Source organism: Nocardia sp. CDC153 (assembly GCF_035818515.1).
Lineage (GTDB): Bacteria > Actinomycetota > Actinomycetes > Mycobacteriales > Mycobacteriaceae > Nocardia.
This window is the reverse complement of record NZ_JAYKYU010000003.1, coordinates 57,672-285,619: the sequence shown is the minus strand read 5'-3', so window position 1 is coordinate 285,619 and position 227,948 is coordinate 57,672. Positions and strand designations below refer to the sequence as shown.

Below are 227,948 nucleotides of genomic sequence, written 5' to 3'. Positions count from 1 at the left end.
GCACGCGAATCGAACTGCGGCTCGGCGATCCGATGGACTCGGATCTGGGGCGCAAGTTCGCGGCGCTGGTTCCCATGGGCCGCCCGGGGCGCGGTATGACCGCCGACGGGCTGCACATGCTGACGGCCTTGCCGCGCGTGGACGGCAACTCGGATCCGACCAGCCTGGGAACCGGTGTGGCACAGGCCGTCTCGACGATCGCGCAGTTCACGCCGGGTCGCCCGGCCCCGCGGGTGCGAATGCTGCCGGAGCGGCTGCCCCGAGAAGAACTGCTGCACATGGCGAGTGACTGGCCCGCCGGGGTGGACCGCGCCAAGCCGTGCCTGAGCTTTCCGCTCGGCATCAACGAATCCGCCTTGGCCCCGGTCTATCTGGACCTGGGGGTCAGCCAGCACTTCGTCATCATCGGGGACTCGGAATGCGGCAAGACCACGGTGCTGCGTTCGCTGGTCCAATCCATTTGCGCGTCCAATACTCCCGACCAGGCTCGCATCATCATGGGCGACTACCGCCGCACCATGCTCGGCACCGTCCCCCAGGGCTACCTCGCGGGCTACGGCACCACCGCACCCCAGTTCACCCAGAACATGGCCGACCTGGCCGCCTACGTCACCCAGCGCATGCCCGGCCCGGATGTCACCCCGCAGCAGCTCAAGGACCGCTCCTGGTGGCGCGGTCCCGAGCTCTACGTCATCGTCGACGACTACGACCTGGTCGCCAATGCCAGCGGCAACCCCCTGCATGCCATGGTCGACCACCTCGCCCACGCCCGGGATCTTGGCTTCCACGTCATCCTGGCCCGCCGCTCCGGTGGGGCGGGCCGAGCCATGTACGAGGCCACCCTCAACCGCCTCAAGGAACTCAACTCCGCCTCCCTCGTCATGAGCTGTAGCCGAGACGAAGGCGTCCTCTTCGGCAACACCCGCCCCTCCCTGATGCCCCCCGGCCGCGGCACCTATGCGACCCGCGCGGGCGAGGAGCTGATTCAAACCGGCTGGATGCCTCCGGCCGAGACCTAGACCGTGAACGCGAGCGGGCCCCGGCAGTACTGCCGGGGCCCGCTCGCTATGAAGTTCTGGTCGACCTCAGAACAGGCCAGCGAGGGCGGTGTCCTTGGCCTGGAGCTCGGCGTTGCCGGTGCGGACCAAGGTGGCTGCGCCATTGAGGGTCGTGTTCAGCTGGAGGACGTGCTGATTCCACATGCGCTGGAGGTCGGCGAACGCGTCGTTGGCGTCACCCTTCCAGTTGTTCTGGACGAACTCCTCGACGCTGCGGTGGAAGGCCTCGAGCTGGTCGCGAATGACCTCCGCGCGGCGGATGATCGAGTTCGCGCCGTCGGCGACGCCTTCGAAGTGGGCGGAGATGATCTGGCCGTCGATTGCTGCCATGGTGAATTCCTTTGCCAAAGGTTCGAAAAGAGGGGAGGCCGGGGGACGGTTAGACGGCCGGGAGGTCGAGGCTCGACATCTGCGCGTTGACCTTGGACTGGTAGTCCTTGTCGTGCTCCTCGTAGTTGGAGCCGACCTTGATCAGCGTCTCGGCGGTGTGCATCAACTTGTCGTTGAGCTTGTCGGCCTGGAAGTAGTAGCGCTGCATGAACGCGTTGAACGCGTCGGCGGCGCCGCCCCGCCAGTTGGAGCCGGCGACCATGCTGTCCTCATCGCGCTTGAGATCGGCGATGGCGTGCATCAGCATGTCGTGCGTCTTCTGGAACTCCTGGGCCTTGGCCTGGATGAGCTCATTACTGGCTTCGAATGCACCGGCCACGGTGCCTCCTTTCGATTCGCGGGCGGACGACCTGTTCGCAGTGATTAGACGTAGGTCACGACCCGACGGTTCCACCCCTGATGTAGCTATTAGTCAGCACACTATCCAAGGATCGGTGCCCCTGACCAGTGCCAATCCGGTGAGGGTGAGAACCTCCACGCGAGAGGAAGCTCACAGAGCTGTTACCAGGTGCTATTCGCCATGAGCGCGTACTGCGCCGCCGCCCGCTGATAGACGTCGGAGAGCTGATCGGAATCCACGGTCGCCACGAAGCGTCGATAGGCGATTGCGCAGCGGTAGCGCTTCTTGTCATTGAGGGTGTCGGACTTGCCCTCACCGCACTGGGTGTCGGGCACCTTCGGCGGGGCGTCGACCGCGCCCGGGAAGGCGGTGCCCAGGCTCTCGGCGGCGAACCTACGGGCCGCCTCCGGATCGCGGGCCCGGAACAGCAGGCTCGGACCCTCGAAGGCCGAGCCGCTGAGCGCGAAGCGGTCCACGCCGCCGTCCGACACCAGTTGCCGCCAGCGGCTCTGGTCGTTCACCCGATGCAGGAAGCCGCGCTCGCCGGAGACGAATTCGCTGTCGTAGTCGGGTATGCCGAACCCGTTGGGGTTCAACACCTGTCGCAGCATGCCGTCCGGATCCCACTTCAGGCGCAGCATGCCCTCGCGATCCAGCGGCGGCAGCGCGTCCAACAACGGCAGCTGGGCGTCATAGATCTTCTGGGTGAGGTCGGTCAACGACGCGAGGTCCGGATCCTTGACCCCGACCATGGTATTGACGACGTAACTGTCATGTGCCAGAAACGATCCCAGGGTCGCGATGCCCGGCCGCCAATGACTATGGGCATCAGGGTATTTCGCGAGCGGGACCCGCTGGTTGAGATCCGCCGCGACCTGGAAGTCGACATCCTCGAGCTCGGCGGCCGCCTTGGTCGCCGTGGCCGCGTCCGGGAACTGCATGACCACGGTGAGCGTGTGCGCGCTGCCCGCCGCCAGATCGCCGTTCTGGTCCCTGGGCTTGTCGGCGCTGCCGGTGGCGAAGCCGAACAGCATGTGATCGGCCTCCAGCACCGGCTGCGAGACCTTGGCCAGAATGTGCGCGGCGTCCTCGGCCTTGTCGAATCCGTTCGATCCGGTGCCGTACTTCTGGCCCGGATCGATCTCCGGACCGGTCACCACCTGCCCGTCGAGCCGCATCTGGGCCAGCACCGCGCCGCTGAACAGGTCCGGGTAGTAGTGGTAACGGGTTTCCAGCGGATTGACCGGGTAATTGCCGACATCCAAAGTGCGGACATCGATTTCGCCGGGTAGTGCGGTTCCGTCCACATGCGTGCCGCATCCGGCCAACGCGGTGAGGCCGATGGCGATGGCGGCCAATCGAATTCGTCGTGACACCATGAGCTCCCCCCTCACTTCGCGTTGACCAGCATGGCGTACTGCGCGGATATGCGTTGCTGGGCGTCCAACAGCTGACCGGCCGACACCTCGGCGGCGTAGCGGTCGTGCCAGACGAAGCAGTAGTACGGCAGCGCGCCCGCCGTCGGCCCGGTGTACTTGCGGCACACCGCGTTCGGCAGATTCTGCGGCGACTCGGCGCGCACGTAGGTGCGGGTCAGGCGGCTGTGCTGGTCGACGATCTGCGCCGCACCGGCGGCATCGCGCGCGCGGTAGACGTAGTTGCCCTTCCACGCGACACGGTCCACGCCCGCCTCGTCGAAGAGCTTGATCTCGTCCTCGCCCTGCACCAGTTGCAGGCCGCCCTGTCGGTCGTAGACGCCGGGCATACCGGCCTCGGACGGATCGTCGACGACGGTGTACAGGGCGCGGCCGATGACGTTGTCCGGGTCGATGGGCAGGTCCGCCAGTTTGTCCTGCGGGGTGGCCGGGAACTTCGCGACCGCGGGGGCGATGGCGTCGATGCTGTGCTGCACGTGCGCAACCAGTTTGGGCAGGTCCCGGGTCTGCAGCACATCCATCACATTGTCGACGACGCGCGTGTAGACGACGTATCTGCCGGTCGCGTACCAGGATTGGAGATAACCGGCCGCGTAGTGGTCCGCATCGTCGGTCACGTAGGCGAAGGCCGCCGGGTACTTGTCGATCGATACCCGGTGGTGTTGCGGGTCGGCGTCCAGGTCGGCCTGCCCCAGCGCGGGCGCGGCCGCGGCCGCCGCCTGCTCATCGCTGAAGATGAGCACGACATTCTCGAGCTCATAGGACAGATTCGTTTCCTCGTCCGATTTCCCGGCGATCAGGAAGCCGGAGACGAAGCCCTGCGCGGCGGCGTTCATCGCGCCCGGGTCGGCCGTGATGCGCGACTTTACAGCCGCCGAGCCGAAGTCGATGAACGGTCGCACCGCGGTACCCCAGGGGTCGGCGGGATATTTCACCTCGGGCTCGATCTCCGAGGGCAGCGGGAGATAGTTCGCCAGTCGCTCGGCCTCGAGGATCTTCGCCTGGTCCAGATTGACCGCCTTGCCGTACTGCTTGGGCTTGGTCTCGAGGTTGCCGGTGTCCAGCTTGGACAGGTCGATGACCGGCTCGGTCGGCTGGGCCGGACCGGATGCGGAATCGGAGCCGCAGGCGGCGGCGCACACCACCGCCGTCACCGCGACCGCGGACACCGCCGTTCTTACGGCCGCGGGCATTGCCGTTCTTACGGCCGCGGGCATTGCCGTTCTTACGGCCGCGGGCATTGCCGCACGAATGAGCTTGCGCATGGTTCCCCCGGACTGACGATCTTTCGCGGGCAACCCTACTTGATCCGGTTGTGCAGCACCGGGACCAGCTTGTTCACCAGTGTCTGGGTGGAATCGGGGGTCCAGCCGCGCACGGCCGCTACCGCCGCCGCGTCGTCGAGCGGAATGACTATGGCCTTGGAACTGGTGATCTCGCTGGGCAGTCCGAGCAGGCCGCCGCCGCCCGCCTTCTCGTCGCTGCGCACCGCGATGATGTAGGAATCGTCGGGCACCTTCAGCGAACCCCAGCCGTCGGCGGGGCGCGGCGAGGTCTCGTCGCCGTTCGGCTGGTACTGGCTGTTGTAGACGAAACCGAGGCTCTCGAGGAACTTCGCCTGCTGGGTTCCGGCCAGATAGATGCTGTATTTGGTATTGAACTGCGCGCCGGTGACATCGACCATGGTGACGGTCTTGCCCGCGAAGGCGGGATTGTCCTTGCGCGCCTTGTCCACCGGGCTCAGATTGGCATCGGCCGCGGCCGTGACATTCGCGGATGTCGGGGCGGCACCGTGGTTTCCGTCGCCGCCGGTGGCCACGATGCCGATGCCCACCGCGAGCGCCACCGCCACGACAGCCGCGCCGACGCCGATGTACAACTTCGTGCGGTTGCGCGGCGGCCGCACCCCGGTGATGGGTTCGGTCGCGGAAGTCGGTACGCCGGTGTGGGTTTCGCCGCGCGGGGCGAACATGCCGGGCGGGGCCACCTGGATCGGATAGGTGGGCGAGGTGGTGGTGGACACCGGCATGTAGCCGGGCACCAGCGCCGCGGCGGCGGCCTCGGTGAAATCGCGGCACGAGTTGTAGCGCTCGGCCGGGTTCTTGGCCATGACCCGCGCGAACACCTGGTCCAGGGTCGCGGGCAGCTGCGGGTTGACGTCGGTGGCGCGCGGCGGCGGCTCGTGCAGATGGCCCATCATGACCAGCGCCGGTTGCGTTGCCGGATAAGGGTTTCGGCCGGTGAGCAGCTTGAAGAAGGCGCAGCCGAGGCTGTAGATATCGGCCCGGTTGTCCAGCGGCTGGCCGGACAGCTGCTCGGGCGGCGCGTAGGCGATGGTGGCCACGAAGCTGCCGGTCTGGGTGAGCTCGGTGGTGTCCTCGGTGGACTTGGCGACGCCGAAATCGGCGAGCAGGGCCCGCTCCTCCTCGCCGTCGGCGGCGCTGGAGAGCAGGAAGTTGGCGGGCTTCACATCGCGGTGCAGCAGGCCGCGCCGATGCGCGTAGTCCAGGCCGCGACCGATCTGGGTGACAATGGCCAGCGCGCGCAGCGGCGTCATCGCGGTGGGATCGTTCTTGAGCTCGGCCGAGGCGTCGGTGCCCTCGACGTACTGCATGGCGATCCAGAGCTGCCCGTTCTCCTCGCCGCGATTGTGGACGGCGACGATATTCGGGTGGTCCAGGCCCGCAACCACATTCGCCTCGCGCTCGAAGCGGCCCCGGAACTCCTGATTGGACGTGAGGTCGACCGAGAGCACCTTGAGCGCGTCCATGCGCGGCAGCTGCGGGTGTTTGGCCAGGTAGACGGTGCCCATGCCACCGGATCCGAGCACGCGGACAATCCGATAGCCGCCGACGATGGTGCCTGGACTCATCGCCATGAAACGAACTCCTGGAAAGTTTGGGCGGGGCAGCGGTGCATGCCGGAGCATACTGGACCGTCGCGGGCTCGGCGGGGCCCGAAGTCGGTGGGCACGTAACCTGGGTGCTGTGTTGAACAACCCCTGCCGTGCGCTGCTCGGGGGTCGGTTCCCTTGATGGACCGGCAGGTCGAGGTGGTCGCGGGCGACCATGTGCTGAGCCGGGTGGCCGGTGCGGTCATTCTGGTCGCGCACCGGGAGCGCGGGCGGCTCACGCCCGAGTCGAAGGCCGTGGTGGCCGCGCGGGCGCTGGGTGAGCTGGTCGCGGAGGCGACCGAGCAGGCGCCGGACGGGCCGGGGCGGTTGGTCGCGCGGCAGGCGACCCGGTGGCTGATGCGGGACGCCGAGCGGATCTCGCCCGGGGAGCCCCTCGAATTCGGGATTCTCACCATTGCCGACACCGGTGGTCTGGCCATCTTCCTGCACGGGTCGGTGACCGCGCTGCTGGCCGGATCGGCGGTCGAGTACTACCGCGGCAGCGATGCCGCCTTCACCGTGGACCGGGTGGCCGAGCCGCCCGCGCGGGCCGCGGCGCTGTTCATCGACGAGGGTCGGCGGCGGCCGCCGGAGCTGCCCGAGCGCGGAATCGGTTCGCTCATCGAGGGACTCGCGCCCGCCGCGGGCGCGGTGGTGTGGTTCGAGGGGGAACCGGTGGTCGCGCGGCGGCCCGCTCGTCCGGTCGGGGCGCGGCAGCGGTCGGTGGAACCGCCACCGCCGACCGCGGCCTTCGACGCCGAACGGGATCGCGAGCCCGAGCCGATCCCCCTGGACCCCAATCTGATTCCCACGCGCACCTCGAATCGGATTCCCGCGGGGCTGGATCCGGACCTCGAGCTGCCGGCGGATCCGCGCACCGAGGGCTTGGACCTGCACCACGCGCCCACCGAGGCGGGCGGCCCCGGCGAGACCGGCGGCACCAACCCCGCGCCCAAACCCGACCCGGATCTGCAGCGCCGGCTCGAGCAGACCGCCAAGGCGACCGCGCTCACCGTCAAGGTGCTCGGATTCAAGTGCGCGCGTGCGCATCCCAGCGATCCGCGCGCCGCCTTCTGCACGGTGTGCGGCATGCCGGTGGATCAGACCCAGCCGGTGGCCGAGGTGATCCGGCCGCCGCTGGGCATGCTGATCCTCGACGACGGCATGACCTACATGGTCGCCGCGGACGCCGTGGTCGGACGCGATCCGGACCAGTCCGAGGCGGCCAAGGCGGGCCTGGTGCCCCTGCGCATCGACGACAACTCCGGCGGCATGTCGCGCGTGCACGCCGAAATCCGCCTGGTCAACTGGGATATCACCCTCGTCGACCGCGGCTCCACCAACGGCACCCGCATCCGCCCGCCCGGCTACCGCGACTGGGTTCGCCTACAACCGAATCAACCGGTCACCCTGATCACGGGCACCGAGGTCATGCTCGGCAACCGAGTCCTGCGCCTCGAACCCGTCGCACCCCCACCCTTCGGCTGAGGGCCCGCACCAGTACCGCTCCCTTGTCATTCCGGCATGCTTTTGGCCGGAATCCACAGCGGGAGGGGTGGATCCCGGCCAAAACCACGCCGGGATGACGGAGGGCCCGCGCCAAGATGCGGGAGGGCCTACGCGTATCGGGAATAGCAGGTGGTTTGGTCGCCCAAAACGCCTGCGCGGAAGGCGTCTACGCGGGCGAAGCCGCTGGGCACCGTTTTGCCGTCGGTATCGCTGGCGGCCAGGCCGTCGGCGAGCAGGCCGGAGATGGCCTGGTCGATATCGCCCGAAGTCAGGGTGATGCCCTGTGATTTGTTGGGATCGGCCAGTTTTCCGGTGATCACACCGGACAGGCAGGCCGCCCGTAGACCGGCCTTCGCGCCGGTCAGCGCCTCGCCCGCGGCATGCTGCACCGCCAGGGTGTAGCGGGAGATGAACACGATGTAGGCGGTGTAGCTGCCGGTTACGTTGGCGGGCAGGGCATCCTGGTCGTCGGCATTGGAAATTCCGCGATCGTGGAGCGCGGGCACATCGGTGCCGATCACATTGGTGGCCGGACAGTAGGTCACCGGCGCCGTATCGGCTCCATTGCGGCAGTTCAGTTTCGCGGTCTCATAGCTGTAGTCGGGCTCCTTCGGAATGGGCAGGATGGTGGCCATCGCCTTGGCCAGGGTCTGCAACGCCGATTGGCTCACCTCGGATTTGCTCTGCCCGGAATCGCCATTGACGCCCTGCGGCAGATTGACGCTGCGCCGGTCGATTTCCTGCTGATCGATGGCCTTGCAGCCCTTCGGGCCATCGGTGAAGCCGATCTGCACCGCCGTCACGCGCTGGAACGCCGAACCGTGCACGCTCTGTGGATCGTCCGGATTCTCGTCGCGGAAGGCGACGGTGGCGGCCAACACCTGATTCAGGCCGTCGGAGGTATTGATGGTGAAGTGTTTGGCCTTGCCCTCGGCCACATTTCGGATGAACGCGCCCGCGAAACAGTCGGCCTGCTGTTCCTTCACGATGGTCGGCGTGCGGGTGCTCACGATCTTGGCCATCTCCTGGATCGCGTGCCCGTACTCGTGGGCCAGGACCATGACCACCGACATCTTCCCGAACTCGTCGGCGACCGCGGGCAGCAGCACGGCGCGGTCCCAGCCGATCGATTTGTCCAGTCGGCAGTAGGCGGCGTTGACGAGTCGGTAACTGGATTGCCCGCAGAACTGTCCGGCCTGCGAGCGCGGCGTCTTGGCACTCCAGGAGATGAACTTGTCGATCGGAGTGAACGTGCCGCCGAACTCCTGCGGGAACTCGCCCTGCCAATAGGTCTGGATATCGTCGAGCGCGTTGAGCACCAGGTGGTCGGTCGCGCCGCCGTCGGAATCCTGTGCGGTCAGCGACGAATCCGGGACGCCCGCGCGGGGACCGTTGGGACCGCTCGTGGTGGGCAGACCGGCTACCTTGAACGGGTCGTCGTAGATGGAAACGGCGTGACCGTGAACAGTTCGTGTACATCCGGTCTGGATCGCGACCGCGACCACCAACACCGCGGCCACAACGAGCAGGCGGCGAATCCCCTCGAACCGGCGTCCACGCACCACCTCCCCCTGGCGTCTCGCCACGTCTACTCCCTCGCAGGCCGACCTGTTGTCCTCCCCGAATTGGGCGGGCGGCCGATAAGCGCGACGCCGGACCTCGGGGCCTTCGCTTATTATTCCGCCATGTCTTCACCGGGGGCGCAGCAGATCACCGTGCGTCATGATGGAACCGAACGGGTCTTCGACGCGAGTCAGCAGATCACCATGGGCCGGGCGCCGGAGGTGACGCTGTTCGTCGACAGCCCGCTGGTGTCCCGGGTGCACGCGACCCTCAGCTACGAGGCCGGGTCGTGGATGCTCACCGACAATGGCAGCACCAACGGCGTTTTCGTGGACGCCCGGCGGCTGAGCACGCCACTGGTCATCAATCGGCCCACCCAGGTGCGGCTCGGCGACGCGATCAGCGGGCCGCTGCTGCATCTGCTGCCGCAGGGCGCGCGGGGAGGCGCGCCGGGACCGCAGCCGCCGCAGCCGCAGCGTCAGGGCATGACGCCGCCGCCGAACCGGCCGCCGTCGCGACCGCAACCCCAGGTGGGGCAGCCGCAGCCGGTGCCGCAGGGCCAGCATTCGCCGTACGCGCAGCAGCGTCCGCCAGTGCAGCAGCGGCCGAATCCGCCGCAGGCGTGGCAGCATCCGAACGCGGCGCAGGCCGGACCGAACGTGGCGCAGGCCGGGCCGAACGTGGCGCAGCGGCCCAATGTGAACCGGCCGCCCTCCGGGCCGATGCACCAGCAGAATCCGGCACAGCATCAGCCGAATCCGGTGCAGCAGCGGCAGACTCCGCCGGTGGGCACCCCGCCCACCCCGAATGTGCCGCGCCCGCCGGTGAATACGCCGCCGCCCGGCGGCGACGCCATCAATATGACCACCAAGGCCGACACCTCGGCCCTGCCGCCGATTCGGGCCCGCGCCTCCACCGCCGCCATCGCGCGCGCCGACCGGATTCCGCGCGACGGCCTGAACATCGGCCGCACCAGCGACAACGAGATCGTGGTCAACGACCCGATGGCCTCGCGCCGCCACGCGCGCCTGGTGCCGGACCGGCAGGGCCTGGCCATCGAGGATCTCAACTCCGCCAACGGCACCTTCGTCAACGGCCGCCGCGAACAGCGCACGCTGCTGCGCGAACGCGACATCATCACCATCGGCAACGTCGACTTCGTCGTGCAGGAGGGCACGCTGGTCCGCCGCCAGCGGCCGGTCGCCGAACAGGGCCTGCACGTGCACGGTGTCGGATTCACCGTCGAGGGCAACAAGCAGCTGCTCATCGATGTGAACATGCAGGCCGGGCGCGGTTCGCTGACCGCGCTGATCGGGCCCTCCGGCGCGGGCAAGTCGACGCTGTCGAAACTCATTGCGGGAACCACGCATCCGTCCGCGGGTGTGGTCACCTTCGAGGGCCGCAATCTGCACGCCGAATACGAGGCGCTGCGCTCCCGCATCGGCATGGTGCCGCAGGACGATGTGCTGCACCGCCAGCTCACCGTCAAGCAGGCGCTCAACTTCGCCGCCCAGCTGCGCCTGCCACCGGACACCAGCAAGGCCGACCGTCAGCAGGTGATCGCCGATGTGCTGAAGGAACTTTCGCTCACCCAGCACGCCGACACCCGCGTGGACCGGCTCTCCGGCGGTCAGCGCAAGCGCGCCTCGGTGGCCATGGAGCTGCTCACCGGCCCCTCGCTGCTGATCCTGGACGAGCCCACCTCGGGCCTGGACCCGGCGCTGGACCGGCAGGTCATGACCATGCTGCGGGAGCTGGCCGACGCCGGGCGCACCGTCATCGTGGTCACGCATTCGGTTGCCTGCCTGGACATGTGCGATCAGGTGCTGTTGCTCGCGCCCGGCGGCAAGACCGCCTTCTGCGGGCATCCGGGCACCGTCGGGCACGTCATGGGGACCAACGACTGGGCCGAGATCTTCGGCCGCGTCGCCGCCGACCCGGATCGCGCCTTCGCGAATTACCGCTCCCGCCAAGCCTTCGCGGAACCGCCCGCGCCGGTGCAGCCGGTGGAGCGGGCGAAGGCGCCGAAATCCAGTCCGCTCAAACAGTTCTCGACGCTGTCGCGGCGACAGCTGCGGCTCATCTTCGCCGACCGCGGCTATCTGGCGTTCCTGGGCATCCTGCCGTTCGTGCTCGGTGCGCTCTCGCTGGTCGTGCAGGGCAAGAACGGCTTCGAGTCGGTCGGCTTCGTGCAGGCTCCGGACGGCAGCTTCGTGCGCGCCAACAACGGTGAGGCGCAACAGCTGCTGGTGGTGCTCATCCTGGGCGCGTGCTTCATGGGCGCGACGCTCACCGTGCGCGATCTGGTCGGCGAGCGGGCCATCTATTACCGCGAGCGCGCGGTCGGGCTGCGGTCCGGGGCGTATCTGATGTCGAAGGTCGTGGTGTTCAGCCTTGCCGCGCTGCTGCAGTCGGCGGTCATGATCGGCATCGTGCTGGCGGTGAAGAAGCCGCCGAGCAAGGGTTCGGTGATTCCGAGCGGCATCGCCGAGCTCTATCTCGATGTCGCGCTGACCGCGGTGACCTGCGTGGTGCTCGGGCTGGCGCTGTCCTCGGTGGCCCGGTCCAACGAGCAGGTCATGCCGCTGCTGGTGGTGATCATCATGGCGCAGCTGGTGATGGCGGGCGGCATGATCCCGGTGACGGGTCGCGTTGTGCTGGATCAGCTTTCCTGGCTGTTCCCGTCGCGCTGGGGTTATTCGGCGGGCGCGTCCACGGTGAACCTGCCGGAGCTGTCGGCCTCGGACGCCGCGCAGAAGGACCATTTCTGGAAGCACACGGTGGCCGCGTGGTCGTTGGACGTGTCCGTGCTGGCCGGGATCGCCATCCTGCTCGCCCTGTTCACCTGGTCGCGCCTGCGGCTGCGGAAGTCGGCGGCGTGATCGGCGATTCGCGCAGGCCGGGGGTGCGAAGTAGGAATCGGTCGCGCACGCGACGGACCGAGCAGGCAGACTGATGACTGTGACGGCTCGAGTTGGGGCAGTGCATCTCGGCTGGGACGTGGTGTCGGTGGCCGCCGGTGGCGGCGGCTCGCCCATCCGCCCGGTCCAGGTCGAGGGCACGTATACACCGCCCGCGTATCTGCTCGCCGATTCATCCGGGCGGCTACACACCGCCGGGGTGGACCGGCGGCCCGACGTCGGCATCGCCATCTCGGATGTGCGCGACATCATCGGGCATCCGCAGATCGTGGTGGCCGGGGCGACCTGGCCCGCCGAGCTGGTGTTCCGGGCGCGCATGCACAATCCGCTCGCGGGGATCGTGGAACACCTGGGCGCGCAGCCCGATGTGGTGGCGCTGCCGTTTCCGGACGAATGGCCCGACCCCAAGGTCGACGAATTCGTGCGGCTGGTCGAGCAACTCGGCGTGCCCGCCGAACCGCTGCCCGAATCCGTCGCGCTCTCCGGTTATGTGCGCGCCCTGGGCGTGGTCCGCGCGCCCGGGCGCGGTCCCGCCGTCGGCGCGGTCGGCGTCTACTCCGACGGCCGCGAATGCCTGGTGGTCGCCGTGCACGGCAATGACGAGGAGCCCACCGAATCGGTGAGCGTCGCCATTACCGCCGAGGCCCTGCACGAGGCGCACGCCGCGGACAATGTGGTCATCGAGGTGATGGCCGCGGCCCGCGCCATCAATGCCGACACCTCGACGGTGCTGTTGACCGGCAATGTCTGCTTCAACGACGCACTGCGCCTGGCCTTCCAGAACCATCTCGGCCACCGCTTCCAGGTCGCCGACCATCCCATGCACGCCCTCGTCCTGGGCGCGACACATCTCCTGGTCGCCGACAGCGAAGGCGACCCGGCCTACGACCGCCCCGCCGCCCCGCCCGCGAGTGCGCCCCGCCCCGCGGGTCAGAGTGCCTCGGCCGCAGCCGGATCCGCGGCGGGTAAGGCCGAATCCCGCCCGGTCGAGCAGGGTCCACGCCACGTACCCGCCACCCCGGACCCGGGCCAGCCCCTGAAACGGCAGCCCGAACCGTTGGCCCAACAGCCGGAAATGGTTCCCCGGCACATGGATTCACCGCCCGGGCCCGAATCCGCCGCGTCGCGCCCGGTTTCCGCGCCGACCGGCGGACCGGCCACGGGCCCGCAGCCGGTGGTCGACTCGGCCGGGCAGACCCGCCGCCTGAGCGCGGAGGAAGCGGCGTTCGCGACCGGTGCGCAGTCGGGTCGTGGTGCCGGAACCGGCCCGCAGGCCACGGTCGATCCGGCCGCCGAGGGAGTGACGCGGCGAATCTCCGCACAGGAGGCGGCATCTCAGGGCGCGATCGCGGGTTCCGGCGGGGGCGTGAACACCGGTCCGGGCGGGGTGACCCAGCACATGACCGCGGAGGAGATCGCGCGGCTGGCCAAGCAGGCGGGGATCTCCGGCACCGCGCAGGCGGGGATTTTCGCGCACGGCCGGCACGAGGCTCCGGCCGATCAGTCCGGCGGTGCGGGCCAAGGGGTTTCGCGCCCCGAAGGCCCGAATACCGGGTCGCAGCCCGTCGTCGGCGGGCGCGGTCCGCTGCCCGCCGGGCTGGAGGGCGTGGGCGGGCGGTTCATGCGGCCGCCGGGCTCGCCCGCCGATGATCAGATGACGGCCGTCGTGGGTCGCGACCAGATCGATGCCGCCGCGGGCCCGCAGGGCTACGGCCGCCCGGGCGTGGGTGCCGAGGCCGGGTACGGTCCGGGGTCCGCTGCCGCGCAAGCGGGTTCACACGGCGGCCCGGGCACCGCGGGCGGCCCTGCGCAGCAGGGCCAGTCCGGCTACGGCTCGGGCGATCAGGCGAGCGGCTATGCCCAGCAGGGCGGGTACGGTCCGGGTTCGGGTGCCGCGCACCAGGGTTCGCCCGGTGGCGCGGGAGGTTCCGCCCAGCAAGGCCAGCCCGGCGGCGGCTATGGCCCGGGTGAACACGCGAGCGGCTACGGCCCGCAGGGTGGTCAATCGAGTGGCCAGGGTGGAGCCCAGGTGGGCGGCGGCTACGGCCAGGGCGCGCAGCCCGGCGGCTATGGTCAGGGCGGCGCTGCGTACGGACCGGGTGGTTCCTACGGGACCGGTCAATCCGGGTCGGGCGCAGGGGCTTCCGGGTATCCGAGCGGTCAGGGCTACGGTACAGCAAATACTTCCGGGGCCGAAGTCGGTGCGCAGGGCGGTGCCGGTCCCTACGGGCCGGGCGGCGCGCAGCCGGGGGCCGGTGGGCAGTATGGCCAGGCCGGGACCTACGGATCACCCGGTGGTTACGGGCAGCAGGGCGGGTACGGCCAGGGCGGCTACGGCGCTCCCGGGGCGTCCGGTGGCTATGGGCCCGAGGGGGATACGTCCGGTTCGGGTCGCGGGGGTTTTGCTGGATCCGGCGGAAACGCTCCTGGTCAGCCCGGCGCGATGTACGGTGGGGCGATGTCCACGGGGGCGCGCCAGCAGAATCCGCAATCGCCGGAAGATGCCGCAGGGCAGTCGGATTCGGAATCCGGCGGCGAGGGCGATCGCAAGCAGCGCAAGGGCAAGCTGTGGGGCAAGATGCGCAAGCCCTTCGGGGCGCCGATCATCATCGGCGCGGCCGCGCTATCGGTGATGGGCATGCACGCGGACGCGCGCGAGCAAAGCTCGGCGGCCCCGGTGTCCAACACGGTGGTTCAGAGGTCCGACACGGTGGTTCAGGTGCGGGCGGCAGTCCGTCCGGTCAATGAATCCTGTGCCGTCACCCCGTTCGTGTCGGGCTCGCCGCATGCGGGCATCGCCACCGTGGGTGATCCGAGGGACCTGGACTGCCTACGCTTCGGCATCGACACGCTGCGCTACACCGTGCCGGGACCGGTACGGGGTGTCGATCCCGGTCCGCCCGTGCACATCTGACCCGTTCATCGCCGACCCATTCGCCGCGAGTCCGTCGGGCACCTGCCATCCGGTGGTCACGCCCAACTGGATTCGCGACAGGCGCGGCGCGGGTCCGGTGTGGCCGGTCAGCACCCACGCGCGTTCGATGGTCAGCCGCAGCACCCGCCACGACGCGTAGAACAGCAGCGCGGCCAGCGGCAGCTCCCCGATTCCGGCGGACAGCAGCGCGAACCACAGATCCGGGCTGTTCCAATCCAGCACGATGTCGAACCAGGCGTCGGCGACCAGCAGCGTGCCGGTGATCATGGCCCACGGAATGAACACCTGCCGTCGCCGCCACGCGTTCCACGCGGTCATGCCGATCGCTGCGGCCAGTGCGAAGTCGAAGCCCACCCAGGCGATGTCCCACTGATCCACCTGTCGCTCCGACGGCAGGCTGACCGACAGATACGCGATCCAGGGCACGAGGAAGACGAGGCTGCCGGTCACCACGGTGAGCAGAATCCAGCGCATGGACCGGGCGCGCGGGTGGCTCGGATTGATGCTGATCGCCATGGCGGCCTCCATTGGCAAACGACTGACTCCAGTGGCAACGACACTCGACCGCCACAGCGGTACCCGTTTCTCCCAATTCAATGCTCGTAACGGAGGAACCTATTCCACTTACGGTGTGATGTAACTCACTCGAGATCTGCCGGGCCGTCGTCGGTTCGGGCCGATTCGAAGGGGGCCGGTGGTCGCTGGTAGTCTCTTCCGTTGGCGTGCGGTACGGCCGGGCAACCGGTTGTCGCACGAGCCCCGGGTCTCCGCCAGGCCGCCGGGATCAGCTCGACCACACGCTTGGCTGGCAACACCTACGACAGACAAGGGATGCACTGTGCCTACGTACAGCCCCAAGGGCGGTGACGTGACCCGCAAGTGGTACGTCATCGACGCCACTGACGTAGTGCTCGGCCGTCTTTCCGTGCAGGCTGCGAACCTGCTGCGCGGCAAGACCAAGCCGACCTACGCGCCGAACGTCGATGGTGGCGATTTCGTCATCATCATCAATGCCGACAAGGTCGCCGTCTCGGGCAACAAGCGCGAAGACAAGGTCCTCTACACCCACTCCGGTCACCCGGGTGGTCTGAAGGGCCGTACCGTGGGCCAGATCCTGGACACCCGCCCCGACCGTCTGGTCGAGCGTGCCGTCAAGGGCATGATCCCGAAGAACAAGCTGGGCAACCAGATCATTCGCAAGCTGAAGGTCTACGCGGGCCCGAACCACCCGCACGCCGCCCAGCAGCCCATCCCCTTCGAGATCAAGCAGGTGGCCCAGTGACCGCTCCCGAAGAATTCAACGACGACTACGTCGTCGAGGACACCGCCGTGGAGGTTGTCGAGGAGGGTGACGGTTACGAGGCCGAGGCCGAGTACACCTCCTACACCGCCGCTCCGGTCGTCATCGACCGTCCGGTCCAGACCGTCGGCCGCCGCAAGGAGGCCGTGGTCCGCGTGCGCCTGGTGCCGGGTTCCGGCAACTTCGTGCTGAACGGCCGCACCATCGAGGATTACTTCCCGAACAAGGTGCACCAGCAGCTGGTGAAGTCCCCGCTCGTCACCGTCGAGCGCACCGAGACCTTCGACATCCACGCTCGCCTGGTCGGCGGCGGCCCGTCGGGTCAGGCCGGCGCCCTGCGCCTGGCCATCGCGCGTGCCCTCATCGAGGTCACCCCGGAGGACCGTCCGGCCCTCAAGCGCGCTGGCTTCCTGACTCGTGACCCGCGTGCCACCGAGCGCAAGAAGTACGGCCTCAAGAAGGCCCGCAAGGCGCCTCAGTACTCGAAGCGCTGATATTGCGCCGTACGGCTCGACCGTGCCCGGTCTTCTCGAAGGCCGGGCACGGTACGGTCTATACGGCAACCTGTACGAGAGCAGGCTCCCGGCAACGGTTTTCGGACCGGTTGGGCGCCTGCTCTCGTGCTGTATCGACCGGTAACCAGCAGGGGTGTTGAGGTAAATGGGACGTTTGTTCGGCACCGACGGTGTGCGTGGGCTCGCGAATGAATCATTGAGTCCGGAACTAGCGCTGCGGGTCTCGTCGGCCGCGGCGCAGGTCTTGAGCCGGGGGAAGAAGCGCGCGCTGGCCGTCGTCGGGCGTGATCCGCGCGCGAGCGGCGAGATGCTGGAGGCTGCGGTCACCGCGGGCCTGACCGCCGCGGGCGTGGACGTGCTGTCGGTCGGTGTGCTGCCGACGCCCGCCGTCGCGTACCTGACCGGCCTGTACGACGCCTGCCTGGGTGTCATGATCTCCGCCTCGCACAATCCCATGCCGGACAATGGAATCAAGATCTTCGCCGCGGGCGGGCACAAGCTGGACGACGCCATCGAGGACCGCATCGAGGCCCTGATCGACGAGGGGACCTATCTGCGGCCCACCGGCGCGGCCATCGGTCGGGTGCTCGGCAACCCGGGCCTGGGCGGGCACGTCTACGACGTGCACGACCGGTACAGCCTCGAGGGCACGCACGAGCGGTACGTCGAGCATCTGGTGCAGGCCACCGGGCGGGACCTGCGCGGGCTCACCGTGGTCGTGGACTGCGCGCACGGCGCGGCCTCCGAGGTCGGGCCGACCGCCTACCGCGAGGCGGGGGCGACGGTCATCGCCATCAATGCCGAACCCGACGGCCTGAACATCAACGACGGTTGCGGCTCCACGCATTTGGAGCAGGTGCAGGCCGCGGTGCGTGAGCACGGCGCGGACCTCGGACTCGCCCACGACGGCGACGCCGACCGCTGCCTGGCCGTGGACGCCACCGGCGCGGTGGTCGACGGCGACGCCATCATGGCGGTGCTGGCGGTGGCCATGCGCGACGCCGGCGAGCTCGCCCAGAACACACTCGTCGCCACCGTCATGAGCAATCTCGGTCTGCACATCGCCATGCGCGAGGCCGGAATCACGGTGCGCACCACCGCCGTCGGCGACCGCTACGTCCTCGAGGACCTGCGCGCGGGCGGCTACACCCTGGGCGGTGAGCAGTCCGGGCACGTGGTGTTCCCGAAGTTCGGCACCACCGGGGACGGCGTGCTCACCGGTCTGAAGCTGATGGCCCGGATGGCCGAAACCGGCCGTGGGCTGGCGGAATTGGCGAGCATCGTGCGGACGGTGCCGCAGGTGCTGATCAATGTGCCGGTGTCGGACAAGGCGGCCGTCGCCGCCGCGCCGTCGGTGCTGGAGGCGGTCGCGGAGGCCGAGCGTCTGCTCGGCGACACCGGTCGAATCCTGCTGCGCCCCAGCGGAACCGAGCAGCTGGTGCGCGTCATGGTGGAGGCCACCGACCCCACCCAGGCCAATCATTTGGCCGACAATCTGGCCAAGCTGGTCGCCGCCGTCTGATCCGGACGCAAGTGGCCATGACCGAAGCGAGTTCGACCGTGCAATCCGGGTCCGAGACAATGCAATCCGGGCCCGGGGCAGTGCAATCCGGCTCCGAGACAATGCAATCCGCGGCCGGGACTCGACTCAATCGGAAGGGCCGAGAAACCCGGCAGCGGCTGCTCGATGTCGCCATCGGATGTCTGGCCGATGGCGGCGGCGAACCGCTGTCGGCCAATCGGGTGGCCAAGGAGGCGGGGGTCAGCTGGGGGACGCTCAAGCATCAGTTCGGGGATATCGACGGGCTGTGGGCGGCGGTACTGGGGGAGTTGACCGATCGCAGCGGTGCCAACAGCCCCTGGCCGCAGATCACCGGTTCGGTGCGGGAGCGGGTTTCGGAGCTGGTCGACGCCATCTGGGACATTCTGAACAGTCCCGAGGGGCGGGCGGTCGAGACGCTGCGGGCCGGATTGCCCAGTGATCAGGGCGAACGGCGGTCGACCTTGCCGCTGACGACGGCCGCCATGGCCCGGTACGAGGACGCGTGGTTGCGGGTCTTCGTCTACGCGCTCGCGGACCTGTCGCTGGATTCGGACAAGGTGCACCGGGTTCAGGCGCTGATTCCCATGGCCATGCGCGGCATCTATAGCGAGCGACGACTGTCCTCCGAGGCGGAATTGGACCGTGCGCGCGACTGTCTGGTCGATGCGCTCGCGATCTACCTGCAGTGACGCTTACTCTTTGAGAACCTTCGTTGACAATTGCGGGCGAGAGGTCCACTGTTACTCCAGCTTTCGCAATCCAGTCAGGAGTGACTCATGTCTCCGTCTCCCGATGAGCAGGGCATGCGGCTGCAGCGCAGCAGCCGCGACACCGCCGCCCTGATTCCGCGCCTCACCGCATGGCTGGCCACCCAGCTGCCCGAGGGCGCGGATCCGGAGCTGACACTCGGCTCCGGAATCGACAGCAACGGCATGTCCGCGGAGACCCTGACACTGACCCTCACCTGGTCGGAAGGCGGCGAGAAGCAAATCGCCGAGTTGATCGCGCGGGTCGTTCCGGCCCCGGAGGACTTTCCCGTCTACGAGCACTACAGCCTCCCGGACCAGTTCGAGGTCATGCGAATCGTGGCCGAGGCCAGCGATGTTCGCGTGCCGCGGGTGCGGTTCCTCGAGCCGACCGGTGACGTGCTGGGCACGCCGTTTCTGCTGATGGATCGGATCGAGGGCCTGGTGCCGCCCGACGTCATGCCCTACACCTTCGGCGACAACTGGCTCTTCGACGCCGACCCCGAGCAACAGCGCCGGCTCCAGGACAGCACGATCCGGACGCTGGCCGCGCTGCACGCGATCCCGGACGCGGCAACCACTTTCGCCTTCCTGGACCCGCGCCAGCCCGGCTCCAGCCTGCTCGAGCGAAACCTGAACCGGGCCCGGGCCTGGTACGAGTACTCGGTTCGCGACACCGGCCCGTCGCCGCTGGTGGAGCGAATCCTGAAGTGGCTCGGGGACAATCTTCCGGAGTCGACCGGCGACACCGTGTTGTCCTGGGGTGACGCGCGACTCGGCAATGTCATGTACCGGGACTTCACGCCGGTCGCGGTGCTCGACTGGGAGATGGCGACCATCGGACCGCGGGAGCTCGACGTGGCGTGGATCGTGTTCGGGCACCGCGTCTTTCACGGCATCGCCAAGACCTTCGGCCTGCCCGGCATGCCGGATTTCATGCGTGAGGAGGACGTGCGCGCCGCCTACGCCGAGCACTCGGGGGTCGAGCTCGCCGACCTCACCTGGTACACGATGTTCGCCGCCCTGAACTACGCCGTCGTCTTTCTGCGCGCCGGCGGCCGCCAGATCCACTTCGGCGAGATGGCGCGGCCCGACGACATCGAGGTGCTGCTGCACCACAAATCGATCGTCGAGCAGATGCTCGCCGAGCTCGGCGCTTGATCGCCCGTCCCTTCGCTGTCGAAAACCTCTGGGAAAGCACAACTCTCGTGATCGAACAACTCAATGAACTGGCCTACTACTGCATCACCCGGCACCCGGCCGACGCGCGCGTCCTGATCCCGGAGGCCCGCGACGCGGAGCGGATCGGCCTGGGCTCCTGCATGATCGGCGAGCGCATGACCGTCAAGGACTCCGCGGTCCTGTCCGGCGGCCTCGCGGGCTGCACCACCGATCTCGGAATCGCGGCGGCCGCGACCAACCACCACACCCGCCACCCCATGGTGACCGCGACCATGGGTTCGACCATGCAGGCCCTCACCGAGGGCCGCTACGCCATGGCGTTCGGCCGCGGCATGGCCGCGAACTGGAAGGCGATCGGCCTGCCCACCGTCACCGAGGCGCGGCTGCGCGACTTCGTCGGCATCCTGCGCCGCCTGTGGGCGGGCGAGACGATCGTGAATCATGATGGCCCCGCGGGCAAATGGCCGGTGCTCTACCACCAGAACGGCCTCGACGAAGCGCCCCCGATCGGTTTCGTCGCCGTCGGCCCCAAGACCATGGAACTGGCCGGTGAGATCGGCGACTTCGTCGTGCTCCACACCTTCTTCTCCGACGAGGCGACCGCGAATTCCATTGCGGCCGTGCGCCGGGGCGCGGAACGCGCGGGCAAGGACCCCGACAGCGTCCGAATCTGGTCCTGTCTGGCCACCGCCAGCGACGCGCTGTCCGAAGAGGATCAACTGCGCCGCCGCACCGGCCGACTCATCACCTACCTGCAGGCCTATGCCGACATCCTGGTGTCCGCCAACGGCTGGGATCCCCAGGTGTGGGAGCGGATTCGCGCCACCGAGCTCTTTCAGAACGCCGCGGCCGCGGGCCCGATCGACGCCTCGGCCTCCTTCGAAACCCTGCAACGGCTCGACGCCATGATCCCCGCCGAATGGCTCACCTCGGCCGCCTACGGCACTCCCGAGCAGTGCGTGAAGAAGATCGCCCGCGAATACGATCTCGGCTGCCACTCGGTGATCATGCACGGCGCCAGCCCGCATGAACTGGAATCGGTGGTCGCGGCCTACCGCGCCAACCGCCCCACCCTGCCCCGGGCCGTTGCCGCCAACCCGGGAAAGTTCGCCTGACAGCGCGGTTCAGGGATGCCCGGCAGCGTTCAGCCGCGTAATCGCATCTCGCAGCGTCGCGTCCTCTTTGCAATAGGCGAATCGGACCAGGGTGTTCCAGTTCCCGCGGGCGGAGAGGGCGGCGACCGGGATGGCGGCCACGCCCGCGCGGGCCGGTAGGTCGCGGCAGAAGGCGGTGCCGTCGGTGCCGACGTCGACGCAGACGAAATAGCCTCCCGCGCTGCGCTTCACATCGAAGCCCAGGTCGCGCAATCCGGTCGAGAGGGTCCGGTATTTGCGCTGGAGGGCGGCGCGATTCGCCGCGGCCCACTGCTGTTCGTGCGCCAGCGCGTGCGCGATGGCGGGCTGGAACGGGGACGGCGGCACGAAGGTCAGGTACTGCTTGGCCGCGAAGACCGCGTTGATCAGTGGCTCGGGTCCCAGGGCCCAGCCGATGCGCCAGCCGGTGACATTGAAGGTCTTGGCGGGGCCGGAGATGACGATGGTGCGGTCGCGCATGCCCGGGAGGGAGGCGATCGAAGTGTGCGGGATGGCGTCGAAGACCAGGTGTTCGTACACCTCGTCGGAGATCACGGGAAGGTCGTGGTCGCAAGCCAATTCGGCGATGGCGCGCAGATCGTGGTCGCTCAGCAGTGAGCCGGTCGGGTTGTGCGGCGAGTTCAGCACCAGCAGACGGGTTTTCGGGTTGATGGTGCGGCGCAGCTCGTCGAGGTCGAGGGTGAAGCCGTCGCCGTCGGGGACCATGGCCACGGTGCGTCTCGTGGCTCCCGTCAGGGCTACCGCGGCCGGATACGAGTCGTAGTACGGCTCGATGAGGATCACCTCGTCGCCCGGTTCCACCAGTCCGAGCAGGGCGGCGGTCAGGGCCTCGGTGGCACCGGCGGTCACCACCACTTCCGTTGCCGCGTCGTATTTTTCGCCCATATGCCGGGCACGCTCGGCGACGATGGCGTCGCGCAGCACCGGTTGGCCCTTGGCCGAGGTGTAGTGGTTCACGCCGGTGGCGATGGCGGCGCGGGCGGCGTCGTGCATGGCCCGCGGGCCCTCGTAATCCGGAAAGCCCTGGCCCAGGTCGATGGCCCCGTGCGTCACCGCCAGCTGGGAGATCTCACCGAATACCGAGGTGCTGTAGGGCCGCAGGCGGGGGACGAGCATGGTCTACCTAGAGGGTCTCCGTGAGGGTGCCGTCGCTGAGGTGCCAGCGGCGGGTGGCCCGGACATTGTCGAGCATGCGGCGGTCGTGGGTCACCAGCAGCACTGTGCCCTCGAAGGATTCGACCGCCTGCTCGAGCTGCTCGATGGCGGGCAGGTCCAGGTGGTTGGTGGGTTCGTCGAGGACGAGCAGGTTCACGCCGCGGGCCTGGAGCAGCGCGAGGGCCGCGCGAGTGCGCTCGCCGGGGGAGAGAGTGTCGTTGGGGCGCATGACATGTGGGCCGCGCAGGCCGAATTTCGCCAGCAGGGTGCGGACATCGGCTTCGTTCCAGTCGGGGACCTCGGCGCTGAACGTGTCGGCGAGGGAGGCGGTGCCGCGGAACAGGCCGCGCGCCTGATCGACCTCGCCGATGGCGACGCCCGAACCGAGTGCGGCGGATCCGCTGTCCGGCTTCGTCTTTCCGAGCAGCAGGGACAGCAAAGTGGACTTGCCCGCGCCGTTCGCACCGGTCAGGACGATGCGGTCGCCCCAATCCACCTGCACAGTCACCGGTCCCAGGGTGAAGTCGCCGCGGCTGACGGTCGCGCCGGACACGGTGGCCACCACCGCGCCGCTGCGCGGGGCGGCGGCGATGGACATGCGCAGTTCCCACTCCTTGCGTGGTTCCTCCACCGTCTCCAGGCGTTCGATGCGCCGCACGGTCTGCTTGACCTTGGACGCCTGCTTCTCGGTGGCTTCCGCGCGGGCCTTGCGGCCCATCTTGTCCGAATCCGCCTTCGACTTGCGGCGGGCATTGCGGACACCGTGTTCCATCCAGTTGCGCTGCATATTCGCCCGCGCTTCCAAACCGGCCTTGGTGTCGGCGTATTCGTCGTACGCCTCGCGGGCGTGGCGGCGGGCGACGGCCCGCTCCTCCAGATAGGACTCGTAGCCGCCGTCGTAGACGCCGACCTGCTGTTGGGCCAGATCCAGTTCGACAATGCGATTCACGGTGCGCGCCAGGAACTCCCGGTCGTGGCTGATCACCATGAGGGGCTCGCGGACGCCGGTCACGAACTGTTCCAGGCGGGCCAGGCCGTCCAGGTCCAGGTCATTGGTGGGCTCGTCGAGCAGCAGAATGTCGAAGCGGGACAACAGGACCGAGGCCAGTCCGGCGCGGGCGGCCTGACCGCCGGAGAGCACGGTCATGGGGGTGTCCAGGCCGTGCGGGAGACTTTCGGCCAGCCCGAGGTCGGCGGCGACCTCCTCGGCGCGCTGCTCCAGGTCCGCGCCGCCGAGGGCGAGCCAGCGCTCCAGGGCGGGGGAGTACTCGTCCGCGCCGCCGTCGGCGAGGCGTTCGGCGGCGGCGTCCATGGTCTGCTGGGCGGCGCTCACGCCGGTGCGGCGGCGCAGGAATTCCAGGACGGTCTCGCCCGGGACGCGCTCGGGCTCCTGGGCCAGGTAGCCGACGGTGGCGTCGGGCGGGCTGAGCACGATCTCGCCCTCGGGGGCGTGGCCGTCGGCGAGCATGCGCAGCAGCGTGGATTTCCCGGCGCCGTTCACGCCGACCAGCCCGATCACATCGCCGGGGGCGAGGATCAGGTCCAGGTCGGAGAACAGGATCCGCTCACCGTGTCCGGCGGCCAGGCCGCGCGCATGCAGAGTGGTGCTCACCAGGGGGATTCTGCCGTGTTCAGGGTGCCACCCTGATTTCGGGCCTCGGAAAGTTCAGGGTCGGAATGGGGCGTGGGACCGATGTGGCCGATGATCGAACTCGGCACAGTGGAGGCATGACAAACCAGTACCCCACTTCGACCACCAAGCGCCTGACCCGCTCGAACACCGACAAGTGGATCGGCGGCGTCTGTGGCGGCCTCGCCGAGTACCTCGGCTGGAACGCCAACCTGGTTCGCATCCTGTTCGTGGCGTCCTGCCTGCTGCCCGGACCGCAGTTCCTGCTCTACATCGCGCTCTGGATCATCATCCCCAAGCGGTGAGTTATCCCCAGGGGGCGAGTTATCCACATTCGGTATCGAAGGTGATGCGGGGCGTTCGCCCGGGTGACAGGATGAGAGCCACGTCACTGCGGAGGAGCGCACATCATGGTCACATCGGGTGATCTGCCCGGGCTGGATCTGCCTGGTTTCGACGCACATTCGGAACTGGGCGAGCTGGGTGCGGTGGAGTTGTCGCACCCCACACAGGATCTCGACGGTGATGGGCTACTCGATACCGTGACCACCGGCACCGACCACGCCATGCAGGTGTGGACGGATCTGGATCACGACGGGTTCGCCGACCATGTGACCGTGGTGGACACCGGGGGAGACTTCTCGGCCTGGGAATTCCACCACAATACGGACGGCACCACCGAATGGGTGCGCACAGACACCGGACACCTCGGCAAGTAGACGGGGCGGGGGTTCACGGGGAATTCGAGGGGGAATCATGGGCGGATCAGCTGATTTCGGCGTGCGCGTGTCCAGCCTGCACGCTGCGGCGGCGACACTGCGCGAGAATGCGACTGCCCTGCACCGGCATTCGCGTGCGGTGGGGGAGCATGCCTGCGGTGGGCACGCGGCGGGACGCGACTACGCGATGCAGGGGAAGGCGATTCACCAAGGCTTCGAACGGATCGCGGCCTGTTTGCGCTACTGGTCCGAGGCCTCGGCGGCGACCGCGGAGGTATTCGACCGCGCCGCCGGCGAATACGCCCGGATAGACCGAGAGCGCGCCGCTTCGCTCGTAGGTGCCACCGACCGCGGCGAGGTGGGGTGATGAATTTCGATGCCTCTGGGCAGTCCGTCGATCGGATTCTCGATTACGGTGCGCCGGGTCTGCGGTATTGGGAGCATTTTCTTCCCCTGTACGCCAAGGCCTTCGGCGATTCTCACGGCCCGGCGCTCCCCGACCTCTATGCCCGCTACGACGAGCAGCGCGGTGCCGACCTCGCTGAATTCGACGCCGCCCGGGCCGCATTGGACGAGGCGATGACCGACGCCGAGACTCGTTGGGCATCCCATCGAGCTCTGGCAGCGGGTCTGCCCGCCGCCTGGACCGGCGCGACCGGCCCCGAAGCCGCCGCCATCGTGAATTCCCAATTGCGCCGGTCCCGTGAGGATCTCGACGCGGCGCGCACCGCCTGCACCGCACTCGCCGCTGCCATCGACCCGCTCCGCGAATCGGTGCTCGCCAAGGCCGAGGTCGCCCTCGCCCTTCTCGAACCCACGGCTTCCGGTGAGGGTCGCGTGTCCATCGACGGCAAGACCCCCGACGATGTCGACGCCCTCATCTCCATCGGCGACGACCACTGGATGACCACCACCTTCCGCCCCGACGTCGAGCGCAAACTCACCACCTTCACCGCCGCCTGCGACGCCACCCACCACGCCTTCGAATCCCACTACCGCACCATCCTCACCGCCCTCACCCAGGTCATCGACCACCCCTACCCCCAACCCTCCCCGGCCCTCCTGCCCCAACCGGACCCGACCCCAACCCCGAATCCACCCCCATCCCAACAACTTCCGACCCAGTCCTACCCGGCGGCATCATCATCGCCCTATCCGGTGTCGTCGCAGCCGACAATGGTTCCCCGGCCGCAACAGACGACGCCCGGGGCCGCCTATTCGCCAACGCCCGCCATCTCGCCCGAAACCACAGCCGCCCAGTCCGATTCGACCGAACCGGCAGCTGCCACTGAACCGGCGTCCTTACTGCCTGCTTCGTCGACGAGTTCGGAAGCCACCCAGCCACAATCCGACCAGTTTGCCCGAACTTTGAAAGACACCCTCGAAAAGCTCGAAACCGGCTTCCAACAGGGCATCACCGCAGCCCTCGAGAAGCTCGGCTCCCTCACGACCCAAATCCCAACCCCCTCAACCAACTCCGACCCCGCCTCGGACCCCAATTCCGACTCAACCCCCAAACCCGACGCTGCTCCCAATTTCGAGCAGCCCCACGTGGATGCTCTGTCCCTCCCGTCCGGCCGTCTCGAATTCGACCTCGCCGGAAAACATTTCCTCCTCGAACGCACCCCCGACGGCACCCTGACCCTCGCCATCACCGACGAGTCCGGCCAAACCCACACCTACACGGTCACATTCGACCAGAACGGCAATCCCACCCTCACATCCACCGACTCCCCGCCCAGCTCGCCTGAGCATGTCGAGTCGCCACAGCCCAGCGCGGCCCACGAGCCCCAACCGACCACTCCCGCGCAGCCCGACTGCACACCACGGACCGGTGCCGCGCCCGACGGGCCGGCCACCCCGTCGCCGGACGGTTGTCCCGCACTCAATGAGGGCGAGTCACCGCAGCCCGGTGCGAACCAAGCCCCGCCCGCCTGCCCCACCGGTCCCGAACCCGCCGCGCCAGCGCCAGCACCGGATAGTTCCGTGCCGCCGGAGGTTTCGCCGTCCCCCGGCGAGCATGCTGCGGACCCCTCCGTGCTCGCGCCACCGGACACCCCGACACCGCCCGCGCCGGTCGACCCACCATTCGCCAATGGAGACGCGACCCAGCCGCCGACACCCGCGCCGACGCTGCTCGCTCCCGACCAGACAACCGAGATCCCAGAGGGTGGTGTCGAAATCCCGGAGCTACCGCCAACTCCCGCTGCGCAGCCATGAGGTGGGCACCTTCTCCGTCCGGCGCATGGCCTCCTGAGCTTGCCGCCACCTCATCGTATGCCGCCGAATCCGCCGCGCGAGCGCTACCGCTGGATAGTTCCGCGCCGCTGGAGATTTCGCCGCCGCGGGGAGCGTGACACGCGGCCAAGTGCCGCTCCGGCGCTGGGTGGTCTGGACGGTGGCTGGCGCTACTTGCGGAGGGCCTGGATCAGTTGGAGGACGGGGAGTTTTTGGGGCTGGTCGGGTTCGTCTTCGGTGGCGTCGGGGTCTACGAGTTGGGTGTGGGGGATGACGGCTTCGGGGTCGGCGAAGGGTTTGTATTTCTTGTCGCCCAGGACGGTGTAGTTGAGGTAGCCGATGAGAAGGGCTCGGGTGAGGCGTTCGGTTTTGGGCTCGTGCTTGCCCGCGCCGAGGGCGGCCAGGGCGCGGCGGCCCTCGACCATGCCGTTGTGGGTGGCCTTGTCCAGGGAGCGGAGGATGGCGCCCTCGCCCCAGGCCGAGGCCAGCGGGATGGCGTCGGAGCTGACCGCGTCGATATCGGTGGCACCGGCCAGGATCAGGGCGGGGGCGTCGACCTTGGGGGCCAGCGCCGCGGCGGAGGGGGCGGTCGGGGCGGGGTAGAGGGCGGCGACGGCGGCCACCTCGCGCTGCGAGGCGGCGATGACGGCCGCGCCCGCGCCCATGCCGTGCCCGGCCAGGGCCAGGCGGTCGGGGTGGACGCTGATATTGCCCGCGCCCAACCGCACACCGATGCAGATGTCCAGGGTGGTCAGCAGATCCGTCGCCAGGTTCAGGTGCGAGGGGATCGGTCCGCGTTCGGTGTCGGGCGCGGCGGCCACATATCCCCAGGAGGCCAGATGCTCGAACAGTCGCCGGTAGTTGCCGACCCCGGTCAGCCAGCCGTGCCCGAACGCCACCGCGGGCAGATTGAGCCCCTTCCCGGGCGTGTACACCACCCCGGGCAGCCCGGCGATGCCGAGGTTCCCGCGCAGCACCTCATGCGGGCCGCGCAGGGTCAGAGTGCTCAGGAGCGATTTCACAGACGCCGACACGGACTAGAACCTATCCGATCAACATGTACTTGGGGCGTTTCGCCCGGTCGGATATCGACTCGGATTCATGCGGGGGTGTCATCCCGTTAGGCTATGGGCCCATGTGCGGAATCGTGGGGTATGTGGGGTACCGGGACGCGCTCGGGGTTGTGGTTGATGCGTTGCGCCGCATGGAATATCGAGGGTACGACTCCGCCGGGGTGGCCATCCTGGACGGTGCCGGGGGCCTGGCCGTGGAGCGCAAGGCGGGCCGCCTGGCCAACCTCGAGGCCGAACTCGACGACGGCGGCCGTGACCGTTTCGCCGGATCCACCGGCATGGGACACACCCGCTGGGCCACGCACGGCGCGCCGACCGACCGCAATGCCCACCCGCACCGCGACCACACCGGCCGGGTTGCGGTGGTACACAACGGCATCATCGAGAACTTCGCGCCGCTGCGCCGCGAACTCGAGGAGGCCGGGGTCGAACTCGGCAGCGACACCGACACCGAGGTGGCCGTCCACCTGGTCGCCCGCGCCTACGCCAAGGGCGACACCGCCGGTGACTTCGTCGCCTCGGCCCTCGCCGTGGTGCGTCGCCTGGAAGGCGCGTTCACCCTGGTCTTCACCCACGCCGACCATCCGGGCACGATCGTCGCCGCCCGCCGCTCCACCCCGCTGGTGGTCGGCGTCGGCCAGGGCGAGATGTTCATCGCCTCCGACGTGACCGCCTTCATCGAACACACCCGGGAGGCAGTCGAACTCGGGCAGGACCAGGCGGTCGTCATCACCGCCGACAGCTACCGGGTCACCGACTTCCACGGCGCGACCGAGGGCGTGCGCACCCGCCCCTTCACCATCGACTGGGATCTGGCCGCCGCCGAGAAGGGCGGCTACGACTACTTCATGCTCAAGGAGATCCAGGAGCAGCCCACCGGTGTCGCCGACACTCTGATCGGCCATTACGCGGGCGGCAAGATCGTGCTCGACGAGCAGCGCCTGGCCGAGCAGGAATTGCGCGAGGTCGACAAGGTCTTCGTGGTGGCCTGCGGCAGTTCGTATCACGCGGGCCTGCTGGCCAAATACGCCATCGAGCACTGGACCCGGCTGCCCGTCGAGGTCGAGCTGGCCAGCGAATTCCGTTACCGCGACCCGGTGCTGGACCGCTCCACCCTGGTGGTCGCCATCTCCCAGTCCGGCGAGACCGCCGACACGCTGGAGGCCGTGCGCCACGCCAAGGAGCAGAAGGCGCGAGTCCTGGCCATCTGCAATACCAATGGCGCGCAGATCCCGCGCGAGGCCGACGCCGTGCTCTACACCCGCACCGGACCGGAGATCGGGGTCGCGTCCACCAAGGCGTTCCTGGCCCAGATCACCGCCAACTACCTGGTCGGGCTGGCATTGGCGCAGGCGCGCGGCACCAAGTACCCGGACGAGGTGGCGCGCGAATACGCCGAACTCGAGTCCATGCCGAAACTCGTTGCCCAGGTGCTGGAATCGGCCGAGCGGGTGCGGGCCATCGCCCGGGAGTTCGCGCAGGTGCCGACGGTGCTGTTCCTGGGCCGCCACGTCGGCTACCCGGTCGCGCTCGAAGGGGCGTTGAAGCTCAAGGAATTGGCGTACATGCACGCCGAGGGCTTCGCGGCGGGCGAGCTCAAGCACGGGCCGATCGCCCTCATCGAGGACGGCCTGCCGGTGTTCGTGGTCATGCCCTCGCCCAAGGGACGCGCGGTGCTGCACTCCAAGCTGCTCAGCAATATTCGCGAGATCCAGGCCCGGGGCGCGCGCACCATCGTCATTGCCGAGGAGGGCGACGACACGGTGCGGCCCTTCGCCGACCACCTGATCGAAATCCCCTCGGCCCCAACGCTGTACCAGCCGCTGCTGTCCACCGTCCCGCTGCAGATCTTCGCCGCCGAGGTGGCGCAGGCGCGCGGCTACGACGTCGACAAGCCCCGCAACCTGGCAAAGTCGGTCACCGTCGAATAGCTACTGGACGGTGACGGTGCCCTTCATCTCGGGGTGCAGGGGGCACAGGTAGCGGTAGACGCCGGGCGTGGTGAAGGTGTGGCTCCACTCGCCCTTGTGAATGATCGGGCTGTTGATGCCCAGCGCGACATCGCCGATGCCCTGCACCGCGTGCGGGGCACGGTCGTCGAACTTCCAGGTCACGGTGTCCCCGGCCTTGATGGTGATCTCGGCCGGGGAGAACTTCATGTCCTTCACCTCGACCGTGGCCGCGGCCGCCGGAGCGGGGGTGGTGGGGGCCGCCGCCGACGTGGACGCCGGAGCCGCCGTGGTGGAGGTCGCGGTGTTCGAGCCGGTGGACGAGCAGCCCCCGGCGACCAGCGCTCCCGCCACGACGGCGACGAGAAGCAGGGCACGCGAGGATGACTGGCGGCGGATCGGCATATCGGCCAGGTTAGTCCCCGCCGATAGCGGGCCGTTCGCGGGCACCCGTGCTGACCTGCGGCGCGGCGCGACGGGCGTAGTCTGCACAAGCGCAGACAGGTGGGGCCGGGGCCGCGGACAGGTTGGGGCACGGGCCCGAGGAATCCGATCCGGGAGGCGAACCATGACCGCAGAGACGGTGCGCGCGTACTACACGGCCGACGAGGTGCGGGCCGCGGAAGCCGAACTGTTCACCCGGGTCCCCGCCGGAATGCCCATGCGCCGGGCCGCTTTCGGGCTCGCCGACGTGGTGGCGCGGGAGCTGCGCGAACGCACCGGGGGAGTGGCCGGGCGCGCGGTGACCCTGCTGGTGGGTTCCGGTGACAACGGTGGTGACGCGCTGTGGGCGGGCTCGTTCCTGCGGCGGCGCGGTGTCGCGGTGCGCGCGGTCCTGCTCTCACCCGACCGCGCCCACGCCGAGGGGCTGGCCGCCCTGCGCCGCACGGGCGGACGGGTCGTGACGGCCCCCACCGACCCGGACGACCTGCGCGGAGACCGAATCCCGCCGGGATCGATGCTCCACATGCGCGTCAGCACGGAGGTGCCCTGGCCGGTGCGCGACCTGCTCGGCGACCCGGACCTGGTGGTGGACGGCATCGTCGGCATCTCCGGTCGCGGCCCGCTGCGGCCGGTGGCCGCCGAAATCGTTGCGGGCGTGCGCTGCCCGATAATCGCCGCCGACCTGCCCAGCGGCGTGGATCCGGACACCGGAGCCGTGACGGGGGCCGCCGTCACCGCGGATGTCACGGTCACCTTCGGCGCGTACAAGCCGGTCCACGCCCTCGCCGCCCCGCACTGCGGCCGAATCGAACTGGTGCCCATCGGATTACGGCTGCCGATGCCGACGCTGGCCGCGCTGGAGCCCCGCGCGGTCGGCGCGGACTGGCCGGTCCCCGGCCCCTCCGACGACAAATACACCCAGGGCGTCACGGGCGTCTGCGCGGGCAGCGCCACCTACCCCGGCGCGGCCATCCTTTGCACCGGCGGCGCGGTCGCCGCCACCTCCGGCATGGTCCGCTACGCGGGCACCGGCGCGGCCCAGGTGCTTGCGCATTTCCCGGAAGTCATTGCCGCCGAATCCATTTCCGCCACCGGCCGAGTCCAGTCCTGGGTCTTCGGTCCCGGCGCGGGCACCGACGCCGCCGCCCGCGACCGCCTCGCCGAAATCCTCGCCACCGACCTGCCCGTCGTGGTGGACGCCGACGGCCTCACCCTGCTCGCCGCCGAGCCGAGCCTGGTGACGGGCCGCCGCGCCCCAACCGTGTTGACCCCGCACGCCGGGGAATTCGCCCGACTGACCGGTTCGGAGCCCGGTCAGGACAGGGTCGCCGCCGTCCGCAAATTGGCCGAATCCTGGCAGGTCACAGTCCTTTTGAAGGGCCGCGCCACCCTGATCGCCAGCCCCGACCGCCCCGTCTTCGTGAACGAGGCGGGCGGCTCCTGGGCCGCCACCGCGGGCTCCGGCGACGTCCTCTCCGGCATCATCGCCGCCCTCCTCGCCCACGGCTCCCACCCGATCTTCGCCGCCGCCGCAGCCGCCCGCGCCCACGCCCTCGCCGCCAACCTCGCCGCCCACGCGACAACCACCGCGGGCGCGCCGATCTCGGCCTCCCCCTTGCTCTCCCACCTGCGCGAAGCGATCGGCACCCTACGCGAACTCGCCACGCTCTGACCGCCGTAACCCCGCTCTGGGTGGCTCGGAGGTGGGGTCAGGGGGAGCGGTGGGTGGTTGCGGCGTGCAGGGCGGTGCGGGCTGCCGCCACAATGGGATTGGTGCCGGTGCCACGGCGGTAGGCCAGGTGGGTGCGGCGGTGGGTTGATAGGGCGGTGAGGGTGACTGTTTTCGGCACCGCGCGAGCGCCGAGGTCTGGGACGAGGGATACGCCCTGGCCTGCGGCGACCAGGGCGAGGACGGTGCCGAAGTCGTCGGCGTGGTGGCGGATGCGCGGGGTGAATCCGGCTGCGAGGCAGGCGCGGACGGTCATTTCGTGGCAGAGGGTGCCGGGGGTGGCGGCGATCCATTGGGAATCGGCATGTGCGGCAAGGGGATTCGGGGCGGGGTTCGGTGTTGCCTCGCTGTGGTCCGGGGTGAGCGTGGCGAGGTGGACTGTTTCTTCGAACAGGGGCTCGGTGTCGAGGCCGGGTTCGGGGGCCAGGGGGACGTAGTCGTATTCCTGGAGCAGGGCGATGTCCAGGGTTTCGGCGCGCAGGGCCGCGGGGGCGGCGGCCGGATCCAGTTCGGTGACAAGGAGTTCCAGCCGGGGGTGGTCGCGGCTGAGGGTGACCAGGGCGGGGGAGAGGATGGTGTGGACGGCGGTGGGGAACGCGCCGATGCGGAGGGTGCCGGTGAGTTCGGTTCGGGCGGAGGCGAGTTCGGCCGTCGCCTGTTCCAGGACGGCCAGGATGGTTTCGGTGTGTTCGACCAGGCGCAGGGCGGCGGGGGTGAGGGTGACGCTGCGGCCGGTGCGTTCCAGGAGTGGGACTCCGGCCTCGCGTTCCAGGGCGGTCAGCTGCTGCGAGACGGCCGACGGCGTGTAGGTCAGGGCGTCGGCGACCGCGGCGATGGTCTTGCGGTGCGCGAGTTCGCGCAGCAAGCGCAGGCGACGGACATCCAGCATCAGATGAGCTTACGCTCGGGCTCAGAAACGTGAAATGGACCTGACGCATCCGGTCGATCAGGCTGGTCGCATGACCTTCACCGGCTTGTACGTGCCACTCATCACGCCGTTCACCGCCGACGGCGAGGTGGCCGCCGACGCCCTGGAAGCCCTCGCCCACGAGGTGCTCGACGCGGGCGCGGCGGGCCTGGTCGCGCTCGGCACCACCGGCGAACCCGCCACCCTCACCGCCGCCGAACAGTCCCGCGTCATCGACATCTGCGCCGAGGTCTGCCGCGCCCGCGAGGCCGCCCTGATCGTCGGCGCGGGCTCCAACGCGACCCTCGATTCGGCCCGCGCCCTCGCGACCCTGGACCCCCGCGCCACCGCCGCCCTCGCGGTCGTCCCCTACTACAACCGCCCCTCCGAAGCCGGTGTGGTGGAACACTTCCGGGCGCTCGCCGCCGCCAGCCCGGTGCCCGTGCTGATCTACCACATCCCCTACCGCACCTCGCGCACCCTGAGCGCCGAAACCCTGTGCCGCCTGGCCGAACTGCCGAATGTCGCGGGCTTCAAATACACCGCGGGCGGCATCGACGACACCACGATCGCCTTCCTGAGCCGTATGCCCGAGCACACCTCGCTCCTCGCGGGCGACGATCTCTACGCCGCCCCGCTGCTCGCGCTCGGCGCCTCCGGCGCGATTCTCGCCTGCGCCAATGTCGCCCCCGCGCCCTATGCGGACTTGGTCACCGCCTGGCGCGCGGGCGACCTCCGCCGCGGCCGCGAACTCGGCAATCGCCTGGCACCCCTGGCCCAGGCCCTGTTCGCCGAGCCCAATCCCGTTGTCGTCAAGGCGGTTCTCGCCGCCCAGGGCCGCATCCCCACCCCGAACGTCCGCCTGCCCCTCCTCCCGGCAAGCCGCGAGGCTCTCACCGCCGCCCTCGCGGTCCTGCCCGAAGAGCGAGCCGGGATTCGGGTGTGATCCGAGTCGCGGCGGTTCCAATGGCAGTATCGAGGGCGTGAACAAGCCCGACCCACAGGTGGAAATCGTCGTCGACCTGGACGCCATCGCGCACAACGTGCGCGTTCTGGCCGAGCACGCCGGGGATGCCGCGGTCATGGTCGTCGTCAAGGCGGACGGGTACAACCACGGCGCGGCCGAGGTGGCGCGCGCCGCGCTGGCCGCCGGGGCGCGCGAGATCGGGACCACCACCATCGCGGAGGCGGTGGAGCTGCGGGCCGCGGGCATCACCGCGCCGATCCTGTCCTGGCTCAACACTTCCGACGCCGATTACGCCAGCGGCATCGCCGCCGATATCGAGCTCGGCGTCTCCGACCTGGCGCAGCTGGAAGCCGTCGCGGCGGCCGCGCGCCGCCTGGGCCGCACCGCCACCGTGAGCCTGAAGGTCGATACCGGCCTGCACCGCAATGGCATTCCCTTCGCCGAGTTCCCCGAGGTCCTGGAGCGGCTGGCCAAGCTGATCGCCGAGGGCACGGTGCGTTTCCGCGCCATCTTCTCCCATCTGGCCCTGGCCGACGAGCCACAGCATCCGGTCAACGACGGCCAGCGCGACCGCTTCCTCGAGTTCATCGCCACCGCCAAGGAGCACGGCATGGAGCCCGAACTCGTGCACCTGTCGAATTCCGCTGCCGCGCTGACCCGTCCGGACCTCGCGTTCGACATGGTGCGCCCCGGCATTGCGGTGTACGGACTTTCACCGATTCCGGAGCAGGGCGATTTCGGTCTGCGCCCGGCCATGACCTTCCGGGCCCGCGTATTGCGTGTGAAGCGCGTCCCCGCGGGCGGCGGCGTCTCCTACGGCCACGACTGGATCGCCGAGCGCGACACCACCGTCGCCCTCGTCCCCGCCGGATACGCCGACGGCGTGCCGCGGGTGTTGAGCGGCAAGTTCTCGGTCTGGATCGGCGGCGCGCGCCACCCACAGATCGGTCGGGTCTGCATGGATCAGATCGTGGTCGACCTCGGCGACAATGCCGCGGGCGTCCAGGCGGGCGACACCGCGATCCTGTTCGGAGGTGAGCCGGGTCACCCGCACGCCGACGAGTGGGCGCAGGCCCTCGGCACCATCAACTACGAAATCGTGTGCGGTCCGCGCGGTCGCGTTACCCGCACCCACGTCGGCGGTGACCGGTGACCGAGCACCCGAGCACCGCTGGCCACCCGGGCACCGCAGAGCACCGCATGCTCGCCACGGTCGAGGACACCGAGGCGCTCGGCCGCGAACTCGCCTTACAGCTGCAGGCCGGGGATCTGGTCATCCTCGACGGCCCCCTGGGCGCGGGCAAGACCGCGCTCACCCGGGGCATCGCGGCGGGGCTGGGCGTCGAAGGACGGGTCAGCTCACCGACTTTCATCATCGCCCGCCAGCATCGGGCCGGAGCGCATCCGGGCGCGGTGGCGCTGGTGCACGTGGACGCCTACCGCCTCGGCGGCGACCTCGACGAGCTCGACGCCCTCGATCTGGACACCGATCTCGAGCACGCGGTCGTGGTGGTGGAATGGGGTCTGGGCGTGGCCGAACACCTGGCCGACCGCCACCTGCGCGTGCAATTGCGCCGGGAAGCGGAGTCGGATGTGCGCACCGCCGAATGGGAGTGGGTCGCCGCGAACTGAGTGGCAGCGATGGGCGCACCGCACCGGATTTGATTCGCGAGTAAGTTCCCGCAGGCAGACACCGCGCCGAGTGGGCTGTACCACCCGGTATCGTAAAGACAATCATGCTGATATTGGCTGTCGACACCGCGACCCCCGCCGTCACAGCGGGACTGGTGGAACTGGAACCGGCGCACTCCGGGTCGAACGCACCGCGCATCACCACGATCACCGCGAAGGTGACCGTGGACGCTCGCGCGCACAACGAGGTGCTGACCCCGCAGATTCTGGCCTGCCTCGCCGAATCCGGGCGCTCCCGTGCCGATATCGCGGCGGTCGTGGCCGGTATCGGGCCCGGACCGTTCACCGGACTGCGCGTCGGCATGGCCACCGCGGCCGCCTTCGGCGACGCGCTCGGGGTGCCGGTGTACGGGGTGTGCAGCCTCGACGCCATTGCCGCCGACACCGAGAGCTACCTGCGCGAGAGCTCCGAGCCGACCGAACTGTTGGTGGTCACCGACGCCCGCCGCCGCGAGGTGTACTGGGCGCGCTACCGCGCCACGGGTGACGGCACCACGCTGGCTCGTGTCGAGGGTCCGGAGGTGAGCAAGCCCGCCGACCTGGATCAGGCCGCCGCCACCGTGATCGCCGGATCCGCCTCGCACGTCGACTATTTCGATCTGCCGGTGCTGCCGGTGGAGACGCCCTCGCCCGCCGGTCTGGTGCGCTGCGCCGCCGCCGACATTCTCGTCGGCGCCGTTCCCGAACCGCTGGTCCCGCTGTATCTGCGCCGCCCCGACGCGGTGGAGAAGAGTTATGCGCAGGTGGGCCGATGACCATCCGCATCGAACCGATGCGGCCCGCCGACGTCACCCGCTGCGCCGAACTCGAACAGGTGCTCTTCCCGGAGGACGATCCCTGGCACGAGGTTTCGTTCCTCTCGGAGCTGGCCGGACCGCACAACCGCTACATCACCGCGCGCGACGCGTCGGGCCGCATGGTCGGCTACGCCGGAATCGCCTTGCTCGGCACCGATGAACACCCGGAGGCCGAGGTGCACACCATCGGTGTCGACCCGGCCGACCACCGCCGCGGCATCGGCACGCTGCTGCTGGAAGCGCTGCTGCTGGAGGCCGGAAAGCGCGGCGGCCCGGTGTTTCTCGAGGTCCGCACCGACAACGCGCCCGCCATCACGCTGTACGAGAAGCACGGCTTCCACATCATCGGCCTGCGCAAGAACTACTACCAGCCCAGCGGGGCCGACGCCTACACCATGCGGCGTCCGGCGATGGCCGGTTCTTTGATCAGGCACCGTCCGCAGGACGGCTGCACCACCGACGCCGAGGTCTCGTCATGATCGTCATGGGTATCGAAAGCTCCTGCGACGAAACGGGAGTCGGCATCGTGCGCCGATTGCCCGACGGCACCTGCGAATTGCTCGCCGACGAGGTCGCCTCGAGCGTGGACCAGCACGCCCGCTTCGGCGGCGTGGTGCCCGAAATCGCCTCGCGCGCACACCTCGAGGCCATCGTGCCCGCCATGCGCCGGGCGCTGGCCGCGGCCGGGATCAGCAAGCCCGACGCGCTGGCCGTCACCATCGGCCCGGGTCTGGCCGGTGCCCTGCTGGTCGGCGTCGCGGCGGCCAAAGCCTATGCGGCGGCCTGGGATATCCCCTTCTACGCGCTCAATCACCTCGGCGGGCACGTGGCCGTGGACACCCTCGAGCACGGCCCGATGCCGCCCGCCATCGCGCTGCTGGTCTCCGGCGGCCACACCCATCTGCTGCAGGTCACCGATCTGGCCCAGCCCATCGTCGAATTGGGCAGCACGGTCGACGATGCGGCGGGCGAGGCGTTCGACAAGGTGGCGCGGCTGCTCGGTCTCGGCTACCCGGGCGGCCCGGTGCTGGATGCCATTGCCGCCGACGGCGATCCGCACGCCATCGCCTTCCCGCGCGGCATGACCGGTCCCCGCGATCCGCGCTACGACTTCTCCTTCTCCGGCCTCAAGACCGCGGTCGCCCGCTATGTCGAAGCGGCGCAACGCGAAGGCCGGGAACTGCCGATCCCGGATATCGCCGCCTCCTTCCAGGAGTCGGTGGCGGACGTGCTCACCATGAAGGCCGTGCGCGCCGCCCAGGACATCGGCGTCGACACCCTGGTGCTCGGCGGCGGCGCGACCGCCAACTCCCGCATTCGCTCCATGGCCGAGGAACGCTGCACCGCGGCGGGTATCACGCTGCGTGTCCCCAAGCCGCGCCTGTGCACCGACAACGGCGTCATGATCGCCACCCTGGGCGCGCACGTGATCGCGGGCGGCGCAAAGCCTTCCGCCCTGACCGTCGCCACCGACCCGGGCCTCCCGGTCTCCACCAGCCACCTCTGAATACCGGCTCCGCCTTGCCCGAAATGGTCGGTGTTTCTGCGTATGCCAACGCGACAACTGATCTGGTGACGGTCGGGGTAACTCGTCGGGGACGTCCAAAATTGTTTCGGCACCCGGCCGGTGGCACGGGTGCATGAGTGTTTACGGCTCTTAGCTGGCCGCTGAAGGTTCGGGGAGGCGGGTCAGGCGCGGCGAGGGGGAGATGCGCGGCTCCGACTGGGTGGGCGGAATCGTGGTGCCGAGCAGCGGGCCGAGCAGGCGGGGCAGGTCGGCCGGGAACGGAATCTGCGGTAGGTCCGGATCCGGGCGCAGCGGGGGCTGCTGGGCGGTCGAGGAGGGGATGGTGGGAACGCCGGTGGCCGAACCGGTTTGGGGCGGCGCGACGGGAGCCGTGCCGCGATTGCCGCTCGGACTGGTCGATCCGTTGGTCGGCCCGGTCGACGGCGTGGTCGGCGAAACCGGTTGCTGCGGGCCGGTGGTCGACGGCGAGTAGTGGGTGTTCTGCGGTTCGGGCACCACGAATTCCTTGACGCCGTACCCGATGATCAGCCCGACCACCACGATCGCCCCGGCCAGCGTGCCCGCCAGCTTGGTGAAGGTCCCGATCGGCGCGTCCGACCCCAGCCCGATCACCGGGAACGCGCTCGGCGAGCTCGAATCCGCCACCAGCGCAGCACCCTTGGCGATGGCCGCCTCCGGCTCCGGCACCGTCACCACCGGCACGTCGAGCTGACGCTCCAGCCCCACCACCATGATCGGCACATTCGCCCCGCCGCCGATCACCGCGACCGCCTCCGGGAACTTCGGGGCCCGCGCGAACACCCCGCGCGCGAACACCGCCAGCTCGCGTAGCAGATCGGCGACGATCTCCTCGAAATCCACCCGGGTGAGCTTGAGCGGCTGCCCGGCCACATGGTCGATGGTGACCGCCGGAACCACCGACAGATGCTCCTTGGCGGCCCGGGAACGGTTGAGCAGGATGCCGCGGTTGGGTCGGATGCCGCGCCGCGACAGGTGGCAGTCCAGCAGGTGCTGCAGGATCAGCTCGTCGATGGCGTTGCCGCTGATGGCCGTCGTGCGTTCGGAGCGCAGCACGGTGTCGTCGGCGTGATCGGCGACCGTGACCGTGGTGCCGGTGGCCCCGATATCGATGACCGCGACCGTGTCCCAGCGGTCCAGCAGTCCGGTGTGCCGCAGATACGCCAGCGCCGCGGTGGTCTCGGGGATGAGATGCACGCCGTGGCGTTGCCGACCGATCGCCGACCGAATGATCTGGGCCTGTTCCCGGTCCCGGTAGGCGACCGCGATGTCGCCGGGCGCGGCGGTGTCGTGCTCGTGGTGGCCATTGGTCCGGGCGACCGGGTGCGCGCCGACCGGATGCACGGCCTCGCGGGGAATCTGGGTGGTCATCAACTCGATGGAGGACGCCACCAGGTCACCGAGGTCGGAGTGGGCCGTATCGGCCGTGACGACCCGGTAATCGAAGTTCTGGGCGCCGTTGGGCGCGGTGGCGACCGTCGCCGAGCACACCACCTCGCTCCCGGCCGAGATGCCGAGGGATGTTCGCATGTTCACCTCCCTTCGAGCGGATGGTCCGGGTGGAGACGACCATCTCGAACGGACTCCGGACGCGCCCAATGGGTTGCAGGCGTTTCCGAGCTACGGATCGCGGCGGGAGCTTGTCCGATGGGGCATGCGGACCTGCCACTGATCACTTGCGGTCTTGCTCTCTTCTCGAGCCCGCGCGCAGGATCGCCGCGCGGTTAGCGGGGTGAAGCGGTTGTGTAACTATCGATGGCGCGCGTGACACAACCGATTAGGTCTTGCCGCGCGGCCGTCGTCAATGGTGTCACATTCCGTTATCCGAACGTTACAGATTTTCGGATTTCTTTGGAAGACCTCAGATTCCCGGGCCGTCGTGTCGGCGAGTCGCGCTGTCCAGCGGCGTTACCGCGCTGTCCAGCGCCGTTACGGGTAACGACGGGTTGCGGGTAGCAGTGCCCGGCCTTGAGCGCTGGCACTCACGTGTATAGAGTGCTAGGTGGCACCGGGCTAGTGCTGACGTGCCAGCTGCTGACTACTACGCAGGGTCCCGGCACCCGCGACGACGGGGCTTGTTGCGCAAGGGTCACACATGACCGAAACCGTGCGTTCGGGGAACAGCCCCGGACGAGAAGAATCCCCTGAAAGTGGAGGGCTCAACGTGGCGAGCGTGAACATCAAGCCGCTCGAGGACAAGATCCTCGTCCAGGCCAACGAGGCCGAAACCACCACCGCCTCCGGTCTGGTCATCCCTGACACGGCGAAGGAGAAGCCCCAGGAGGGCACCGTCATCGCCGTCGGCCCCGGCCGGTGGGACGAGGACGGCGAGAAGCGCATCCCGCTCGACGTCAAGGAAGGCGACGTCGTCATCTACAGCAAGTACGGCGGCACCGAGATCAAGTACAACGGTTCGGAGTACCTGATCCTGTCGGCTCGCGACCTGCTCGCTGTCGTCACCAAGTAAGGGACGCACCCTTTTCCGCCCCGGCGTCGAGCCGCTGGTCATACAGCCACCGACCCGGGGCGGAGTGCGTTCCCTCCCAACTCATTCGGGGGTTCGGGGGAGAAACCCCCGGCTTCCGGACACACAGGAGTAGGTAAATGCCAAAGCAGATCGAGTTCGACGAGAAGGCTCGTCGGGCGATGGAGCGCGGCGTCGACAAGCTCGCCGACGCCGTCAAGGTCACCCTCGGCCCGCGCGGTCGACACGTGGTGCTGGCCAAGGCCTTCGGTGGCCCGACCGTCACCAACGACGGCGTCACCATCGCCCGCGACATCGACCTCGAGGACCCGTTCGAGAACCTGGGCGCGCAGCTGGTCAAGAGCGTCGCCACCAAGACCAACGATGTCGCCGGTGACGGCACCACCACCGCCACCGTGCTGGCGCAGGCCCTCATCAAGGGCGGCCTGAAGAACATTGCCGCGGGCGCGAACCCGATGACCCTGGGCAAGGGCATGGGCAAGGCCGCCGAGGCCGTCGCCGCCGCGCTGGCCGCCGCCGCGACCCCGGTCAATGGCGAGAAGGCCATCGCGCAGGTCGCCACCGTGTCCTCGCGCGACGAGGAGATCGGCGCGCTGGTCGCCGAGGCGCTGACCAAGGTCGGCAAGGACGGCGTCGTCACCATCGAGGAGTCCTCGGGTCTGCAGACCGAGGTCGTCATCACCGAGGGCGTGCAGTTCGACAAGGGCTACCTGTCGCCGTACTTCGTGACCGACGCCGAGACCATGCAGGCGGTCCTGGAGGACGCCTGGGTGCTGCTCAACCGCGAGAAGATCTCCTCGCTGCCGGACCTGCTGCCGCTGCTGGAGAAGATCGCGGAGTCGGGCAAGCCGGTGCTGATCATCGCCGAGGATGTCGACGGCGAGGCGCTGTCCACCCTGGTGGTCAACGCGATTCGCAAGACCCTCAAGGTCGTCGCGGTGAAGGCCCCGTTCTTCGGTGACCGCCGCAAGGCGTTCCTGGACGACCTGGCCATCGTCACCGGCGGCACCGTGGTCAACCCGGATCTGGGCATCACCCTGCGCGAGGCCGGTCTGGACGTGCTGGGCAAGGCCCGCCGCGTCGTGGTCGGCAAGGACGACACCACCATCGTCGAGGGCGCGGGCTCGCAGGCCGACATCGACGCGCGGGTTGCCCAGCTGCGCAAGGAGATCGAGCACACCGACTCCGACTGGGACCGCGAGAAGCTGGAAGAGCGCCTGGCCAAGCTGGCCGGTGGCGTCGCCGTCATCAAGGTCGGCGCGGCCACCGAGACCGAGCTCAAGGAGCGCAAGTACCGCGTCGAGGACGCCGTGTCGTCGGCCAAGGCCGCGGTCGCCGAGGGCATCGTGCCCGGCGGTGGCACCGCCCTGGTGCAGGCGGCCGCGAAGCTCAACGAGCTGCGCGACTCGCTCTCCGGCGACGAGGCGGTCGGTGTCGAGGTCGTGCGCCAGGCGCTGCTGGCCCCGCTGTTCTGGATCGCCAGCAATGCGGGCGTGGACGGCGCGGTCGTGGTCTCCAAGGTCACCGAGGGCAAGGACGGCTTCAACGCCGCCACCCTGAGCTACGGCGACCTGGTCACCGAGGGCGTCATCGACCCGGTCAAGGTCACCCGCTCGGCCGTGGAGAACGCCACCTCCGTGGCGCGCATGGTGCTGACCACCGAGTCGGCGGTCGTCGACAAGCCGGTCGAAGAGGCCGCCGGTCACGACCACCACGGGCACTCGCACTGAGGTAGCTTCGGATCGAGCCACCGAGCTGACTCGAGGCTGAAAACGCTGCCCCGGACGGGATTTCCGTCCGGGGCAGCGTTGTGTTCAGAGCAGGCCGCAGCGGGCCAGCAGGGATTCGGCCTCGGCCGCGGAGAATTCGCGGGTCAATTCGACCGCGGATTCCAGCGCCTCGTGAATGACGCCGTACATGTTCGACGGCTGCCAATTGAAGTGAATTCCCTTGGGTGCCACGGTGAGCAGTCGCTTCCCGTCGAGGATGGGGAGTTCCTCGGGGGATCCGGAGCCGGGCATGAAGGCCACGCCCGGGTAGGCGAAATTGAAGCGCTGGTGGTCCATCAGGGTCGCGGCGGCCTCGTGGTCGGCGCGGGTGAGGTGGTCGTTGCGGGCGTAGCGGACCGCCAGGGGGTCGACCGGTTCGGCATCGAGGTAACCGGGGCCCGCGTGCCGCAGCAGGGCGTCCTGGAGCAGCGCGTAACAGTGGTAGAGCCGGTCCCGCACGCCGATCAGGCGGAATTCGAAGGCGCGCCGGTTCTTCGGGTCCAAGACGAGCAGTTCGACATCGTCGTGGAGCGTGAACATCTCGCGCAGCCAGAACGGCACGAGCTCCTCGTCCTCCAGCTCGTCGAGCAGCGCCATGATCTCCGGCCGCGCCCGCCAGCGTTTGCGGGTCTCCTTGGACCGACTCAGCATCGTCATGGCCGCCGGAATACTCAACTGCCCCGCCGCCCGCGCCAACTCATCCGGCTTCTCCGCCAACGCCCGCAACTGCTCGACGAGCAATTCCAACGTCGCATCGATGGCCGCCCCCGGATCCGCCCCCCGCTCGACCATCGTCCCGCACAGCAACGCCAGCAACCCGCTATGAAACAGATCGCCCCCGGGCAGCAAATTCCGCACCGACACCACCCCGGCCGTCAACTCCGCCGCGCTAGCCCCCGCCTGCACCGCGCCAATCTCCTCCCGCACCTCCTCCGGCAGCAGCACCCCCTCCCCACCGGTGAACGCCGCGATCTCCTCCGCGCTAGTCCGGGCCCGCACAAACTCACCCAACGCCCGCAAATCCATGAAACCCCTTACCCCCGAACCCAATCGACTGCCGCACGCTACCAGCCCCCACACCCCCGACCCCACCAATTTTCGATCAAGATCAGGGAGCTCACACCGCGGAATCACATCCGATTCTCCACAATGACAGCTCCCTGACCTTGATCAGCGCTCAGGGGAGGGAGTGAGCCAGTGCGGGCCTAGGGGGATGGAGATCGGAGGGAGGGGCGTCGCGGGGGAGTCGTCGGGCGCTGGGGCATCGGTGGCGACGAATGCGACCAGCCCACCGACGACGAGGACGAGAGCCGCGAGTGCGCCCAGCGCCGGGCGCAGGAGAGTGCGGAGTGGGCCGTTCATTTCTCCACCGGTCGGGTAGACGTCAGCGCATAGGGAGGCGGTGGGGCGGCGGCGGCCAGCGTGTCCGCGATGACGCGGCGGCGGGTGCGGGCGAAGGTGTGGGGGAAACGCATGCCGGACGGTCCGTTCGCGGGGCGTCATGAATGAGTATGGCGCGCAAGAGGTCTGCTGGGCGGATCGTCCGGATTCGGGCATGCGTTACCGGGAAGGGGTGGTTACGGGTAAAGGGCGCAAACGGGGGCGAAGGGGGCAATGGAAACCGGTCGGGCGACCTGGTTTGGGGGCACGCGACGAGAGCCCTGCGGGCTCGGGGGCTTGCTCGGTGCTTTTTTCGGGGGTTGCCTCGAGTGCCGAAGGTGGCTAGTCACGCACGGTTTGGCTGGAGCGGCCATTGCCGTGGTGGAGGTGCGGGTGGTGAATCGTGCTCGGCGGGGCCTGGTCCGTGGCTATCGCGGCGAGAAGGCGGTCGCGGAGGGCGGGCGGTGGCGACATTGGCACCGTCGACGCGGCCAGGGCGAGCGCTTCTCGGGTCTGCTGCACTTCCTGGGTGAAGGCGGCGCGCAGTACCGGGTCGTCGGTATCTAAAACCTCCGCAACTGCGCGCTGATCTTCGTCGCCGATCGATCCGAGCGCGACAGTGTGCGCGAGATCGATCTGGCTTTCGTTCATCTCACGTCACTCCCAAACTTTTCTTGAGTCGTGTCAGTCCATCCCGTATACGGGACTTAACGGTAGGTAACCCTACGCCCAGGTAGGCCGCTACCTCGGCATATGTCCGCCCACCGAAGTAGGCGAGGGAGATGGCTTCGCGCTGCGTCTCCGTCAACGTGGCCAGGCCCGCGAGGACAGCCTGCTGCTCCAGCCGTCGTCCGACTTCTTCGGTGACTTCATCGAATTCGTTACCGAGAGTGCTGGTGCCGTAGGCGACTTCGCGCAAGGCGTGCGCCTGCTCGGCACGGACTCTGTCGACCGCGCGTCTGTGGGCCAGCGTCATCAACCAGGTGACCGCCGAACCCTTGGCCGGATCGAAGTTGGCTGCCGTGCGCCATATCTGGAGGTAGACCTCCTGGGTCGTCTCCTCCGCGTATCCCGGATCGTGTAGCACGCGTAGGACCAGGCCGAAGACCCGCGCGCTGGTGCGGTCGTACAGCTCGGCGAACGCCTGCTGATCGGACTGCCCGCAACGTTCGAGTAATGCGGCGAGTTCGAGACTTTCGGCTGCGCGCGCCGTCACCGCAGAGTCCACGCTGGGTGCTCCCACCCGACCGTCCCTCGAACTCTGGAACGAGTCGCCCTCTGCGGCAGGCGGCCGCGTTGTCACAACGCTCCGTTCTGTGTCATCGGCCACGAGGGTAGCGTGCCGCTATGACCTCCTCTCGGGTGGGGGTATCGGCAAAGCGACTGTGGCACAGCAGTTTTCCGTTTTGCGCCGAAACGCCGCAATCGTGACGCGAAGGACACGCCGGGACGCATCGGCAACCACCGACCCCCGCCGAACGGTGCCGGTTGTTTGCTAGACATTCGGCACGCCCCTACCGGCGGATGGGAAAAATCTCGAGCTCACCCCGCCGCCCGCATCAGCGACACCGCTGGTGAACATCGGTCACACGGGTTTGCTCGGACCCGCGCCCGGCGCACTCCCCGGGCTCGTGAGCACGGGCCCGGAGAGTGGAAGGCGAACCGCCGGTATCGAATCGGACCCCGTCCGGATTCGCGTCAAGGGGGGTTGGCTCAGGCGACGACGCGGCGGCGATTGCGGCGCGCGTGTAGCTCGCGCTCGGTCTCGGACATACCGCCCCAGATGCCGTAGGGCTCACTGACCTTCAGGGCGTGCGAACGGCACTGCAGCAGGACGGGGCAGGACTTGCAGACCTCTTTGGCGCGCATTTCGCGCTGCGCCCGGGCGCGGCCGCGTTCGCCGTCGGGATGAAAGAAGACCGACGAGTCCTGGCCGCGGCAGGATCCGCGCATCTGCCAATCCCATACGTCGGCGTTCGGACCGGGGAGGTGGGTCGGCATAGGCATGTGAACTCCTCTTGGTGCGAGCTCGTCGGCATTGTCGAGCGGGTGCTGGTGGCAAACAGGTGGCCGCATCGCCGTGGCCCGGCGATCGCACTTCGCCGGAGTCGCAATTCAACGCGACGCCGACGGTGGCGATGTCGTACGTTAGGTCGGACAACGAAATCGAGTCAATAGCTTCATTCGACTCGAGCCGAATACTGGGACATTAGAGAATTAACATCCCAGCTATTTACAAATCCACCGCACTGTGGTGATACTGATCGGTTGCCCAGGGCCGTGACCAACCCGTGATAGCCCATTCGACTCGCCAAAATGCCTGGTAGCAATGGATATTCGAGCTTCAATACCTGTCGCGCGATCTATGCAAGCATCGCGATCAGAGTGATCTCAGCCATTGGACATCCGGAGCTGAGTACGGTAGAAGTGGCCGCTTCGAGGCGCTCAGGTTAATAGCGCGAAACGCTATACGAATTCCTTACGGGCGTGCTAGGCGATAGCGAGAACAGATTTACGGACTGGAAACACAAAGGCGCTTGCGAATGCTGAGGGGTAGCTGAGGAACTGTGATATGGCAGCTGCCCTCACTTGCCCCCGCGCTGGTTAGAGTGCGGCTGTGCCTGTGCTCGAAGTGAACTCCGAACTCGCCGACGCCGCCTTCGGTTCCGCCCCGGAACTCGCTGCCATCGGGTTGCCCACAGCGGGCGATGCCTACCAATCGTGGTTGCGGGCGGTCGCGCTCGGCGGCGTCGGGCGCTATGCCGCCGCGCGGGCCGAACTCGCCCGCGCCCGCCGCGCCACCGCCGATCCGGCCCTGCTGTCGCTGACCCACAGCACCGAGGGTTCCCTGCTGCGCCAGCTCGGCTGGCACACTCACGCCGCTGTTGTGGATGGCCGCGCCGCCGCCCTGGTGCTGGCGGCCACCGCCGACCGGACCGCGGGCCCCGCCGCGACGGTGGCCGAATCGCGCCGGGCGGAAGCGGTTTGCGATGCGTTGACCGGACTCGCCGCCGACGCCCTGGGCACCCTGCGCCCGGCGCTTGCCGCCCGGCTGCTCAATCGTTGCCAGAGTTATCTCGACATTCACCTGCCGGGCGTCGATACCGCCTGGCGTCCGCGTGTCCGCCTGCACTGGGTGGCTGCCGAGACGGCGCTGTCGGCCCCCGGCTCCGGTTTGATCTCCGCACCCGCCGCCGACCCCGCGCACAGCCTCCCGCCCGCCGATGCCGACCCCGCCCTGGCGCACGCGCGGGCCGCCGTCGCACTCGCCGAAAACTCGCCCTCCCTGCGGCATCGAGTGAAATCCCGGCTACTGCTGGCCGCCGCCAGCGCCGCCGTCGGCGACCTCGACCGATCCCGCGCTCTCGCAACCGAAGTCGAGCGCGCCTGTCGTGAACACGAACTGCTGCCGCTGCGGTGGGCCTGCGCCATGCTCCGCTCCGGTATCGAACCCGCCGGTGACGGAGCCGATCTCGCCGCCGAGTGCGCGCGGTTGCTGGCCGCTCGCGGTGGGCGATTGCGTTCGGCGAGCGAGGTTCTCGGCCATCCCTGAGTGGTCCCGGGGAAGTCCCTGAATCGTCCCCGAGAAGGACCCCGTAACGCCTGGCATGAATGCGTCAGCCGCTATTGTTGGACCGTTCCGCCCCTCCGCGGAAGCACCGGCCCTCCGCCGCCGTGCCACTTGAACAAACGCCAGGAACAGCTCTGACGATGAACAACACGGGTGAGGAGTTGGATCCCGCTGTCGTCGCTGCCGCAGCGCAGGGCGACCGGGCGGCCCTTTCCCAGGTACTGGAGAGCATCCGCCCGCTCGTGGTGCGGTACTGCCGCGCCCGTATCGGAACGGCCGAACGCGGCCAGCTCTCCGCAGACGACGTCGCGCAGGAGGTCTGTCTGGCCGTGATGACCGCCCTTCCCCGCTATCAGGATCAGGGCCGGCCGTTCATGGCTTTCGTCTACGGCATCGCCTCGCACAAGGTCGCGGACGCCCATCGAAATTCCGCCCGTAACAAGGCGGACGCCATGGCCGAAGTACCTGATGTCATATCCACCGACCAGGGGCCGGAGCAGCGCGCTCTCGAATCCGAAACGAGCCGACAGATGAACGCTCTGTTGGCGACTTTGCCGGAAAAGCATCGAGAGATCCTGATCCTGCGCTTGGTCATGGGTTTGTCGGCTGAAGAAACCGCAGTCGCCGTGGGCAGTACGGCGGGTGCTATACGAGTGGCCCAGCACCGGGCGCTCGCGAAACTCAAGTCTCAAGTGGCGAGGGCAGGTGAAATGTATGGCTAGGGATGGCGAGCGCGGTCGGGGCGACTGGAAGGCGCGACCTGGATCGCAGAACAGCGGTCCCTACGCCGAGGCGTCCGGTGATACCGGGCCGGTGGACATCGCCGCGGTGCGACGCGACGATGCGCTGATCGACGCCATCTCCGGCGACGGTCCCGTGCAGACGGGCACCTCGGAGGAATATCAGCTCGCGGCCTTGCTGGCGGACTGGCGAGCGGAAATCATGGCCGAGCCGCTTCCGGCCGGACCGGACCTGGATGCCATTGTCGCGGCGGTCAATCAGGAGATCGGCGCGCGGCAGGCCCGGATCGGGGCGTCGAACCGGGGGCGACTACGGCTGGTGCGGCCTCTTTTGGGTGCTGCGGCGGCTGCGGCGCTGATCCTCGGCGGTCTGACGGCGTTCTCCTACAACGCGAGCCCCGGCGATCCGCTCTGGCGGATGAAGGAGGTCGTGTTCAGCGAGCAGGCGCAGTCCACGGTGGTCTCCCGCGCGGACGACAGTCTGGCGCAGGCGAAGCAGCTCTTGGCGGAGGACAAGCCCGAAGAGGCGAAGAAGGCGCTGGAGAAGGCGGCCGACAATGCCTCCCAGGTCAACGACTCGTCCAAGAAGGACACGCTGAACGATCGTTGGCAGCAGCTGTTCACGCAGCTGCAGCAGGTGGCGCCGACCGTCGCGGAATCGCTGGCGACGCTGGCGCCGACCACCACCAAGGTGCCGGTGGTGACGACCACGCCGAACAACCCGGTGCCGCCGGTGAATCCGACCACCGGTGGCGGCTCGTCCACCACGGTCGATCCCCGGGTGCTCGGGACCAATCCCGACACCGAGCCGAATCCGACTACGGGCGGCGGCGTTTCGACGGTGCCCACCGTGCCGCCGGTGACGACGGTTCCGGTGCAACCGTCTTCGGAGCCGAGTGAACCGGCGACCCCGCCGACCGCCCCCGGCACCACGACCGCGGTGGTGCCGACCGGTGTCCCCACCGGTGGCGTCACGCCGCCGACCCAGCCGGCGACGATCGAGAAGCCCACGGGCGGACCGGTTGTCCCGACCACGTTGGTCCTGCCGACCGGTGGCGCGCTGGTGCCACCGGCTCCCGGACCGACGCACTAGAACAAAGGCTGTATCCGATCGTCGTGTGGCGGTCGGTTTTTCGTGAAGGCATGAGGGTTCACGAAAGCGCACAACGAGGAAGGGCCTGCATCCGAGGATGCAGGCCCTTCTCGTGGAATCGGGGAATCGGGAGACGAATCAGACGTCGAACCCGTCGAATCCGTCGCCGTGCAGCGCCTCGTTCATCGAGGCGTCCGCGTAACCGCGACAGTAATCCCAGGTGACGTACGCCTCGGGGGTCGGGTCGTAGGCGGGCTCGTGCGGGCGCACCGTGCCGTCCACCAGTAGCTGGAGGAGGTTGGCGCGCAACATGTCCCAGTCGTGGTAATGGTCCTGTCGACAGTCCTCGCAGCTGACCACCAGGCCGCGGATGCCGCGGTGGGCCAGCAGTGCCTCATATACCGCGAGGTCGGCGAGATCCTCTTCGACCGCTAGGCGCTCGTGAGGATCCAGCGGTTCCCCCGGCTCGATGGCATCGAGCGCGGCCGACGGGTCGGAGGGGTCTCCGGCGAATGGATCCGGCGGCAAGCCAGGTGGTAGATGGTCACGCACAGTCCCACGGTACGCAGAACCACCCCTTGTGCGCCAGCGCTGAAGGGGATTTGCCCTCACTTCGCTGGTGGCACAGCACACAGTGATGTCGTGGCAGTCGACACACTAATGGCATAGGAGACAAACCGCAGCGGTTGTGGCGGTTGCGACAAGGCCGTAAGGGCCGCTGACGCGGGGCCGGGCGCGGGTGCGGTTCGGAATTCGGGGCCCGATACCATGGTTCACCAAAGGCCGGGTGGTAAACGCCAGGCATTGCCATTCATCCACTCGTCCACCGGTGCCCGGTCCGGTGGACGATGCCGAGGTCCAGGAGGGGTCGATCCGAATGAGCAGTCCCGTGACGGGCGAACGAAACGAGCTCCGCCCCCGTACGGGTGGAGACGATCCCGACAAGATCGCCATGCTCGGCCTCACCTTCGACGATGTGCTGCTGCTGCCCGCGGCCTCGGATCTGATCCCGAGCTCCGTCGACACCTCCAGCAAGCTGACCCGTGAGATCTCGCTGCGCACCCCGCTGGTGAGCTCGGCCATGGACACCGTGACCGAGGCGCGCATGGCCATCGCCATGGCCCGCGCGGGCGGTATGGGTGTGCTGCACCGCAATCTGTCGATCGAGGCGCAGGCCGCGCAGGCCGAGACCGTGAAGCGGTCCGAGGCGGGCATGGTGACCGATCCGGTGACCTGTCGCCCCGATGACACCCTGGCCGAGGTCGACGCCATGTGCGCGCGCTTCCGCATCTCCGGTCTGCCGGTCGTGGACGACCGCGGCATTCTGATCGGCATCATCACCAACCGCGACATGCGCTTCGAGGTCGATCAGGACCGCAAGGTCGCCGAGGTGATGACCCCCGCGCCGCTGATCACCGCCCAGGAGGGCGTCACCGCCGAGGCCGCGCTGGGCCTGCTGCGCCGCCACAAGATCGAGAAGCTGCCGATCGTGGACGGTTCCGGCAAGCTGCGCGGGCTGATCACCGTCAAGGACTTCGTCAAGACCGAGCAGTACCCGAACGCCACCAAGGACCGCGACGGTCGGCTGCTGGTCGGCGCGGCCGTGGGTGTCGGCGAGGACGCCTGGAACCGGGCCATGACCCTGGCCGAGGTCGGCGTGGACGTGCTCATCGTGGACACCGCGCACGGTCACCAGTCGGGCGTGCTGCAGATGGTGTCGAAGGTCAAGGCCGAGGTCGGCGATCGCGTGCAGATCGTCGGCGGCAATGTCGCCACCCGCGCGGGTGCGCTGGCGCTGGTCGAGGCGGGCGTGGACGCGGTGAAGGTGGGTGTGGGCCCCGGCTCCATCTGCACCACGCGCGTGGTCGCCGGTGTCGGCGCGCCGCAGATCACCGCCATCCTCGAGGCCACCGCGGCGTGCAAGCCGCACGGCGTGCCGGTCATCGCCGACGGCGGCGTGCAGTACTCCGGTGACATCGCCAAGGCCATCGCGGCCGGTGCCTCCACCGTCATGCTGGGCTCGCTGCTGGCCGGTACCGCCGAGTCGCCGGGCGATCTGATCCTGGTGGGCGGCAAGCAGTTCAAGAGCTACCGCGGCATGGGTTCGCTGGGCGCCATGCAGGGGCGCGGCGAGGCCAAGTCCTACTCCAAGGACCGCTACTTCCAGGACGACGTGCTCTCGGAGAAGAAGCTGGTGCCCGAGGGCATCGAGGGCCGGGTGCCGTTCCGCGGCCCGCTGGACCAGGTGATCCACCAGTTGGTCGGCGGTCTCCGCGCGGCCATGGGTTACACCGGCGCGCAGACCATTCCGGATCTGCAGGCGGCCCAGTTCGTGCAGATCACGGCGGCGGGCCTGAAGGAGTCGCACCCGCACGACATCACCATGACCGTCGAGGCTCCCAACTACACCACCCGTTCGTAGCCGGACTCAACCGGTTCGCGCATGGCCGCGGACCGGTTTTGTCATGTCTGGCAATCGAACTCAGAGAGGAATGAAACACGATGCGCGATATGGTCGAGATCGGCATGGGCCGGACGGCTCGGCGCACCTACGAGCTGGACGATATCGACATCGTGCCCTCGCGGCGGACCCGCTCGTCCAAGCAGGTGTCGCTGGCCTGGCAGCTGGACGCCTACCGCTTCGAGATCCCCTTCCTGGCGCACCCGACCGACGCGCTGGTGTCGCCGTCGTTCGCCATCGAGCTGGGCAAGGCCGGCGGCCTGGGCGTCATCAACGGTGAGGGGCTGTGGGCCCGGCACGCCGATGTGGACGCCAAGATCCAGCAGCTGACCGAGGTCGGCGAGAAGCAGGGCACCGAGGCGGCGGTGGCGCTGCTGCAGGAGCTGCACGCCGCGCCGATGCAGCCGGATCTGCTGGCCGCCGCGGTCGCGCAGGTGCGCGCGGCCGGTGTCACCACCGCGGTGCGGGTCAGCCCGCAGAACGCGCGGACGCTGACCCCGGCGCTGGTGGCTGCGGGCATCGACCTGCTGGTGGTGCACGGCACCATCATCTCCGCCGAGCACGTGGGCGACGGAGAACCGTTGAACCTCAAGACCTTCATCGCCGAGCTGGATGTGCCGGTGGTCGCGGGCGGCGTGTCCGACCACCGCACCGCGCTGCACCTGATGCGCACCGGCGCGGCCGGCGTCATCGTCGGCTACGGCTCCATGCAGGGCGCGACCACCACCGGTGAGGTGCTCGGCATCGGCGTGCCCATGGCCACCGCCATCGCCGACGCCGCGGCCGCGCGCCGCGACTACCTCGATGAGACCGGCGGGCGCTACGTGCACGTCATCGCCGACGGCGAGACCCTGACCTCCGGCCACATCGCCAAGGCCATCGCCTGCGGCGCGGACGCGGTCATGCTGGGCGTGCCGCTGGCCATGGCCAAGGAGACCCCGGGCAACGGCTGGTACTGGCCCTCGGCCGCCGCCCACCCCTCGGTCCCGCGCGGCGCGGTGCTGCCGTACGCCATCGAGGAGGAGCGCGTCCCGCTCTCCCAGGTCCTCAACGGCCCCTCCAACGACCCGTTCGGCTCGCTGAACCTCGTTGGCGGCCTGCGCCGTTCGATGGCCAAGACCGGCTACTGCGACCTGAAGGAATTCCAGAAGGTCGGTTTGAACGTCCGCGCATAGGCTCCCCCGCCTCACTCCCCCGCCTCTCCGCGTCTTTAGCGGGCGGCTGAGAGCCGTTGGCTGTCGTGCATCCGTGCCGGCGGTTGGGTGCCGAAACGATTTTGGACGTACCCGGGGAGTTACCCGGATCGGCGCGAAATCAGTTGTCGCCTTTGCGGACGGAAGAGACAAACGCGCCCTTGTCGATCCAGTGTGCTGGATTGACAAGGGCGCGAGTCGTATCCGGGGTCAGCGGCTGATCGGGCGGGCGGTGAAGTCGCGGAGTGGGGGGATCACCTTGTCGCGGAGGAACTCTCGGATGGCGGTGTTGACGGCTACCGGGTGGGTCATGTTCACCGTTTGGCGGGCGCCCTCGATTTCGAGGTAGCGGGAGTCGGGGAGGCGGTCGGCCAGTTCGCGGGCGTGGGCGCGGGGGACGCCGGAGCGGGTGGGGTGGATGACCAAAGCGGGGCAGGTGATTTCGGGTAGTCGGTCCAGGACGGAGTCGCGGTTGAGGAGGGCTCCGGCGGCTATCTCGGTGGCGTTGGGGTCGCGGGCCAGCCAGCGCTTCACCCAGACGGCGCGGTACCAGTCGTCATCGCCGATGATCCAGCGGGCGAGGTATTCGGCGAGGGCGGGGCGCGGGGTGTCTTCGTACCATTTGTCCAGGAATTTCCGGGCATTGGTGAGTTCGGCGGGGGTGGGCTCGTGCGCCTCGCTGCTGAGCAGGACGAGGGCGGCGACGCGGTCGGGGGCCAGCAGCGCGGTGCGCAGGGCGATGAAGCCGCCCTGCGAAATCCCGCCCACCACGGCGCGTTCCACGCCGAGTTGATCCAGTACGGTCAGCGCGTCCCGGGCGGAGGTCCAGTACGTGAACGGCAGCCCCTCGTCACGGGTGCGGCCGTGCCCGCGCGCGTCCCAGGTCACGATCCGGAACTCCGGAGTCAGCGCCGCCTGTTGCGACGCGAACATCGTTCGGTCCATGAGGAATTCGTGCCCCAGCAACACCACCGGACCCTCGCCCCCGCTGTCCTCGTAGTGGATCTCGGCATCGATCGCACGGGCGAATGGCACGAGGTAGAGAATAGCGAGCGCCTGTGACAAACCGGCGGGCTTTGCGGCCCAGTGCCCCAGCGGGTGTCAATTCCGCCTCCCCGAGCCTTCAGCGGGCAGCCAAGAGCCGTTGACGGTTTCGCACCCGACCGACAGCTGGGTGCCGAACCGATTCGGGTCGTACCCGGTGAGTTACCCACCACGGTACGAAACCAGTTGTCACCGTTCGATCGGGACCGGAAGGTATGCCCCATCGACTACCGGAGGGTGGCGGAATCGGGGCCGGAAGTCCCTATCCGGGGACCGCTCGACGCGAATACCGTCCCGATGCCACCACTTCCGGGCCGGACGGCAACCGCTTCCGAGGCCGCGGCGAATCACCGGCCCGGGGTGGAGGTCCAAGGGTTCGCGCGCAGGTCACGACCCGGGTGTACGTGGGGCTTGCCCGGGGCGAGTGTGTGCTGTATCTCTCCGTAGACTGTGGCGGTGGCAGAAACCCAGCGACCAGTCCTTGTCGTCGACTTCGGTGCGCAGTACGCGCAGCTGATCGCGCGCCGGGTGCGCGAAGCGAGTGTGTATTCCGAAGTGGTTCCGCACACGATCACCGTGGAGGAGATCGCGGAGCGCAAGCCGCTTGCGGTGATTCTCTCCGGCGGACCCAGCAGCGTGTACGCCGAGGGCGCGCCGCAGCTGGACGCGCGGCTGTTCGATCTGGAGCTGCCGGTCTTCGGCATCTGCTACGGCTTCCAGGCCATGGCGCAGGCGCTCGGTGGCACGGTGGCGCACACCGGGACTCGCGAATACGGGCGCACCGAGCTGAGCGTCGACGGCGGCATCCTGCACGGCGGTCTGCCCACCCGGCAGCCGGTGTGGATGAGCCACGGCGACGCCGTCACCGACGCCCCGAAGGGCTTCGAGGTGACCGCGACCTCCGCGGGCGCGCCGGTCGCGGCCTTCGAGGATCGGGGGCGCAAGCTCGCGGGTGTGCAGTACCACCCGGAGGTGCTGCACTCGCCGCACGGCCAGCAGGTGTTGAGCCGGTTCCTGCACGAGATCGCCGGGATTCCGGGCTCGTGGACCGCGTCCAATATCGCCGAGGCGCTGATCAAGCAGGTGCGTGAGCAGGTCGGCGACGGGCACGCCATCTGCGGTCTGTCCGGCGGCGTGGACTCCGCGGTCGCGGCCGCGCTGGTGCAGCGGGCCATCGGCGATCGCCTCACCTGTGTGTTCGTCGATCACGGTCTGCTGCGCGCGGGCGAGCGCGAGCAGGTGCAGCGGGATTTCGTCGCCGCGACCGGGGCCAAGCTGGTCACCGTCGACGCGGTCGACAAGTTCCTGGGTGAGCTGAAGGGCGTCACCGATCCGGAGGAGAAGCGCAAGATCATCGGCCGGGAGTTCATCCGGTCGTTCGAGGACGCGGTTTCCGAGGTGGTCGGCGAGCAGGGCGAGACCAAGGTCGAGTTCCTGGTGCAGGGCACGCTGTACCCGGACGTGGTCGAGTCCGGCGGCGGCGCGGGCACCGCGAACATCAAGTCGCACCACAATGTCGGCGGTCTGCCCGACGATCTGGAGTTCGCTCTGGTCGAACCGCTGCGGCTGCTGTTCAAGGACGAGGTGCGCGCGGTCGGCCGCGAACTGGGCCTGCCCGAGGAAATCGTTGCGCGCCAGCCGTTCCCGGGCCCGGGCCTGGCCATTCGCATTATCGGCGAGGTCACCCACGACCGGCTGGAGCTGCTGCGCCAGGCGGATGCCATTGCGCGCGAGGAACTTACGGCCGCCGGGCTGGACAAGTCGATCTGGCAGTGCCCGGTGGTGCTGCTGGCCGACGTCCGCAGCGTCGGCGTGCAGGGCGACGGCCGCACCTACGGCCACCCGATCGTGCTGCGTCCGGTGTCCTCCGAGGACGCCATGACCGCCGACTGGACCCGCCTGCCCTACGAGGTGCTCGAGCGCATCTCCACCCGCATCACCAATGAGGTGGCGGAGGTCAACCGCGTGGTGCTCGACGTGACGAGCAAGCCGCCGGGGACCATCGAATGGGAGTGATGCTCCCGCGGACACGTTGAAGGCCCCGCACCGTGAACGGTGCGGGGCCTTCGGCCTTCTCGGAGGGCAGTCCGGGAAGGGGTGCGCTGTCCCGGCGAGGGAATGGGCAGCGCGCTCGGCCTAGTCTCGGTTCCGCTTCGGGGTGAGAACCAGGACTATGCCGACGACTATGGCGGCGATGACGACGATCCAGCCGAGGGACAGTCCGCCGGAGACGGGCCAGGAGGAGGGGCCGACGAAGGCCCAGACGCTCACCCCGAGACCCAGCAGTCCGGCCAGTAGCAGCCCGAACGAGGGTCGGCGGTTCTTGTTCTTGTTATCGGCCACGGTTCACCTCCGCATTTCCCATCTGTACATCCACGGTCAGGTTCAGGACCGGACCCGTTGCGGGGCCGGACATTCCGGTGAGGCAGTTCGAATCGCCCATGCGGACATTGCAGGTCGTGTTGACGCGCAGGTTCGGCGGCAGGATGACGCGGGCGTCGCCCATGCGGACCCGCAGATCGACGTCCTTGTTCGCGGTCAATTGCAGCTTGCTCAGGTCGAGCGTGCCCGAGCCCATGGATACGTGATACACCGGCAGCAGCTCGGAATCCGTTGCGGCGGTCCAGGTGTGATCGCCCATCGCGCCCTTGTCGAACTGGATCGGGCCGACCAGCGAGGCCAGGATGACGAATCCGGCCAGCGGGGCCAGCAAGACCATGAGCCCGTGTCCGCGGCGCAGGAACGCGCCGATGATCAGCCCCAGCGCGATCACCGCGAGCGCGGCGGCGCCGATGCGGCCCGGCGTCATCCAGTCCACGCCCGAGGCGGCCACGGAACCCGCCGCCGCGGCGGCGAGAATCGCGAGACCGATGGTGACCACCGTCAGCCGCGAGCGGGGACGGCGCGGGGGAGCCTGGACGACGGCCTGCTGCGGTACCGGGCCGCCCGGCTCGGGCAGTTCCCAGGCCAGCGGGGCCACGCCGAGCGGATCCCAGCCGGGCGGGGTGGGACCGAAGTCGGGGGAGATCGGGGCCGGGCCGAAGCCGGTGCGGGGGCGGTCGCCGGTGGGCGGAATGCGGTGCAGCGGACGGGATTCGACGGATTGCTCGGCGGGGGGCGCGGGCTGGTCGACCGGGATCACGGCGGTGGGGGTGTCCTCGGAAGGGGGCTCTTCCCCGCCGGTCTTGTCGAGTTGGACCGTTGCCTTGTCTGGCTTGTCGAGCTGAACCGGACCGGCGGAGCTCGCCCCGGGCTGGTCCTCGGGTGCCGTGCTCGCTTCGGTGAAAGGGGAGTGGCTCTCGGCGGGGGAGTGGTTCGACTCCTCGGAAGCGGTTGTGCCCGAATCGGATTCTGGTTTACGCAGCACCACGGTGTCGCTCACGGAGGAAGCGGGGGCGTAGCGGGTCTCGAGCACCTCGGTGACGGCCTCGCCCGAATCGCTCTGGGACATGCTCTGCTCGTTCTGAGACATGATCTGCTCGCCCTGCGACATGCTCTGCCCGGTCTCGCCCTGCGACATGGCCTGGCCGGGCTGCGACATGCCTTGGGCGGCAGCGGAATCCGGGGCGGGTTGGTTGGGGTCGGGCTCGTAGTGGTCGGGCAGCGTGGTGTAGGGGCCGTAGGTCTGGAAGGTGACCGCATTGGTGCCCGGATAGCCGGTCCAGAACGGGTTGGTGGTGCCCGGGTAGCCGGTATTGAGAATGCTGTCGGCCGTCGCGTGCTCGAAATAGGTTGCGGGCGGCTGAGGTTGGCGCTGGTAGAGCAGCCACCATCCGGCCAGCATGAGTGCGAAGCTGATGACGCCGGACCCGCCGAGTCCCACCCCGACGGGCCCCATCGTGCTCACGGCGATCCCCAACGCCACCATGAGCACGATGGTCTTGGACGAGGAATGCGAGGACCGGCCGCGCCCGAACAGCGATTCCGCCGCCGAGGACTGGTCCCCGGTCTGGTTCAGCAGCAGCCAGCACAGCAGGTAGAGCACGATGCCCGCCCCGCCGAACAGCGCCGACACCACGAACGCCACCCGCACCAGCACGGGATCCACGCCGTAGCGGCGGCCGAACCCGACGGCCACGCCCGCGATCGGCCCATCCTTCGGAAAGCGCACCGGCCGGGTCTGCCACAGATCGTGAAGCTGATCGGAGAAGCCGGTACGCCCGGCGCCCTTGGACCAGTCGCTCGTTCTCGTCATGGCATCCATCGTGCTGCGCGCCCCGCCGCGGGCGCATCGGGGATCACCCTGAATGGAGACCTGAACTTGGCCTGCGGCGGGTAACCGGGCCCCGGGTCACTCGGGTCGGCGGTAGACCGCGACGACGGGGATGCGGCGGCTGGTGTTCTCGCGGTACTCGGCGAACACGGGCATCAGTTCGATCATGCGCTCGTAGAGTTCGTCGGCTTCCGCACCGGTGAGGACCTCGGCCTTGCCCGTGTACGTTTCGGTGCCGAGTTCGACGGTGAGCTCCGGATTGGCGCGAAGATTGTGATACCAGGCCGGATGCTTGTCCGCGCCGCCGTTGGAGGCGATGAGCACGATGCGCTCCCCGTCCGGCACATAGACCAGCGGATTGGTCACGGCCCGACCGGATTTCGCCCCGATCGTGGTGATCACCACCATATTGTCGCGCCCCTCGAAGGGCCCACCGACCTTCCCGCCATTGGCGCGAAACTCCTCGATCACAGACTCATTGAAAGCGTTCATCTCACCCGTCCTGTTCGGTTCCGTTGCTGCCAACCGAGGGCGGGTCGGGGAAATTCCGCTCAGGCCGGGCAGGGCGGGTGGTAGGGGAGCTGGGGGAGGTAGCGGTGCCAGAGATCCTCGGTCCACATGGTGCCGGTGAGGGCGCAGATGCGGTCGACGGCATGCTGTTCGTCGAGGTCCCACAGGTGCAGGGTGCCGTCGGTGGACGCGGAGGCGATGTGCCGACGGTCCGGGGCGAGCGCGGCGTTCCAGCTGTAGGAGACCGATTGGGCGAGCGCGGTGATGAGTTTCGGGTGCGCGCGATCGGAGAGGTCCCACCGCTGGAGCGTGCCGTCGACGCCCACCGTGAACAAGGTGCGCGGGTCGGTCGATACGAAGGGCACGATGGGGACGGTGTGAGCGGTGAACGGATCGCCCAGGCGGACCGGTTTCGATGGTGCGGTGATGTCCCACAGTTGGATTCGCTCGTTGCTGGTGTCGACCAGGGTTTTCTGGTCCGGGGTGATTCCCACGGTGTCGATCACCGTCGCCGGCCGATTCAGTAGTTCCGAAACCAGTTGTGGCCGTGTCGGATCGGTGATGTTCCAGAGTTCGGCGATCAGCTGTTGCCTGCCCTGCTCGCCGGGCATCCGGTAGAGGATCAGCGTGCTGTCGTCGGCGCCGAAGAAGGCTGAGCCGGATTCACCCAAGGGCCGGGGCGTGCCGATGGGCTGCGGCCGGGTCGAATCGGAGAGGTCCCACAGCTGGAAGCTGTCGCTGCCGACCGTGGCCATCAGCCGGTTGCTGCGGCTGATGGTGGCGATGCGCTGCGACTTCGGGGTCGCCAGGGTCCAGTCGCCGAGTGTGCGCGGGTGCGCCGGATCGGTGAGGTCGACGGTCCGTACCCGGGCGGACAGCATGTCGAAAACCAGCAGGGTGTTGCCGTCCGCACTGAGACGTACTGCCGGAGTAACGGATTCGGCGCGATATTCGCCGATTCGGGTGGGCAGCGTGGGATCGCGGACATCCCAGAGCACCACGCGGCCGGACCCGGTCACGTTGGCGAGCCGATTGCCGTTGGCGGCGTACGCGGGTGATGGACCCGCCCCGACAGGCTCCGCGAGCACTGCCGACGGCAACGACCAGATCTGGATATCGCCGCTGTATCCGCCCGCGGCCAGCGTACGGCCGTCGGGCGCGAAGGCGAGAGTGTCGGGACCACCTATGCACTGTGAGGACAGTTGGCCGAAATGACAGAGCGACGGGCTCATGGGCAACTGATCGATCAATCGGGTCGGATTCGCCGGATCGGTGATGTTCCAGACCGACGATCCGCGATTGCCCGATACGGCCAGGGTGTCGCCCTGGGGTGAGAAGACCAGCGCCCGGAGCAATCTGCTGCCGGTATCCAATGTCGCGAGGGGGCGGGTGTGCGCCGCATCGCGCACGTCCCAGAGGCGCACACCGATGGCGCTGTCGTCGGAGACGCGAGTCTCCTCGCTCGAGCCGACGGCAAGCATCGTGCTGTCGGGGCTGAAGTCGATGGCCAGCACCAGTTCGGCGGGAGCGTCGAGGGCTGGAGTCAACAAGGTCGGGTTCGCCGGATTCGCTACGTTCCACAGTTGCACGGCGGCGGTGTTGGCCGTGAGATCGAGGGCGACGAGGGCGAGCAGACGACCGTCCGGGCTGAACCGGATCTCACCCGGCGCGCCCCCGGAAGCGGGCAGGGTGCGCATCGCGGTGAGGACCGGAGCCCGCGGATCGCCGACCGACCACAGCATCAGGTGGGTGCGGGTCTCCACCGCCAGCGTGTGCCCATCCGCCGTGAAAGCGGTTCGTAGCGGGCCGGATTCGGGAAGATTCGGCAGCGTGGCGAGTTGCCGGGGTATGGCCGGATCCGCGATGTCCCAGAGGGTTACCGTGCCGGGCGCTTCCTGTACCGCCGTGGTGGCCATCAGATTGGCGGGACCGACGGCCACTCCGTCGACTCGGTCGAGCTGTTTGCCGAGTTGCCGCGGATGCCGGGTGTCGGTCGAATCCCAGAGCCGCAGGCCGCGATCGGATGCGAGCGACACCAGCACCTTCGCATTCGGCTGGTAGGCGAGTTGGACGACCTGCTGTGGATGGGCGGAGGTGACCGTCACCAGCGGGTCGATCTGGGACTGCAGCAGCCGGGAGCGGACATCGTTGTCCCCCGGGCGCATTCGCCACGCGATCAGGTTCAGCTGGGCCGCCAGGGACGGGTCGGTCTGGTGAACGCGGTCGGCCTGGGCGAGGACGGCGGCGAAATTCTTGTCGTCACGGCGTTGATCGGCCAGGCGGTTCTGGGAATAGACCCCGAACGCCAATACCAACAGCCCCACCCCGAGAATGGCGAGAATGCCGGTGGTACGGCGGGACCGGTTGCGGGACTTGCGACTTGCCGCATCGGCCGCGGCAAGGAACTCGTGGGCCAGGGGACCGACCGGGGGTGGGTCGACATTGTCGAGGGCGTTGCGGAGGCGGGTGCCGCGGTAGAGGAGGGAGGGATCGCGGTGTTGGGCGGCCCATTCGGCGGCGTCGGATTCGAGGCGTTGGCGGACGAGGTAGCCGACTCGGTCTTCGTCGATCCAGGTGCGGAGGCGGGGCCAGGCGGTGAGGACTATTTCGTGGGTGAGGGTTACCGCGTCGGCGTCGAGGGTGATCAGGCGGGTGTGGGAGAGGAGTTCGAGGGCGGCGGTGGCGTCTGCGGGGTTGGCGGCGCGGGCCAGGAGGTCGGAGCGGAGGGCGGGGCGGCGGGTGTCGCGGGCATCGCGGCGGACGGTGACCAGGCCCAGGAGGAGGTCGCGGGCGGCGGATTGCTGGGCGGGGGACAGTTCGTTCCAGGCGTGTTCGGCGGTTTCGGCGACCGAGCCGACCACGCCGCCCGCCTTGCGGTAGCCGGTGGTGGTGAGGCGGCGGCCCTCGCGATGCTGCCAGGTGGCGGCCATGACATGGGACAGCAGGGGCAGTGCGCCGGGGTCGTAGGTGCGGCGGCCGTGATGGTCGCCTGCGCCGCACAGTTCGGTGATGACGAGCTCTTCGAGACCGGGTTCCAACTCCAGCCCAGCCGCACGGGCGGGGCCTGAGATCGCCTGTGCCAGTTCGTCGGTGCGCATGGGGCCGAGTAGATAACTGCGGTGCTCGAGGGCGTCCTGGAGTACCAGGTGATCGAGACAGTGGGCGTAGAAGTCGGCGCGCAGGGCCAAGACGACCGCGATCGGGTCGTCGGCACGAGTGGCGCAGGTGTTGAGGAGGGCCAGGAAGTCTTCCCGCTCGCGGTCGCTGCCGCAGGTGGTGAAGAGTTCCTCGGCCTGGTCGATGACCAGCAGTCGGCGCGGGCCGTCGACACGCGGGGCGAGCGCCGTCGGCTCGGCGGCCGAATCCGATTCCACATCAACCGCGTCCGCTACCGCCCGGCCCGACTGTTCCGTCGCGGCGCGATCTGTGGAATCCGCATCGGGGTGATCCGCTGGTTTCGTAATGGGATCGGCTGATTTCGCGGCTGTGTGCTCCGCTGCTGCGGCCGTGGCGTTCGTGGTTTCGGCGATCGCGCGCCGCAGCGCGGCGAGCGGATCCGCGCCCGGGGTGAAAAGGGTTGTCTCCCAGTCGGGGAGCGCGGGGATCAGGCCGGCTGCTAGCAGTGACGATTTTCCGGCTCCGGATGCGCCGATGAGCACCACGATTCCGGTGGCGGTTCGCACCAGGTCGGTGAGTTCGGTGGTGGCGCGGGTGCGGCCGAAGAAGAGGGTGCGGTTGTGGCCGTCGTAGGCGGTGAGACCCGGGTAGGGGCAGGGGGGTTCGGAGTCGGCATCGGGGTTCCAGGTGGTGGCCGATTGCCAGAGGCGTTGCCATTCCTTGGGATCGGCCAGGTGGCGGGGTAGGGGGCGACCGGATTTGCGAGCCAGGTCGATGAGGGTGAGGACGACCGGGAGCAGGGATTCGAAGCGGGCGGGGACGTTTCGGCCCGCCTTCCAGTCGCTGATGCGTTGGGCGGACGCGCCGCCGGGGCGGGTGCCCTGGGCGGCGCGCATGCGGTTCTCGGCGGCGGTGGCGACACGGCGGAGGGTTGGATTTCCGGCCGCCTCATAGAGTTCGGCGAAACGCCGGGCGAAAAGGGCTCTGGGCGAGCCGATCTGGTCGTCCTCGGTCACCGCAAGCCCCGTATTCCCTTGTCCCCCGCGAGCATGTCGCCAATCTAGCGGGCGGGGAACGGGAATGCCGAAACGGCGGCGCGGGATTCCGCGCCGCCGCTCCGGGCGGATCACAGCGAGAACGGGTCGCCGATTACCCAGTCCGCCGCATCCGCTCCCGGGGAGGTCCCCTCGATAATGGTGTAGGCCTGGACGGTCAGCGGGCCGCCGCAGCCGTTCACGGTGAGGCGGTAGTCGCGGTTGACGATGTAGCCGGTGCCGCCCGCGGGAATCTCCTTCTCGCCCAGCTTGATATCGGTGATCTTGCCGGGCTTGATGCCGAGATCGAAGCTGATGCCGGCACCGATCTCGGGCTCGATACCGACGCTCGCGGTCGGCGTCACCATCTCCAGGCCGGCGGACACTCCGAGATCGGCCGTCACGTCGACACCGGCCTTGGCCTTGATGTCGAAGCTCACGTCCAGATCCACCGCGCAGGCGACGAAGTATCCGGTCCGGATCTTGCCGCTGCCGCCCTCGACACTGCCGTAGGACGTGTTGTCCAGGTAGACCTCTCGACTGGTCGGCATCCCGTTCAACGGTGCGACCGGGCGGGCCGCATTGTCGCGGTGCCCAACCGTGACCGACATGCCATTCGGCGCGACGGTCGTCTTCTCGTGCGGTGCGAGTCCCCCGTCGGCGTGGGCGATGGCTCCGAAGGGTGCGCCGCAGAGCAGACCCACGGCGGTGGCAGCACCCGCGATCGCGTTCTTGATGGTCATTGAGTCCTCCCCGACTCTCGATGCGGTGCCCGGTGGCTCCGCTGAGATGAAGGTAGGAAAACCGGTGCCGACCGGGCGCGGCCCAGCGGCGGCGACGGCGGTGAAAGCGCTGATCACAGGCGTGGGAGCAGTTATCCGGACCGGGCGGGACGGGCGAACCGCCAACCGGGCCGACTGTCCGGTCCGGTCAGGGGAAGATCAGCGGGATAGCGTCCGGAAACCCTGGTCGATTCGGCATCCGCGCAGGTCGGCACCGCTTTTCCGTCCGGACCGGACAAGACGCGGCCTCAGGGCCGGAATCGGGGTGTTTCCTGATGTCGGCTGTCGGGCGCCCGTGCCAATATCGAAGGCATGTATCCGGCCGCGCCCTTCTACGACCCTGCCCGCGGGTCGGTCACACCCGTGACCCAACCCAAGCTGGTGCGGCGGACCGGCGGTCGCGTTGTGGGCGGTGTGGCGGGCGGTCTCGCCGATCACCTCGGTGTCGATGTCTTCAAGGTCCGAATCGGCTTCGTGCTGCTGGCGGCGCTGGCCGGAGCCGGGATCGTCGCGTACGGCATGCTGTGGATCTTCACCCCCGGCGGCGGCGACGCGTCCCCGCCGACCCCGTCGGAACGGCGACAGGCCATCGGGTTGGCCTTGCTGGGCATGGCCTTGTCGGTCGCCACGGCCTGGGTCTTCAGCGGCACGGCCGCGCACGTGGTGGGTCCGATCATCGTGGTCGCCATCGGCGCGGCCCTGGTGTGGCGCGAATTCGACGCGGACGGGCCGAGATCCGTCATCGGACTGCCCACCAAACCCTCGGTGGTGACCTGGGCGCGCATTGTCGGCGGCGCCACCCTCATCGTGGTCGGCCTGGGCGTGGTGGTGCTCGGCCGGATCAATCTCAGCTCGCTCGGTTCCGCGTTGTTGGCCGTGGCCGTGACCCTGGTCGGGGCCGGGCTGCTCACCGTGCCGCTGTGGCTGCGCATGATGCGGGCGCTGAATGCCGAACGCGCGGCGCGGATTCGCAATGACGAGCGCGAGGAGATCGCCTCGCACCTGCACGATTCGGTGCTGCAGACCTTGGCGCTGATCCAGCGCCAAGCCGAGGATCCCCAGGAAGTGGTGCGGCTGGCGCGTTCTCAGGAGCGCGAGCTACGCAAGTGGCTGTTCGAGGACACCGGTCCGGCACAGTCCTCCCTCGCCGCCGCGCTGCGCACCATCGCGGGCGAGGTGGAGGATCAGCACGGGGTGAAGGTCACGCCGGTGACCGTGGGCGATGTGTCGATGGATGTGGACGACAGCGGAGTCGGGCTGCCCAAGGAGCATTTCACCGCCGTGCTCGGGGCCACCCGCGAGGCACTGGTCAATGCCGCCAAGCACGCCGGGGTGCCGACCATCGACCTCTACGCCGAGGTGGAACCGCATCAGGTGAGCGTGTTCGTGCGCGACCGCGGCAAGGGCTTCGACCCGGACACCGTCTCGAAGGACCGTCAGGGCGTGGCCAAGTCCATTCACGGCCGCATCGAACGCCGCGGCGGGCGCGTGGAGATCAAGTCGTCGGCGGGCACCGGCACCGAGGTGCGAATCTATATGCCGCGCACCGACGGTGAGGACGAGCGGCTGGTGGTGCAGCAGGACCAGCCGGTGTCGGGTGAGACCGCGGAGCTGTGATTCTGTGGTACCGATGTGGGTGGGTTCGGCGTCAGGTGAGGAGAACTAGGTGAGCGTCCGGGTCTTTCTGGTCGACGATCATGCGGTGTTCCGGTCCGGGGTGCGGGCGGAACTGAGCCGCGAATCCGATATGGAGGTGGTCGGCGAGGCGGGCGGGGTGGGTGAGGCCATCGCCGGAATCAAGGCGACCGCACCGGATGTGGTGCTGCTCGATGTCCACATGCCCGACGGGGGCGGTGTCGCGGTGCTGCAGGGGATCGATCCGGGGCCGGTGTGTTTGGCGCTCAGCGTGTCCGACGCGGCCGAGGATGTGATCGCGGTGATCCGGGCCGGGGCGCGCGGGTATGTCACCAAGACGATCTCGGGACCCGAACTGGCGGACGGGATTCGGCGGGTGTCCGGCGGCGACGCGGTGTTCTCGCCGCGGCTGGCCGGGTTCGTGCTGGACTCGTTCACCGGGAAGTCGCCGGTGCCCGAGCCGCCGCTGGATCCGGAACTGGATTCGCTGACCCCGCGCGAACTGGAGGTGCTGCGGCTGCTGGCGCGCGGCTACACCTACCGCGAGATCGCCGAAACCCTGTTCATCTCGGTCAAGACGGTGGAGACGCACGCCTCGAACGTGCTGCGAAAGACCCAGCAGTCCAACCGGAATGCCTTGACCCGCTGGGCGCACCGCCGCCGCATCGACTGAGAGTTCTTACAGAACTACCAAGATCACGATGATGATCAAGAGCCCGATCAGCAATCCGATCGCTACCGCGAGCGGGCCCGCGTTCGGTCCCAGGGAGCTGAGGTCGAAGCCCTTCTTGGGTTGCGGGGCGGCCGGGGCCGCCGCCTGGGCGCGCTGCGGGCGGGGCAGCGGGGTGGAGTGCGGGCTGCGCAGTCCGGCCGCGGAATTGCGGGCGGCCCAGGCCGGAATGGTGCCGTCGTCGGTGCGGACCGGCGCGCCCAGGATGTAGGGCGCGGTGCCGGGTCCGAAGGCGGCGGTGAGGATCTCGTTGCGCGCCTCGGTCATGGTGGGGCGGCGCTGCGGGGCCGGTTCCATCATGTGCAGCAGGACGTCGGTGAGCGGGCCGCTGCGGGCGGGCGGAATGATCTGCGCCATGGCGGCGCGCTCCACGATGACATTGCTGTCCTCGTCGAAGCCGTAGGGCGGCTGGCCCTCGATCGCGGTGTACAGCGTTGCGCCGAGCGAGAATACGTCGCTGGCGGTGGTGGGCCGCGCCCCGCGCGCCACCTCGGGCGGCAGGTAGGCGGGGGTGCCGGTGATGACGTCGCCGATCTCCTCGGAGGCGTCGTTGGCTCCGCTGGAGATGCCGAAGTCGGACAGCTTCACCATGCCGACCTCGTCGCCGCGATCGGCGACCAGGATATTGCCGGGCTTGATGTCGCGATGCACGATGCCCGCCGCGTGCGCGGTCGCCAGCGCGTCGGCCACCTGCGCGCCGATCTGCGCCACCTCGATGGGCGAGAGGTGATCCACCAGCGCAAGGGCTTTGGCCACACTGCGCGAGGGCAGGTACTCCATCACCAGCCAGGGCTCACCGGCCTCGAGCACCACGTCGTACACGGCGATGGCGTGCTCGTGCGACAGCTTGGCCGCCACCCGCCCCTCGTGCATGATCCGGCTGCGGACCTCCTGCGCCTCCTCCTCGGAGAGCCCCGCGGTGGTGAGCACCTGCTTGATGGCCACATCCCGATGCAGCAGCCGGTCCGTGGCCAGCCACACGGCGCCCATGCCGCCGCCACCGAGCTTCGACTGCAGACGGTAGCGTCCGGCCACCAGATAATCGGGGCCGACAATGGGACGGGCGCGTTCGGTCACGGGTGCAGGGTAGCGGAAAACCATCCTGACTGGCCTGGTTCGAAACCTGGGGTTTGCTGGCCGTCGGCTCCCGCATCCGCGACCCCCTCCCAGAGCCACACGGACACACCGCTTTTCGCCTCCAGCCCGCCGCCTGGGACCCCGGACGAGACTTTCCCACCCATTCCGGCCTTCCGGACGAAACGATCGCCCGACTCGCCCGCCCGCGAAACCCGCCCATGGTGGTGGTTGCCTCCGGTCCGGGCGGGTGGGCCGAGTGGTCCTCCCTGGGGGTGGCTCAGGGGAGGGGGTGGACCTCGTCGGCGACTACGGCGGTGGCGAGTTTGGGGGCGGCGCCGCAGCTGGCTTGGCGGGGTGGGTAGGCGATGGTGCGGGTGGTGACCAGCCAGCGGCGGCCGTCGCGGTGGGTGACGTGGGCGGCGCCCGCGAATGTGGGTGGGTCGCTGCAGAGTTCGGGGTGGTCGGGGGCCGGTTCGACCAGGAGGTCGTCGATGCCGACGGTGGGGTCGATATCGCCGGGGTGGGTGGTGGCCAGGCCGGTATCGTCGGAGGTCGGTGTCTCGGCGGTGTAGGAGGCGTCGGCGACGCATTGGCGGACGGCCACTTCCGCCACCTGCTCGACCGGGGTGTAGCAGCTGCGGCCGCGGAAACCGGTGAGCGAGACCTCGCCCTTGTCGGCGGCGGCCAGCATGGTGTGGGCCGAATCCTCGTCCAGGCGGCCGTAAGTGAGCCCGGTGGGCAGCACGATGACGGCGGGGGCGAAGCGGTGCCCGCCGGTGTGCGAGCACTCCCAGACCCGGTCCGGATTCGCGGCGGACAGGCTCGCGGCAATGGGTCGGCCCAGCAATGCGCAGCACTGGTCGCGCTTGCCGTGGGCGCAGACCAGCACCAGCGGATCCGTCACCGCCGCACCGATTCCCGGGGGCGGGCCGTTCAACAGATGCAGGTCGATATCCAATAGTTCTCGCAGATCGGTGATTTCGAAGCGTTCGCACCAGGAGCCCTCGGGTCGCGAACTCGCCAGGAGAACCGTTCGGACACCGGTGAATTCATTGCGCCCGGGTCGGCGAATCAAAGTCGGGCGCACGTGGGCGGCCTTGGTGCGCGCGGCCAATTCCGGTGTGATGGCGGGGCCGAGCACCTCGTCGCCGATCACGTCGCGCCCCCACGCCCCGGGTTGCTCGACGCACAGCCAGCCGGTAATCCGGGTGGCGCTGCCGGGTAGCGGAACCTCCTGCGCCGCAGCCGAACACGACAATCCCTCGAACCCCGTCACCGCGCCAATCCCTCGCACCGCGCCAATCCCTCGCACCGCGCCAATCCCTCGCACCGTCGCAATTCCTCGCTCATAGCGGCTTCCCGTCGATCAACTTCCGAATCACCTGCTCCAGCCGCCGCGCTCGCGCCTCCGGCCGCACCGCGCTGCCCAGGTGGTAGCCGACCGCGAGGCGGGACTGCGCGGGCAGCGTCTCGAAGAAGGCCGCCGCCTCCGGATGTCGAGCCAGCGCGTCCAGGAAGTCCTGCGGCAGATCGCGTCCGACGGCATTGTCCCAGCGCCCATCCGCCCGGGCCCGATCGATTTCGGCCTGCCCGGCCGGATGCATGAGCCCGGCGGCGATCAGCTCGCCCGCCAGGCCGACATTGCGCTGTGACCACTGGCTGCGACGGCGGCGCGGGGTGAATCCCATGATGAAGAAGTCGTCGTCGAGCTTGCGGGACTGTCCGTCGATCCACCCGAAGCACAGGGCCTGTCGCAGCGCGGCGTCATAGTCGAGCGAGGCGAATCCGGAGCCCTTCTTGGCGAACTTCAGCCAAATCCCGTCCACGGCCGCGTGATTGGCCGACAGCCAGTCGCGGAACGACTGCTCGTCGGGAAACCACAGCGTGGGACGCTCGGATGCGGACACCGTTCAACTGTAGATACCGGCTGCTCAATGGCCCAGAAAGGGGAGCACTTCGGTCTCGAATTCGCGATAGCGGTCGCGGTGGATGCTGTGGCCGGAGCTGAAGGTCCGCACGGTGCAGTCGGCCAGGCTGGTGCGCACCTGCTCGAGCTTCTCCGGATCCACCATGCCGCCGGGCCCGCCGCGCAGGAACAGGGTGGGCGCGGTGATCTCGGCCAGCCCCTCCCACCATTCCGGATAGGGCTTGCGGAACTGTTCGAGCGCGGTCCCGGTCATGGATCGGTCGAAGGCCAGCACCGCGCGCGGATGCCGGATCAGGCTGGTGGTGGCGTGCCAGAGTTCCGGGATCGAGGGCAGTCGCCGGGTGAAGGTCATCTGCTCGTCGCCGGAGCGCAGCGGCAGCGGTTGCTCCTCGATCACCAAGCGCCGCACCAACTCCGGGCGCCGCATGGCCACCCAGGAGATGGCGTAACCGCCGAGGGAGTGGCCGACCAGATCCACGGTCTCGAGCTCGAGTCGCTCACACAGGCGCAGGATGTCGCCGCCGAATTCGGCGAACAGGTAGGAATCGGTGTGGGCGCTGCGGCCGTGGCCGCGCAGATCGGGAATGATCACCCGGCGGCCGCGGCGCACGAGCTGGGTCGCGAATCGATCCCAGGTGTGGCCGTCTCCGCCCATGCCGTGCACGAGGATCACCGGAGTGTCGCTGTAGCGGTGCCCGCCCGTCGCTCCGGAATCCCGGTAGGCGATGGACACGTCCTCGAGCGTGATCCGAGTGACCGCTGACTCCACGAGGAACCAGGGTACGGATCGGGGCCGGAGTGGCGCCGCAGTTTGTGCGCACCGCCATAGCGGGTGACCGATTCGGTTGCCTATTCATTCGGTTGGTGAATGACGAGGAAACACTCATTGTCCTGCGGTAATGCGCAGCGGTTTGGCCTGTGAAATAGATCACTTTCACATTGTGGAGAATCGGTCATTCGTGCCGGTAGCGTTCTCGTCGATTAAACAGTGCTTTCTGTCGGGGAAATATGGTTCTCAATGCTGCCGCCCCCGCGGTCGATCTCGAGGAACCGAGCCCGCCGCGGCCATCCTTCGCAACGGTCTGGGTCCTGCTGATCGCCGCACTCAGCGGGACATTCCTGGCCATCCCGACGCTGCGCTACGACTACTTCGGGGACGAACTGTACTTCGTCGCGGCCGGAGCGCACCGCAGTCTGACCTACGCCGATCAAGGCGTGCTCATTCCGCTGATCGCCCATCTGGCCGACACCGTGGCACCCGGCTCACCACCCGTGCTCCGATTACCCGCGGTGCTCATGATGGTCGGCGCGGTGGTGATCAGCGCCGCGGTCGCCTACGAACTGGGCGGCGGGCGCACCGCGCAAATGCTGGCGGCGGCCGCCTACGGGGTCTCGCCGCTGGCCGCCACCCAGGCCGTCCAGCTGAGCACCTTCTCCTTCGACGCCACCCTGCAGGCCGCCATCATCTGGTTGATGATCCGCTGGCTGCGCACGCGAGACGACCGGCTGCTCACCGCGATCGGCGTCATCGCGGCCATCGACCTGCAGGTCAAATGGTTCATCCCGACCATCCTGCTGTGCCTGGCCGGGGGCGTGCTGGTCGCGGGACCGCGGCACGTGCTGTGGCGGCCCGCGCTGTGGAACGGCATCGCCATCTTCGCCCTCTCCGCGGTGCCCGGGCTGTGGTGGCAGAACTCGCACGGGTGGCCCGCACTGGCCATGAGCAAGGTGATCGGCGCGGAACAGGACGCGGCGGGCGGCGGGCCGCTGGCCTGCATTCCGCAGATGATCGGACTGGCCGGGCTGCTCGGCGGGCTGCTGGCCGGGTGGGCGTTCTGGTGCCTGGCCCGGCAGCGTTGGCTGCGGCCGTACCTGTTCATGCTCGTCGCCTCGGGGTTGCTGGTCGCCGTCGTGCTGGTCGGGCACGGCAGGCCGTACTACACGGCGGGATTCCTGCCCGTGCTGTTCGGCATCGGCGCGGCCTCGCTGCCCTATTCGGTGAACGATCGCGGCGGGCGGCTGCTGCGGCGGATCGCCGCGCCCATCCTGGTGCTGTCGCTGGCCATCATCACCACCCTCGTGATCACGCTGCCGCAGCCGCCCTCCCGCGCGCACGGCGCGATCCGGACGCAGGCCGATTTCGCCATGCGAACCAGCATCTACGGCTACTCGGGCTGGTCGGAGCTGACCGCCAAGGCCGCCGACGCCTATCGGCAGCTGCCGGAGTCGGGGCGGCCGAAAGCGATCATCGCCCAGAACTATTGGCAGGCGGCGGCGCTGCAGAACTTCGGCCGCGACTACGACCTGCCGCCCATCTACAGCCCCAACCGCGGATTCGGCTACTTCGGGCCGCCGCCGTCCGACGCGGACGCGGTGCTCTATGTCGGGCTCGGCAGTGCCGAGCAGACGCTGCGGCGGCAGTTCGACTCGGTGAGCGTGGTCGAGCGTTTGAACGTTCCCAATGGATTTCCGGGCGTGAACAGCGATATCGCGATCTTCGCCTGCCGCGGGCCGGTGCGGCCCTGGTCCGAGCTCTGGCCGGAAATGATGGATCTGCGCCTGCCGCTGGGCATTTGAACGACTCGTTCGGGATGTCGAACTACTCGTAGAGCCCCTCCACATGCCAGGCGTGGTCGTAGCCGAGCAGTAGCAGGGCACGCAGGCGGCGCACATCCTCGGTGTGAATCTGCACCTGGGCGCGGGCGGTGAAGCCGTGCCGACGGGTCCACCAGCGATCGTCCAGCGGCCACGGACCGGCCCACCCGGTGAGCCGCCAGGAGCTGCTACCCCAGTGCAGGAGTGCGGGATCGGCGGTGAACAGGCCGCGGTCGGTCACCCAGATCGGGGCGCCGTCGGCGGCCTCCAGGCGAACCCGCGGGCGATGGGTGAGCACCAGCGCGGGCGCGGGCTCGGGCAGGCGGCCGGGCCACGGCTGGGCCGGGTCGGCGGCGGGCACGGGCTCATCGCCGAGGGGCACCAGGGTGATTCGCTCCTCCGGGCCGCGGCCGCCGCTGAGCACACCCATGCGCACGGCGTCACCGCCCAGCAGACTCTGCACCCGGATCAGGGCGCGGCGGGCACGCTCCTCGTCCTCGCCGACACCACCCCACAGGCCCAGCTGCAGCGCGCCCGCCGCGACCACCTCGACCGGTTCCAGGCGCAGCAGGATGACGGCGGCGTTCGGGCCGGAGTCCCGGTCGTCGGGGAGCTGGGATGCCCGGGCGCGGTCGAGGGCGCGGCGGGTGAGCCAGCCGTCGAGCTGCCAGCGGATGCGGTCGGCGGTGCTGTCGGGGGTGAGGGGTTCGGCGCAGCGCCAGACGCGGGAAAGCGCCTCGCCCGCCTCGGTTTCGGCGTGAATGACCAGGCGGGTGCAGGCCACGGCCGCCGCGGCGAGCTTGGTGTGCAGTTCGGTGGCCAGCATGCGGCCGACGAAGGCGGCCATGTCGACGCGCTCGATCGGGGGATCGCAGCGGTGCTCGACGGTCAGGTCGGCGGCGGGCAGGCGGGCGGCGGGCGGACGCTCCGGGACGGCGCGGGCGCAGCGGTGCGCGATGATCGCGTCCGCGCCGAAGCGCGAGGACACCTCGGCGGGGGTGAGGGCCGCGAAGTCGCCGATGCGGCGCAGGCCCAGGCGATGCAGCAGATCCACCAGCTCCACGCGCTGCGGGGCGGCCAGCACCGGCTCCACCGCCAGCTCCGAAACCGGCATGGGGGCAAGGAATTCCGCGCCCTTGCCGGGCGGGACCAGGGTGGCGCGCCGGGCCGCGAACACCGCGGTGGACAGCTCGTCGGCGATCCCGATCTGGCATTCCGCGCCCACCGCCGCGACCGCGTCGACCAGGCGTTCGGCGGCGGCCTCCTCGGAACCGAAGAAGCGGGCCGCGCCGCGCGCCGACAGCGCCAGCATCCCCGGGCGCAGCACCTCGACCCCCGGCACGGTCGCGTCCACGGCCGACACCACGGGTTCGAACAGCCGCGCGTCCCGATCCGAATCCTCCTGCGCCACCAGCAGATCCGGGCATCGCCCCTGCGCCTCCCGCTTACGCAGCCCGCGCCGAATCCCCTCGGCCCGCGCCACCGCCGTACAGGCCACCACCCGATTGTTGGCGAAGACCGCCACCGCCCGCGTGGCCGCCACCCCGGCCGCCGCGGCCGCCGCCACCGCGGGCCAATCCGGACACCACACCACCAGCACCCGCCGCGCCTTCACACCCGACTCACCGGGCGGTCAGACCGCGGCATGGCGGGTTGGGCGCAGGGGGTCGAGAGTTGTTGCGGGGTGGGCGGGGTCGGTGACCCACTGCACGCGGCCGTCGATGGGGCTGAGTGCCAGATTTCCGTGGCGGGGTTGGGCGGAGCGGCCGCGCACGGAGATGTCGAGGCGGACGGTGCGCAGGCGGCCGCAGCCGCGGCCGAGGCCGTCGTATCCGGAGACCCGGGTGTCGATGTGCAGGGCGGAGCCGGACCAGGAGCCATTGGTGACCATGAGGGTGGAGTTCTTGCTGCGGGCGCGGGCGGCGAGAATCCGGGTGCGCGACATTGGGACGGAGAGCCCGTTCAGGCCGAGCACGACCAGGTCCAGGCCATCCAGCAATACAGAGGCAACCTCGAGTGGATCGTCTCCCGGATCGGAGACCACGGCCAGCCGGTCGAGCCGCGCGCCCATCTCGACGGCCGCGAGCAGACCCAGCCGCGGCATCCCGACCACGGCGGCATGTCCGCCCGCGCTCGTCACCGCGGCCAGCAATCCGGCGATCAGGGACCCGGCCCCGTTGTAGACGACCACCGAGCCCTTCGCCAATCCGCCGTCGGGCAGCAGGTTTTCGAGTGCCGTCGGCACCGGCAGCGTCTCCCGCCGCGACTCCCGCGCCACCGGCATCCGCGCGGCCGAGGTCATCGACGACCCGGCCTCGGCGCCGCGCGCCGGAATCGCGGCCATCTTCCGCCGCAATTCGGCCAGCCGCTCCCGCTTGGCCTCCGCAGCCGCACCCATCCAGTGACCACCTTCTCCCCAGTCGACGGGAAACCCTCGGAACCTCACGAGCCAGCACCGGCTCAGCTACCTAACATAATCGAAAGTATGTTCGATCACTGCACAGTAGAACTCGAGTCGCAGGACGCGTCAAGAGGCAGTGTTCCGCGCCACGGCCGCCGGGCCGGGCCGGCCGCGGGGCGATGATCAGCGGTTATGTCTGCGCGACCCGGCCGATGCCAGCACCGTCAGGGCGAACAGGAGTCCGGCGAGGGCGGCGAACCAGTCGCCGACGCGGGCGTAGAGGGTTTCGCGGGTGGGTTGGGGGAGTTCGGCGAACACGGAGCGGGTGATCGTGATGTCGGTGTCGGCGGTGGCGAGGAGGCGGCCGTGCGGGTCACTGGCCACGAGTTGGCCCAGTTGGGGCGCGCGGGCCACCGCGATACCGGATTCGACGCCGCGCAATACGGCCATGCGGCTGTGTAGCCAGCGGTCCTCGCGGAAATCGAGGGCGGGGACCAGCAGGAGGGTCGCACCGCGGGCGCGGTTGGCGCGGACCAGGGTGGGGCGGTCGAGGTCGAAGCAGATCGCCAGGGCCCAGGAGGTGTCGGGGATCCGGGTCCAGTCGTGGCCGGGGCGCAGATCGGATTCCAAACCCGGGACCAGGTAATGCTTTTCGTAGCGGACGCCGGTGGGATAGTCGATGGCGGCGTTCACGGTGGCGTCGCCGCGGGCGAGGAGCACGCCCGCGATGACGTGCACATTGCGGCGGGTCGCGACCTCGGTGAGGGGAGCGGCGAGGGTCGGCAGGGTGGATTCGGTGGCGCGCCAGGACTTTTCGGGAAGCACCACGGCCTTGGCCCCGCGATCGGCGAGCCGCTCCACCTCGGCCACGACACGGGTGATCATGTCCCGGCCGTCGGGGGAATCGACCGGGACATAGTCCTCGGGCTGCGCGACGGCGACCAAACCCACCGGCACCGTGGGGCCCGCGGCGTCCGAAAGCTGCCAGAACCCGTAGCCACCCACCGCGATGGCGAGGGCGAGACCCGCTGCCGCGCACCGGGCTCGGGCTCGGGCGGGTATCCCGGTATCGATCAGCACCGTCGCGATCGCCGGTGCCAGCATGACGAGAAACGAGATGCCCAGCCAGCCGGTCAGCGAGGCGATCTGGATCAGCGGCAACACGTCCGACTGGGTGTAGGCCACGCTCCACCACGCCCCGAACGGCCCGCCCACGGAGATCAGGTACTCCATGACGACCCACCCGGAGGGCAGCGCGAGAACGGCCAACCCCGGTCGCCCGCACCGAATCAGCCTCCGCGTCAACACGATCAGCCCGCCGTACACCGCCGCGGTACCCACCAGCAGCCCGATCGCGGACGGCAACGGCTGTTCGACGGTGACGAGAAAGTAGTGCAGATACGGAATCGCCCCGGCGAGCCAGGACAGGAACGCGGCCGCGAACGCCACCCCGGCCGACACCCGCGGGGCGATCAGCAAAACCGGAAGCGGTGCCAGGGCGACGAGTCCGGGCCACGGATGCATCCCGGTCCCGAACTTCCACAGCACCGCCGACACCACCGAAGCGGCGACCACCAGAAGAACCTTCGCGGGCCGACCCCTCCGCACGGACTCTTCGGCAAGCCTCTGGGTCATCACCCATCCATGCTGGTCCACCCGCCGCCCCGGCACATCGCCGCCGAGAGCGAATCGCGCCTCACACTCCGGGACCGTCCACCCCGATCCGCCTCCCGCACAAGGGTGACGCTCACCCCCTACGCGAGAGTGAGGACCCCACACCGGATCTCGCCCTGGCTCACGTCCCATCGACATGCGTTGGCGCGGACGCCTTCTCGACATTCAGCGCGATGTCCTGGGCGGACGGTGGACGGTGACTCGCCCGACTCCGCTGCCCGGCCCTCACTTCCGCCTCGGGCTCCTCGGCTACGACCTGCTGGTGTGGGTGGTCGCCGACCTACCTGCGCGAAGCCCGCGGCATCGCGGTGAGCACGGTCGCCCGGACCTCGCCGGTCCAGCACGGGCCGCTCGGGCGGGGACGAGTTACCAGTGGGTGCCGGGGACGAGGCGGGCGGCGCGGCGGAGGGCGGTGCCGGTAACGCGAACGGCGGGTGGGACATTGCGGCGGCGGCGCGGAGGGTCGAGGGGTTCCTCGTCGTCGGTGTCCGGTTCGGGGGCGGCTTCGCCCTTCGCGGCGGGGGAGTCGGGGAGGGCGCGGTAGTAGCGGTGCAGCACCCGTTCCTTGATGCCGGGGGCGAAGAGCTGGCCGTATTCGGCCAAAGTGCCGATGGGGACGTCGATTTGGCGGGGGCGCTCGGACAGGGCGCGGACGATGGTGGCGGCGGCCCATTCGGGGGATTGGGTGCCGGTGCCCTGGTCGCCGCTGGGGGCGATCATGGGGGTACGCACCAGCGGCATGTGGATGGTGGTGAAAGTGATGTTGCTGGACCGCATTTCGGCGGCGGTCACCTCGGCGAACTTGTCGAGGGCGGCCTTGCTGGCCAGGTAGGCGGCGAAGCGCGGGGTGGCGACCTGGACGCCCGCGCTCGAAATGTTCACGATGTGACCGTGTCCGCGCTCCCGCATCTGGGGGAGCAGGCCCAGGGTCATGCGCACCGCGCCGAAGTAGTTGACGGCCATGGTGCGCTCGAAGTCGTGCATGCGGTCGGTGGAGCGGTGCACGGCCCGGCGAATGGATCGGCCCGCATTGTTGACCAGCATGTCGACGTGCCCGTGGGTCTCGAGAATGGTCTTCAGCGTCTTGTCGACGGAGTCCTGATCGGTGACATCGCACTGGTAGCCGAACGCCCGACCGCCCTTGGCGTTGATCTCGTCCACCACGCTGGACAGCTCGTCGGCCCGGCGGGCCAGCAGGATGACGACCGCGCCCTTGTCCGCGACGGCGAAAGCGGCCGAGCGGCCGATGCCGGAGGACGCGCCGGTAATGACGACGTGCTTGTCCGTCAGATCGCGGCGGGCGCGCCGTCGGGCCAGGTAACCGGTGCCGTGCTCGGCCGAGTTATCGCTCATCGCTGCTCCTTGCAGAGGGAATTACCCAGAACTTACTCCAGAGTCAGTTAGCGCGCTACGACCGCCCGAGCGTGCCGCCGTAGAGACCATTCGGTTTCGAATGTATGTTCGATACTCGAGACCGGTCGGATTGCGGAGGAGGTGGGTCGTGGGCTGGCACAACGGCCCGCCGTCGTGGGCGGAAATGGAACGGGTGCTGTCCGGGCGACCCGATCCGGCGCGCAAACCGGTCGACGGTGACGGCGGCGACAGCCCGGCCTGGTCCCGCAAGCGCGAGAAGTACGAGGCCGGGGCACTGCGGGCCGGGAAATCCGCGGTGCCCTACGCCGAACTGCACACGCACTCGGCCTACAGCTTCCTCGACGGCGCCAGCCAGCCCGAGGAACTCGTGGAGGAGGCGGTCCGGCTCGGCCTGGAGGCGCTCGCGCTCACCGATCACGACGGGTTCTACGGGGTGGTGCGCTTCTCGGAGGCGGCGCGGGAATGGGGGATGCCGACCATCTTCGGAGCCGAACTGTCCATCGGCACCGCCGCCCGCGCGGGCGCGCATCTGGTCCCGCGCGGTCGCCGACGCGGCCGCGAAAACGACACGGACGCATTGAATTCCGAGCCGCGCACCGGCACCCCCGACCCGGCCGGACCGCACCTGCTGGTGCTGGCCCGCGGTCAGGAAGGCTACCGGCGGCTGTCGCGGGAGATGGCCGCCGCGCACATGGCGGCGGGGGAGAAGGGCATTCTGCGCTACGACCTGGACCGCCTCACCGAGGCCGCGGGCGGGCACTGGCACATTCTCACCGGATGCCGGAAAGGGACCGTGCGACAGGCACTCTCACAGGGTGACGCGGCGGCCGAGGCGGCACTGCGCGAGCTGGTGGAGCGCTTCGGCCGCGAGCATGTGAGCGTGGAGCTCACCCACCACGGGATTCCGGAGGACGACGAGCGCAATGCCCGGCTCATCGCGCTCGCCGACCGGGTCGGACTGCCCGTGGTGGCCACCACCGGAGCGCATTTCGCCGCACCCCCGCAGCGGCGGCGGGCCATGGCGTTGGCGGCCATTCGGGCCCGCTCCAGCCTCGATGAGATGGCGGGCTGGCTCGCGCCCACCGGCGGCGCGCACCTGCGCTCCGGCGACGAGATGGCGCGGCTGTTCGCGGCCTGCCCGCGGGCGGTGGCGAATGCCGTTGCGCTGGGCCGGGAATGCGCCTTCGACCTGCGGCTCATCGCACCGCAACTGCCGCCCTTCGACGTGCCGGAGGGGCATGACGAGAACTCGTGGCTGCGCGAGCTCACTTTTCGCGGCGCGGCCCGGCGCTACGGCCCGCGCGCGGGCAACGAGCAGGCCTACCGGCAGTTGGAACACGAACTGGAAGTCATTGCGGAGCTGAAGTTTCCGGGCTACTTCCTGGTCGTGCACGACATCGTCGACTTCTGCCACACCAATGACATCCTGTGTCAGGGCCGGGGTTCGGCGGCGAATTCGGCGGTCTGCTACGCCATCGGCATCACCAATGTGGATCCGGTCGAGAATCAGCTGCTGTTCGAGCGTTTCCTGTCGCCGGAGCGGGACGGGCCGCCCGATATCGACGTGGATATCGAATCGGATCGGCGCGAGGAGGCGATCCAGCACGTCTACGCCAAATACGGGCGCGAGTACGCGGCGCAGGTGGCCAATGTGATCACCTATCGCGGCCGGTCCGCGGTCCGCGATGCCGCACGCGCCCTGGGGTTTTCGACCGGACAGCAGGATGCCTGGAGCAAGCAGGTGAGTCGGTGGACGGGGGTGGCGGCCGAACAGCACACCGATATTCCCGACGACGTGCTGGCGCTCGCCGGTGAATTGGAGGGATTGCCCAGGCATTTGGGCATTCACTCCGGCGGCATGGTGATCTGCGATCGCCCCATCGCCGACGTGTGCCCGACGGAATGGGCGCGCATGGCCAATCGCAGTGTGCTGCAGTGGGACAAGGACGACTGCGCCGCAGCGGGTTTGGTGAAATTCGATCTGCTCGGGCTGGGCATGCTCTCGGCGCTGCACTACATGATCGACCTGGTGGCCGAGCACAAGGGGCAGACCGTCGAACTGCATCAGCTGGACCTGGGCGAGAAAGCCGTTTACGACATGCTGTGCCGCGCCGATTCGGTCGGCGTGTTCCAGGTGGAATCCCGGGCGCAGATGGCGACGCTGCCGCGCTTGCGGCCGCGGAAGTTCTACGACCTGGTCGTGGAGGTCGCGCTCATTCGGCCCGGGCCGATCCAGGGCGGGTCGGTGCATCCTTACATCCGCCGTCGCAATGGCCGGGAGAAAGTCGTCTACGACCATCCGGCACTGGAGAATTCGCTGTCGCGCACCCTCGGCATCCCGCTGTTCCAGGAACAGCTCATGCAGATGGCCGTGGATATCGCCGGATTCACCGCCGCCGAGGCCGATCAACTGCGCCGCGCCATGGGGTCCAAGCGTTCGACGCTGAAGATGGAGCGGCTGCGGGCCCGCTTCTACCAGGGCATGAAGGATCTGCACGGCATTACCGGCGAGGTCGCCGACCGCATCTACGAGAAGGTGTACGCCTTCGCGAATTTCGGCTTCCCGGAAAGCCATTCGCAGAGCTTCGCCTCGCTGGTGTTCTACTCGGCCTGGTTCAAACTGCATCATCCGGCGGCCTTCTGCGCCGGACTGCTGCGCGCCCAGCCGATGGGGTTCTACTCGCCGCAGTCGCTGGTCGCCGATGCCCGGCGGCACGGGGTGGCGGTGCACGGGCCCGATATCAACCACAGCCTGGCCGAGGCGACCCTCGAAGCGAAGGGCATGGAGATCCGGATGGGGTTGGCCGCGGTCCGCCACATCGGCACCGATCTGGCCGAACAGATCGTGGCCGCCCGCGCGAGCGGCGGGCCCTACACCTCGTTCGTCGACCTCACCGGACGCGTGGAATTGACTGTGCCACAGGCGGAAGCGCTGGCCACCGCGGGCGCGCTGGGCAGTCTGGGCGCCACCCGCCGCGAGGCGCTGTGGGCCGCGGGCGCGGCCGCCGGGGAACGCCCCGACCGCCTGCCCGGCACCGGCGCGGCCACCGCGGCACCCGCCCTGCCCGGCATGAGCGCCCTCGAACTGGCCGCCGCCGACGTGTGGGCCACCGGCGTCTCACCCGGCAGCTACCCGACCGAATTCCTCCGGGAACGCCTCGACGCGCTGGGCGTCATCCCCGCCGCCCGACTGCTCGACATTCGCGACGGCGCAAGGGTTCTCGTCGGTGGCGCGGTCACCCACCGGCAGCGTCCGGCCACCGCGGGCGGCGTCACCTTCCTCAATCTGGAGGACGAGACCGGCATGGTGAACGTGGTCTGCTCGGTCGGCCTGTGGGCCCGCTACCGCCGCCTCGCCACCACCGCCCCGGCCCTGCTCATCCGCGGCCGGGTCCAGAACGCCGAGGGCGCGGTCACCATCGTCGCCGAATACCTGCAGCGCATGGATCTGCGCATCGAAGGCCGCTCCCGCGACTTCCGCTGAACGCCGACGCGCCCGGCACTTCGGGTGAAGTACCGGGCGCGCCAAAGGTTTTCGCCGCAGGCGAAGCAGCGGTCAGAAGTCGCCGCCGCCTCCGCCGGAGTCGCCACCGCCGCCGAAGTCACCGCCGCCGCCGAAATCGCCGCCGCCGGAGTCTCCGCCGCCGAAGTCGTAGTCGCCTCCGCCACCGCCCCACTGCTGGTTGCCCGGGTCGTAGCCGCCGGATTCCGGGGGCGGGCCGTAATCGTTGCGGTCGCGCTCTTCGCGTTCGCCTTCCATACGCCCGAGTTCGTAGCCGAGCAGGCCGCCGCCGACCGCACCGCCCACCGCGCCGAGACCGGCCGCGGCGCCTGGGCTCATGCCGGGACGACCGCCGTAGCCCGGACCGCCGTAGCCCGGGCCGCCGTAGCCGGGACCGCCCGGGGCGTAGCCGCCGAAACCGCCACCCGGGCCACCGAACTGGGCGGGCGGTGGCGGATTGCGCCGCCGCCGAATGAAGGCGAACACGGCCGCGATGATGCCGCCGATGACCAGGATCGGGCACAGCAGGCCGAGCCAGCCCCAGCCGCTGCTCTTGGTCGCGGGCTTGGCCGCCGGGGCGGGCGCCGGGTTACCGGCCTTGGTCGGCGCGGGCTGGTCGCTCGCCGACTTCAGCGCGCCCAGGGCCGCGATGGTCGCGGCCGTGTAGTCGCCGTTGCCGAAGGCGTTCTTGAAGGCCGCGCCCGCGGAATTGGTGTCCCGGATGTGCGAGTTCGACCCGGTGCGGACGTCGAAGAAATGCGACTTGGTATTGATGGCCAAGACCACGTCCGTCGCGCCGGAGACGTGGCTCTGCGCCTCCTGATCGAACTTGCCGCGATTGTCGGAGAACTTGTCGGTGGTGAAGATCTGCACCGGATTCGACAGCTCGTTCCCGGCGCTCGTCACCTTGGCGACATCCAGGACGTTCATATCGTCGTGCACGACGGTCGGTCCGGCCGCGGCCGTGCCCGCCGTCAGGAGGATCACCCCCACCACGGCCGAGAGCAGCAATGGCAAACGCTTGAACATCTTCACTTTCCTTCCCGGGCGACCGACCTGCCGCCACGGCACTCGCGACACTACGTCGTCCTCGCCTCGATCGCTCGTCCGAGATAATGGCGCGGACATCCAGGAGAGGAGCGCGGCGTGCCCACAGTGGTCCGGGCGACCATCAAGCCCGGCAGCAAGAAAGGCCCCCTGGTCGAGATTCTCGACGACGGGGCCTTACAGCTGTACGTGCGCGCTCCGGCCGTGGAGGGCAAGGCCAACAAGGCCGCGATCGAACTGCTGGCTTCCCACTACGGGGTTCCCAAGTCGGCGGTGCGCCTAACCGGCGGGGCGACATCCCGCTTCAAGCGCTTCGAGATCGACGACTAGACCGCCCCAGGAAAACCCAACTGCCGCCAGGCCTCGTACACGGCGACGGCCGCGGCATTGGACAGATTCATGGACCGGCGATCCGGCAGCATGGGAATGCGCAACTGCTCGGTCACGCGGGGATCGGCGAGCACCTGCTCGGGCAACCCGGTCGGTTCGGGCCCGAAGAGCAGGACATCGCCCTTGCGATAGGCGATCTCGGTGTTGTGCGTGGTGGCCGCGGCGGTGAAGGCGAAGACCCGTTCGGGTGCGATGGCCTCCCACGCGGCGGCGAGATTCGGATGCACGGTGACAACGGCCAGGTCGTGGTAGTCCAACCCGGCCCGGCGTAGCTTCGGCTCGGATAGGTCGAAGCCGAGCGGTTCGATCAGGTGCAGCTCGCAGCCGGTCCCGGCGGCCAGTCGAATGGCATTGCCGGTATTGGGCGGAATCCGGGGTTCGAAGAACACGAGATGGAACACGCGCTCCAGCATCGCAGAGGGCCGGTCGAGCTCGTGCGGGGGAGTCCTGCCCACGCCGCCGGCGTCAGGGCCGACCGGTCGGCGGTGGCCGCGGTGTGGCATCAATGGCCCCCTGAAAGACGCGTTCGGTCCCCAGGTCGGCGCCGTCACCGCTCCTAGATTCGGCGTAGGTCATCAACGTCGCATCCCAAGGAGTTCTCGTGCGTATCGACATCCATGCTCACCTCTGGAGCGAGGACTACCTCGACCTCCTCGACTCCTACGGGCGCACCGACACCGCCACCCAGCGCGGGATGGGCGCCGGTGACACCGTCGCCGAACTGGAAGCGCGCTTCGCACTCAATGATTCCGCGGGCATCGAGCACCAGGTGCTGTCGGTGACCCCGCAGAGCCCACATTTCGACAACCCTGATCACGCGGTGCACGCCGCCCGCACCGCCAACGACCTGTACGCCAAGATCGTCGCGCAATACCCGGACCGGTTCTCGGCCTTCACCGCCCTGCCGCTGCCCCACCTCGACGCCGCCTTGACCGAAATGGCGCGCGGCCTCGATGATCTCGGCTTCGCCGGGGTCGCGGTGACCACCGACATCTTGGGCCGCTCCCTCGCCGATCCACTGTTCGCGCCGCTGTTCGCCGAACTCGACCGCCGCCGCGCCGTCCTCTACATCCACCCCTCCGGCCACGACGCCCGCACCCCGCTCATCGCCGAACACCACATGCGATGGATGGTGGGCGCACCCATGGAGGACACGATCGCCGCCATGCACCTCATCCTGGCCGGTATTCCCTCGCGCTACCCCGGCATTCGGATCGTGCTCTCCCATCTGGGCGGCGCACTGCCGATGCTGTTGCAGCGCGCCGACAATCAGTACCAATGGGAATCGCCCGACACCCCCGAACGCCCGAGCCTGGCGGTACGCCGACTGTGGTTCGACACCGTGAGCCATGGCCACCTGCCCGCCCTGCGCGCCGCCGCCGAATCCTTCGGCGCCGACCGGCTCGTGCTGGGCACCGACTTCCCCTATCAGAGCGGAGATCTGCTGCGCCGCGCGGTGACCTCCATCCAGGACGCCCTGCCCGCCGCGGATGCCGCCCGAGTTCTCGACCACAATGCCGCCGCGGTCCTCGGCCGCTGAGCAAGGCATCCACCTCGACTGTCGAAAGTCGTTGCACCAGTTGAAAGTAGGTTTGCGAAATGTATGCACTCGTCATCGTCCGGTACCGACTTCCGCTGGAAGAAGTCGATGAAGCACTCAGGGAAGCGCACCGCGAGTATCTGCGCGGCTTGAAGAAGCAAGGTCTGCTGATCGCCTCGGGCCCGTTCCAGCCGCATTTCGGCGGCGGGTTCCTGCTGCGCGTACCCGATGTCGAGACCCTGGATCGAATCCGCGACCACGATCCGTTCACCGAGTTCAAGATCGGGCAGTACGAGATCCTGGTCTGGGACGTCAAGACCGGCGTCGAGGACCTCGACCGAATCGCCTGATCACATCACCATCGAGGAGACAGCATGCCACTGATCAGGGACGTCGAGGCCCCCCGTTTCAGCAACGACCACGCTTCCTTCGTCGGCTTGGCCGCACCCAGCCGCGGCTCGACCGAGAACTGCGCCTGGCGGCTGACCCTGAATCCGGGTGTGGACGCGCCACCGCATGCGCTCGACCGCGAGGAGATCTTCATCGCCCTGTCGGGCACCCTCCGGGTGACGATGGGGGAGCAGACGCTCACCGTCGAGTCCGGAGATGCCTTGGTGGTGCCCGCATTTCAGCAGTTCGCCCTGTCCAATCCGGGTGATGAGCCGTTCGAGGCCATCGTGATCCTCCCCGTGGGCGGGCAGGGTCTGATTCCCGGTCAGGATCCGGTCGTCGCCCCCTGGGCGCGCTGACCGGGCCCGGACGAGGGTCCCGAGCCGAGTTGCCAGTGGCGGTCGAGGAACTCGCCGATTCGGTCGGTCGCGGCGATGGCTTCGGGGGTGTCGCGCATCGCCTGATAGACGTGCGGCAGGTCGGGAGCGACCTCGAGGGTCACGTCGACACCGGCCGCGTCGGCCTTGGCGGCGAAGCGCTCGGAGTCGCTGAGCACGACTTCGGCCGAACCCACCTGGACCAGGGTCGGCGGGAGACCCGCCAAGTCGGCGAAAAGCGGTGAGACCGCGGGGGATCGGGGATCGGTGCCCGCCAGGTAGCGCGCGAAGATGCCGTGGATCATCGCGGGGGTGAAGATGGGGTCCACGCCGTCCTGTTCGACCATGGATGCTCCGGAGCCGGACAGATCGAGGGCGGGGGAGAGGAACACCGCGGCCGTCGGCTGCTCCTCGCCCCGCTCCCGAAGGGCGAGTATCAGCCCGAGCAGCAGATTCGCGCCAGCCGAATCACCGGCCACGGCAATCGAATTCGCGGGCACACCCTGGTCCTCGCGCAGCCAGCGCCAGATCGCGAGCACATCCTGCGGGCCCGCCGGATACGGGTGTTCGGGCGCGAGCCGATACTCGGGAAACAGTACGCGCGCTCGACCGGCTCGCCCGATGCGCGTGGCCAGTTCCCCGTGACTGCGCGCGGACCCCAGCGCGAACCCGGCGCCGTGCACGAACAACAGCACGCGATCGGGGCGGGCGTCCGCGCCGTCGAGCCAGAACCCCGGCACCGGGGAATCGGAAATCGGCTGTGCGACAACATCATCGGCCATCGGATACGGCGGCAGGCCGGTCAGGGTGAAGTGCTCGCGCATGACGTCGAGCGGAGGCGGCGCGGCGGCGCGGTCGACCATGCGAAGACGCAATCGGTCGATCATCTCCCGCATTTCCGGACTCACCATCGGACTCCTTTCCTACGACCAAGGACATCCGGTCGCATAAGTTCGGGTTAACCGCAAGATTCGATAGCGAGAATGTTGCGGATGCTCGGAAGACTCAGTCTAGGGTCGTTTCCGAAACCGATCGGGGGACGGAACGCGCCACGGTAGGGGGCATTTGACGCCATGCCTCCGGAGTCGCGTGTGCGGCGTCACCACCACAGTTGTCCCGGCGAAAATCGCTCGGCGGCAGCCCGTTCCAGCGGAGAAACGCGCGGCGCAGCGTCCTGACGTCGCTGTATCCGAGTCGCGCCGCCACCGAACTGATCGGAAGATCGGTGTTGCGCAGCAGATTCACCGCATGGTCGTATCGGACCGCCTCGACCTCGTCGCGCCAGGTGGTGCCCTGTTCCTGCAACCGGCGCTGAATCGTGCGCGGACCCACCGCGAGCCGATCCGCGACCCAGCGCAGGTCTGTCGTGCCGTGCAGCATGGATTCGTGAATCACGCTGCGCAGCGTGCTGTTCCAATCTCCCGCGACCCGAAACGACGACATGAGCAGCTCGGCGTAGTGCCGGTGCACGCGAGCCTGGTGCGGGTCGCTGTCGATCGGAAGATCGGCGGCGTCGAGAAAGGACATCTCCGGGTGGGGAGCGCCGAACTCGATTCTGCGAGTGCCGAATACCTCGACCAGGTGTTCGTGCGTGCGGGGCGCGTCCTGGGTGAGCCTGACCCGAACGGGGACCAGCGGTACCCCGGTGGCTTCGCGCGCCCGGCGCAGCATGAGCGCGAGCGTGAACTCCTCACGAGCCGGAATGACGGCCGCGGGCGACGGGGCGGTGGCCTCGCGAATGGTGAGCAGCCCGCCGTCCACGATGATCGCCCCGCCCGCGGTCGGACTGGCCACCAGGGGCCGGAATTCGTGCACGGTGCGAAGACTCTCGGCGAGGGTCGCCCCGGTGGCGAACAGGTAGTCCCACACTCCGAAGCAACCGCGCTCGGAGGCGGCCGACATCGCCGAACCGACTCCGTCCCCGCCGATCTCATCGATCAGCTGCCATGCCTGCCCCACCGGCCCCGCGGGAATCCGAACGAGCTCCTCCCCGAACACCCCCACATCCAGCCCCGGGATACCGCGAAGCAGTCCGGCCGGAACCCCCACCCGCACCGCATGGGAATAGATGGGCGCGGCGGTACGAGCCGGAACAGTGCCTTCGAACATTCGGCGGAATATACCGCCGGTCGGCTCAGAACATACCGTGCGGATGGGGGAGGGGGTCGGGGACGGGTTGGACGACGTCCCAGTGCTCGACCACGAGGCCGTCGCGCAGACGCCACAGGTCGACGATCGCCATATCGGTTCCGGCGACGGTCAGGCGGACGTGCACGGCCACCAGATCGTCGTCGGCGAGCACGCGCACCACCTCCTGGTCCGCGGTGGCGAGCGCCTGCCCGGCCGGGGTGGCGAAGAAGTCGCGGAACGCCTGCTTGCCGGTGCCGGTCGCCGGATCGTGGGGCACGCGCGGGTTGTGGGAGACGAATTCGTCGTGCAGTAGGGCGAATCCGGCCTCCAGGTCTCCGGCGGCCACATGGCGGTAGAGGTCACGCACCACGGTGCGGTTGACCTCGGTGCGGGTGTCTTGCTGGTCGATGCTCACGGAATCCGTCCTTTCGAAAGCCAAAGGGGTGCTACCGGAATGACGGATCGCCGGGCACCCGCGTCACGCGTGACGTTCGACCGGCCCGTACCGTCGATCAGGTATGAGCGTGGATTTCGAACAGCACCGCACCGAACTCTTCGCGGCGGCCTACCGCATGCTGGGCAGCCGCGCCGACGCCGACGACGTGCTGCAGGAGGCGTGGCTGCGCTGGCAGCGCGTGGATCACGACACCGTCGCCCAGCCGCGCGCCTACCTGTTCCGCCTGGTCTCCCGGCTCGCCATCGACCAGCTGCGCAAGGTCCGGGCGCGGCGCGAGACCTATATCGGCCCCTGGCTACCCGAACCGCTGCTCACCGGCCCCGACTCCGATCTCGAACTCGCCGAATCGGTTTCGATGGCGCTGCTGGTGGTCCTGGAATCGCTGGACCCCGCCGAACGCGTCGCCTTCGTCCTGCACGGGGCCTTCGGCTTCGAACATGCCGAGATCGCCGACCTCCTCGGCCGCACCGAACGCGCCACCCGCCAACTCGTCTACCGAGCTCGCAAGCATCTCGAATCCCGCCGCCCCCGCCACCGCGCCGCCCCCGACGAACACCGCGCCCTCACCGAACGCTTCCTTTCCGCCGCGGCAAACGGCGACCTCACCCTCCTCACCCACCTCCTCGCCCCCGACGTCGTCTTCCGCGCCGACGCGAACGGCACCTCCGAAACCCCGCGCGAACCCCTGCGCGGCCGCTCGACGGTGACCGCCTACCTCTGCTCGGTCACCTGGGCCTGGCCCCCCACCCTCACCCCCCGCTTCGCCGAAATCAACGGCGCCCCAACCGCAATCCTCCACAAAGCGAATTCAACCTGGGCAGTCCTATCCCTGGACCTCACCCCCCACAACCAAATCCAAGCCATCCACCTAATCCTCAACCCCGCCAAACTAACCAACCTCCCCTGATGTTCGAATCGACGAGCATGCAATCCAGCAGGCAAACGCCGAGAAGAGCCCTGCTCGATTGCATTCTCGTGGAGTGCGGGTCCAGGTCGACCACTCCTGGTGGCAGCGGTCCAGATGCCTGCCCCGACGGTTAAGCTCGTGCGGTGAATTCAGCCCATGCCGCAGCCGGGAGTCGCAGCAGTCGTGTCGGGGGGTTTCTGAGGGAGAATCTGCCGATGTTGCTGGTGGCGGGGGTGCTGGTGGTGGCCGTCGTGTTTCTCGCCTGGGATCGGTGGCGGCGGGGGACGTTCTTCTTCGGCGGGGCGGCGCTGTTGGGGGCGGCGCTGCGGTTGATTCTGCCGTCCGATCGGGCGGGGCTGCTCGCGGTGCGCAGCAAGGGGTTCGATGTCGCGTGGCTGACGGTGCTGGGCGGCGCGATCATCGCGCTGGCCGCGACCATCAGCAGCCTCGGCGTCACGTAGGACGCGTCGAGGTCGGGGCCGCGACCGAAGGGTCGCGGCGCTGAGATCTGATCGGGGATTGCTGATTAAACCGAGGTGATGCGGCGGCCGAGTTCCCGGCGTAATACTTCCTGGTCGGGAAGTCGGTGTAGGACGCGGAGTATGGCCGGGCGGAGTTCACGCTGCTCGTCCTCGGAGAGCAGATCGACGAGATCGCGGAGATCCATGTCATCGAATGCGGCGGTCATAGCTGAATACATTACGACCGCCGGGCCCGGAGCACACGTATTCGAGGCGAGCGGTTACCGATGTGTCATATGCGCGAAACCGGAAGCGCGTCAGGACAATTCACGCGAAACAGCCACGATACGCGCGGTAACGCGCTGCCGTTGCGGCAGCGGAAATGCAGCGGAATTGCAGCGGTTGTTCAGCGACCGGACTCGCGCTGGGCGCGGGCCAGATCCATCGTCTCGAGCACCAGCTTGCCGACCGCCTCGAACTCGGTCAGAAAGCCGTCGTGGCCGTCCTTGGAGTGGATGACCTCGAGCCCCTTGGAACCGGGCAGCAGATCGGCCAGCTCCTGCTGGGTGCGCAGCGGGTAGAGCCGATCGGAGTCGACCCCGCCGACCACGCACGGCACCGGCGTCGATGCCAGCGCCGCCTCGACGCCGCCGCGCCCGCGGCCCACGTCGTGGCGGTTCATGGCCTCGCTGAGCAGCACATAGGTGGCCGGATCGAAGCGCGAGATCAGCTTGTCCGCCTGGTACTCCAGATAGCTCTGCACCGCGTAGCGCCCACCCGCCCGGGGATCCTCATTGCCCTGGGCGTGGTTCTCGAACCGGTGGTCCAGCTCGAACTCGGTGCGGTAGGTCAGGTGCGCGATGCGCCGGGCGATACCCATTCCGGCCATGGGCGCGCGCCCGGTGCCGTGATAGTTGCCGCCCTGCCAGTTCGGATCGGCCTTGATGGCGGCCTGCTGGGTGGTCTGGGTGCCGATCTGGTCGGCGGTGGCGCGCGCGCCGACCGCCAACACCAGCGCCGCGCCCACGCGCTGCGGGCTGCCGACCATCCACTCCAGCACCCGCATGCCACCCATCGACCCGCCGAGCACCGCGGCCAGCCGCTCGATGCCGAGCAGATCGAACAGCTTGGCCTCCGCGGTCACCTGATCGCGGATCGAGATCTCGGGAAACCGTGCGCCCCAAGGCTTTCCGTCCGGGGCCAGCGAGGCCGGGCCGGTGCTGCCCTTACAGCCGCCCAGCACATTGGTGGCGATGACACACCATTCGCGGGTGTCCACCGGTGCACCGGGACCGACAATGCCGTCCCACCACCCGGGCTGGCTGTGGTGCACGTCGGCGGGGCCCACCACATGCGAATCACCGGTCAGCGCGTGCTCGACGAGCACCACGTTGTCGGCGTTCTCGGAAAGTTCGCCCCACCGTTGCACGGCCAGCGTTACATCGGGGATGACGGCTCCGGACTCGAGCTCCACATCCCCGATGGCAATGCTCGCGAGCGTCCCGTCCGGCGGCGGCAGCAACAGCTCGGCCGCGTGACGGGACGTCCTCGATTCGATGTTCACGGTCAACTTGCCGCCGCCGTCAGTCCGGCGCGCAGATCCGCCAGGATGTCGCCGATGCCCTCGATGCCCACGGCCAAACGCACCAGACCAGGCGTGACGCCGGAAGCCAACTGCTCGGCGGGCGTCAGCTGGGAGTGCGTGGTGGAGGCCGGATGGATGACGAGCGAGCGCACATCCCCGATGTTAGCGACATGGCTGTGCAGCACCAGCGCCTCCACGAACTTCTTGCCCGCGTCCACGCCACCGGCCAGTTCGAACGACACGATGGCACCGACACCCTTGGGTGCCAGCTGTTTGCCACGCTCGAACCAGGGCGAGTCGGGAAGGCCCGCGTAGTACACCTTCTCGACGCCCGGCTGCCCGGCGAGGAATTCCGCCACCGCCTGCGCGTTGGCCACGTGCCGCTCGATACGCAGGCTCAGCGTCTCGATGCCCTGCGCGATGAGGAAGGCGTTGAACGGCGAGACCGCCGCGCCCAGATCGCGCAGCAGTTGCACGCGCGCCTTGAGCGCGTAGGCGGGCGCGCCGAGATCGGCGAAGACCGCGCCGTGGTAGCTCGGATCGGGGGTGGTGAAGCCCGGGAAGCGGGACTCGCCCGCTTCGTTCCGCACGGTCCAATCGAACGTGCCGCCGTCCACGATCACACCGGCGACCGCCGAACCGTGTCCGCCCAAATACTTGGTGGCCGAATGCACGACGATGTCCGCGCCCAGCTTCAGCGGCTGGATCAGGTACGGGGTGGCGACGGTGTTGTCGACGATGAGCGGCACACCGGCAGCGTGCGCGACCTCCGCGATCCCCGGAATGTCCAGGATCGAGCTGGACGGATTGGCAACGGTCTCACCGTAGAACGCCTTGGTGTTCGGCCGCACGGCCGCGCGCCACTGCTCGAGATCATCGGGATCGTCGACGAAGCTGACCTCGATGCCCAGCTTGGGCAGCGAGTAGTGCAGCAGGTTGTAGGTGCCGCCGTAGAGATGCGGGCTGGCCACGATGTGGTCGCCCGCCTCGGCCAGATTCAGGATCGCGTAGGTCTCCGCCGCCTGCCCGGAGGCCAGCAGCAACGCCGCGACACCGCCTTCGAGGGCGGCGATGCGCTGTTCCACCGCGTCCTGGGTGGGGTTCATGATGCGGGTGTAGATATTGCCCGGCTCGGCGAGACCGAACAGCGCGGCGGCGTGATCGGTGTCGCGGAAGGCGTAGGACGTGGTCTGGTAGATGGGCAGGGCGCGGGCTCCGGTGGCCGAATCGGGGGCCTGCCCGGCGTGAATCTGCTTGGTCTCGAAGGACCAGTTGGCCGGGTCGAGGGTGTCGTCAGCCCCAACGGCCGCGGGCGCGGTCGAGTCACTCATGTGTTCTGCTCCAAAAACAAGGTCGCCGAATGGCGGAAGTTTGACGTTATCGAGAAGCGAATGGGCTTCGACAACAACACATTTCGGTAGACCTCCTAGGTGCGCTTGCGTTCGTCCTTCGAACGCCCGGTCCTCACCCGGAGCACCCCACCGCAGCTGGAGGGTTGCCGATCAGCTAGCCGGGGCTTGACGCTGATGCTCTTGACCTGTTGCGAGATTCTAGCGGGCGGAGGCCGCCGTCTCCGAAGTGGGGCTCGCCACAGTCGATCCGCAGCAGACCCGGCGGAACTCGTGGAAGGCGGCCAGCACATTGTCGGCGAGGGAGCGCGCGGTCATCGCGGTCGTGCAGTCCGGGAACTCGGAGTCGGAGTCGAACTCGCACTCCATGCCCACGCGCACGATGCCGTGCCAGGTGGCGGCGATGAGCCGGACGGTGAGGTGATCCTCCGGCAGCTGCAGTCGCTCGGCGAGCACCTCGGTCATGGCGCGGGTCTTGGTATCGGCCGACTCCATGCTGAGCGCGCGCACCGCGACGCTGTCGCGGGAGATGCGCTGCATTTGCTGGAACCACCGAAACGGCACGGGCGCATCGGATTCGATGATCTGGTCGACCACCGCGAGGAAGGCGGCGAGCAGCGCTTCCATCTCGTCGCCGGTGACGGGCTGGGCGCGCAGGGCGTCGGCGAGGGCCTGACCCCAGCCCTCGATGGGCGCGATGACGATCGCTTCCTTGCTGTCGAAGTACCGGTTCACGGTGCGCGGTGAGACATCCGCGGCGTCGGCGATCTGCTCGACGGTGGTCGCGTCGAAGCCCTGCTCATCGCACAGCTTCAGGGCGACGTCGATGATCCGGGTCCGCGTCTGCTGCTTCTTGCGCTCGCGCAACCCGGGGCGGTCGGCATGGACGCCGGGGCGGTGACGCGAGATCACACCGATGTGACTTGACAACTCCGACATGACTCCATCTTAGGGCCTTAATGGTCCGGACTGTCCCGATATGACAACTGTCGCACCGCGACAAATTTCCCTTGACGCCAAATGTCGGTGGGGGCCAGTATGGTGAAAGCTGCCTTCGAACCCCAGAGGAGAGGCTCATGACCGTAGCGACGGACGCTCTCGGTACCGACGAAACAGCAAGTCCCGCAAAAGACTCCAGGCGCTGGTGGGCGCTCGCCGTGATCGCGATGGCGCAGCTCATGGTGGTCCTGGACGCCACGATCGTCACCATTGCCATGCCCTTCGCGCAGCAGGATCTGCACATCAGCGATGGCGACAAGCAGTGGATCTTCACCGCTTACACCCTGATTTTCGGCGGCCTGCTGCTGCTCGGCGGCCGCCTCGCCGACTACCTGGGCCGCCGCCGGATCCTCATGGTCGGCCTGATCGGCTTCGCCGCGGCCTCGGCGCTGGCCGGTCTCGCGCAGAGCCAGGTCGAACTCTTCGCGGGCCGCGCGTTGCAGGGCGCGTTCGGCGCGCTGCTGGCCCCGGCCGCGCTGTCGCTGGTGTCGGTGACCTTCACCGAGGCCAAGGAGCGCGCTCGCGCGTTCGGTGTGTTCGCGGGCGTGTCCGCGGCGGGCGCGGCGCTGGGCCTGATCGCCGGTGGCGCGCTCGTCGAGTACGCGAACTGGCGTTGGTCGCTGCTGGTCAACACCCCGGTCGCGCTGCTGGCGCTGGTCGGCGCGTTCGCCTTCGTGATCAAGGATGTGCCCGCACCCCGCACCGGCGGCTACGACCTGCCGGGCGCGGTCACCGTCACCCTGGGTCTGATCTCCATCGTCTACGGCTTCAGCCGCGCGGCCTCCGACGGCTGGACGGCCTCCCTCACACTGGCGCTGTTCATCGCGGGTGTGGCCTTGCTGGCGGCCTTCGTGGCGATCGAGAAGCGGACCGCGAATCCGCTGCTGCCGCTGCGCATTCCGGGTGAGATCAACCGCGGCGGGTCGTATCTGATCGCGCTGCTGGTGCCCATCGCCATGTTCGCCATGTTCTTGAACCTGAGCTTCTACCTGCAGATCGTGGAGCACTACTCGGCGCTCAAGACGGGTGTGGCGTTCCTGCCCTTCCCGGCCGGGATCGTGGTGTCGGCGGGTATCGCCTCGGCGGTGCTGCCCAAGATCGGCCCGCGGCCGCTGATGCTGGCGGGTTCGGTGCTCGGCGCGGCGGGTCTGCTGTGGCTGTCGCGGCTCGAGTTCGGTGACAGCTACGCCAGCGCCCTGCTGCCCGCCATGATCCTGATCGCGCTCGGCATGGGCTTCCTGTTCGTGTCCATGCAGACCACGGCGCTGCATCAGGTCGAGGCCGAGGATTCGGGTGTGGCCAGCGCCCTGCTGAACGCGGCGCAGCAGGTCGGCGGTTCGATCGGCACGGCTCTGCTGACCACCATTTCGGTGCAGGTGGCGCAGCGGTATGTGCGCAATAACGCGACCATCGACCATGTGATGGAGCGGGCCTCGATCCACTCCTACGACATCGCATTCCTGATCGGCGCGGTTTTCTTCCTGCTCTGCATTCCGATCGCGGCGTTCATGATCCGGGACAAGCCGGAGAATCTGCTCGAAGGCGATGAGCACGCGGTGCATGTGGGCGTCTGACCGCGCCGGGCACGTGGGCGTCTGAGCAGCGAAAAAATATATCCGTGGGCGATGGCAACGGGCTTGCCATCGCCCACGGCTTTTTCGCATGCTGGGAAGTGCGGAAAGTCACCCGAAAAGCTACTTATCGGTAACCGCACTGAATTCCCGCACAGCGGGGGCCGCCCGCGCGGTGAGATCGATAGCAGCAGTACGCTTGTCTTGCTTGACGCCACAGCGTGCGTGGACCTGGCACCACAGGCCCCGTGCCGAGCGCCATGCGTATACGTTGTCTGTTGAACAGCTGGGGTCCGCTACAAGCGGTGCTCACCGGCCGTGCAATGGGAGCACCACCTTCCTAGGAGGACACGAAGATCCATGTCCAAGATCAAGGTTGAAGGGACCGTCGTCGAGCTCGATGGCGACGAGATGACCCGGATCATCTGGCAGTTCATCAAGGACAAGCTGATCAATCCGTATCTCGATGTGAACCTCGAGTACTACGACCTCGGCATCGAATACCGGGACAAGACCGATGATCAGGTCACCATCGACGCCGCCAACGCCATCAAGAAGCACGGCGTGGGCGTGAAGTGCGCGACGATCACCCCCGATGAGGCCCGCGTCAAGGAATTCGGGCTGAAGAAGATGTGGCGGTCGCCGAACGGCACCATCCGCAACATCCTCGGTGGCACCATCTTCCGCGCGCCGATCATCATCTCGAATGTTCCGCGTCTGGTTCCGGGCTGGACCAAGCCGATCATCATCGGCCGCCACGCCTTCGGCGACCAGTACCGCGCCACCGATTTCAAGGTGCATCAGGCGGGCACCGTCACCCTGACCTTCACCCCGGAGGACGGCTCCGAGCCGATCGTCCAGGAAGTCGTGAAGATGCCCGAAGAGGGCGGCGTCGTGATGGGCATGTACAACTTCCAGGAGTCCATCCGGGACTTCGCGCGGGCCTCGCTGAATTACGGCCTGCAGCAGAACTACCCGGTGTACATGTCGACGAAGAACACCATCCTCAAGGCGTACGACGGCATGTTCAAGGACACCTTCCAGGAGGTGTACGAGACCGAGTTCAAGGACGAGTTCGACGCGGCCGGTCTCACCTACGAGCACCGCCTCATCGACGACATGGTCGCCTCCGCGCTCAAGTGGGAGGGCGGCTACGTCTGGGCCTGCAAGAACTACGACGGCGACGTGCAGTCCGACACCGTGGCGCAGGGCTTCGGCTCGCTGGGTCTGATGACCTCCGTGCTGCTGACCCCGGACGGCCGCACCTGTGAGGCCGAGGCGGCGCACGGCACCGTGACCCGCCACTACCGCCAGCACCAGCAGGGCAAGCCCACCTCCACCAACCCGATCGCCTCGATCTTCGCGTGGACGCGTGGCCTGGCCCACCGCGGCAAGCTGGACAACACCCCCGAGGTGATCGGCTTCGCCCAGACCCTCGAGGATGTCGTCATCAAGACGGTCGAGTCCGGCCAGATGACGAAGGACCTCGCGCTCCTCGTCGGCGGCGACCAGGGCTACCTGACCACCGAGGAGTTCCTCGGCGTACTGGACGCCAACCTCGCTCGCGAACTGCGCTGACAGCGCGAAGCACCAACGATGGGGCCGGGACCACAGTCCCGGCCAATACATCGCCCCGCACCACCCGGGCACCTGCCCCCACCAAACCCGGTGGGCGAGCGGGTGCCCGATCTGTTTTCCGCCCCACGAGCAGGGTGCGAGGTGGGGGTGTTGAAGCGGGTTGTGGGGGAGGGGAGTTGATCATGGAATGGTCATGATCGGGGCGGGAGGATGGGGGGCCGCCACGGTTTGCGAGGGGTGACCGTGGCGGTGGTATGTCGTAAGGGTGGTTAACGCGGGGTGGGGGGCTGCGCAATATTGGGGCGATGGTCGCGGGATTTCGGCGCGGGGGTCGCGGCGGTGAAGGAGGAGTTGTGTCTGGTCTCGGTCGGGATTTGCGGCAGGTGGTGCGGGGGCGGGTGTTGGTGCCTGGGGAGGAGGGGTTCGAGGAGGCCGGGGCGGCTTGGAATTTGGCTGTGCGGCAGCGGGTTTCGGCGGTGGTGGAAGTAGCTGACGCGGCTGATGCGGCGGGGCTGGTGCGGTTCGCGGCGGCGGCGGAGGTGTCGTTGAGTACGCGGGCGACGGGGCATAGTCCGTCGGCGGCGGCGGATGGGACCGTGTTGGTGACTACGCGGGCGCTGGATGAGGTCGAGATCGATGTGGCCTCGCGGGTGGCGCGGGTGGGTGCCGGGGTGGCGTGGCAGCCGGTGTTGGAGCGGGCCGCGGTGCACGGATTGGCCGGGGCCTGTGGGAGTTCCGCGGTGGTGGGGGTGGCCGGGTACACCCTCGGCGGTGGTGTCGGGTGGTTCGCGCGCAGTCGCGGTTATGCCGCGCACGCGGTGCGGGCGCTGAATGTGGTGACCGCCGATGGTGATCGGCGGCGGGTGACCGCGGAGTCGAATCCCGACCTGTTCTGGGCCTTGCGCGGCGGTGGCGGCGATTTCGCGTTGGTGACCGGGCTGGAGTTCGAATTGTTCGACGCGCCGGAGCTTTTCGGCGGTCGCATGCTGTGGCCCGCGGAGCGGAGCGCGGCGGTGATCGCCGCATTCCAGGAGGCCACCGCGGAAGCAGAAGCGGGACTGAGCCTTTGGCTGACGCTGATCCAATTCCCGCCGTTCCCACAGGTTCCCGAGCCGCTGCGCGGTCAGGCCATGGTGGCGGTCGACGTGGTCGCGGTGGGTGCGGTCACCGGGCCGTTGCGTCGATTCGACGAGATCGCGGGGCTGGTGCTCGACACCCGGCGGCCGTTGGACGCCGCGCAGGTCGGCGAGGTCTGCATGGAGCCGACCGACCCCGCTCCGGCGCGGGTGCGCGGCGAGCTGCTCACCGATTTCTCCGCGGAGGTCGGTGAGGCGCTGCTGGCGGCCGCCGCGCCGCAGGGCAGCGTGGGTCCGCTCGCCCTCGTCCAGATCCGGCACCTCGGTGGCGCGCTGGCCACCCCGCCCGCCGACGCGGGGTGCGCGGGCGGCATTGCCGAGCCGTATCTGCTCTCGCTACTCGGCCCCGCCCCGACTCCGGAATTCGAGGCGCTCGTCGTCGAGCGCCAGGCGGCGGTCGTGGACGCGATGCGCCCGCACCTGAGCGGTCGGAAACCGTTCACCTACCTGGATTCCGGCGAGAACCCCGCGGCCGTCTTCGACACCGAGACCCTGGCCAGGCTGCGGGATATCAAGGCCCGCCGCGATCCGGATGGCCTGTTCCGCAGTAACTTTCCCGTCGCCCCGCCCCTGGGCGAGGCCGATCCCAGTTGGGCCGCGGCACCGGCGACCGTCTGATCCGGTCGGCACGATTCCCCGGGACCGGGTCGCCGCCGGGATGCGGCGCGGGTCGCGGGGAGTGAGCCGGCCCATCATTCGGGCCGGTCGGTGAGTGAAATCACCGGACTGGACGGTATCGCGACCATTCGCCGATGTGTTGCGCTTGGTTGTGCCCGAATCCGTCTCCGCCGCCACCGCGCTCAACCCCGACGCGGCGATGCGCCGACCCGTCGCGTCGGACCCCTCCGCGTCGGCCGAACCGTCGATTGTGACGGAGACACCGGGGTCGCGCACCGAGACACCGGCGCCGCGCACCGAGTGGCACATCCCCGCCATGCTGGCGCTGGCCCTGGGTGGATTCGGGATCGGCACCACCGAATTCGTCACCATGGGTTTGCTGCCGGACATCGCCGGATCCATGAAGGTCTCCGAACCGACTGCCGGGCACATCGTTTCGGCCTACGCCCTGGGCGTGGTCGTCGGCGCGCCCGTGATCGCCGCCCTGTGCGCCCGGGTGCCGCGCAAGCGGCTGCTCATGGCCTTGATGTTCGCGTTCGCCCTGGGTAATGCCGCCAGCGTGATCGCGCCCAATTTCGCGACGCTGACCGTGGCCCGGTTCGCCTCGGGTCTCCCGCACGGGGCCTACTTCGGGGTGGCCTCGCTGGCGGCGGCCTCGCTCGCCCCGGTGGGTCAGCGGGCCAAAGCGGTTGCGGCCGTTATGCTGGGCCTCAGCGCCGCCAATGTCGTCGGCGTCCCCGCCGCCACCTGGCTGGGTCAGAATCTGGGCTGGCGGGACGCCTTCATCGTGGTCGCCGTGATCGGTTTCGCGACCGTGGCCGCCATCGCCCGGTTCGTGCCGGAGTTGCACGGCGTCCGCATGACCGACCCGCGCACCGAACTCACCGCGCTGCGCCGCCCCCAGGTGCTGTTGACCCTGCTCGTCGGCGCGGTCGGCTTCGGCGGCATGTTCGCGGTCTACACCTACATCACCACCACCCTCACCGATGTCGCGGGCCTGCCCGTGGGCCTGGTCCCGGTGGTGCTCATGCTCTTCGGCCTCGGCATGGTGGCGGGCAATATCCTCGGCGGCGTCCTGGCCGATCGGGGCGTGGACCGCGCCATCTTCGTGTCCATGATCGGAATGCTGGTCATCCTCGCGGGTTATGTTGCGGCGGCCCACAATCCCTACACCGCTGCCATCGGCGCGTTCCTCGTGGGCGCGTCGGGCGCATCCCTGGCCCCGGCTCTCCAGACCCGGCTGATGGACGTCGCCCACGACGCCCAGACTCTCGCCGCCGCCCTCAACCACGCGGCCCTGAACATCGCCAATGCGGCGGGAGCGTGGCTCGGCGGCCTGGTCATCGCGGCGGGTCTGGGCTACACCGCCCCCGCTGCGGTCGGTGCCGGGCTGGCGGTGCTGGGCACCGCCCTGTTCGCGGTGACCGTCCTCGCCGCCCGCTCGACATCACGCACCCTCGACTGACCCCTGCCCGGACACGGGCCGACCGGCGCGGCCCGCGGTGCCGCTGTGGCACGGCTGAATTCGCGAGCAGAGTTTGCTGTGAACATGCGGACTCGGCAGTGGTGGTACTGAACAGTGTTGCCGCAGTACGCATTCGGGCCGTCCGACTCACAGCGATCATTGAGCTGAATTCACAGCCGACGGAGTTAATCTCGTCGAGTTATCGGCCGAATACGAGCGCTCTCGACCGGACATCGCACTGTTCAGGAAAGGATGTTTCAGCATGCGTGCTGTTCGAATCGCTGTGCTCGCCGCAGGTTTGCTCATTGGCTTGGCGGTGCCCGCCGTGGCCTCTGCCGACGATAACGGGCCGGTGAGTTGCGGTCCCGATCTCGGTAGCTGTGCCACCGCTTGCCGGGATCAGGTGGGGAACCAGAACGTGAGGCTCAACGACTGCGTCATGACCGATGGCGGCTGGTCCTGCAGCGCCTGCGAGTACAACTCCGAGAACTGACCGCGCGGGTCGATCCGAGACGCGGTCGCGGGCCGGGGTTCGACCCGGCCCGCAATCCGACCGCGAACATACAGCGGTGTATGTAAGTGTAAGATCCTGGCATGACCAGCTCCGCCGTCTCCAAACAGCCGCGCCGCACGCAGGAGCAGCGCAGCACCGAGATGCGCACGCGGCTGTTGGACGCCACCATCGAATGCCTCGTGGAGTACGGGTACGCCGGGACCACGACGCCGCGGGTGGCGGAGCGGGCGGGGGTGACCAGGGGTGCGCAGGTGCACCACTTCGGCTCGAAGAACGACCTGGTGGTCGCGGCCGTCAGTCATCTGGCCCAGCGCCGGACCGAGGCGGCCATGCAGGAGATCAACCGCATGCGCGCGGGGGACGATCCGCTCGGCACCGCACTGGAATTCATGTGGGAGCTGCATCAGGGCCCGCTGTTCATCGCCGCCGTCGAACTCTGGGTGGCCGCGCGCACCGATCGCCTGCTGGCCGCCGAGGTGGAGAAGGTCGAGCCGTTCGTCAACAATGCCGTGCTGCTGGCGGTCGCCCAGCTGGTGCCGAACGAGCTCTACCGCAAGAGCGTTCGCGATTTCGCCTACACCGCCATGGACACGCTGCGCGGAATCCTGGTGAGCAACTTCATCTCTCCCGATCCCGAGCGCGCGCATCGCCGCTGGCTGCGTGCCTCGGCGCACCTGCGCATGGCCGCCGACGCGGGCATGCCGGACATTCGCATCGCCGACTGACGCCCGGCCGATTCGTTCGCAATACCGACGCGGCTGTATGTGCCGCTGCATCAACCTGACCTCTTGATCTTGTAACTCCCGCCAGGATTCCGCACATCCCCTTGCTTACTTACATACAGCTTTGTATGTTTGTTTCTGCACCCCCATGTGAGGAGTTCGATGACGAACAAGGCCCACCCGTCGCCCCACCCCCACCCCACATCGGGTCGCTTCGCGAACCGCGTTTTTGTCGTCGGCGTCGGCATGACGAAGTTCGAGAAGCCGGGGCGGCGCAAGAACGAGGACGGCAGCGACTGGGACTACCCGGACATGGCCCGGGAGTCGGGGACCAAGGCCCTCGCCGATGCCGGGGTCGACTACCGCGAGATCGAGCAGGCCTATGTCGGCTACGTCTACGGTGAGTCCACCTCCGGTCAGCGCGCCGTCTACGAACTGGGCATGACCGGCATTCCGGTGGTCAATGTCAACAACAACTGCTCCACCGGCTCGACCGCGCTCTACCTCGCGGCACAGGCGATTCGGGGCGGGCTGGCCGACTGCACGCTGGCGCTGGGCTTCGAGAAGATGCAGCCGGGCTCGCTCGGCTCCACCTGGGACGACCGCGAACAGCCCATGGCCCGCCACATCATGGCGCTCGCGGAGATCTCCGAGGTGCTCTTCCCGGTGGCCCCGTGGATGTTCGGCGCGGCCGGGCGCGAGCACATGAAGAAGTACGGCACCACCGCCGAGCACTTCGCCAAGATCGGCTACAAGAACCACAAGCACTCGGTGAACAACCCGTATTCGCAGTTCCAGGACGAGTACACACTCGACGACATCCTGGGTTCGCGGATGATCTACGACCCGCTCACCAAGCTGCAGTGCTCGCCCACCTCCGACGGCTCGGGCGCGGTCATTCTGGCCAGCGAGGAGTTCGTGGACCGCCACGACCTGTCGCGGCAGGCGGTGGAGATCGTCGGCCAGGCCATGACCACCGACTTTCAGTCCACCTTCGACGGCAGCGCCAAGAATCTCATCGGCTACGACATGAATGTGCAAGCGGCCGAGAAGGTTTACGCGCAGGCCGGGCTCGGACCCGAGGACTTCCAGGTCATCGAGCTGCACGACTGCTTCTCCGCCAATGAGCTGCTGCTCTACGAGGCGCTCGGGCTGGCCAAGGAGGGCGAGGCCGGACATCTCATCGACTCCGGCGCGACCACCTACGGCGGCAAGTGGGTGGTGAACCCGTCGGGCGGGCTCATCTCCAAGGGACACCCTTTGGGCGCAACGGGTTTGGCGCAGTGCAGCGAGCTCACCTGGCAGCTGCGCGGCACCGCCGACAAGCGGCAGGTGGACAACGTCACCGCCGCGCTGCAGCACAATATCGGGCTCGGCGGCGCGGCCGTCGTCACCGCCTACCAGCGCGCGGACCGCTGATCTCCGCCCTTTTCAATCGCGGGAACTACAAGAGGTAATCACATGGGACACATCGAAGCTGCCAAGGATCTCAACGCGACCCCCGAGGGCCTGTGGGCCGTCGTCTCCGACCCGCAGACCTGGGACAAGTGGTTCTCCATCCACGAGCGCTGGATGGAGGAGCCCCCGGCGGTGCTGGCCCCCGGCGCGAAGCTGACCGCCAAGATCGTCATGCTCGGCATGGCCAACAAGATCGAGTGGGTGGTCGAGAGCGTCGACACCCCGAATCGCCTGGTGCTCAGCGGCACCGGCATGGCGGGTGTGAAGGTGCAGTTCGCCTTCGACATCACCCCGGAGGGCAGCGGCAGCAAGTTCTCGGTGTCCGGCGATTTCGAGGGCGCGCTCATCAAGGGCGCCCTGGGCAAGGCGGTGGAGAAGGATGGCCTCACTCAGCTGGACAAAACTCTCGCCGCGCTCGACGCCCTCGCCACGGCGGCCTGAGATGGCCTCGACGGCAGTCGAATTCGACAAATCGGGGCTGGGCAACTGGTCGGACGAGGAGCCGTTCGAGGTCACCCGGGAGCGGATCGCCGAATACGCCGCCGCCACCAACGATCCCATTCCCGCGCACGTGAAAGGCGATGTCGCACCGCCGATCTTCGCCATCGTGCCGGTGTTCGACGCCATGATGGTGCCGGTCATCGACGTGGCCCCGATGGACATCTTCGGCCGGGTCGTGCACGGGGAGCAGGACTTCCACTTCCACCGGCCGATCCGCCCCGGCGACAAGCTGAAATCGCGGGCCAAGGCCATCGGATACGAGGGGAAGGACAATGGCTCGACCATCACCATCCTCATCGAATGCCGTTCCGAGGACGGGGAACTGGTCAACGAGCAGTATCTGACCGCGTTCTTCCGCAATGTCGACGCGGGGGAGCGGGTCGGTGACCAGGCTCCGGCGCACCGGTTCGATCCGGCGTTGCTGGAGCGGGAACCGCTGGCGAGGGCGACCGCGCACGTGGACGCCGACCAGACCTACCGCTACTCCCCGGCCTCGGGTGATCCGGTGCCGCTGCACCTGGACGATCAGGTGGCCCGCGATGCCGGTCTGCCCGGCATCATCGCGCACGGACTGTGCACCATGGCGATGTCGTCGTGGGGGGTATTGACCCAGGTCGCGGACTCGGATGTGGCTCGGCTGCAACGGTATGCGGTGCGCTTCTCGAAAATGGTGTTCCCGAACGACGACCTCGAGACCCAGATCTGGAAGGTCGGCAGCGCCAACGGGGTCAGCACCTACGCCTTCCGGACCGTGCGCGGCGACGACACGGTGCTCAGCGACGGTCTCGCCGAAATTTCCGACAACTGAGGAGACATTCATGGGTGCACTCGACGGACGGGTCGCCATTATCACCGGAGCCGGTCGGGGGATCGGGCGCGAGCACGCACTGCTGTTCGCCCGGGAGGGCGCGGCGGTCGTGGTCAACGACCTCGGCGGGAGCAATGCCGGTGAGGGCACCGATGCCGGACCGGCGCACGAGGTGGTGAACGAGATCGTCGCCGCAGGGGGGCGCGCGATCGCCAACACCGACAGCGTGGCCGACTGGCAGGGTGCGAAAAACCTGGTGGATCAGGCCGTTTCGGAGTTCGGGCGGCTCGATGTCGTGGTGAACAACGCGGGCATCCTGCGCGACGCGTTCATCGCGGGCATGGACGAGTCGCAGTGGGACGCCGTCGTGGCCGTGCACCTCAAGGGGCACGCGGCGGTGCTGCGGCACGCGGCCGCCTACTGGAAGGACCAGTCCAAGGCGGGCAATCAGCCCAATGCCGCCGTCATCAATACCGCGTCGGCTTCGGGCACCACGGTCCCCAATGCGGGACAGGCGAATTACGGCGCCGCCAAGGCCGCCATCGCCGCGCTCACCCTGGTGGCCGCGGACGAGCTGGCCCGCTACGGCGTGCGCGTGAACGCCATCGCCCCGATCGCCCGCACCCGCCTCACCCTGGCCACGCCGGGCATGGGCGAGATGATGGCCGCGCAGCAGGCGGGACTGGAGGAGGGCGAGTTCGATGCCTTCAGTCCGGCCAATATCTCTCCGCTGGTGGCGTATCTTGCCACCGAGAAGTGCCCGATCACCGGCAAGGTGTTCGCGGTGCAGGGCGGCGCGATCTCCGAACTGGCGGGGTGGCACGACGTGAAGACCATCGAGACCGAGGGCCCGTGGTCCATCGACGATATCGCCGGGCGACTGCCGTAATCAGGAAGGCGGACAACGATGTTCGAATGGTCCGAGACCGATGAGCTGATCCGCGGGGCGGTGCGCGGCTTCATCGACAAGGAGGTGCGCCCGCACCTGGACGCCCTCGACAGCGGCGACATGCTGCCGTACCCGATCATCCGAAAGCTGTTCAGCGAGTTCGGCATCGACGCACTCGGTGCGGAGACGGTCGCCAAACTGCTTGCCAAGCAACGCAAGCGGGAGGAGGCGATCGCCGCCGGGGAGCCGCTGCCGGAGAAGAAGCCGTCCGGCGAGGGCGGGCCGTTCTCCGGGCAGGAATCGCTGATGGCGGTGCTCATCAGCGAGCTGTCCGGGGTGTGCATGGGCCTGGTCACCGCCATGGGCGTGAGCATCGGTCTCGGGGCCACCACCATCCTCGCGCGCGGCACCCTCGCGCAGAAGGAACGCTGGGTGGCCGACATCGTGACCATGAAAAAGGTCGCGGCGTGGGCGATCACGGAACCGGACTCCGGTTCGGACGCCTTCGGCGGCATGAAGACCTACGTCCGCCGCGACGGCGACGACTACATCCTCAACGGCCAGAAGACCTTCATCACCAACGGCCCCTACGCCGACACCGTCATCGTCTACGCCAAGCTCGACCAGGGCGACGGCGGCGACAAGCGCGACCGCAAGGTGCTGACCTTCGTGCTGGACAAGGGCATGGAGGGCTTCACCCAGGGCAAGCCGTTCAAGAAGATGGGCCTGCACGCCTCGCCCACCGGCGAATTGTTCTTCGACAATGTGCGATTGGGCCGCGACCGGCTGCTCGGCGAGACCGAACAGCACGAGGGCGGCGACGGACGCGAAAGCGCCCGTTCGAGTTTCACCGCCGAACGCATCGGCGTGGCCTTCATGGCACTGGGCATCGTGAACGAATGTCACCGGCTCTGTGTGGATTACGCCAAGACCCGCAAGCTGTGGGGTCAGGAGATCGGCCGCTTCCAGCTGGTGCAGCTCAAGCTCGCCAAGATGGAGGTGGCGCGAATCAATGTGCAGAACATGGTGTTCAACGCGTTGGAGCGCTCCCGCGCGGGCAAGCCGCCCACGCTGGCCGAAGCGTCGGCCATGAAGCTGTACTGCTCGGAGATCGCCACCGAGGTGGCCATGGACGCCGTCCAGCTCTTCGGCGGCAACGGCTACATGTCGGAGTATCACGTCGAACAGCTGGCCCGCGACGCCAAGTCGCTGATGATCTACGCGGGCAGCAACGAGATCCAGGTGACCCACGTCGCCAAGGGACTGCTCGCCTACTAGGCGCGCACACGTCCGGGGCCGCCACCTGTCGCCGGTGGCGGCCCCGGACGACCAGCCCGATCAGCGGATCGTCTTGAACTTCTTGCTCTCGTCATCGGTGATCGCTACCTCATCCGGGTGATCCCACGCGGACTCTTCCCACTCGGCCCGACTGGCGAACTCCTCGGCCTCCACCCGCCGATCCCATCCCCGCGCACGATCACTCCGCTGCTGCCCACGCTGACTCTCCATCCGGCACCTCTCCCGCACTGACCCACAGACGCTCTGCGGTACCAGAAGGCGTTCCCCTTCTTACGCAGCACAAAACAGGTCGGTGGACTGGCGGGCGTCGACGGACTCGCGGACTACGGCTTGCGGGACAGGGCGGCGGAAATCAACTGCTCCCAGACGCTGAGATCGTGATGGTCGGTGCCGATGCGGGAGACGCCGTCGGCGGTGGTGGGGGTGGGCCGCCACAGCGAACAGGGGACCAGGCCCGGATCCAGGATCTCCAGATCGCCGAACAGAGCGAGGATTTCCTCGTCGGTGCGCCAGCGGCCGCGGCCGAAACTGGACTGCAACTTCTGCTCGGCCAGACGGGTTTCCTCATTGAAGCCGGAACGGAAGTGCGAGATGTAGATCATGCTGCCGGAAGGGATTTGGTCGGTCCAATAGCGCACGATCTGGTCGGGCTTCTCGTCATTGTTCAGGTGGTGCAGGATCGCGCTGAAGATGATGGCGACCGGCTGGGAGAAGTCGATGAGGCGTTCGACATCCTCGTGGTGGCGGATGGCCTCCGAATCGCGCAGATCGGCCTGGATGACGCTGGTGAACTCGTCGGTCTCCAGAATGGCGCGGCCGTGGGCCAGCACGATGGGGTCGTTGTCGACGTAGACGACGTGCGGGTCGGTGAGATGGCGCTGCGCGACCTGGTGCACATTGTCGGCGGTGGGCAGGCCGCTGCCGATATCGATGAACTGTTTCACGCCCGCGCGGGCGATCTCGCCGACGGCGCGAACCAGGCAATTGCGGTTGGCGAAGGCGATATCCACCGAACCCGGCAGATCCTTGATGAAGAAGTCCCCGATCTCGCGATCGACGGCGTAGTTGTCCTTACCGCCGAGAAGGTAGTCGTAAACCCGCGCGATGCTCGGTTTCGACTGGTCCACGTGCGATTGATCCGTCATCTTTCACACCCCTGTCCGAGGGACTCCGTTGTGGCAGTAATCCTATGTAAGAGAACGTCTTCCGGCGCGCTGTTCACGGTAACGCCCGGTGTGCTGAATGCGAGTCGGGATACCGCGGCGCACCGGAAGTGATTCGGAGCGGCGTCGGTATTCGGATGACAGCGCGGTGTGCCAGACATTTGCTGTTCGGTATTCATGCGAGGATCGGCGCATGACATCGCTGGTGGATTTGCTGCCTTCGGAGGCGATCGATCTGCACGGTCATGCCGATGACTGGCGTGCGGCCATTCGGGCGGCCGGTGATTTGCTGGTAGCCACCGGAGTGGCCACGGCCGAGTACACGGCGGCGATGATCGGCAATGTCGAGGAGAACGGGCCCTACATTGTCATCGCTCCTGGATTCGCCTTCGCGCATGCCCGGCCCTCACCGGCGGTGCACCGGACCGGGATGTCGTGGGTGCGGCTGGAGCGGCCGGTGGAGTTCGGCAGCCCCAACGATCCGGTGGATCTGGTCGTCGCGCTGGCCGCCTCGGATTCGGGCGTGCACACCGATGCCATGGCCGCGCTCGCCAAGGTGCTGCTGGAACCGGGCGCGGATCAGGTTTTGCGGGCCGTGCGGACGCCGCGTCAGCTGCGGGCGCTGCTGCTCGACGAGGCGGAAATCGGGGGCGCTGCGGCCGAAAAGCCGTCCGCCACACAGGCTTCCGTTCCCCACGCCGCGGGCAAGCCGCGCTCCGGGCCGCTGAAGATCCTCACCGTCTGCGGCAACGGCGTCGGCACCAGCCTGTTCCTCAAGAGCACCTTGGAATCCGTACTCGACCGGTGGCACTGGACCCCCTACATCACGGTCGAGGCCACCGACACCATCTCCGCCAAAGGTAAGGCATCGGAGGCCGTCGCCGTACTCACCTCCGGGGAGATCGCCAAAACCCTTGGCAATCTGAGCATTCCGGTGCAAGTGATCGAGAACTTCACCAGCGCGGCCGAAGTCGACAGGGCTCTGCGTGAGCTCTTCGATCTCTAGCCCCGCGCGAACTCTTCGACGTCTAGGAAGGCGGGCAGCATGAATGTCGTTCTGGCCATCGCACAGTTCGTTGTCAATGAAATCCTCAGCCAGCCCGCCTATCTCATCGGCATCATCACCGCCGTCGGGCTCATCGCACTGCGCAAACCGGCCGGGCAGGTGGCGGGCAGCGCCATCAAGGCGACGCTGGGCTTCCTGCTCATCGGCGCGGGCGCGGGCCTGGTGGTGGCATCGCTGAAACCGTTGGGCACCATGATTCAGGGGGCACTCGGCGCGCACGGCGTGATACCCACCAACGAGGCCATCGTGGCCATCGCGCAGCACGAATACGGTGCGCGGGTGACCTGGCTGATGATCCTCGGCTTCGGAATCAGCCTGGCGCTGGCCAGATTCACGCCGCTGCGCTACGTCTTTCTGACCGGTCACCACATGCTGTTCATGGCCACCCTGCTCACCATGGTGTTGGCGGTGGCGGGCCTGTCCACGCCGACGGTGGTGGTGGCGGGCGGCATTCTGCTCGGCATCGTCATGGTGTCGTTCCCGGCGCTGTCGCAGGCCTGGACGCGGCGGGTCACCGGCGGCGACGAGGTGGCCATCGGGCATTTCGGCACCGCGGGCTATATCGCGGCGGGCGCGACCGGACAGCTGGTCGGCAAGCACAGCCGCAGCACCGAGGAGATGGATCTGCCGGAAGGGCTGCGCTTCCTGCGGGATTCGATGGTGGCGACCGCCCTGTCGATGGTGCTGCTGTATCTGGTGCTGGCGGTGGCCTATCTGGCGCGGGCCGGGCAGGACGAGGCGTTCCAGGCCTTCGAGAACGGTGCGACGAATGTCGGCAACTATCTGATGCAGGCAGTGCAGCAGGGCCTCTACTTCGGTATCGCGGTGGCCGTCATTCTTTTCGGTGTCCGCACCATCCTGGGCGAGCTGGTCCCCGCCTTCCAGGGCATCGCGGAAAAGGTTGTGCCCGGCGCGATTCCGGCGTTGGACGCCCCGATCGTGTTCCCCTACGCTCAGAACGCCGTGCTGCTCGGCTTCCTCAGCAGCTTCGTCGGCGGCCTGGTCAGCCTGGGCCTGCTCAGCTGGATCTGCAATCCGCTCTTCGGTTGGGCGCTGGTGCTGCCCGGTCTGGTGCCGCACTTCTTCACCGGCGGCGCGGCGGGCGTCTACGGCAATGCGACGGGCGGGCGCCGGGGCGCGGTCTGCGGCGCGTTCGTCAACGGCTGCCTCATCACCTTCCTGCCCGCCATCCTGCTCCAGGTCCTCGGCCCCTTCGGCGAGGAGAACACCACCTTCGGCGACGCGGACTTCGGCTGGTTCGGCACCGCCATCGGCACCGCCGCCAAACTCGGCGGCTGGGGCGCGGTGGCCGCGGCCCTCGCCATCGGCCTGGTGATCCTGCTCGGCGCCATCCTGGTGCAGACCAAAGTCGTTGCCACCGGCTGGGATCCGGGCGCGGCCCGCGACCGCGCCCTCGGCAGCACCCGCACCGAAGCCGTCACCGCGGCGGTGGCACGCCCGAATGCCATGGAATTCCCCAAGATTCCGGTCCCCGCGGGCGCTCCGACGCCTCCGCCCCGGCTCGACTGACGGGCGTCAGACCGCGCGCAGGCGGGTGCGCGACGCGTAGACGTGTTCGGCGATGAGGGTCGCTATGCGGTCCGGGGCCTCGAGCATCGGCACGTGGCCGACGTTGTGGACCAGGATGCGGTCCGCCGATTCGGGGAGTTCTTCCAGGAAGCGGCGGGCGTAGGCGCGGTTGGGGATAATGCGGTCGTGCTCGCACATGAGCAGGCGGACCGGGGTTTTCAGGGTGGAGAGGTTCTCCAGGGCCGGGAAACGCAGGCCGCTCACCAGCATTGGCAGCATGGCCGTGCAGCGCATGGCCGAGGTGATGGCCGCCTCGATGCCCGCGCGCGAGGCCGCCGAGGCGTTCTTGGTGAGCAGCAGGGCGACGGCCTGCCGGACCAGACCGCTGTAGGCGATGTAGTCGGGCAGATGTTTGCCGATCTCCACCAGCGGGACCAGCGACGCGAACTTCAATCCCACCCGAATCTGCAGCGTGGACGGGGTTTGCCAGCCGCCTGCCGGGGCGATAGCGGTGAGCGTGCGGGCCCGCCCGCGCCGGGCCAGCTCGAAGCCGACCCAACCGCCGAGCGAATTGCCCGCGATATGGCAGGTGCGCCAGCCCATCTCGTCGAGCTGGTTCTCCACCCGATCGGCAAGGGCACTGACATCCAGATACCAGCCGTCGAAATCGGGTCCGCCCCAATGCCCGGCGAAGGCCGGGGCGAACACTTCGCAATGGCCGGACATGCGCTGCGCGACCTGCTCCCAGCAATGCGGGGACATCATGAATCCGTGCAGCAGGAGCAGTGGTTCACCGGAACCGGTGTGGAGCGCGCGGATGGGCGCGGGCGGGGCGGTGGGCCGGGTGGTGCCTGACGTCATCGTCGTCACCCCTTCCTGGACCTCGATGTCCGTGAAGAGAGTCGGTAAGCCGCATTGTACGGTCGTGAAGTGGCGAAAATCATCAGTACGTGCAACGTCAATGGGGTGCGGGCCGCGGCGGGCAAGGGACTGCTCGCATGGCTGGCCGCGACCGAGGCCGATGTCGTCTGCCTGCAGGAGACGCGGGCGACCGATGAGCAAACGCGTAGCGCGCTAGCGCCCGCACTGGACGCCGGATGGTTCCTCAGCCATGCCGAGCCGGGCCTCAAGGGCCGGGCGGGCGTGGCCATCCTGTCCCGCAAGGAGCCCGACGCCGTGCGCGTCGGCGTCGGCCTGCTCGCCGACGGAACCTGGACTCCCGTCGAGGAATTCGCCACCCTGGGCCGCTACATCGAGGCCGATTTCGACGACCTCACCATTGCCAGCGTCTACGTCCACACCGGCGAGGCCGACACCCCGATGCAGGACGAGAAGTACCGCTTCCTCGACGCCATCGGCGCGCGCATGCTCGCGCATCCGGGCGAGTTCGTGATCATGGGCGACTGGAATGTCGCGCACACCGAACTCGACATCAAGAACTGGAAGGGCAACGTCAAGAACGCGGGCTTCCTGCCGCAGGAGCGTGCCTGGGTCTCGTCCATGCTGGCCGCCGGATACCGGGACGTGGTGCGCGATCTGCATCCGGGCGTGCCCGGCCCCTACAGCTGGCACTCCTACCGCGGCCGCGCCTTCGACAACGATGCCGGTTGGCGCATCGATTACCAGTTGGCCCGCGGCGATATCGCCACCCGCGCCAAGCAGGCCGTCGTGGAGAAGGCCGCCACCTACGCCGAACGCTGGTCCGACCACGCGCCGGTGACGGTGCAGTACCGATGACCGTCTCCAAGAAGACGCGCGCCTGGCTCACGCTGGGCGCGGCGGTGCTGGTGCTGCTCATCGCGGTGGTGGCCACCCGGGTCAACGACCATCGAGACAGCAACGGCGCCAAGGCCGTTGCGACCTCGACGGTCAAGGCGACCGCGAAACCCGGCGGTGCCACACCCGGCACCGCGAATCAGTCCGCGCCGGTCTCCAAGGTTCCCGGAGTCCCCGACCGTGCCTACGCCACGCTGGTCGAGATCGACGCCGGGCGCTGGCCGGACTCCGCCAACGCCCCCGGCACGCACGGCGGCGATCCGTGGGAGAACCGCAGCGGCCAGCTGCCGCGCAAGGATTCCTCGGGCAAGGCCATCACGTATCAGGAATGGGACGTGAACCCCAAGCAGCGCGGCCAAACCCGCGATGCCGAGCGCATCATCACCGGCAGCGACGGTTCGGCCTATTACACCGGCGACCACTACAAAACCTTCACGAGGATGCGCTGAGATGACCGAGCCGATGGCCGAGATGTCCGAGCCGATGCCGCTGTCGCGGTTCCTGTCCCTGCCCGCCGAGACCTCCGCGCGCACGGCTCCGGTCCCGGTGCTCGGTGTGCTGCCGATCGGCGCGGCCGAATTCTCCGGCGTCCGTTTCCGAATCCCCGACGGCTACCTGTCCCGGGAGCTGCGCGGTCGCAAGATGCGGACGGTCGCGGGTGTCTTCGACGAATTCGCCGCGGCCTTCCAATTCCCCTACTACTTCGGGGAGAACAAGGACGCCTTCGACGAGTGCCTGCGCGACCTCGACGAATTCGTCGGCGACGCAATGGGATACGTCGCGGTGGTGCGCAACGCCGCGCTCATGCTGGATCGGCAGCCCGCCGAACGGGCCTGGTTCGCCGAGGCCGTGACCGACGCCGCGGCCTCGTGGGCCAAGCGCGGCATTCCCTTCCGGGTGGTGCTGCAGGACGCCACGCCACCCGGATTGCCGGTCGTATCCCTGACTTTGGATCCCGAATCCCCGAAGATGTGATTCACCGGAGTTTCTCTCACAGTTAACCTGCGGTCGAACAAACAGGTCATAGACGCTGCAATGGTCTCGCTAGGTGATCGCGGCCTGACGCGATCCGGATCGACCCTTGGAGGATTTCATGCCCGCCTCGGCCCGCCGCCGCTTCGGTAAACGAAGCCGCGCTGCCGCCGCGTTCGCCGCGCTGGTCGCGCTGAGCGCAACCTCGTGTTCGTCGTCCTCGGACAAGGCCGCCGGTGCGGACACCGACACCGCGACCCCGATCAAGCACGTCGTGGTGATCTTCCAGGAGAACATCTCCTTCGACCACTACTTCGGCACCTACCCGAACGCGGCCAACACCGACGGCACCAAGTTCACCGCGCTGCCGAACACGCCGAAGGTGGACGGCCTCACGCCGGACCTGCTCACCAAGAACCCCAACAAGGCCCAGCCCGTGCGCCTCGGCGGCCCGGATCAGCAGATCACCTGCGACCAGGACCACGAGTACCGCGACGAGCAGCTCGCCATGAACGGCGGCAAGCTGGACCAGTTCGTCGAGCACACCAATGTGTCCGAGGGCAAGTCCTGCAAGCAGCCGACCTACGGTCCGCAGGGCCTGGTCATGGACTACTACGACGGCAATTCGGTGACGGCGCTGTGGAATTACGCGCAGCACTACGCCATGAGCGACAACTCCTGGACCACCACCTTCGGCCCGTCCACCGTGGGCGCGCTGAACCTGGTCGCGGGCCAGACCCACGGCGTCACCAAGATGGAGCCGCCGAAGCCCGGCCAGCCCTTCCCCGAGGACACCGTGCTGCCGAACGCCGGGAACGGCCAGGGCACCGTGGTCGGTGACCCGCAGCCCTACGGCGACGACTGCTCCTCGCGCGACACCGTGCAGATGACCGGCACCAATATCGGTGACCTGCTCAACAAGAAGAACGTCACCTGGGGCTTCTTCCAGGGCGGCTTCAAGCCCACCGAGACCAAGGACGGCAAGGCCGTCTGCGGCGCCACCCACAATGTCGGTGTGGCCCTGGGCGGTACCGGCGCCAAGGACGGCAGCCCCAAGGGCTGGGACACCAAGGGCGACTACATCCCCCACCACGAGCCGTTCCAGTACTACCCGTCGACGGCCAACCCGCACCACCTGCCGCCGACCTCGGTCGACAAGATCGGCCAGACCGATCAGGCCAACCACCAGTACGACCTGACCGACTTCTGGGCCGCCGCCGACAAGGGCAACATGCCCGCCGTCAGCTACCTCAAGGCTCCCGGTTACCAGGACGGCCACGCCGCCTACTCCGATCCGCTGGACGAGCAGCAGTTCCTGGTCGAGACCATCAACCACCTGCAGAAGCTGCCGGAGTGGAAGGACACCGCGGTCGTCATCGCCTACGACGACTCCGACGGCTGGTACGACCACGCGGCCCCGAAGCTGGTCATGAACTCCGCCTCGGAGCAGGACGGCTACACCAGCCCCGGCACGTGCGGTGACGCCAAGGCGAATCCGGCCAAGTACCAGGGTCGTTGCGGCTACGGCCAGCGGGTGCCGCTGCTCGTGATCTCGCCGTACGCCAAGGCCAACTTCGTCGACCACGGCGTCACCGACCAGGCCTCGGTGCTGAAGTTCATCGAGGACAACTGGAAGACCGGCCGCATCGGCGACGACTCCTTCGACGAGAAGGCGGGCACCCTCGACGCCATGTTCGACTTCAAGGCCGCCCCCCAGCCCGCGCTGCCCCTGGACCCGAAGACCGGCGCCGCCAGCTGATCCCGATTCCCCAGCCCGCCCGGCCCTTTCGCTCCGAGAAGGCCGGGCGGCCGCGTATCCGGGCCCGGCTCAGCGCCGGATCTCGCGCGCCAGATCCTCACCCAGGAGGACGAAGACGTCGGTGGTGGCGTCGATGAGGTCGTCGCGGGTCATGGGGAGGTCGCCCTGGAGCCAGGCGGTGAGGGTGTGGACCAGGCCGCCGACGAGATAGGTTGCGCGGAAGCCGATCACGGGTTTGGGGTCGCCCTCGGTGAGGCCGTAGAAGTCGATGCCCTCGGCGGCGACGAGATTCGCGAAGGCCTTGATGGTGTGGGTGGTGCGGGTGCGCAGTTCGGGGGTGGCCGAGCTCAGGACGAGGGTGGCGCGGGCCTTGCGGGGGTCGTCGGTGAGGACGCCGATGCCCGCGCTGATGGCGGCGTGCGCCTTGGCGCGCGGATCGTCGGGGGCGGTGTGCAGGGCCGCGAGCAGGGCGGCGGCCAGTTCCTCGGCAATGGCGTCGAAGAGGGCGGACAGCACGGCGTCGCGGCCGTCGAAGTTCTCGTAGTAGTACCGCTCGTTGAGGCCCGCGCCCGTGCACAGCGCGGAGACCGTGAGTTTGTCCATGCCCTGGGTGCCGAGGATGTCGAGGGCGGCGTCGAGCAGGGCGGTGCGGCGCTGGGTGCGGCGCTCGTCGGCGGAGATGCCCCCGTAGGTCCGTTGGCCGGTCACGAACCGATTCTGGCACGGCGGCGATTCTGGCAGAAGGTCTTGCCAGAAATTGGAATCTGGGGGACTCTGTTTCCAGATGCGGTGGTTCGCGTCACACACCCAGGAGGCAACGATGCCTGCACGTGCGGCCCAGAGCGGCTATTTCTCCGACGATTCGATGATCCGGCGGGTCATGCGCAAGCGTGCGGTCGGACTCACCTACGGCCAGCGGGCCCTGGTGATCGGCGCGGTGCATCCGCTGCTCTATGTCGGCACCGCCGAGAACACCCAGCACCGGACCACGCCGTACACCCGCCTCGCCCTCACCGGCCGCCTGTTCGAGGCCGTCTCGCTGGGCACCCGCGAAGAGGCCGACCGCGCACGGGCTTTCACCCGCAAGCGCCACGCCCCGGTCGAGGGCGCGCTGCCCGAGGACGCGGGCGCGGCCAATCCGGCGGGCACCCACTACTCGGCGCACGACCCGCACCTGATGTTCATGACCATGGCCTTCACCTTCGACTCCGCCGAGGTCATGCACGATCTGCTGGTCCGCCGCCTCACCCCGACCGAACGCGAGGGCCTGTACCAGGACTACGTGCGCTGGGGTGAGCTCTTCGGCATGCCGCGCACCGCCGCGCCCTACACCTACCGCGAATTCCGGGACTACTTCGACGGCTACCTGGCCTCCGACGAGCCCTTCCTCACCGACGAAGCCAAACTGGTCGGCTCGTATCTCATGGGCCAGCGCGTCGCCCACCCGCTGCCGATGCCCATGCAGCAGGCCATGACCGGGTTCGCCCTGCTGGTCCAGGGCAGCCTCCCCAAGCGCATTCGCGACATGTACGAGCTGCGCTGGGGCCTGCGCGAGGAGGCCGCCTTCCGCACCCTGGCCCGCGCCGTCCGCACCGCGCACCTCTCCCCGCCGCTGGTCGGCAATCCCCTCACCACGCCCATGACCGGCCCCAGCTACCCCCTCTACAAGCTGGCCACCCGACGCGAACAGCGCCTGGTCGGCTCGGGTCGCACCAGCATGCCGGGGGTCGATCCGCGCAACTGGGTGGCCAGAAATACGGCCTAGCCGACATGGGAAGATCGGAGGCATGTCGAGTCCTGAAGCCTCCGCTGAGCGTAAGCAGCGGGTACTGTCCGGAATCCAGCCCACCAGCGATTCCTTCCACCTCGGCAACTACCTTGGCGCGCTGCAGTATTGGGTGCGCCTGCAGGACGACTACGACGCCTTCTACTTCATCCCGGACCTGCACGCCATCACGGTGCCGCAGGATCCCAAGGAGCTGCGCCGCCGGACCAAGGTGTCGGCCGCGCAGCTGCTGGCCCTCGGCCTGGACCCCAAACGCTCGACGCTGTTCGTGCAGTCGCAGGTGCCCGAGCACGCCGAGCTGGCGTGGGTGCTGAACTGCATCACCGGTTTCGGCGAGGCCGGCCGCATGACCCAGTTCAAGGACAAGTCGGTGAAGCAGGGCGCGGACAACGCGACCGTGGGCCTGTTCACCTACCCGGTGCTCATGGCCGCCGACATCCTGCTCTACCGCGCCCAGCTGGTGCCGGTCGGCGAGGATCAGCGCCAGCACCTGGAGCTGACCCGAAACCTGGCGCAGCGCTTCAACACTCGCTACAAGAAGACCTTCGTGGTGCCCGAGCCGCACATCGTCACCGGCACCGCCAAGATCTACGATCTGCAGGATCCCACCTCGAAGATGAGCAAGTCGGCCACCAGCGACGCGGGCCTGCTCAATCTGCTCGACGATCCCAAGGTCTCGGCCAAGAAGATCCGCTCCGCGGTCACCGACACCGAGCGCGAGATCCGCTACGACCCGCAGACCAAGCCGGGCGTGAGCAACCTGCTGGTCATCCTGAGCGCGCTCACCGACACCCCGGTGGTCACCCTGGAACAGGACTACGCGGGCAAGGGCTACGGCGATTTGAAGTCCGACACCGCCGACGCGCTGGTCGAGTTTGTCACCCCGCTGCGCGCGAAGGTGCAAGAATACATGTCTGACCAGGGCGAACTCGACCGCGTCCTCGCTTCCGGCGCGGAGCGGGCGCGGGAGGTCGCCGGGAAGACTCTCGCGCAGGTGTACGACCGGGTGGGCTTCCTGGCCCGCTGAACCGGCCTCGCGCGACGGGCGTGCGGAGGTGGCGGTGTTCGGGCAGATCGTCGGGAGCGTGAAGGCGTGGATCGAACGGCAGATCCAGCGCCGCCCCTGGCTGGACCATGTGGTGCGGGCGGGCGGACGCTATCAGCGCCAACGCGGTGACTACTACGCCGCGGGCATCACGTACTTCACGGTGCTGGCGCTGTTCCCGCTGCTGATGGTGGGTTTCGCGGTGGCGGGCTTCGTGTTGTCGCGAAACCCGCAGCTGCTCACCGATATTCAGCACAAGATCGTGGAGAACATTCCGGGTTCGGCGGGCGACTCCATCAACGATCTGATCCACCAGGCCGTGAACTCCCGGGCGGGCGTGGGCACCATCGGTCTGGTGACCGGTGCCTACGCCGGGCTGGGCTGGATCGCCAACCTGCGGGCCGCGCTCACCGAACAGTGGGAGCAGCCCGAGCAGCAGCGAAACTGGTTCGCCACCAAGGCTTCCGACCTGCTGGCGCTGATCGGGCTGTTCGTGGCCTTCAACATCTCGATCGGCCTGTCCGTGCTCGCGTCGAGCGGCCTGCTCAACAAACTGCTGAGCCACCTGCGCATTCATCAGGGTTGGGTCGAGGTGCTGCTCTCGATCGCCTCGCTGGTACTGGCCATTCTCGCCAACTGGGCGGTCTTCGTGTGGATCATCGCGCGGATGCCGCGACATCCCGTCACCTTCCGCAGCGCGGCCAAGGCGGCGCTCATCGCGGCCATCGTCTTCGAGGTGTTCAAGCAGCTGGCGTCGATCCTGTTGAAGTCGGTGATCACCGGCCCGGCCGGGGTGGTGTTCGGCCCCATCATCGGCCTCATGGTGTTCAGCTACTTCACCGCGCGGATCATCCTGTTCGCCACCGCCTGGGCCGCCACCGCCGCGGAGAACGAAGTGCCCGTGGACATTCCGCCGCCCGGTCCGGCCGTCATCCGGCCGCGCGCGACGGTCGCCGAGCTCTCGGCCGGAACGGGCGCGGCCCTGTTCGGCGCGGGCGCCCTTGCGGCGACACTGCTTTCGATGCGGCGTCGCCGCTGACGGCTCAGCGCCGGCGGCTCACCCGCCGCGCGGCCAACAGCAGCACCACCACCAGGATGGTGCCGCCGACCATGAGCGCGATCCGCAGCTCGTGATTGTTCGAGCCGGACTCCGGTTCGGCCGCGGGTTCGGCGTCGGTGTGGGCGGGCGGACTGGCCAGCGCCACAGACGAATTCGGCGTCTTCGCGGCCTCGTCCGGCATGCTCCCGATGCTCGCACCGCCGGGCAGGGCGAAGGCGTAGTCGAGCAGCTTGGCCGCCTGCTCCCACGGCCGGAAGGGCCGCACATCGGCCTTCAGCAGCGTCACCACCAGGCGATGGCCATTGCGTTGCGCGGCCGCCACGAAGGTCTGGCGGGCGTCGTCGGTGTAGCCGGTCTTGCCGCCGATCGCGCCGTCGTACTCGTAGAGCAGGTGATTGTCATTGGCGATCGGGAAGCCCGGGTGATCCTTGTCGTCCGGGTCCTTCGGATTCGCCGGGAAGCCCGGGAAATCGACCTGTTCGGTATGGACCAGCTCGGCGAACAGCGGCAGCGTCATGGCGTGCCGGAACAGCAGCGCCAGATCGTAGGCCGAGGTGCTCATTCCCGGCCCGTCCAGCCCGGATGGCGTGGCGGCGCGGGTGTCCAACGCCTGCAACTGCTTCGCCAGCGCGTTCATCTTGGCGACCGTGGCCTCGTCGCCGCCCAGCTGGGTCGAGATGGCATGCGCGGCATCGTTTCCCGACGCCATGATCAGGGCCTGGAACAGCTGCTTGTTGGTGTACGTTCCGCCCGGCCCGATGCCGACCCGGGTGCCGTCGGCATTGGCGTCGTCCTGGGTGCCGATCACGGTCTTGTTCACGTCCAGCGCCGGAATCGCCACCGAGGCCAGCAGCACCTTGATGGTGGAGGCCGGTCGGTACCGCCCGTGCGGGTCCTTGGCCGCGATCACCTTGCCGGTATCGAGGTCGGCCACCTCCCACGCCGTCGCCGAGATGCCCTCGGGCACCGGCCCGGCCCCCGACGGCAGGATCACCCCGCACCCGCCCAGTTGCTTGCCGCCGATCGGCGGGCTGGGAATCGGCAGGGCGGCCGGGGCCGTCCGGCCGGGCTCGGGCACCTCGGAGGTGTCGATGGGCGGCGGCGGGGCCGTCTTGTTCGGACAGTCGTCGGTATTGGGTGTGGTGAACGGCGTTGTCGTGGTGGAGGGTTGGGCCTCCGAGACACCGGGGAGGGGTCCGAAGGCCACCACGGAGAACGCGGCCAGCCCGGCCACCGAGGTGGCGGCGGTACGACGGATGGCGCGGCCGGTGGCCGCGCCCGCTGCTCGATGCGGATGCCTGCGGATGATCATCGAGCCCGACTTTATCGCCGACCGGACCGGTTGGCGCGGAGGCTAGTTCGCGGTGTGGTTCACCGGGCAGCCGTGGGCCAGCGGGCCGAGCAGCTTGTTGTTGTCGTAGAAGTGCTCGAGCTCGAGGATGCGCAGGTCCTCGGAGACCTTGGCGATGGTGATGCCGGTCATCTCGATGAGCTCGCCGGTGGGCTGGTGGCCCTTGTACTCGCCCTCGTAGCGACCCCAGTGCCGCCACTTGAAGGCGACGGTCGGCGGGCCGGAGAGCACCTCGAGGACCTCCCAGAAGAAGCCGCCGGGGAAGGCGGTGTGGAAGATCTTGTGCGAGGACTCGAAGTCCTCACCCCGCACGTCGTAGAAGGGGTTCTCGCCGATCAGGATGTTGTAGGACCCGATGCGCGCGAACTCCTCGGCGTCCTGCCACTGGCCGCCGTTGACGCGGCCGCGGTAGTGCTCGGCCACCAGCGACACCCACTTGGCCGGATCCTTCTTGTGCGAGACCTCCATCTCGAAGACCTTCACGAGCTCTTCGACGATGTGCTCCAAGGAATCCGGCGCGTGCTGGGTGGTGCGCTCGACCGGAATGACCTCCTTGCTCAGGTGGTAATCGGGCGCGCCCTCGCGCCAGTCCTCCGGCGCGGCCGCGGCGATGACGGCGTCACGACCCTGCAGATGCAAGGGGGTCTCGACGGATTCGGTTGCTTGGTCGGTCATTTCGTGCCTCACGTGTCCAGACCCGTTGGGGGGTCGCAGATCTCAAAACGGACCGGATGACGGTAACAGCCCCGACACCTCCCGTCGCGGCGAGCCGTTCCGGCCCATGACACGACAAGAATTGACAGCATCTCCAAAATGAGAGAATCTCTCATTATCGAGAAACTCTCAAATGATTGGACCTGTCATGAAAGCTGAGGGAGTGCGCCGCTGGCTGGCGCTGGGAGCCCTGGCGATCGCCATGCTGACCATCGGTCTCGACGTCACCGTGCTCACCGTCGCCCTGCCCACCCTGGCGGTCGACCTGCACGCCGATACCTCCGCGCTGCAGTGGTTCAGCAGCGCCTACACCCTGGCCCTGGCCGCGTTCATGCTCCCGGCGGGTGCCCTCGGCGACCGGTACGGGCGCAAGAAGCTGCTGCTCGCCGCCCTGCTGGTGTTCGGCCTCGCGGCCGTGGCCTGCGCGTTCTCCACCGGTTCCGGTGAGCTCATCGCCGCCCGCGTGGTGCTCGGGGCCGCGGCGGCGGCCATGATCCCGCTGTCCATGTCGGTGCTGCCCGCGCTGTTCCCGCAGGAGCGGGACCGCCAGCGCGCGCTCAATATCTGGATCACCTCCACCGCCATCGGTCTCCCGCTCGGCCCGATCGTGGGCGGCTGGCTGCTGCAGCACTTCTGGTGGGGCTCGGCCTTCCTGCTGAACGTGCCGCTGGTCGTGATCGGAGCCACCGCGGTCGCGCTGCTCGTGCCGGAATCGCGCAGCGAGAACGCCTTCCGCATCGACGTCCCGGGCGTGCTGCTCTCCGCGGCCGGAATGCTCGGCCTCACTTACGGTTTCATTCGCTGCGGCCAGGAGGGCTGGGGCAACGGTCCCGCCTGGGCGGCCATTGTCGCCGGTGTGCTGGCGCTCGGGGCGTTCCTGCTGTGGCAGCGCCGCACCGCGCACCCGCTGATCGATGTCGGACTCTTCGGCGCGGCCGGATTCCGCTGGGGCACTGTCTATCTGGTGCTGGTCAACTTCGCGATGTTCGGCATGTTCTTCACCCTGCCGCAGTACTTCCAGGCCGTGCTCGGGGCCGACACGCTCGGTAGCGGCCTGCGGTTGCTCCCGCTGATCGGCGGACTCGCCCTCGGCTCCCGCGTGGTGGACAAGTTGCAACCCAAGGCCGGGCTGCGGGTGGTGCTCACCACCGGATTCGCACTGCTGGCCCTCGGCGTCGGCATGGGCGCGATGATCACCGTGCACACCGGTTACGGCTTCGTGGCGACCTCGCTGGTGCTGCTCGGCATCGGCATGGGCTTCGTGATGCCCGCCTCGATGGCGCTGGCCATGGGGGATCTCACCGCCGAGCGCGCGGGCTCCGGATCGGCACTGCTGCAGGCACTTCGGCAGGCGTCGGGCACCATCGGCGTCGCGGTGCTCGGCACCGTGCTCTCGACGCAGTACCGCTCGAGCCTCGGTGAGCTGAACCGGCCGCCGGTCTCCGACGGCGTGAACGCCGGTGTCGGCGTGGCGCGCAAGCTCGGCGATCCGGCCATGCTCGCCCACGTGCAGACCGCGTTCACCGACGGCATGGACGCCATGCTGTGGGTGTGCGCCGGGATCTGCGTGGTGGCGATGGTGATGGCGGCCGTGCTGACCCGCGGCCAGGCTCCTGCCGGTGCCGCCGATCTCGATGCGGGACAATCGGTCCATGTCGGCTGATATCGCCTCCGCGACGCCCCCGGCCCCGGTGAAAACCAAGGCCGGGGCCGGTCTGCGGGAACGCAAGAAGGAACGCACCCGCCGCGCCATCCGGGTGGAGGCGTTCCGGTTGTTCCGGGAGCAGGGCTATACCGAGACCACTGTGGAGCAGATCGCCGCGGCGGCCGACATCTCGCCCAGCACGTTCTTCCGCTACTTCCCGTCCAAGGAGCAGGTGGCGATGGCCGACGATCTGGACCCGGTCATGATCGCCTCGTTCGAATCCCAGCCGGCGGAACTGTCGGTGCTGGCGGCCTTCAAGAAGGCCACGCTGGAATCTTTCGACGCCCTCAGCCCGGAGGATCGGGAATTCGAGCGGCAGCGGGTCGAGTTGCTGTCGAAGGTGCCGGAATTGCGCGGCGCGATCGGGCGGGAACTGGAACGCAGCAACGACATGATCGCGGAGCTGGTCGCGCGCCGGACCGGCCGTTCCCCCGACGATTTCGAAGTGCGCATTTTCGCCGGCGCGCTGAGCGGGGCAATGCTGAGCTTCATCGACCACGAGAACTTCGGCCCGGAACAGATCATCCGGGTGCTCGATTTCCTCGAGGCGGGTATGCCCCTCTAGACCGGCTTCACGCTCACGAGTCGTTCCACCGTCTCATCGGTCATGGTGTCGAAGAACCCGCCGACCACATCCTCGATCTCGCTCACGGATTCGGCGCAGTACAGCACCGGCTGATAGTGCGTGATGTCGTAGTCGATGGTCCCCATGGCGTGAATGTCCAGCGGCCGCAGATCGGCGTCCCGGAACTCCTCGATCTCCCCGTAGGAGGACAGCAATCCCGCGCCGTAGCAACGGACTTCGCCGTGCTCGCGCAGGACCCCGAACTCCATGGAGAACCAGAACACGTCGGCCAGGAACTTCAGCGCCCGTTCGGTTTCGATCCGCTTGACCGCCGCGCCCACCGTCTCGTAGAGCGCCGCGAAGCGCGGGCTGGCCAATTGATTGGCATGGCCGAGGATTTCGTGAATCGCGTCCGGCTCGGGGGTGTACAGCGGCGCGGAGTGATGGCGAATGTACTGGGTGGAGTGGAAGGTGCGATCGGCGAAGGAGCCGAAGAACTCCCGCAGCGGCACCAGTCCGGCGGCCGGGACATAGCGGAATCCGGTGAGCGGCACCAGCTTCGTCGCGACCTCGTCGAGCTGCGGAATATGGTCGGCGGGCAGTGCCAACCGCTGCGCCGCCTCGATCACCTCCGTGCAGGCGTAGCGCTCCCGCTTGCGCGCCAGTTCGACGGAGACGATGCGCCACACCTCCTGCTCCTCGTCGGTGTACTCGACGTGCGGCACCGGCGCCCCCGGCCGGTAGTCCAGTGCGAGAGCGGCGATGGCATTGCGACGGGCCCGGTACTCGGGATCGTGCACCCCCGGATGCTCATCGCTCAGGTGCACGGTCACATTGCCGTCGACGCCGGTGGTCACGGGCGAGTACAGCTGAGCTTCGGTGAACATACGTCGATGCAAGCACTGCTATGTGATCTAGACAACAAAGAAGCTTCCAGCTAGTCAAATTGTCTAGCTAGCCGGGGGAGCTGCCCGTGTCGTTGCCCGTGCTCTTACCTCAGACACCGCGAAATACATTGCGGTGATTCATGATTCAAATTCCTCGCCGCTGCGCGAAGGCTTGATTCCAACGCGTCGAACCGGGTATCCGGCTAACGTGATCCCGCGAATCACCGCGAGCGCGACGATGGCGGGAGAAATCGAGCCGTCGACGGTACGCCACCGCGGGTGCCGGGCGTGGGCACGCTGTTGGGGCCCGACCGGGCGGTACCAGTGGACCGTGCATGACTGTCTGTGAGTGGTCGAGGAGTGTTGGGAGATACGCGGATACGGTGGAGCGTGACCGAGCGGCGAGGCTGCTCGGTGGTGTATCCGCACGGTGAACTGACCTCGGCCACCTATCGGGAGATCGCCGACGGCCTGGTCAAGTTCGCGGTCGACGAGCCACGCGCTGTGATCGTGGTCCTCGATGATCTGCGGGTGGTCACCGAGACCCTCTACGCCGCGTTCAGCAGCGCCCGGATGCGGGTGGGGGAGTGGCCGGGTGTACCCATCGTGCTCGTCTCGCACTGCGAGTCGCGACGACGATGGCTGCGGCACAGCGCCATTCGCCGGTTCGTCCCGATTCACGCCACCGTGTGGGAGGCGGTGCACGAGCTGGGTGAGCCACCGCCGCGCCGTCGCGTCGCGATCGATCTGGCGCGCACGGCGAACTGCGGCCAGCGGGCGCGGCGCTTCGTCGACGAGACCTGCGAGCGGTGGAACGTTCGGGAGGTCCGGGTCGACGCGCTGCTCATTGTCACCGAGCTGGTCGAGAACTCCTTCCTGCACAGCGCGATCGACGCGGATATGCAGTTGCGCCTCGAACTGCGCGATCACGTGTTCACGGTCGCGGTCGGCGATGACGATCCGCGCGAGGCCCTGCTGCGCGAACCGGGCGCGGGCGGGACCCGCCATTACGGACTGCACATCGTGGCCCGGCTGGCGCGGGCATGGGGTTGTGCGCCGCGCTGGCCGAGCGGCAAGATCGTGTGGGCCGCTCTGGCCACGAGGAGCGGGACCCGATTCGGTGATGATCCGGCGGCCTCGCCCCGGTAATCTCGCCCTCCAGCCGGTCCAGGCCCACGGGGGAGAGGCCGCCCGCATCGAATACCGCGGGCGGCCTTGATGTTTCGCCTTCCGCCACGGTCAGCGGCGTTTGCAGCCGCCGCCGACGCGAGTCGACTCAGCGCGGGGCGTTGGCCGGATCGACCAGGGTGGGGGTCCGGCCCTCCTTGCGGGCCTGCTTGGCGTCCTCGAAGAACTCACGGCTGAACAGGGCCGACAGGACGGCGATGCCGCCGCGGTGAACGCGGAACTCGCTCTTGACGCTGGTGCCCGTCAGCCGAATCACGCGGCCCTTCGCGTCCTGCGGGCGGGACATGTCCTTGACCCGGCCGCGGCCGGTCCACTCCAGCTCGGACTGGTCGATGACCGCGTCCTCGGGGACGAGCAGCTTGACCATGGCGTGGTCGAGGTTGGCGTGCACGACGATCTCCTGCTCGCCCTCGATCCAGGGCGAGCGCAGGTCGATGACGACGCTGCCGTAGCGGGCCTTCACCTCGAAGGAGCGGGCGTGGGTCCAGTCGCCCAGGTGCTTCTCGGTGCCGTGGTCGGTGTGGATCTTGACGGTGTCGGTGCTCTTGATGGTGCTCATCGCCCTGTCCTTTCGGAGTGTGGTGCGGGTCGGGTTCGCCTGCTCCTCAATAGTGACACATAAACTAGTTATCTGGCAACTAGTGCGATTGAACTAGTTTTGGAGCACCTAGTACGATGACTGGCATGACAGCATCGACGCAGGCCGCCACGTTCAAGCGCTCGCCTCTGGCCATGGCGGTGCTCGGCATCCTGCACCTGGAACCGATGCACCCGTACGCCATCCAGCGCCGCATCAAGGAGTGGGGCAAGGACAAGGTGGTGAACGTCGGCCAGCGCGCGCAGCTCTACAAGACGATCGCCCGCCTGCAGGAGGCCGGGCTGGTGGCCGTCCGGGAGACCGGCCGCGACCAGCAGTATCCGGAACGCACGGTCTACGAGATCACCGACGCGGGCCGGACCGCCTGCCTCGCGTGGATCAACGAGATGGTCAGCACGCCCCGGAATGAATTCCCGGAATTCCCTGCGGCCCTGTCGTTTCTGATGCTGCTGGCGCCCGCCGACGCGCGGACGGAACTGGAGAAGCGCGCAATCGCGGTGCGCGCCAAGCTGAACGAGATCGACGAGGGCATGACCCAGGCCCAGAAGTTCGGTCTCCCGCGCATCACCCTGCTCGAGGACGAATATCAGCGCGCGGTCAGCGAAGCCGAATTACGTTGGCTGGAAGGTATAGTCGCCGCCCTGACGAATGGCAGTCTGACCTGGTCCTGGGAATCGCTGGCCCGCTTCCAGAATCAGACCATCGGCCCGTGACCGATGTCGCGCCGTCATTGTCGTGCCCGGTCTGTTTCGAAATGTGTTGCGGCAGGTGCTGTTCCGGTGATCGTGTGAATGATCTCGGCGGCGACGGTGGCCAGTTTCACGTTGCGGCGCTGTGAGTTCTGCCGCAGCAGTTCGAAGGCTTGATCGCGTCCACAACGGCGCTGGCCCATGACGATGCCCAGCGCCTGATCGATCACCGAACGGCTGGCCAGGGCACTGAGCAGCTGTTCGGTCGTTTCGGCCTGCCGCGCGTAATCGAAGGCGGCCGAGAGCAATACCGCCGTGTGCGTCGCGGTCAGGGCGACGGTGTCATGGGTGTGGGGGCCGAATTCGTACGGTCGCCGGGCGTACAGGGTCAGCACGCCGATCGTCGCGTCCTCGGTGACGAGTGGCTGTGAATGGATCGACCGGACATCGTGTGCGCCGACCTGCGCGGAAAAGCCTTCCCAGCGACGTTCCAGGGTGACGTCCGGAACCGACACCGGCAGCCCGGTCTCCAGGGCTTCCGGACTCGGTCCATGCCCGCCGTGATACTGGATCTCCTCGATCGACGCCGCCCGGGGATCGTTGGACGCCAGTGCGATCCGATCGCGACGCTGTCTGATCAGGACTCCCAGCATGGGCTGCCCGGGCAGCATGCCGGACACGACGTCGGCGAGCACGCTCGCCGACTCCGCGATGTCGTGGATGGACAGCAGGCGGGAGGTGAGCTCGGAGAAACCTATCGCGAGTTCCGGTGATGTCTGGTCGGCGGCTTCCCGCTGCATATCAGTCAATTGTGCGGGCCATCCATATCGCTCGAAACGGTAATAGGTCCCTTCCTCTGGGGAGTGTCGGTCGGTTGGCATCGGGCGGCGCTCGGCTCGTGCGCCGACTATGAAGCCTCACACTGCGACCGGCCGGCCACGATGCAGGTCGGCCATGGAAAGGTACGCAGCGTCACGGTGCGGACGCCGGGCTCTGTCTTCCGACTATTCGGATCGGCAGTGCCCGGGTGTTGTTCCAGAACTCGCTGGACATCGGCTTCGGTGGGCGGTTCGTCGTGTCGATACCACTGCTCGAGATCCTCCGGGGCATCGGTGATTTCGAGGCAGATCACCTTGTCCACCAGCTTCGTGAGTGTGCTGACGGCCCGGCCCTCGGCGACCGGCGCGGCCACCACCACACGTAATGCGCCGCGCTCGCAGACGGCGCGGGTAGCGGCACGCACGTCGGTGAGATTCGCGCCCCCGAGGGTGTCCTCGACGATCACCACCGTGCGACCCCGCAGGTCGATTCCGGTGTATCGCCGGTTGGGGCGTTCGAGGCGATGTTGTGGCCGAGGTGGTCGCGCGCCCTCCATGTCATCGAGTGTAGAGTCCGTTAAGCCGTTGCGGCCTAAGATATCTCGTGGTTTGTTTACCACCAGCACGTCGAGTGGCGCCCGCAGCGTCGCGGCTATTTCCTCGGCGACGGCGACGCCGCCGGGTGACAGGACCAGCAATGCGATGTCCGGGCCCCGGAAGGCGCGCAGGCGATCGGCCAGCAGGTGCCCGCCGGTGTGGCGATTATCGAGCAGCATGGCATGTCTCCAGCGTCGATGGTGCGAGAGGACAGCCAACCAATGGCGCGTCGAGTGGCCGGAGACCGCCGAACACCGGGTAGTTCGAACACCCGGGAGTCGAGCACAGCGCGGCCGGACATCTCAGACGTCCAAAGGTAGGCGACGATCCGGAGCCACGCTTCGGGACTCGGAGATGTGAGGAAATTCTACCCCCGGGCGCGGGGGTGTGCGGTGGAACCGTCGGCGCGTGCCAAGCCCCGTAATCGGCTGGAAATCAATGCATTCGACAGTCAGGATGCTCGAACCGGTCACTACGCCGGACGCGGGTAGGACAAATCGGCCTCGGGATCGCGGGCGCTGTGCCAATGGAGGTACTCGGCGGTGGCGTCGGCGAGCGCGCCGAGCAGGGGCCATTCGCCGGCCATTACCGGATCGGCGTTCCGGTAATACAGCGACAGAACTCCCATGAGCCGACCGGACGTGCTGATCATGGGAGTGGTTTGCACGGCGCGAACGCGCTCGGCCAGCATCACGTCGCGGTCGGCGGTACTGAGCGACAGACTCGCCCCGACATCGGGTATCGCGACCGTTGACACGTACCCGGCGGGTGTGGCGTTCGTGCCGTCCGGGGTGCCGACCCATCGGAAGAACTCCAGCAGCGGGCGGTGGAATCCGTGCTGTGCCGCGATCCACAGGCCGTCGAGTACCGGATCGAACAGCTGCACGATCGCCCTGTCCGCCTCCGAATGCAACAGGGCGGTTCCGACGATCGACCGCAGCAGCGTCGCGCGGCTCGCGCCGGCGAGGAAGTATGGATCGAACGCGTACACCTGCGGATAGCTGGTTCGGCCGCGCACGACCAGCCCACGGACCGATCTCTCGGTGTCGGAGATCTCGGCGTCGACGCGGTACTGGTGCATCCGGGCGAGTTCGTGGGAGAGCACGGTATTCGCGCCCGACCGCGCGCTTTCCGCGCGCCGTCTGGCCGATTCGGCGTCGCGGCGTCGCTGGGTGACCCCAAGATGTGCGGGGGACACCGGCAAAGGCTGTCCGCCCGCGGTGTTCAATTCCGCCATACGGAACACTCTAGGCGCTCCAGCGGCCGATGCCGAGGGTCTGATGTCACCGTAAACGACCGTCCCGCAATACCTGGTCCGCGATGCGCGTCAATGGGACGCCCTCGGCGAAGGCACGCGCCCGCAGCAGCGCCAGGGCCGCGTCGAGATCGCGGCCGTGTTGCGCGGCGACCAGTCCGGTCGCCTGATCGATGGTGTTCGGATAGTCCGCATCATCGAAAAACGTTCCGCGCAGCGGGAAATCGCCGGTTTTGTCGTCCTGCTCGCCGAGCAGCACCGTGGTGGTCAGGGTGTCGGCGACCGCGGCAGCACAGCCGAGAATGTCCGCGCCGGAGCTGAACTCGCGCGAGTATCCGCACAGTGCGCCGAGACGCCGCGATCCGACGCGCAGCGGCACGGCCAACACCGTGCGGATGCCCAAATTGCTTACTGCGCTGCCGAATTCGGGCCATTGCCGACTCAAATCCGCGTCGGTGGCGAAGATCTCGTCCGTGCCGGCGGCGATGTCCAGCGCCGGGCCGTCGCCCAACACCGCCTCGGTGTCGTGCACCGTGCGCGCGGTCGCGTCCGAGACCGCGGCGAGCAGCTCGTGGCGATGTTCGTCGAACAGGATCACGACCGCGCTCTCCATGCGTATCTGGTCCGCCACCACCGTCATGAACACCGGCCGCCGGGTCGAAGCCCCACCGGTGTGCCAGCGCAACAGCCGGATCGCGTAGTGCCGGTACAACCGCGCGCAGGCCCGTTGGCGCTGTTCGGAACGCCGGTGCAGGGCGGCCATGCGCAGCCGGAAGGGCTGCATCGACTCGGGCGGCCGGGTTGCCTGCGACTCGTACATCAGGGCGGTCCTGGCCGCCTTACCGGCACGTTCTAGTGCCAGGTCGTAGCGTCTCAAGGCCTCGGCTATATCCGCGGCCTCGGCCGGTAGCGGCGACACGCACTCAGCGTAGCCTCGGCCCCCGGGAAAAGCTCCGGTCGAATCACTTTCGTTGCGTGGCGGCGGGTGTCGGCGTCGTCTCCTCCATGAGCAGGACGACGCCGTCGCGGGCGCCGTCCAGCCGCGAACAGCTCACGGCGCACACGATCGAGCGTCCGATCCGGTTGACGGCGGGGACGTCGATGGGCCCGGCGCGGCGTCCGGTGCGCAGGGTCTCCGCGATGGTGTCCTGCAGCAGATCGGTGGGCAGGCCGAAATCGAGGGTCAGGAAGTGCTGCTGGCAGACCTCGTCGGCCCGTAGCCCCCAGAGCTCCTCGGCTCCCCGGTTCCAGCTGCGCACCCGCAGATCGCCGTCCAGGACCACGACGCCGGCCGCGATGCTGGACAGGATCCCCTCCAGGAATGTCCGAGCCTCATCGAGTTCGGTGCTGCGAATGCGCAGCTCCTCGTTCATGGTCTCGAGTTCCTCGTTGCCGGATTGCAGTTCTTCGTTGGTGGTTTCGAGTTCCTCGTTGGTGGACTGGAGTTCTTCGTTGGTGGTTTCGAGTTCCTCGATGCTGGATTGCAGTTCTTCGTTGGTGGTTTCGAGTTCCTCGTTGGTGGACTGGAGTTCCTCGTAGGCGGTCTCGAGCTCCTCGCGCTTCACCTTCACTTCGAGGGCGAGCCGGGTGGACACCGTGGTGTCGACGAAACTGACGGCCACGCCCACGTTGACACCGTCCGGGTTCCATAGCGGCTGGACGATGACATCGAAGAACTGGTTCTCCTCCGGGCCCAGCCGCCGCTCCACCGAGGCGAGCCGGATCGCCCGGCGCTCGGTGATCGCCTGCTCGATGGGCGAGCGCAATTCGACCGGCCGGTAAGATAATTCGAGCTCGCTCAGTGGACGGCCGAGGTCGTGCTGATTCAAGCCGAACTGGCCGCGCATCTGGTTGTTGATCACGGTGACCTTGCCGTCGATGTCGACGCCGATCATCGCGAACGGTGCTGTCTCCAAGGCTAGTTCGCTCAGTTGTCGCTTCTTGACGAAGCCCTGGACCTCCTGGCCCAGGACCGTGTCCAGGCGTGGCGGCAGCACGGTGTTGTGGCCGGCGGATTCGCCGACCCGGCGGCGGAAGACCCGCTGCCGCATATTGGTGACCTCGAACCGTTCGCCGTCCGACAGCAGCATCTCCGCCTTGCCCAGGAACAGGAAACCGCTGTCGCGCAACGCGAAGTGAAAGCGGTCGAGAATCTGGGACTGGGCCTCCACATTGAAATACATCAGCGCGTTGCGGCACACCAGCAGATCCAGCCGCGAGATCGGGGCGTCCCTGGTGATGTCGTGGCGGCCGAAGATCACCCGCCGCCGCAGATCCGATCGGAAGACGAACTTGTCGCCGCTGGGCTCGAAATAGCGACCGCGCAATTCGCTCGACAGCGGCTCCAGCGCCTTCGCGGTGTAGAGACCGCTGCGGGCGTCCCGCAAGGCCTCCTCGTCCACATCGGTGCCGTAGATCTTGACCCGCTTGGCGCATTCGTCGATGCCGAGCACCTCGGCGAAGGCGATCGCCAGTGAATACGCCTCCTCGCCGCTGGAGCAGCCCGCGCTCCAAATCCGGATCTCGCCGCCCGGCGAACCGGACACGAGTTCGGGAATGATCTCGCGCTGCAGGTACTGCCAGGCGTCGACATCGCGGAAGAAGCTCGTGACGTTGATGAGGATGGTGTTGAACAGGTACTGGAATTCCTCGGCGTTGCTCTCCAGATAGTCGCGGTAGTCGAGGTATTCGACGATCCGCACCTCTTGCATCCGCTTACGGATGCGGCGCGCCAGCGAGGACCGCTTGTAACCGGTGAAGTCGAACCCCCGCGCGTCGCGGATGAAGATCAACAGATCCTCGAGCGGGCCGTCCACCTCCGGCAGCTTGCCCTCCGCGGCCGCGGTCTGCTCGAACTCCGTCACGAATTCCTCACTTCGACCAGGCCGCGAATCAACGCGGCGATCTCCTCCAATGGCAGTACGAAATCCACAGCGCCGGTGCGCAAGGCGGCGTCCGGCATACCCCGGAAGTCCGCTTCATCCGGATCTTGCACGATCACCGTGCCGCCCCGGTCCTTGACCGCGCTGACCCCCATCGCACCGTCGCTGCCCGAACCGGTGAGCACACAGGCGATGGCGCGTGGCCCGTAGGCGCCGGCCACCGACTCGAACAGCAGATCCGCCGAGGGACGAACGAAGTGCACGAGTTCACTGCTGGACAAGGTCAGGACACCGTCCGGACCGACGAGGAGATGATAATTCGGCGGCGCGACGAGAATGACTCCGGGCTCGGCCCGCTCGCCCGCCTTCGCGAGCCGCACCGGCGTTCCCGCCCGGCGGGCCAGCACCTCGGCGATGACCGTCTCATGCCGCGGGTCCAGATGCTGAACGACGAGAACCGGCACCGGGAGCGAGGGCCTCAAATCGGCCAGCAGCCGACCCAGCGCGGTGATGCCCCCCGCGGAGGACGCTATCGCGACGATGCCGAAACCCGTCGCCGGGGTCGACCGACCGGAGTCGTGCTGCACGGCACCAGCCTAACCTGCGGGCGCACGGTTGACGCATGCCCGACTCAGGTTGTGGCTCAGAAGAATCCGTCGTCGCCGCCATTGTCGTAATCACCGCGCCCGGCGTCCTCGAAACCGCGTTCGTAGGCGCGTTCCTCATCGCGGTTCTCGTCGTCGGCCAGCATCTCGCCGATCAGCATGCCGCCGACCAGACCGGCCGCGCCCGCGCCGACCATCGCGCCGGTGCTGTGGCCCTGCCGCGGCGGCGGGGGAGCGTAGCCCGGCTGGGGGTAACCGGCGGGCGGGTACCCGGGCTGCGGGGGATAGCCGGGCTGGGGCGGATAGCCCTGCTGCACAGGCTGATAGAACGGGGGCTGCGTGGTCTGGATGCGCTGCGCACAGAATTGGCAGACCTCGACGGTACGGGCCACACCCCACTGCGGTTGCCACATCACCTGATTGGTGGCCGGGCCGTGAGCCGGGTCGAAGAAGCAGATCACAGGACTATCCTCTACGTGCGCGCCCAGCGCGAGCCGGGCTTGGTGCCTTCGCAGGGACAACGTCCGAGCCGCCCGCGCCGGTTCCCGTGCACTTCCTCTCACAGCGAAGGCCGCCCGCATCCGAAGATGCGGGCGGCCTTCGAGTTTCGGCGCTCCCGAGCGTCGGGAATCCCTAGCGGGTGAACAGGAGGGCGCGCTTGACCTCCTGGATCGCCTTCGTCACCTCGATGCCACGCGGGCAGGCGTCGGTGCAGTTGAAGGTGGTGCGGCAGCGCCAGACGCCCTCGACGTCGTTGAGGATGTCGAGGCGCTCGCGGGCGGCCTCGTCGCGGCTGTCGAAGATGAAGCGGTGCGCGTTCACGATCGCGGCCGGGCCGAAGTAGCTGCCGTCGCTCCAGTACACGGGGCAGGAGGTGGTGCAGCAGGCGCACAGGATGCACTTGGTGGTGTCATCGAAGCGGGCGCGGTCGTGCTGGGACTGGATGCGCTCGCGGGTCGGCTCGTTGCCGTGCGTGATGAGGTACGGCTTGACGGCCTTGAATGCGTCGAAGAACGGCTCCATGTTCACCACGAGGTCCTTCTCCACGGGCAGGCCGCGGATCGGCTCGACGGTGACCGTCAGCTCCTTGCCGCCCTTGGGCAGCATGTCCTTCATGAGGATCTTGCAGGCCAGGCGGTTCACGCCGTTGATGCGCATGGCGTCGGAACCACACACGCCGTGGGCGCAGGAGCGGCGGAAGGTGAGCGTGCCGTCCAGGTAGGACTTGATGTAGATCAGCACGTTCAGGAACCGGTCGGTCGGCAGGACCGGGACCTTGAACTCGTCCCAGTGCTGGCCCTGCCCGTCCTCCGGGTTGAAGCGGGCGATCTTGACCGTGATCAGGGTCGACCCGTCCGGCACCGGAGCCGGCTTCTGCGGCGTTTCAGCGACAGCAGTCATCAGTACTTACGCTCCATCGGCTCGTAGCGGGTCTGAACCACGGGCTTGTAGTCGAGGCGGATGTCGGAGATCAGCTCCGGGCTCGTCTTGTAGGCCATGGTGTGCCGCATGAAGTTGACGTCATCGCGGTCCGGGTAGTCCTCGCGGGCGTGGCCGCCGCGAGATTCCTTGCGGTTCAACGCGCCCGCCACGGTGACCTCGGCCAGCTCCAGCAGGAAGCCCAGCTCGATGGCCTCGAGCAGCTCGCTGTTGTAGCGGCGGCCCTTGTCCTGCACGGTGATCCGCGAGTAGCGCTCCTTGAGCACCTGGATCTCCTCGAGCATGGACTTCAGCGACTCCTCGGTGCGGTACACACCGGCCTTGTCGTCCATGGAGTTCTGCAGGTCGGTGCGGATGTCGGCGACGCGCTCGTTGCCGTGGTCGGACAGGATCAGCGCGATCCAGTCCTGCACCATCTGCGACGGGTTCTCCGGCATCTCCACGAACTCGGCGCGCTGGGCGTACTCGGCGGCGGCGATGCCCGCGCGGCGGCCGAACACATTGATGTCCAGCAGCGAGTTGGTGCCCAGGCGGTTCGCGCCGTGCACGGAGACGCAGGCGCACTCGCCCGCGGCGTACAGGCCCGGGACGATGTCGGTGTTGTTGCGCAGCACCTCGCCGCGGATGCGGGTCGGGATGCCGCCCATCACGTAGTGGCAGGTCGGCATGACCGGCACCGGCTCCTTGACCGGGTCCACGCCCAGGTAGGTGCGGGAGAACTCGGTGATGTCGGGGAGCTTCTCCTCGAGCACGTCCTCGCCGAGGTGGGTCACGTCGATGAGCACGTAGTCCTTGTTCGGTCCCGCGCCGCGGCCCTCGCGCACCTCGAGCACCATGGAGCGCGCGACGATGTCACGCGGCGCGAGGTCCTTGATGGTCGGCGCGTAGCGCTCCATGAAGCGCTCGCCGGAGGCGTTGCGGAGAATGCCGCCCTCACCGCGCACGGCCTCCGAGATGAGGATGCCCAGGCCCGCGAGACCCGTCGGGTGGAACTGGTGGAACTCCATGTCCTCCAGCGGAAGTCCCTTGCGGAACACGATCGCCATGCCGTCACCGGTGAGGGTGTGGGCATTGGAGGTGGTCTTGTACATGCGACCCGAACCACCGGTGGCGAAGATGATCGCCTTGGCGTGGAACACGTGCAGATCGCCGGTGGCCAGCTCGTAGGCCACCACGCCGGTCGCGATCGGGCCGTTGGGGCCGTCGGTCAGAACCAGGTCCAGCACGTAGAACTCGTTGAAGAACTCCACGTCGTGCTTGACGCAGTTCTGGTACAGCGTCTGCAGGATCATGTGGCCGGTGCGGTCGGCGGCGTAGCACGCGCGGCGCACCGGGGCCTTGCCGTGGTCACGGGTGTGACCGCCGAAGCGACGCTGGTCGATCTTGCCCTCGGGCGTGCGGTTGAACGGCAGGCCCATCTTCTCCAGGTCGAGCACGGCGTCGATGGCCTCCTTGGCCATGATCTCCGCGGCGTCCTGGTCGACCAGGTAGTCACCACCCTTGACGGTGTCGAAGGTGTGCCACTCCCAGTTGTCCTCTTCGACATTCGCGAGCGCGGCGCACATGCCACCCTGCGCCGCACCGGTGTGCGAGCGGGTCGGGTAGAGCTTGGTGAGCACGGCGGTGCGGGCCCGGGGACCGGCCTCGATCGCCGCACGCATTCCAGCGCCACCGGCACCGACGATCACGACGTCGTAGCGGTGTTCCTGAATCGGTCGGGATTCACTCATTCGAGGTGGCCTGTCCTTAACTGATGTTGGGGTCGAAGGTGAAGATCACGTACGTGCCGGTGACCAGGATCAGGATCATGGACACCACCAGCAGGGCCTTCAGCCAGAAGCGGGTCTGGTCCTTGCGCGCGTAGTCGTCGATGACAGTGCGAACACCGTTGCCGCCGTGCAGCTGCGCGAGCCAGAGCATGGTCAGATCCCAGATCTGCCAGAACGGCGAGGACCAGCGGCCCGCGACGAACGCGAAGTTCAGGCGGTGCACACCGCCGTCGAGCATCAGCATGATCGTCATGTGGCCGATGACCAGGATGACCAGCAGCAGGCCGGAGGCGCGCATGAACAGCCAGGCGTACTTCTCGAAGTTGTTGCCGGACTGCCGACGCGGGGCGCGCGGGGCATCGAGGGAGGCGGGGCGGTCGTAGGACTTGCCGAGAACGGGTGCGGTCATGTCGGCTCTCAATTCGTCAGCAGGTAGAAGAACTGGCGGCCGACACCGGCCCCGGCGACGAGGATCCAGATCGCGAGCACGATCCAGAGCATCTGCCGCTGGAAACGCGGGCCCTGCGACCAGAAGTCGACGAGGATGATGCGGATGCCGTTGAAGGCGTGGAACAGCACGCAGACAACGAGAGCCATCTCCATGAGGGCGACCACGGGGTTCTTGTAGGTCGCGATCGTGTGGTCGTAGGTGTCCGGGCTGACTCGCACCAACGCGGTATCGAGGACGTGGACGAACAGGAAGAAGAAGATCGTCACGCCGGTGATGCGGTGCAGAGCCCAGGACCACATGCCGGGGTCGCCTCGGTACAGGGTCCGCTTCGGCTTGGCCGGAGCTTCTAGCGTGGTCATAGAGTGCGGTGCCTCCAACGTCGTCGATGGACCCGGTCAGATCCGGCCGCGGAGCCGTTGGACTGTCGAAACCACCTGCTCACAAGCGGAATCTGTGCTTCTCTCGAGGCAACGCGACTGTCCGGTGGCAGTGCTGCAGGCCCGCTGTCGGGAACCTGAACCGATCTGTCGTGAACTCTAAACCCAGCTTTGAGGGGGAACTAATTCGGCGTGCCGCTCGTTGGGTCAAATTGTTGTGAGTTAGGTTTGCCTCTCCTGAATTTCGCGACCAGGCGGAACGCCTATCACGCGGGTACGGTCACGTCCATAGGAGGATGGTCCGAAATGTCGGAAATTGACTGGAAAGCCCTGCGCTACAAGGCTTTTGAGGTAATGCAAGGGGCATACGCCCCGTACTCCCGATTCCCCGTCGGCGCCGCGGCTCTCACCGCCGACGACCGCGTGGTGAGCGGCTGCAATGTGGAAAATATCTCATACGGTTTGGGCCTCTGCGCCGAATGTGTACTGGTCGGTAACTTGATTTCGACCGGAGGGGGCCGCCTGCGCGCGGTCTCGGTCTGCGACTCCCGAGGGGCCGTGCTCATGCCCTGCGGGCGCTGCCGCCAGATCCTGCTCGAGCACGGCGGCGGCGAGTTGCTCGTAGATCACCACGATGGCCCGGTCGCGCTGACCGCCTTGCTGCCGGACTCCTTCGGACCGGACGATCTCAGTGCTGGACAGCTATAACCACTGATCGTCGTGGCGCGCGCGAGTTTTCGTGGAAAGGGGCCGCGGCCCGTGCCAGGGTGGAGGTCGTGACGGTGCACTCGGCGGTGGACGTGATTCGGGCCAAGCGCGACGGTGGCGAGCTCAGCGACGCGCAGATCGATTGGGTGGTCGACGCGTTCACGCGCGGTGACGTGGCCGACGAGCAGATGGCCGCGCTGGCCATGGCCGTGGTCTGGCGCGGCATGACGCGGCGCGAGACCGCCCGCTGGACCCAGGCCATGATCGATTCCGGGAAACGCCTGGACTTCACCGATCTCGGACGGCCCACCGTGGACAAGCACTCCACCGGCGGCGTCGGCGACAAGATCACGCTGCCGCTCGCGCCGCTGGTCGCCGCCTGCGGTGCCGCGGTCCCGCAGCTGTCCGGGCGCGGATTGGGCCACACCGGCGGCACTCTCGACAAGCTCGAGGCCATACCCGGCTGGCAGGCCGACATTCCGGTGGACCGGATGCGGGAGCTGTTGGCCGATCCCGCGATCGGGGCCGTGGTGTGCGCGGCCGGGGCCGACCTCGCGCCCGCCGACAAGCGGCTCTACGCGCTGCGTGATGTGACCGGGACCGTCGAATCCATCCCCCTGATCGCCAGCTCCATCATGAGCAAGAAGATCGCCGAGGGCACCGGGGCGCTGGTGTTGGATGTGAAGGTCGGGCGCGGGGCCTTCCTGAAGCAGCTCGACCAGGCGCGCGAGTTGGCCACGGCCATGGTCGAACTCGGCACCGACGCGGGGGTGAAGACCGTGGCCTTGCTCACCGCCATGGACACCCCGCTCGGCCACACCGCCGGAAACGCCCTGGAAGTCTGCGAATCCCTGGATGTGCTGGCGGGCGGCGGCCCCGCCGATGTCGTCGACCTCACCCTGGCGCTGGCGCGGGAGATGCTGGCGCAGGCCGGAATCACCGATGTCGATCCGGCCGACGCGCTGGCGGACGGCCGGGCCATGGACCACTGGCGGGCCATCGTGCGCGCCCAGGGCGGTGACCCGGACGCGCCACTGCCGCAGGCGCGTCACACCGAGACGCTGCGCGCACCCGCCTCGGGCACGCTCACCCGCCTCGACGCCCTCGATATCGGGCTCGCCGCCTGGCGGCTCGGCGCGGGCCGGGCCCGGCAGGGCGATCCGGTGCAGGCCGGGGCGGGCATCGAAATGCACGCCAAACCAAGCGATTCCGTCACCGCGGGCCAGCCGCTGCTGACCCTGCACACCGATACGCCCGAGGCGTTCGAAGTCGCCTTCGACCTCCTGCGCGACGCCTTCACCATCTCCGACACCGAGACGGCGGCGGCGCAGCCGTTGATCTTGGACCGAATTACCGCCTGACCACAGCCGCCGAACCGGCCTAGCCTGGGATCGTGAAGACTGGAACCACTGTCCGGGCCCGGGCCGCGGCGTGCGCCGCCCTGGGCGTTTTCGGCATTGTCATGCCGTTGGGTGCCGTTGTGCCGCAGGGCTGGTCGCCGACCGCCGTCGCACAGGCCGCGCCGGGTGAGAACCTCGCGCCCGATCCATCCGGGTCGAACTCGTTGTCGCGCGGGGATCTGCCCGCGCCGAGCACCGAGAAGAAGGCCAAGCCCGATCCCATCTACAGCAGCTGCGAACAGGTGTGGGATCAGGGCAAGGGGCCTATCTACGAAGGGCAGCCGGGATATTCGACCTTCCTCGACCCGGACCACAATGGCGTGGCCTGCGACCGCTAGCCCGTGAGGTGAAGGAAACCTACCGGTCAGCAACGTGAGGGCAACGACATGCCGAACTGTCGGGTGACTCACATCAACAGCCCTGCCGCAGAACGGGAATGCGGCTAACGTGGCTTCATGACTGGACCGACGCCTCTTACTCTCGCTTCGATCCGCCAGGCTCCGAAGGCGGTCCTGCACGATCACCTGGACGGCGGGCTGCGGCCCGCGACGGTGCTGGAGCTCGCCCGGGAATGCGGATACGACCAGCTACCGGCAGGCGATGCCGAATCCCTGGGCACCTGGTTCCGCGACGCGGCCGACAGCGGATCCCTGGAACGCTATCTGGAAACCTTCGCCCACACCGTCGCCGTCATGCAGACCCCCGAGGGCCTGCGCCGGGTGGCCCGCGAATGCGCCGAGGACCTCGCCGCCGACGGCGTCGTCTACGCCGAGGTGCGCTTCGCCCCCGAGCAACACCTCGAGAACGGGCTCACCCTCGACGAGGTGGTCGAGCACACCATCGCCGGGTTCCGGGAGGGCGAGGCCGCCGCGGCCGCCGCCGGAAACCCCATCACGGTGGTCTGCCTCCTCACCGCCATGCGGCACGCGGCCCGCTCCCGGGAGATCGCCGAACTCACCGTGCGCTGGCGCGACCGCGGGGTCGGCGGCTTCGACATCGCGGGCGCGGAGGCGGGCTACCCGCCCTCGCGCCACCTGGACGCCTTCGACTACATGCGAGCCAACCTGGCGCACTTCACGATTCACGCGGGCGAGGCCTTCGGGCTGCCGTCCATCCACGAGGCCGTCGCCTTCTGCGGCTGCGAGCGCCTAGGCCACGGCGTGCGCATCACCGACGACATCACCGACTCCGCCGACGGCCCCAAACTCGGGGTGGTCGCGAACTACGTGCGGGACATGCGAATTCCGCTCGAGCTGTGTCCGTCCTCGAACGTGCAGACCGGCGCGGTGCCCTCGCTCGACAAGCACCCGTTCGACGTGCTGGCCCGGCTGCGCTTCCGCGTCACCGTGAACACCGACAACCGGTTGATGAGCGACACCACCATGAGCAAGGAGATGCTCAAGCTCGCCGAGACCTTCGGCTACGGCTGGAGCGATCTGGAGCGCTTCACCATCAATGCCATGAAGTCCGCGTTCATCCCGTTCCCGGAGCGGCTGCGGCTGATCGACGAGGTGATCAAGCCGGGCTACGCGGTGCTGCTGGGATAACCCCACCATCGTCATCCCGGCATGCTTTTGGCCGGGATCCACACTGCCGCTGTGGATTCCGGCCAAAAGCGCGCCGGAATGACGAGACGGGCCGCACCCAGCCGGGTGCGGCCCGAATCATGCTTTAGGTCAGGCTTTTTCGAGGCGAGCCTCGAAGGCCGCCTCGAGCGCCTTCCACGCCTCCGCCTCGGCCTCGAACGGGGGGTTCGGGGCCAAGCGGGTCGGGTCCGGGTTGAGCAGGTAGGAGACGTACCAGCCCAGGGGAGTGGACACCGCCAGCGCGGCCTCGACCGACTCGTCCTCGGCGTAATCGGCTGCGTCGGTGAACAATTCGACCGCCAGATCGAGCTGATCGGTGTCGACCGACTTGGGGCCGGCGGCCAGATCCTCGGCCAGGCCGGGCAGCACGTAGATGTTCTCCTCGTCCACCTCGACATCCAGCGAGCCGTCCACGGCGGCGGTCTGCACCTCACCGTAGGTGCTCACCCGGGCCAGATCGTGGTCGTGGTCGTCGGCCAGGTAGCGGGCCAGCGCGCGCTCGGATCCGAAGACCGTGATCGAGCCGTCCTTGCCCAGGAAGATGGGCTCGTCGTCGACGTAGCAGCGCAGCGTGAAGAAGGTGCCATCGGAGGTCACGATCTGCACCGGGTCGATGCCGACCTCGTGCCAGAACGAGAGCTCCTCGTCGTCTTCGTCGTCCTCGTCCAGGTCGACGGGCTCGATCTCGTCGTCGTCGCTCTCGGCCGCGTCCTCGGCGTCGACGATGTTCTCCTGCGCCGCAAGCAGTTCCGCCTCCGCGACCGAGACCGCGTCGGCGTCCACCTCCGGAATCGTCACCACCGAGTCGATGGAGTCGAGCACCGCTTCCCAGTCCTTGGCGATGGCCGCGCCGATCTGGTCCCACAGCTCCTCGCCCTCGCGACCCTCGAAGGCGCTCACGCCGCCGGGCAGCGCGCCCAGCACCGGATGCGAGCCGAAGAACTTGGTGACGGTGTCGAGTTCGCACACGTCGCCCAGGTTGCGGACCATTTCGAGGGTCTCCTCGAGCTCGGAGACGACCTCGGGATCCGGGTCGTCGGCCGCGAGCTCGGGGACGCCGACCAGATCGAAGGAGTACTGGTCCTCCGGCTCCAGTTCGGCCGCCGACAATCCGGCGATGATCTTCCAGGCCGGATGATCCACCAGATCGTTGTCGGAGTTGGTGCGAATGAACGCCGCCAGCTCCGCGACGGACTCGAAACCGTACAGGTCTTCCTCGTGTCCGAGGAATGCCTGCCACTCATCGTCACCGTCTCGCCAGCGGGGTGCCCAGAGGGTGACAAGATCGCCTTTGGTCAGGCCGAGCGCGATCGGGACGATGTCTCCAGAAGCCATGACGGGAAGCCTATCCAGTCGTTGCGTCAGGCACTATCCGGGCTGCCCCCAACATGGCCTGAAATGTCTGCGGGCGTACGGATCGACTCGTTGAGTCGGGCGATGATCCGGGAACGCTGCGCGGTCGCCTCCGAGGCCGCCTGCTGACAGGCCCACAGAATCAGCCGTGACACCTCCGACGGGGAGCGCGCGGTCACCGATTCGGCCAGCCACAGCCCGGTCAGCGCACCGTCGGCGTCCACCTCCGCGGTGACCGAATGGTCTTCCGCGGTGAACCGCGCCCGCACCTGGGCCAGGCCGTGCAGGGTCGCCTCCAGCGTTTCCAGCTGCTGGTTCACGCGATCGAGCAGGGCGTCCATCTCCGCACTCATCGTGAGCTCCTTCCGGCACGGCCTCGGGGTACCCGGGCGGCGGTGTCCCAACCGTTCACGATCGCCGCGTCCAACTGGTCTGTCCGGTGTCGGCGTCGTCCAGCCGATCCAGCTCGTCGACCGCGGCCTGTCGGGTGGGCAGGCCCAGCCGGTCCAGCATGGTGTCCGGCACGCCCGCCTCGGCCAGCTGCTCGCGCCGCCGGGACCGGGCCACGATGGCCGAACGCTTGGTCAGGCGCAGGATCTCGTCCGCGAGAGCCTGTGCGCCGTAGCGGTATTCGCCGCGCTCGAACTGGATCTCCACCGGTATGCCCTGATCGGTGGCGCGCACGGTGATGGTGCCGGATCGATTGGCGCTCGCCGCGGTGGTCACCGCGGGCACCTCCGGCCGTTCCGGTCGGGTCATCGTGTCTCCCCTCGCGTCATCGTGTCTCCTCTCGAAGATCCGGGGCGCTCACGCGGTCGGCCGATAGAAGCCGAGGAACCGCATCCCGCTGTTCTGTGTGCGTATCGGTCCGATCTGGACGGGATCACCCGCCTCCACCAACTCGCCATTGCCGATCACCATGGCGACGTGCCCGTCCCACACCGCCAGATCGCCGGGCATCAAGTCCCCTGGACCGACCCGCTGGTGGCCGTACCCCTGCTCCTGCGCCAGCCGCGGCAGCGAAACACCCGCCTGCGCATACGCCCACTGTGTCAGACCGCTGCAGTCCATCCCCACCCCGGGCGTCTCTCCGCCCCACACGTACGGCGTACCTACCTGGCTCAACGCATTCCGAACCGCGTCCGCCGCCCGCTGATTCGGGGCCTCGACCGTGCTGCCGTCCGGGAGCGTCAGCCGCACCCCACCGCCCTGCGGTCTGGTGACGGTCGAATCATGGCCGCGGCCAGGCGACTTCGGCGTCACCACCGACGCGGGCGTGGTGCGCGACCCGCCCGGTGACAGCCCGGCCCCGAGCAGCGAGACCCCCTGGGAGAGCGTGTCCCCGGCAGCCGAGATGGTGGTGCCGACCTGACGCACGCCCTGCTCGGTCGCGGTGCTCACCGCGGCGGGCACAACCACCGCACCGGACTCGACGGGCGGACCGGATTCGACCGACGCGGGCCGCACCGGCGCGGGAGCGGGCGTGCGCGAGACCAACTCGTTCATGGCCGCCGTCTCCCCGTCCAACTCGGCCCGCACCCGCTCGACCACCCGCACCGCCCGCCCGATGTGCTCGATCGCCGACTCGACCAGGGCGGCAACCCCGGTGGGGGACATTCCGGCCGACCCGAGCGCGTCCACCTCGGCCGTGAACGACCGCAGAATCTCGGCGAGCTCCCTCCTACCCGCCCCCACCTCCCCGTCCACCCGCTCCACGATCGCGGCCATCTCCCGCCCGCGCTCGGAAGCCATTGCGGCCGTGCCCTGTCCGCGCAACGCGGCATCCATGGCCGCATCCCCGCCCCACCCCCGCCAGGAGTCGTACATCCGATCCACACTCGCCCGACCGGCCGCATGAATCTCGTCGACCCCCGCCGAAGCCTCCCGCAACGCCCCGGAGGTCGCCCCCGCCCCTCCGTCCCCAAAGCTCGCCAACAACTCGACAATTGGCTCGGCCAAGGCCGAAACCCCAACCGGCGCGGTCACGCTCATGCCATCGACTCCGGGTCGTTCGCGTGGAGCGCGGCGGCGTAGGCGCTGTCGTGCGCGATGTAGGCCGAGGCCGCCTCGGCGGTGGATGCGCTGATGGCCGCGAAGGTGGTGCCGAGCGTGGTCAAGGTGGCGAGGTGGGTGGCGTGGGCGGCGGTGTAGGCGGTGAGGAAGTCCGCGGCGATGAGGCCCAGGGCGGGGGCGAGTAGGTCGGGGGTGGCGGTGGCGGCTCGGGTGGTGATGGCGGCTACATCCGCGGCGAGGGTGGTCGTGGTCGCCGCATAAGTGGCGAGGCCCTCGGTGTGGACGGTGAGGCGGTGCATGAATGCCCCCTTCATGCCGGTCGCGGGGTGGTTTCGGGTCGTACGGGGTTGGACGTGCGGGGACCGGGGTTGGTTCCGGGGGTGGAAGAATTCCGGCGGGCGGGGATCTTGGACGTCCGAGCTGACTTATGGTTTTCGTATGCGCACTCTCGTCGTGGACCATCCGCTCGCTGCCGCTTTGCTGACGACCATGCGAGACGCCCGCACCACCAATCCGACATTCCGGGCGGCGCTGCGCGACCTGACCGGGATTCTGGTCTATGAGGCCATGCGAGACGCCCCGGTCGAGCGGTTCCCCATCGCCACGCCGGTCGCCGCGGCCGAGGGCACCCGGCTGAATGCCCCGCCGTTGCTGGTTCCGGTCCTGCGCGCCGGGCTGGGCATGGTGGAGACCGCCGAGAATCTGATTCCGGACGCCCGGATCGGCTTCGTCGGTGTGGCCCGCGACGAGGAGACCCACCAGCCCACCCCGTACATGGAATCGCTGCCCGACGACCTGTCCAGCACCCCGGTCATCGTGCTCGACCCCATGCTCGCCACCGGCGGCTCCATGGTCTACACCCTGGACCTGCTGGCCACCCGCAAGGCCCGCGACATCACCGTGCTGTGCGTGGTCGCCGCCCCGGAAGGCATTGCCGCCCTGGAGAAGTCCGGCCACGCCGTCCGCCTGGTCACCGCCTCGGTGGACCGCGGCCTCAACTCCGATGCCTACATCGTCCCCGGCCTCGGCGACGCGGGCGACCGCCAATTCGGCCCGCGCTGACCATCTCTCGGGTCAGAGTTTCTCGCAGAACTCCCGGATCTCGGCGAGCCTTTGCGCCGCAGCGGCTTTCGCGGCCGGGAGTTCCGTGCGATCGGCGACCGGTACGACGGTCTCCACGTAACACTTGAGCTTGGGTTCGGTGCCGGACGGCCGGATCACCAGCCGCAGCGTCGGACCCTCGAAAACCAGTGCGTCGGTACGCATCCGGCCGCGTACCTGCGCCATATCGGTGCAGCTCACCGGTTCTCCGGCGATCTCGGTCGGCGGCAGTTCGCGCAGCCGCGCCACCACCGCCGTCGCCTCGCTCACCTCCGGGAAGCGCAGTGAGATCTGGTCTCCGGCATGCAGACCGAAATCCACCGCGTAGTCGTCGAGCACATCGAGAACGGTCCGGCCCTGAGCCTTCAACCGCGCCACCAGATCCGCCGCCGCGACCGCGGCCGAGATCCCGTCCTTGTCGCGCACCGCGGCCGGATCCACGCAGTGCCCGATGGCCTCCTCGTACGCGTACACCAGTCCCTCGCCCGCGCGGGCCAGCCATTTGAACCCGGTCAGCGTCTCCGCGTACCGCGCCCCGCGCGCCGGGGCCAGCTTGCTCAGCAGCCGAGACGACACGATGGTGGTGGCCACCAGCGCGTTCGGTGCGGCCGTCCGCAGCACGAAATCGCCAAGCAGCACCCCGGTTTCATCGCCGCGCAGCATGCGCCACCCGTCCGGGCCGCGCACCCCGATCGCACACCGGTCTGCGTCCGGATCGAGCGCGATGGCGAGATCGGCGTCGAGCCGCGCGGCCAAGTCCAGCAGCAGATCGGAGGCCCCGGGCTCCTCGGGATTCGGAAACGCCACGGTCGGGAAATCGGGATCGGGCGCGAATTGCTCGGTCACCACCAGCACTTCGTCGAATCCGGCACCCCGGAGCGCGGCCACGGCCAACTCCCCGCCCACGCCGTGCATCGCGGTCAGCACGATTCGAATGGGTGAGCGCGGGCCGTCGCCGCCGATCACGCTGGGCAGGAGGGTGACTCGCTCCACATAGTCCGCGACGACCGCCGCGCCCCGCTCGATATCGGGGCCTTCCAATCGCTTTCGCGCGATGGGCGTCGTGACCGCGTCGATGCATCGCTCGATCTCGGTGTCGGCGGGCGGAACGAGTTGCGAGCCGCCGTCGAGGTAGAGCTTGTAGCCGTTGTCGGTGGCGGGATTGTGGGAGGCGGTGATCTGCACGCCCGCAACGGCTTTCAGCTCGCGCACGGCGAAGGCGACCACCGGGGTCGGCAGTGGCCGCGGAAGTTCCAGCACCGAGAAGCCCGCCGCCGCGAAGACTTCCGCCGTGGCGACGGCGAATTCCGCCGAGCCGTGGCGGGCGTCGCGACCCACGACCACCAGCCCGCCACCCAGGCAGCGGTCCCGCAGCCAGGCGGCGATGCCCGCGGAGGCGCGGGCGACGGTGTCCACATTCATGCCGTCCGGGCCGTCGCGGAGGGGACCGCGGAGCCCGGCGGTGCCGAAGCGCAGCACGGCCGCGCGCCTAGAGGCGTTCCAGCACGCCGCGCAGCAGTTTGCCCAATCTCGGTGCGGCGGCGTGGCCTTCGGCCAGGACCTCGGCGTGCGAGAGGTGCGCGCCGGTGACCCCGGCGGCCAGGTTGGTGACCAGGGAGATGCCCAGCACCTTCGCCCCGCCCTCGCGGCAGGCGATGGCCTCGAGCACGGTGGACATGCCGACCAGGTCCGCGCCCATGGTGCGCAGCATGCGGATCTCGGCGGGGGTCTCGTACTGCGGCCCGGTCAGACCCGCGTACACGCCCTCGGTGAGGCTCGGGTCGATTTCCTTTGCCAGCGCTCGCAATTCGGGATCCCAGGCGTCCACCAGGTCCACGAAGTTCGCGCCCTCGAGGGGCGTGCGCCCGGTCAGATTGAGGTGATCGCTGATCAGCACCGGCTCGCCGACCGACAGATCCTCGCGAATCCCGCCCGCCGCATTGGTGAGCAGCACCGTCTGCGCGCCCGCCGCCAGCGCGGTGCGCACATTGTGGACCACCTGACTCGGCGCGTGGCCCTCGTAGAGGTGTTGGCGACCCATGAGCAGCAGCACCGGCGACTCGCCGACCGCCACGGAATGAATAGTGCCCTGATGTCCCTGTGCCGTCGGCGATTCGAAGCCCGGCACCTCGGCCATGGGAATGGAGGCTTCCGGTTGCCCGATCTCGGCGGCGGCCTCCTGCCAACCGGATCCCAATATCACCGCGACCCGGTGCTGTCGCACTCCGGTACGTTCGGCGATCGCCTCGGCGGCTAGTTCGGAAACCCCGCCCACGGTTTTCTCGGCCAGCATGTCGCCCACCCTAGTCGTGTTTGATTGCCTCCGCTTCGCTACGGCGGTTCGCGGCCCTGCAAGCTCGATTCTTCCCTCCTCCGCTCCTCCGCTTCGCTCCCCCGCTCCGTCAGTCCAGAATCGAGCCGGGCCGCGAACTTGGAGCCTTGCTACCCGCGAGTAGTAACACCATCTGAGAGCGTTACTCTCTGCGCATGCCGTATTTGAAGCGTGATGGGGACGTGTTCGTGCTGAACCTCGGGACCGAGGGTCAGGACATCGACAGCGAGAACCGTTTCCACCCGGACTGGATCACCGAGGTCCACGCGCTGCTCGACGAGGTCGAGGCGTCCGAGGGACCGGCCGCGCTGGTGGTCACCGCCAACGGCAAGTTCTTCTCCAACGGCCTCGACACCGATTGGCTGTTCGGCAATTTCGACAAGAACTGCTGGTACCTCGACCGCGTGCACTCGCTCTACAGCCGCCTGCTGGCCTTCGGCCTGCCCACCGTCGCCGCGGTGAACGGCCACGCCTTCGGGGCCGGCGCCATGCTCGCCACCTCCTGCGACTTCCGGATCATGCGCGCCGACCGCGGCTTCTGGTGCCTGCCCGAGGTGCACCTGGGCATGCCGTTCACCGTCGCCATGAACGCGCTGCTGACTAATCGGCTGGCCAATCAGGTTGCCGTCGAGGCCATGACCACCGGCCGCCGCTACGCCGCCGATGACGCCATCGCCGCGGGCATCGTGGACGGCAAGGCGGATGCCGAGGCGTTGCTCGCCACCGCCGTCGCCCGCGCCGACCAGCTCAAGGGCAACCGCAAGCCCAACCTCCCGGTCATCAAGCGCGCCCTGCACCAGAACGCCCTCGCCGGCCTGGCCGTCGAGACCACCCCGGAGAACCTGGCCTTCAACCCGTAGGGTCTGTTCCTTCCGTTTCGAGGGGTTCGAGGGCATGCCCTCGAACCCCTAATTTCTGCGCGCGCCGTGATCTGCCGGAGATTTTCCGGCGGACCTACTGCGACAGACCGGCACGGTAGTGCGAGACTGTTGGAATGCAACCGTCGCGCAATGGCGATGAACGCACTCTTCGCAAACCGATCGGTCGGCATGAGGTGGACTCTGCCGTGCCGCCGAATGCTGCCCTGGCACCGGCTGATCCGACCCTCATTGCCGAAGTCGACGCGGCCATCGCATCCCATCGCGACCGATTGATCGCGCTCTCCCATGACATTCATGCCGAGCCCGAGCTCGCGTTCGAGGAATTCCGCAGTGTCGCAAAGACAATCGAGCCCTTGCGGGAACGCGGCTTTCGGATCGAAACGGGCGTAGCGGATCTTCCGACCGCATTCACCGCCGAATACGGCAGTGGAGACTTAATAGTCGGTATTTGCGCGGAATACGACGCACTGCCGGAAATCGGCCATGCCTGCGGCCACAACGTCATCGCCGCCTCCAGTGTCGGCGCGGCCCTGGGCCTGGCCGCCGTCGCCGACGCCTGCGACATCACCGTGAAGGTGCTGGGCACGCCCGCCGAGGAGTCCGGCGGCGGCAAGGTGCTCATGCTCGACCGCGGCGTCTTCGACGATCTCGCCATGGCCATGATGGTGCATCCGGGACCGGAGGATATCGCCGGAGCGCATTCCCTGGCGCTCGCGGATTTGTCCGTGGTTTTCCACGGCCGGGAAGCGCACGCCAGCGCCGCGCCGCATTATGGGCGAAATGCCCTGGATGCCGTCACCGTCGCTCAAGTTGCTTTGGGTTTGCTGCGTCAACATCTACTGCCCGGACAGCAACTCCACGGTATAGTCGGCTCGGGCGGCGTAGCCCCCAATATCGTGCCCGGACACGCGGAACTGCTGTATTACCTACGTGCGGTCGACTCCGCGGCCCTCGACGATCTGATGCAACGAGCATCGGCATGTTTCGAGGCAGGTGCCCTGGCGACCGGATGCACACATGAAATCCGGAAGCTCGCGCCGACATATACCGAGCTCACTCCCGATGGCGCACTACTGTGTGCCTATCGCGAGCAGATCCGAGATCTCGGACGCGAGCCCATCGCCCCGGAATTCGAGGCGGCACGGCCGTTGGGCAGCACCGATATGGGCAATGTCACCAACGTCATCGCGGGCATTCACCCGGTCATCGGCATCGATGCCGGGGGCGCGGTGACCCACCAACCCGCGTTCGCGGCCGCCGCCGTGAACGCCTCGGCAGACCGCGCGGTCTTGGACGGGGCAACGGCGTTGGCTCGCACCGCGATACAAATAGCGGGCGACAAAGTGCACAGGGACAGGTTGTCGGAACGAGTCATGCAACGGCAGTTTCAGCGACAGGAGGACATTCGGTGAGCACAACCGGCCGGTCCGCGGCGCGTACGAACGGACCAGTGGCGGCGGGCTGCGTGACGACGCAGCCGGCCACGAGCGTCGCGATGGAACCGGTATCCGGGCACGCAACGGTCGAGGCCTGGCTCGCGGAGCACATGGACGACCTGAAGGCATGGCGTCGCCACATCCACGCCAACCCGGAGCTTTCCCGAACCGAGTTCGGCACCACCGAATTCGTGGAGTCCTGGCTGGTCAAGGCCGGGCTCGAGCCGCGCAAACTACCGAGTGGCACCGGCCTGATCTGTGACATCGGCCCCGACGGCGACCGCATCGGCCTGCGTGCCGACATGGACGCGCTGCCGCTGCAGGAATACACGGGCCTGCCCTTCGCCTCCACCGTGCCCGGCGTCTCGCACGCCTGCGGACACGACGCGCACACCACCATCCTGCTCGGCACCGCGCTGGCGCTCGCCGAGATCGAGAACCTGCCGGTCGGCGTGCGACTGGTGTTCCAGCACGCCGAGGAGGTCATGCCCGGCGGCGCCATCGACATGGTCGCCGCGGGCGCGATGGAAGACGTCTCGCGCATGTTCGCGCTGCACTGCGACCCGAGACTGGAGGTGGGCCGGGTCGGCATCAGAGTCGGTCCCATCACCTCGGCCGCCGACACCGTCGAACTGGTACTGGACTCGCCCGGCGGCCACACCTCCCGCCCGCACCTGACCAGCGACCTGGTCTACGCCATCGGCACGGTCATCACCGGCCTGCCCGGCCTGCTGTCGCGCCGCATCGATCCGCGCACCAGCACCGTCATGGTGTGGGGCGCGGTCTCGGCGGGCAAGGCGCCCAACGCGATTCCGCAGACGGGCATGCTCACCGGCACCGTCCGCACCGGCGACCACGCCACCTGGTCCCTGCTCGAGCCCATGGTCCGCGAGATCGTCGAGGGCCTGCTGGCCCCGACCGGTGTGCGCTACCAGCTCAACTACAAGCGCGGCGTGCCGCCGGTCGTCAACGACGAGCAGGCCGTGCGCATGTTCGAACAGGCCATTCGCGGCCTGGGACCCGACGCGCTCGCCGACACCCAGCAGTCCGGCGGCGGCGAGGACTTCTCCTGGTACCTCGAGGAGGTGCCGGGGGCCATGGCCCGCCTGGGCGTCTGGCCCGGGCAGGGTGAGCAGCTCGACCTGCACCAGCCCACCTTCGATATCGACGAGCGGGCGCTGGCCGCGGGCGTGCGGGTGTTCACGAACATCGTGCTGAACGGCCACTGACCCCGACGGCAAAGCCGACAACGAAGCCGGGCCGCACCCCGAAAGGTGCGGCCCGGCTTCGTGTTCCGACGTTACTGGGCCTGCTCGGCGGTGTCTACTGGGCCTGCTTGGCGGTGTCTACTGGGCCTGCTTGGCGATATCGCCCCAGGCGTGCCACCGGTCGATCTCGATCCACGCCGAGACGCGCTTCTGGTCGCGCACGGCGTAATCGGTGCCCAGGTAGTGCTGCGCCAGGCGGTCGATGACCGAGGAATCCGGATCGTTCTCCAGCGAGACGACGCGGCCCTGAATGCTGACGTGGCTGTACCAGTTGTCGTCGGCCAGCACGGTCAGCGTGATCCGCGGGTCCTCGCGCAGGTAGTCGAGGCGCTTGCGGAAGTCGGCCAGGTTCACCAGGATTCGCCCGTTCTCGTACAGGTACCAGGTGGCCACCGAAACCGGCTGGCCGTCCGGGCGATTCGAGGCGAAGACCGCCGGATTGGGGCGGGACAGGAATTCGGCGATCGGGGCGGGTACGGGTGTCGCGGGCATCGGGTTCCTCTCGGAGGTTCGACAAGATCGTTCCTGTCCCGAAACAGCGCCGCCGCGCGGAATCTTCCGCGCGGCAGTGCGGAATCTTCCGCGCGGCGGTGGGGCCGCTACAGCCCGAAGGTGCCCGGGCCGACGTTCTTGCTGTTGCGGGTGCGTAGGGCGTGCACGTAATCGCTTGGCGCGCCGGCCTTCTCGGCGGCGTCGGCGATGACGCCCAGGTAGCGCGCGGAGGGCAGCCCGCCCTCGTAGGCGTCCAGGACGTAGAGCCAGGCCAGCACCGGTTCGCTGCCGGGACCGGAATTGGGGGTGACGCGCAGGCGGATCTTCTTGTGGATACCGAAGTCCGAACCCTCCCAGCGGTCGAGGCTCAGCTCGTCCTCGCTGGGAACGTCGTAGAGCACCACGAAGACCCGTTGTCCGGGTTCTTCGACCACCGTCGCCAGCGGTCCCTCCCAGCCGATGTCGTCCCCGGCGAAGGTGAGTCGCCACCCTTCCAGCCAGCCGGTTCCGTACACGGGGGAGTGCGGACAGCGCTTGAGCATCTGCTCGGGATCCATGTTGGACCCATAGGCGGCGTAAATCGGCACCATAGAAGCCTATCGAACAATCAGGGAGACCATCCCAGATCCCCATCACAAGGCGGTTCGAACCCGCGTGATCGATTGCCGCGCGGTCGCCGGAATCGGTGCCCGGCCTGGCCGGAGTCCGCTTTGTCCTGCGGCGATGGAAAGTTCGCGCGACTCTCCCGCCATGACGGGCGAATCGCGCGAATGGGATGCGCCACAGTGGGACAGTTGTCCTGGGATGCGGTCAAACATGTAAGGAGCTGGGCGGATAACGTAAGGGACCGGCATCGGAGATCCCGGGGCCGAACTGAACGCGGAGGAACAATGACCCGCATTGCGATCATCGGCGGCGGCCCTGCCGGATACGAAGCGGCGCTGGTGGCGGCACAGCACGGGGCGCCGGTCACGCTGATCGACAGTGACGGCATCGGCGGCGCGTGCGTGCTGTGGGATTGCGTGCCGTCCAAGACTTTCATCGCCTCGACCGGCGTGCGCACGGATCTGCGCCGTGCTCGTGACCTGGGCATCACGGTGCACCCGTCGCAGGCGCAGGTGCGGCTGGCCGAGGTCAACTCCCGTGTGAAGGCCCTCGCCCAGGCCCAGTCCTCCGATATCAAGGCCAAGCTGCAGACCGCGGGCGTCACCGTGCTCTCCGGTTACGGCGAACTCATCGACCAGGCACCCGGCCTGGCCACCCACCTGGTCAAGGCCACGCTCTCCGACGGCCAGCAGCGGGTCATCGAGGCCGAGGTGGTGCTCATCGCCACCGGCGCCAGCCCGCGCGTGCTGCCCGGCGCGGAACCCGACGGCGAGCGAATCCTGAACTGGCGTCAGCTCTATGACCTCAAGGAACTGCCCGAGACCCTGGTGGTCGTCGGTTCCGGTGTGACCGGCGCCGAATTCGTCTCCGCCTACACCGAGATGGGCGTGAAGGTGAAATTGGTCTCGAGCCAGGACCGCGTGCTGCCCCGCGAGGACGCCGACGCCGCGCTGGTACTCGAGGACGCCCTCGCCGAGCGCGGTGTGGAGCTGGCCAAGCACGCCCGCGCCGACGCGGTGGAGCGCACCCCCGAGGGCGTCGTGGTGAAGCTGTCCGACGGGCGCACCGTCACCGGCAGCCACGCCCTCATGACCGTCGGTTCCATTCCGAACACCAACGGGCTGGGCCTGGAACGCCTCGGCATCGAACTCGACAAGGGCGGATACCTGCGGGTGGACCGGGTTTCGCGGACCACCGCGCCCGGCGTCTACGCCGCGGGCGACTGCACCGGCCTGCTGCCGCTGGCCTCGGTGGCCGCCATGCAGGGCCGCATCGCCATGTACCACGCGCTCGGTGAGGGCGTGCAGCCGATTCGGCTGAAGACCGTTGCCTCCGCGGTGTTCACGCGTCCGGAGATCGCGACCGTCGGCGTCTCGCAGACCGCCATCGACAATGGTGAGGTGCCCGCGCGCACGGTCATGCTGCCGCTGAACACCAACCCGCGCGCCAAGATGTCGGGCCTGCGACGGGGTTTCGTGAAGATCTTCTGTCGCCCGGCCACCGGTGTGGTCATCGGCGGCGTCGTGGTCGCGCCGATCGCGTCCGAGCTGATCCTACCCATCGCGCTCGCGGTGCAGAACAATCTGACGGTGAACGATCTGGCACAGACGTTTTCGGTGTACCCCTCCTTGACGGGGTCGGTCACCGAGGCGGCGCGTCAGCTCATGCGCCACGACGATCTGGACTAGCGCCAACACGTTTCGCGAAGCTCCCCGGGGCTTCAAGATCGGCCATTGTTACCGGCCCGTCTTGCTGCCTTGTCCGCCTTGTGATTAAGTTCGCGGCGGAAGCGATCGGCAGGGCGGTCGCGAGTGTTACGTGTCGGGGGTTCTCAATTCCCTCCGATCCGAGGCTCTTCGATGCCCACGAAGCGATCGTGCGCCGAGGGACGAAGGAATTGAGCGAAACGTGAAGCACCGCAAGCCGAGTCGGATCAAGGCGAGCACCTCCCTGACGCTGGCCGGAGCGGCCGCCGTGGTGTCGCTGCTGTCCGCGCCCGCCAACGCCGCGCCCGCCGATCCCGGTGCGGTCCCGGCGGATCAGCAGCAGCCCGACAACACCGTGCCGCCGACCACCGAGACACCGGTCCCCGACCCGAAGGCGCAGGTCGTGCCCGCGCCCAAGCCGGAGACCGCGCAGCCGGGGACCACCAAGCCGCAGCAGAGTCAGCCGGGCGTCACCAGCCCGACCACGCCCAGCACCCCCGCCCCGGACAACGGTGCGGGCAAGCCGGATACGGGTCAGCCGCAGGGCGCCACCCAGCCCGACGGCACCCAGAAGCCCACCGATCCGAACGCGCCCAAGAACGACCAGAACGCGCAGCCCGCGGGCACCAATCCGCAGCCCGCGCAGCCGAAGTCGCTCAAGCCGTCGCAGCCGGGTGTGACGGTGCCGCGCGTCGCGCCGCTGCCGGTGCCGGGCCAGAACACCCAGGCCCAGCCCGCGGTGACCAATACGCAGCCGGATCAGGCGACCACGCCGGGCCAGACCACCCCCGGTCAGAACCAGCCCGCCAAGCCGAACGACCAGAGCGCGCAGCCCGCGGTGACCACGCCGCAGGATCCGTCGGTGGACACCATCACCGGCCAGCCGACGGTCACCACGCCGGCGCAGCCGCGCTGGCAGTCGCCCGCGGTCGACACCGCCCCGGCCGCGCCGGTGGTGGCCATGACCGGTCCGCACACCGAGGTCGGGGTCAACCTCGACGGCGGTGCGGTGCTGCCCGGCTGGGCCGCCAACACCCACCACTTCAGCAACCTGGACGGCTACGTCGGCACCATCGGCTACACCACGCCCGGCGGTATGGGCGAGGCCGGCATGTCGCTGGACTTCACCACGGTCAACCAGATCAAGGTGACGGCGTTCGCGGGCAGCGGCCCGGACAACGACCAGAAGACCGAGTTCGTGCTGGACACCACCGCGGCCAACGCGGCCAAGGCCGGCGCCGAGAACTTCATTCGCCTGATGCCGGGCGGCGCCATCATCCTGGAGGCCGCGGCCCAGATTGGTAAGCTCCCGGAGGGCGATCGGCCCTCGACCTCGGTCGACGTGGGCGGTGTGACCGCGCAGGTGGGCGGTTCGGTTCAGTACTGACGGTCCCTGACGGACCGGATACGGTGCCGGTGGGAGATGTGTCGTCGCGTGGGGCGGTCGTGAGCGACCGCCCCACGCGTCTGTGGCGAAAGGACGGGTGATGGTTTCCGGCAAGGACGAATCAGCCGACCGTCCCGAATCCGAGGCGAACGAGCAGGCGGAGTCCGAGTTCGGGCCCTCGCTGAACGACTTCGGGCCGTCCCTCAACGACTTCGGGCCCTCGCTCAACGATTTCGGGCCGCCGCCACCCGCGGCTCCCCCCGCGGGCTGGGCGCCCGCGCCCGTGCCGCCGAGCCCGGATCTGGCCTGGCGACCCGCCGACGCGCCGGTGCCACCGCCTCCGCCGCAGTATCGCGCGCCGGACGCGTGGGCTCCGACGACCGGGCAGTATCCGGTCCAGTACCCGGGCGGCAACGGTAACGGCATGTCCACGGGCCAATTTCCGGCCGTGGGGGGTGCGGGGCAGGTTACGGGTACCCCCGACGTGGAACAGACCGTCAAAATCCCGCCTGGCGGGTCGCAATCGGCCGCCGGTGATCCGGAGCGCACCACGCGCATCGCCGATGCGGATAAGGCGGTCGCCGAACGCGATTCGGCGGGGGAGACGGCACCGGGACCCGGGAGCGCGGCCGAGAACGGTGCCGCGAGCGGTTCACCCGATTCATGGTGGCGGTCCGCGCCCAGCGGTTTCCCGCCCGCGCCGCCCGCCCCGGAATCCGGTGCGGCGCAGGAGGAGTCGCTGTCCTGGGCCGACGATCCCATCGTCAAGGCGTTGACGCCGAAAACCCCTGTGCCGCAGAGCAAGCCGGAGCAGCGGACGCCGTGGCGCAAGATCGGGGCGATCGCGGGCGGCGCGGTGGTGCTGCTGGCGGTGATCGCCCTGGTGGTCGTGGCGGTCATGCGCGGCGGCCACGACGAGGAGCCGACCGCCGGGGCCACCACCACCGGCAAGGCCGCCAATACCGCGGCGGCGCTGAGCTGTCCGCCCCGGCACGAGGGCAAGCTCACCATCGGCAATGGCGCGGGCGGCACCGGCAGCGGCGTGGACGCGATTCTCGGCTTCCAGCACGCCTTCTACGTCGACCGCAGCGGTGAGAAGGCGCGCAGCTTCGTCGCGCCGGATTCGCCGACCGTCTCACCGGCGCAGGTCATCCAGCAGTCGGGCATCGACAATCTCAAGGCGGGCACCAGCTACTGCCTGCAGATCGTCGGCCCCACGCCGGTGCCCGCACCGGCGCCCGCGCCGGGCGCGCCGCCGCTGGCGGGCGTGTTCGAGACCTACGACGTGGACATCACCGAGCATCACGCCGACGGCACCACGCAGGTGTACGCGCAGCGGGTCACGGCCGTGGAGCGGGACGGCAAGCACCTGATCTACTCCATCGAGGAACGGTCGTAGCGAGGAAGGGTCGTCGCGGCGGAAGCGGTCCGGTTGCTCCGAGACTGGACTGGTCGTCCCATATTCTGGGAATCGGATTTCACATCCTGGTAACCGTGTGACATGGTGGAGTTTCGCATACCCCGGCGTTCCCTCGGAGGTGTTCCATGTCCGCGCATTTCCCGCCGCTCGCACGGCGTCTCGACGGCCTGCGGAGCTCGGCGATCCGCGACCTGCTCAAGCTCACCTCGCGGGCGGACATCATCAGCCTTGCCGGAGGTTTGCCGGACGCCGCCCTCATGCCCCGCGACCGCATCGCCGCCGCCGCCGACGCGGCCCTGTCCGACCGGTCCCGGCTCCAGTACACCGAGTCCCCCGGTTGGGGTCCGCTGCGCGAGGTGCTGGCCGCCCGCGAGTCCGCCCGCCTGGGCCGCGCGGTCCCCGTCGACGAGATCTTCGTGACCCACGGCTCCCAGCAGGCGCTCTCGCTGCTGTCGGAGGTGCTGCTGGATCCGGGCGCGCTCGTCGTGGTCGAGGATCCCGCGTATGTCGGTGCGCTGCAGGTCTTCCGGGCCGCCGGGGCTCGAATCGTGGCCGTGCCCTTGGACTCCGACGGCATGCGCCTCGACGTCCTGCGCGAGCTGCTCGCCGCCGGTGAGCGTCCCGCGGTGGTCCACACCGTCAGCAACTTCCACAATCCCGGCGGTGTCACCCTGGCCCCCGCGCGCCGCCAGGAGTTGGCGAATCTCGCCGAGCGGTACGGCTTCTGGATCATCGAGGACGACCCGTACGGCGAACTGTGGTTCGACCGCCCCGCCCCGGCCCCCGTGGCGACGTACTCGCCCAACACGATTCGCCTCTCCAGCGCCTCCAAGATCCTGGCCCCCAGCCTGCGCGCCGGGTGGATGATCGCCCCCACCCAGGTCTGCCGGGCCGTCGAACTCCTCAAGCAGGGCGCGGACCTGTGCGGTTCCGCGCTGACCCAGCAGATCACCGCCGATCTACTCGCCGACACCGACTGGCTTGCCGCCCACATCGATTCGGTCCGCCAGGTCTACGGCACCCGCGCCGAATCCCTCGTCGCCGCCGTCCGCACCGCCTTCGGTGACCGCGTCACCACCACCGACGCCTCCGGCGGCATGTTCGTCTGGGCCGATTTCACCGACGGCACCGACACCCAGGCCCTGCTCCCGCAGGCCCTCGACGCGGGCGTCGCCTACGTCCCCGGCACCGCCTTCGCCGTCTCCACCGACTACACCCACTCCATGCGCCTGTGCTTCACCACCTCCGACGAGGCCACCCTGACCGAGGCGGTCGCCCGCCTCGCCAAGGCCCACGCCGCGATCGCCCGCCTTTGATCGTTCCGAACGCGCGGGTTCACGCCCAGTCGTAGGTGCGTTCGACCGCCTTGTTCCACTCCCGCATGAGGTGCTCGCGGTCGGCCGCGGACATGGCCGGGGTCCAGTGCTTGTCCGCGGCCCAGTTGGCGCGAATGTCGTCGGTGGAGGTCCAGTAGTCGACGGCCAGGCCCGCGGCGTACGCGGCGCCGAGGGCGGTGGTCTCGGTGACGACCGGGCGCACGACGGTGGCGTCGAGGATGTCGGATTGGAACTGCATGAGCAGTTCGTTGACGACCATGCCGCCGTCGACCTTCAATGTCACCTTCTCGACGTCGAGGCGCTGGGCCTCGGCGTCGGCGCGCATGGCGTCGATGACCTCGCGGGTCTGGAATGCGGTGGCCTCCAACACGGCTCGGGCCAGGTGGCCCTTGTTGACGAAGCGGGTCAGGCCCGCCACGACGCCGCGGGCGTCGGGACGCCAGCGCGGGGCGAACAGGCCGGAGAAGGCGGGGACCACGTAGCAGCCGCCATTGTCGGGGACCGTGCGGGCCAGCGGCTCGATCTCGTCGGCGGAGGAGATGAGGCCGAGATTGTCGCGCAGCCACTGGACCAGGGAGCCGGTGACGGCGATGGAGCCCTCGAGGGCGTAGACGGCGGGCTGATCGCCGAGGCGGTAGCAGACGGTGGTGAGCAGGCCGTGCTCGCTGAAGACCGGGGTGGTGCCGGTGTTCATGAGCATGAAATTGCCTGTGCCGTAGGTGTTCTTGGTGTCACCGGGCGACAGGCAGGCCTGGCCGAAGGTGGCGGCCTGCTGGTCGCCCAGGATGCCCGCGACGGGGACACCCGCCAGCGCACCGGTGCTGATATCGCCGTAAACCTCGGAGCTGCTGCGGATTTCGGGCAGCATCGACAGCGGTACGCCGAACTCCGCGCAGATGTCCGGATCCCATTGCAGCGTGCGCAGATCCATCAGCATGGTCCGCGAGGCATTGGTGACGTCGGTGATGTGCAGCCCGGTCAGCTTCCACAGCAGCCAGCTGTCGATGGTGCCGAAACACAGCTCACCGGCCTCGGCACGCTCCCGCACGCCCGGCACATTGTCGAGAATCCAGCGCAGCTTGGGCCCGGCGAAGTAGGTGGACAGCGGCAGACCGGTGCGATCGGCGTAGCGGTTCGGCCCCTGGTCACCGGCGAGGACCCCGGTGAGCTCGGCAGTGCGGGTGTCCTGCCAGACGATGGCGTTGTACACCGGTTTGCCGGTGGCGCGGTCCCAGACGACGGTGGTCTCGCGCTGGTTGGTGACACCGGCCGCCGCCACCTCGGCGGGGCCGATGCCGCAGCCGCGCAGGGCCTGGGCGATCACCAATTCGGTATTGCGCCAGATAGATTCGGGATCGTGCTCGACCCAGCCGGGTCGCGGGAAGAGCTGTTCGTGTTCACGCTGGGCGACTCCGGCGATTCGGCCCTGCTGATCGAAGACGATGCAGCGACTCGAGGTCGTGCCCTGATCGATGGCGGCCACATAGCGACGCATCGATCGAGGCTAACCGACGCCACCCGTTAGTGTGGGTACCGTAGCTGACGGTAGCCGGAAGTTAACCCGGAGGAGTCGAGCATGACGAACCAACCGCGATCGCAGTTCCTCGGTCCCGAACAGCGCGAAGCCGCGTGGGGTCGGCTCGGGAAGGACACCTTCGACGTCATCGTGATCGGCGGCGGCGTGGTCGGCGCGGGCATCGCCCTGGACGCCGCCACCCGTGGCCTCGAGGTCGCCCTGGTGGAGGCCCGCGATCTGGCTTCGGGCACCTCGAGCCGGTCCTCGAAGATGTTCCACGGCGGTCTGCGTTACCTCGAGATGATGGAGTTCGGGCTGGTTCGGGAGGCCCTCAAGGAGCGCGAGCTGGCTTTGTCCACGCTCGCGCCGCATCTGGTGAAGCCGCTGAAGTTCCTCTACCCGCTCACCCACTACGGCTGGGAACGGCCCTACGTCACCGCCGGTCTGGTGCTCTACGACACCATGGGCGGCGCGAAATCCGTTCCCGGACAGCATCATCTGACCCGCTCGGCCGCGCTGCGGCAGGCGCCCGGCCTGAAGCACAAGGCGCTCACCGGCGGCGTGAACTACTACGACACCGTGGTGGACGACGCCCGCCACACCATGACCGTGGCGCGCACGGCCGCCCATTACGGCGCGGTCATCCGGACCTCCACGCAGGTGGTCGGCTTCCTCAAGGAGGCGGGCCGGGTCGTCGGGGTGAAGGTGCGCGACAGCGAGGACGGGCGCACCACCGAGGTGCGCGGCAGCGTGGTCATCAATGCCACCGGCGTCTGGACCGATGAACTGCAGTCGCTCGCGCATCAACGCGGACGATTCCATGTGCGAGCGTCCAAAGGTGTGCACATTGTGGTCCCGCGTGACCGCATTGCCAGCGACACCTCGCTCATTCTGCGGACCGAGAAGTCGGTGCTGTTCGTCATCGCGTGGAGCACCGACCACTGGATCATCGGCACCACCGACACCGACTGGAACCTCGACCTCGCGCACCCGGCCGCCACCAAGAACGACATCGACTACCTGCTCGAACACATCAACAAGGTGCTGGTCACCCCGCTCACCCACGACGACATCACCGGCGTCTACGCGGGCCTGCGCCCGCTGCTGGCCGGGGAGAGCGATCAGACCTCCAAGCTCTCCCGCGAGCACGCCGTGGCCCGCATCGCCCCCGGGCTGATCGCCATCGCGGGCGGCAAGTACACCACCTATCGCGTCATGGCCTACGACGCGGTCGACGAAGCGGCACAGGACATTCCGCGCCGGGTCTCGCCGACCATCACCGAGAAGGTGCCGCTGCTCGGGGCCGACGGCTACTACGCGCTCATGAATCAGACGCCGCACCTGGCCGAGAAGTACGGCATCCACCCGTATCGAATTCAGCACCTGCTCAACCGGTATGGCTCGCTGATCGACGAGGTGCTGTCCCTGGCCGACGGCAAACCCGAGCTGCTGCAACCGATTGCGGAAGCGCCCGGGTACCTGCGCGTGGAGGCCGTCTACGCGGTCGCCGCCGAGGCCGCCCTGCACCTGGACGACATTCTGGCCCGCCGCACCCGCATCTCCATCGAATACGCCCACCGTGGTGTGGCTTCCGCCGATGAGGTGGCCCGCCTGGTGGCCCCGGTGCTGGGCTGGTCCGAGGCCGATATCGACCGCGAGGTCGCGGTCTACACCGCCCGCGTCAAGGCCGAGATCGAATCCCAGACCCAGCCCGACGACGAATCGGCCGACGCCCTGCGTCTGGAGGCCCCGGACGCGCGACGCGAGGTCCTGGACCCGGTCCCGATCACCCAGCCCGAATCCGTCTGACGGGTGTCCGCGGCGCTTCGGAGCTGTATTCCGAAGCGCCGTTTCGGTGTTCAGCGGACGAGTTTGTAGTTGAACTCGGTGGTGCCGAGGGCGTTCATCAGGCGGACCCACAGCGGGAGCATCATTTCGGTGCCGCGGGCGGTGGTGATGTCGCCGAGGTCGACGATGTCGCGCCAGCCGAACTCGCGGAGGAGTTCGGCGACCGTGGCCTTGGCGTCGGCGTCATTGCCGGAGAGGAACAGCGTGTGGTCGCCGCCCGCCACGTTCTCGGGGCGGGCCATGACCGCGGCGGTCACGGTGTTGAGGGTCTTCACCACGCGGGCTTCGGGGAAGGCGCGCTGTACCTGCTCGCCGACCGAATCGGTATTGCAGACGGACAGGAACGGCGGGAAGCCCTGCGAGAAGTCCAGCGGGTTGGAGATGTCGATGACGACCTTGCCCGCCAGGTTCTCCGCACCCGCGCCCGTCAGCGCCGCCACGCTGACCTGCCCGGACGTGGCGTTGATGATGAGCTCGGCGTCGGCCGCCGCCGCGGCCGCCGTGGCCAGTGGGGCGGGGAAGGGCTCCTCCGCGCGCGCCTCGGTGGCGGCGACATCGCGCGTACCGATCACCACGTCGTGTCCCAGTTCCACCAACCGCGCCGACAGCGTGCGCCCCACCGACCCGGTGCCCAGGATTCCGATTTTCATGTTCATCACAGTAGGACCGGATGCCCGGTGTGAGAACGCATTTCGCCGGTGACGAAAGGTGTCGGTCGGGTGAAATTTTCAGCGGTCCGGCGGTGTTTGGCAGCGGGGGCAGAAGTAGATACCGCGCTCGGCCCGGCTGGCGTGGGCTTCGTCGCCGAGGAGGTGCACGACCAGGTTGGTGCCGCAGCGCGGGCACGGGCGGCGTTGGCGGCCGTAAGCCAGTGCGCGCCACGGGGGTTGGTGGGCGGCCTTGGTGAGGACCCGGTGGGCCTCGTCCACCAGGCCGGGTAGATCCGGCACAGCGCCGACCGGGGTGGCGGGATGAACGCGGCGCAGGAAGCAGATCTCGCTGCGATAGATATTGCCGATGCCCGCGAGATTGGTCTGATCCAGCAGGGCGAGGCCGATCGGCCGGGCCGGGTCGCCGGAGAGGCGGCGGACGGCCTCGGCGGCATCCCAATTCGGGCCGAGCAGGTCCGGGCCCAGGTGGTCGGTGGCGGTGTGTTCGGCGCTGCGGGGGAGGACTTCGACCAGGCCGAGGGAGAATCCGACGGCCTCGGCGTCGTCGTTGGCGAGGACCAAGCGGGCGGTGAATCCCGGTTTGGTCCAGCGCTGTCCGGGTCGGTAGACCCGCCACTCGCCCTCCATCTTGAGGTGGGTGTGGATGGACAGCTCGGGTGTGCGAACGAACAGGTGCTTGCCGTAGGTGCCGACGCTCTCGATCTCCCGACCCTTCAGGTCGAGGGTGGCGAATCGCGGAACCCGGAAATCACTGCGGGTGAGCGGCTTGCCCGCCAACGCCTCGCGCAGCCGGGCGGCGGCCCGGTAGACGGTGTCGCCTTCAGGCATGGGCGCTCACGGTCGGCCTCTGACTCACGGGCGGCCTCTGAGCCGGAAGCCCTTGGGCGTGGCGGCGAATCCGGCCTCGGTGAGAAAACCGGCGAAGGTGTTGCCGTGCACGGATTCCCCGTTCACGCGGTCGATGACCAGGGAGTCCACCCGGCGATCGTGGACCAGGGCGGCCAGGGCGCTGGCGGCCGCGGTACGGACGGCCGGATCATCGGTGAAGGTGAGCAGCGTCTTGCCGCCGCGCTCCAGGTACAGGGCCAGCTCGCCCTCGACCAGCACCACCAGCGCGCCCGCCTTGCGGCCGGGCCGGTGCCCCGCGCCCTCGGCGGCCGCCTTGGGCCAAGGCAGCGCCGCGCCATAGGGATTCGCCGGGTCACAGGCCGCCAGGGCGACGGCGACGCCGACCGGCTCGGACCCGAACGCGTCGGCGGCCCGGGTGCGGTCGGTGTCGAAGGAGCGCAGGCGGTCCACCACATCCGTGGTCGAGAACTGCGCGCCGCCCAGGGAATCCACGAAATACCCGCGACGGCAGCGCCCGCGATCCTCGAACTCGGTGAGCACCCGGTACATCAGCGCGAACCCGCCGGGCACGCCCTCGCTCTGCACCGAGCCGCGGGTCAGCACGCCGTACCGCTCCAGCAGCACGTCGGCGGTGGCGTGCGCGCGAATCGTATTGTCGGCCACGCGTTCCGGCAGCAGCGACCACCGGCCCGCCACCTGGGGCGAGCTGGTGCGCGCGGGCATTCCGGTGCGCGGCAGATACATTCGCCCGCGTGGCGTCCGCCGGGGCGTGCGATGCGCGGTGGTCGTGCGGGTGGTCCCGGCCAGCAGGGCGCGCACCGGGGCGAAGGTGTCGCCGCCAATGTGCCCGGCCCACACCAGATCCCACAGTGCCGCGGTCACCGCGGTCTCGTCCTCGGAGTCGACGCCGTCGAAGAGCTGACGGAAGAAGTACGCACCCCCGGTGGTGCCCGGCAGCACCTGATACTCGCCCTTCGGTAGCGCGGTGCCCTCGGCCCCGGTCCCGGCGGTCGAGTCGGTGGTGCCGCCGATCACGGTGGCTCCCAAGGCCGTCAGCAGCCCGATGTGCAGTTCGGTGAGATCGATGTCGTCGGGCGGCGGCAGCGTCAGCCCGGCCTGCTCGGCCGGATGCAGCGCGATCCAGCCGTCCTTGGCGGTGATCGAGCCGTGCCCGGACCAGATCACCTCGCCGGTGGCCATGAGCTCGTCCAGCATGGCGGGGGCGTAGTCGCGCACCCGCGACGGCAGGATCAGCGATTCCCAGGCCGAGGCCGGAATCGGCACGCCCGCGAGCTGTTCCACCACCGCCGCGACGCCGTCCACCCCGCGCAGCTCCCCGGTCCCGACATGCTGCCAGGACGGCAGGAACCGGCCCAGCGCGGCGGTCGCCACCGGCTCGACCTCCTTGCGGGCGGCGGCCAGTGAGCGCCTGCGCAGGCGGCGCAGCACCTCGCTGTCACACCATTCCGAACCGGCCGATCCGGGCGTGAATTCGCCTTCCACCACCCGCTTTTCGAGACCAAGGCGGTGTAATGCGGTGGCCGCCACCGCGGGTCCCAGCCCGAATCGGTGCGCGACCCGGGTCAGCGTGAACGGTCCGTGCGTGCGCGCGTACCGGCCGATCAGATCGCCCAGCGGATCGGCGACCGGTTCGATGAACGCGGCCGGAACCCCGATGGGCAGGGGCACGCCGAGCGCGTCCCGCAGCCGCGAGGCATCTTCGATGGCCACCCACCACCGGGATCCGGCGAACGAAACCTCCAGCGCCCGATGCGTTTTCACCAACTCGGCGAACCACTCGCGCGGATCGGCCTGGCAGCGCTCCGCGGCCTCTTCGGCTGTGATCGGCCCCAGCAGTCGCAAGAGATCGGCCAGCCCCTCCAGATCCCGCGCCTGCCGCTCGGGCGTGAGCCGCTGCAATTCCCGCTCGGTCTGCTCGAGCACCGCCGCGTCCAGCAGCTCCCGCAGCTCGACCCGGCCCAGCAGCTCCGCCAGCAGACTGGAATCCAGCGACAGCGCCGCGGCCCGCCGCTCGGCGAGCGGACTGTCGCCCTCGTACATGAACTGCCCGATGTAGTCGAACAGCAGTGAATTCGCGAACGGCGACGGCGCGGCCGTCTCGACCTCGACCAGGCGCACCTGCCGCCGCGCCACCCGGCCCAGCAGCTCCCGCAGTGAGGGCAGGTCGTACACGTCCTGTAGGCATTCGCGCACGGTCTCCAACAGAATCGGGAACTCCGGGAACTTACGCGCCACATCCAGCAGCTGGGCCGCCCGCTGCCGCTGCTGCCACAGCGGTGCCCGCTTGCCCGGATCCCGGCGCGGCAGCAGCAGCGCCCGCGCCGCGCACTCCCGGAAGCGGGACGCGAAAAGCGCCGACCCGCCGACCTGTTCGGTCACCAGATCATCGATCTCGTCGGTCTCGAACACGAACAGCTCCGCCCCCGGCGGATCGTCGGTCGTGTCCGGCAGGCGCACCACGATCCCGTCGTCCGACGGCGTGGGCGCGGCATCCACCCCGAACCGCTCGCGCAGCCGAGCCGCCACCGCCAAGGCCCACGGCGCGTGCACCGGCAGCCCGTACGGCGAATGCAGCACCACTCGCCAGTCACCCAGCTCGTCCCGGAACCGCTCGACCAGCAGGGTCTTGTCGGTCGGCAGCTGCCCGGTGGCCGCCCGCTGCTCGGCCAGCAGCGCCACCAGGTTCGCCGTCGCGTTCTCGTCCAATCCCCCCTGCAGCGAGACGGTTTCGACCTCGGAGCCCGCCGACCGCTTGCTCTTGTCCAACTCCTGCCCGGCGTGCCGCACGAATTCGCCCAGCGCCGCCCCCAATTCGGCCGGGCGGCCCAGGGAATCGCCGTGCCAGAAGGGGAGTCGGCCGGGCAGGCCGAAGGCCGGGGTCACCAGGACCCGGTCGAAGGTGATCTCCTCGATGCGCCAGCTGGTCGCGCCGAGGGCGAAGACATCGCCCACCCGGGATTCGTAGACCATCTCCTCGTCGAGTTCGCCGACGCGGGAAGCCTTCTCACCGACCATGAAGACCGGGAACAGGCCGCGATCGGGAATCGCGCCGCCCGAGGTCACCGCCAACCGCTGCGCACCGGGACGGCCGGTGAGCGTTCCGGCGTCACGATCCCAGACGATGCGCGGGCGCAGTTCGGCGAATTCGTCGGACGGGTAGCGGCCCGCGAGCAGGTCCAGCACCGATTCGTAGGCCGAACGCGGCAGTGCCGCATAGCTTCCGGTGCCGCGCACGGTCTCGAACCAGGCGTCGGCGTCGATCGGCTCCAGGGCGCAGGCCGCCACGGTCTGCTGGGCGAGGATGTCCAGCGGATGCGCGGGCACCTGCAGCTCCTCGATCTGCCCGGCCGTCATGCGCATGGACGCCACCGCGCAGTGGATGACATCGGTCCGGTGCTTGGGAAATATGACGCCGCGCGAGATCTCGCCCACCTGGTGTCCGGCCCGGCCCACGCGCTGCAGCCCGGAGGCCACCGAGGGCGGGGCCTCCACCTGCACCACCAGTTCCACCGCACCCATATCGATGCCGAGTTCGAGGCTGCTGGTGGCCACCACGCAGCGCAGCCGCCCGCTCTTGAGGTCGTCCTCGATGAGCGCCCGCTGTTCCTTGCTCACCGACCCGTGGTGCGCCCGCGCCAAAAGCGTTGTGGCCCCGTGGATCACCTCGGTCGCCGCACCCAATTGCGCGGGCGGCCCGTGCTCGGTCTCCACCGCCTCTCCGAGGCGCGCCGCGTACGCCTCGTTCAACCGTGCCGTGAGCCGCTCCGAGAGCCGCCGCGAATTCGCGAACACGATCGACGACCGGTGCTCGAGCACCAGATCCACGATGGCCTCGTCCACATGCGGCCAGATCGATCCGGGCTGATCCGAATCCTCCCCGCCCGCATCGGGTTCGGTCATATCCGCCACCGGCACCCGCACCGACAGGTCGAAGGTCTTGGGCGCGGGCGGCGCGACAATGGTGATCGGCGCGCTCCCGACCAGGAATCGCCCGACCTCCTCGGGCGGCCGCACCGTCGCCGACAGCCCGATCCGCTGCGCCGGGGACTCGGTGAGCAGGTCCAGCCGAGCAAGCGAAAGCGCCAGGTGCGCACCGCGTTTGGAGCCCGCGATGGCGTGCACCTCGTCCACGATCACCGTGTGCACCCCGCTCAGCGTCTCCCGCGCCGCCGAGGTCAGCAAGAGAAACAGCGATTCCGGCGTGGTGATCAGAATGTCCGGCGGTGTGCGCTGCATGGTGCGCCGATCCGCCACGCTGGTGTCACCCGAGCGCACCCCCACCCGGATCTCGGGCGCGTCGACCCCCAGCCGCTTGGCCGTCTGGGTGATCCCCACCAGCGGTGCGCGCAGATTGCGCTCGACATCGACGGCCAGCGCCTTGAGCGGCGAGATATAGAGGACCGAGGTCTTGCGCGGTCCCGTCACCGGCTCCCGGGTCGCCAGCCGGTCGATGGCCCACAGGAACGCCGAGAGCGTCTTACCCGACCCCGTCGGCGCGATCACCAAGGTGTGCTGCCCCGCCGCGATCGATTCCCAAGCCCCCAACTGCGCGGCCGTGGGCGCGGGGAACGCACCGTCGAACCACTCTCTGGTCGCTGGGGAGAACCGATCCATGGCCCCCAGTCTGCACCCGCCCACCGACAAGCTCTTCGGGCCGACCCCGATGGGGCTCGAACCCGGGGACACCTGCGGCGATAGTGGAACGATAGGGGCTCGATCGGGTACGACAGACCGGTCGGATTCACCCGCCCGTCCGGTTTCCGGGATGTGCCGGGCCACCTTCGGGATTCGAGCTGTCCGACTCGCGGAGACCTTCGGGGGAGCGTCGGGGAAGTCCCCCCGGTCGGCGGGCGAAGGGTTAGCAATCCGAATACGGCCTGGTGTGCCGCGCGTAGGCTTCGGTTCGTGCAGAAGGTGCTCCGACTCGACTTGGTCAGTCACGGCATGACCGAGGCGATGCGCAAAGCACGATTCCCGGTGGATGAACCTCTGACGGAAGCGGGCCGTCGCGCGGTGACCGCCTGTGGCCGCCTGAACTCCGCGCGTGTCGTCACCGCACCCGAGCGCCGCACCGTCGAAACCGCCGCGCTCATGGGCCTCATGGGCGACGAGGACGACCGACTACGCGATCTGGACGCGGGAGCCTGGCGCGGCGGCGAGCTCATGTCGGTCCCGAAAGAGGACCTCTATCTCTGGCTCACCGACCCGGGCTACCGCGGCCACGGCGGCGAGGCGGTCGTGGACGTCATCGAGCGCACCGGCGAATGGCTCGCCGATATCGCACTGGACGGCGAGCCCACCATTGCCGTCACCCATCCGGCGGTCATTCGCTCGGCCCTGCTGGTCGCGCTCGACGCCCCCGCGAAATCCTTCTGGCGCATCGACGTTCCCCCGGTCAGCGTGACGCGGCTGCACTACCGCGGCGAGTGGACGCTGCACTTCCGCTAGCGGCCTCGCCCACCGGCCGCGCGGCGGCCAGCATGGCCCGCACGGCATCGGTGATCAATCCGGCCGAGATCCCCGGATCCACCGCGCGCTGAATTCCCAGCCCCAGACCGAGACTCAGAATCGACGTGGCGGCGTCCTCGGCCGACATGGGCAAGACGATGCGCATGGAATCGGCCAATGCCTGCAGCTGCGCGGCGACCGCCCCGCGCATCATGGCGAGGCTCGACACCAGCGCCGCCTGCAGATCCGGATCGTCGCGCGCCACGATGGCGAACTCGAACTCCAGCAGCGTCCAGCCCACATCGCCGAGCGTCCGCTCCGCCCAGCCCTGGAACCGTTCCAGCCGCGCGTCGAGCCCGTCCTCCCCGTCGAGCAGCTCCCGCAGCTCGAGGAATTTGGTCTCGTGAATGAGCGCCAGCACCTCGAGGCACAGCGCGGACTTGGTCTTGAAATTCGAGTAGACCGCGCCCTTGGAGTACCCGGCCTCCTCCGCGACCCGGTCCAGGCTGGTCTTGGCGTAGCCGTCTGTCAGGAACATGTCGCGCGCGGTGGCGAGCAGGTCCGCGCGGGTTCGGGCCTGGCTCTCGGTCCTGGTCAGTCGTGCCATGGCAGCGATTCTATGTACTCCTGGATTTGGGATACCTGGAGTATCTGAAAACTGCTAGTGTTCGAAACCATGAGTAACAGGAACGGGTCACAGCGACGTGGCCTGGCCATCGGCTGTGGCGGCACCGTCGGCATGGCCTGGATCGTCGCCGCGCTGGCCTCGGTGCGGGACGTGCTGGGCTGGGATCCGCGCGAGGCCGACGTCATGATCGGCACCTCGGCGGGCGCGGAGGCGCTGACCATGCTGGGCAGCGGCATCGGCGTGGACGAACTGGTGGACATGCAGCGCGGCAAATCCACCAACCCGATCCTCACCGCCCACATGCGTTCGGAGCCGGGACGATTCCCGCCGCTGCCGCGCCCGCGCCTGGGCGCGCCCGCCCGCGCCGCGCGAGAACTGCTGTCCCGCCCGGGAAACGGGCACGCCCTGCTCACCGCGGGGAGCGGGTTGCTGCCGCGGGGGAGTGGCGACCCGAGTTGGTTGCAGCGCCTGGCCGAGCGCCTGAACCCGGGGCGTGACTGGGTGGCGCACCCCGCCACCTGGCTGGTGGCCATGGACAACGCGACCGGCGAACGCGTCCCGTTCGGCGCGCCCTCGGCTCCGGAGGCGAACCTCGGTGCGGCCCTGCGGGCTTCGTGGGCGGTGCCCGGCTGGTTCCCGGCCGTCTCGATCGCGGGCCGCGAGTACATCGACGGCGGCGCGGCCTCCACCGCCTCGGTCGACCTACTCATCCCGGCCGACCTGGACGAGGTGGTGGTGATCGCCCCCATGGCCTCGACCGGTCGCGTTCCGGCCACCGGCGCGGGCCATGTCCTCGAGCGCCAACTGCGAAATCGCATGAGCGAGAAGCTGGATCGCGAGATCACCATGCTGCGCTCGCACGGTGTGAAGGTGTTGCGCCTGGACGCCACCGCCGACGATCTCGCCGTCATGGGTCCCAACTTCATGGACGGCCGCCGCCGTCTCGACACCTTCGAACACAGCCTGGCCAGCACCCGCCGCCGGGTCGAGCAGGGAGAATTCGCGTGAGCATCCTCGGAAACGCCTATCCGGCAATCGATCTGCACGGCGCGCGAGTGCTCGTCACCGGCGCGGGCCGCGGCATCGGCCAGTCCACGGCCGAACTGTTCGCCAGCAAGGGCGCGGAGGTGGCCATCGCGGATGTGGACACCGCCGCCGCCCAGGCTGTCGCGGCGGCGCTGGGGGCCAAGGCATTCGAGCTCGACGTCCGCAAGCGCGAGCAGTGGGACCAGGTCGTCGCCGACTTCGGCCGCATCGACATCCTGGTGAACAATGCGGGTGTCATGCCCGCGGGCGCGTTCCTGGACGAGCCGGACGCGGTGGGCCACACCACCATCGACGTGAACGTCTGGGGCCTCATCCACGGCATGCGCGCCGTCGTCCCCGGCATGATCGAGCGCGGCCACGGCCACGTGGTGAACGTGGCCTCGCTGGCGGGCAAGATCCCGATTCCGGGTCTGGCCGTCTACAATGCCAGCAAGTTCGCTGCTGTGGGCCTCTCCGCCGCAACGCGTTTGGAGTTCGCGCCGCACGGCGTCAGCGTTAGCTGCGTCATGCCCTCGGCGGTGCGCACCCGCCTGTCCTCGGGACTGAGCCTGGGCGGCGGCATGCCCACCGTCGATCCCGAGGATGTCGCCGCGGCCGTGGTCGTCACCGTGCGCAGCCGCCGCGCCGAGGTCGCCGTTCCGAACTACCTGGGACCGATCGACGTGGCCCTGGCCGCCGCCCCCGAACCCGCGGTGCGCCTGGTGCGCAGGCTCTTCAACGGCGATCGCGCCCTGCGCCCCGCCGACGCGCAGGTGCGCGCCCGATACGAGGAGCAGGTCCGCGCGATCACCGCCGAACAGGAGTAGCTACTCGAACCGAATGCCCTGCGCCAGCGGCAGTTCGGTGGAGTAGTTGACGGTGTTGGTGGCCCGGCGCATGTACGCCTTCCAGGAGTCCGACCCGGACTCCCGGCCGCCGCCCGTCTGCTTCTCGCCGCCGAACGCCCCGCCGATCTCGGCCCCCGAGGTGCCGATATTGACATTGGCGATGCCGCAGTCCGACCCGTCGGCGGCCAGGAACCGCTCGGCCTCGCGCTGGTTCTGCGTGAAGATCGACGACGAAAGTCCCTGCGGCACCGCATTGTGCATCTCGATGGCCGCATCCAGATCGTGGTAGGTCATCACATACAGGATCGGCGCGAAGGTCTCCTCGCGCACCACGGCGGTCTGCGCGGGCATGCGCACGATCGCGGGGCGGACGTAGAAGGCGTTCTCGCCCGGCCCCTCAACTCGCTCACCACCGCAGACCAATTCGCCGCCGTCGGCCAGCGCCCGGTCCAGCGCCGCCCGCATGCCGTCGTAGGCCCGCGCATTGACGAGCGGCCCGACGAGAACGCCTTCCTCGAGCGGATTACCCACTCGCAGTTGGCGATACGCAGAGGAAATCCGATCCAGCAGCGGCCCTGCGACATCCACGTGAACGATCAGTCGCCGCAGTGTCGTACACCGCTGGCCCGCCGTCCCCGCCGCCGCGAAAACGATTCCGCGCGTAGCAAGTTCGAGATCGGCCGAGGGCGTCACGATGGCCGCGTTGTTGCCGCCCAACTCCAGCAGACAGCGTCCGAACCGCGCCGCCACGCGGGGCGCGACCTGCTGGCCCATGCGCACCGACCCGGTGGCGCTCACCAGCGCCACGCGCGAATCGTCCACGAGCTGTTCGCCGATCGCGGCCGGACCCTGAATCAGCTGGTGTACTTCGGGATCCGCGCCGACCTCCAGCGCCGCGCGCCGCAGCAGCGCGTGGCACGCCAGCGCCGTCAGCGGTGTCGTCTCCGAAGGCTTCCACACCACCGTGTCCCCGCACACCAGCGCGATGGCGGTGTTCCACGCCCACACCGCGACCGGGAAGTTGAACGCCGAGATCACCCCGACCACGCCGAGCGGATGCCAGGTCTCCATGAGCCGATGCCCCGGCCGCTCCGAGGGCATGGTCCGGCCGTACAGCTGTCGCGAGAGACCGATGGCGAATTCGCAGACATCGATCATCTCCTGGACCTCGCCGCGGGCCTCCGGGCCGATCTTGCCCGCCTCCAGGGTGACCAGTTCGCCCAGGTCCTCGAGATGCTCGGTGAGCAGCGCCGACAGTCGCCGCACCACGGCGGCGCGCTGCGGCGCGGGTACGGTGCGCCAGCCCCGGAAGGCGGTGTCGGCGCGGGCGATGGCGGCGTCCACCTCGGCGGCCGTGCTCGCCCGCAGGGTGAGCAGCTCGCTGCCGGTGATCGGCGTGCGCGCCGAGAGTTCACCGGGCGGGGGCGGTTCGACACCCAGGCGTCGCAGCAGGTTCTCCGCCCGCTCACGTAGCTCACTGGTGGCCAGGTCGGTCAGTGCGTGACTCATTACATGCTCCAGGTTGGGTTCCGGCACCGAGTTCGGTTCGCTGCGTTAGCCTTCGCTGATGGCGGATACACCGGCGAAACCCGTACTCGACGACATCGATCGACTGCTGATCCGTGAGCTGATTGCCGATGGTCGCGCCACCCTGTCCAATCTGGCGGAGAAGGCGAACCTTTCGGTGTCCGCGGTGCAGTCGCGGGTGCGGCGCTTGGAGGCCCGCGGCGTGATCCGCGGCTATACGGCGAACGTCGATCCCGAGGCGCTGGGGCAGATGCTGTCGGCATTCGTCGCGATCACTCCTCTCGACCCGTCGCAACCCGATGACGCACCCGCACTGCTGCAGCACATTCCCGGCATCGAGGCCTGCCACTCGGTGGCCGGTGATGAGAGCTACATGCTGATGGTGCGGGTGGCCTCGCCCAGGCACCTCGAGCAGCTGCTCCAGGAGATCCGCGCGACGGCCAATGTGCGAACCCGCAGCACCATCATTCTCCAGACATTTTACGACAAGTGAGCCGGAGACATTCGGTGACAGGGCGGTTACGAACGTATTTTTTCCTGAACTTACGGGACTGGCCGTAAAAGTTCATTTACGCTGGGTGGCGTGACCCTCGAACTCGATCGGCTCGGGGCGGCAGCCGAAACCACATTGGTCACCCCCGCCCGGGTGCATGAGATCCTGGCCGCGAGCATTCTCGCCGACGGCTTCGACCTCGTCCTCGACCTGCGAAAATCGCGCGGTCGCCGACTCGTGGACGCCCGCGACGGCACGGCGTACCTCGACATGTTCGGCTTCTTCGCCTCCAACACCCTCGGCATGAACCACCCGGCCCTGCTGGGTGACAAGCACTTCCTGGCCAACCTCACCGCCGCGGCGCTCAACAAGCCCAGCAACTCCGACATCTACACCGTCGAGATGGCGCGCTTCGTGGACACCTTCGCGCGGGTGCTCGGCGATCCGCGGCTGCCGCACCTGTTCTTCATCGACGGCGGCGGACTCGCGGTGGAGAACGCGCTCAAGGCCGCCTTCGACTGGAAGTCGCGCCACAATGAAATGCACGGGCGCGCACCGGAACTCGGCACCAAGGTGCTGCATCTGACCGGAGCCTTCCACGGCCGCACCGGATATACGCTCTCGCTCACCAACACCGATCCGGTGAAGACCGCGCGCTTCCCGAAATTCGACTGGCCTCGCATCGAAACCCCGTATGTCGGACCGGATCACCCCGATATCGAGGCCGCCGAGGCACACGCGCTGGCGCAGGCCCGCCGCGCCTTCGCCGAAAACCCGCACGACATAGCGTGTTTCATTGCCGAGCCGATTCAGGGCGAGGGCGGCGATCGGCATCTGCGGCCCGAATTCCTGCGCGCTGTCCAGGACCTGTGCCACGAGCACGACGCCCTGTTCATCCTCGACGAGGTGCAGACCGGCGTCGGCATGACCGGCACCACCTGGGCCTACCAGCAGCTCGGCCTGGAGCCGGACGTGGTGGCCTTCGGCAAGAAGACCCAGGTGTGCGGCATCATGGCGGGCGGTCGCGTGGACGAGGTGCCCGACAATGTGTTCCACGTCAGCTCGCGCCTGAACTCCACCTGGGGCGGCAATCTCGTCGATATGGTGCGGGCGCGGCGGGTCTTCGAGGTGATGGAGCACGAGGATCTGGTGGCCCGCGCCGCCGAACTCGGCCCGCACCTGCTGGCCCGGCTGACCGAATTGGCCCGTGCCCATGCGGAAGTCACCGATCCGCGCGGCCGCGGCCTGATGTGCGCGGTCACCCTCGCGACGCCGCAGCGGCGCGACGAGGTGGTGACCCGGCTGCGCGAGGAGGAGCGCGTGCTGATCCTCGGCACCGGCGAACGCGGCATTCGATTCCGGCCGCCGCTGACGGTAACCAAGGCGGAGCTGGACGAGGCCGTCGACGCCCTGGAGCGTGTATTGCGTTGAGCCGCAACCCGGACCGGATCGGGTCCGGGTTGCCCGCATTTGCTGAATAGTGGCGTTTGCCCGAACCGCGTGGCGCTGCACGACACTCCGTGAACCCGCCGCGAAACTCCATGTCGCCGCCTACTATTCGACGACATGTCAGCTCACCGCAATGCGGGCATGGCACGGTGCGCTCTGTGATCGCGCGCCGTGCACGTCTGGGGTTGGTCCTCTCGGTAGCGATGCTGGCCGGTTGCTCGAGTGGCCAGTCGGGCCCGTCCGCGCACCTTTCCACCCCGTCGTCCGGCCCGGCGGACGCCTCGCCCGCGGCGGCCGCCGCGCCGGACCTGCTACCCGGCATGCCGCCGCCGCTCTCCTCCACCGACGTCTACGCCGCGACCCGCGAACTCAGCCCGACCGTGGCCGATCAGCCCACCCGGGTCTACGTCCCCAACAGCGAGTCCAACACCATCACCGTCATCGACCCGGACAGCTTCCAGGTCGTCGACACCTTCCCCTCCGGCGGCCGCGAGCCCCAGCACGTCGTCCCGTCCTACGACCTGCAGATGCTCTACGCCAACAACGATCTCCCGATCGGCAGCGGCAGCCTGCTCCCCATCGATCCGCGCACCGGCAAGCCCGGCGACCCCATCCCCGTGCGCGACCCGTACAACATGTACTTCACCCCCGACGGCAGATACGCCCTCGTCGTCGCCGAGGCCGATCGCTCCCTGGACCTCTACGACCCGCACACCTGGGAGAAGCTGCGCGACATCCCGGTGCCCGACTGCACCGGCGTCAATCACATGGACTTCACCGCCGACGGCCGCACGGCCCTGGTCAGCTGCGAGTTCAGCGGCCGGATGGCCGTGGTCGACATCGCGAACCTGTCGCTGCTGCGCATGATCGACCTGCCCGGCGGCCACTCGGGCATGCCGCAGGACGTCAAGCTCGCACCCGACGGCCGCACCTTCTACGTCGCCGACATGATGGCCAATGGCGTCTACACCTTCGACGCCAAGACCTTCGACAACACCGGCTTCGTCGAGACCGGCGCGGGCACCCACGGCCTCTACGTCACCCGCGATTCCGCGCGGATGCTCATCACCAACCGCAAGGAGGGCAGCATCTCGGTCTGGGACTTCGCGACCAACAAGCTCCTCGACACCTGGCACATCCCCGGCGGCGGCAGCCCGGATATGGGAAATCTCTCCGCCGACGGCCGCGTCTTCTGGGTCTCCGGCCGCAATCACGGCGAGGTCTACGCCATCGACATCGTGGACTGGAAGCTGTTGGCCCGCATCCCCGTCGGCCGCGGCGCGCACGGGCTGACCATCTGGCCCCAGCCCGGCCGCTACTCGACCGGCCACACCGGCGTCATGCGGTGAGACCGGCGTAATGCGGTGAGATCGGCGTAATGCGTTGGCGCGGACCGAGTGTGGGCCCGACCAAATACTTGCTCGGATGACTGTGGAAGTCCGCTATTGAACATTGTTCGGGTCGGTGTCCTCAACCACCCGAATAGTGGCCTCTACCTGCGCCTTTCTACTGGCGGGTAGCCAATAACCATACTCATGAGTAGCCCCGTCTGGATTACATAAGGCCTCTGGTACTGGTTACACTCCCCGTCATGACGAGTGTCCAGCAGCAGCCTTCGCCGGGTTCGGCAGGTGCCCCAGATATCCACACCACCGCCGGTAAGCTCGCTGATCTGCGCAATCGGCTGGAAGAAGCCAAGCATCCGATGGGTGAGGCCGCGGTCGACAAGGTCCACGCCAAGGGCAAGATGACCGCGCGCGAGCGCATCCTCGCCCTGCTGGACGAGGGCTCGTTCGTCGAACTCGACGCCCTGGCCCGCCACCGCAGCGTGAACTTCGGCCTGGAGAACCAGCGTCCGCTGGGCGACGGCGTGGTCACCGGCTACGGCACCATCGACGGCCGCGACGTCTGCATCTTCTCCCAGGACGTCACCGTCTTCGGCGGCTCGCTGGGCGAGGTCTACGGCGAGAAGATCGTCAAGGTCATGGATCTGGCGCTGCGCACCGGCCGTCCGCTCATCGGCATCAACGAGGGCGCGGGCGCGCGCATCCAGGAAGGCGTTGTCTCCCTGGGGCTTTACGGTGAGATCTTCCACCGCAATATCCAGGCCTCGGGCGTCATCCCGCAGATCTCGCTGATCATGGGCCCGGCCGCGGGCGGTCACGTGTACTCGCCCGCGCTGACCGACTTCGTGGTCATGGTCGACCAGACCTCGCAGATGTTCGTCACCGGCCCCGACGTCATCAAGACCGTCACCGGCGAAGAGGTCACCATGGAGGAGCTGGGCGGCGCCCACACCCACATGGTGAAATCCGGTGTGGCGCACTATGTCGCCTCCGGTGAGCAGGACGCGCTGGACTACGTCCGCGATCTGCTGAGCTACCTGCCGAGCAACAACCGCGCCGAGGCCCCGCGCTTCCCGGCCACCGCCGCCATCGGCGCGATCGAGGAGAACCTCACCGAGACCGACCTCGAGCTGGACACCATCGTCCCGGACTCGCCGAACCAGCCCTACGACATGCACGAGGTCATCAACCGCCTGGTCGACGACGAGGAGTTCCTCGAGGTCCAGGCCGAGCGCGCGATGAACGTGATCGTCGGCTTCGCCCGCATCGACGGCCGCAGCGTCGGCATCGTCGCCAACCAGCCCATGCAGTTCGCGGGCTGCCTGGACATCGACGCCTCGGAGAAGGCCGCGCGCTTCGTGCGCACCTGCGACGCCTTCAATGTCCCGATCATCACCCTGGTCGACGTGCCCGGCTTCCTGCCCGGCACCGGCCAGGAGTACAACGGCATCATTCGCCGCGGCGCGAAGCTGCTGTACGCCTACGGCGAGGCCACTGTGGGGAAGATCACAATCATCACCCGCAAGGCCTACGGTGGCGCCTACGACGTCATGGGTTCCAAGCACATGGGCGCGGATGTGAACCTGGCCTGGCCGACCGCCCAGATCGCGGTCATGGGCGCCTCGGGCGCGGTCGGCTTCGTCTACCGCAAGCAGCTGCAGCAGGCCGCGGCCGAGGGCAACGACGTGGACGCGCTGCGCCTCGAGCTGCAGAACGAGTACGAGGACACCCTGGTCAACCCGTACGTGGCGGCCGAGCGCGGCTACGTGGACGCGGTCATCCCGCCCTCGCACACCCGCGGCCAGATCGTGTCGGCGCTGCGGCTGCTGGAACGCAAGATGGTGTCCCTGCCGCCGAAGAAGCACGGCAACATTCCGCTCTGATATCGCGATATGCGCGGTATGGGGCGCACACTGTCCATTAGGGCAAGACACTCGTACCGCGCACGATCGCCTCATCCGAGCAAAGATGTTCAGGAATGGCCCTCGCTCTCGAGGGTTGTATCGAATACCGTTTGCGTCCCGGAAGACATGCTCCGGCCGCGAACGCGCCGCGCACCCTGCGGCGAACGGACAGGAGGACTGGCGCTGTGACGACCATGGCCGATGAAGAAGTGCTGCGCGCCGCCGAACTGGATCTAGCCGTCGACGAGCTGGCCGACACGGTCGAGACGACCGCCGCCGAGACGGAGCCCGCGAGCACCGGACCGATCGTCCAGGTCCTGAAGGGCAATCCGACCGACCTCGAACTCGCCGCGCTGGTCGCCGTGTTCGCCGCCGCCTCGGCGAGCGCCGCCGCGGCCCCCGTGGACAACGGCCCGGCCGATCACTGGGGTCGCCCGACCCTGCTGCACCGCGGCTCCTCGCCGTTCTCGCCCTACGCTTTCCCGGCCCTGTCGCACCTGCGCGACTGACCGCCGGTGACGGTCTTCGTACTGGCCTCCCAATCCCCGGCCCGGCTCGGCGTCCTGCGCAACGCGGGGGTCGACCCGGTGGTTCGGGTGTCCCACGTGGACGAGGACGCCGTGATGGCGGCGCTGCCCGCCGATACCGCGCCCGATCGAGTGGTGGTCGAATTGGCCCGCGCCAAGGCCCGGGAGATCGCCGGGCAGCTCGCGGCCGATCCGGCCTTCGCCGATTCCGTTGTGGTGGGCTGTGATTCGATGCTGCTCGTGGACGGCGAGCTGCAGGGCAAGCCGCTGACCCCCGAGGTGGCGCGCGCCCGCTGGGCCGAAATGGCCGGGCGCAGTGCGGATCTGCTCACCGGCCACAGCGTGCTGCGGCTGCGCGATGGCGAGATCGTCGGCGCGGCGGCCGACTGCAGTGCCACCACCGTGCATTTCGCCAAGCCGGACCCGGACGAACTCGACGCCTACATCGCGACGGGGGAGCCGTTGCAGGTGGCCGGTTCCTTCACCCTGGACGGTCTGGGCGGGTGGTTCGTGGACCGCATCGACGGTGATCCGTCGAGCGTGATCGGGATCGGACTACCGCTGGTTCGTCGACTGCTTGCCGAGGTGGGCGTCGGCATTGCGCAACTGTGGGTCGCTGACCGCGCGTAACTGAGGCTCTGTCGCGGTGCGCAATTGCGGCGCGATGCGGCTGGTCGACGGCGCTAATCGGGGCTCGCCGGGATCGGCTGGGGCTTCCTCCTCGCGCAGGGCCTCGCCGGTGCTGGCCCGCAGCATTTCCAGGCGCGCCACGCACAGTTCGGGTTCCACGAACGGGTGCAGGCGCACGTTCACGGTGTCGCGACCGCCATTGCGGTCCAGCACTTCTCGCATGAGCCCCAGGTGCACGCCGCACACCACCTCGGAGTGCGTGCGGGCCAGTTCGCGCAGCGGGCAGGCGGTCATGCGGATGAGGGCCGACTCCTCGGTCTCGCTGGCGTGATCGCGTTCGGGGGCGAAGCCGAGTTCGGACATGAGGGTGACGGTGAGGTCCTTGGCGTCCTCGAGCGATTCGACGGGCTGGTCCACCGCCTCGAGCTTCGAGCCCCAGGCCCGGCCCGCCTGAATGGCGGCGTCGGAGCGGCGGCGCGGATCGCTGCCGAGTTGGTCGGCCAGGACTTGCGCCAATTCCTGATAACCGACCGATCGCTGTACCGCGGTATAGCCGATGCGGGGGCGGCCGCGGCCGCGCGGCGGCTGCTGGAATTGGCGGACCAGCGATTCGCGGGTGAGGACGTCCAAATGGAAACGAACCGTGGTCACATGCTGGCCGGTGACGCGCGCCAGTTCCTGGGCGTCGAGAGGCTCGCTGGCGCCACGTAGGATCGCAAGCAGTCGCCGTCGCGGCCAAGAATCGGACATAGCTCACCCCTCCTCTCGAGAGACTTTATCGGATGAAGCTGCGCTTAATTCGCCCAATCATCCGATTCGTGATCTGAAACGAGTTTCGTATCCACCACATGCCTACGATCGGTGTCGAGAATCAGAACCGCCAATACCTAACCCACCACGCGTGAAGGACCACAACGTGCCCGTCGCTCCGGATCCGCATCAATCATTCGGCTCCTACGCACATCCTCACCGACTAGTAACCACAGAGTGGCTGTCGGCAAACATCGGCACGCCGGGACTCAAGATCATCGAGTCCAACGAAGACATATTGCTATACGACATCGGCCATGTCCCGGGTGCCATCAAGGTCGACTGGCGTTCGGAACTGATCGATCCTCGTACGCGCGATGTCATCGACGGCGCGGCCTTCGCCAACCTTATGCGTGCCAAGGGCATCGAACGAGACGACACCGTGGTGATTTACGGCGATAAATCCAACGGCACCGCGGCCGCCACCCTGTGGGTGTTCTCCCTCTTCGGACATGAGGACGTGCGCCTGCTGGACGGTGGCCGCGATGCGTGGATCTCCGAGGCCCGGGACACCACCTTCGAGGTGCCCGTCGCGGGCCTGGGCGAGTACCCGGTGGTCGACCGCGACGACAAGACCGCACGGGCCTTCCGTCAGGACGTGGTGGCGCATCTCGGGGGCCCGCTGATCGACGCGCGCGTATTCGAGGAGTACACGGGCGAATTGGTGGTGCTGGACCGCCCGGAGGAGCAGGCGCTGCGGGCGGGCCACATTCCCACCGCCGTGAACATCCCGTGGACGTCCTCCGTCGGCGCGGACGCCCGCTTCCGTCCCCGGGCCGAACTCGATGTCATCTACGGCGGCGTCGTGGACGCCGTCGCGCCCCTGGTCTACTCGCGCATCGGCGAGCGCTCGGCGCTGACCTGGTTCGTTCTCACCTACCTGCTGGGCGTGTGGGGGGTGCGCAACTACGACGGCTCGTGGACCGAATGGGCCAACGCCGTCGGGGCGCCTATCGTAGTCGGGCAAGAACCGGGCGCCATCCCGTCGGGCATGGCAAGCTCGTAACGCTCGAGACCCTTTCGAGTGATTCACAGGCGAGGGTCTCGGGAGAATCTGGTAGAACAGGTTCTAAAAAGAGAGTCTCGAGAGTCGGATTGCTCACTCTTCGGGCCTACTCGTAAGTAGCCCTATCCAGGTGCGGGCTTTGTTGGCACGATGCCTACAATCCCGACAGACGAAAGTATCCAGAGCACAGGAGGCTCAGTGCCCAACCATGCCAACGCGCAGATCACGAAGGTCCTCGTAGCCAATCGAGGCGAGATCGCCGTGCGCGTGATCCGGGCTGCCAAGGACGCCGGGATCGCCAGTGTCGCCGTGTATGCCGAGCCGGACGCGGACGCGCCGTTCGTGAAGCTGGCTGATGAGGCGTTCGCGCTGGGTGGTCAGACTTCGGCCGAGTCGTACCTGGTGTTCGACAAGATTCTCGATGCCGCCGCCAAGTCGGGTGCGGACGCGATCCACCCCGGTTACGGGTTCCTGTCGGAGAACGCCGATTTCGCCCAGGCCGTGATCGACGCGGGCCTGATCTGGATCGGCCCGTCGCCGCAGTCGATTCGGGATCTGGGTGACAAAGTCACCGCCCGCCACATCGCCGAGCGCGCGCAGGCCCCGATGGCCGCGGGTACCAAGGATCCGGTCAAGAACGCCGAAGAGGTCGTGGCGTTCGCCAAGGAGTACGGCGTGCCGGTGGCCATCAAGGCCGCCTTCGGTGGTGGTGGTCGCGGCATGAAGGTCGCCCACACCATCGAGGAGATTCCGGAGCTGTTCGAGTCCGCGACCCGTGAGGCCGTGGCGGCCTTCGGTCGTGGTGAGTGCTTCGTGGAGCAGTACCTGGACAAGGCCCGCCACGTGGAGGCGCAGGTCATCGCCGACAAGCACGGCAATGTCGTGGTCGCCGGCACCCGTGACTGCTCGCTGCAGCGTCGCTTCCAGAAGCTCGTCGAGGAGGCCCCCGCGCCGTTCCTGTCCGACGAGGTGCGTTCGAAGATCCACGAGTCGGCCAAGCGGATCTGCCGTGAGGCCGGTTACTACGGTGCGGGCACCGTGGAATACCTGGTGCAGGGCGAGACCGTGTCGTTCCTCGAGGTGAACACGCGTCTGCAGGTCGAGCACCCGGTCACCGAGGAGACCGCCGGAATCGACCTGGTGCGCCAGCAGTTCCGCATCGCCGAGGGCCACGAGCTGTCCATCAAGGAGGACCCGACTCCGCGCGGGCACGCCTTCGAGTTCCGCATCAACGGTGAGGACGCGGGCCGTAACTTCCTGCCCGCCCCCGGCCCGGTGACCGTGTACAAGGAGCCCGCGGGCCCGGGTGTGCGCGTGGATTCCGGTGTGGTCGAGGGCAGTGTCATCGGTGGCCAGTTCGACTCGATGCTGGCCAAGCTGATCGTGACCGGTGAGACCCGTGAGCAGGCGCTGCAGCGGGCCGCTCGCGCGCTCGCCGAGTACGAGATCGAGGGTCTGGCCACGGTTCTGCCGTTCCACCGCCACATTGTGGAGAACCCGGCGTTCGTCGGTGACGGCACCAAGTTCGATGTCTACACCAAGTGGATCGAGAACGAGTGGGACAACCCGATTCAGCCCTACACCGGTGGCCAGCCGATCGAGGACGAGGACGAGGCTCCGCGGCAGAAGGTGGTCGTCGAGGTCGGCGGCCGTCGTCTTGAGGTGTCGCTGCCGGGTCAGTTCTCCGTCGGCGCGGCCGCTTCCGGCAATGGCGCGGGTGTGGTGCGCAAGAAGCCCAAGCCGCGCAAGCGCGGTGGCGCGGGCGCCGGTGCCGCGTCCGGTGACGCGGTGACCGCCCCGATGCAGGGCACCGTGGTGAAGGTGGCCGTCGAGGAGGGTCAGACCGTGGAGGCCGGTGATCTGGTGGTGGTGCTCGAGGCCATGAAGATGGAGAACCCGGTCACCGCGCACAAGGCCGGTGTCATCACCGGGCTCGCGGTCGAGGCCGGCGCGGCCATCACCCAGGGCACCGTGCTCGCCGAGATCAAGTAACGCAAGGCCGAGATCAAGTAGCGCAAGACAATTCGCCGAGTGGCCGCTCACCTGCAGGTGAGCGGCCACTCGCGCTAAGGTCGTGACATGGCTGAACCACCCGAGATCCGTATCGGTACCGCCGAGCGCGAGGACGCGATGAAGCGGTTATCGGATCATTTCGCGGCGGGGCGGTTGAGTGTCGCCGAGTTCGACGAGCGCAGTGGGATCGTGGCGGCGGCACTGACCCGCGGGGATCTCGAGCGGGTGTTCACCGACCTGCCGGAACCCGTTGCCGAGAAGCCGGTTCCGGCGCAACGGGAATCGCGGTTCGGCGCGCACTGGCCCGAGCGCGTGATGCCGGTGATCCCGATTCTCGCGGTGATCCTGTTCTTCGTGACCCACCAGTGGTGGGTGTTCCTGTTGATTCCGCTGGCGGGGGCGCTGTTGTTCGGGGAGAGCAGCCGGGAACGGCAGCAGCGGCGGGTGCGCCTGGACAAGCGCGACCGCAAGCGGCAGCGGCGGCTGGATCGGGGATCGGAGGACTGATGGAACCCATTGAGATCAATGCGGGCAGTTGGTATCTGCGGGCCCTGCGCGCCGACGACCGCATCGACGACCGCCCGGCCCTGGCCGACGGCGGCATCACCGATCCGGAGTACGTGACCCGGCGCAGCGCGGAATGGGCCGCGGAGAGCCACTTCTCGTGGGCGGTGTGCGTGCCCACCACCGCGGAGATGGTCGCCGAGATCGGGGTGCGGCCGCACGCGGACGGCACCGCGACGGTGACCGGGTGGGCGCGGACCGGATACGACGAGGCCCTCGCGGACGGTCTCACCACCGTGCGCCGCTTCACCGCTGGAGCCCTCGGACTGGAACCGATCGACGCCTGAACCGGCCCGCGGAAAAATAAGTCGTGCCGCCGACCCCTTGTGGGGGACCCTGAAGTCGCAGCCGAAACCGACGACCAGGGGAGGCGGTTATGTGGAGCTGGAGTGAACACGTGGCGGAACGGGCGACAGCGGCCTCGTTCCTGCACTGGCGGATCCAGGACCCGGAGCCGACCGTGACCGAACCGGAGTACAGCGAGACCTCGGACGGCCCGGGCGCGTCCGGGACCGACGGCGGGCTCACCCCGCGCGACGGTGACGCCATTGCCGATGCGTACGACTACGCGCGAATGCCGGACGCGGGATTGGCCCTCGCCGGGGTTTAGCGGCGAGGTGGAAAGGGGCGGGTCCGATTCCGGGCCCGCCCCTTTCGCATGGGTGGCGGAGGCGAGCGGGCGATCGGCGGGGAGTAGGTTCAAGTGCATGGAGAGGTCGCCGCTGGATGCTGACTTGCTGGCCAGGAATGCCGCTGAGCTCGGGTTCTTCTCGGGCGTGGAGGTGGTCGAGTCGACCGGTTCGACGAACGCGGATCTGGTTGCGCGGGCCGCGGATCCGCAGGCGGATCGGCTGGTGTTGATCGCGGAGTCGCAGGACCGCGGGCGCGGGCGGCACGACCGGCAGTGGGTGGGTCCGCCGCGGGCGCAGATCTCGATGTCCGTGCTGGTGCGGGTGCGCGGTATCGATCCGGCGACGCTGGGTTGGCTGCCGCTGTTGACCGGTGTCGCGGTGGTGGACGCGGTGCGCTCGACCACCGGGGTGAAGGCGGTTCTCAAGTGGCCCAATGATGTTCTGATCGAGGGTCGCAAGCTGGCCGGAATTCTCGCCGAGATCGCCGCCGCCGGAACCGATCCCGCCGTGGTGGTCGGCGTGGGCCTGAACGTGAGCCTCACCGAGGCGGAACTCCCTGTGCCCCACGCGACTTCGCTGCTGCTCTCCGGCGTCGAGCATCCGGACCGGACCGCCCTGGTGTCCGCCATCCTGCGCGAGTTCGCCGGGCGCTTCGCCGACTGGGAGGCCGCGGGCTGGGATACCGCCGAGCTGTCGGCCGCCTACCGGGACCGCTGTTCCACGCTCGGCACCGAGGTGCGGGCCGAGCTGCCCGGCGGCCAGGTGCTCACCGGCATCGCCACGGGTATCGACCCGCACGGCCGCCTGCTGGTCGGCGATCGCGCCGTCTCGGCGGGCGATGTGACCCATCTGCGCGCCGATTACTGAGATCGACTGTCAGTCGGGCACTTTGGTGGGCTTCGGCGGCTTGCCGCCCCGTTCGTCGTTGCCCTGTCCATTGCCCGGCTTGTCCGCGGTCGGTCGGAGCTGCCCCGGCGGCGTGAAGTTCTGCGGGAACGGGAATGGCAGCGTGGTCGGCGCGACCGTCGGATTCGGTTGGGGCGCGGCGGTGGACGGCTGCGGTGCCGGGGCCGGAACGGTCGACGCGGGTGGGCTCTCGACGGTCGATGACGGCGGAGCCGTATAGGGATTGGCCGGAGCCGTGGTCTGCGCGTGGCGGGGTGCCTCGGTCGTGGTGCCCCCATCGGAGGGGGTACCGGCGGGCGCCGGAGCCTGCGTGGTCCGCACCGGTGTCGGGTCGGACCGGTGACCGGCGTGCCAGACCGCCCAACCGGATCCGGCTCCGACCACGACGGCCGCGACCGCCACCGCGGCGGCGAAGCGTCGCGGAAACACCGTGCGCCGTGCGGTTTCGGCACGGGTGGGACCGGGCAGGATAGAGCCGGGCGGCACCACGGCGGCCGCGGCCCCTTCCTCCCGGCCGAGCACGCGATCCGGAACGGGAGCCGACTCGTGAGCCGCCACTGCGAGCCCGGCGGCTTCGGGATCTTCCCCGGAACCCGGTGGTATGGGCGGCAACCGTTTCGTGGGGGCGGGTGCCGCCGGAATCGGCGTGGTGGCGGACGCGCTGGCGCGGGTGAGGGCCGTGCGCGCGGCGGCGGCGAATTCGCCCGCGGTCTCGAAGCGCTGCTCCGGATCCTTGGCGAGCGCCCGCGCGATGACATGGTCCAATTCGCCGGGGAGGGCGGGATTCACGTCGGCGAGGTGGGGCGGGTCCGCCGTGAGGTGGGCGTGCATCTGCGCCACCGGATTGTTGTCCGGGAAAGGTCTTCGCCCGGTGAGGGATTCGTAGAGCACGCACGCCAGCGAGTAGATGTCGGAGCGGGCGGTGGCGGTGCCGGTGAACCGTTCCGGTGCCATGTACGCGGGTGTGCCGATGACCAGACTGCTGCCGGTGAGCGTGGCCTGCCCGGTCTGGTGGACGGTGCCGAAGTCGATGAGATAGGTGAAACCGCTCGGCATCACGATGATGTTGGAGGGCTTGACATCCCGGTGCACCAGCCCGTTCCGATGCGCCCCGTCCAGTGCCCCCGCGACCTGCGACACGATGTCGATGGCGGTGGTGGGCGGCAGCGGCCCGTCGGCGCGCAGCAGCTTGCCCAGGTCGGAGCCGTCCACATAGGCCATGTCGATGAACAGCTGTCCGTCGTGTTCCCCGAAGGTGTGAATGGGCACCACGTGGGGTTCGTGCAGGCGCGCGGCCGTGCGGGCCTCGCGCCGAAATCGCTGCCGGTACGTGTCGTCGGCGGCCAGTTCGCGCGCCAGCAGTTTCAAGGCGACGGTGCGCTCGGTGCGGGTGTCGTGGGCCCGCCATACCTGTCCGGTTCCGCCGTTGCCCAGCAGATTCTCGAGTCGGTAGGGGCCGAACCGCCTGTCCCCCATGAGGAATCCTCTCGCCGGATGCGTGTCCCTAGGGCACTACCCACGATCGGTCGCAATGTTCATGCGGATGTGGCGGCGGCGGACGCGCGGGGGCGCGCTGGCGCGGCTAGTGCGGATGGCCCGGGTGATCGCGGTGGGGTTTGCCGTTCGGGAGCGTGGGAAGCACGCCGCCCGGGAACAGGTTGGGCAGTTCGATCGGGGGCGGCGGCAGGGTCCACACCGGTGCGGCGGGAGTCCGGTACTCGGTCTCGGGTGTTTCGGCCGGGGGTTCCGGCTCCGGTGTCTCCGGCGGCGGCGCGGGTTCCTCGGTGGTCGGTGGAATCGATTCGCGAACAGTGGATTCCACGACGGCGGTGGTCGGCGCGGGAGGGCGCTGATCGACGTCCGGGGCGTCCGCGCGGACGGTGTACCAGGCCGCGCCCATGACGATCGCGCACGCCGCGGCCAGCGCACCCGCGACGGTCAGCACGCGTCCCCGGGGCCGGCGGCGATCGGCACCATGCGCGTCGGTGTCGATCGACAGTGTGAGAGTGGGTGTTTCGGCCCGGGGCGCATCGGTGACCGGTCCGGACGGTGCCTGCTCACCCGGCGGCGCGACGGTCGCGGTATCCACCGCCGCCCGGGCGGCGGCGGCGAATTCGCCTGCGCTGGCGAAGCGTTGGGCCGGATCCTTGGCCAGCCCGCGTGCCACCACGGCGTCGAGCGCCGCGGGCACCAGCGGTGCGAGACTCGAGGGCGGCTCCGGATCGCGTTCCAGGTGGGCGCGCATGAGCTGCGCGGGATTGCGCAGCCGGAAAGGTCGCTGCCCGGTGAGGCATTCGTAGAGGACGCACGCCAGCGAGTAGATGTCCGAGCGCGGCGTGCTCGCACCCTCGAAACGCTCGGGCGCCATGTAGGCGGGGGTGCCGACCAGCATGCCGATCTGGGTGATGGCGGTCTGGCCGTTCTCCTCGAGGGCGGTGCCGAAATCGATGAGGTAGGCGACATCGTCGGGTGCCACGATGATGTTCTGCGGCTTGACATCCCGGTGGATCAGTCCGGCCGCGTGCGCCTCGTCCAGCGCGATGGCGACCTGGGCGATGAGGTCGACGGCCGCGGCGGGGGCCATCGGCCCCTCCCATTCGAGCAGCGCCTCGATATCGAGCCCGTCGACGAATTCGGAATCGATGAACAGTCGCCCCTCGAGTTCACCGTGGGTGTGCACCGCCATCACGTGCGGTCCGCGCAACAGCGAGGCGGCCCGGGCCTCCCGTTCGAAACGCCGCCGGTATTCGGGGTCGGCGGTCAGTACGGGTGCCAGCAGCTTGAGCGTGACGGTCCGGTCCGCCACGGTGTCGTGCGCACGCCATACCTCCGCCGACCCGCCGCTGCCGAGCAGTTCGTCGAGGCGGTATCGGCCCAGGTAGCCATCCCCCAACGGAATTCCTCTCGTCACACTGGGGGATCACCTTAGCGAACCGAACTTATTGGACACCTGAGCAACTCGCAGGTGGATCACACGGTCTGCAATTCCCCCCGCGCGGCTTCGCGCGCCAGCATCCGGTCGCGCTGTTCCTCGAACTTGAGTACGTCCTGCCCGAGCTTGTCCATGTACGCGGCCAATTCCTCGCGCGCCTTTTCACCGCGCGGTCCGAAGTCGCTGCGCTCGAAGATATTCCAGATCTTCAACACGGGCGCGACGACCTCTTCCAGGTGTTGGCGCAGGTCGTAGATGCCGTGCTTGGCCATGATGACGCCATTGCGGCGGAAGTTGGGCATGCCGTGGCCGGGCATGACGAAATGGGTGAGCACCTTGGTGATCGCCTCGACGGCCTGATCGGGCACCAGATCCAGGCCCGCGCCGCACATGGTGCGATAGAAGATCATGTGCAGGTTCTCGTCGGCGGCGATGCGCTGCAGCATGCGGTCGGCCACCGGGTCGTTGCACACCCGGCCGGTATTGCGGTGCGAAACCCGGGTCGCCAATTCCTGGAACGTCACATACGCGACATTCTCCAGAAATCCGCCCCAATCCTCCGGGGACTGCGCGCCATTGGTCATATGGATCATGCGGGCCTGTTCCAATGCCACCGGATCCACGCCGCGCGTCACGACCAGATAATCGCGCATGACGATGCCGTGCCGGTTCTCCTCGGCCGTCCAGCGGCCCACCCAGGTGCCCCACGCGCCGTCCTGGGAGAAGTTCTCCGCGATCTCGCGGTGATACGAGGGCAGATTGTCCTCGGTCAGCAGATTGGTGACCATGGAGATCTTGGCGACCTCGCTCAGGCGCGACTGCGAGGGGTCCCAGTCCGCGCCGCCCAGCGCCGCGAAATTCCGGCCCTCGTCCCAGGGCACGTAATCGTGGGGGTGCCATTCCTTGGCCATCGACAGGTGCCGATTCAGGTTCGCCTCGGCCACCGGTTCGAGCTCTCGAAGTATCTGATACTGCGTCAACTCTCGGGTCACACACGCCTCCTGCAGTCATGCACACCGGGAAAAGCCTGGAAGGTCTCGCTCGGGACAAACGTGAAGGTCTTGCGAACAACCATGAAGCTCTTGCGAACAACTCGGAAGTAAAGGCAACGCGCGACGGTCGATCGTACCGTCAACCGCACGATTGTGCCCCGGGCCCCAGTTCGGCGTGCGGCATTCCGAGATCTCCGCGCGATAGGGTTTGCCCATGGGTTATCCGGAGGAAGCGCTCGCACCCGAAGAGGTGCTGCTCCTGCATCGCCATCCGCATTGGAAGATGTTGTTCTGGCCCGCTGTGACTTTCATCCTGATCACCGCATTGGCCGGATTCGGCGCGGGGGTCTCGGCCCGCAATACCGAGGGCACCCTCCAGACCGGTTTGCTGCTCGGCATTCTGGCGCTCTGGCTCGCGATCGTGCTGTGGCGCAGTCTCGCTCCGCTCATCCGCTGGAAGTCGACGCATTTCATCGTGACCGACCGGCGGGTCCTGATCCGCCAGGGCGTGCTCACCCACACCGGCATCGACATTCCGATGAACCGGATCTCGAATGTGCAGTTCCGCCATGGCCTGTTCGATCGGATGCTGGGCACCGGCACCCTGATCATCGGCTCGTCGTCGGAGGATCCGCTGGAATACGACGACATTCCGCACGTGCAGAAGGTGCACGCCATGCTGTATCACCAGGTCTTCGATGTGGTGCAGAACAATCCGAACGGCGGCGGCTTTCACGGTTCCGCCGGCGCCTACCCGTAGTCTGGTTCCGTGACCGCAGTACTGCTGGCCGAAGATGACGAGGCCATCGCCGCCCCGCTGTCGCGCGCGCTGGGCCGCGAGGGCTATTCGGTGACCGTGGAGAGCTATGGTCCCGCCGTGCTGGAGCGGGCCCTCGAGGGCGGTCACGACCTGCTGATTCTGGACCTCGGGCTACCCGGAATGGACGGGCTGGAGGTGTGCCGCCAGGTGCGGGCGCGGGGCGCGGAACTGGCCGTGCTCATGCTCACCGCCCGCACCGACGAGGTGGACTTCGTGGTCGGCCTGGACGCGGGCGCCGACGACTACGTGGGCAAGCCCTTCCGGCTCGCCGAACTGCTGGCCCGGGTGCGGGCGCTGTTGCGGCGCAGCGGAATCGGGGACGAGGCCGTGGAGGTGGGCGGCATTCGGCTCGAGCCCGCGGCGCGGCGGGTGCTGGTGAACGGCGTCGAGGTGAACCTGGCCAACAAGGAGTACGAGCTGCTGAAGGTGCTCATCGACCGGGCCGGGCAGGTGGTCTCGCGCGAGACGATTCTGCGCGAGGTGTGGGGCGACGCGGATCTGCGCGGCTCCAAGACCCTGGACATGCACATGTCGTGGTTGCGTCGCAAGATCGGGGACGAGGGCCCGGTGGCGGAACGCCGGATCGTGACCGTGCGCGGCGTAGGCTTCCGCTTCAACACCGACTAGCTCGGCCGCTCGATCCGATTCACCGTGCTCTGCTCTGCGCGTAGAACCCCCGAAGACCCCCGTGAGACCCCCGATGGTCCGGCGAAGCGAGGCATCTCGACGATGAGACGCAGAATCCTGCTGTCCATGGTGGCCGCGTTGACCCTCACCACCCTGGTTCTCGGTGTGCCGCTGGCGTTCACGGCCTGGCAGTGGGTGGAGGACATCAATCGCAACGAGCTGCGCAACCGGCTCCAGCTCATCGCCGAGGAGGTGATGCGCCAGGAGCGCGACGGCACGGTGGCCGGGGAGCTGGACACCAAATCGGTGCGGCTGCTGATTCCGGCCAACGGCAAGCTGACCATCATCTATCCCACGCCCGCGGAGCCCAACAAGAAGACCGACGTGGGCGCGGAGACGGTGGCCGATCCGCTCTCGGAATCCTGGTCGATGGGCACCAATGGCTCGCTGCGGCTGGAAGTGCCCTCGGCCCCAATGCATTCCATGCAGCGGCAGGCGCTGGGCGCGGTGCTGGGCCTGGTGCTGATCTCGCTGGGCGCGGGCATCGCGGTGGCGGTGGTGACCGCGCGCCGGGTGGCCGATCCGCTGCGGGACGTGGCGGCCCGCGCCGCGCGGCTGGCCATGGGCGACTTCCGCGCGGACCCGCGCCGGCACGGCATCACCGAATTGGATCGCGTCTCGGACGTGCTGGATTCGGCCACGGTGGAAATCGCGGGCCGACTACAACGGGAGCACGCGCTGGTCGCCGACGTCTCGCATCAGCTGCGCAGTCGTCTGACGGCCGTGCGCCTGCGTCTGGACGAGCTGTCCGCGCACGATGATCCGGCGGTGGTGCACGAGGCGGAAGAGGCCATGGCACAGGTGGATCGGCTCACCGACGCCATCGACGAACTGGTGCGGGCCTCGCGCGACGAGGGCGCGGCCGAACGCGATCCGGTGCCGGTGGTCGCCGAATTGCGCAGTGTCGTCGCGGAATGGCGGCATCCCTTCGCCGAGGCGGGCCGCAAACTGGTGCTGCTCGGCGATCCGACTTTGAAAGCGCCCGTGACGGGTTCGCGGCTGCGCGAGGCGCTCGCGGTGCTGGTCGACAATGCCCTGATGCATGGCGCGGGTACTTGCACGGTCTCGGTGCGCACGGTGGCCGGGCGCATGGACGACAGCGAACCGCTGGTGGTGGTGGAGGTCGCCGACGAGGGTGACGGTGTGCGAGATGAGTTGGCCCCCCACATCTTCGACCGCGGCTTCTCGGCGGCGGGCTCGACCGGCGTCGGTCTGGCCCTGGCCCGCGCCCTGATCGAGGCCGACGGCGGCCGCCTGGAACTGCAGCGCCGCCGCCCGGCCCTCTTCGCCGTCTTCCTCGGTTCCTCCGGAGTCGCCTCCCGCCCCATCGCGGTCGGCACCGAGCCTCGCTGATCTTCTATCCGTTCTCTAACTGTTCGTTAGTCGGCGCTGAGAAGTCGCTTCCTACCTTCGGATTCGTCAACCGGAAGCGACGAGTGATCGTCGACGAAGAGCAGGAGATGTTATGCAGAAGCGCACCATCCGCCGCACCGTCACCGCCGGTGTCCTCGGAGTCGCCGCCCTGGGCGTGCTGGCGCTCCCCGCGGTCGCCAATGCCGAGACGCCGGATTCGATTGCGGGGCTGGCGAATACGGGCAGTGCCGGATCGTCCGCGCCCGCCGGACCGGACACGGTGGTCATCAAGGATCGCGACGGCAATGTCACCGTGCGTCCGGCCCAGCCCGGCATGCCGCTGCCGCCGGGCGCGATTCCGGCCATCCCGCTGCAGCCGGGCGCGCCGACCCTGGACCACGTGATCGTCACCCAGGACGGCGCGCCCGGCTCCCCGGCGGACACGATCGTCGTGTCCCCGGTTCGCTGAGAAACGTCCTCAGCCTGCGTCAGTATCGTCTGAGCTCGTGACGGGTCCCCGGATTCTGATTGTGGACGACGACGTCAGGGTGCTGGCCTCGGTGGCGCGGGGGCTCCGAATGTCGGGTTTCGAGGTCGAGACCGCGGCGGACGGGGCCGCCGCGCTCCGCCATATCGCCACCGGCGCCCCGCAGGCCATGCTGCTGGACCTGAACATGCCGAATCTGGATGGCGTGCAGGTGGTGACGGCGCTGCGCTCGCTGGGCAACGACATCCCGATCTGCGTGCTCAGCGCCCGCTCGGAGGTCACCGACCGCATCGACGCCCTCGAGGCCGGTGCCGACGACTACCTGACCAAACCCTTCGACCTGGGTGAACTGGTGGCCCGCCTGCGCGCCATGCTGCGCCGGGCCCCCGCGCCCACCCATGGGGCCGACGACCGGATCGTGGTGGGCCCGCTCACCGTCCGCCCCGGCGCGCGCCGCGCCGCGGTCGACGGCACACCCCTCGACCTCACCAAACGCGAATTCGATCTGCTCGCCGCGCTGGCCGCCGCGCCCGGGCAGGTCTTCTCCCGCGCCCAGCTCCTGGATCAGGTCTGGGGCTACGACTTCGAGACCCAGACCAAGGTGGTCGACGTGTTCGTCTCCTACCTGCGCCGCAAGATCGAGGACGCGGGCGCGCCCCGCCTGATCCACACCGTCCGCGGCGTCGGATTCGTCCTGCGGACCGAGCCCTAGCGAGGAGAGCATGCGGGTGAAACTGTTGCGGCCGAAGCGCTTGCGCGGTCCGGTCTCCCTGCGCGCCCGGGTGGCGTTCGCCAGCGCGGCGACCGCGGCCGTGGTGGTGGCGGCCATGGCGGCGGTGCTGTTCGCCTTCGCGCCGACCGATGCCTCGGGCCAGACGGACCGGGTGATCAGCGCGATCGCGCTCACGCCCGCGAAGGAATCACCCGCCGCGCCCGGGCAGCCGAGTATTCCGGCCCTGCCGGGTGCGCCCGTTCCGGTATCGCCGTCGCCGGGAATAGTCATCAGGCAGATCGAGCCGGACGGCGCGGTGCCCGGATACACGCGCACGGTGGTGGTGAACGGCGACCCGGTCGCGGTGACCGTCCCCAACGCCGTGGTCTCGGATTCGGCTACCCGGCAGCGGATTCGGATTCTGGTGATCGGTGTGGTCGGGGTGGCGCTGGCGGCCATTCTGGGCTGGTTCTTCGCGCACCGCGCCGTGGTCCCGCTGCGCCGGCTCACCGCCGCCACGGCCGGACTGGGGGAGGGGCTCGCGCTGCAGACCCCGCGGCACCCGGTGGCCAGTGAGACAACGGAATTGGCCGAGGCCATGAACACCATGCTCGGGCGCATCGCGACCGAGCGGCGGCACACCGACGAAGCCCTGGTCACCGCACGGGATTTCGCGGCCACGGCCGCCCACGAATTGCGGACCCCCTTGACCGCCATGCGCACCGACCTGCAGGTCCTGCGCTCGATGCCGCTGTCGGAGGACGAACGCACCGAGATCCTCGACGAGATCCTCACCACGCAGAGCTCACTGGAATCCACGCTGTTCGCGCTGGAGCGGCTGGCGGTGGGGGATCTGACCACCGAATCCGATTGGGAGGACCTCGATCTGGGTCAACTCATCGACCAGGTCGTGGAGGAGGCGCGGCGCATGAATCCGGACGTCGCGATCACGGCCGCGGAGGTGGAGCCGATCCGGCTGCGCGGTCTGGCCGCGGGACTGCGGTCGGTGGTGGAGAACGCCGTCACCAATGCCATCCGGCACGGTGCGGCCACGCGCGTCGAGATCGCGGCGCGGCGTGCGGGGGATCGGGTCGTGCTGACCGTCGACGACAATGGCCGGGGCATTCCCGAGCCGGATCGCGAGCGGGTCTTCGAGCGCTTCTATCGGGCGAGCACGACGCCCGGCAGCGGTCTGGGTCTGGCCCTGGTGTCGCAGCAGGCCCGCCTACACGGCGGCGACGCGACGATCGCGGAGAGCGCGTCCGGCGGAGTACGCCTGACCGTCACCCTCAGCTGTGCCCCAGCTGCTCCTCGTTCTCGCTGACGAGGTCCTCGAATTCTTCCTGCAGTTCCTGCATTTCGTCCGGAAACACCCATTTCTTCATGGCGTAGAACCGGAATGCCATTTGCAGCAGATTGCCGATGATGAAGGCGCTGAAGAAGTCGGCGATGTTCTCGACGGTAAAGCTCACATTGGGCTGGCGCAGGTCGAACACATAGCTCGAAACCCACAGCGGCAGCGCGGCCAGGCCGACGCCGATGCCGCTGACCAGGAAGAACAGCAGCGCCTCGTGATGCTTCTCGCGGCCGCCGCGCTTGTCGAAGGTCCACTCCCGATTGAGGATGTAGGACACGATGACCGCGATGGTGCCCGACAGAATGCGGGCCACCGTGGGCTTGGTGTCCAGAATTGTCCATTTCAGGACGTAGAAAATGCCCAGATCGATGACGAACGTCGTCGCACCGACAATCGCGAACTTGAGGAGTTCGTAATGGCGGTCCGCGAGGGCCCGCAGGGGAGCGGGCAGGCGATTGACCACTTCGTCGACAAATGACACGGTGCGAGTCTACGTCTCCCATCCGTGCCGCGCCGTGCCGGTACAAATAGGGGCAGATACCTGTCAGGTGACCCGCGGGCGAGTGGCCGCCGGGTGCCATGACAACATGGTGCAGCGTGAGCGCCCGTTCCTTCGATTCCGCCGCGATGCCGACCGTCACCATGATCGGCGGTGGCCAGCTCGCGCGCATGACCCATCAGGCGGCCATCGCGCTGGGCCAACGGCTGCGCGTGCTCGCCGAGCGCGCCGACGATCCGGCCGCCCAGGTCACACCCGAGGTGGTGTTGGGCAGCCATGACGATCTGGCCGCGCTGCGCAAGGCCGCGACCGGTTCCCACGCGCTGACCTTCGACCACGAGCACGTCCCGACCGAGCACCTCGAGGCGCTCATCGCCGAGGGCGTGAACGTGCAGCCGCCGCCGCAGGCGCTGATCTTCGCCCAGGACAAGCTGCGCATGCGCCGCAAGCTGGCCGAGCTGGGCGTGCCGATTCCGGCGTATACCGAGGTGAACTCGGTCGCCGACGCGGTGGCCTTCGCCGACGCGCACGGCTGGCCGTTCGTGCTCAAGGCGGTGCGCGGCGGCTACGACGGCCGCGGCGTGTGGATGCCCGCCGATGCCGACGCGGCCGCGCCGATCATCGAAGACCAGCTGGCGCACGGGGTCTCGCTCATGGCCGAGGCCAAGGTGGATCTGAAGCGGGAGCTGTCGGCCATGGTGGCGCGTTCGCCGTTCGGTCAGGCCGCGACCTGGCCGGTGGTGGAGACCGTGCAGCGCAATGGTCAGTGCGCGGTCGTGATCGCGCCCGCCCAGGACCTGCCCGAGGCCAAGGCCGCCGAGGCCGAATCGCTGGCGCTGCGCCTGGCCTCCGAGCTCGGGGTGACCGGTGCGATGGCCGTGGAGCTCTTCGAGACCCACTCCGGCGAGCTGCTCGTCAACGAACTCGCCATGCGCCCGCACAACTCCGGCCACTGGGGCATGGACGGCGCGTGCACGGGCCAGTTCGAACAGCATCTGCGCGCGGTGCTGGACTACCCGCTGGGCAGCACCAAGCCGCTGGCGCCCGTGACCGTCATGGCCAATATCCTCGGTGCCGCCGAGGTTCCGGACATGTCCATGGACGAACGCCTGCACCATCTTTCGGCCCGCATCCCCGAAGCCAAGGTGCACCTCTACGGCAAGGGCGAGCGCCCCGATCGCAAGATCGGCCACATCAATATTCTCGGCGACGACCCCGCCGAGACCCGCGAGAAAGCCGAGCGCGCGGCGCACTGGATGTCGCACGCCATTTGGACCGACGGATGGGATCCGCACCATGACTGAATCTGCCCAGGTCGGCCTCATCATGGGCTCCGACTCGGACTGGCCCACCATGGAGGCCGCGGCGGAAGCCCTGGCCGAGTTCGGAATCCGCTTCGAGGTCGGCGTCGTCTCGGCGCACCGCACCCCGCAGCGCATGCTCGACTACGCCAAGAACGCGGCCGATCGCGGCATCAAGGTCATCATCGCGGGCGCGGGCGGCGCGGCCCACCTGCCCGGCATGGTCGCCTCGGCGACCCCGCTCCCGGTCATCGGCGTCCCGGTCCCGCTGAAGTACCTCGACGGCATGGACTCGCTGCTCTCGATCGTCCAGATGCCCGCGGGCGTCCCGGTCGCCACCGTCTCCATCGGCGGCGCGCGCAACGCGGGTCTGCTCGCGGCCCGCATCCTCGCCACCGCCGACGCCGGATTGCGTTCCCGCATGGAACGATTCCAGGCCAACCTGGAGCAGCTCGTCCTCGAGAAGGACGACGCCCTGCGCACGAAACTGCTGGGCTGACGCGGGTCCGCCGACGGGGTCGCTACCGTTGGCGGATGCCCAATGACCAGCCCGTGCGGCCGCGCGCCGACGCGGATTCCACCGAGCGCCGCCTGACCGTGGTGGATCAGGCGTTGCGGTTGTTCGCCGAAAAGGGTTACGAGGCAACGACCGTGGACGAGATCGCGGAGGCGGCGGGTATCTCGCGGCGGACCTTCTTTCGGCAGTTCCGGTCGAAGGAGGACGTGGTGTTCGCCGATCACGAGTCGCAGTTGACGCAGGCGCGGGCGTTTCTGGATGCGGCGCAGGGCGATCCGTGGGATGCCGTGTGCGAGGCCGTGGTCGAGGTGTTCGAGCGGTTCACGCAGTGGCGCGAGATCGCGGCGCGGCGGTACCGGGTGGTGCGGCAGGTGCCGACGCTGCGGGAGCGGGAGATCGTGACGGTCTTCCGGTACGAGCGGCTGTTCACCGATTACCTGCGGCGGACATTGCGGGGGACCTCGGATCTAGCGCTGGTGCAGTTCACCGCGGCAGTGACGGCGACGCACAACTACCTGCTGCGGCGCATGGTGCGGGGTGAGTCGGCGGCGAGTCCGGCGGATTTGCGGTCGGCACTGGCCGCCATTCCGCGTGGGGGCAGGGAGGCCGCCGCGGCGTCGGAGGAAATGGTGGTGGCGGTGTTCCCCCGCGATCTTTCCCCTCGGCAGGTCGCCGATCTTCTCGCTCGACGGCTCGATACGCTGTGAAGTGCCTGAAGTGGCACAAATGACACTGCGTGCCACGAAGATGTGAGCAAGTACCCGCACGTGGCCGCGATATCGCGGCGTATAGTTGGCTTCGACTGGCACTGAGTGCCGCACAAGTTGGCGATGCTGGGCAACCAGCGGCGATCCCCCCGACGACCAGGAGACACCCCATGGCGGGCAACCCCGATTTCAACTTGTTCCAGCTCGAGGACTTCCACCACGAGCTGCGCGAGGCCATTCGCGGCCTGTCCGAGAAGGAGATCGCCCCCTACGCGAAGGACGTGGACGGCAACGCCCGCTTCCCCGAGGAGGCGCTGACCGCCCTCAACGCGGCGGGCTTCAACGCCGTGCACGTGCCCGAGGCGTACGGCGGCCAGGGCGCGGACTCGGTCGCCACCTGCATCGTGATCGAGGAAGTCGCCCGCGTCTGCGGTTCCTCCTCGCTCATCCCCGCGGTCAACAAGCTCGGCACCATGGGTCTGATCCTGAAGGGCTCCGAGGAGCTCAAGACCAAGGTGCTCGCCGACATCGTGAACGGCGAGATGGCCTCCTACTGTCTGTCCGAGCGCGAGGCCGGTTCCGACGCCGCGTCCATGCGCACCCGCGCCCGCCGCGACGGCGACGACTGGGTGATCAACGGCTCCAAGTGCTGGATCACCAACGGCGGCAAGTCCTCCTGGTACACGGTCATGGCCGTCACCGATCCGGAGAAGGGCGCCAACGGCATCTCCGCGTTCATGGTCCACAAGGACGACGAGGGCTTCGTGGTGGGCCCGCTCGAGCACAAGCTGGGCATCAAGGGTTCCCCGACCGCCGAGCTGTACTTCGAGAACTGCCGCATCCCCGGCGACCGCATCATCGGCGCGGAGGGCACCGGCTTCAAGACCGCCCTGGAGACCCTCGACCACACCCGCCCGACCATCGGCGCGCAGGCCGTCGGCCTGGCCCAGGGCGCCCTGGACGCCGCGATCGCCTACACCAAGGACCGCAAGCAGTTCGGCAAGGCCATCGCCGACTTCCAGAACACCCAGTTCATGCTCGCCGACATGGCGATGAAGGTGGAGGCCGCCCGCCTCATGGTCTACACCTCCGCCGCCCGCGCCGAGCGCGGCGAGAAGAACCTCGGCTTCATCTCCGCGGCCGCCAAGTGCTTCGCCTCCGACGTCGCCATGGAGGTCACCACCAACGCCGTCCAGCTCTTCGGCGGCGCGGGCTACACCACCGACTTCCCCGTCGAGCGCATGATGCGCGACGCCAAGATCACCCAGATCTACGAGGGCACCAACCAGATCCAGCGCCTGGTCATGTCCCGCCAGATCCTGCGCTGATCGCGGCGGCGAATCCGTAAGTCCCGGAGGCGGTTCCGAGTTTCGGCTCGGGGCCGCCTCCGGTCGTTCGCGGGGTTCGACCGAGTGGTTGGTTGCGGGGACAGTGAAATGGTTGTTTTTGAGCGCCTCCAGCCCCTAATCTGCGGGTGAATCCGGTGCGGGCCGCGGGGGTTCGGCGGGTCGGGGTGAAATCTGTTCAGTAGCTGAAGGATTGCTCCAGGGGGTGGTTCGCCGTCCAGGTGCGACGGGGAGGTTCGCCGGGGTTTTTCTTAACGGCTTCCTCAGGTAAAGCACGGGTTTCAGGGCTGTTCGGGTGGGAATGCTGGGGGCACTATGGAGCCATGGCCGGAGTCGAAATCAACGACACCTTCGTCCGGCGCACGTTGGCTGACGGACGGGTGGAAGAAGTCGCGTGGACGGAACTGGCAGAGGTGCGGATCATTACGGCGGCGGACGGGCCGTTCGCGGGTGATGTGTTCTTCGTGTTGATCGGGGCCACCGGTAAGGGCTGCGTGGTGCCGTATTCGGCGGCCGATACCGCGTTTCTGGCGAAGCTGCAGTCGCTGCCGGGGTTCGACGACGCGAAGGTGAGCGCGGCGATGGTGGGCAGTGCCGACCGGCATTTCCGGGTCTGGCAGCGCGGCCACGCACCGCGCGCGAACTGACGACCGGCGCGAATCAGGCGACCAGGTCGGCGTATTCGGGGTGCTCGCCGATGTACTTCTCGACGTACCAGCAGGTCGGAATGATCGAGAAGCCTTCGGAGCGTGCGTCGTTCAGCGCGAACTCCACGACCTGCGCGGCCACACCGCGGCCCCGGAACTCGGGAAAGGTGAGGGTGTGCTGGATGTCGCGGATGCGGGTGTCGCCGTCGACCCGTTCCGCGTAGTCGGCGTAGCCGGCCAGCGTGCCATCGAGGTAGATCTCGTAGCGGGTGGCATCGGCATTGTGTTCCAGCTTCGTGCTCATGACCTGTGTGAACTCCTGCGTTGTGCGGATTTGTTCCTAGGGGTTCCTAGATCACCGCTCCGGGATTGAGTATCCCGTGCGGATCCAGCGCCTCCTTGATGCGCCGCGTGAGACCCATCACGTCCGGGCCCAGCTGATCGGGCAGCCAGGGCTTCTTCAACCGCCCCACCCCGTGCTCGCCGGTAATGGTGCCGCCCAATCCGATGGCGAGGTCCATGATCTCGCCGAAGGCCAGGTGGGCGCGCTCGGACTCGGCCGGATCGGTGGGATCGTGCACGATGAGCGGGTGGGTGTTGCCGTCGCCCGCGTGCGCGATGACGGAGATGAGCACCCGCCGGTGCGCCGCGATCTCGGCGATCCCGGTGACCAGATCGCCCAGTCGCGGCAGCGGCACCCCGACATCCTCGAGCAGCAGCGGGCCTTTGCGTTCCACGGCGGGGATGGCGAATCGTCGTGCGGCGCAGAAGGCCTCGCCCTCGTCCGGGTCGTCGGTGCGGAAAGCCTCTGTCGCGCCCGCCTTCTCGCAGGCGGCCAGCATGAGGTCGGCCTCGTGCCCGGCATGCTCCCCGGGCGCGTCCGACCGCGCCACCAGCAGCGCCGCCGCCTCCCGGTCGAGTCCCATGCGCAGCTCGTCCTCGACGGCGTTGATGGCCACCGAATCCATGAATTCCAGCATGGAGGGCCGCAATTGGCCGGTGATGGCCAGAATCGCCGCGGTCGCGGCGGTCAGCGTCGGGAAGGTCGCGACCACCGTGGACTGCGGTGGTTGCGCGGGCAGCAGCCGCAGCGTCAGCTCGGTGATGATCCCCAGCGTCCCCTCGCTGCCCACGAACAGTTTGGTCAGCGACAGCCCCGCCGAGTCCTTGAGCCGCGGCCCGCCCAGGCGCACCGCGGTCCCGTCCGCCAGCACGACCCCCATGCCGAGCACGTAGTCGGTTGTGACGCCGTACTTCACGCAGCACAGCCCGCCCGCGTTGGTGGCGGCGTTCCCGCCGATCGAGCAGATCTCGAACGAGGACGGATCCGGCGGATACCACAGCCCGTGTTCGGCCACGGCCCGCTTCACCTCCGCGTTCAGCAGTCCGGGTTGTACAACCGCCGTGCGCGTCACGGTGTCGACGCTGATCGCCCGCATCTTCTCGGTGCTCAGCAGCAGCGCCCCGTTCTGCGCGGTCGCCCCGCCCGACAGTCCGGTCCCGGCGCCCCGCGGCACGATCGGCACCCGATGCTCGCCCGCCCACCGCACGGTCGCCGCGACCTGCTCGGTGGTCAGCGGCCGCACCAGCGCCAGCGCGATTCCCGCATCGGGGTCAAGAGCCCGATCCTGCCGATACCCACCCAGCACATCCGGATCGGTCACCACCATGCCGTCGGGCAGTAGACCGCGTAGTCCGTCGAGATCGATGTCCACAATGCAAAAACTACGGGTTCCGGCCACTTTTGTCCGGAACCCGTAGCTTCTGTGCTCAGCGCGCGGTGGCGGCCTTCGGCAGTGCGAGGGCGGCCGTCAGCACCACGGCCAGCACGGCGGTCCCGCCCAGCGCGGCCATCTCCATGGCGGTCACATACCCGCCGGTGCTGTGGTTCACGCCCAGGGCGCTGAAGAAGATCACCCCGAGAACCGTTGCCCCGATGGCGTTTCCGAACTGCTGCGAGGTGGTCAACACCCCCGCGGCCATGCCGGCCTGCCGCGCCGGAATGCCCGACGAGAGCACCGCCCCGACCACCGAGGGAATGGTGAGCCCGTTCCCGGTGCCGACGATCATCATGCCCGGGATCAGGGCCAGCACACCGACGTGGTCGCCCATGCCGAACAGCACCGCCAGGGTGATGGCGAGCCCCGTGAGGCTGGTCAGCGTGCCGACCACCATCACCCGGTTCCCGATCCGCGCGGCGACCCGCGGCGCGAGGAAGAACGAGCTGGCCGCGAAGCAGACGCCCAGCGGTGCGAAGGCCAATCCCGCACGCAGCGGCGACAATCCGAGCCCGTTCTGCAGCATGAGCGTCAGGCACAGCATGAATCCGGCGAAGAAGGTCAGGTAGCCGCCCGCGATCACCAGCCCGAGGCTGAAGCCGCGCTCACGCACCATCCCCGTGTCGAGCACGGGTTCGCCGCCGCGCCCGGCCAGCCGGTTCTCGTAGCGCAGGGTGAGCAGCAGCACCGGGATCGAGGCCAGCATGCTGACCCACGTCCACACCGGCCATCCTTCCGGACGCCCCAGCGTGATCGGCACCAGCAGCAGTGCCAGCGCGGCCGAGATGCCCAGCGCGCCAATCGGATCCAGTTTCGGCCGCTGGGTCTGCTCGTGCCGGGGCAGCCAGCGCGCGGCCAGCGCCGCGGCGATCAGCCCGATCGGCACATTGATGTAGAAGATGGTCCGCCAACCCCATCCGAACAGGTCGGCGTCGAGCAGCACGCCGCCGAGCACCTGCCCCGACACCGCGCCGATGCCGATGGTCGCGCCGAAAGCCGCCATGGCCCTGGGCCGTTCGTCGGGCGGGAAGAGCGTATTGATGAGGGCCAGCATCTGCGGCACCATGAGCGCCGCCGTCCCGCCCTGCAGCACGCGGAAGGCGACCAGCGCCCAGGCATTGGGTGCGAGCCCGCACAGCAGCGAGGCCGCGGTGAAGGCGACCATGCCCAGGACGAAGAGTTTGCGGTGTCCGTGCAGGTCGCCGAGGCGGCCGCCGGTGATCAGGCCCGAGGCGTAGGCGAACCCGTAGCCTCCGACAATGAGCTCCAGCGCCGATTCCCCGGCGTGCAGATCGGTTTCCAGCGAGGAGGCGGCGACGTTCACGACGAACCAGTCGAACATCGCCATGAACATGGCACTGAGGATGACGGGCAGCGCGCGCCAGCGGGCGGCGAACTCGAGGGGGCCGGTCGCTACCGCGGGCCGGTTTTCGAGAGTGGTCACGTCGTTCTCCCGAACGTGAAAGGGGACTGGGGGAAGCGGGCGCGCCATTGCGCCGGACTCGAGTGGTTGTAACTAACCGGTTGGTTACAGATATTCCACCCCTGTCGCCCCACTTGTCAACCAGTTAGTTGGTTACCATCGAAGACATGGCAGGCATCAGGGACCCGGAGGCCACGAAGGCGCGCATCTTCGAGGCCGCGACCGCGGAATTCGCGCAGTACGGGATCGCCGGCGCCCGCGTGGACCGCATCGCCCGCAATGCCAAGGCCAACAAGCAGCTCATCTACGCCTACTTCGGCGACAAGGAGAAGCTGTTCCACCAGGTGCTGGAGAAGACCATGCTGGCCGTGGCCGGTTCGGTCACCACCGATATCGAGGACCTCGACACCTGGATCGACCAGCACATCGACTACCACCGCGAGCATCCGGAACTGCTGCGCCTGCTGCAGTGGGAGGCTCTGGAACTGGGGCGGGAGAACGCCTCGGCGGGCGAATTGCGTTGCGGCCGTTACCTAGAGAAGCGTCAGAAGGTCGAAGTGGCGCAGGGCAAGGGCCTGATGCGCGACGACATGCCCGCCGGTCAGGTCCTCATGCTGCTCATGTCGATGATCAACTATCCGCTGGCGGTCCCGCAGGTCGCCGAGTTCACCCTCGGCGCGAATACGGATCCGGAGCAGCAGCGCGCCTGGATCAAGGATGCCATCCGCCGCATTGTCGCCCCGGGAGGCTCTGGCGGCTCGGGCGGCTCGAAGTCCCCGGACATGGCAATGGCATCGGACACCGAGGCGTAACCGCTCGTCCGCGCGCAGTACACTGCCGCCGTGTCCGATGCCAAGCTAGAGATTCAAATGCTGCACGACCGCGTCATGGTCAAGCTCAACCAGGATGCGGGCGAGCGGCGCAGCAGCGGTGGCATTCTCATTCCCGCCACCGCCCAGGTGGCCAAGCGCCTGTCCTGGGGTGAGGTGTGCGGCGTGGGTTCGCACGTGCGCGCCGTGGGCGTCGGCGATCAGGTGCTGTTCAGCGCCGATGACCAGTTCGAGGTGGAGATCCAGGCGCAGGCGTATTACGTACTGCGCGAACGCGATCTGCACGCCGTGGCGAACACCCACCCCGAACACGGCACCGGGCTGTACCTCTGATTCAGGCGGCCTTGAGGATGCCGCCGTCGATGACGTAGTCCGCGCCATTGATGATGGCCGCCCGTTCGGAGGCCAGGAAGGTCACCAGCGCGGCCACCTCCGCGGGTTCGGCAATGCGGCCCGAGGCGATATCGAACTGCGTGGCAATGGCATTGAGGAACTCTTCCTGGCTCACCCCGTTGGCCGCGGCGAGCTTCGCGCCGATGTGGTCGGGGCCGCGCCAGATGTCGGTCCCGACCGGCCCGGGCGAGATGGTGTTCACGCGCACGCCCTGCGGCCCGAATTCCTCGCTGAGCCGCTTGCCGAAGTTGGTGAGCGCGGCCTTGGCCTCGCTGTAGCCGACCGGACCGACGGCCGGGATCCGCGCGTTGATCGAGGACACGGTCAGCACCGCGCCGCGTCGTTCGATAATGCTCGGCAGCGCCGCACGCGTGGTGGCCACGACCCCGAACAGGTTGAGGTCGAACAGCTTTCGCCACTGCTCGTCCGAGGTCTCCAGGAAGCCGCCGAGATTCAGCTGATCCGGATCGCCGCCGCCGACATTGTTGACCAGGACGTCGATGCCGCCCACCGCGGCCAGTGCCGCCTCGACCGCGGCCACCGCGCCCTCGGTGGTGCTCAGATCGGCGGAAACGGTTGCGGCCGTGACCTTTTCCAGCTCGGGCGAGATATTGCGGGCGACGCCGACGACCCGTACGCCCTCGGCGTCGAGCGCTTCGGCGATGGCCAGTCCGATGCCCCGGCTCGCGCCGGTGACGAGTGCGGTCTTGCCAGTGAGTCCGAGATCCATGATCCGTACCTTTCTTGAACTGAAGGTCAAAAACTAGGGCCGAAGAAAGGGCCGCGAGGTGCGGCCCTGGGAATCAGAGAAGCGTCAGTGTGGTGTCGATGATCCGGTACAGGGACTCGACATCCGACACCTTGACGTTGATGCGAAGTCCGCCAATGGTATTCATGAGGAACTCGGCGAAGGCGTGAGTGTCCAGGTCGGCCCGGACGTCGCCGTCGCGCCGCCCCTGGTCGAGCCGCTCGGCGAGCGTCTCGACCATATGTCCGTGGGCCTCCCGCACGGCCTTGGTGGCCGCGTCGTCGTGTCCCCCGAGCTCGATGGCGGTGTTCACCACCAGGCAGCCCCGCGGCGTCCCATGCTCCAGATCGCTGTCCACGACCCAGCGCATCCACGCGCGCAGGCACTCCCGGGTCGTACCCGGTTGCGACAACACCTCTTTCGCCAGCGTCGTGCCCATCCGGTCGTATTTGGCCATGGCCAGATCGAACAGCTCTCGCTTGCTCCCGAAGCAGTTGTACAGACTGCCCTTCCCGATCCCGGTCGCCTCGGCCAACTGCGCGGGCGAACACCCCGCGTAGCCATGGGTCCAGAACGCCTCCATCGCACGGTCCACCACGGTGTCCGCATCGAAGTTGCGTGGCCTGCCCATGGTTTCGACCCTAGTCCATTTTGGACCTAGGGGTCAAGAATTTCTGTGGCAATAATCGACCGCATGAAACGCAAGCTGCTCCGCGGCGGCGCGGTGACCCTGGTGCTGCTTGTCCTGACCGGGATCGGCCTGTACGTGCTGATGAACTCGCGCACATATCAGGTGGCGGGTCGCCTGGTGTCACGCGTGGACACCGGCGACAAGGTCGTGGCGCTCACCCTCGACGACGGCCCCAGCGAGCGCACGCCCGAGATCCTGAAAACCCTTGCCGACGCCGGAATCCCGGCCACCTTCTATCTCATCGGCGGTGAACTGGCCGCCCATCCCGACCAGGGTCGCGCCATCGCCGAGTCCGGCAATGAAATCGGCAACCACACCTACCACCATCAGCGCATGGTCTTCGTGACCCCGGGCTTCGTGCGCGACGAGGTCGAGCGCACCGACGCCGAGATCGCCAAGACCGGCTACCGCGGCCCGATCACCTTCCGCCCGCCCAATGGCAAGAAGCTCTTCGCGCTCCCCTGGTACCTGTCCAAGCACAATCGCATCACCGTCACCTGGGACGTCGAGCCCGACTCCGGCAAGACGCCGACCACTGATCAAATCGTGGACGAGACCCTGTCGAAGGTCCGCCCGGGCTCGATCATCCTGCTGCACACCATGTACGCCACCGGAGCCCCCTCGCTCGCCGCCATTCCCCGCATCGCGCAGGCACTGAAAGACAAGGGCTACCGCTTCGTCACCGTCTCCCAACTGCTTTCGCACTAGTACCGAGGAAACGCGAACGGCCCGTGTCCCTTCCGGACACGGGCCGTTCGTGGGAGAGCCGCTACTACAGCGCCTTGAGTTCTTCGGTGACGGCACCGACGGACTTCTTGGCGTCGCCGAAGAGCATGGAGGTGTGGTCGGCGTAGAACAGGGGGTTGTCGATGCCGGCGAAGCCGGAGTTCATCGACCGCTTGAGCACGATGACCGACTTGGCCTGGTCGACATTCAGGACGGGCATGCCGTAGATCGGGGACGAGGCGTCCTCGCGGGCGGCCGGGTTGGTGACGTCGTTCGCGCCGATGACCAAGGCTACGTCGGTGCGGGCGAATTCGCCGTTGATGTCGTCCATTTCCTTCATGGCGTCGTAGGAGACCTCGGCCTCGGCCAGCAGCACGTTCATGTGCCCGGGCATGCGACCGGCGACCGGGTGAATCGCGTATTTGACCTCGACACCCTTGGCCTCGAGCAGGGCCGCCATCTCCTTGACCGCGTGCTGGGCCTGGGCGACGGCCATGCCGTAGCCGGGGACCACGATGACCTGGTTGGCATACGCCATCTGGATCGCGGCATCGGCGGCGGAGGTGGCCTTGGCCTGCTTCTGCTCGCCGCCACCGCCCGCGCCGGGAGCGGTGCCGCCGCCACCGAATCCGCCGGCGACGATGGCGGGGATGGAGCGGTTCATGGCCTTGGCCATGAGGTTGGTGAGGATGGTGCCGGACGCGCCGACGATCATGCCCGCCACGATCATGGCGGTGTTGTTGAGCGCCAAACCCGCTGCGGCGGCGGACAAGCCGGTGAGCGCGTTGAGCAGGGAGATGACCACGGGCATGTCCGCGCCACCGATGGGCAGCACCACCATCAGGCCGAGGATGCCCGCGAGGACCAGCAGCGCGATCATCCAGTACTGCGGCACCCCGGTGTCGGTCGCGCCGATGCCGATCACCACGGCCGCGGCGATCGCACCGGCCAGCAGCAGCAGGTTCAGCGGCTGCTGCAGGCGGCCGACGGTGATCGGCTTGCCCGACAACAGTTCCTGCAGCTTGGCGAAGGCGATGACCGAGCCCCAGAACGACACCGAGCCGATGATCGCGGCGAACAGCGAGGCGATCACGATGTGCACGGTCGGGGACTCATCGGCCGGGAAGTGCGAGAAGCCCTTGGTATCCAGGAATTCCGACCACGCGATCAGCGCGACCGTGCCGCCACCGACACCGTTGAACGCCGCGACCAGCTGCGGCATGGCCGTCATCTTGGTGAACCGCGCGGGCGGAACACCCAGCGCCACACCGACAACCAAGCCAGCGACGATCAGAATCCAGTTGCTGGTGTCGCGAATGGAGATGAAGGTCGCGATCACGGCGATGCCCATACCGACCGCGGCGATCCAGTTGCCGCGCACCGCGGTCTTGGGGCCGGTCAGACCCATCAGACCGTAGATGAACATCGCGAACGCGACGATGTAGAGAATATTGACCAGATTGTCCATGGCTTACTTGCCCGCCTTCTCGCTCGCGACGGGCTTCTTGGCCTTGAACATGCCCAGCATGCGGTCGGTCACCACGAAACCACCAATCACGTTCAGGGTTCCGAACACGACGGCGACGAACAGGATGATCTTCATCAGGATCGAGGGGTGCTCGACCTTGCCGAACACCACCAGCGCGCCCAGCACCACGATGCCGTGAATGGCGTTGGTGCCCGACATGAGCGGGGTGTGCAAGGTGTTGGGCACCTTGGAGATCACCGCGAAACCCACGAACCCCGACAGCACCAGGATCGCGATGTTCGCTAAGAGTTGGGTGTACATCAGGCTTCCACCTCACGTGTCACGCAGGAATCCGCCAGCACCTGATCGGAGAAATCCGGTGCGAGCGCACCGTCTTTGAGCAGGAGTTCGAGCAGGGCGGCGATGTTCTTGGAGTACAGCTCGCTGGCGTGCTCCGGCATGGTGGCCGGCAGGTTCAGCGGCGAGGCGATGGTGACGCCATGGCGCACAACGGTTTTACCGGGTTCGGTCAATTCGCAGTTACCGCCGGTCTCACCGGCCAGATCCACGATCACGCTGCCGGGCTTCATGCCCTCCACGGCAGCGGCGGTCACCAGCCGCGGGGCCGGGCGACCGGGCACGAGCGCGGTGGTGATCACCACGTCGAACCCCTTGATGGCGTCTTCCAAAGCCTGCTGCTGCGCGGCCTTTTCCGCCTCGGTGAGCTCGCGGGCGTACCCGCCCTCACCGGCGGCGTCGATGCCCAGATCCAGCCACTGCGCACCGACCGAACGCACCTGATCGGCCACCTCCGGGCGCACGTCGTAGCCCGTGGTGCGACCACCCAGACGCTTGGCGGTCGCCAGCGCCTGCAGACCGGCCACACCCACACCGAGCACGAGCACGGTGGCGGGCTTCACCGTGCCCGCGGCGGTGGTCAGCATGGGGAAGAATCGAGTGGATTCGCTGGCGGCCAGCAGCACGGCCTTGTAACCGGCCACGTTCGCCTGCGAGGACAGCGCGTCCATCACCTGGGCACGGGAAATACGCGGAATCGCTTCCACGGCAAAGGCCTGCACACCCGCCGCCTTCAAAGCACCGATCTTGGTGTCGGCATTGCGGGGAGCGAGGAATCCGATCAGCGTCTGCCCCGCCGACAGCTTGGCGATCTCATTGTCATTGGGCGGGGCTACCTTCACGACCACATCGGCGGACCACGGATCGCCCAGCGTGGCACCGGCCTCGGCGTACGCCTCGTCGGGAATCAACGCGCCCAGACCGGCACCGGCCTCGACGATCACTTCCACACCCTGCTTCAGCAACGCGGGAATGATCTTCGGCACCAATGCGACGCGTCGTTCGTCCGGGTTCGTCTCGCGAACCACTCCGACGCGCGCACCGCGGGGCGCAGCGGTCTGTGCGCTCTGCGTTGTGTCCACTTGTCAAACTTCCTTCTCGTGGTGAGCCCAGGCCACCCTGTCGGTATGGGCCGAATCACCGGTCCAACGGTGGGCCGAACTTACTTTGCGGTAAGTTCGTGAGAATTCTCGCAACTGTACCTGGTCCGCGGTGAGCGTAGCCGAGATGCCCATCACATGGTGTGGCGAGAAAACCGGACAACTCCATGCTCGGCCGGGGTCTCCTCGTGTACAAGCACGAACATATCGCTGCAGTTACTAACCGGTAGGTGTGTATCCAGTTGGACCCGTGTCGGGGTCGTGTAGGGGGTGTCGCACATCACTTGTACGCCGTAATGTCTGCACTGTGAGTGGCTGCATCTTCTGCCGGATCATCGCGGGCGAGGCACCCGCGACCAGAATCCACGAGGACGACGACCTGCTGGCGTTCCTCGACATCCGGCCCATCACCCGCGGGCACACCCTGGTGATCCCCAAGCGGCACGCCACCGACCTCGACGAACTCGATCCCGCCATGGGCGCGCGGCTGTTCGCCTTCGGTCATCGGCTGGCGAAGTCCATGCGCCGCGCCGGAATCGACGCCGACGGCGCGAACCTGCTGATCAATGACGGCAAGGCCGCCTTCCAGACCGTGCATCATGTGCACCTGCACGTCATTCCGCGCCACGACGGCGACATCCTGCGATTCGCCCGGGGTTTCGTGCTGCGCCGCCCGCACGACACCGAGCGCACCGCCGCAGCACTGCGATCCGGGCTGGACCGGCTCGCCGAGGAAGAAAGGGAGACCACCTCATGACCGACACGGTGCCCGACCGCGCCGAGATCACGGCCCTCTTATCCGACCAGTGGGACGCCCTTACCCGACTGGTGGACGGCCTGGACGAGAACGGCTGGCGCACAGCCTCACCGCTGCCGGGCTGGACGGTCTTCGATGTGCTCGCGCACGTGATCGGCGTCGAATCGATGCTGCTGGGTGAACCGACCCCCGATCTGGCGGTGTCCGGCGACCACATTCGCAATGAGATCGGCACGCTCAACGAGAAGTGGATCGCGGCGCTGCGCCCGCTCCCCGGTTCGCAACTGCTGGAACGGTTCCTGGATGTCACGGGCCGCCGATTGAAGGCGCTCGAGCAGACCACCCCGGAGGCCTGGGCCGAGCTCGTGCCGACCCCGGTGGGCATGGCACCCTACGGCCGGTTCATGCGCATTCGCCTGTTCGACTGCTGGATGCACGAGCACGATATCGCCGATGCGCTGGGCGTTTCCGTCGACGAGGGCGGAGCGCGCGGTGCGGCGGCCTTCGAGGAACTGCTGCCGGCGCTGGGCCGGGCCGCGGTCAAGGGTGCCGGTGCGCCGGACGGTTCCCGAATCACCATCGAGATCACCGGTCCGGTGTCGCGGTCGCTGCACCTCGCGGTCGAGGGCGGTCGGGCCAGCCTCGTCGAATCCCTTGACGGCCCGGCCACGGTCGTGATCGGTCTGGACTCCGCGCTGTTCGCCCGCCTGCGCGGCGGCCGGGTCGCGGCCGCCGATCACGCCGGGGAGATCGCCCTCACCGGTGACACCGACCTCGGTCATCGCCTGGTGCGCAGTCTGGCCTTCACCATCTGATGCGACTGTTCCTGTCCAGCTACCGCTTCGGCGCTCATCAGCAGCGCCTGCTCGCCATGGTCGGCGAGCCGGGCCGGGTGGCCGTCATCGCCAACGCCTGCGACGCCTGGCCCTCGGCCTGGCAGGGCGCGGTCACCAGCGACCTGGTTCCCCTGCGCCGCTTGGGTTTCCAGCCCGAGGTGCTCGACCTGCGCGACTACATCGGCCGCCCCGCCGCGGTCGAGGAGCGACTGCGCGAGTTTCCCGCGGTGTGGGTGCGTGGCGGCAACACCTTCGTGCTGCGCGCCCAATTCGCCCGCAGCGGAGCCGATCTCGCGCTGCGCACCCTCCTGGCCGAGGACGTCCTGGTCTACGCGGGCTACAGCGCCGGGGCCTGCGTCATGACCCCGGACCTGCACGGCATCGAGGCGATGGACGACCCGAACGAGGTGCGCACCGCCTGCGGCGTCGAGCCGCGCTGGGACGGACTGGGTCTCGTCGACCGCCGCATAGTCCCGCACCTGGACTCGCCCACCGACCCGGAGGGCCTGTCCCGAAAACTGGTGCGGGAGTACGTCGCCGCGGGCGTCCCCCACTGGGCGCTCACCGACGACCACGTGGTCGTAGTCGATGGCGAGCGCACCGAGGTCTTGATTTGACGCTCCGGGGGTTTCAGGGGCGAAGCCCCTGAGAGTTACGAGAGTTGTTAGTTCCCTTTGTGGCGAATGCCGTGGCCCAGAGCCACTGCCGCCGCGCCGAACGCGCCGATCGCCAGGGTCGCGAAGCTGGCGACGTACGCGCTCTCGGTCGGCACCTTGGCCGGTCCCAGATGCAGCACGTGCGCGGTCAGGATCGAGCCCGTCACCGCGCCCGCGATCGAACCACCGGCGGTGCGCACCAGCGAGTTGATGCCCGAGGCGATGCCACTCTCGCTCATCGGAACGTGCTGCACGGCAAGGCTGCCCAGCGCGGCGTAGCCGATGCCGAAGCCGGTGCCCTGCAGAATCTGCGCGATGACCATGTCGTAGCCGTGATCGTGCGAGAGCGCCAGCCAGCCCATGGACAGACCGGCGAAGACCGAGCCGATGGCCAGCGTGTAGGCCGGGCCGATCTTGGCCGAGATGCGGCCGGTATTGAACGAGAAGAACGTCATGAGCGCCGCGCTCGGAATGCCGTACAGGCCAACGGAAAGCACGGTGCCGGACAGGCCGTAGCCGACCTTGTCCTGCGGCGTCTGAATGAAGTTCGACACCAGCGAGAACGCGCCGAACATGGAGAAGCCCAGCAGCGCCGAGGCGACATTCGCCGACAGCGACTGCGGTCCGACCAGCAGCTGCAGCCGCACCAGCGGCTGTTCCACCTTCAGCTCGACGAGGACCCAGATCGCGGCCAGCGCGGCGGCGGCCACGAACAGCCCGATCACCGAGCCGGAACCCCAGCCCCACCGCGGTCCCTCGCTGATGCCCAGCAGCAGGCAGATCAGCAACGCGGCCAGCAGCGCCGCGCCGATGTAGTCGGGCTTGCCGCCGTGGCGCACGCCATTGTTCTTGGCGCTCACCTGGATCAGCACGGTGGCGACCACACCCAGGCCCGCGGTCAGCCAGAAGACGGGGTGCGGGTTGGTGGTGTGGTCGGCGATGACGCCGGTGACCAGCAGGCCGATGGTGCCGCCGACGCCCATGGTGCCGGACACGATGCCGATCGCGCCGACCAGTCTTTCGCGCGGGAAGGTGTCGCGAATGATGCCGATGGCCAGCGGGATCATGGCCGAGGAGATGCCCTGCAGCGCGCGGCCCGCGATATAGATCGGCAGCGTGGTGGCGAAGGCGCAGATGACCGAGCCGACAATGAGCACGCCCATGGTGACCATGACCATGGGCTTCTTGCCGTACATGTCGCCGAAGCGCGAAAGCAACGGCGTGGCAACCGCACCCGACAGCAGGGCGGCGGTGAACAGCCAGGTGACACCGGCGACATCGGTGTGCAGCTGGGTGATGAAGCGGGGCAGCAGCGGAATCACGACGGTCTGCTGCAGCGATACGACCAGACCGGCCGCACACAGCGCGAGCAGGGTGAGACCCAAATGGGACTTCGAATGATCGTCGGGTTTGGTCCCGTCGACCTGACCGACGGCGGTCGTAGTCATGCGGCGATCCTTTGGTTTACTTACCAAAATTAAGTAAATGGGTTTCGTAAGATAACCACATGCCGCGATCGGAAGCCACCACCGCCAGCGAAGTTGACTCAGGTCACATCGTCGACCTAGAGCGCGCGCTGGCCCGCGTCGCGTATCTGCTGACCCGGGTTCGCCGCCACGATCAGGCCATGGTGCAGTGCGGATTGACCATGGATCGGGCCAGCGTGCCGCTGCTGCGGCTGCTCGCCGACGCGGACGAGCCGATGCGCCTGGGGGAGTTGGCGACTCGGCTCGATGTGGAGGCCCCACACGTGAGCCGCCAGATTCAGCGCCTGGAGAAGGCCGGGTACGTGGAGCGGGTCGCGGACCCGGACGACCGTCGCGCGCAACGGGTTCGGCCGACCGCCGCCGGCACCCGCGCGGTCGAGGCGATCCGCGAGGTGCTGCGCGGCTGGATGCGCGACGCGCTCTCGGACTGGAGCTCCGAGGATTTGAAGTCGCTCGCCGTGCTCAACCACCGGATGGTCGACGCCTTCCTCGACCACGCCGAGATCATCGGCGACTTCGGCGCGACGGCGCGGGAACGGGGCACCCGCTCCGCATGACCGACGCCGCAACCTCACCGCGCGGGTAGCGCGGGCGGTGCGGCTGATGGTGGGGCGACCGGATTAGTCGGGTCGGGCGGCGACCGCCCGGGCTCCTCTGGCGCACAACAGCATTGCGAGCGCCGGCACCACCATGGTCGCGGTGAGCGGCACGACCTTGTCGAGCCAGCCGATAATGGCCGGTCCGGCCAGCAATCCCAGATAGCCGAGGCCGAACACGCGCGACATGTCCGTGGCCGAGTTCGCCGAGCCCAGATTCCCGGCGGCCGTGAAGACCTGCGGCACGCCGCCGGAGAGTCCGATGCCGCACAGCGCCCAGCCCAGGACGGTCAGCGGCAGCCAGCCGGACGCCACGATCAGCCCGAAACCCATGGCCGCCAGGAGAGTTCCCCAGCGCACGATCGCGACCCGGCCGAATCGCCCGCTGACCCGATCGGCCGCGAATCGGCCCAGCGTCATGGTGAGGGAGAAGCCGGTGAACGCCAGGGCCGCGGTCCCCGCGTCGACCCCGAGTCGGTCTTTCACCTGCAGCGCACTCCAATCCGCGGCCACACCCTCGGCCATCAGCAGCGCGAACGCGATCAGGCCGAGTACCAGCACTTTCCGTGCGGCCCGTCGGGGTGCGGAGGTCGTATCGGACAAACCGGACATGGCTGATGGGGGTGGAGTGCTGATGGCCGATTCGATCGGGCTCGGCGGAAAGTGCTGGGCTGCGCGGAGGTCGCGCTCGGCTGCCCGGGAATCGCGTTGGGTTGTAGGGAGTGCGTGCGGGGGTGTGTGGAGGTCGGTCGGGGTGGTCGATTCGGGGTGCGCTTCGTGGGGGAGGAGGCGGGGGATGGCGGTGGCGACGGTGGCGAGGCCGAAGACCGTGGCGAGGGCGAAGGTGAGGTGGAGGGGCCAGTGGGCGTGTTGGGCGGCCGCGCCGAGGGCGGAACCGAGGAAGCCGCCGCAGGAGAAGAAGGCGTGGAAGGCGGACATGATGGGGCGCGGGTATTCGCGTTCGATGTGGACGGCCTGGGCGTTCATGGAGACGTCGATCGCGCCATTGCCGAAACCGAAGGCGCACAGGGCCAGTCCGAGGGTGACGGGGGAGGTGGCGAACGCGGGGCCGAGCAGGGCCACGGAGAGCAGGGTGGCGGCGGTGGCGGTGAGGGCGCGGCTGCCGAAGCGGTCCGCCAGGGGCCCGGCGGCCTGCATGCCACCGATGGCGCAGGCCGCCATGAGCAGTATGAGCATGCCCAGCGTCGTGGGAGTGACGCCGGTGCGGGCGGTGACGGCCGGGATGTGCACGATCCAGACGGCCGAGAGCATCCCATTGAGGCCGAACACCGCGAACAGCGCCACGCGGGCCTTGCGGATCCGGGGAGCGGGCATCGTAGCGGCCATCGATACGACGCTACCGGGTGCACCCGGCAACTCCCCGTTCTTCACCCCTTCGCGGCCTCGTCGACGCTCCGGGCTGTGATCCGAATCTTTTGCGGTACAACCTGTTTGACACCCATTTTAGGCGTGGGCACCGACAAGTTACGCGTCCGCGGTGACCGACCACACACCCGAGATCGCGGCCGCGCGCGCATAGTCGGCGAAATCGCGCGCCTCGCGGCCCAGGGCCCGGCGCACCCCGTCGGTGACCCGTGAATTGCGCCCGTCGAGCACCGTCCCGAACAGGTAGTCGAGCAGGCTGATCTCGTCGGTGGGCACGCCGGAGGAGGTCAGCGCGGCCACGAAATCGGTTCGGGTGAGCGGGGTGTAGACGATCTCCCGTCCGGACGCCGCGGCGATCTCCGCCACGGCCCGGCCGAACGAGATCGATCGCGGACCGGTCAGTTCGTAAACCTCTCCCGCGTGCCGGTCGTCGGTCAGCGCGGCCGCCGCCACCTCGGCGATATCGTCCGCGTCGACGAACGGCTCGGGCACCTCCCCGACCGGCAGCGCCAATTCCCCGGCGCGGAGGAACTCGGCGAACGCGCCCTCGTCGAAGTTCTGGGCGAAGAAGGCGCACCGCACGATGGTCCAGGTCAGGCCCGAATCCCGCACGATCGCTTCGCATTCCAGGGCCTGCGGCTCGCCGCGTCCGGACAGCAGCACCAGCTTGCGCACGCCCGCCGCGACGGCCGCGGCGGTGAAGGCCTTGATATCCGCGGGCACGCCGGGCACCGCCAGATCGGGTTGGTAGGACAGGTACACGCTGTCGATTCCGGCCAGCGCGGCCGCCCAGGTGCCGCGATCGGACCAGTCGAACGGGATTGCGGCCGAGCGCGAACCGGCCCGCACGGGCACGCCGCGCGCGCTCAACAGCTCGGCGACCCGACGTCCGGTCTTTCCGGTCGCGCCGAGCACGAGAACGGTGTTTGCGCTGCTGGGAACGTTTTCGGTGATCATGTATCGAGTACACCGGGATTCGGCGAGCGCGAACATGGTTGAGAAGCGCTCGGGCATTTGCCATCGTCTTCAGGTATGGATGCGTTGGCCAGCCTGCTCGAAGGACCACGCGCACGAGCGGCGTTCGTGATGCGCTCATCGTTCGACCCCCCGTGGTCGCTGCGCATCCGCGACGAAGCCCCGCTGACCCTGGTGGCGGTGGTGCGCGGCGGCGGCTGGGTGCTGCCGGACCCCAAGGGCGGCAAGCCGGTTCCGCCGCGGCAGCTGCGCACCGGCGATATCGCCATCTTCCGGGGACCCGACCACTACACGATGGCCGACGATCCGGCGACCGAGCCGCAGGTGCTCATCGAGCCCGGCAATGTCACCACCACCCTGGACGGCGAAGTGCTGTGCGAGGCACTGAGTCTGGGCGTGCGCAGCTGGGGCACCAGCGCCGACGCCGCGACCGTGCTGGTGACCGGAACCTACGAGCACGAGTCCGCCGCCAGCCGCCGCCTGCTGCGCGCGCTGCCGCCGGTCGCGGTGCTCTCGCGCGGTGAAATCGATTCCCGCGTACTGGATCTGCTGGTCGACGAGTCCGCCAAGGACCTGCCCGCCCAGGGCGCCATGCTGGACCGACTATTGGACCTGCTGCTCATCGCGGCCCTGCGCGCCTGGTTCTCCCGCTCGGACGCCCCCGCCTGGTATCACGCCTACGGTGATCCGCTGGTCGGCAAGGCGCTGCGGCTCATGCAACACAATCCGGCCCATCCGTGGACGGTCGCCTCGCTGGCCGGGGAGGTCGGCGTCTCCCGCGCGGCCCTGGCCCGCCGCTTCACCGAACTGGTCGGCGAACCGCCCATGTCCTTCCTCACCGACTGGCGACTGGCCCTGGCCGCGGATCTGCTGCACGAATCCGACGCCACCCTGGAATCCATTGCCCGCCGGGTCGGCTACGGCAGCGCCTTCGCCCTGTCCACCGCCTTCAAACGCCACTACGGCATCAGTCCGCGCGATCACCGCGCCACCCCCGACGAACGCTCGGCCTGACCGGGGCCCGCGCGTCGGGCGCAGCGGGTTATGGTCGCGGGGTGACGCAGGAGACTGGATACCCGGTGCTGTGGCCCGTGCCGACCCGCTGGGCCGACAACGACCACTACGGGCACGTGAACAACGTGACGTACTACTCGTACTTCGACACGGCCGTGAACGCGTACCTGATTCACGCCTCCGGCACCGATATCCGGGACCTACCCGCCATCGGCATCGTCGCGGAGACCTCCTGCAAGTTCCTGGACTCGCTGAGCTTCCCGGATCTGCTGAAGGTGGGCATTCGCGTGGCTCGGCTGGGCAACTCCAGCATCAGCTACGAACTGGCCATCTTCCGTGACTCCGGCGACGGCCTGCACCTGGCCGCCACCGGCACCTTCGTGCACGTCTACGTCGACGAGGTGACCCGCAAGCCGGTGCCGATCCCGGCCGAGATCCGCGCGGCGGTCGAACCGCTGGTGGTCACCGCCGGAGCCGAACGCTGAAACGGCCGCCGGGCTAGACCCGGCCGAGCAGGGTGAGCGGATCCTCCAGCAGCGCCGCCACACTCGCCAGGAAGCGCGAACCCTGCTCACCGTCGATCATCCGGTGGTCGAAGCTCAGACCCAGGCTGGTCACCCAGCGCACCGCCAGTTCGTCGCGGTGCACCCACGGGCGCTTGCGGATCGAGCCCAGGCACAGAATCGCCCCCTCGCCCGGATTCACCAGCGGCACACCGGTATCCACGCCGAAGACGCCCACATTGGTGATGGTGAAGGTACCGCCGGTGAGATCGGCGGGGGTGGCGGTCCCGGCGCGCGCCTTGGCCGCCGCCCCGGCGATCTCGAGGCAGATGTCGCGCAGCGTGAAGCCCTGCGCCTCTTTGAGATTCGGCACCAGCAGCCCGCGCTCGGTGGCCACGGCGAAGCCGAGATTCACGTAGTGCTTGGTAATGATCTCCTGGTTCTCCTCGTCCCAGCAGGAGTTGATCTCCGGGAACTCGGTCAGCGCCGCCAGCGCGGCCCGGGCGACCAGGGACAGCGGCGTGAGGGTCAGGCCGGTGAAGCTGGGCGTGGCCCGCAGGTGCTCGAGCAACTCCATGGACGCGGTGAAATCCGTGGTCACGAAGGCGCTGGCCTGCGGAATGTGTTGGGCGCTGGCCACCATGGCCGCCGCCGTGCGCTTGCGGATGCCGGCGATGGGTGTGCGGGTCTCGCGCTCGGCCGGGGCGGTGCGGGCGCCGGCGGGGTGCATGGGCGGCACCTCGGGGGCCGCGGTGGGGCGCGCGGACACCGTGGCGGGCGGCGGGGTGTGGATCGGAATATGGCTGGAGCCAAGGGATTCCGGCCGCATGCCGTGCAGGTCCTCGACGGTGACCGCGCCCTGCGGGCCGGTGCCGATGACGGCGGCCAGGTCGATTCCGATCTCGCGGGCCAGTTTTCGCGCCGCCGGGGTGGCGGCGGGACGGCCCGCCGGGGCCGAGGAGCCCAGCCCCTCCGGACCGTCCGAACCCATGGCCCGCCCCGCCGGGGCCGCCGCGTCACCGGTTTTCGCGGCGCGCGCCCGGCGGGAGATCGGCTCGCTGCTGGGTCCGTAACCCACGAGCACGGATTGGCGCTCGGACGGCGCTTCCTCGGTCGTGCCGGTGCCGGTGCCGGTGCTACCCGCCGCGGCGGCGGACCCGATCCGAATCAGCGGCGCGCCCACCGGAACCGTCTCGCCCGGCTGTGCCAGCAGTTCCAAAACCGTGCCCGCGTACGGACTCGGCAGGGCCACCTGCGCCTTCGCGGTCTCCACCTCGGCGATGACCTGATTCAAGGCCACCGTGTCACCCACCTCGACCGCCCACGACACCAATTCCGCGTCCGCCAATCCCTCACCGAGATCGGGCAAACGGAATTCCTGGACCTGCTGCTGATCTTCCACCGGGCTTCCTTCGGGTAACGGTTGGGCAGCGTACGGCTAAGCGGCGAGCGTGCGATCGACCGCGGCGAGAATGCGATCGGGGTCGGGCAGGTGATGCCGCTCGAGTTTAGCCGGGGGATACGGGATGTCGAAGCCACCGACGCGCAATACCGGCGATTCCAATTGGTAGAAGCAGTGTTCGGTGATACGCGCCGCGATTTCCGCTCCCAGCCCGGCGAATACGGGGGCCTCGTGCACCACGATCAATCGTCCGGTTTTGCGCACCGAGGTTTCGATGGTGTCGAAATCGATGGGGGACAGGCTGCGCAGATCGATCACCTCGATCGAATGTCCTTCCGAGGCCGCGATATCGGCCGCGGTCAGTGCGGTGGCCACGGTGCCGCCGTAGGCGACGATGGTGGCGTCCTCGCCGCTGGCGCAGACCCGCGCCCGATCCAGGGCCGGGCCGCCGTCCCGGTCGAGACGATCGAAGTCCACGTCGGCCTTGTCCCAATAGCGGCGTTTTGGTTCGAAGAAGATCACCGGATCGTCCAGTGCGATGGCCTGGCGAATCATCAGATACGCGTCGGCCGGATTGCTCGGCGCGACCACCCGCAGTCCCGCGGTGTGCGCGAAATACGCCTCCGGGGATTCCGAGTGATGCTCCACCGAACCGATCCCGCCCCCGCAGGGAATGCGAATGGTGATGGGCGCGACCACCTTTCCGCGGGTGCGGAAGTGGATTTTCGCGACCTGCGCGACAATCTGGTCGAAAGCCGGATAGACGAATCCGTCGAACTGGATTTCACACACCGGCCGCAGTCCCCGCAATGCCATTCCGAAAGCCGTTCCCACGATTCCGGATTCGGCCAGTGGAGTATCGATCACGCGGTTGTTCCCGAAATCCTTCTGCAGGGTGTCGGTGACCCGGAAGACCCCGCCGAGGCGGCCGATGTCCTCGCCCATGAGCACGACCTTGGGATCGTCCTCGAGTGCGCGGCGCAGTCCGTAGTTGATGGCTCCGGCGAACGTGGTCTTCATTGTCCCGCTCCCTCCAGGTAGGCGGCGTAATCCCGGCGTTCCTCCTCGATCAGTCGATGCGGGGTGGCGTACACGTGGTCGAACAGTTCCGTGGGTTCCGGATCCGGCATGGTGAGGGTGGCGCCGCGCAGCCGGGCCGCGACGTCGTCGGCGCGCTCGGCCACCGCCGCCTCGAAGGCGCTGTCCCACAACTCCTCTCGCTCCAGCAGACGCCGGATCCGGTCGATGGGATCGCGCTGTTTCCAGAGCTCGAGTTCCATATCGGTGCGGTAGCGGGTCGGATCGTCGGCGGTGGTGTGCGGGCCCATGCGGTAGGTGATGGCCTCGATGAAACTTGGCCCGGCACCGGCACGCGCGTGCGCGATGGCCTGTCGGGTCACCGCCAGCACGGCCAGCACGTCATTGCCGTCCACCTGGATGCCGGGAATGCCGTAGCCGAGCGCGCGGCGGGCGATGGGTGTGGCGCTCTGCACCCGCACGGGTTCGCTGATGGCCCAATGGTTGTTCTGGCAGAAGAACACCACCGGCGCCGACCAGCTCGCGGCGAAGCCCAGCGCCTCGGCGATATCGCCCTGACTGGTCGCGCCGTCGCCGAAGTAGGCGATGGTGGCGATCTCCGCGCCCTCGAGGTGGGCCGCGTAGGCGTAGCCGGTGGCGTGTAAACCCTGCGCGCCGACCACGATCGCGGGATTGGTCATCTTGACCGCGTCGGCATCCCAGCAGGAATGCGCGACCCCGCGCCAGAGCCGGGTGAGGTCCTCGGGTGCGACCCCGCGGCAGTAGGCGACGCCCGCCTCGCGGTAACTGCAGAACACGTAGTCGTCGGGATGCAGGGCGTGGGCCGAACCGATCTGGGCAGCCTCCTGGCCGAGCAGCGGTGGCCAGAGTCCGAGCTGGCCCTGGCGTTGCAGGGCGGTGGCCTCGGTATCGATGCGCCGGGCCACGACCATGTCGGTGTACATGGCGCGCAGGCGATCACCGTCGATATCGGCGACCAGCGGGGCGTGGATTCGATCGTGGACGCGGCGGCCGTCGGGCTGTACGAGCTGCACCGGATAGGTGTTCTTCTCGGGCATGGATATCGCCTCCTGACACCGGGTGACACCGTGCGCGCCGAGGGATTGTGTCCCGTGAGCAAACGGTGTGTGTCCTGTAACACACAGCATCCTCCGGCTGGCTATCTGCGCAAGTATGGCGCGCCGAACTGTGCAGAATGCTCGGTCGATGGCCGGTCGGGAGTGTCATACTGATCCCCATGAGCAGCAGGGAGCCCGTTTCTGCCCCGCTGGACGCCACCGATGCCCGCCTGTTGCTGGAGCTGGTGGCCAACCCCCGTGCGACCGGTGTGGAACTGGCCGCGCGGCTGGGTCTCTCCCGCAACACCGTGCAGGCCAGACTCGCCCGCTGGGAAGCCAGCGGGGTGCTGTCGAGCTTCGAGCGCCGCGTCGACCCGCGGGCCCTGGGCTATCCGCTGGCAGCCTTCGTGGCGGTGGTCGTGGATCAGCATCGGCTCGACTCGGTGGTAGCCGAGCTGGCGGAGGTTCCGGAGGTCACCGAGGTCTGCGGCATGACCGGGCCGACGGATCTGACGGTGCGCGTGGTCGCCGCCGATGCCGACGACCTCTATCGCCTGACGGGAAGCATTCTGAAGATCCCGGGGGTGGAACGCACGAATATGGCCCTGGTCATGCGGTCGCTGGTCGGGCCGCGCGTCACCCCGCTGCTGGATCGGCTGGCCGCCAATGGTTCGGCCCGACCCGCAGCGGATGCCGACCGGTTCTGACGCCGAACTGCGAAATTCAGTCCAGTTTCGGTGGATTGGCCGCTGACCGCGGGGCGACTGGACCGCGACGATGACTCGATGAGCACCAGCGTCACCAACTCGATGGTCGAGAGCCCGCCCGCAGCGGGCATCGGGCAGCCCATCGGGGCCGGAATCGTCACCGCCCTGGTCGGATTCACGAGTTCGTTCGCGGTAGTGCTGACCGGTCTGACCGCCATGGGAGCCACCTCGGCCCAGGCCGCGTCCGGCCTGCTGGCGGTCTGCGTGACGCAGGCGATCGGCATGATCGTGCTCAGCCGCCGGTATCGCATGCCGATCACACTGGCCTGGTCCACGCCGGGCGCGGCGCTGCTGGCCAGCACCGGGGCGGTCACCGGCGGCTGGGCCGCGGCCGTCGGCGCGTTCGCGGTGGCGGGCGCGCTCATCGTGCTGACCGGCTTCTGGCAGCGGCTGGGCGCGTTGATCGCGGCGATCCCGGTGGAGATCGCGCAGGCCATGCTCGCCGGGGTGCTGCTGCCCATCTGCATCGCGCCGGTGAAGGCGCTGCCGGTGAGCCCGGCCGTGGTGGTGCCGGTCATCGCCACCTGGCTGGTGCTGCAACGCCTCGCGCCGCGCTGGTCGGTGCTGGCCGCGTTCGCGGTGGCGGCGGTCGGGGCGGGCATCGATATCGCGGTGACCCATCGCCGCCTCGATGTCGCGGCCATGGTGCCCCGCGTGGAATGGACTGTGCCGCACTGGAGTTGGCAGGCCATGATCGGCGTCGCCATCCCGCTCTACATCGTCACCATGGCGGCGCAGAACATTCCGGGCACCGCGGTCATGAAGACCTTCGACTATCGGGTGCCCTGGCGCGCCGCCATGACCGTCACAGGTCTGGGCACGGTGCTCGGCGCGGCCGCGGGCGGGCACGCCATCAATCTGGCCGCCATCAGCGCCGCCCTGTCCGCGGCCCCGTCGGCGCATCCGGATCCCAAGCGGCGCTGGATCGCGGCGTTCACGGCGGGCTGCTCGTACCTGGTGCTCGCCCTGGCCTCGGGCGCACTGGTCACGCTGGTGGCCGCCGCGCCCAAGGGCGTGCTGGAAACCGTTGCGGGACTTGCCCTCATCGCCACCCTGGCCGGTGCGCTGACGGCCGCGCTGACCCCCGCGGCCCACCGTTCGGCCGCCGCCCTCACCTTCCTGGTGGCGGCCTCGGGCATCAGCCTGCTCGGCATCGGCGCGGCCTTCTGGGCGCTGACCGCCGGTCTGGTGGTGCGCTGGTTCCTGCCCCCGGCCAAAGCCTGAGGGCCGGTACTAGGGTGGGGTGGTTGGACTTGTTGATGCGGTGATTCGGCGAACAGGAGTGGGCTTGAGCGCGGTGCTGATCTCGGTTGCGGAACTTCAGGAGCTGCTGGACACGGCGGGTAGCCGGGTGCGGCTGCTGGACGTGCGGTGGCTGCTCGGGGATCCCGATGGGCCACAGCACTATTTGGACGGGCACATCCCGGGCGCGGTGTTCGTGGACCTGGAGACCGAGCTCGCCGATCCGCCGTCCGCCGCCAAGGGCCGCCACCCGCTGCCGGACCTGGCGCATCTGCAGAAGTGCGCGCGCAGCTGGGGTGTGTCCGACGGCGATACCGTGGTCGCCTACGACGCCAATGGCGGTATGGCCGCGGCGCGGGCGTGGTGGCTGCTGCGCTGGGGCGGCGTCGCCGATGTGCGCATTCTCGACGGCGGGCTGCCCGCGTGGGAAAAGGCCGGGGGCAAGATCGTTTCCGGTGAGGAGCCCGATCCGGAGCCGGGCACCGTCGTCCTCACCCCCGGTCACATGCCCACCGTCGACGCCGATGGCGCGGGCGGCTGGCAGGGCCTGCTGCTGGATGCCCGGGCGGGCGAGCGCTATCGCGGCGAGGTGGAGCCCATCGACCCGCGCGCGGGCCACATTCCGGGCGCGGTGAGCGCACCGACGGCCGAGAACCTCACGGACACCGGGCATTTCAAGCCGATCGAGGAATTGCGGGCGCGCTTCGCGGGATTGGGCTCCGGCCCGGTCGCGGTGTACTGCGGTTCGGGTGTGACCGCGGCCCACCAGATCGCGGCGCTGGCGACGGTGGGCATCGACGCCACCTTGTACCCCGGTTCCTGGTCGCAGTGGTCCAACGACCCGAAGCGCCCCGCCGCCACCGGCACCGAACCCGCCTGACCGGTTGGGTTTTCGCCGATCGGCTCGGTTTCGCTGATCAATCGGGTTTGACGGCGGTGAGAATGCCGGTCGCGAACGGGCCGACGCGAAAGGCGATCGCCGTGAACCCGATGTCGGTCAGGGTCGAGCGGTAGCGGCGGACATCCACCGCCGACAGGCTGTCACCGCCGTGCTCGTGCTCCGCGCCGTGGCCATTGTCCCCGGCGCGGTGCGCGGCCAGCCGGGCCATGCCCCGGATGAGGAGGCCGCGCAGGCCCGCGGTGGCCGGGTGGGTGTCGGCCAGCAGCAGGCGGCCACCCGGGCGCAGGACGCGAAACATGGCCTCCAGCGCGGTTTTTCGTTCGGCCTCGGCGATGTGGTGCATGGCGAAGGTCGAGGTGACCACGTCGAACGAGTCGTCCGGATAGGGCAGCGACTGGGCAGCGCCGAGGTCGAAGGAGCAGTTCGGGGCGGCATGTGCGCTCGCGTAGTCGATCATCTCGGCGGACGGGTCGATGCCGACCGCCCGGCCACGCGGTCCGGCGCGATGCGCCAGCGCGTTCACGAGTCTGCCGGGGCCGCAGCCGATATCGAGGGCGCTCTCGCCCGGACCGATACCGCTGGCGGCGGCGAGCTCCCGGATGAGGCTGCCGGCGCGGCCCAGGAAGTAGACGTCGGTGAGCAGTGTGTAGCGGCGCGGCCAGGTGATCAACGCGCCCACCGCCGGGGATTCGATATCGGACACTTGCTTGTTCGAGTTCATGCGATCCATCATCGAAGGGTGGGAAAGCCCAGGCCAGAAGCAGAATCCGAGCGTGTATACGATTCGGGACACATGACGGGAATCCGTCCCGGAACCGCACCCGATGGCTCCGATGTCTCCGCCGACCGCCGCGTCCGCCGCACCCGCACGGCCCTGCACCGCTCCCTCATCGAGCTGATGTCCGAACGGCCATACACGCGAATCACGGTGCGCGACATCATCGATCGCGCCGATGTCGGCCGCTCCACCTTCTACGCGCACTACCGCGACAAGGACGACCTGCTGCTGGTCAGCTGTATCGAACACGTGCGCATGCGGATTTTGGCGCAGCTGGCCGACTACGACGGTGAGCCGCCCCCGCTCGCGGCGATCGAGATCCTCTTCCGCCTCATCGAGGCCCATCCGGAGGTCTACCGGCCGCTGGTCGGCCGCCGGGCGAACGCGACCGTGCTGCGGTCGATCCGGCGGATGTACGCCGAACTGCTCACCGAGCACCTGGGTGACCGGCTCGGCCCGGACCCCGTCGAGGCTGCCGCTGGAATCACCTTTCTGTCCTGGGGCCTCTACGGATTGATGGAATCGGTCATCGATCCGGGCCAGGAGTTGACCGCCGAGCAGGCGTACCGGCACTTCGCGAGGCTATGGGCAGCCGCGGGCGACCCGGCGCAGCGCGTCCCGATCGGCGGCGGTGACCGGTAACCCGTACCGGTTCGCGGCCGTCAGATACTTGCCCGCGTAGAAGCAGTGGGTGGCGCGCGCGGGCGGCAGCCAGTCACCCGGCGTGCGATCACCCTTGTCCTCGTTGGTCTTTCCGTCCACCGCCAGCAGATTGAAGTCCACGTCATTGGCGAACCGCACCCGCACCGGCGGCGGCCAGCCGGACGCGCCCAGATCCCAGGCGGCGGCCAGCGGATACACATGATCGATCTGCACGGCCTTGGCATCGGATCGATCGAAGGCGATGCGCCGCCCGGTATACGGATCGTTCAGGACGCCCGACACCACCACGCACCCGTCCGCGGGCCGCACGCGCACCGCGCCGAGCTGGCGGGCCAGCACGGTATTGCGACTGTCGCACCCGTCGTGCCCACCCGGACCATCGTGATCATCGGTCCACGCGGGCCCGAAAACACACCCCTGACCAGTCCCGCAGCCACGGTCATAACCGCCCGGACGCGGCCGTTTGGGCACGGTCGGTACCGCGGCCAGCAGCCGCTCCAGCTGGGCACGGGAGGGACTGCCCGGCGCGGGTGTCACCTGCCCGATGGACTCGCACCCCGTGGCCGCGAGCAGAGTGATGATCACGCCGAGCAGCGGGAGCAGGAAGGTTCTGCCCTTGTGCCACACGGTATTACGTATACCGCCCCGGTCCGCCGCAGCGGGCCGTCATGCGAACTTCGCACCCCTTCAGGGGTGCGCCGAGAGTTGGCTATAACCAGGCGTGTGCGAGTAGGTCGTCGGCTGCGGTTTCCGAGAGCTGCGGCGGAAATCGCGTTGCCGCAATGGAATCCACGTGTGCGCCGTCATGGCCGATGAGCCATGAGCCGCCCCGCTCCTCGCATTCGGCGATCTTGGCGAAGACGCTGAGCAGGAATGTGATGGAGTCGCGCGGATCGGAGGTGCGGGCGAGGCGCTGTGACTCGCCGGGCCGGGACAGATCCAGCCACACCCCGGATTGCCCGTCCAGGCGCATCCCCACGATCTTGGTCGTGTCCACGAAGGTGAATTTCCGCCGTTCCCACGGAGTTGTGGGCGTGAAGCTCTGCTCGAGCACTTGGAGCAGAATCGTCATCTTCACGGCCTCCCTACGGTCTCGAAAGTGCCACGGCCCCGGATTGAGTCGCGGTTGATTGTCGGGTGCGCCCCGCTCGGCCGCCATCCGGGTACAACGACGTTGTGCACTGGACACAGCCAACACCGACCTATGCGGTGACCTGCGGATTTATCCAGTATGTGCCGTATCCGATCAGAAATAAAGGGGGAAACGGCGCAGCAGAGTTCCCCGGGCCGTCGAATCGGAAACCCCATGTCGAGGGGGCGGTGACTCGGGGTTGTCGGCGGGGGCTGGTTGGATGGGCGGATGCTGCACGGACTGTGGTCGCCGGGGTCCGGGTTGGTGCTTTGGCACGACCCGGACGATGCCGTCGCGGCCATCGACGCGCTGAGCGTGCCGGACCCGCTGGGGGCGATCGTGCAGGCCGCGAAATGGCGGCACAAGGCGCAGGTCCTGGTGAACGGCCCGTATGGGCCGGAGAAGACGCAGCTCAGGGCGCATGCGCTGGCCCCGGAAATGGCGGCCCGGGTGCTACTGCAGGACCTTCCGGCCCCCGGGGTCGCCGGGGATCTGCGTTTTCTCGGGCACGTGGCGCGCGGGGTCGAACGCTGGGTGCGGGCCGGTCGGATCGTGCCGGAGGTGTGGCGCGATGACGGGCAGTGGTGGGTGCGGTGGCGGCTGCTGGGCGGGCAGCGGCAGCGGGCGTGGCTGGCGGAATTGGCGGTGGCCATGCCGGCCGCCCTGCAGGTGGCCGGGCGGCCGGGGGAACTGCTCGAGAATCTGATCGCCGAATTGGCCGATCCCATCGCCCGCATGCGCATTCCCGCGCAGACGGGCGCGGAGTCCGCGCCGCATCCCTTGCTGACCGCGCTGCTGGAGGCCGCGCCGCTCGAGACCGGATCGCATCGGGTGGCATCGGTACTCGACGATTGGCGCACCAGTCTCACCGCGGACGAGCCGGAATTGGTGCTGCGGCTGCTCGAACCCGACGGGGAGGAGTCGGGCGAACTGTGGCGGCTCGAGGTGTGCCTGCGCGCGGAAGGTGAAGCGCCGCAACCGGTTCTGCTGCCGGGGGACCCGGTTCTGATGCGGATCGCGGGGGAGAAGTTGACCGCGGCCAAGCAGGCGTATCCGCGACTGCGGGACCTGCCCGGCGATGTGCGCAGCATGGATCTGTTCCTGCCCACCGAGGTGGTGATGGATCTGGTGGCGCACGGCGCGGGCGCGCTGCAATCGGCCGGGGTGCGGCTCATGCTGCCGCGGGCCTGGCGGATCGCCGCACCGGCCATGAAGCTGAAGGTGCAGAGCCCCGCGGCCACCGAAACCGCGGTGGGGCTCAAGGGATTGGTGTCCTTCCGGTGGGAGTTGGCGCTCGGCGATGTGGTGTTGACGCCCGCGGAGATGTCGCGGCTGGTGGATGCGAAATCGGATCTGGTGAAGCTGCGCGGCGAGTGGGTGCAGGCCGATCACCGCATGCTGGCGGCCGCGGCCGACTACGTGTCGGGCCGCACCGATGAGACCGAGACCACGATCGGCGGCCTGTTCGCGGAGCTGTCCGCGCATCCGGTGACCGGGGTGCCGCTCGAGGAGATCAGCGCGACCGGTTGGGCCGCAGAGCTTTTCGACGGTGAGCGGCAGGCAGAGCCGGTGCCCGACCCGGTCGGGTTGAAGGCGCAGCTGCGTCCGTATCAGCAGCGCGGGCTGTCCTGGCTGGCGACCATGAGCCGGCTGGGCTGCGGCGCGATCCTGGCCGACGACATGGGTCTGGGCAAGACGGTGCAGGTGCTGGCGCTGCTGGTGCACGAACGCGAAAGCGCCGCCGCCGCGGACGAATCCGTGGGGCCGACCCTGCTGGTGTGCCCGATGTCGGTGGTCGGCAACTGGCAGCGCGAGGCTCAGCGCTTCGCCCCCGATCTACGTGTGCTGGTGCATCACGGGGCCAATCGCCGATCGGGCGCGGCCCTGGACGCGGCGGTGGCGGATGCGGATCTGGTGATCACCACCTACGCCCTGCTGGCCCGCGATGTCGAGGAGCTGAAGCGTCAGCCGTGGCAGCGGGTGGCGCTCGACGAAGCGCAGCACGTCAAGAACGCGGGCACCCGGCAGGCGCGCGCGGCCCGGCTGATTCCGGCGCGACATCGCCTGGCGCTCACCGGAACTCCGGTGGAGAACCGGCTCGAGGAATTGCGTTCGATCCTGGATTTCGCCAATCCCAAGCTGTTGGGGAAGGCCTCGGAGTTCCACGCGCGTTTCGCGGTGCCGATCGAGCGCGAACACGACGAGAACGCCGTGACTCGGCTGCGTGCCATCACCTCACCGTTCGTGCTGCGCCGGGTGAAGACCGATCCGGCCGTCATCTCCGATCTCCCGGAGAAGATCGAGATGACGGTGCGGGCCAATCTCACCGTGGAGCAGGCCGCGCTGTATCAGGCCGTGCTGGACGATATGTCGGCCAAGCTGAAGGCCGCAAAGGGCATGGAGCGCAAGGGCGCGGTCTTGGCCGCGCTGACCCGGCTCAAGCAGGTGTGCAACCATCCCGCGCACTTCCTCAATGACGGCTCCGCCGTCCTGCGGCGCGGCCACCACCGCTCCGGCAAGCTGGGGCTGGTGGAGGACATTCTCGAGTCGGTCATCGCCGACGGTGAGCGCGCCCTGCTCTTCACCCAGTTCGCCGAATTCGGAAACCTGTTGGCCCCGTATCTGTCCGAGCGTTTCGGCACCGAGGTGCCGTTCCTGCACGGCGGGGTCACCAAACAGCGCCGCGACGACATGGTCACCCGCTTCCAGGAGGACTCGGACGGCCCTCCGTTGATGCTGTTGTCGCTCAAGGCCGGTGGCACCGGACTCAATCTGACCGCCGCCAATCACGTTGTGCACCTGGATCGCTGGTGGAATCCGGCGGTCGAGAACCAGGCCACCGACCGCGCCTTCCGCATCGGTCAGCGCCGCGACGTCCAGGTCCGCAAGCTGGTCTGCGTCGACACCATCGAGGAGCGCGTGGACGACATGCTGAAGGGCAAGAGCCAACTCGCCGATCTCACCGTCGGCACCGGCGAGCACTGGATCACCGAGCTCGGCGACGAGGAACTGCGCGAACTGTTCGCCCTGGGCGCGGAGGCGGTGGGCGAATGAACACCTACATCGATTTCGGTGAGTTCGGTGAGCGCCGCCCGGTGCGCGGCGGGGTGCAGCCGCGCAGTCGCCGCGGGACGGCCTTCGCCAAAACCTGGTGGGGCCGGGCGTTTCTGGAGGCCGTGGAGCAGGTGGCCGATCAGGGTCGGCTCGCCCGCGGCCGCTCCTACGCACGCACCGGGCAGGTGGTGAACTACCGGCTGGAGCCGGGGCTGGTCAGCGCGGAAGTGCAGGGCAGCCAGCCGCGCCCGTTCATCTCGGTGCTCACCATGCGGCAGCTGCGTGACGATCGGCTGACCGAACTCGTGGACCTGGTCCGTTCCACCCCGGGCACACTGGGCGAGATCGCCGCGGGCACCCTGCCCAAGGCGCTCGGTCCGCTGCTGCTGCCCACCACCGCGTCGGAACTCGACTTCTCCTGCAACTGCCCCGATTCCGGCTGGCCCTGCAAGCATGTGGCCGCCGTCTGCTACGTGATCGCCGAACGTCTCGACGAGCGCCCCACCGAGCTGCTCACCCTGCGCGGCGTCGATCTCGACGACCTGATCGGCAGTGTCCAACGCCAGACTGCCGCAATGGAATCCGCGGATCCCTACGGCAACGACATCGCCCTCCCGGCCCTGCCGAAGCCCGAATTCCGGCCAGCGCCGGACGATCTCGACGCCGTCCTGCTCCGCCAGGCCCTGCGCATGACCGCCGAGGACGAGCAGCAGGTCGCCGCGGGCCTGCGCCAACTGCGTGCCCTCTACCGCTCCCTCGACGCCTGACCTACGCGGTCGCGGTGCGTTCGGCCGGTCGTTCGGTCGAGCCGTGCTGTTCCAGTGCGGAAAAGGCGTAGTCGTTCAGGTCGAAATGGGCTGCGCGCCACGCTGCTTCGGGGGTGCTCATGGCGCGCAACGGGACATCGCCGTTCTTGTCGAAGTAATAGCTGTTGGCGAGGGCGCAGCTGTCCTGCCAGAACACCTGGGTGCCACGGCGGGACAGCATTTCGTCGAAGTAGCGCTCATTCGCCTCGGGGGTGACCTCGATGCGGGTGGCGGCCCGGCGGCGGGCCTGACGCAGCAGGCGCAGGATGTGGGTGGTCTGCATTTCAATGAGCGTGAAATAGGACGCGCCGTTGTAGCCGTAGGGGCCGATGATGGTGAAGAAGTTGGGGAAGCCGGGGACGCTGACGCCCTCGTAGGCCTGGAGGCGGTTGCTGTCCCACCAGTCCTCGAGGCGGAGGCCGCCGCTGCCGTGCAGGTCGAAGGTGGGCATATTGCCCGAC

General features: G+C 68.5%; 216 protein-coding genes and 1 riboswitch (2 of these 217 cut by a window edge). Of the genes, 117 read left to right on the top strand and 99 right to left on the bottom strand.

Annotated elements, in window-relative coordinates; genetic code table 11:
- Positions 1-1,019, top strand: partial view of a type VII secretion protein EccCa gene (eccCa, locus tag VMT65_RS18125; protein ID WP_326309456.1) — the 3' portion only. It extends 3,010 nt beyond the left edge of the window; 1,019 of the gene's 4,029 nt are visible here — the last part of the coding sequence; the start codon falls outside the window, past its left edge; the stop codon is at positions 1,017-1,019.
- A 66-nt stretch (positions 1,020-1,085) separates the two neighbouring features.
- On the opposite strand, the gene VMT65_RS18120 is transcribed toward eccCa, so the two are convergent.
- From VMT65_RS18120 to VMT65_RS18100, 5 genes are all read right to left on the bottom strand, one after another.
- On the bottom strand, positions 1,086-1,388 hold the full coding sequence (locus VMT65_RS18120) for a WXG100 family type VII secretion target (protein WP_326309455.1): 303 nt from the start codon (positions 1,386-1,388) through the stop codon (positions 1,086-1,088).
- 49 nt (positions 1,389-1,437) lie between these two features.
- Complete coding sequence (locus VMT65_RS18115) at positions 1,438-1,767, bottom strand: WXG100 family type VII secretion target (RefSeq protein WP_326309454.1); 330 nt, start codon at positions 1,765-1,767, stop codon at positions 1,438-1,440.
- Between the two features lie 182 nt (positions 1,768-1,949).
- Positions 1,950-3,164, bottom strand: a complete 1,215-nt coding sequence (locus tag VMT65_RS18110; RefSeq protein WP_326309453.1) for a DUF7373 family lipoprotein — start codon at positions 3,162-3,164, stop codon at positions 1,950-1,952.
- 14 nt (positions 3,165-3,178) lie between these two features.
- Complete coding sequence (locus VMT65_RS18105; protein ID WP_326309452.1) at positions 3,179-4,489, bottom strand: DUF7373 family lipoprotein; 1,311 nt, start codon at positions 4,487-4,489, stop codon at positions 3,179-3,181.
- Between the two features lie 35 nt (positions 4,490-4,524).
- On the bottom strand, positions 4,525-6,102 hold the full coding sequence (locus VMT65_RS18100) for a serine/threonine-protein kinase (protein ID WP_326309451.1): 1,578 nt from the start codon (positions 6,100-6,102) through the stop codon (positions 4,525-4,527).
- Positions 6,103-6,258: 156 nt separating this feature from the next.
- On the opposite strand from VMT65_RS18100, the gene VMT65_RS18095 reads away from it, so the two are divergent.
- Positions 6,259-7,605 (top strand): FHA domain-containing protein, encoded by a 1,347-nt coding sequence (locus tag VMT65_RS18095; RefSeq protein ID WP_326309450.1) that lies wholly within the window; start codon positions 6,259-6,261, stop codon positions 7,603-7,605.
- A gap of 128 nt (positions 7,606-7,733) precedes the next feature.
- Here the strand turns inward: VMT65_RS18095 and VMT65_RS18090 are convergent, their stop codons facing one another.
- Positions 7,734-9,212, bottom strand: a complete 1,479-nt coding sequence (locus VMT65_RS18090) for a metallopeptidase (protein WP_442790263.1) — start codon at positions 9,210-9,212, stop codon at positions 7,734-7,736.
- 99 nt (positions 9,213-9,311) lie between these two features.
- Here VMT65_RS18090 and VMT65_RS18085 point away from each other — a divergent pair, with 99 nt between their 5' ends.
- Positions 9,312-12,071: an FHA domain-containing protein gene (locus tag VMT65_RS18085; protein ID WP_326309449.1), complete on the top strand. Its 2,760-nt coding sequence runs from the start codon at positions 9,312-9,314 to the stop codon at positions 12,069-12,071.
- A gap of 79 nt (positions 12,072-12,150) precedes the next feature.
- A complete protein-coding gene (locus tag VMT65_RS18080) occupies positions 12,151-15,024 on the top strand; it encodes a hypothetical protein (protein WP_326309448.1) in 2,874 nt (957 codons plus the stop codon).
- Here VMT65_RS18080 and VMT65_RS18075 read toward each other — a convergent pair.
- Positions 14,941-15,561, bottom strand: coding sequence for a hypothetical protein (locus VMT65_RS18075; protein WP_326309447.1), 621 nt, complete (start codon positions 15,559-15,561; stop codon positions 14,941-14,943). The genes VMT65_RS18080 and VMT65_RS18075 overlap by 84 nt on opposite strands.
- A 322-nt stretch (positions 15,562-15,883) precedes the next feature.
- Here VMT65_RS18075 and rplM point away from each other — a divergent pair, with 322 nt between their 5' ends.
- From rplM to VMT65_RS18045, 6 genes are all read left to right on the top strand, one after another.
- Positions 15,884-16,327 (top strand): 50S ribosomal protein L13, encoded by a 444-nt coding sequence (gene rplM, locus VMT65_RS18070; protein WP_326309446.1) that lies wholly within the window; start codon positions 15,884-15,886, stop codon positions 16,325-16,327.
- Complete coding sequence (rpsI, locus tag VMT65_RS18065) at positions 16,324-16,839, top strand: 30S ribosomal protein S9 (protein WP_326309445.1); 516 nt, start codon at positions 16,324-16,326, stop codon at positions 16,837-16,839. The genes rplM and rpsI overlap by 4 nt, the downstream gene beginning before the upstream one ends.
- Before the next feature lie 166 nt (positions 16,840-17,005).
- Positions 17,006-18,382, top strand: coding sequence for a phosphoglucosamine mutase (glmM, locus tag VMT65_RS18060; RefSeq protein WP_326309444.1), 1,377 nt, complete (start codon positions 17,006-17,008; stop codon positions 18,380-18,382).
- A gap of 17 nt (positions 18,383-18,399) precedes the next feature.
- Positions 18,400-19,092, top strand: coding sequence for a TetR/AcrR family transcriptional regulator (locus VMT65_RS18055; RefSeq protein ID WP_326309443.1), 693 nt, complete (start codon positions 18,400-18,402; stop codon positions 19,090-19,092).
- Between the two features lie 87 nt (positions 19,093-19,179).
- Positions 19,180-20,310 (top strand): phosphotransferase family protein, encoded by a 1,131-nt coding sequence (locus VMT65_RS18050; protein WP_326309442.1) that lies wholly within the window; start codon positions 19,180-19,182, stop codon positions 20,308-20,310.
- 50 nt (positions 20,311-20,360) lie between these two features.
- Positions 20,361-21,446 carry a TIGR03857 family LLM class F420-dependent oxidoreductase gene (locus VMT65_RS18045; RefSeq protein WP_326310290.1) on the top strand — a complete coding sequence of 362 codons (1,086 nt, stop codon included), beginning with the start codon at positions 20,361-20,363 and terminating at the stop codon, positions 21,444-21,446.
- 9 nt (positions 21,447-21,455) lie between these two features.
- Here the strand turns inward: VMT65_RS18045 and VMT65_RS18040 are convergent, their stop codons facing one another.
- On the bottom strand, positions 21,456-22,601 hold the full coding sequence (locus VMT65_RS18040) for an aminotransferase class I/II-fold pyridoxal phosphate-dependent enzyme (RefSeq protein ID WP_326309441.1): 1,146 nt from the start codon (positions 22,599-22,601) through the stop codon (positions 21,456-21,458).
- Positions 22,602-22,608: 7 nt separating this feature from the next.
- A complete protein-coding gene (locus VMT65_RS18035; protein ID WP_326309440.1) occupies positions 22,609-24,252 on the bottom strand; it encodes an ABC-F family ATP-binding cassette domain-containing protein in 1,644 nt (547 codons plus the stop codon).
- A gap of 116 nt (positions 24,253-24,368) precedes the next feature.
- On the opposite strand from VMT65_RS18035, the gene VMT65_RS18030 reads away from it, so the two are divergent.
- From VMT65_RS18030 to VMT65_RS18015, 4 genes are all read left to right on the top strand, one after another.
- The gene (locus tag VMT65_RS18030; RefSeq protein WP_326309439.1) at positions 24,369-24,575 is read left to right on the top strand and encodes a PspC domain-containing protein; all 207 of its coding nucleotides are present in this window, start codon (positions 24,369-24,371) and stop codon (positions 24,573-24,575) included.
- Between the two features lie 105 nt (positions 24,576-24,680).
- Positions 24,681-24,989, top strand: coding sequence for a DUF6802 family protein (locus tag VMT65_RS18025; protein WP_326309438.1), 309 nt, complete (start codon positions 24,681-24,683; stop codon positions 24,987-24,989).
- 37 nt (positions 24,990-25,026) lie between these two features.
- Positions 25,027-25,356 carry a hypothetical protein gene (locus VMT65_RS18020; protein WP_326309437.1) on the top strand — a complete coding sequence of 110 codons (330 nt, stop codon included), beginning with the start codon at positions 25,027-25,029 and terminating at the stop codon, positions 25,354-25,356.
- Positions 25,356-27,209 (top strand): hypothetical protein, encoded by a 1,854-nt coding sequence (locus VMT65_RS18015; RefSeq protein ID WP_326309436.1) that lies wholly within the window; start codon positions 25,356-25,358, stop codon positions 27,207-27,209. Before VMT65_RS18020 ends, VMT65_RS18015 begins: the two co-directional genes overlap by 1 nt.
- Before the next feature lie 188 nt (positions 27,210-27,397).
- Here VMT65_RS18015 and VMT65_RS18010 read toward each other — a convergent pair whose 3' ends face one another.
- Positions 27,398-28,261 (bottom strand): poly(ethylene terephthalate) hydrolase family protein, encoded by an 864-nt coding sequence (locus VMT65_RS18010; protein WP_326309435.1) that lies wholly within the window; start codon positions 28,259-28,261, stop codon positions 27,398-27,400.
- A 101-nt stretch (positions 28,262-28,362) separates the two neighbouring features.
- Between VMT65_RS18010 and glmS the strand changes: the two genes are divergently transcribed.
- Positions 28,363-30,231 carry a glutamine--fructose-6-phosphate transaminase (isomerizing) gene (glmS, locus tag VMT65_RS18005; protein ID WP_326309434.1) on the top strand — a complete coding sequence of 623 codons (1,869 nt, stop codon included), beginning with the start codon at positions 28,363-28,365 and terminating at the stop codon, positions 30,229-30,231.
- Here glmS and VMT65_RS18000 read toward each other — a convergent pair whose 3' ends face one another.
- On the bottom strand, positions 30,232-30,654 hold the full coding sequence (locus VMT65_RS18000; RefSeq protein WP_326309433.1) for a cupredoxin domain-containing protein: 423 nt from the start codon (positions 30,652-30,654) through the stop codon (positions 30,232-30,234). It abuts the gene before it with no gap.
- A 163-nt stretch (positions 30,655-30,817) separates the two neighbouring features.
- Between VMT65_RS18000 and VMT65_RS17995 the strand changes: the two genes are divergently transcribed.
- Positions 30,818-32,365 carry an NAD(P)H-hydrate dehydratase gene (locus tag VMT65_RS17995; RefSeq protein WP_442790262.1) on the top strand — a complete coding sequence of 516 codons (1,548 nt, stop codon included), beginning with the start codon at positions 30,818-30,820 and terminating at the stop codon, positions 32,363-32,365.
- A gap of 37 nt (positions 32,366-32,402) precedes the next feature.
- On the opposite strand, the gene VMT65_RS17990 is transcribed toward VMT65_RS17995, so the two are convergent.
- Positions 32,403-33,311: a LysR substrate-binding domain-containing protein gene (locus tag VMT65_RS17990; protein WP_326309432.1), complete on the bottom strand. Its 909-nt coding sequence runs from the start codon at positions 33,309-33,311 to the stop codon at positions 32,403-32,405.
- 70 nt (positions 33,312-33,381) lie between these two features.
- Between VMT65_RS17990 and dapA the strand changes: the two genes are divergently transcribed.
- From dapA to tsaD, 6 genes are all read left to right on the top strand, one after another.
- Positions 33,382-34,275: a 4-hydroxy-tetrahydrodipicolinate synthase gene (gene dapA, locus VMT65_RS17985; protein WP_326309431.1), complete on the top strand. Its 894-nt coding sequence runs from the start codon at positions 33,382-33,384 to the stop codon at positions 34,273-34,275.
- Positions 34,276-34,312: 37 nt separating this feature from the next.
- Entirely contained in the window at positions 34,313-35,449 is a 1,137-nt protein-coding gene (alr, locus tag VMT65_RS17980) for an alanine racemase (protein WP_326309430.1), read from the top strand.
- Between the two features lie 47 nt (positions 35,450-35,496).
- Positions 35,497-35,928, top strand: a complete 432-nt coding sequence (gene tsaE, locus VMT65_RS17975; RefSeq protein ID WP_326310288.1) for a tRNA (adenosine(37)-N6)-threonylcarbamoyltransferase complex ATPase subunit type 1 TsaE — start codon at positions 35,497-35,499, stop codon at positions 35,926-35,928.
- Positions 35,929-36,032: 104 nt separating this feature from the next.
- Entirely contained in the window at positions 36,033-36,743 is a 711-nt protein-coding gene (gene tsaB, locus VMT65_RS17970; protein ID WP_326309429.1) for a tRNA (adenosine(37)-N6)-threonylcarbamoyltransferase complex dimerization subunit type 1 TsaB, read from the top strand.
- Complete coding sequence (gene rimI, locus VMT65_RS17965; RefSeq protein ID WP_326309428.1) at positions 36,740-37,264, top strand: ribosomal protein S18-alanine N-acetyltransferase; 525 nt, start codon at positions 36,740-36,742, stop codon at positions 37,262-37,264. The genes tsaB and rimI overlap by 4 nt, the downstream gene beginning before the upstream one ends.
- Positions 37,261-38,292 carry a tRNA (adenosine(37)-N6)-threonylcarbamoyltransferase complex transferase subunit TsaD gene (tsaD, locus tag VMT65_RS17960; protein WP_326309427.1) on the top strand — a complete coding sequence of 344 codons (1,032 nt, stop codon included), beginning with the start codon at positions 37,261-37,263 and terminating at the stop codon, positions 38,290-38,292. The genes rimI and tsaD overlap by 4 nt, the downstream gene beginning before the upstream one ends.
- A gap of 150 nt (positions 38,293-38,442) precedes the next feature.
- On the opposite strand, the gene VMT65_RS17955 is transcribed toward tsaD, so the two are convergent.
- Positions 38,443-39,861, bottom strand: coding sequence for an Hsp70 family protein (locus VMT65_RS17955; RefSeq protein WP_326309426.1), 1,419 nt, complete (start codon positions 39,859-39,861; stop codon positions 38,443-38,445).
- Between the two features lie 634 nt (positions 39,862-40,495).
- Between VMT65_RS17955 and groES the strand changes: the two genes are divergently transcribed.
- Both groES and groL read left to right on the top strand, forming a co-directional pair.
- Positions 40,496-40,798 (top strand): co-chaperone GroES, encoded by a 303-nt coding sequence (gene groES, locus VMT65_RS17950; protein WP_033086015.1) that lies wholly within the window; start codon positions 40,496-40,498, stop codon positions 40,796-40,798.
- A 137-nt stretch (positions 40,799-40,935) separates the two neighbouring features.
- Positions 40,936-42,546, top strand: coding sequence for a chaperonin GroEL (groL, locus tag VMT65_RS17945; protein ID WP_326309425.1), 1,611 nt, complete (start codon positions 40,936-40,938; stop codon positions 42,544-42,546).
- Between the two features lie 84 nt (positions 42,547-42,630).
- On the opposite strand, the gene VMT65_RS17940 is transcribed toward groL, so the two are convergent.
- The 5 genes from VMT65_RS17940 to VMT65_RS17920 all read right to left on the bottom strand — a co-directional run bounded on the left by VMT65_RS17940 (position 42,631) and on the right by VMT65_RS17920 (position 45,972).
- Entirely contained in the window at positions 42,631-43,611 is a 981-nt protein-coding gene (locus VMT65_RS17940; RefSeq protein WP_326309424.1) for a hypothetical protein, read from the bottom strand.
- A gap of 144 nt (positions 43,612-43,755) precedes the next feature.
- On the bottom strand, positions 43,756-43,947 hold the full coding sequence (locus VMT65_RS17935) for a hypothetical protein (RefSeq protein ID WP_326309423.1): 192 nt from the start codon (positions 43,945-43,947) through the stop codon (positions 43,756-43,758).
- Between the two features lie 360 nt (positions 43,948-44,307).
- Positions 44,308-44,616: an RskA family anti-sigma factor gene (locus VMT65_RS17930; RefSeq protein WP_326309422.1), complete on the bottom strand. Its 309-nt coding sequence runs from the start codon at positions 44,614-44,616 to the stop codon at positions 44,308-44,310.
- A 1-nt stretch (position 44,617) separates the two neighbouring features.
- Entirely contained in the window at positions 44,618-45,193 is a 576-nt protein-coding gene (locus tag VMT65_RS17925) for a sigma-70 family RNA polymerase sigma factor (RefSeq protein WP_326309421.1), read from the bottom strand.
- 485 nt (positions 45,194-45,678) lie between these two features.
- Entirely contained in the window at positions 45,679-45,972 is a 294-nt protein-coding gene (locus VMT65_RS17920; protein WP_326309420.1) for a WhiB family transcriptional regulator, read from the bottom strand.
- A gap of 610 nt (positions 45,973-46,582) precedes the next feature.
- Here VMT65_RS17920 and VMT65_RS17915 point away from each other — a divergent pair.
- The 3 genes from VMT65_RS17915 (at position 46,583) to VMT65_RS17905 (ending at position 49,369) form a co-directional block, all read left to right on the top strand.
- The gene (locus VMT65_RS17915; protein WP_326309419.1) at positions 46,583-47,518 is read left to right on the top strand and encodes a hypothetical protein; all 936 of its coding nucleotides are present in this window, start codon (positions 46,583-46,585) and stop codon (positions 47,516-47,518) included.
- A gap of 158 nt (positions 47,519-47,676) precedes the next feature.
- Entirely contained in the window at positions 47,677-48,258 is a 582-nt protein-coding gene (locus VMT65_RS17910) for a sigma-70 family RNA polymerase sigma factor (RefSeq protein ID WP_326309418.1), read from the top strand.
- Positions 48,251-49,369: an anti-sigma-D factor RsdA gene (locus tag VMT65_RS17905; protein WP_326309417.1), complete on the top strand. Its 1,119-nt coding sequence runs from the start codon at positions 48,251-48,253 to the stop codon at positions 49,367-49,369. The genes VMT65_RS17910 and VMT65_RS17905 overlap by 8 nt, the downstream gene beginning before the upstream one ends.
- 138 nt (positions 49,370-49,507) lie before the next feature.
- Here the strand turns inward: VMT65_RS17905 and VMT65_RS17900 are convergent, their stop codons facing one another.
- Positions 49,508-49,921: a DUF5319 domain-containing protein gene (locus VMT65_RS17900; protein WP_029923780.1), complete on the bottom strand. Its 414-nt coding sequence runs from the start codon at positions 49,919-49,921 to the stop codon at positions 49,508-49,510.
- Positions 49,922-50,246: 325 nt separating this feature from the next.
- Here VMT65_RS17900 and guaB point away from each other — a divergent pair, with 325 nt between their 5' ends.
- A complete protein-coding gene (guaB, locus tag VMT65_RS17895) occupies positions 50,247-51,791 on the top strand; it encodes an IMP dehydrogenase (protein WP_326309416.1) in 1,545 nt (514 codons plus the stop codon).
- Positions 51,792-51,871: 80 nt separating this feature from the next.
- Entirely contained in the window at positions 51,872-53,005 is a 1,134-nt protein-coding gene (locus VMT65_RS17890; RefSeq protein ID WP_326309415.1) for a GuaB3 family IMP dehydrogenase-related protein, read from the top strand.
- A 228-nt stretch (positions 53,006-53,233) separates the two neighbouring features.
- On the opposite strand, the gene VMT65_RS17885 is transcribed toward VMT65_RS17890, so the two are convergent.
- The gene (locus VMT65_RS17885) at positions 53,234-54,058 is read right to left on the bottom strand and encodes an alpha/beta fold hydrolase (protein WP_326309414.1); all 825 of its coding nucleotides are present in this window, start codon (positions 54,056-54,058) and stop codon (positions 53,234-53,236) included.
- A gap of 459 nt (positions 54,059-54,517) precedes the next feature.
- Between VMT65_RS17885 and guaA the strand changes: the two genes are divergently transcribed.
- On the top strand, positions 54,518-56,083 hold the full coding sequence (gene guaA / locus VMT65_RS17880) for a glutamine-hydrolyzing GMP synthase (RefSeq protein WP_326309413.1): 1,566 nt from the start codon (positions 54,518-54,520) through the stop codon (positions 56,081-56,083).
- A 120-nt stretch (positions 56,084-56,203) separates the two neighbouring features.
- Here the strand turns inward: guaA and VMT65_RS17875 are convergent, their stop codons facing one another.
- The 5 genes from VMT65_RS17875 to VMT65_RS17855 form a co-directional block, all read right to left on the bottom strand.
- Positions 56,204-56,410 carry a hypothetical protein gene (locus VMT65_RS17875; protein WP_326309412.1) on the bottom strand — a complete coding sequence of 69 codons (207 nt, stop codon included), beginning with the start codon at positions 56,408-56,410 and terminating at the stop codon, positions 56,204-56,206.
- Positions 56,400-58,262 carry a PspC domain-containing protein gene (locus VMT65_RS17870; protein WP_326309411.1) on the bottom strand — a complete coding sequence of 621 codons (1,863 nt, stop codon included), beginning with the start codon at positions 58,260-58,262 and terminating at the stop codon, positions 56,400-56,402. The genes VMT65_RS17875 and VMT65_RS17870 overlap by 11 nt, the downstream gene beginning before the upstream one ends.
- A 96-nt stretch (positions 58,263-58,358) precedes the next feature.
- On the bottom strand, positions 58,359-58,772 hold the full coding sequence (locus VMT65_RS17865; protein WP_326309410.1) for a nitroreductase/quinone reductase family protein: 414 nt from the start codon (positions 58,770-58,772) through the stop codon (positions 58,359-58,361).
- A 59-nt stretch (positions 58,773-58,831) separates the two neighbouring features.
- Positions 58,832-62,923 carry a WD40 repeat domain-containing protein gene (locus tag VMT65_RS17860; protein WP_326309409.1) on the bottom strand — a complete coding sequence of 1,364 codons (4,092 nt, stop codon included), beginning with the start codon at positions 62,921-62,923 and terminating at the stop codon, positions 58,832-58,834.
- A gap of 110 nt (positions 62,924-63,033) precedes the next feature.
- Entirely contained in the window at positions 63,034-63,684 is a 651-nt protein-coding gene (locus VMT65_RS17855; RefSeq protein ID WP_326309408.1) for an MspA family porin, read from the bottom strand.
- Positions 63,685-64,035: 351 nt separating this feature from the next.
- Here VMT65_RS17855 and VMT65_RS17850 point away from each other — a divergent pair, with 351 nt between their 5' ends.
- Positions 64,036-65,340, top strand: coding sequence for a PspC domain-containing protein (locus tag VMT65_RS17850; RefSeq protein ID WP_326309407.1), 1,305 nt, complete (start codon positions 64,036-64,038; stop codon positions 65,338-65,340).
- A 49-nt stretch (positions 65,341-65,389) separates the two neighbouring features.
- Positions 65,390-66,031: a response regulator transcription factor gene (locus tag VMT65_RS17845; RefSeq protein ID WP_326309406.1), complete on the top strand. Its 642-nt coding sequence runs from the start codon at positions 65,390-65,392 to the stop codon at positions 66,029-66,031.
- Between the two features lie 6 nt (positions 66,032-66,037).
- Here the strand turns inward: VMT65_RS17845 and VMT65_RS17840 are convergent, their stop codons facing one another.
- The 4 genes from VMT65_RS17840 to VMT65_RS17825 form a co-directional block, all read right to left on the bottom strand.
- Positions 66,038-67,189, bottom strand: coding sequence for a serine/threonine-protein kinase (locus VMT65_RS17840; RefSeq protein WP_326309405.1), 1,152 nt, complete (start codon positions 67,187-67,189; stop codon positions 66,038-66,040).
- A 253-nt stretch (positions 67,190-67,442) separates the two neighbouring features.
- On the bottom strand, positions 67,443-68,441 hold the full coding sequence (locus VMT65_RS17835) for a sucrase ferredoxin (protein ID WP_326309404.1): 999 nt from the start codon (positions 68,439-68,441) through the stop codon (positions 67,443-67,445).
- A gap of 70 nt (positions 68,442-68,511) precedes the next feature.
- On the bottom strand, positions 68,512-69,072 hold the full coding sequence (locus VMT65_RS17830; RefSeq protein ID WP_326309403.1) for a YdeI/OmpD-associated family protein: 561 nt from the start codon (positions 69,070-69,072) through the stop codon (positions 68,512-68,514).
- A gap of 24 nt (positions 69,073-69,096) precedes the next feature.
- Positions 69,097-69,861, bottom strand: coding sequence for an alpha/beta fold hydrolase (locus tag VMT65_RS17825; RefSeq protein WP_326309402.1), 765 nt, complete (start codon positions 69,859-69,861; stop codon positions 69,097-69,099).
- Between the two features lie 239 nt (positions 69,862-70,100).
- On the opposite strand from VMT65_RS17825, the gene VMT65_RS17820 reads away from it, so the two are divergent.
- Positions 70,101-71,669: an ArnT family glycosyltransferase gene (locus VMT65_RS17820; protein ID WP_326309401.1), complete on the top strand. Its 1,569-nt coding sequence runs from the start codon at positions 70,101-70,103 to the stop codon at positions 71,667-71,669.
- Between the two features lie 22 nt (positions 71,670-71,691).
- Here the strand turns inward: VMT65_RS17820 and VMT65_RS17815 are convergent, their stop codons facing one another.
- From VMT65_RS17815 to VMT65_RS17800, 4 genes are all read right to left on the bottom strand, one after another.
- Positions 71,692-73,302 carry a DNA polymerase Y family protein gene (locus tag VMT65_RS17815; RefSeq protein WP_326309400.1) on the bottom strand — a complete coding sequence of 537 codons (1,611 nt, stop codon included), beginning with the start codon at positions 73,300-73,302 and terminating at the stop codon, positions 71,692-71,694.
- Between the two features lie 18 nt (positions 73,303-73,320).
- On the bottom strand, positions 73,321-74,085 hold the full coding sequence (locus tag VMT65_RS17810; protein ID WP_326309399.1) for a hypothetical protein: 765 nt from the start codon (positions 74,083-74,085) through the stop codon (positions 73,321-73,323).
- Positions 74,086-74,271: 186 nt separating this feature from the next.
- Positions 74,272-75,663, bottom strand: a complete 1,392-nt coding sequence (locus VMT65_RS17805) for a nitrilase-related carbon-nitrogen hydrolase (protein WP_326309398.1) — start codon at positions 75,661-75,663, stop codon at positions 74,272-74,274.
- A gap of 465 nt (positions 75,664-76,128) precedes the next feature.
- Complete coding sequence (locus VMT65_RS17800) at positions 76,129-77,115, bottom strand: SDR family NAD(P)-dependent oxidoreductase (RefSeq protein WP_326309397.1); 987 nt, start codon at positions 77,113-77,115, stop codon at positions 76,129-76,131.
- Positions 77,116-77,263: 148 nt separating this feature from the next.
- Here VMT65_RS17800 and VMT65_RS17795 point away from each other — a divergent pair, with 148 nt between their 5' ends.
- Positions 77,264-80,620 (top strand): error-prone DNA polymerase, encoded by a 3,357-nt coding sequence (locus VMT65_RS17795; RefSeq protein ID WP_326309396.1) that lies wholly within the window; start codon positions 77,264-77,266, stop codon positions 80,618-80,620.
- 72 nt (positions 80,621-80,692) lie between these two features.
- Here VMT65_RS17795 and VMT65_RS17790 read toward each other — a convergent pair whose 3' ends face one another.
- Positions 80,693-81,667 carry a hypothetical protein gene (locus VMT65_RS17790; protein ID WP_326309395.1) on the bottom strand — a complete coding sequence of 325 codons (975 nt, stop codon included), beginning with the start codon at positions 81,665-81,667 and terminating at the stop codon, positions 80,693-80,695.
- Between the two features lie 117 nt (positions 81,668-81,784).
- Between VMT65_RS17790 and VMT65_RS17785 the strand changes: the two genes are divergently transcribed.
- The gene (locus VMT65_RS17785; protein ID WP_326309394.1) at positions 81,785-82,015 is read left to right on the top strand and encodes a DUF167 domain-containing protein; all 231 of its coding nucleotides are present in this window, start codon (positions 81,785-81,787) and stop codon (positions 82,013-82,015) included.
- On the opposite strand, the gene VMT65_RS17780 is transcribed toward VMT65_RS17785, so the two are convergent.
- Positions 82,012-82,488 carry a tRNA (cytidine(34)-2'-O)-methyltransferase gene (locus VMT65_RS17780; RefSeq protein WP_442790285.1) on the bottom strand — a complete coding sequence of 159 codons (477 nt, stop codon included), beginning with the start codon at positions 82,486-82,488 and terminating at the stop codon, positions 82,012-82,014. The two genes, VMT65_RS17785 and VMT65_RS17780, sit on opposite strands and share 4 nt — an antisense overlap.
- Before the next feature lie 188 nt (positions 82,489-82,676).
- Here VMT65_RS17780 and VMT65_RS17775 point away from each other — a divergent pair, with 188 nt between their 5' ends.
- The 3 genes from VMT65_RS17775 to VMT65_RS17765 are packed head-to-tail and all read left to right on the top strand — an operon-like array spanning position 82,677 to position 84,364.
- Complete coding sequence (locus VMT65_RS17775; protein WP_326309392.1) at positions 82,677-83,615, top strand: amidohydrolase family protein; 939 nt, start codon at positions 82,677-82,679, stop codon at positions 83,613-83,615.
- Positions 83,616-83,674: 59 nt separating this feature from the next.
- Positions 83,675-83,965 carry a YciI family protein gene (locus VMT65_RS17770; RefSeq protein WP_326309391.1) on the top strand — a complete coding sequence of 97 codons (291 nt, stop codon included), beginning with the start codon at positions 83,675-83,677 and terminating at the stop codon, positions 83,963-83,965.
- Between the two features lie 24 nt (positions 83,966-83,989).
- Entirely contained in the window at positions 83,990-84,364 is a 375-nt protein-coding gene (locus tag VMT65_RS17765) for a cupin domain-containing protein (protein WP_326309390.1), read from the top strand.
- Here the strand turns inward: VMT65_RS17765 and VMT65_RS17760 are convergent.
- The 3 genes from VMT65_RS17760 to VMT65_RS17750 form a co-directional block, all read right to left on the bottom strand.
- Positions 84,331-85,293 carry an alpha/beta hydrolase gene (locus VMT65_RS17760; RefSeq protein ID WP_326309389.1) on the bottom strand — a complete coding sequence of 321 codons (963 nt, stop codon included), beginning with the start codon at positions 85,291-85,293 and terminating at the stop codon, positions 84,331-84,333. The genes VMT65_RS17765 and VMT65_RS17760 overlap by 34 nt on opposite strands.
- A 94-nt stretch (positions 85,294-85,387) precedes the next feature.
- Positions 85,388-86,491 (bottom strand): AraC family transcriptional regulator, encoded by a 1,104-nt coding sequence (locus VMT65_RS17755; RefSeq protein WP_326309388.1) that lies wholly within the window; start codon positions 86,489-86,491, stop codon positions 85,388-85,390.
- A gap of 25 nt (positions 86,492-86,516) precedes the next feature.
- Positions 86,517-86,927 carry a nuclear transport factor 2 family protein gene (locus VMT65_RS17750; protein WP_326309387.1) on the bottom strand — a complete coding sequence of 137 codons (411 nt, stop codon included), beginning with the start codon at positions 86,925-86,927 and terminating at the stop codon, positions 86,517-86,519.
- 103 nt (positions 86,928-87,030) lie between these two features.
- Between VMT65_RS17750 and sigJ the strand changes: the two genes are divergently transcribed.
- Complete coding sequence (gene sigJ, locus VMT65_RS17745) at positions 87,031-87,876, top strand: RNA polymerase sigma factor SigJ (RefSeq protein WP_326309386.1); 846 nt, start codon at positions 87,031-87,033, stop codon at positions 87,874-87,876.
- Positions 87,877-88,091: 215 nt separating this feature from the next.
- Positions 88,092-88,337 carry a DUF3017 domain-containing protein gene (locus VMT65_RS17740; RefSeq protein WP_326309385.1) on the top strand — a complete coding sequence of 82 codons (246 nt, stop codon included), beginning with the start codon at positions 88,092-88,094 and terminating at the stop codon, positions 88,335-88,337.
- Positions 88,338-88,402: 65 nt separating this feature from the next.
- Here the strand turns inward: VMT65_RS17740 and VMT65_RS17735 are convergent, their stop codons facing one another.
- From VMT65_RS17735 to VMT65_RS17720, 4 genes are all read right to left on the bottom strand, one after another.
- On the bottom strand, positions 88,403-88,564 hold the full coding sequence (locus VMT65_RS17735) for a hypothetical protein (protein ID WP_167659831.1): 162 nt from the start codon (positions 88,562-88,564) through the stop codon (positions 88,403-88,405).
- Between the two features lie 179 nt (positions 88,565-88,743).
- A complete protein-coding gene (metX, locus tag VMT65_RS17730) occupies positions 88,744-89,907 on the bottom strand; it encodes a homoserine O-acetyltransferase MetX (RefSeq protein ID WP_442790261.1) in 1,164 nt (387 codons plus the stop codon).
- Positions 89,904-91,253 carry a bifunctional o-acetylhomoserine/o-acetylserine sulfhydrylase gene (locus VMT65_RS17725; RefSeq protein WP_326309384.1) on the bottom strand — a complete coding sequence of 450 codons (1,350 nt, stop codon included), beginning with the start codon at positions 91,251-91,253 and terminating at the stop codon, positions 89,904-89,906. The genes metX and VMT65_RS17725 overlap by 4 nt, the downstream gene beginning before the upstream one ends.
- Before the next feature lie 96 nt (positions 91,254-91,349).
- Positions 91,350-91,460, bottom strand: a riboswitch (SAM riboswitch).
- A gap of 12 nt (positions 91,461-91,472) precedes the next feature.
- Positions 91,473-92,210, bottom strand: coding sequence for a TetR/AcrR family transcriptional regulator (locus VMT65_RS17720; RefSeq protein ID WP_326309383.1), 738 nt, complete (start codon positions 92,208-92,210; stop codon positions 91,473-91,475).
- Between the two features lie 137 nt (positions 92,211-92,347).
- Between VMT65_RS17720 and VMT65_RS17715 the strand changes: the two genes are divergently transcribed.
- The 10 genes from VMT65_RS17715 (at position 92,348) to VMT65_RS17670 (ending at position 104,808) form a co-directional block, all read left to right on the top strand.
- Complete coding sequence (locus VMT65_RS17715; protein WP_326309382.1) at positions 92,348-93,844, top strand: MFS transporter; 1,497 nt, start codon at positions 92,348-92,350, stop codon at positions 93,842-93,844.
- 357 nt (positions 93,845-94,201) lie between these two features.
- Positions 94,202-95,419 (top strand): NADP-dependent isocitrate dehydrogenase, encoded by a 1,218-nt coding sequence (locus VMT65_RS17710; RefSeq protein WP_326309381.1) that lies wholly within the window; start codon positions 94,202-94,204, stop codon positions 95,417-95,419.
- 353 nt (positions 95,420-95,772) lie between these two features.
- Positions 95,773-97,173, top strand: coding sequence for an FAD-binding oxidoreductase (locus tag VMT65_RS17705; RefSeq protein WP_326309380.1), 1,401 nt, complete (start codon positions 95,773-95,775; stop codon positions 97,171-97,173).
- Positions 97,174-97,372: 199 nt separating this feature from the next.
- On the top strand, positions 97,373-98,638 hold the full coding sequence (locus VMT65_RS17700; protein WP_442790284.1) for an MFS transporter: 1,266 nt from the start codon (positions 97,373-97,375) through the stop codon (positions 98,636-98,638).
- Positions 98,639-99,232: 594 nt separating this feature from the next.
- Entirely contained in the window at positions 99,233-99,877 is a 645-nt protein-coding gene (locus tag VMT65_RS17695; protein ID WP_326309378.1) for a TetR/AcrR family transcriptional regulator, read from the top strand.
- 159 nt (positions 99,878-100,036) lie between these two features.
- Entirely contained in the window at positions 100,037-101,293 is a 1,257-nt protein-coding gene (locus VMT65_RS17690) for a lipid-transfer protein (RefSeq protein WP_326309377.1), read from the top strand.
- A 42-nt stretch (positions 101,294-101,335) separates the two neighbouring features.
- Complete coding sequence (locus VMT65_RS17685; protein ID WP_326309376.1) at positions 101,336-101,773, top strand: type II toxin-antitoxin system Rv0910 family toxin; 438 nt, start codon at positions 101,336-101,338, stop codon at positions 101,771-101,773.
- 1 nt (position 101,774) lies between these two features.
- A complete protein-coding gene (locus VMT65_RS17680) occupies positions 101,775-102,641 on the top strand; it encodes a MaoC/PaaZ C-terminal domain-containing protein (protein WP_326309375.1) in 867 nt (288 codons plus the stop codon).
- Between the two features lie 10 nt (positions 102,642-102,651).
- Positions 102,652-103,530 (top strand): SDR family oxidoreductase, encoded by an 879-nt coding sequence (locus tag VMT65_RS17675; protein ID WP_326309374.1) that lies wholly within the window; start codon positions 102,652-102,654, stop codon positions 103,528-103,530.
- An 18-nt stretch (positions 103,531-103,548) separates the two neighbouring features.
- A complete protein-coding gene (locus tag VMT65_RS17670; RefSeq protein ID WP_326309373.1) occupies positions 103,549-104,808 on the top strand; it encodes an acyl-CoA dehydrogenase family protein in 1,260 nt (419 codons plus the stop codon).
- A 60-nt stretch (positions 104,809-104,868) separates the two neighbouring features.
- On the opposite strand, the gene VMT65_RS17665 is transcribed toward VMT65_RS17670, so the two are convergent.
- Both VMT65_RS17665 and VMT65_RS17660 read right to left on the bottom strand, forming a co-directional pair.
- Positions 104,869-105,039, bottom strand: coding sequence for a hypothetical protein (locus VMT65_RS17665; protein ID WP_326309372.1), 171 nt, complete (start codon positions 105,037-105,039; stop codon positions 104,869-104,871).
- Between the two features lie 113 nt (positions 105,040-105,152).
- A complete protein-coding gene (locus VMT65_RS17660; protein ID WP_326309371.1) occupies positions 105,153-105,974 on the bottom strand; it encodes an SAM-dependent methyltransferase in 822 nt (273 codons plus the stop codon).
- Positions 105,975-106,185: 211 nt separating this feature from the next.
- On the opposite strand from VMT65_RS17660, the gene VMT65_RS17655 reads away from it, so the two are divergent.
- Both VMT65_RS17655 and VMT65_RS17650 read left to right on the top strand, forming a co-directional pair.
- Positions 106,186-106,998, top strand: a complete 813-nt coding sequence (locus tag VMT65_RS17655) for a PTS sugar transporter subunit IIA (RefSeq protein WP_326309370.1) — start codon at positions 106,186-106,188, stop codon at positions 106,996-106,998.
- A 39-nt stretch (positions 106,999-107,037) separates the two neighbouring features.
- On the top strand, positions 107,038-108,588 hold the full coding sequence (locus VMT65_RS17650; protein WP_326309369.1) for a PTS ascorbate transporter subunit IIC: 1,551 nt from the start codon (positions 107,038-107,040) through the stop codon (positions 108,586-108,588).
- Between the two features lie 6 nt (positions 108,589-108,594).
- On the opposite strand, the gene VMT65_RS17645 is transcribed toward VMT65_RS17650, so the two are convergent.
- Positions 108,595-109,449 (bottom strand): alpha/beta fold hydrolase, encoded by an 855-nt coding sequence (locus VMT65_RS17645; protein ID WP_326309368.1) that lies wholly within the window; start codon positions 109,447-109,449, stop codon positions 108,595-108,597.
- Positions 109,450-109,518: 69 nt separating this feature from the next.
- Between VMT65_RS17645 and VMT65_RS17640 the strand changes: the two genes are divergently transcribed.
- The 4 genes from VMT65_RS17640 (at position 109,519) to VMT65_RS17625 (ending at position 113,095) form a co-directional block, all read left to right on the top strand.
- On the top strand, positions 109,519-110,325 hold the full coding sequence (locus tag VMT65_RS17640; protein WP_326309367.1) for an exodeoxyribonuclease III: 807 nt from the start codon (positions 109,519-109,521) through the stop codon (positions 110,323-110,325).
- The gene (locus tag VMT65_RS17635; RefSeq protein ID WP_326309366.1) at positions 110,322-110,813 is read left to right on the top strand and encodes a ribonuclease domain-containing protein; all 492 of its coding nucleotides are present in this window, start codon (positions 110,322-110,324) and stop codon (positions 110,811-110,813) included. Before VMT65_RS17640 ends, VMT65_RS17635 begins: the two co-directional genes overlap by 4 nt.
- Before the next feature lies 1 nt (position 110,814).
- Positions 110,815-111,339 (top strand): barstar family protein, encoded by a 525-nt coding sequence (locus tag VMT65_RS17630; protein WP_326309365.1) that lies wholly within the window; start codon positions 110,815-110,817, stop codon positions 111,337-111,339.
- Positions 111,340-111,457: 118 nt separating this feature from the next.
- Positions 111,458-113,095, top strand: coding sequence for a phospholipase C (locus VMT65_RS17625; RefSeq protein ID WP_326309364.1), 1,638 nt, complete (start codon positions 111,458-111,460; stop codon positions 113,093-113,095).
- A 69-nt stretch (positions 113,096-113,164) separates the two neighbouring features.
- Here the strand turns inward: VMT65_RS17625 and VMT65_RS17620 are convergent, their stop codons facing one another.
- Positions 113,165-113,803: a TetR/AcrR family transcriptional regulator gene (locus VMT65_RS17620; RefSeq protein ID WP_326309363.1), complete on the bottom strand. Its 639-nt coding sequence runs from the start codon at positions 113,801-113,803 to the stop codon at positions 113,165-113,167.
- A gap of 112 nt (positions 113,804-113,915) precedes the next feature.
- Between VMT65_RS17620 and VMT65_RS17615 the strand changes: the two genes are divergently transcribed.
- Genes VMT65_RS17615 through yhjD form a run of 3 tightly spaced genes read left to right on the top strand, consistent with a single transcriptional unit; the run spans position 113,916 to position 116,965 of the window.
- A complete protein-coding gene (locus VMT65_RS17615) occupies positions 113,916-114,860 on the top strand; it encodes an oxygenase MpaB family protein (protein ID WP_326309362.1) in 945 nt (314 codons plus the stop codon).
- 22 nt (positions 114,861-114,882) lie between these two features.
- Positions 114,883-115,908, top strand: a complete 1,026-nt coding sequence (gene trpS, locus VMT65_RS17610) for a tryptophan--tRNA ligase (RefSeq protein ID WP_326309361.1) — start codon at positions 114,883-114,885, stop codon at positions 115,906-115,908.
- A 34-nt stretch (positions 115,909-115,942) separates the two neighbouring features.
- Positions 115,943-116,965 (top strand): inner membrane protein YhjD, encoded by a 1,023-nt coding sequence (yhjD, locus tag VMT65_RS17605; RefSeq protein WP_326309360.1) that lies wholly within the window; start codon positions 115,943-115,945, stop codon positions 116,963-116,965.
- 4 nt (positions 116,966-116,969) lie between these two features.
- On the opposite strand, the gene VMT65_RS17600 is transcribed toward yhjD, so the two are convergent.
- Together VMT65_RS17600 and VMT65_RS17595 are read right to left on the bottom strand one after the other, a co-directional pair.
- The gene (locus VMT65_RS17600; protein WP_326309359.1) at positions 116,970-118,298 is read right to left on the bottom strand and encodes a D-alanyl-D-alanine carboxypeptidase family protein; all 1,329 of its coding nucleotides are present in this window, start codon (positions 118,296-118,298) and stop codon (positions 116,970-116,972) included.
- 42 nt (positions 118,299-118,340) lie between these two features.
- A complete protein-coding gene (locus VMT65_RS17595; RefSeq protein WP_326309358.1) occupies positions 118,341-119,012 on the bottom strand; it encodes a SnoaL-like polyketide cyclase in 672 nt (223 codons plus the stop codon).
- A gap of 187 nt (positions 119,013-119,199) precedes the next feature.
- On the opposite strand from VMT65_RS17595, the gene VMT65_RS17590 reads away from it, so the two are divergent.
- Both VMT65_RS17590 and VMT65_RS17585 read left to right on the top strand, forming a co-directional pair.
- Complete coding sequence (locus VMT65_RS17590; RefSeq protein WP_326309357.1) at positions 119,200-120,714, top strand: MFS transporter; 1,515 nt, start codon at positions 119,200-119,202, stop codon at positions 120,712-120,714.
- A complete protein-coding gene (locus VMT65_RS17585; RefSeq protein ID WP_326309356.1) occupies positions 120,704-121,321 on the top strand; it encodes an acyl-CoA-like ligand-binding transcription factor in 618 nt (205 codons plus the stop codon). The genes VMT65_RS17590 and VMT65_RS17585 overlap by 11 nt, the downstream gene beginning before the upstream one ends.
- Here the strand turns inward: VMT65_RS17585 and VMT65_RS17580 are convergent.
- The gene (locus VMT65_RS17580) at positions 121,318-122,208 is read right to left on the bottom strand and encodes a phenylalanine 4-monooxygenase (RefSeq protein WP_326309355.1); all 891 of its coding nucleotides are present in this window, start codon (positions 122,206-122,208) and stop codon (positions 121,318-121,320) included. The two genes, VMT65_RS17585 and VMT65_RS17580, sit on opposite strands and share 4 nt — an antisense overlap.
- A gap of 390 nt (positions 122,209-122,598) precedes the next feature.
- Between VMT65_RS17580 and VMT65_RS17575 the strand changes: the two genes are divergently transcribed.
- On the top strand, positions 122,599-123,357 hold the full coding sequence (locus tag VMT65_RS17575; RefSeq protein WP_326309354.1) for a hypothetical protein: 759 nt from the start codon (positions 122,599-122,601) through the stop codon (positions 123,355-123,357).
- A 127-nt stretch (positions 123,358-123,484) separates the two neighbouring features.
- Here VMT65_RS17575 and VMT65_RS17570 read toward each other — a convergent pair whose 3' ends face one another.
- A complete protein-coding gene (locus tag VMT65_RS17570; protein ID WP_326309353.1) occupies positions 123,485-123,955 on the bottom strand; it encodes a hypothetical protein in 471 nt (156 codons plus the stop codon).
- A 125-nt stretch (positions 123,956-124,080) separates the two neighbouring features.
- Between VMT65_RS17570 and VMT65_RS17565 the strand changes: the two genes are divergently transcribed.
- Positions 124,081-124,707 carry a PadR family transcriptional regulator gene (locus VMT65_RS17565; RefSeq protein WP_326309352.1) on the top strand — a complete coding sequence of 209 codons (627 nt, stop codon included), beginning with the start codon at positions 124,081-124,083 and terminating at the stop codon, positions 124,705-124,707.
- 14 nt (positions 124,708-124,721) lie between these two features.
- On the opposite strand, the gene VMT65_RS17560 is transcribed toward VMT65_RS17565, so the two are convergent.
- From VMT65_RS17560 to sdhC, 11 genes are all read right to left on the bottom strand, one after another.
- A complete protein-coding gene (locus VMT65_RS17560; protein WP_326309351.1) occupies positions 124,722-125,483 on the bottom strand; it encodes a GAF and ANTAR domain-containing protein in 762 nt (253 codons plus the stop codon).
- 107 nt (positions 125,484-125,590) lie between these two features.
- Positions 125,591-126,277, bottom strand: a complete 687-nt coding sequence (locus VMT65_RS17555) for a hypothetical protein (RefSeq protein WP_326309350.1) — start codon at positions 126,275-126,277, stop codon at positions 125,591-125,593.
- A 293-nt stretch (positions 126,278-126,570) separates the two neighbouring features.
- Positions 126,571-127,335, bottom strand: a complete 765-nt coding sequence (locus tag VMT65_RS17550; RefSeq protein WP_326309349.1) for a hypothetical protein — start codon at positions 127,333-127,335, stop codon at positions 126,571-126,573.
- Between the two features lie 46 nt (positions 127,336-127,381).
- Positions 127,382-128,272 (bottom strand): GAF domain-containing protein, encoded by an 891-nt coding sequence (locus VMT65_RS17545; protein ID WP_326309348.1) that lies wholly within the window; start codon positions 128,270-128,272, stop codon positions 127,382-127,384.
- A gap of 43 nt (positions 128,273-128,315) precedes the next feature.
- Positions 128,316-130,217: a CheR family methyltransferase gene (locus VMT65_RS17540; RefSeq protein ID WP_326309347.1), complete on the bottom strand. Its 1,902-nt coding sequence runs from the start codon at positions 130,215-130,217 to the stop codon at positions 128,316-128,318.
- Positions 130,214-130,822, bottom strand: a complete 609-nt coding sequence (locus VMT65_RS17535; RefSeq protein WP_326309346.1) for a chemotaxis protein CheB — start codon at positions 130,820-130,822, stop codon at positions 130,214-130,216. Before VMT65_RS17535 ends, VMT65_RS17540 begins: the two co-directional genes overlap by 4 nt.
- A 56-nt stretch (positions 130,823-130,878) precedes the next feature.
- Positions 130,879-131,301, bottom strand: a complete 423-nt coding sequence (locus VMT65_RS17530; RefSeq protein ID WP_326309345.1) for a hypothetical protein — start codon at positions 131,299-131,301, stop codon at positions 130,879-130,881.
- Positions 131,302-131,473: 172 nt separating this feature from the next.
- Entirely contained in the window at positions 131,474-132,241 is a 768-nt protein-coding gene (locus VMT65_RS17525) for a succinate dehydrogenase iron-sulfur subunit (protein WP_326309344.1), read from the bottom strand.
- The gene (gene sdhA / locus VMT65_RS17520) at positions 132,241-134,010 is read right to left on the bottom strand and encodes a succinate dehydrogenase flavoprotein subunit (RefSeq protein ID WP_326309343.1); all 1,770 of its coding nucleotides are present in this window, start codon (positions 134,008-134,010) and stop codon (positions 132,241-132,243) included. Before sdhA ends, VMT65_RS17525 begins: the two co-directional genes overlap by 1 nt.
- A gap of 16 nt (positions 134,011-134,026) precedes the next feature.
- The gene (locus VMT65_RS17515) at positions 134,027-134,458 is read right to left on the bottom strand and encodes a succinate dehydrogenase hydrophobic membrane anchor subunit (RefSeq protein ID WP_326309342.1); all 432 of its coding nucleotides are present in this window, start codon (positions 134,456-134,458) and stop codon (positions 134,027-134,029) included.
- Positions 134,459-134,466: 8 nt separating this feature from the next.
- Entirely contained in the window at positions 134,467-134,859 is a 393-nt protein-coding gene (gene sdhC, locus VMT65_RS17510) for a succinate dehydrogenase, cytochrome b556 subunit (RefSeq protein ID WP_326309341.1), read from the bottom strand.
- Between the two features lie 324 nt (positions 134,860-135,183).
- Here sdhC and VMT65_RS17505 point away from each other — a divergent pair, with 324 nt between their 5' ends.
- From VMT65_RS17505 to VMT65_RS17490, 4 genes are all read left to right on the top strand, one after another.
- Positions 135,184-135,585 carry a cytidine deaminase gene (locus tag VMT65_RS17505; protein WP_326309340.1) on the top strand — a complete coding sequence of 134 codons (402 nt, stop codon included), beginning with the start codon at positions 135,184-135,186 and terminating at the stop codon, positions 135,583-135,585.
- Between the two features lie 74 nt (positions 135,586-135,659).
- Entirely contained in the window at positions 135,660-136,946 is a 1,287-nt protein-coding gene (locus tag VMT65_RS17500; protein ID WP_326310286.1) for a thymidine phosphorylase, read from the top strand.
- Between the two features lie 32 nt (positions 136,947-136,978).
- Complete coding sequence (locus VMT65_RS17495) at positions 136,979-137,323, top strand: excalibur calcium-binding domain-containing protein (RefSeq protein ID WP_326309339.1); 345 nt, start codon at positions 136,979-136,981, stop codon at positions 137,321-137,323.
- 117 nt (positions 137,324-137,440) lie between these two features.
- Positions 137,441-138,532, top strand: a complete 1,092-nt coding sequence (locus VMT65_RS17490) for an adenosine deaminase (protein WP_326309338.1) — start codon at positions 137,441-137,443, stop codon at positions 138,530-138,532.
- 129 nt (positions 138,533-138,661) lie between these two features.
- On the opposite strand, the gene VMT65_RS17485 is transcribed toward VMT65_RS17490, so the two are convergent.
- The 5 genes from VMT65_RS17485 to VMT65_RS17465 are packed head-to-tail and all read right to left on the bottom strand — an operon-like array spanning position 138,662 to position 142,236.
- Positions 138,662-139,906 carry a primosomal protein gene (locus VMT65_RS17485; RefSeq protein WP_326309337.1) on the bottom strand — a complete coding sequence of 415 codons (1,245 nt, stop codon included), beginning with the start codon at positions 139,904-139,906 and terminating at the stop codon, positions 138,662-138,664.
- A gap of 26 nt (positions 139,907-139,932) precedes the next feature.
- A complete protein-coding gene (locus VMT65_RS17480; protein WP_326309336.1) occupies positions 139,933-140,277 on the bottom strand; it encodes a YbaB/EbfC family nucleoid-associated protein in 345 nt (114 codons plus the stop codon).
- Between the two features lie 55 nt (positions 140,278-140,332).
- Positions 140,333-140,683: a hypothetical protein gene (locus VMT65_RS17475; RefSeq protein ID WP_326309335.1), complete on the bottom strand. Its 351-nt coding sequence runs from the start codon at positions 140,681-140,683 to the stop codon at positions 140,333-140,335.
- A 48-nt stretch (positions 140,684-140,731) separates the two neighbouring features.
- Positions 140,732-141,916: a C40 family peptidase gene (locus VMT65_RS17470; RefSeq protein WP_326309334.1), complete on the bottom strand. Its 1,185-nt coding sequence runs from the start codon at positions 141,914-141,916 to the stop codon at positions 140,732-140,734.
- A complete protein-coding gene (locus tag VMT65_RS17465) occupies positions 141,913-142,236 on the bottom strand; it encodes a type VII secretion target (RefSeq protein WP_326309333.1) in 324 nt (107 codons plus the stop codon). Before VMT65_RS17465 ends, VMT65_RS17470 begins: the two co-directional genes overlap by 4 nt.
- Positions 142,237-142,375: 139 nt before the next feature.
- On the opposite strand from VMT65_RS17465, the gene upp reads away from it, so the two are divergent.
- Positions 142,376-142,999 carry a uracil phosphoribosyltransferase gene (gene upp, locus VMT65_RS17460; protein ID WP_326309332.1) on the top strand — a complete coding sequence of 208 codons (624 nt, stop codon included), beginning with the start codon at positions 142,376-142,378 and terminating at the stop codon, positions 142,997-142,999.
- A 12-nt stretch (positions 143,000-143,011) separates the two neighbouring features.
- On the opposite strand, the gene VMT65_RS17455 is transcribed toward upp, so the two are convergent.
- Positions 143,012-144,517, bottom strand: coding sequence for a phospho-sugar mutase (locus VMT65_RS17455; protein WP_326309331.1), 1,506 nt, complete (start codon positions 144,515-144,517; stop codon positions 143,012-143,014).
- A 10-nt stretch (positions 144,518-144,527) separates the two neighbouring features.
- Entirely contained in the window at positions 144,528-145,331 is an 804-nt protein-coding gene (locus VMT65_RS17450; RefSeq protein ID WP_326309330.1) for a purine-nucleoside phosphorylase, read from the bottom strand.
- 194 nt (positions 145,332-145,525) lie between these two features.
- On the opposite strand from VMT65_RS17450, the gene VMT65_RS17445 reads away from it, so the two are divergent.
- From VMT65_RS17445 to VMT65_RS17435, 3 genes are all read left to right on the top strand, one after another.
- Positions 145,526-146,230 carry an enoyl-CoA hydratase/isomerase family protein gene (locus tag VMT65_RS17445; protein WP_326309329.1) on the top strand — a complete coding sequence of 235 codons (705 nt, stop codon included), beginning with the start codon at positions 145,526-145,528 and terminating at the stop codon, positions 146,228-146,230.
- Positions 146,231-146,436: 206 nt separating this feature from the next.
- Positions 146,437-147,663: a M20 family metallopeptidase gene (locus VMT65_RS17440; protein ID WP_326309328.1), complete on the top strand. Its 1,227-nt coding sequence runs from the start codon at positions 146,437-146,439 to the stop codon at positions 147,661-147,663.
- An 83-nt stretch (positions 147,664-147,746) separates the two neighbouring features.
- A complete protein-coding gene (locus VMT65_RS17435) occupies positions 147,747-148,916 on the top strand; it encodes a M20 family metallopeptidase (protein ID WP_326309327.1) in 1,170 nt (389 codons plus the stop codon).
- 117 nt (positions 148,917-149,033) lie between these two features.
- Here the strand turns inward: VMT65_RS17435 and VMT65_RS17430 are convergent, their stop codons facing one another.
- A complete protein-coding gene (locus VMT65_RS17430; RefSeq protein WP_326309326.1) occupies positions 149,034-149,447 on the bottom strand; it encodes a PPOX class F420-dependent oxidoreductase in 414 nt (137 codons plus the stop codon).
- 107 nt (positions 149,448-149,554) lie between these two features.
- Positions 149,555-150,034, bottom strand: coding sequence for a gamma-glutamylcyclotransferase (locus VMT65_RS17425; RefSeq protein ID WP_326309325.1), 480 nt, complete (start codon positions 150,032-150,034; stop codon positions 149,555-149,557).
- A gap of 303 nt (positions 150,035-150,337) precedes the next feature.
- Here VMT65_RS17425 and VMT65_RS17420 point away from each other — a divergent pair, with 303 nt between their 5' ends.
- The 4 genes from VMT65_RS17420 to VMT65_RS17405 all read left to right on the top strand — a co-directional run bounded on the left by VMT65_RS17420 (position 150,338) and on the right by VMT65_RS17405 (position 155,882).
- The gene (locus tag VMT65_RS17420; RefSeq protein WP_326309324.1) at positions 150,338-151,741 is read left to right on the top strand and encodes an NAD(P)H-quinone dehydrogenase; all 1,404 of its coding nucleotides are present in this window, start codon (positions 150,338-150,340) and stop codon (positions 151,739-151,741) included.
- Positions 151,742-151,961: 220 nt separating this feature from the next.
- Positions 151,962-153,146 carry a hypothetical protein gene (locus tag VMT65_RS17415; RefSeq protein WP_326309323.1) on the top strand — a complete coding sequence of 395 codons (1,185 nt, stop codon included), beginning with the start codon at positions 151,962-151,964 and terminating at the stop codon, positions 153,144-153,146.
- A gap of 100 nt (positions 153,147-153,246) precedes the next feature.
- Positions 153,247-154,545, top strand: a complete 1,299-nt coding sequence (locus tag VMT65_RS17410) for a hypothetical protein (protein WP_326309322.1) — start codon at positions 153,247-153,249, stop codon at positions 154,543-154,545.
- Between the two features lie 146 nt (positions 154,546-154,691).
- Positions 154,692-155,882, top strand: coding sequence for an aminotransferase-like domain-containing protein (locus tag VMT65_RS17405; protein WP_326309321.1), 1,191 nt, complete (start codon positions 154,692-154,694; stop codon positions 155,880-155,882).
- A gap of 19 nt (positions 155,883-155,901) precedes the next feature.
- Here VMT65_RS17405 and glpK read toward each other — a convergent pair whose 3' ends face one another.
- Entirely contained in the window at positions 155,902-157,398 is a 1,497-nt protein-coding gene (gene glpK / locus VMT65_RS17400; protein WP_326309320.1) for a glycerol kinase GlpK, read from the bottom strand.
- An 81-nt stretch (positions 157,399-157,479) separates the two neighbouring features.
- Between glpK and glpD the strand changes: the two genes are divergently transcribed.
- The gene (gene glpD / locus VMT65_RS17395; protein WP_326309319.1) at positions 157,480-159,228 is read left to right on the top strand and encodes a glycerol-3-phosphate dehydrogenase; all 1,749 of its coding nucleotides are present in this window, start codon (positions 157,480-157,482) and stop codon (positions 159,226-159,228) included.
- 50 nt (positions 159,229-159,278) lie between these two features.
- Here glpD and VMT65_RS17390 read toward each other — a convergent pair whose 3' ends face one another.
- The 3 genes from VMT65_RS17390 to VMT65_RS17380 form a co-directional block, all read right to left on the bottom strand.
- Entirely contained in the window at positions 159,279-159,917 is a 639-nt protein-coding gene (locus VMT65_RS17390) for an NADPH-dependent F420 reductase (RefSeq protein ID WP_326309318.1), read from the bottom strand.
- A 78-nt stretch (positions 159,918-159,995) separates the two neighbouring features.
- Positions 159,996-160,766, bottom strand: coding sequence for a DNA-formamidopyrimidine glycosylase family protein (locus VMT65_RS17385; RefSeq protein WP_326309317.1), 771 nt, complete (start codon positions 160,764-160,766; stop codon positions 159,996-159,998).
- A 24-nt stretch (positions 160,767-160,790) separates the two neighbouring features.
- Positions 160,791-165,422 carry an ATP-dependent helicase gene (locus VMT65_RS17380; RefSeq protein WP_326309316.1) on the bottom strand — a complete coding sequence of 1,544 codons (4,632 nt, stop codon included), beginning with the start codon at positions 165,420-165,422 and terminating at the stop codon, positions 160,791-160,793.
- Between the two features lie 291 nt (positions 165,423-165,713).
- On the opposite strand from VMT65_RS17380, the gene VMT65_RS17375 reads away from it, so the two are divergent.
- Positions 165,714-166,256 (top strand): histidine phosphatase family protein, encoded by a 543-nt coding sequence (locus tag VMT65_RS17375; RefSeq protein WP_326309315.1) that lies wholly within the window; start codon positions 165,714-165,716, stop codon positions 166,254-166,256.
- Here VMT65_RS17375 and VMT65_RS17370 read toward each other — a convergent pair.
- Positions 166,204-166,863 carry a TetR/AcrR family transcriptional regulator gene (locus VMT65_RS17370; protein WP_326309314.1) on the bottom strand — a complete coding sequence of 220 codons (660 nt, stop codon included), beginning with the start codon at positions 166,861-166,863 and terminating at the stop codon, positions 166,204-166,206. The genes VMT65_RS17375 and VMT65_RS17370 overlap by 53 nt on opposite strands.
- A gap of 69 nt (positions 166,864-166,932) precedes the next feature.
- Between VMT65_RS17370 and VMT65_RS17365 the strand changes: the two genes are divergently transcribed.
- Together VMT65_RS17365 and VMT65_RS17360 are read left to right on the top strand one after the other, a co-directional pair.
- Positions 166,933-167,892: a patatin-like phospholipase family protein gene (locus tag VMT65_RS17365; RefSeq protein WP_326309313.1), complete on the top strand. Its 960-nt coding sequence runs from the start codon at positions 166,933-166,935 to the stop codon at positions 167,890-167,892.
- Positions 167,889-168,737 carry an SDR family NAD(P)-dependent oxidoreductase gene (locus VMT65_RS17360; protein WP_326309312.1) on the top strand — a complete coding sequence of 283 codons (849 nt, stop codon included), beginning with the start codon at positions 167,889-167,891 and terminating at the stop codon, positions 168,735-168,737. The genes VMT65_RS17365 and VMT65_RS17360 overlap by 4 nt, the downstream gene beginning before the upstream one ends.
- Here the strand turns inward: VMT65_RS17360 and amaB are convergent, their stop codons facing one another.
- Positions 168,738-170,267 carry an L-piperidine-6-carboxylate dehydrogenase gene (gene amaB, locus VMT65_RS17355; protein WP_326309311.1) on the bottom strand — a complete coding sequence of 510 codons (1,530 nt, stop codon included), beginning with the start codon at positions 170,265-170,267 and terminating at the stop codon, positions 168,738-168,740.
- Between the two features lie 58 nt (positions 170,268-170,325).
- Between amaB and VMT65_RS17350 the strand changes: the two genes are divergently transcribed.
- The 6 genes from VMT65_RS17350 (at position 170,326) to VMT65_RS17325 (ending at position 176,634) form a co-directional block, all read left to right on the top strand.
- Positions 170,326-170,778, top strand: coding sequence for an Lrp/AsnC family transcriptional regulator (locus VMT65_RS17350; RefSeq protein WP_033085113.1), 453 nt, complete (start codon positions 170,326-170,328; stop codon positions 170,776-170,778).
- 90 nt (positions 170,779-170,868) lie between these two features.
- Entirely contained in the window at positions 170,869-172,209 is a 1,341-nt protein-coding gene (gene lat / locus VMT65_RS17345; protein WP_326309310.1) for an L-lysine 6-transaminase, read from the top strand.
- A 176-nt stretch (positions 172,210-172,385) separates the two neighbouring features.
- Positions 172,386-173,576, top strand: coding sequence for a YncE family protein (locus VMT65_RS17340; RefSeq protein ID WP_326309309.1), 1,191 nt, complete (start codon positions 172,386-172,388; stop codon positions 173,574-173,576).
- A gap of 242 nt (positions 173,577-173,818) precedes the next feature.
- Positions 173,819-175,456, top strand: a complete 1,638-nt coding sequence (locus VMT65_RS17335) for an acyl-CoA carboxylase subunit beta (RefSeq protein WP_326309308.1) — start codon at positions 173,819-173,821, stop codon at positions 175,454-175,456.
- Between the two features lie 215 nt (positions 175,457-175,671).
- Positions 175,672-175,986 (top strand): acyl-CoA carboxylase epsilon subunit, encoded by a 315-nt coding sequence (locus tag VMT65_RS17330; protein ID WP_326310285.1) that lies wholly within the window; start codon positions 175,672-175,674, stop codon positions 175,984-175,986.
- A gap of 6 nt (positions 175,987-175,992) precedes the next feature.
- Complete coding sequence (locus tag VMT65_RS17325) at positions 175,993-176,634, top strand: Maf family protein (protein ID WP_326309307.1); 642 nt, start codon at positions 175,993-175,995, stop codon at positions 176,632-176,634.
- Here the strand turns inward: VMT65_RS17325 and VMT65_RS17320 are convergent.
- Positions 176,560-177,384 carry a helix-turn-helix transcriptional regulator gene (locus VMT65_RS17320; RefSeq protein WP_326309306.1) on the bottom strand — a complete coding sequence of 275 codons (825 nt, stop codon included), beginning with the start codon at positions 177,382-177,384 and terminating at the stop codon, positions 176,560-176,562. The two genes, VMT65_RS17325 and VMT65_RS17320, sit on opposite strands and share 75 nt — an antisense overlap.
- Positions 177,385-177,550: 166 nt before the next feature.
- Between VMT65_RS17320 and VMT65_RS17315 the strand changes: the two genes are divergently transcribed.
- From VMT65_RS17315 to VMT65_RS17290, 6 genes are all read left to right on the top strand, one after another.
- Entirely contained in the window at positions 177,551-178,450 is a 900-nt protein-coding gene (locus VMT65_RS17315; protein ID WP_326309305.1) for a sulfurtransferase, read from the top strand.
- A gap of 198 nt (positions 178,451-178,648) precedes the next feature.
- Positions 178,649-180,442: an acetyl/propionyl/methylcrotonyl-CoA carboxylase subunit alpha gene (locus tag VMT65_RS17310; protein ID WP_326309304.1), complete on the top strand. Its 1,794-nt coding sequence runs from the start codon at positions 178,649-178,651 to the stop codon at positions 180,440-180,442.
- Between the two features lie 87 nt (positions 180,443-180,529).
- Positions 180,530-180,970 (top strand): DUF1707 SHOCT-like domain-containing protein, encoded by a 441-nt coding sequence (locus VMT65_RS17305; RefSeq protein WP_326309303.1) that lies wholly within the window; start codon positions 180,530-180,532, stop codon positions 180,968-180,970.
- A complete protein-coding gene (locus VMT65_RS17300; protein ID WP_326309302.1) occupies positions 180,970-181,314 on the top strand; it encodes a hypothetical protein in 345 nt (114 codons plus the stop codon). Before VMT65_RS17305 ends, VMT65_RS17300 begins: the two co-directional genes overlap by 1 nt.
- A gap of 89 nt (positions 181,315-181,403) precedes the next feature.
- Positions 181,404-181,637, top strand: coding sequence for a hypothetical protein (locus VMT65_RS17295; protein WP_326309301.1), 234 nt, complete (start codon positions 181,404-181,406; stop codon positions 181,635-181,637).
- 97 nt (positions 181,638-181,734) lie between these two features.
- Positions 181,735-182,526, top strand: coding sequence for a biotin--[acetyl-CoA-carboxylase] ligase (locus VMT65_RS17290; protein WP_326309300.1), 792 nt, complete (start codon positions 181,735-181,737; stop codon positions 182,524-182,526).
- Positions 182,527-182,535: 9 nt separating this feature from the next.
- On the opposite strand, the gene VMT65_RS17285 is transcribed toward VMT65_RS17290, so the two are convergent.
- The 3 genes from VMT65_RS17285 to VMT65_RS17275 all read right to left on the bottom strand — a co-directional run bounded on the left by VMT65_RS17285 (position 182,536) and on the right by VMT65_RS17275 (position 186,489).
- Positions 182,536-184,041: a serine/threonine-protein kinase gene (locus VMT65_RS17285; RefSeq protein ID WP_326309299.1), complete on the bottom strand. Its 1,506-nt coding sequence runs from the start codon at positions 184,039-184,041 to the stop codon at positions 182,536-182,538.
- 106 nt (positions 184,042-184,147) lie between these two features.
- Positions 184,148-185,476, bottom strand: coding sequence for a serine/threonine-protein kinase (locus VMT65_RS17280; RefSeq protein WP_326309298.1), 1,329 nt, complete (start codon positions 185,474-185,476; stop codon positions 184,148-184,150).
- Between the two features lie 59 nt (positions 185,477-185,535).
- Complete coding sequence (locus tag VMT65_RS17275) at positions 185,536-186,489, bottom strand: acyl-ACP desaturase (RefSeq protein ID WP_326309297.1); 954 nt, start codon at positions 186,487-186,489, stop codon at positions 185,536-185,538.
- A 214-nt stretch (positions 186,490-186,703) separates the two neighbouring features.
- On the opposite strand from VMT65_RS17275, the gene VMT65_RS17270 reads away from it, so the two are divergent.
- The 6 genes from VMT65_RS17270 (at position 186,704) to VMT65_RS17245 (ending at position 191,872) form a co-directional block, all read left to right on the top strand.
- Positions 186,704-187,249 (top strand): PH domain-containing protein, encoded by a 546-nt coding sequence (locus VMT65_RS17270; protein ID WP_326309296.1) that lies wholly within the window; start codon positions 186,704-186,706, stop codon positions 187,247-187,249.
- A 9-nt stretch (positions 187,250-187,258) separates the two neighbouring features.
- Complete coding sequence (locus VMT65_RS17265) at positions 187,259-187,936, top strand: response regulator transcription factor (RefSeq protein ID WP_033085103.1); 678 nt, start codon at positions 187,259-187,261, stop codon at positions 187,934-187,936.
- A gap of 102 nt (positions 187,937-188,038) precedes the next feature.
- Complete coding sequence (locus VMT65_RS17260) at positions 188,039-189,349, top strand: sensor histidine kinase (protein ID WP_326309295.1); 1,311 nt, start codon at positions 188,039-188,041, stop codon at positions 189,347-189,349.
- A 112-nt stretch (positions 189,350-189,461) separates the two neighbouring features.
- Complete coding sequence (locus tag VMT65_RS17255) at positions 189,462-189,818, top strand: hypothetical protein (RefSeq protein ID WP_326309294.1); 357 nt, start codon at positions 189,462-189,464, stop codon at positions 189,816-189,818.
- Between the two features lie 37 nt (positions 189,819-189,855).
- On the top strand, positions 189,856-190,548 hold the full coding sequence (locus tag VMT65_RS17250) for a response regulator transcription factor (protein ID WP_326309293.1): 693 nt from the start codon (positions 189,856-189,858) through the stop codon (positions 190,546-190,548).
- Between the two features lie 10 nt (positions 190,549-190,558).
- A complete protein-coding gene (locus tag VMT65_RS17245) occupies positions 190,559-191,872 on the top strand; it encodes a sensor histidine kinase (RefSeq protein WP_326309292.1) in 1,314 nt (437 codons plus the stop codon).
- Here the strand turns inward: VMT65_RS17245 and VMT65_RS17240 are convergent.
- Positions 191,838-192,386 (bottom strand): GtrA family protein, encoded by a 549-nt coding sequence (locus VMT65_RS17240; protein ID WP_326309291.1) that lies wholly within the window; start codon positions 192,384-192,386, stop codon positions 191,838-191,840. The genes VMT65_RS17245 and VMT65_RS17240 overlap by 35 nt on opposite strands.
- A gap of 98 nt (positions 192,387-192,484) precedes the next feature.
- Here VMT65_RS17240 and VMT65_RS17235 point away from each other — a divergent pair, with 98 nt between their 5' ends.
- The 5 genes from VMT65_RS17235 to VMT65_RS17215 all read left to right on the top strand — a co-directional run bounded on the left by VMT65_RS17235 (position 192,485) and on the right by VMT65_RS17215 (position 196,922).
- Positions 192,485-193,708: a 5-(carboxyamino)imidazole ribonucleotide synthase gene (locus VMT65_RS17235; protein WP_442790260.1), complete on the top strand. Its 1,224-nt coding sequence runs from the start codon at positions 192,485-192,487 to the stop codon at positions 193,706-193,708.
- Positions 193,701-194,204 carry a 5-(carboxyamino)imidazole ribonucleotide mutase gene (gene purE / locus VMT65_RS17230; protein WP_326309290.1) on the top strand — a complete coding sequence of 168 codons (504 nt, stop codon included), beginning with the start codon at positions 193,701-193,703 and terminating at the stop codon, positions 194,202-194,204. The genes VMT65_RS17235 and purE overlap by 8 nt, the downstream gene beginning before the upstream one ends.
- A 35-nt stretch (positions 194,205-194,239) precedes the next feature.
- Positions 194,240-194,929, top strand: coding sequence for a TetR family transcriptional regulator (locus VMT65_RS17225; RefSeq protein WP_326309289.1), 690 nt, complete (start codon positions 194,240-194,242; stop codon positions 194,927-194,929).
- A 170-nt stretch (positions 194,930-195,099) separates the two neighbouring features.
- Positions 195,100-196,257 (top strand): acyl-CoA dehydrogenase, encoded by a 1,158-nt coding sequence (locus tag VMT65_RS17220; protein ID WP_326309288.1) that lies wholly within the window; start codon positions 195,100-195,102, stop codon positions 196,255-196,257.
- 341 nt (positions 196,258-196,598) lie between these two features.
- Positions 196,599-196,922, top strand: coding sequence for a hypothetical protein (locus tag VMT65_RS17215; protein WP_326309287.1), 324 nt, complete (start codon positions 196,599-196,601; stop codon positions 196,920-196,922).
- 13 nt (positions 196,923-196,935) lie between these two features.
- Here VMT65_RS17215 and VMT65_RS17210 read toward each other — a convergent pair whose 3' ends face one another.
- The 3 genes from VMT65_RS17210 to VMT65_RS17200 form a co-directional block, all read right to left on the bottom strand.
- Positions 196,936-197,226 carry a GNAT family N-acetyltransferase gene (locus tag VMT65_RS17210; protein WP_326309286.1) on the bottom strand — a complete coding sequence of 97 codons (291 nt, stop codon included), beginning with the start codon at positions 197,224-197,226 and terminating at the stop codon, positions 196,936-196,938.
- 46 nt (positions 197,227-197,272) lie between these two features.
- Complete coding sequence (locus tag VMT65_RS17205; protein WP_326310283.1) at positions 197,273-198,592, bottom strand: FAD-binding oxidoreductase; 1,320 nt, start codon at positions 198,590-198,592, stop codon at positions 197,273-197,275.
- A gap of 100 nt (positions 198,593-198,692) precedes the next feature.
- Positions 198,693-200,144: an MFS transporter gene (locus VMT65_RS17200; RefSeq protein ID WP_326309285.1), complete on the bottom strand. Its 1,452-nt coding sequence runs from the start codon at positions 200,142-200,144 to the stop codon at positions 198,693-198,695.
- Positions 200,145-200,290: 146 nt separating this feature from the next.
- Here VMT65_RS17200 and VMT65_RS17195 point away from each other — a divergent pair, with 146 nt between their 5' ends.
- Positions 200,291-200,935, top strand: a complete 645-nt coding sequence (locus VMT65_RS17195; protein WP_326309284.1) for a TetR family transcriptional regulator — start codon at positions 200,291-200,293, stop codon at positions 200,933-200,935.
- 30 nt (positions 200,936-200,965) lie between these two features.
- Entirely contained in the window at positions 200,966-201,286 is a 321-nt protein-coding gene (locus VMT65_RS17190) for a GroES family chaperonin (RefSeq protein WP_326309283.1), read from the top strand.
- Position 201,287: 1 nt separating this feature from the next.
- Here the strand turns inward: VMT65_RS17190 and VMT65_RS17185 are convergent, their stop codons facing one another.
- Together VMT65_RS17185 and VMT65_RS17180 are read right to left on the bottom strand one after the other, a co-directional pair.
- Positions 201,288-202,076, bottom strand: a complete 789-nt coding sequence (locus VMT65_RS17185; RefSeq protein ID WP_326309282.1) for an SDR family oxidoreductase — start codon at positions 202,074-202,076, stop codon at positions 201,288-201,290.
- 73 nt (positions 202,077-202,149) lie between these two features.
- Entirely contained in the window at positions 202,150-202,725 is a 576-nt protein-coding gene (locus VMT65_RS17180) for a TetR/AcrR family transcriptional regulator (RefSeq protein ID WP_326309281.1), read from the bottom strand.
- Positions 202,726-202,788: 63 nt separating this feature from the next.
- Between VMT65_RS17180 and VMT65_RS17175 the strand changes: the two genes are divergently transcribed.
- On the top strand, positions 202,789-203,493 hold the full coding sequence (locus tag VMT65_RS17175) for a polysaccharide deacetylase family protein (protein WP_326309280.1): 705 nt from the start codon (positions 202,789-202,791) through the stop codon (positions 203,491-203,493).
- Between the two features lie 64 nt (positions 203,494-203,557).
- On the opposite strand, the gene VMT65_RS17170 is transcribed toward VMT65_RS17175, so the two are convergent.
- From VMT65_RS17170 to VMT65_RS17160, 3 genes are read right to left on the bottom strand one after another with little or no spacing between them, the layout of a single operon-like run.
- A complete protein-coding gene (locus tag VMT65_RS17170) occupies positions 203,558-204,979 on the bottom strand; it encodes an NAD(P)(+) transhydrogenase (Re/Si-specific) subunit beta (protein ID WP_326309279.1) in 1,422 nt (473 codons plus the stop codon).
- Between the two features lie 3 nt (positions 204,980-204,982).
- Entirely contained in the window at positions 204,983-205,300 is a 318-nt protein-coding gene (locus tag VMT65_RS17165) for an NAD(P) transhydrogenase subunit alpha (protein ID WP_326309278.1), read from the bottom strand.
- Positions 205,300-206,418, bottom strand: a complete 1,119-nt coding sequence (locus VMT65_RS17160) for a Re/Si-specific NAD(P)(+) transhydrogenase subunit alpha (RefSeq protein WP_326309277.1) — start codon at positions 206,416-206,418, stop codon at positions 205,300-205,302. The genes VMT65_RS17165 and VMT65_RS17160 overlap by 1 nt, the downstream gene beginning before the upstream one ends.
- Positions 206,419-206,743: 325 nt before the next feature.
- Between VMT65_RS17160 and VMT65_RS17155 the strand changes: the two genes are divergently transcribed.
- Genes VMT65_RS17155 through VMT65_RS17145 form a run of 3 tightly spaced genes read left to right on the top strand, consistent with a single transcriptional unit; the run spans position 206,744 to position 208,646 of the window.
- Positions 206,744-207,193, top strand: coding sequence for an HIT family protein (locus VMT65_RS17155; RefSeq protein WP_326309276.1), 450 nt, complete (start codon positions 206,744-206,746; stop codon positions 207,191-207,193).
- On the top strand, positions 207,190-208,008 hold the full coding sequence (locus VMT65_RS17150; protein WP_326309275.1) for a maleylpyruvate isomerase family mycothiol-dependent enzyme: 819 nt from the start codon (positions 207,190-207,192) through the stop codon (positions 208,006-208,008). Before VMT65_RS17155 ends, VMT65_RS17150 begins: the two co-directional genes overlap by 4 nt.
- Positions 208,008-208,646, top strand: coding sequence for a Type 1 glutamine amidotransferase-like domain-containing protein (locus tag VMT65_RS17145; protein WP_326309274.1), 639 nt, complete (start codon positions 208,008-208,010; stop codon positions 208,644-208,646). The genes VMT65_RS17150 and VMT65_RS17145 overlap by 1 nt, the downstream gene beginning before the upstream one ends.
- 47 nt (positions 208,647-208,693) lie before the next feature.
- Here the strand turns inward: VMT65_RS17145 and VMT65_RS17140 are convergent, their stop codons facing one another.
- Positions 208,694-210,133, bottom strand: coding sequence for an MFS transporter (locus tag VMT65_RS17140; RefSeq protein WP_326309273.1), 1,440 nt, complete (start codon positions 210,131-210,133; stop codon positions 208,694-208,696).
- Between the two features lie 59 nt (positions 210,134-210,192).
- Here VMT65_RS17140 and VMT65_RS17135 point away from each other — a divergent pair, with 59 nt between their 5' ends.
- Complete coding sequence (locus VMT65_RS17135; RefSeq protein ID WP_326309272.1) at positions 210,193-210,729, top strand: MarR family winged helix-turn-helix transcriptional regulator; 537 nt, start codon at positions 210,193-210,195, stop codon at positions 210,727-210,729.
- Positions 210,730-210,792: 63 nt separating this feature from the next.
- Here the strand turns inward: VMT65_RS17135 and VMT65_RS17130 are convergent, their stop codons facing one another.
- Both VMT65_RS17130 and VMT65_RS17125 read right to left on the bottom strand, forming a co-directional pair.
- On the bottom strand, positions 210,793-212,115 hold the full coding sequence (locus tag VMT65_RS17130) for an MFS transporter (protein ID WP_326309271.1): 1,323 nt from the start codon (positions 212,113-212,115) through the stop codon (positions 210,793-210,795).
- Between the two features lie 138 nt (positions 212,116-212,253).
- On the bottom strand, positions 212,254-213,111 hold the full coding sequence (locus VMT65_RS17125; protein ID WP_326309270.1) for an NAD(P)H-binding protein: 858 nt from the start codon (positions 213,109-213,111) through the stop codon (positions 212,254-212,256).
- A gap of 75 nt (positions 213,112-213,186) precedes the next feature.
- Here VMT65_RS17125 and VMT65_RS17120 point away from each other — a divergent pair, with 75 nt between their 5' ends.
- A complete protein-coding gene (locus VMT65_RS17120; protein WP_326309269.1) occupies positions 213,187-214,143 on the top strand; it encodes an AraC family transcriptional regulator in 957 nt (318 codons plus the stop codon).
- 41 nt (positions 214,144-214,184) lie between these two features.
- Positions 214,185-214,628 carry an acyl-CoA thioesterase gene (locus VMT65_RS17115; protein WP_326309268.1) on the top strand — a complete coding sequence of 148 codons (444 nt, stop codon included), beginning with the start codon at positions 214,185-214,187 and terminating at the stop codon, positions 214,626-214,628.
- 13 nt (positions 214,629-214,641) lie between these two features.
- Here VMT65_RS17115 and VMT65_RS17110 read toward each other — a convergent pair whose 3' ends face one another.
- From VMT65_RS17110 to pdhA, 3 genes are read right to left on the bottom strand one after another with little or no spacing between them, the layout of a single operon-like run.
- On the bottom strand, positions 214,642-216,048 hold the full coding sequence (locus VMT65_RS17110) for a dihydrolipoamide acetyltransferase family protein (RefSeq protein ID WP_326309267.1): 1,407 nt from the start codon (positions 216,046-216,048) through the stop codon (positions 214,642-214,644).
- A 36-nt stretch (positions 216,049-216,084) separates the two neighbouring features.
- On the bottom strand, positions 216,085-217,068 hold the full coding sequence (locus VMT65_RS17105) for an alpha-ketoacid dehydrogenase subunit beta (RefSeq protein ID WP_326309266.1): 984 nt from the start codon (positions 217,066-217,068) through the stop codon (positions 216,085-216,087).
- Positions 217,065-218,144 carry a pyruvate dehydrogenase (acetyl-transferring) E1 component subunit alpha gene (gene pdhA, locus VMT65_RS17100; protein ID WP_326309265.1) on the bottom strand — a complete coding sequence of 360 codons (1,080 nt, stop codon included), beginning with the start codon at positions 218,142-218,144 and terminating at the stop codon, positions 217,065-217,067. The genes VMT65_RS17105 and pdhA overlap by 4 nt, the downstream gene beginning before the upstream one ends.
- 179 nt (positions 218,145-218,323) lie before the next feature.
- Between pdhA and VMT65_RS17095 the strand changes: the two genes are divergently transcribed.
- The 3 genes from VMT65_RS17095 to VMT65_RS17085 all read left to right on the top strand — a co-directional run bounded on the left by VMT65_RS17095 (position 218,324) and on the right by VMT65_RS17085 (position 221,033).
- Positions 218,324-218,851: an Lrp/AsnC family transcriptional regulator gene (locus VMT65_RS17095; RefSeq protein WP_326309264.1), complete on the top strand. Its 528-nt coding sequence runs from the start codon at positions 218,324-218,326 to the stop codon at positions 218,849-218,851.
- Between the two features lie 78 nt (positions 218,852-218,929).
- Entirely contained in the window at positions 218,930-220,135 is a 1,206-nt protein-coding gene (locus VMT65_RS17090) for a benzoate/H(+) symporter BenE family transporter (RefSeq protein WP_326309263.1), read from the top strand.
- A gap of 64 nt (positions 220,136-220,199) precedes the next feature.
- Positions 220,200-221,033 (top strand): sulfurtransferase, encoded by an 834-nt coding sequence (locus VMT65_RS17085; RefSeq protein WP_326309262.1) that lies wholly within the window; start codon positions 220,200-220,202, stop codon positions 221,031-221,033.
- Between the two features lie 37 nt (positions 221,034-221,070).
- Here the strand turns inward: VMT65_RS17085 and VMT65_RS17080 are convergent, their stop codons facing one another.
- Positions 221,071-221,775: a methyltransferase domain-containing protein gene (locus VMT65_RS17080; RefSeq protein ID WP_326309261.1), complete on the bottom strand. Its 705-nt coding sequence runs from the start codon at positions 221,773-221,775 to the stop codon at positions 221,071-221,073.
- A 72-nt stretch (positions 221,776-221,847) separates the two neighbouring features.
- Between VMT65_RS17080 and VMT65_RS17075 the strand changes: the two genes are divergently transcribed.
- The gene (locus VMT65_RS17075; RefSeq protein ID WP_326309260.1) at positions 221,848-222,474 is read left to right on the top strand and encodes a TetR/AcrR family transcriptional regulator; all 627 of its coding nucleotides are present in this window, start codon (positions 221,848-221,850) and stop codon (positions 222,472-222,474) included.
- Here the strand turns inward: VMT65_RS17075 and VMT65_RS17070 are convergent.
- A complete protein-coding gene (locus VMT65_RS17070) occupies positions 222,415-223,122 on the bottom strand; it encodes an HNH endonuclease family protein (RefSeq protein WP_442790259.1) in 708 nt (235 codons plus the stop codon). The two genes, VMT65_RS17075 and VMT65_RS17070, sit on opposite strands and share 60 nt — an antisense overlap.
- 82 nt (positions 223,123-223,204) lie before the next feature.
- On the bottom strand, positions 223,205-223,567 hold the full coding sequence (locus VMT65_RS17065; protein ID WP_326309259.1) for a hypothetical protein: 363 nt from the start codon (positions 223,565-223,567) through the stop codon (positions 223,205-223,207).
- A gap of 288 nt (positions 223,568-223,855) precedes the next feature.
- On the opposite strand from VMT65_RS17065, the gene VMT65_RS17060 reads away from it, so the two are divergent.
- Together VMT65_RS17060 and VMT65_RS17055 are read left to right on the top strand one after the other, a co-directional pair.
- Positions 223,856-226,681 carry a DEAD/DEAH box helicase gene (locus VMT65_RS17060; protein ID WP_326309258.1) on the top strand — a complete coding sequence of 942 codons (2,826 nt, stop codon included), beginning with the start codon at positions 223,856-223,858 and terminating at the stop codon, positions 226,679-226,681.
- Complete coding sequence (locus tag VMT65_RS17055) at positions 226,678-227,448, top strand: SWIM zinc finger family protein (protein ID WP_326309257.1); 771 nt, start codon at positions 226,678-226,680, stop codon at positions 227,446-227,448. Before VMT65_RS17060 ends, VMT65_RS17055 begins: the two co-directional genes overlap by 4 nt.
- A 1-nt stretch (position 227,449) precedes the next feature.
- Here VMT65_RS17055 and VMT65_RS17050 read toward each other — a convergent pair whose 3' ends face one another.
- Positions 227,450-227,948: the 3' end of a flavin-containing monooxygenase gene (locus VMT65_RS17050; protein WP_442790283.1), read on the bottom strand. Its footprint extends 1,025 nt past the window's final position; only the last 499 of its 1,524 coding nucleotides appear in the window; its start codon lies beyond the right edge, outside the window; the stop codon is at positions 227,450-227,452.

What these genes read in the sequence shown, in the direction of transcription:
- VMT65_RS17295 (WP_326309301.1), top strand. Translation starts at nt 181,404, where the DNA reads ATGTGGAGCTGGAGTGAACACGTGGCGGAACGGGCGACAGCGGCCTCG.
- VMT65_RS18050 (WP_326309442.1), top strand. Translation starts at nt 19,180, where the DNA reads ATGTCTCCGTCTCCCGATGAGCAGGGCATGCGGCTGCAGCGCAGCAGC.
- VMT65_RS17660 (WP_326309371.1), bottom strand. Translation starts at nt 105,974, where the DNA reads ATGACGGATCAATCGCACGTGGACCAGTCGAAACCGAGCATCGCGCGG.
- VMT65_RS17990 (WP_326309432.1), bottom strand. Translation starts at nt 33,311, where the DNA reads ATGCTGGATGTCCGTCGCCTGCGCTTGCTGCGCGAACTCGCGCACCGC.
- VMT65_RS17710 (WP_326309381.1), top strand. Translation starts at nt 94,202, where the DNA reads ATGTCCAAGATCAAGGTTGAAGGGACCGTCGTCGAGCTCGATGGCGAC.
- VMT65_RS17995 (WP_442790262.1), top strand. Translation starts at nt 30,818, where the DNA reads ATGACCGCAGAGACGGTGCGCGCGTACTACACGGCCGACGAGGTGCGG.
- amaB (WP_326309311.1), bottom strand. Translation starts at nt 170,267, where the DNA reads ATGAGTCACGCACTGACCGACCTGGCCACCAGTGAGCTACGTGAGCGG.
- rimI (WP_326309428.1), top strand. Translation starts at nt 36,740, where the DNA reads ATGACCATCCGCATCGAACCGATGCGGCCCGCCGACGTCACCCGCTGC.
- VMT65_RS17645 (WP_326309368.1), bottom strand. Translation starts at nt 109,449, where the DNA reads ATGACGTCAGGCACCACCCGGCCCACCGCCCCGCCCGCGCCCATCCGC.
- VMT65_RS17720 (WP_326309383.1), bottom strand. Translation starts at nt 92,210, where the DNA reads ATGTCGGAGTTGTCAAGTCACATCGGTGTGATCTCGCGTCACCGCCCC.
- VMT65_RS17390 (WP_326309318.1), bottom strand. Translation starts at nt 159,917, where the DNA reads ATGAAAATCGGAATCCTGGGCACCGGGTCGGTGGGGCGCACGCTGTCG.
- VMT65_RS17765 (WP_326309390.1), top strand. Translation starts at nt 83,990, where the DNA reads ATGCCACTGATCAGGGACGTCGAGGCCCCCCGTTTCAGCAACGACCAC.
- upp (WP_326309332.1), top strand. Translation starts at nt 142,376, where the DNA reads ATGCGCACTCTCGTCGTGGACCATCCGCTCGCTGCCGCTTTGCTGACG.
- VMT65_RS18025 (WP_326309438.1), top strand. Translation starts at nt 24,681, where the DNA reads ATGGTCACATCGGGTGATCTGCCCGGGCTGGATCTGCCTGGTTTCGAC.
- VMT65_RS17475 (WP_326309335.1), bottom strand. Translation starts at nt 140,683, where the DNA reads ATGACCCGACCGGAACGGCCGGAGGTGCCCGCGGTGACCACCGCGGCG.
- sigJ (WP_326309386.1), top strand. Translation starts at nt 87,031, where the DNA reads ATGAGCGTGGATTTCGAACAGCACCGCACCGAACTCTTCGCGGCGGCC.
- groL (WP_326309425.1), top strand. Translation starts at nt 40,936, where the DNA reads ATGCCAAAGCAGATCGAGTTCGACGAGAAGGCTCGTCGGGCGATGGAG.
- VMT65_RS17210 (WP_326309286.1), bottom strand. Translation starts at nt 197,226, where the DNA reads ATGAGCACGAAGCTGGAACACAATGCCGATGCCACCCGCTACGAGATC.
- VMT65_RS17270 (WP_326309296.1), top strand. Translation starts at nt 186,704, where the DNA reads ATGGGTTATCCGGAGGAAGCGCTCGCACCCGAAGAGGTGCTGCTCCTG.
- VMT65_RS18100 (WP_326309451.1), bottom strand. Translation starts at nt 6,102, where the DNA reads ATGGCGATGAGTCCAGGCACCATCGTCGGCGGCTATCGGATTGTCCGC.
- VMT65_RS17940 (WP_326309424.1), bottom strand. Translation starts at nt 43,611, where the DNA reads ATGGATTTGCGGGCGTTGGGTGAGTTTGTGCGGGCCCGGACTAGCGCG.
- VMT65_RS17955 (WP_326309426.1), bottom strand. Translation starts at nt 39,861, where the DNA reads ATGCGAACATCCCTCGGCATCTCGGCCGGGAGCGAGGTGGTGTGCTCG.
- VMT65_RS17175 (WP_326309280.1), top strand. Translation starts at nt 202,789, where the DNA reads ATGAAACGCAAGCTGCTCCGCGGCGGCGCGGTGACCCTGGTGCTGCTT.
- VMT65_RS17580 (WP_326309355.1), bottom strand. Translation starts at nt 122,208, where the DNA reads ATGTTCACCGAAGCTCAGCTGTACTCGCCCGTGACCACCGGCGTCGAC.
- VMT65_RS17365 (WP_326309313.1), top strand. Translation starts at nt 166,933, where the DNA reads ATGAGTAACAGGAACGGGTCACAGCGACGTGGCCTGGCCATCGGCTGT.
- VMT65_RS17135 (WP_326309272.1), top strand. Translation starts at nt 210,193, where the DNA reads ATGCCGCGATCGGAAGCCACCACCGCCAGCGAAGTTGACTCAGGTCAC.
- VMT65_RS17165 (WP_326309278.1), bottom strand. Translation starts at nt 205,300, where the DNA reads ATGTACACCCAACTCTTAGCGAACATCGCGATCCTGGTGCTGTCGGGG.
- VMT65_RS17615 (WP_326309362.1), top strand. Translation starts at nt 113,916, where the DNA reads ATGCCTGCACGTGCGGCCCAGAGCGGCTATTTCTCCGACGATTCGATG.
- dapA (WP_326309431.1), top strand. Translation starts at nt 33,382, where the DNA reads ATGACCTTCACCGGCTTGTACGTGCCACTCATCACGCCGTTCACCGCC.
- tsaD (WP_326309427.1), top strand. Translation starts at nt 37,261, where the DNA reads ATGATCGTCATGGGTATCGAAAGCTCCTGCGACGAAACGGGAGTCGGC.
- VMT65_RS17515 (WP_326309342.1), bottom strand. Translation starts at nt 134,458, where the DNA reads ATGACCGCACCCGTTCTCGGCAAGTCCTACGACCGCCCCGCCTCCCTC.
- VMT65_RS17595 (WP_326309358.1), bottom strand. Translation starts at nt 119,012, where the DNA reads ATGACCGACCAAGCAACCGAATCCGTCGAGACCCCCTTGCATCTGCAG.
- VMT65_RS17130 (WP_326309271.1), bottom strand. Translation starts at nt 212,115, where the DNA reads ATGGCCGCTACGATGCCCGCTCCCCGGATCCGCAAGGCCCGCGTGGCG.
- VMT65_RS18095 (WP_326309450.1), top strand. Translation starts at nt 6,259, where the DNA reads ATGGACCGGCAGGTCGAGGTGGTCGCGGGCGACCATGTGCTGAGCCGG.
- VMT65_RS17820 (WP_326309401.1), top strand. Translation starts at nt 70,101, where the DNA reads ATGGTTCTCAATGCTGCCGCCCCCGCGGTCGATCTCGAGGAACCGAGC.
- VMT65_RS17905 (WP_326309417.1), top strand. Translation starts at nt 48,251, where the DNA reads ATGGCTAGGGATGGCGAGCGCGGTCGGGGCGACTGGAAGGCGCGACCT.
- VMT65_RS18120 (WP_326309455.1), bottom strand. Translation starts at nt 1,388, where the DNA reads ATGGCAGCAATCGACGGCCAGATCATCTCCGCCCACTTCGAAGGCGTC.
- VMT65_RS17290 (WP_326309300.1), top strand. Translation starts at nt 181,735, where the DNA reads ATGGAGAGGTCGCCGCTGGATGCTGACTTGCTGGCCAGGAATGCCGCT.
- VMT65_RS17865 (WP_326309410.1), bottom strand. Translation starts at nt 58,772, where the DNA reads ATGAACGCTTTCAATGAGTCTGTGATCGAGGAGTTTCGCGCCAATGGC.
- VMT65_RS17405 (WP_326309321.1), top strand. Translation starts at nt 154,692, where the DNA reads ATGTCCGCGCATTTCCCGCCGCTCGCACGGCGTCTCGACGGCCTGCGG.
- VMT65_RS17060 (WP_326309258.1), top strand. Translation starts at nt 223,856, where the DNA reads ATGCTGCACGGACTGTGGTCGCCGGGGTCCGGGTTGGTGCTTTGGCAC.
- purE (WP_326309290.1), top strand. Translation starts at nt 193,701, where the DNA reads ATGACTGAATCTGCCCAGGTCGGCCTCATCATGGGCTCCGACTCGGAC.
- VMT65_RS17180 (WP_326309281.1), bottom strand. Translation starts at nt 202,725, where the DNA reads ATGGGCAGGCCACGCAACTTCGATGCGGACACCGTGGTGGACCGTGCG.
- VMT65_RS17205 (WP_326310283.1), bottom strand. Translation starts at nt 198,592, where the DNA reads ATGGTGGTGACCGATCCGGATGTGCTGGGTGGGTATCGGCAGGATCGG.
- VMT65_RS17780 (WP_442790285.1), bottom strand. Translation starts at nt 82,488, where the DNA reads ATGCTGGAGCGCGTGTTCCATCTCGTGTTCTTCGAACCCCGGATTCCG.
- VMT65_RS17485 (WP_326309337.1), bottom strand. Translation starts at nt 139,906, where the DNA reads ATGGCTTCTGGAGACATCGTCCCGATCGCGCTCGGCCTGACCAAAGGC.
- glpD (WP_326309319.1), top strand. Translation starts at nt 157,480, where the DNA reads ATGACGAACCAACCGCGATCGCAGTTCCTCGGTCCCGAACAGCGCGAA.
- glmM (WP_326309444.1), top strand. Translation starts at nt 17,006, where the DNA reads ATGGGACGTTTGTTCGGCACCGACGGTGTGCGTGGGCTCGCGAATGAA.
- VMT65_RS17685 (WP_326309376.1), top strand. Translation starts at nt 101,336, where the DNA reads ATGGGACACATCGAAGCTGCCAAGGATCTCAACGCGACCCCCGAGGGC.
- guaB (WP_326309416.1), top strand. Translation starts at nt 50,247, where the DNA reads ATGAGCAGTCCCGTGACGGGCGAACGAAACGAGCTCCGCCCCCGTACG.
- VMT65_RS17665 (WP_326309372.1), bottom strand. Translation starts at nt 105,039, where the DNA reads ATGGAGAGTCAGCGTGGGCAGCAGCGGAGTGATCGTGCGCGGGGATGG.
- VMT65_RS17650 (WP_326309369.1), top strand. Translation starts at nt 107,038, where the DNA reads ATGAATGTCGTTCTGGCCATCGCACAGTTCGTTGTCAATGAAATCCTC.
- VMT65_RS17700 (WP_442790284.1), top strand. Translation starts at nt 97,373, where the DNA reads ATGCGCCGACCCGTCGCGTCGGACCCCTCCGCGTCGGCCGAACCGTCG.
- VMT65_RS17285 (WP_326309299.1), bottom strand. Translation starts at nt 184,041, where the DNA reads ATGGGGGACAGGCGGTTCGGCCCCTACCGACTCGAGAATCTGCTGGGC.
- VMT65_RS17810 (WP_326309399.1), bottom strand. Translation starts at nt 74,085, where the DNA reads ATGGGTGCGGCTGCGGAGGCCAAGCGGGAGCGGCTGGCCGAATTGCGG.
- VMT65_RS17465 (WP_326309333.1), bottom strand. Translation starts at nt 142,236, where the DNA reads ATGCACCGCCTCACCGTCCACACCGAGGGCCTCGCCACTTATGCGGCG.
- VMT65_RS17235 (WP_442790260.1), top strand. Translation starts at nt 192,485, where the DNA reads ATGACAACATGGTGCAGCGTGAGCGCCCGTTCCTTCGATTCCGCCGCG.
- VMT65_RS18085 (WP_326309449.1), top strand. Translation starts at nt 9,312, where the DNA reads ATGTCTTCACCGGGGGCGCAGCAGATCACCGTGCGTCATGATGGAACC.
- VMT65_RS17850 (WP_326309407.1), top strand. Translation starts at nt 64,036, where the DNA reads ATGTATCCGGCCGCGCCCTTCTACGACCCTGCCCGCGGGTCGGTCACA.
- VMT65_RS17120 (WP_326309269.1), top strand. Translation starts at nt 213,187, where the DNA reads ATGGATGCGTTGGCCAGCCTGCTCGAAGGACCACGCGCACGAGCGGCG.
- VMT65_RS17550 (WP_326309349.1), bottom strand. Translation starts at nt 127,335, where the DNA reads ATGGCGGAATTGAACACCGCGGGCGGACAGCCTTTGCCGGTGTCCCCC.
- VMT65_RS17145 (WP_326309274.1), top strand. Translation starts at nt 208,008, where the DNA reads ATGCGACTGTTCCTGTCCAGCTACCGCTTCGGCGCTCATCAGCAGCGC.
- VMT65_RS18105 (WP_326309452.1), bottom strand. Translation starts at nt 4,489, where the DNA reads ATGCGCAAGCTCATTCGTGCGGCAATGCCCGCGGCCGTAAGAACGGCA.
- VMT65_RS17185 (WP_326309282.1), bottom strand. Translation starts at nt 202,076, where the DNA reads ATGGATCTCGGACTCACTGGCAAGACCGCACTCGTCACCGGCGCGAGC.
- VMT65_RS17445 (WP_326309329.1), top strand. Translation starts at nt 145,526, where the DNA reads ATGCCGTATTTGAAGCGTGATGGGGACGTGTTCGTGCTGAACCTCGGG.
- VMT65_RS17670 (WP_326309373.1), top strand. Translation starts at nt 103,549, where the DNA reads ATGTTCGAATGGTCCGAGACCGATGAGCTGATCCGCGGGGCGGTGCGC.
- VMT65_RS17505 (WP_326309340.1), top strand. Translation starts at nt 135,184, where the DNA reads ATGTCGGAAATTGACTGGAAAGCCCTGCGCTACAAGGCTTTTGAGGTA.
- VMT65_RS17585 (WP_326309356.1), top strand. Translation starts at nt 120,704, where the DNA reads ATGTCGGCTGATATCGCCTCCGCGACGCCCCCGGCCCCGGTGAAAACC.
- VMT65_RS17625 (WP_326309364.1), top strand. Translation starts at nt 111,458, where the DNA reads ATGCCCGCCTCGGCCCGCCGCCGCTTCGGTAAACGAAGCCGCGCTGCC.
- tsaE (WP_326310288.1), top strand. Translation starts at nt 35,497, where the DNA reads ATGCTCGCCACGGTCGAGGACACCGAGGCGCTCGGCCGCGAACTCGCC.
- sdhA (WP_326309343.1), bottom strand. Translation starts at nt 134,010, where the DNA reads ATGAGTGAATCCCGACCGATTCAGGAACACCGCTACGACGTCGTGATC.
- VMT65_RS17635 (WP_326309366.1), top strand. Translation starts at nt 110,322, where the DNA reads ATGACCGTCTCCAAGAAGACGCGCGCCTGGCTCACGCTGGGCGCGGCG.
- VMT65_RS17105 (WP_326309266.1), bottom strand. Translation starts at nt 217,068, where the DNA reads ATGAAGACCACGTTCGCCGGAGCCATCAACTACGGACTGCGCCGCGCA.
- VMT65_RS17840 (WP_326309405.1), bottom strand. Translation starts at nt 67,189, where the DNA reads ATGGTTTTCCGCTACCCTGCACCCGTGACCGAACGCGCCCGTCCCATT.
- VMT65_RS17800 (WP_326309397.1), bottom strand. Translation starts at nt 77,115, where the DNA reads ATGAGCGATAACTCGGCCGAGCACGGCACCGGTTACCTGGCCCGACGG.
- glpK (WP_326309320.1), bottom strand. Translation starts at nt 157,398, where the DNA reads ATGCGTCGCTATGTGGCCGCCATCGATCAGGGCACGACCTCGAGTCGC.
- VMT65_RS17480 (WP_326309336.1), bottom strand. Translation starts at nt 140,277, where the DNA reads ATGAGTGCGGAGATGGACGCCCTGCTCGATCGCGTGAACCAGCAGCTG.
- VMT65_RS17335 (WP_326309308.1), top strand. Translation starts at nt 173,819, where the DNA reads ATGACGAGTGTCCAGCAGCAGCCTTCGCCGGGTTCGGCAGGTGCCCCA.
- VMT65_RS17090 (WP_326309263.1), top strand. Translation starts at nt 218,930, where the DNA reads ATGAGCACCAGCGTCACCAACTCGATGGTCGAGAGCCCGCCCGCAGCG.
- VMT65_RS17740 (WP_326309385.1), top strand. Translation starts at nt 88,092, where the DNA reads ATGTTGCTGGTGGCGGGGGTGCTGGTGGTGGCCGTCGTGTTTCTCGCC.
- VMT65_RS17320 (WP_326309306.1), bottom strand. Translation starts at nt 177,384, where the DNA reads ATGTCCGATTCTTGGCCGCGACGGCGACTGCTTGCGATCCTACGTGGC.
- VMT65_RS17890 (WP_326309415.1), top strand. Translation starts at nt 51,872, where the DNA reads ATGCGCGATATGGTCGAGATCGGCATGGGCCGGACGGCTCGGCGCACC.
- VMT65_RS17140 (WP_326309273.1), bottom strand. Translation starts at nt 210,133, where the DNA reads ATGACTACGACCGCCGTCGGTCAGGTCGACGGGACCAAACCCGACGAT.
- VMT65_RS18055 (WP_326309443.1), top strand. Translation starts at nt 18,400, where the DNA reads ATGACCGAAGCGAGTTCGACCGTGCAATCCGGGTCCGAGACAATGCAA.
- VMT65_RS17195 (WP_326309284.1), top strand. Translation starts at nt 200,291, where the DNA reads ATGGCAGGCATCAGGGACCCGGAGGCCACGAAGGCGCGCATCTTCGAG.
- VMT65_RS18040 (WP_326309441.1), bottom strand. Translation starts at nt 22,601, where the DNA reads ATGCTCGTCCCCCGCCTGCGGCCCTACAGCACCTCGGTATTCGGTGAG.
- VMT65_RS17855 (WP_326309408.1), bottom strand. Translation starts at nt 63,684, where the DNA reads ATGACCATCAAGAACGCGATCGCGGGTGCTGCCACCGCCGTGGGTCTG.
- VMT65_RS17735 (WP_167659831.1), bottom strand. Translation starts at nt 88,564, where the DNA reads ATGACCGCCGCATTCGATGACATGGATCTCCGCGATCTCGTCGATCTG.
- VMT65_RS17065 (WP_326309259.1), bottom strand. Translation starts at nt 223,567, where the DNA reads ATGACGATTCTGCTCCAAGTGCTCGAGCAGAGCTTCACGCCCACAACT.
- VMT65_RS17680 (WP_326309375.1), top strand. Translation starts at nt 101,775, where the DNA reads ATGGCCTCGACGGCAGTCGAATTCGACAAATCGGGGCTGGGCAACTGG.
- VMT65_RS17075 (WP_326309260.1), top strand. Translation starts at nt 221,848, where the DNA reads ATGACGGGAATCCGTCCCGGAACCGCACCCGATGGCTCCGATGTCTCC.
- VMT65_RS17385 (WP_326309317.1), bottom strand. Translation starts at nt 160,766, where the DNA reads ATGCCTGAAGGCGACACCGTCTACCGGGCCGCCGCCCGGCTGCGCGAG.
- VMT65_RS17260 (WP_326309295.1), top strand. Translation starts at nt 188,039, where the DNA reads ATGAGACGCAGAATCCTGCTGTCCATGGTGGCCGCGTTGACCCTCACC.
- VMT65_RS17560 (WP_326309351.1), bottom strand. Translation starts at nt 125,483, where the DNA reads ATGCAGCGGGAAGCCGCCGACCAGACATCACCGGAACTCGCGATAGGT.
- pdhA (WP_326309265.1), bottom strand. Translation starts at nt 218,144, where the DNA reads ATGCCCGAGAAGAACACCTATCCGGTGCAGCTCGTACAGCCCGACGGC.
- VMT65_RS17220 (WP_326309288.1), top strand. Translation starts at nt 195,100, where the DNA reads ATGGCGGGCAACCCCGATTTCAACTTGTTCCAGCTCGAGGACTTCCAC.
- VMT65_RS17410 (WP_326309322.1), top strand. Translation starts at nt 153,247, where the DNA reads ATGGTTTCCGGCAAGGACGAATCAGCCGACCGTCCCGAATCCGAGGCG.
- VMT65_RS17725 (WP_326309384.1), bottom strand. Translation starts at nt 91,253, where the DNA reads ATGAGTGACTCGACCGCGCCCGCGGCCGTTGGGGCTGACGACACCCTC.
- VMT65_RS17695 (WP_326309378.1), top strand. Translation starts at nt 99,233, where the DNA reads ATGACCAGCTCCGCCGTCTCCAAACAGCCGCGCCGCACGCAGGAGCAG.
- VMT65_RS17450 (WP_326309330.1), bottom strand. Translation starts at nt 145,331, where the DNA reads ATGCTGGCCGAGAAAACCGTGGGCGGGGTTTCCGAACTAGCCGCCGAG.
- VMT65_RS17920 (WP_326309420.1), bottom strand. Translation starts at nt 45,972, where the DNA reads ATGCCTATGCCGACCCACCTCCCCGGTCCGAACGCCGACGTATGGGAT.
- VMT65_RS17935 (WP_326309423.1), bottom strand. Translation starts at nt 43,947, where the DNA reads ATGAACGGCCCACTCCGCACTCTCCTGCGCCCGGCGCTGGGCGCACTC.
- VMT65_RS17225 (WP_326309289.1), top strand. Translation starts at nt 194,240, where the DNA reads ATGCCCAATGACCAGCCCGTGCGGCCGCGCGCCGACGCGGATTCCACC.
- VMT65_RS17055 (WP_326309257.1), top strand. Translation starts at nt 226,678, where the DNA reads ATGAACACCTACATCGATTTCGGTGAGTTCGGTGAGCGCCGCCCGGTG.
- VMT65_RS17555 (WP_326309350.1), bottom strand. Translation starts at nt 126,277, where the DNA reads ATGCTGCTCGATAATCGCCACACCGGCGGGCACCTGCTGGCCGATCGC.
- VMT65_RS17565 (WP_326309352.1), top strand. Translation starts at nt 124,081, where the DNA reads ATGACAGCATCGACGCAGGCCGCCACGTTCAAGCGCTCGCCTCTGGCC.
- VMT65_RS17715 (WP_326309382.1), top strand. Translation starts at nt 92,348, where the DNA reads ATGACCGTAGCGACGGACGCTCTCGGTACCGACGAAACAGCAAGTCCC.
- VMT65_RS18075 (WP_326309447.1), bottom strand. Translation starts at nt 15,561, where the DNA reads ATGGCGATCAGCATCAATCCGAGCCACCCGCGCGCCCGGTCCATGCGC.
- VMT65_RS17490 (WP_326309338.1), top strand. Translation starts at nt 137,441, where the DNA reads ATGACTGGACCGACGCCTCTTACTCTCGCTTCGATCCGCCAGGCTCCG.
- VMT65_RS17655 (WP_326309370.1), top strand. Translation starts at nt 106,186, where the DNA reads ATGACATCGCTGGTGGATTTGCTGCCTTCGGAGGCGATCGATCTGCAC.
- VMT65_RS17080 (WP_326309261.1), bottom strand. Translation starts at nt 221,775, where the DNA reads ATGAACTCGAACAAGCAAGTGTCCGATATCGAATCCCCGGCGGTGGGC.
- VMT65_RS18030 (WP_326309439.1), top strand. Translation starts at nt 24,369, where the DNA reads ATGACAAACCAGTACCCCACTTCGACCACCAAGCGCCTGACCCGCTCG.
- VMT65_RS17095 (WP_326309264.1), top strand. Translation starts at nt 218,324, where the DNA reads ATGAGCAGCAGGGAGCCCGTTTCTGCCCCGCTGGACGCCACCGATGCC.
- glmS (WP_326309434.1), top strand. Translation starts at nt 28,363, where the DNA reads ATGTGCGGAATCGTGGGGTATGTGGGGTACCGGGACGCGCTCGGGGTT.
- VMT65_RS17525 (WP_326309344.1), bottom strand. Translation starts at nt 132,241, where the DNA reads ATGACTGCTGTCGCTGAAACGCCGCAGAAGCCGGCTCCGGTGCCGGAC.
- VMT65_RS17125 (WP_326309270.1), bottom strand. Translation starts at nt 213,111, where the DNA reads ATGATCACCGAAAACGTTCCCAGCAGCGCAAACACCGTTCTCGTGCTC.
- VMT65_RS17630 (WP_326309365.1), top strand. Translation starts at nt 110,815, where the DNA reads ATGACCGAGCCGATGGCCGAGATGTCCGAGCCGATGCCGCTGTCGCGG.
- VMT65_RS17435 (WP_326309327.1), top strand. Translation starts at nt 147,747, where the DNA reads ATGGAACCGGTATCCGGGCACGCAACGGTCGAGGCCTGGCTCGCGGAG.
- VMT65_RS17790 (WP_326309395.1), bottom strand. Translation starts at nt 81,667, where the DNA reads ATGTTCAAGCGTTTGCCATTGCTGCTCTCGGCCGTGGTGGGGGTGATC.
- VMT65_RS17215 (WP_326309287.1), top strand. Translation starts at nt 196,599, where the DNA reads ATGGCCGGAGTCGAAATCAACGACACCTTCGTCCGGCGCACGTTGGCT.
- VMT65_RS17245 (WP_326309292.1), top strand. Translation starts at nt 190,559, where the DNA reads ATGCGGGTGAAACTGTTGCGGCCGAAGCGCTTGCGCGGTCCGGTCTCC.
- trpS (WP_326309361.1), top strand. Translation starts at nt 114,883, where the DNA reads ATGTCGAGTCCTGAAGCCTCCGCTGAGCGTAAGCAGCGGGTACTGTCC.
- VMT65_RS17170 (WP_326309279.1), bottom strand. Translation starts at nt 204,979, where the DNA reads ATGGACAATCTGGTCAATATTCTCTACATCGTCGCGTTCGCGATGTTC.
- VMT65_RS17570 (WP_326309353.1), bottom strand. Translation starts at nt 123,955, where the DNA reads ATGAGCACCATCAAGAGCACCGACACCGTCAAGATCCACACCGACCAC.
- VMT65_RS17330 (WP_326310285.1), top strand. Translation starts at nt 175,672, where the DNA reads ATGGCCGATGAAGAAGTGCTGCGCGCCGCCGAACTGGATCTAGCCGTC.
- VMT65_RS17380 (WP_326309316.1), bottom strand. Translation starts at nt 165,422, where the DNA reads ATGGATCGGTTCTCCCCAGCGACCAGAGAGTGGTTCGACGGTGCGTTC.
- tsaB (WP_326309429.1), top strand. Translation starts at nt 36,033, where the DNA reads ATGCTGATATTGGCTGTCGACACCGCGACCCCCGCCGTCACAGCGGGA.
- VMT65_RS17350 (WP_033085113.1), top strand. Translation starts at nt 170,326, where the DNA reads ATGGCGGATACACCGGCGAAACCCGTACTCGACGACATCGATCGACTG.
- sdhC (WP_326309341.1), bottom strand. Translation starts at nt 134,859, where the DNA reads ATGACCACGCTAGAAGCTCCGGCCAAGCCGAAGCGGACCCTGTACCGA.
- VMT65_RS17150 (WP_326309275.1), top strand. Translation starts at nt 207,190, where the DNA reads ATGACCGACACGGTGCCCGACCGCGCCGAGATCACGGCCCTCTTATCC.
- VMT65_RS18020 (WP_326309437.1), top strand. Translation starts at nt 25,027, where the DNA reads ATGGGCGGATCAGCTGATTTCGGCGTGCGCGTGTCCAGCCTGCACGCT.
- VMT65_RS17370 (WP_326309314.1), bottom strand. Translation starts at nt 166,863, where the DNA reads ATGGCACGACTGACCAGGACCGAGAGCCAGGCCCGAACCCGCGCGGAC.
- VMT65_RS17305 (WP_326309303.1), top strand. Translation starts at nt 180,530, where the DNA reads ATGGCTGAACCACCCGAGATCCGTATCGGTACCGCCGAGCGCGAGGAC.
- VMT65_RS17470 (WP_326309334.1), bottom strand. Translation starts at nt 141,916, where the DNA reads ATGAGCGTGACCGCGCCGGTTGGGGTTTCGGCCTTGGCCGAGCCAATT.
- VMT65_RS18015 (WP_326309436.1), top strand. Translation starts at nt 25,356, where the DNA reads ATGAATTTCGATGCCTCTGGGCAGTCCGTCGATCGGATTCTCGATTAC.
- VMT65_RS17760 (WP_326309389.1), bottom strand. Translation starts at nt 85,293, where the DNA reads ATGGTGAGTCCGGAAATGCGGGAGATGATCGACCGATTGCGTCTTCGC.
- VMT65_RS18000 (WP_326309433.1), bottom strand. Translation starts at nt 30,654, where the DNA reads ATGCCGATCCGCCGCCAGTCATCCTCGCGTGCCCTGCTTCTCGTCGCC.
- VMT65_RS17690 (WP_326309377.1), top strand. Translation starts at nt 100,037, where the DNA reads ATGACGAACAAGGCCCACCCGTCGCCCCACCCCCACCCCACATCGGGT.
- VMT65_RS17770 (WP_326309391.1), top strand. Translation starts at nt 83,675, where the DNA reads ATGTATGCACTCGTCATCGTCCGGTACCGACTTCCGCTGGAAGAAGTC.
- VMT65_RS17755 (WP_326309388.1), bottom strand. Translation starts at nt 86,491, where the DNA reads ATGTTCGAAGGCACTGTTCCGGCTCGTACCGCCGCGCCCATCTATTCC.
- VMT65_RS17910 (WP_326309418.1), top strand. Translation starts at nt 47,677, where the DNA reads ATGAACAACACGGGTGAGGAGTTGGATCCCGCTGTCGTCGCTGCCGCA.
- VMT65_RS17430 (WP_326309326.1), bottom strand. Translation starts at nt 149,447, where the DNA reads ATGCCCGCGACACCCGTACCCGCCCCGATCGCCGAATTCCTGTCCCGC.
- VMT65_RS17420 (WP_326309324.1), top strand. Translation starts at nt 150,338, where the DNA reads ATGACCCGCATTGCGATCATCGGCGGCGGCCCTGCCGGATACGAAGCG.
- VMT65_RS17255 (WP_326309294.1), top strand. Translation starts at nt 189,462, where the DNA reads ATGCAGAAGCGCACCATCCGCCGCACCGTCACCGCCGGTGTCCTCGGA.
- VMT65_RS17870 (WP_326309411.1), bottom strand. Translation starts at nt 58,262, where the DNA reads ATGACGAGAACGAGCGACTGGTCCAAGGGCGCCGGGCGTACCGGCTTC.
- VMT65_RS17930 (WP_326309422.1), bottom strand. Translation starts at nt 44,616, where the DNA reads ATGAACGAAAGCCAGATCGATCTCGCGCACACTGTCGCGCTCGGATCG.
- VMT65_RS17300 (WP_326309302.1), top strand. Translation starts at nt 180,970, where the DNA reads ATGGAACCCATTGAGATCAATGCGGGCAGTTGGTATCTGCGGGCCCTG.
- VMT65_RS17590 (WP_326309357.1), top strand. Translation starts at nt 119,200, where the DNA reads ATGAAAGCTGAGGGAGTGCGCCGCTGGCTGGCGCTGGGAGCCCTGGCG.
- VMT65_RS17675 (WP_326309374.1), top strand. Translation starts at nt 102,652, where the DNA reads ATGGGTGCACTCGACGGACGGGTCGCCATTATCACCGGAGCCGGTCGG.
- VMT65_RS17600 (WP_326309359.1), bottom strand. Translation starts at nt 118,298, where the DNA reads ATGATCATCCGCAGGCATCCGCATCGAGCAGCGGGCGCGGCCACCGGC.